We start from the raw sequence: 230,686 nt of genomic DNA, 5'->3' as shown, positions 1-230,686 counted from the left end.
AGCGCCACGCCTCCTGCGCGGTCGCCCCGGCGTAGTCGTGCACGCCGTCGGTCGCCGCACGGTCGCCGAAGAACACCGAGAACAGGTTCCCGGCCCGGTTGACGACGTGCGGCACGCCCGCCGCGGTCAGTGCCTCCCCGGTGGCGTCGGCGATGATGCCCGCCGTCCGGTCGACGCGGGCGTAGACGTCCGCGTCCGCGAGCCGGAGCGTCGCGAGACCGGCCGCGGTGGCGAGCGGGTTCCCCGACAGGGTGCCGGCCTGGTACACCGGCCCGGTCGGCGCGAGCAGGTCCATGAGCTCGGCCCGGCCCGCGACGGCGGCAAGGGGCATCCCGCCGCCGACGACCTTGCCGAATGTCAGGAGGTCCGGCGCCCAGGACTCCTGGGCGCCCTCGAGGCCCCACCAGCCGGAGGGGCCGACGCGGAAGCCGGTGAGCACCTCGTCCTGGATGAGCAGGGCGCCGTGCTCCGCGGTGAGGCGCCGCAGCGCCGCGTTGAACCCGGGGGCGGGCGGGACGACGCCCATGTTCGCCGGGGCGGCCTCGGTGATGACGCAGGCGACCTCCGCCCCGCGCTCGGCGAACACCGCCTCGAGGGCCGCGAGGTCGTTGTATGGCACGACGATCGTCTGGGCGGCGCTCGCCGCCGGGACACCGGCGGACCCGGGAAGCCCGAACGTCGCGACGCCCGAGCCTGCCTCCGCCAGCAGCGAGTCGACGTGGCCGTGGTAGCAGCCGGCGAACTTGACGACGAGGTCCCGACCCGTCGCGCCGCGAGCGAGCCGCACCGCCGTCATTGTCGCCTCGGTCCCGGTGGAGACGAGCCGGACCCGCTCGGCGGGCGGGACCCGGTCACGGATCGCCTCGGCGAGCTCGATCTCCCCGAGGGTCGGGGCGCCGAAGGACAACCCGCGCCCGGCGGCGTCCCGGACGGCGGCGACGACCTCCGGGTGCGCGTGCCCCAGAAGGGCCGGGCCCCAGGAGGCCACGAGGTCGACGTAGCTGCGCCCCTCGACGTCGGTGACGCGTGCCCCGGACGCCGCGGCGACGAAGCGGGGGTCACCTCCGACGGACCCGTAGGCCCGGACCGGGGAGTCCACCCCGCCGGGGATGACCGTCAGGGCGCGGGTGAACAGGTCGTGGTTGGTCGTCATCTCGTTCCTCACTGCGTGCCGTCGGCGAGCCAGCGGGCCACCTCGGTGGCCCAGTACGTGGCGATGATCCCCGCGCCCGCGCGGCGGATCGAGGTCAGGGACTCCAGGATGGTCCGCCGCCGGTCGAGCCAGCCGTTCGCGGCGGCGGCCTCGACCATCGCCAGCTCGCCCGACACCTGGTAGGCGGCGACCGGGATGTCGACGGTCGCTGCGACGTCGGCCAGCACGTCGAGGTACCCGAGCGCCGGCTTGACCATGACGATGTCCGCGCCCTCCGCGACGTCGAGCAGCGCCTCGCGCATCCCCTCGGCGCGGTTGGCCGGGTCCATCTGGTAGGTGCGGCGGTCCCCCTGGAGCTGGGAGTCGACCGCCTCGCGGAACGGCCCGTAGAAGGCGGAGGCGTACTTCGCGGAGTAGGCGAGGATCGCGGTGCCCGTCGCTCCGACCCCGTCGAGGGCGGCCCGGCAGGCCGCGACCTGGCCGTCCATCATCCCTGACAGGCCGAGCACGTGTGCACCGGCCTCGTACTGGGCGACGGCCATCTCGGCGTACCGCTGGAGGGTGGCGTCGTTGTCGACCGACCCGTCGCTCGCCAGGACGCCGCAGTGACCGTGGTCGGTGAACTCGTCGAGACAGAGGTCGGAGATGACGACGACGTCGTCACCCACCTCCTCGCGGAGCAGGGTCAGGCCACGGTTGCCGACACCACGCGGGTCGGTGGCTCCCGAGCCCGTGGCGTCGCGGGTGGCCGGCACCCCGAAGAGCATGATCCCGCCGACCCCGGCGTCGGCCGCCTCGCGGGCCGCCGCACGCAGGGAGTCCTCCGTGTGCTGGACGACGCCCGGCATCGAGGAGATCGGGCGTGGCTCGGTCGCGTCCTCGGCGAGGAACACCGGCAGGACGAGGTCCGCGGCGGCGAGGCGGTGCTCGGCGACGAGGCGGCGCAGCGGCGCCGTCGCGCGCAGCCGGCGCGGGCGGTCGGTCGGAACGGGCGCTGGGGACATCAGCTGTCGCCTCCTGGGTCGGTGGTGCGGTGACGAAGGGCGTGGACGGCGGCCGCGACGAGCCCCTCGGGGCTCGCCTCGGTCGCCACGGCGTCCACCCGCAGGCCGGCCTGCCGGGCGGCGCGCTCGGTCGGCGCGCCGATGACGGCGACCCGGGCCGTGGCGGGCGGCGGGCCGAGCAGGTCGAGGAGAGCGCGGACGGCCGACCCGGCCGTGAGGAGCACGACGTCGGGCCACGGCTCGGTGAGCCGCGCGCGGGCGGTGTCGTCGAGGACTGCGGTGCGCGTGGTGTACACGTCGTGGCGCTCGACCTGCCAGCCGAGCGCCCGCAGGCCCTCGGCGAGCTCCGGTGCGGCGAGGGCCGAGCACGGCAGCACGACCCTGCGCGGACTCGGGTCGGCAGGCGGGAAGGACCGCAGCAGCGTCGCCGCGCTCTCCGGGGCGGGGGCGCACAGGTGGGGGCCGTGGCCGGCGCGCCGCAAAGCCGCCGCGGTCGCGGGGCCGACCGCCGCGACCCGGGTACCGGCGGCGACGGCCCTGGTGAGGCGGTTCCCGAGGTGCTCCCCTGACCGGTCGGCGCGTGCCCGCAGCACGGCGACGGTGCGGGCGGAGGTGAGCACCACCCAGGCGGCGCCGGCGAGCTCGAGCGCCCGGTCGAGCACGGCGTCGTCCGCGACCACCGTCTCGGTCAGCGCGACAGAGACGGGCACGCCGCCGGCGTCCTCGACGGCACGGGCGAGCGGGTCGTCGGCCCCCGGGCGCGGGACGAGCACCCGCCGGCCCGCGAGCGGTGCCGCCGCGTGGTCGGCGAGCGGTGCCGGGCTCCCGCCGGGCAGTGGCTCCGCCCGGCGGTCGGTGCGCGCCCGCACGGAGGAAGGCCGTGCCCCGACGGGGGCGTCCTGCGGCCCTGAGGTCACGGCGTCGCGCGGGCGAGCTCGCCGGCGCCCTGTCCGATGAGCTCGGTGCCGAGGTCGTGACCGAGCGTCCGGGCGGCGGCGAGCACCTCGTCCCGCCCGGCGGTGAGGTCGACGGCCGCGCTGCGCGAGGACCGCAGCACCCGCCCGCCGTCGATGGCCGCGGCGACGGCCTCGAGGGTGAGCGTGCCCGCCCCCACGGTCCCGAGCGCACCCACGGGCGCCGCGCACCCGGCCTCGAGACTGGCGAGCAGCTGGCGCTCGGCCGTGACCGCGACGAGCGTCGCGAGGTCGTCCAGCGCGGCGAGGGCGGAGGCGAGCGGCTCGGGGACGTCGGCGCGGGTCTCGACGGCAAGCGCTCCCTGCCCGGGTGCGGGGAGCATGACGGCCGGGTCGAGGATCTCGGTGGCGCGGTCGGTGAGGCCCAGGCGCGCGAGCCCCGCCGCGGCGAGGACGACGGCGTCGAGGTCGTCCTCGGTGCGTGCGAGCCGCGTGGGGACGTTGCCGCGGATGTCGACGACGTCGAGGTCGGGCCGGGCGGCGCGCAGCTGGGCTGCCCGCCGGGGTGACCCGGTCCCCACCCGCGCCCCGTCCGGCAGGGTCGCGAGCGTGAGGCCGTCCCGGGCGCACAGCGCGTCCCGCACGTCAGCGCGCGGGGGGACGGCGCAGATCCGCAGCCCGGGCTCGGGCGTGGTCGGCAGATCCTTGAGCGAGTGCACGACGACGTCGACCGAGCCGTCCTTCAGCGCGGCCCGGAGCGCACCGGCGAAGACGCCGGCGCCGCCGAGCGAGGCGAGGGACCCGGTCCGCACGTCGCCCTCGGTGCGCACGATGCGCATCTCCATGCGGCCGGCGCCGGCCGCCGTGAGGGCGTCGGCCACGTGGCCGGCCTGGGTGCGGGCGAGGTCCGAACCGCGCGTGCCCAGCACCCACGGGTGTGCTGCCGAAGTCGTGTCGATCACCCGCCCAGTCTCTCATCGCCTCGCACCGCACCCGTCGTGAGATGCCCCGCAGCAGTCTGCCCGTCAGGGCACCGGAGTTCCCGCACGGGCTACCCCAGCGCCGCGGCGATCGACCGCGACCGGGTGACGATCGCCGGCAGGCCCGTCCCCGCCACCAGTGCGCCGGCGAGGTGGAGCCCCTGCTCCCCCATGACCTCGGCGAGCGCGAGGACGGCGTCGCGCACGTCCGGGTCCGCGGGCGCCAGCGCCCCGTCGTGGCGGACCACGACGGCGTCGCGCAGCTGGTCCGGCCGCAGGTCGGTCCCGAGCAGCCGCGCGGCGTCGCCGACGGCCTCCGCCTTGCCGGGGTGCGGCGGCTCGTCGCCCGGGCGGCCGTAGGACAGGCGGACGACGTGACGACCGGGCCCGGCAGCCCGCTGCGCCCAGCGCCACTTCGCGGTCACGTGGGTGAGGGCCTTGGCCCCGGGCACACCGTCGGCGGCGATGATCCCGCTGCCACGCGGGGCACCGTCCAGCTCCGGGGCGTCGAGGAGCAGGGTGACGTGCGTCGTCGGCGCCCCGGGCGCGGGCCGGACGGCGCGGGTGTCGACGTGGGGGGCGATGAGGGCGAGCGTCGTGGCGCCGGACGTCGCGACTACGACGTCGTCGGCCTCGACCACGGCCGACCCGGCGACCACGCGCCACCGGGCGTGCTCGCCTCGCTCGAGCGCGGCGGCGGGCGCGCGGGTGACGAGCGTGGCTCCGGCCGCGCGGGCGGCCACCGCGAGGGCGTCGGCGAGCCGGTGCATGCCGCCGGTGACCGAGGCGACGGCGGGTCCCTCGGGGAGGGTCGCCGCGACGGCAGCGGAGAGCGACCCGGTGCGGCGCAGGGCGGCGCGCAGGCCCGGCATGACGCTGTCCACGGGGAGCACGGAGGGGTCGGCGCCGTGGATCGCGGAGACGAGGGGACGCACGAGCCGGTCGAGCAGCCCGGTGCCCATGCGCGCCGCGACGAACGCGGCGAGGTCGGGGGCGTCGGACCCGACGTCGGGGTCGAGCGCCGCGTCCTGGGCGGCGCGGCTCGCGGCCTGCTCTCCCACGGCGGCGACGACGTCGGGAGCGACTGGGTCGGCGGGGATCCCGAGCATGGCGCGGGCCGGCGAGGGGAACGCGCCGCGCTCGGGCGTCAGCAGCCAGGAACCGTGTGCGGGCAGCTCTGTCGGGACGGCGAGGTCGGCGCAGAGGTCGACGAGGGCGGGCCGGCGGACGGCGAACGCCTCCGGCCCTCGGTTGACGACGACGCCGCCGATGTCGAGGGGACGCACAAGCCCCCCGAGGTCGTCCGACGCCTCGAGGAGGGTCACCCGTCTGCCGGCGCGGGCCAGCTCCCAGGCGGCCGTGAGGCCGCCGATCCCGCCACCGACGACGACGACGTCGACCACGTCGCTCATCGTGAGTGCGCGAGCTCGACGATCCGCGTGAGCACGCCCGGGTCCGTCGTCGGCGGGACGCCGTGCCCGAGGTTGAGGACGTGCGCGGCGGCCGAGCGGCCCCGCGCGATGACGTCCTCGACGTGCCGCTCGAGCACCTCCCACGGCGCGGTGAGCAGCGCCGGGTCGATGTTGCCCTGGACCACGGTGCCGGCACCGAGGCGGCGGGTCGCCTCGTCCAGCCCGATCCGGTGGTCGACGCCGACGACCTCGGCGCCGGCGTCACGCATGACGGTGAGGATCTCCGAGGTCCCGGTCCCGAAGTGCACCCGCGGGACCCTGCCCTCGACTGCGGCGAGCACGCGCGCTGCGTACGGCGCGGCATGCTCGGTGTAGTCGCTCACCGAGAGCGAGCCCGCCCAGGAGTCGAACAGCTGGACGGCGCGCGCCCCGGCGTCGATCTGGGCGAGGAGGAACTCGGCGGTGCGGTCTGCAGCCCACGTCATCAGCCGGTCCCACGCGGCCGGGTCGGCGTGCATCATCGCCCGGGCGGCGAGGTGGTCGCGCGAGGGCCGGCCCTCGACCAGGTAGGCGGCCAGGGTGAACGGGGCGCCGCCGAAGCCGATGAGCGGGACCGGCTCGGGTCGCGCGTCGAGCTCGGCGACGGCGAGCCGGACGGCCTCCCTGATGGCGGACAGGTCACCACCGGGCAGGGCGGTGAGCCGGTCCACGTCCGCCGCCGTGCGCACCGGTGTCCCGATGACCGGGCCCACCCCCTGGACGATCTCGACATCGACGCCTGCGAGCCGCAGCGGGATGACGATGTCGGAGAAGAAGATCGCCGCGTCCACGCCGTGGCGGCGCACCGGCTGGCAGGTGATCTCCGCGGCGAGCTCCGGACGCAGGCACGACTCGAGCATCTGCGTGCCCTTGCGGACCTCCCGGTACTCCGGCAGGGACCGGCCGGCCTGCCGCATGAACCACACGGGCAGGCGGTCCGGGCGCGTCCCGGAGTAGGCGCTGAGGAGGGGCGGGAGGGTGAGGCGAAGATCATCAGATGAAGGCACCGAAGCATTGTGTCAAACATCCACCGCCCGGCTAGCCTGCTGGGGTGCCGCTCGCAATCCTCGCAGCCGACCACCACGACGTCGCGCTCCCCGACCTCACCAGGCTCTCGGCGGGTGCCGAGGCTGCGGGTCCGCGGCTGTCCGCGCACCCGGCCGTCCAGGGCGTCGTCGTCCTGTCGACGTGCAACCGGGTGGAGATCTACCTCGACGCGCACAGCGTCGAGCAGGCGATCGCCGCCGCCCGCGACACCCTCGCCGACGTGTCCGGGACCTCGCGCGACCATGTCGAATCTCTCACCTCCCACGCCGTGGGGCAGGAGGTGGTCCAGCACGTCTTCGAGGTGGCCGCCGGGCTCGACTCCATGGTCGTCGGCGAGCGGGAGGTCGCCGGTCAGCTGCGGCGCGCGCTGCAGGCGGCCCGTCGGGCGGGGACCACCTCCCCGCTCCTCGAGGACGTCTTCCAGCGCGCCTCGCGGGCGTCCCGCCGCATCGCGGTGTCCACCGACCTCGCCGCCGCCGGGCGGTCGATCGTCTCCGTCGCCCTCGACCTCGCCTCGGCTCGTGCGGCGCGCGCAGGGTGCCGCCGGGAGACCCCGGCCTGGCACGGCGCCGACGGGCCGCACCTGCCGACGGGCACCTGGGCCGGGGCGCGCGCCGTCGTCCTCGGTACGGGGGCCTACGCCGGCGCGACGGTCGCCGCCCTCCGGCGCCGCGCGTGCGGTGACATCGCGGTGTGGTCCTCCTCGGGGCGCGCCGAGGAGTTCGCCGCCCGGCACGACGTCGCGGCGCTCCCGGTCGACGGGCTGGTCCCGGGCCTCGCGTCCGCCGACCTCGTGGTCTCCTGCCGGGGAACCGGTGCCCCGGTCGTCGACGTCCCGACGACGTCCGCCGCGCTCGCGCAGCGCCCCCGCGACGCGGCGCCGCTCGTCATCGCCGACCTCGCCCTGCGGCGCGACGTCTCCCCCGACGTCGCCGGTCTCCCCGGCGTCGTCGTCCTCGACCTCGAGACGGTCCGCAGCCACGCGCCGGCGGCGACCGACGGCCAGGTGCACCGCGCCCAGGAGATCGTCGGCGAGGAGCTGGACGAGTTCCTCGGCAGGCGGGCGGAGCGGGCGATGGACGACGTCGTCGTCGGGATGCGCGACCACGTCGGCACGGCGCTCGAGGCGGAGCTCGCGCGGCTGCCGATGTCGGGCGTGGTCGACGCCGAGCAGGCGGCGCAGGCGCTCCGCCGGCTCGCCGCCAAGCTGCTCCACGAGCCGACCGTCGCCGCGCGCACCGCGGGCAGGGAGGGGCGCGGCCAGGAGTTCGTCGAGGCCCTGGCCCTCGTCAGCGGTGCGACGGCGCGGCACGCCCAGCGCGGTACGCCAGACGCCCTGGCCGGCGTCCGGGCCGACACCGCGGGCGGGCGGCCCGGCTGAGTCCTCACCTCAGGTCGAGGCGCATGAGGACCCGCGGGAAGCCGTTGAGCACGGACGTCGTGTCCGCCGCCTTGGTGAAGCCGGCTGCCTCGAAGACGTGGCGGGTGCCGACGTAGGCCATGGTGAGGTCGACCTTCTGCCCCGCGTTGTCGACCGGGTAGCCCTCGACGGCGGGGGCGCCGTCGGCCCGGGCGAGCTCGACGGCCCCCTCGAGGAGGTGGTGGACGATACCCGTGCCGCGGTGCCCCGGCCGGACACGGAAGCACCACACCGACCACACGTCGAGGTCGTCGACGTGCGGGATCCGGCGGTTGCGGGCGAAGCTCGTCGCTGCCCGCGGGTGGCACGCCGCCCAGCCCACGACGTCCTCGCCGTCGTACGCGAGCACGCCGGGGGGTGGGTGCTGCGCGACCAGCTCGCGCACCCGGTCGCCGCGGGCGGTACCGCGCAGCGCCAGGTGCTCCTGGGACGGCAGGCGGTAGGACAGGCACCAGCACACGTTCGCGTCCGGGCGCCTGGGCCCGACCATGGTCGCGACGTCGTCGAAGACCACGGCGGGGCGAACGTCGATCGACATGGAGCCATCGTGCTCGCTCCCGGTGCGCGGGACCAGGGGGTCGCGTCGCGTCGGCGGCCGGCGCGGTGCCGCACGGGTGGTCGGCACCACCGGCGACACGGCCGTGCCGGACCTGGTTCCGGCGCCGGGAGGTGAGAGACTCGGGGTGGACCGGCGAGGACGCCACCTCGACCTTCGCCAGGCCCACTCCATATGCCTGCGCACACGTCGGCGCCCGCGGTCCTCCTGCAGCTGGACACAGATGGAGTGTGTGAGAGTGACAACCCGTTCCGATGCCCCCGAGCAGCCCCGGTCCGAGCGCACCAGTGCGCTGTCGATGCTGGCGACCTTCGTCGTCGCCGCCGTCGTCCCCGGCGCGTCGGTGCTCGTGATCGCCCTGGTCGTCCGCGCCGTCGCGGCGGGCTGGGGCCCGCTCCTCGGCGGCGCCGCCCTCGCGGCCACGTGGCCGCTCGTCGCCCGCGCGTGGCAGGAGATCGAGGGCCGGCCGCCACGGCGGCTGTGGCGCCTCCCGGGCTGGGTGTGGCTCGGTGTCGCAGGCACACTCCTGTGCCTGCTGCTGTTCGCCTGAGTGCCCGGGCCGGACGGGGCGCGGGCTGCGGCACTCACCCTCCGTCGTCGACGTGGAAGCGCACGTCCTGCCCCGGTCGCACCTGGGCCAGGAGGTCGAGGCCGGCGCCGGTGACGACGGCGATGACGGGGTACCCGCCGGTCACGGGGTGGTCGGCGAGGAAGACGACGGGCAGACCGTCGGTGGGGACCTGGACGGCCCCCGCGACCGTCGGCTCGCTCGGCAGCTCGGCGTCGGCCGCCCGCTGCATCGGCTCGCCGGCGAGGCGGACCCCCACCCGGTTGGAGCGGTCGGTGACCGTCCACCCCCGGGTGAGGAACGCCTCCAGGGAGTCGGGCGTGACCCAGTCGGCGCGGGGCCCGAGCACCACGGCGACGCTCACCGGGTCCGTCGGGTGCACCCGCGCAGGCTCGCCGAGGGCGACGGCGGAGGGTGGCGGCGGGCCGACCGGCAGGACGGTGCCGGGGTTCAGCGGCTCCGGCCCGATCCTCGAGAGCACGTCCGTCGATCTGCTGCCGAGCACAGCCGGGACCGCCAGCCCGCCGCGCACCGCGACGTAGGCCCGCAGGCCCCGCCGGGGGTGGTCGAGGCGGAGCCGATGACCGTCCGGGAGTGCGAACGGGACGTCGCCGGACGGGTGGGCGACCTCGACGTCGTCGCGCAGGACGGCCAGTGGAACCGGTGCCCCGGACACCGCGACCACGTGGTCGCCGACCGCCTCCAGCTCGAGACCGCCGAGGACCGTCTCGACGACGGCCGCCGACCGGTCGTTGCCGACCAGCCGGTTGGCCTGGGCCGCCGAGCCGCGGTCCGCGGCGCCGGACGGGCTGACGCCGAGGTCGAGCAGTCCCGGACGTCCGAGGTCCTGGACCAGGCTGAGGCTCCCGGGGCTGACCACCCGCAGCGCGGCGGTCGGCGGGTGGAGCGGCGGAGCGGAGCCGGGACGGCTCTGGTCCGTGACGAGGCCGCGCGTTGCGTCCCTCAGCCCCCCGGCAGGGGCAGGGTGACGGTGGTCCGCCCCGCGCCTCCGGGCGCGGGCCGTCGCGTCCCCCGGCGGGCCGCCGGGCGTGCGTCCGCTGACGAGCTCACGCACCGCACGGAAGCGCACGGTGTCGCCCGGACGCAGCAGCGCGGGCGGGACTCGCTCCAGGTCCCACATCGGGGCGTCGGTGCGCCCGATGAGCTGCCACCCGCCGGGGGACGACCGTGGGTAGACGGCGGAGAACGGGCCGGCGAGGCCGACCGCGCCCCGCGGGACGCTCGTGCGGGGACTCGGCCGGCGTGGCACCTCCACGGTGGGGTCCTCACCGACGAGGTAGGTGAAGCCGGGCGCGAACCCACCGAACGCCGCCGTCCAGCGTTGCCCCGTGTGCGCGGCGACGACGGCTTCCGGGCTCGTCCCGGTGAGGTCGGCGACGGCAGTGAGGTCCGCGCCGTCGTAGACGGTGTCGAGGGTGAGCTCGGCTCCCTCGCTGCGGGCGGCGGCCGCGGCGGGCACGGCGCGCAGCCGCGGGACCAGCCTGTCGCGTGCCCGGCGGTCGGCGGCCCGGACGAGGACGGTGCGGGCGGCCGCCAGCACCTCGACCTGTCCCGGGAGCGGGTGCGCGGTGAGCTCGGCATGCAGGCCGAGCACCTCAGCGAGGTCCCCGCACTCGACGAGCAGCCCCCGCTCCCCCATGAGGTGGACGGTGCGGACGCCGGGCGGGCCGCTCACCGGAAGCCGGCCACCGTGACGCCCGCGTCGTCGAGCGCCGCCCGGACGGCGGTGGCGATGGCGACGGCGCCGGGCGTGTCCCCGTGCACGCACACGCTCTCGGCCGCCACGGTGACGAGCGATCCGTCGACCGCCTCGACGACGGACTCGGTGGCGAGCCGGACGACCCTCCGGGCGACGGCGTCGGGGTCGGTGAGCACGGAGCCCGGTCGCGAGCGCGGGACCAGGGTGCCGTCGGGCTGGTACGCACGGTCCGCGAAGGCCTCGACGACCGGGCGCAGCCCCGCCGCCTGCGCCTCCGCCTCGACGACGGTGCCGGGCAGGAGGAGGATCGGCAGGTCCGGGTCGACGGTCCTGACGGCCGTGACGACGGCGCGCGCCTGGTCCCGGTGGTGGGCGATCGCGTTGTACAGCGCGCCGTGCGGCTTGACGTGGCTGACGGTCGTCCCGGCCGCGGAGGCGACCGCCTGGAGGGCACCGATCTGGTACACCACCTCGTCCACGAGCTCGGCGGGGTCCACGTCGATGAACCGGCGCCCGAACCCGGCGAGGTCGCGGTAGGAGACGTGGGCCCCCACGCTGACACCTGCCTGCGCCGCGAGGGCGCAGGTGCGGCGGGCGGTGGACGGGTCCCCGGCGTGGAAGCCGCACGCCACGTTGGCGCTGGAGACGACGCGGAGGATGGCGGCGTCGTCGCCCATCGACCACGGGCCGAAGGACTCACCGACGTCGGCGTTGAGGTCGATCGGCACGCACGGCTCCCTTCGGACGCGACCGGCAACGGCCGCGCCGGCAGGATATCGCCAGGGCCCGACGCCGGGTCGCCGCCGCACCGCGCGTGCCGGCCGTGCGGTGCTTCCCGCGGGAAGGCACCCTGGGCACATGTCCAACCCCACTGCCGCCATTCTCGTCATCGGCGACGAGATCCTCTCCGGACGCACCCGGGAGGCCAACGCCTACCACCTCGCCGGTGAGCTCACCCGCGTCGGGATCGACCTCTCCGAGATCCGCGTCGTCCCCGACGACCACGACGTCATCGTCGAGGCGCTCAACGCGCTGAGGGAGCGGTACACGTACGTGTTCACCTCCGGTGGCATCGGTCCCACCCACGACGACATCACGGCGGACGCGGTCGCCGCGGCACTCGGCGTCGGCATCGACGTCCGCGCCGACGCGCGCGCCCTCCTCGAGGAGGCCCTCGCCGCGCGCGGCGCCACCCCCACGGCCGACCAGCTGCGGATGGCGCGCATCCCCGACGGCGCGAGCCTCATCGTCAACGGTGTCTCCGGGGCGCCGGGGTTCAGCATCGGGAACGTGCACGTCATGGCGGGCGTGCCGAGCATCTTCGTCGCCATGCTCGACGCCGTCCTGCCCACCCTCACCGCCGGGGTCCCGGTGCTGTCCCGGGAGGTGCGCTTCGAGGTCGGTGAGGGACGCATCGCCTCCCAGCTGCGGCAGCTCGTCGCCGACATGCCCCAGCTGACGTTCGGTTCCTACCCCTTCCGTGACGGGGAGGTGCGCGGCACGAACGTCGTCGTCAGGGGGACGATGCCCGCCCTGCTCGCCGACGCGGTGGCGCGCCTCGAGTCGCTCAGGACGTCGCTCGCGAACCGCACGTAGCAGCGGGCGCTGCCGTCCGAGGCCGTGGTTCGCCGGACGCGGTGTCGACGCGCCACGCACCGCCGGCCCGGTACGGTCGGGCCGGACCACTCCCGCCACCTCCACACCGACCCCGACTGGAGACCCCATGCCCGCACGCGTCGCGAACCCAGCGACCCGGCCGCAGCCGCACCGCACCGCCGAGGCCGAGCTCACCGTCGTCGGTGCCGACGGGCGCCCCCTGGTCGACACCGAGGTCACGGTCGAGCAGACCCGGCACCGGTTCGCCTTCGGCAACATCGGGTTCGATCTCATCCCGCTCGCCAACGGCGAGACGACGGCGCGTCCGGACAGCCCCTTCGGTGGCGCCTCGCCCGACCAAGGTGAGCACCTCGCGGCGCTCTGGCTCGACCTCTTCAACACCGCGACGCTGCCGTTCTACTGGGCGGGCTTCGAGCCCGAGCGTGGACGCCCCGACACCGAGCGGCTGCTGCGCACCGCGCAGTGGTTCCAGGACCGGGGGTGCACCGTCAAGGGCCACCCGCTCGCGTGGCACACCCTGGCGCCCGACTGGCTGCGCGGGCTGCCGACGCCCGAGGTCGCCGAGGTGCTCCGCGCGCGGATCCGGCGGGAGGTGAGCGACTTCGCCGGCGTGGTGGACACGTGGGACGCGATCAACGAGGTCGTCATCATGCACGTCTTCGCCAACGAGGAGCACGAGAACGCGATCACCCGGCTGTGCCGGGAGCAGGGACGGGTCCCGACGGTCCGGCTGGCCGTCGAGGAGGCCCGCGCAGCGAACCCGTCCGCCACCCTCCTGCTCAACGACTTCGACCTCTCCGCCGACTACGAGCGCCTCATCGAGGACGTCCTGGCGGCCGGTGTCCGGATCGACGCCCTCGGCCTCCAGACGCACATGCACCAGGGCTACTGGGGCGAGGAGAACACGCTCGCGATGCTCGACCGCTTCGCGCGCTTCGGGCTGCCGCTCCACCTCACCGAGACGACCCTGCTCTCCGGTGACCTCATGCCGCCGGAGATCGTCGACCTCAACGACTACCAGGTGCCGTCCTGGCCCTCGACGCCCGAGGGCGAGGAGCGGCAGGCCGACGAGGTCGTGCGGCACTACCGCACCCTCGTCTCCCACCCCGCGGTCGAGGCGATCACGTACTGGGGCATCACCGACGACGGCGCGTGGCTAGGTGCCCCCGCCGGCCTCGTTCGTGCCGACGGGACCTCCAAGCCCGCCTACGAGGCGCTGCGGCAGCTCGTCAAGGAGGAGTGGTGGCTACCGGCGACGACGGCGCGCACGGACGGACAGGGGCGCGTCCAGGTCCGCGGGTTCCTCGGGGACTACCGGGTCACGGCCGCCGCCGGAGCGGGAGCCGTCGGGCTCGACCGACCCGGCGAGGTCACCGCCGAGGTCGCGCTCGAGCAGCCCTGACGCCGCGAGCTACCCGCCCGACGACCCGACCGCGGCGCGCTCGGAGCCGGAGCCCTCGTCCCTCCTGCTGACCCGGGCGTACAGGTGGCGGCCAGGCGCGGACGTCACCCCGAACGCGAGGACGCTCGCGGCGACGACGAGCGTCCCGGCGGCGAAGAACCGCGGGTCGGAGACGCCCTTGTCCATCGCGTGCGCGATGTAGAAGATCGAGCTGACGCCCATCGGGCCGAACCAGCCGAGGAACACGGCCTCCCGGGGACGGAGGCCCAGGACGCGCGCGAGACCGAGCACCAGTGGAAGGCGGCGCAGCAGGAGGACGAGGAGCACCGTGACGAGGCCCAGGGCCCCGAAGGACCACCAGTCCTCCCACGGCAGGACGACGCCGAGCAGGAAGAACAGCGGCAGGCAGAGGTACCGGTTGACGGCCTCGTCGATGCCCTGCTGGGGCTCGCGCTCCTCGCCGGTGACCAGCAGGTTGTAGATCGTCCCGGCGACGAAGACGCCGAGGATCCCGTCGGTGGAGGCTGCCCGCCCGAGCCCGAGGACGGCGACCGCGAGGAGCATGGTGAGGATGAGGTCCGGGGCCGGCTCGAGGTCACCGTCCGTGGTCGCCGCGCGGACACCCCACCCTGCCAGGGCGCCCGCTGCGCCACCGATGAGCAGCGCGCCGGCGACCTCCCAGGCGAGCCGGCCCGCCTCGGCCCCCGGCGTGGTCGCGGGCAGGACGACGGCGAGGGCGACACCCACGAGGGGCAGCGCGAGCCCGTCGTTGACGCCGCTCTCCGTACTGATCGTGTGCCGGACGCGCTGGGGGATGTCCTTCTCCGCGGGCTTACCCGACGCGATCGACCCGGCGAGCACGGGGTCGGTGGGACACAGGCACGCGCCGACGAGCGCGGCGAGGGCGAGCGGCAGCCCGAGGAGAAGAGTGGAGGCGCCGGCGATCGCCGCCGAGAGCGGCATGACGACCGCGAGCAGCACAAGGGTGGGTCGGGCGACCGTGCGCAGCTGACTGGCTGGGAAGCGAAGCGCGGCGCCCATGACCGAGATCGCGACGACGAGCCGGCTGCCCTCCAGCAGAGCGACGTCGCGGAGGGGGTCGCTGAGGTCCACCAGCCCCAGGACGTAGGGGCCCACCAGCACGCCGAGCGCGAGGGCGACCAGCGGCTCGGAGATCGGGAGGTCACGCATCCGGCGACTCATCAGCGCCAGCAGGACCGCCACGGCGCCGATCAGGCCGTAGCTCAGGTGCAGCTCGGTCAATTGTTGTCCTCCTCGGGCTCGACGGCTCACGCTAGCCACGCCGTCAGGAGTCCGCAGCGGAAGTAGCTCGGTGCGGCGCGCCGCCCTCGTGAACGGAGGCGTGCAGGGTGTCCACTATCGGGCGACGGACGAGCGGCGGGCGACGAGGGTGCTGCTCACACCGTGACGGGCCGCGCCGGTCGGCGGCGGGTCACCCGCGGCGGACCGGCCCGGCGATGGCGGAGTACTGCGTGCCGCCCCGGGTCGGCACGATCCGCTGACCGAGCGGGAGCAGTGCCAGCGGGACCATCTTCCAGCACGCGACCCCCAGCGGGATCCCCACGATCGTCACGCACAGGACCAGCCCGGCGACGACGTGGGCGAGTGCCAGCTCCCACCCGAGCACGAGGATCCACAGGATGTTGCCGATCAGTGCCAGCACGCCGGCGTCGCGGCGGAACTCCGCCCGGCGTCCGAACGGCCACAGGACGAAGCCGGCGAGCCGGAAGGAGGCGATGCCGAACGGGATGGTGATGATGAGGACGCAGGCGATGACGCCGGCGACCACGTACAGCAGCGCCAGCCACCAGCCGGCGAGCAGCAGCCAGAGCACGTTCCCGATGGTCCTCATCCGACCACGGTAGTCCGCCCGGGCTCGGGCCGTGTGACGGTGCCCCGTCGGCGGGAGCGCGAGAGTCGGCCCGTACGGGGGCGCCGGACGCTACGCTCGCCGCGTGAAGATCGTCATCCCGGGCGGGACGGGTCAGGTCGGTGGCGTGCTGCGGCGTGCCCTGGTGCAGCGGGGCCACGACGTCGTCGTGCTCAGCCGGCGACGGGAACAGCTCGAGCCGGGGGTGCGGCACGTCGTCTGGGACGGACGGACCGTCGGCGCGTGGGCCGCGGAGGTCGACGGTGCGGACGCCGTGATCAACCTCGCGGGCAGGTCGGTCAGCTGCCGGTACACGGATGCCAACCTGCGGCAGATGATGTCCTCCCGCGTCGACTCGACGCGGGCGGTCGGTGAGGCGATCTCACGGGCAGCACGCCCCCCGGCCGTCTGGCTGCAGATGAGCACGGCGACGATCTACGCGGACGCCCGCAGCCGCCCGGACGACCGTCCGCACGACGAGGCGACCGGCATCATCGGAGGCGAGGAGCCGGACGTGCCGCTGTACTGGGAGTACAGCGTCCGGATCGCGCGCCGGTGGGAGCAGGCCCAGACCGCGGCGGACGTCCCGGCCACCCGTCGGGTCGCGCTCCGCACGGCCATGGTGATGACGCCCGACCGTGGCGGGGTCTTCGACTACATGTCGTGGATGGCCCGCCTCGGTCTGGGAGGCCCCGTCGCCGGCGGGCGGCAGCACGTGTCGTGGATCCACGGCGAGGACGTCGTCAGGGCGGTCGAGTTCATCCTCGAGCGTGAAGCCCTCGAGGGTCCGGTCGTCCTCGCCGCTCCCGACCCGATCGAGCAGCGGCACTTCATGAGGACGCTCCGCCGGGCCTGGGGCCGGCGCCTCGCCCTGCCCGCCACCAGGCTGATGGCCGAGGTCGGTGCCCTCGTCCTGCGCACCGACACCGAGCTGCTGCTCAAGAGCCGCCGTGTGGTGCCCGGGCGGCTGCTCGACGCCGGTTTCACGTTCGCGTACCCGACGTGGGACGACGCGGCACCCGACCTGGTCGCCCGAGCCCGCGAGCAGCGCGCCCGCCAGGCGGTCGCCGCCTGACCGTCGGTCGGCCGTGCTGCCGAACAGCACGGGCCGCCTCCACGTCCTGCGGCGCTGGCACGCGACAGCCGACCGCTGACCACCACCGCTGCCGTGCGGGCGCGACGTCCGGTCGCGACTAGTCGCCCTCGGCCGCCTGGACGACGCGCTCGCACACGGCGTGCGTGGTGAGCGCGTCGGTGGCGTCGAGGAGCCGCCCCTCGCGCACGGCGGCGAGGAAGTCCGCACACATCGCCTCGAAGCCCCGCAGCTCCGTCGCGGGACGCCACCCGTCGCGGCGGACCAGCCGCTCCTCGCCGAGAAGGTCCACGACGTCGGCCACGTCCACGACCTGCCGCCGGCGGTCCTCCCCGACGACGTCGAGGAGCTCATGGGCCATGCCTGCGGTCCAGCTCATCACCCCGGTCGCCAGGCGCCCCTCCCCCGTGAACCGCACCGCGAGCCTGCGGCTGCGGCCGGCGGCGTCGCGCCGGACCGAGACGGTGAGGTCCTCCAGCGGCGAGGGGACGAGGAACCGGAGGGCGTCGACGACGTGGATGAAGTCGTCGTAGACCATCGGCCTCGCGGGGCCCAGCTCGTGGGCCCGGTGCTTCTGCAGGGTGACGACGTCGCGGTCCGGCCAGTCGGCCAGCGCCCGGTACGCGGGGGCGTACCGCCGGTTGAAGCCCACCGCCAGCGAGACGCCGAGATCACGGGCGAGGGCGACGACCTCGGCGGCGACCTGGTACTCCGACGCGATCGGCTTGTCGACGAGCACCGGGACACCCGCGCGCAGCAGGGTGGAGACGATCTGCGGGTGGACCTCCGTCGGGGCGTGGACCGTCGCGGCGTCGAGGCCGGAGTCGATGGCCTGCTCGAGCGAGGTGAAGCGGTCCGGGACGCGGTAGCGCTCACCGACCTCGTCCACCGTCGCTCGGCGCCGGGACACGAGCACCGGTGTGACGCCGGGCGTCGCGGTGAGAACGGGCAGGTAGGCCTTCCTCGCGATGTCACCGAGGCCGATCGTGGCGACGCGCATGTGCTCCTCCAGCGACGGGTGGCGGGCGTGCCGGGGTGCACGTCCTCGCCGCAGCCTGCGGGGAGGCCTGGCCTGCTGTCCAGTCGAGTCGTGTGCGGCCGCGGGGCCGCCTGCCATACGCGGCGGGCCCGCGGCAGTCAGCCGGCGATCTCGCCCAGGGGCACCCGGGGGTCGCGAAGCGCGCGCAGGTCGACCCGGCCGGCCGCGACGACTGCGCGTACCGGGCCGATGGCGTCCCGGTCGTTCATGTGCATGCCGGCGACCACGCTGCCGCGACGCACCCAGAAGGCGGTGAAGACCCGTCCCGCGACGTCGCCGCGGAGGACGACGTCGTCGTAGCCCTCCGGGCCGACGTCCCCGACGTACTCGATGGCGACGTCGTACTGGTCGGAGAACACGTACGGCAGGTGGTCGAACGGTCCGCCCGTGCCCAGGATCGTGCGGGCGGCGGCGAGTCCCTGCTCGACGGCGTTGTCCCAGTGCTCGACGCGCACGTGCCGGCCCAGCCGCGGGTGGTACGCCCTCGCCACGTCTCCGGCCGCGAGCACACCGGGGTGGGAGCCGCGCAACCACTCGTCGACGACGACGCCGTTGCTCACCTCGAGCCCCGCCGCTTCGGCGAGGGCCGTGTTCGGACGCGCGCCGACGCCGACGAGCACGAGGTCCACCCGCACCGAGGTCCCGTCCCCGAGCCGGACGACGACGTCGTCCCTGACCCGCCTGACGGAGGCGATCGAGATGCCCGTCCAGAGGTCGACACCGTGCGTGGTGTGCAGCGTGGCGAGGACGTCGGCCACCTCCGGCCCGAGGGTCCGCTGCAGCGGCCGGTCGTTGGCCTCCAGCACCACGACCGAGCACCCGGCGCTGCGGGCCGCGGCAGCCACCTCGAGGCCGATCCACCCACCACCGATGAGCGCGATGCGGTTGCCGGGCCGCAGCGCGGCCCTGACACGCTCGGCGTCCTCGATGGTCCGCAGGTACGCCACGGACCCACCGGCCGGGGCGGCGGGGAGTCTGCGCGGGCTCGCCCCCGTGGCGAGGACCAGCCGGTCGAACGGCACCGTCCGGTCACCCGTGACGACGGTCCGGCGATCGAGGTCCAGCGCGGTCACCGGTGAGCCCAGGACGAGGTCGACGTCGTTCTCGACGTACCATCGGGGCGGCCGCGCGCCGAGGCCGGCCTGGGTCTGGGAGCCGGTGAGGTAGCCCTTCGACAGCGGCGGCCGCGCGTAGGGCAGCTCGCGCTCCTCACCGATGACGGTGACGGCACCGGGGAAGGCGCCCTCGCGCAGTCCCTGCGCGACCTTCGCCGCCGCCAGCCCGCCACCGACGACGACGACGGACCTCGGCTCGTCCATCTCGGCTCCCCCGGCTCTCGTCGGGCCGTTCGGGCCGCCGGGTCGGCGCCCCGTGTGCGACAGCCTTCCGAGGAGTGGGGCACAGGGCAAGGGCGCGCGGTCGTGGCGTCGCGTCAGCGCGCCAGCTCGGCGTCGATGACGTCCGCCAGCGCCCCGATGACCGGCCAGGCTCCCTCGGAGCTGTTGCCCAGCACGCTCACCGTCGTCCGTGTCCCGATGACGTGGGTCGAGCGGAACGAGGCGCCCGCGTCGTAGCCCTCGAGGATGAGCGCCGACGCCGTGCCGTGCACCCAGAAACCCATGCCGTAGCGCAGCTCCTCCTCCGGGACGTCGTTGCGGGGCAGCGTCAGCTGCGCGACGCCCTGTGGGGAGACGATCGCGCCGTCGAGCAGCGAGCACCAGAAGCGGTGGAGGTCGGCCGCCGTCGTGAAGGCGCCGCCGTCGCCGTTGCCGAGCACGGGCAGGTGCAGCGTGTTGGCGAGGTCCCCGTCGTCGTGGACGTACCCGAGCGCGGCATCGGCCGGCAACGCGTTGAGCGGGAGGAAGTCGGTGGCCGCGAGCCCGGCGGGCGTGAGCACGAGGCGCCGCACGACGTCGTGGTACGTCTCGCCGGTCACCCGCTCGAGCAGGACGGCGAGCACCATGTAGCCGCCGTTGCAGTAGGAGAACCGCGCTCCGGGCGGGAACTTCTGCTCCCGGCCGGCGAGTTCCGGCAGGAAGGCGGTCGCGGTGGTGAGGCTGTGTACCGGCACGGTGAGCACGAAGTCCGACGCCTCCCAGTCGGCGTCCTCGTCGAGGTAGTCCCCGATGCCGGAGGTGTGGCTCAGCAGGTGCTCGAGCGTGACGCCGTCGTCGATGAGCGGCAGGTCCTCCCCCAGCAGCTCGCGCACGGGCTGGTCGAGCCCCAGCACGCCGTCCTCGACCAGCCGCATGACGGCGAGAGCCGTGAAGGCCTTGCTGCCGCTCGCGACCGCGATCCGGGTCCGCGCGGTCACGGGGTGCCGCAGCGCGCGGTGGGCGTAGCCCTCACAGCGCTCCAGCACGCGGCGGTCGCCGACGTCGACGGCGACGACTCCGGTGAAGGCAGCGGCCGCCACGGCGTCGTCGAGGATCGAGGTGTCGATGTCCACGGGAGGGAAGGCTACGCGGGCACCGGTGCTCCCGGGCGCTCCGCCTGCCCGATGGCCTCGACGATCCGCTCGCACACCGCGTACGTGACGAGCGCGTCGCCGGCGTCGAGCCTGCGTCCGTCCGTCACCGCGGCGAGAAACTCGCCGCACATGGCGGTGAAGCCCCGCAGCTCGGTCGCCGGTCGCCAGCCGTCCCGTCGCACGGCTCGCTCCTCGCCGACGAGGTCGACGACGTCGGCGAGGTCGACCACCTGGCGTCGTCGGCCGTCGAGGGTCACGACGTCGCGGTCGGGCCAGTGCGCGAGTGTCCGGTACGCCGGGACGTACCGCCGGTTGAACCCGACGGCGAGCGACGCCGAGCTCGTTCGCGAGGGCGACGACGCGGGTAGCCGCATCCAGCCCCGAGGCGATGGCCTCGTCCAGCGCGGTGAGGCGCTCGGGGATCCGGTACCGCTCCCCACGGGCTCGACGGTGCTACGCCGGCGGGAGACGAGGACCGGCGTGACACCGGGTGTCGCGGCGAGCACGGGCAGGTAGGCCATCGTGGCGATGTCACCGAGCCCGATGACTGCGACGCGCATGCGGTGCACCTGTCCGTCCGGGCGGTGTCGGTGGTCCGTGTTCCGTGCGGGCCACCGCAGGCCGCCGCACGGGGCGCGAGCCTAGCGGGCGCGGGCGCGCTCCCGGGCCGCTCAGCCGTTCACGAGGTCAGCGAGGTCGATGAGCTCGTACCCCTGCGCGCGCAGCCCCTCGATGATGGCGGGCAGGGCGTCGGCGTCCAGCGTCGTCCCGTCGTCGGGGTTGGCACCCACGTGGAGGAGGACGATCTGTCCGGCGACTGCTCCGGACAGCACGCGCCCGGCCACCGCGCCGGCGTCGAGGCCTCCGCTCGTCCCCTTCCAGCCCAGGGAGTCCACGGTCCAGCGCACCGGCAGGTACCCGGCGTCGTTGACGACCGCGATGTCGGCGTCGGTGCGCGCCCCGTAAGGAAATCGGAACAGTGGGCGTGCCGGACGTCCGGTCAGCGCCGTGATCGCCGACTCCGCGGCCGCGAGATCGGCGTGGATCTGGGCGTTCGTCAGGTCCGGGTAGGCGAGGTGGGTGTCGCTGTGGTTGCCCACGGGGTGCCCGGCACGCGCCATCGCCCGCACGCTGTCCGGGTAGCTGCGGGCGAACGCTCCGGTGACGAAGAACGTCGCGGGAGCGTCGTAGCGGTCGAGGGTGCCGAGGATGCTGGAGACGGCGGCGTCGGAGCTGCCGCCGTCGAACGTCAGCGCCACAACCCGCCGTTGCGTCGCGATCCGCTCGAGGTCGACCCCTCGCCAGGCGGCCGGCAGCGCCGGTTCCGGCGGTGCCGGTTCCGGCGTCGGGCGGGGTGTCGGCTCGCGAGGCGGCTCGGTGGAAGGCGCGGGCTGCGGCGCCGGGGGGTGCTCGGTGGGCGGCGAGGACGCTTCGGGCGACGGCGGCTCGGGTGGCGACCGCTCCGCGGACGGGCTCGCCGTCGTCCCGGTCGTCGCCCCTGCCGGTGGGTCGGCCGGGTCGCCCGTGGACGCGCTGCACGCCCCGAGGACCACCGTGAGCACGAGGCCGAGCACGCGCGCCCGGCGCCGCCCACCGCTCGTGGGTCCCGCGCTAGCCGCGAGCATGTCAGGTCCTCAGCCGCGGCCGTGACGAGCGCCGTCGTGCCGGACGCCCTCGGCGCCCGGGCCCGGTGCGTCGTCGTGGTGGCGCGGCCCCGGCGCCTCCTCGCGAGGACCCGGCCCCGGTACGTCGTCGTGGTGGCGCGGCCCGAGCGCCTCCTCGCGAGGACCCGGCTCCGGTGCGTCGTCGTGGTGACGCGGCCCGGGCGGCACACCCGCGCCTGGGTGCCCCGCCCGGTGCCCACCCGGAACGGGACGCGACGACGGGTCTGCGCCTCGGGGTCCGACGTCCACGGCGGGGAGGTCGAACCATGTCCGCAGCCAGTCCCGCATCGTGTCGATCTCCCGGGTCTGCACCTCGACCATGACCTCGGCGAGGGCCCGGAGCTCGGGATCGCTCCCCCGCGCGAGCTCGACCTGTGCCATGTGGACGCCCATCCGGTGGTGCCGGACCATCGCGACGAGGAAGGCCTCGTCGAGCTCCTCGCCCGAGAGGGCACCGAGATCGACACCCCCGTGGTGTCCGTGCTGCGGCATGACCGGCCCGTCCTCGGGTCGACCCAGCCGTTCGGCCGCGGCACGGAGCAGGACGATCTCCTCGGCCTGAGAACGGGCGATCTCGGCCGCGAGGTCTCGGAGCTCGTCACGCGCCGACCGCGCGACGGCCAGCTCCGCCATCTCGACGGCGTCGGCGTGGTGCTCGGCCATGCGGACGGCGAACCACACGTCCGTGGTCCAGCGGCCGACCTGCATGCCCGGTCCCGACCGCGCGCTCGCCTCGACTGCCGGGCACACACCTGCAGACGGGCACTCGCTCGCGGCGCCGGCCGCGCTCGCGCCGAGCCCGCTCACCGCGAGCGTCACCGCGGTCATGACCGTTGCGCGCCTCCACCACCCTCCACGCGGCGCCCCGGTAGGACGCGCCCGCGTCTCTGCGTGAGACCTCATCGCGACCACTCCTCGGTGGGCGGCCCGCCCGAGAGCGGGCAGATGGACAGAGGCACTCTCATCATGCCCCTCCGTACCGGCTCGGGACGAGGGGCGAAGGTCCCGGCACGCGACGACGCCGCCACGGGCGGACGGCAGCGACCGCACGGGCACGTTCGCCCGTGCGGTCGCTGCCCTCGTCGCTATGCCAGCTGGCGCTGACCCCGGACCTCGTGTCCGGGGACCACGCCGACGTGGTCGGCGAGCTCGACCACGAGCATCACGAGGATCGCTCCCATGAACACCGCGAGCCACACCCCCGCCGCCGCCGTCTCGGCGAGTGCCAGAGCGGCGACGCCGAGCGCGAGGACGACCACTGCGAGTGCGATCTCCGCCTTGCCGAGCCGGTCCACCGGGTCACCGCGGCGGATCACCGCGAACGCGGCGGCACCGAGCACCAGACCGATGGCCGCCATCCCGCGCGGGTCCCGGACGAACGGCATCGAGCCGTTGAGCAGGTAGCCGACGTACGGGACCGCGATCGCCGCGCCGATGAGCAAAGCGAGCACGTCCTTCTTCCTCAGCTTCATTGCCATCACACCTCCCCTCACTCCCCAGGATCCTCACCGGCACCGGCACGGCCAGCGACCAACGTCCCGTCCGTGGCACCCACCGACCGTGGGGTCCACCCCACGTGCGCGTCCGCGGGAGTACCGTTCGCGCCATGAGCGCCGTCGTCATGCGGGACGTGGTCAAGCGGTTCGGCTCGACCGTCGCTCTCGACGGCCTCGACCTCGACATCGCCGATGGTGAGGTCCACGGCGTGCTCGGCCCGAACGGCGCCGGCAAGTCGACCTCGGTCCGGGTCCTGCTCGGCCTGCTGCGGGTCGACTCCGGGTCCGTCCGGCTGCTCGGGGGTGACCCGTGGTCCCAGGCGTCCGAGCTGCACCGGCGGATCGCCTACGTCCCGGGCGACGTCTCGCTCTGGCCGAACCTCACCGGAGGGGAGGTCATCGACCTGCTGGGTCGGCTGCGGGGTGGCCTGGACCGCGTCCGGCGCGACGAGCTCATCGAGCGCTTCGAGCTCGACCCGCGCAAGCGCGGCTCCGCCTACTCCAAGGGGAACCGCCAGAAGGTCGCGCTCGTCGCCGCCCTGGCCTCCGACGCCGACCTGCTGCTGCTCGACGAGCCGACCGCCGGGCTCGACCCGCTCATGGAGGCCCAGTTCCGTGCCGTGGTCCACGAGCGCCGCGAGGGCTGCACGGTGCTGCTGAGCAGCCACATCCTCTCCGAGGTGGAGCACCTGTGTGACCGGGTGAGCATCATCCGGGCCGGTCGCGTCGTGGAGACCGGCACGCTCTCCCAGCTGCGCCACCTCACCCGTACCCAGATCGTCGCCGAGCTGCCCGGTCCGGTCCCCGACGACCTGCTCGGGCTGCCCGGCCTCCACGACGTCACTGTCGACGGACCCCGGCTGCAGTGCCAGGTCGACGACGTCCACCTGGCCGCGCTGGTCTCCCGGCTCGGCGACCTCGGCGTCCACAGCCTGGCCTCGAGCCCGCCCAGCCTGGAGGAGCTGTTCCTGCGCCACTACCAGGACGAGCCGGCGTCCCGATGAGCGGCCTGGGCACGCTGGTCCGGCTCGCGCTCCGGCGCAACCGCTGGTTCCTCACCGTCTGGCTGCTCGCCTTGGTCGTCGTCGTGCCCGCGACGGCCGCGGCGTACGAGCAGGTGGTGCCCGACCTCGGCCAGGGACGGCTCGTCATCGAGGGTCTGGCGAACAACCCGACCATGCGGGCGATGCTCGGCCCGCCCTTCTCGCTCACCGAGCCCGGCGGGTTCACGGTCTGGCGGGTGGGCACCTTCGTCGCCACCCTCGCCGGGGTGATGTCGGTCCTCGGGACGGTCCGGCTGACCCGCGCCGACGAGGAGGCCGGGCGCACCGAGCTCCTGCGCTCCGGCGTCGTCGGCCGGCACGCGCCGCTCGCCGCCGCGACCCTCGTCGGGCTCGGTGCCTGCACACTGCTCGGGCTGCTCGTCAGCGGGGCGATGGTGGCGGTCGGCACCGACCCGACCGGGTCCGCGGCGTTCGGCCTGGGCGTGGCGCTGACCGCGGGGATGTTCGTCGGCGTCGGCGCGCTGGCCGCGCAACTGACCGGCTCCGCCCGCGCCGCTCGCGGGATCGGCCTCGCCGTCCTGGGGGTCGCGTACCTGGTGCGGGCGGTGGCCGACGGCGTCCCCGCGGACAGCCCCCTGCGCCGCCTGCAGTGGGCGTCCCCCGTGGAGTGGATGGCGCTCGCCCGTCCCTACGCTGACGAGCGGTGGTCCGTGCTCCTCCTCCCGGCCGTCCTCACCGCCGTCCTGGTGGCGTTGGCCGTGTGGGCGGAGGCCCGACGGGACCACGGGTCCGGCCCGTGGCTGCCGCGGCCGGGTCCGCCCACCGCAGGCGAGCTCCTGTCGTCGCCGTCGGGCCTGGCGTGGCGGCTGCAGCGCGGGACCGTCCTGGCGTGGGCGGTGGCGCTGGCCGTGTTCGCCGGCGCGATCGGCTCGCTGACCCCGAGCTTCGCGGCGATGTTCAGCGACCTCCCGCAGCTCGAGGAGCTCCTGCTCCGAATGGGCGCGGGGGCCGAGCAGCTGACCCAGGGCTTCTACGTCGCCATGCTGAGCATCCTCGTGCTCGTCATCGCGGCGCACGGGCTGCAGCTGCTCGGGCGGCTCCAGCACGAGGAGACCGAGGGGCGCGCGGGCATCGTGCTGTCCACGGACGTGCGCCGCACCCGGTTCGCGCTGTCCCACACGCTCCTCGCGCTCGGCGCACCGACGGTGCTGCTCCTGGTCTGCGGGGCGCTGCTGGCGGTGCCCCAGGCGGTGGACGACGGCTCCTGGGCCGTGGTGACCGACGTCGTCGCCGGCGCAGCGGCCCTTCTCCCCGGGGTGTGGCTGGTGGTGGGCCTGGGCCTGCTGCTCCACGGGTGGGTGCCCCAGGCCGGCTGGATCGCCTGGCTGGTGGTCGGCTGGTCCCTGGTGATCACGTGGATCGGGGCGCTGCTCAGCCTCCCCGACTGGCTGCTCGAGCTGACGCCGTTCGCCCGGCTCCCCCAGCTTCCGGTCGAGGACATGCGCTGGCTGCCGGTCGTCGTCACGACCGTGGTTGCCGCCGCCCTCCTGGCGGTCGGGCTCGCGGGCTACCGGCGGCGCGACCTCGAGGCGTGAGCCCGACCGGCACCGCCGAGTTGCGGGCCGGCCGCGACTCCTGCGGCTATCGTCACCCGTGTGAGCGAGCCGCAGCGCAGCAGCCAGCTGGACACGATCCGTGACGGGTACGCCTTCGCCGAGCCGAGCGTCGTCCTCGGGGCGGCGGTCGACGACGGGCGCGTGGTGCCCGACGCCGTCGTCCGGCTGCCGCTGGCGTCGCTGAACCGCCACGGCCTGGTCACCGGGGCGACGGGCACCGGCAAGACGGTCACCCTCCAGGTGCTGGCCGAGCAGCTCTCGGACGCGGGCGTCCCGGTGTTCCTCGCCGACGTCAAGGGCGACCTCACAGGGCTGTTGACTCCCGCCGTCGGCGGCGGGAAGGTCGACGAGCGGATGGGGGCCCTCGCGCAGGACTGGGCGGGGACGGCGTACCCGGTGGAGCTGCTCAACCTCGGCGGCGAGGGCATCGGGACGCCCGTACGGGCGACCGTGACCGACTTCGGCCCCACCCTGCTCGCCAAGGTGCTGCGGCTGAACAAGACGCAGGAGTCGAGCCTCGGGCTCGTCTTCCACTGGGCCGACCAGCAGGGGCTGGCGCTGCTGGACCTCAAGGACCTGCGTGCCGTCGTCCAGCACCTCGTCTCGGACGAGGGCAAGGACGACCTCAGGGGGCTCGGCGGCCTCGCGAAGTCCACCGCGGGCGTGATCCTCCGCGAGCTCGTGGCGCTGTCGGCGGCCGGTGGCGACGTGTTCTTCGGCGAGCCGGAGTTCGACACGGCCGACCTCATGCGCCTGACGTCGGACGGCAAGGGCATCATCAGCTGCCTCGAGCTGCCCGGCGTGCAGGACAAGCCGGTGGTCTTCTCCACCTTCCTCATGTGGCTGCTCGCCGATCTCTTCCAGGACCTGCCCGAGGTCGGCAACCCGGACAAGCCCGCCCTGGTGTTCTTCTTCGACGAGGCCCACCTGCTGTTCGAGGACGCCTCCCCGGCGTTCCTCGACGCCGTCGAACTGGCGGTGCGGCTGATCCGGTCCAAGGGAGTGGGGATCTTCTTCGTCACCCAGACCCCGACGGACGTCCCCGAGTCCGTGCTCGCCCAGCTCGGCAACCGCGTGCAGCACGCGCTGCGGGCGCACACGCCCAACGACGCGAAGGCGCTCCGCGCCACCGTCTCGACCTTCCCGTTCAGCGACTACGACCTCGCCGAGCTCATCCCGTCCCTCGGGACGGGCGAGGCCGTCGTCACCGTGCTGTCGGAGAAGGGCGCACCCACGCCCGTGGCCCACACGATGCTCCGGGCGCCGCAGAGCCGCATCGGCCCGTCCGACCAGGACCAGCTGGACCGGGTGGTCGCTGCCTCGGCGCTGCGGGACCGGTACGTGGAGCCGGTCGACCGGGAGTCCGCCCACGAGATGCTCGCCGCTCGGCTGCGTCAGGAGGCGGAGCTCGCGGAGGCCGTCGCCGCCATCGAGCGCGACGCCGACCGGGTGGCCGCTGAGCGACCCCGGACGACACGTGCACCCGAGCGGTCCGGGCCGACGCCGCGGGGCAGCGACGACGGGATGGTCGGACAGGTGCTGGACTCCCCCGTGATGAGGTCGATGCTCCGGTCGGCGGGCACCGTCATCGGTCGCGAGATCACCCGCTCGATCTTCGGGACGCGACGCCGGCGGCGGTGACGGGCGTCGCCTCGCCGCGTCAGCCTTGCCTGCTGCCGTCCTCGGGCATGATCCCCGCCAACCTCCGGAGCTGGCCGCGCAGGTACGGACGAGCACGACGCTGCCCGCCGCGCTCGCCGACGGCCGCATCCAGCCGCTCGAGCACCCGGTCGAGCGCGGCGACCTCCACCGGCCAGCCCCGGCGGAGGCACTCCTCGAGCCACTCGACGGGCGACCGGTGCCCGCGCTGGGCGTTGCACCGGTGGCACGCCGCCACCTCGTTCTCCGCCCAGGACGGCCCGCCCCTCGCCCGCGGCACCACGTGGTCCACCGTGGGCGGCACCAGCGGTCCGAAGGCCCGCCCGCACCAGAAGCACCGGCCACCCTGGGCGGTGACCGCACCGTCGAGGCGCGCGGGACGCGGGAGCTGGGGCACACCGACAGCGTGGCGCGGGCAACGGGTCGGGGCTACCCGGCAGGGGGCTCCGCCGAGGCCCGGGTGGCGCGGGAGGTGAACAAGACGGACTAGAGCGAGTGACCTCGGCGCCGCTACGATCGGGTGACGGGCCGTGGCCACCGCGACACTCCGCTCAGGCAGCGCCGCGCACGGTCGTGAACTGTTGAGCAGCGGGGCAGCCATGACAGACCATGCAGCCCGTCCGACCGAGGCGCCGACCGCGCCGGGGACGCTGTGTCTGTTCGGTGGCCCGTACGTCGTGCGCGCCGGGCGACACATCGAGGTGCCCGAGGGCAGCAAACGGCTGCTCGTCTTCATCGCGTTGCACGCCGGACGACTCGACCGCCGCTACGTGGCGGGCACCCTGTGGCCGGACGGGGACGACGAACGCGCGGCGGGGAACCTGCGGTCCGCGCTCTGGCGGCTCAAACGGGCGGAGATCGACCTCGTCCAGGCAGACAAGCTCGCCCTGTGGCTGCGGCCGGGCACGACCTCCGACATCGAGCTCTTCAGCAGGTGGGCCACCCGGCTCATCGGTGGGCGGCCGACGGCCGCAGACCTGCACGTCCCGCCGTGGGACATCCACGCGATGGAGCTGCTGCCCGGGTGGTACGACGACTGGGTGACCTTCGAGCGCGAGCGCATCCGTCAACGACTCCTGCACGCCCTCGAGCAGCTGAGTCGCGAGCTCGTCACGGCAGGACGGTGCGGCGAGGCCATCGAGGCGGCCACCGCAGCCGTCGGTGTCGAACCACTTCGGGAGAGCGCGCAACGTGTGCTGATCGAGGCCCACCTCGCCGAGCACAACCTCGTCGAGGCGCGGCGCCTCTACGTGCGCTACCGGCAGCTCGTGCGTCGGGAGCTGCGCATCGACCCCAGTCCGGGACTGACCCGGCTCGTCGTCACTGCCGACAGCACTGGAGCGGACGGCACGTCGAACGGTCACCGTCGCCCCGACGGCCACCTCGCCACGCGTGCCCCTGTTTGACCCAGGCGGGCCCGCGCCGGGACCCGACGACAGCGCTCCTCGGCCCGACCGCGAGCCGCCGAGGCACGTTCTTCGCCGGGGCGGCCGTGACGCCGCGGTGACGCGGCACTGCGAGCGTGGGACCGATCGAGGGCGCGTGCGGACGATGTGAGCGAACGCGGAGGTCGACTGTGGGCACACCGATCGTCGTCGACTGCCACTCACACGTCTTCAACGCCGAGGACCTGCCGGTCGACGGCTTCATCAGACGCCTGTCCCCGCTCCCCTCCTTGCTCACCGGGGTGTTCTCCAAGCCGTTGGACCGCCTCACGCAGTGGGTGGCGCCCGGCTCAGCCGAGATGCAGTACATCCTGGACCGCCTGGGCGGCGCGACCGGGACCGAGTCGCTCGCCCCGACAGCGCCGCTGGGCGCCGAGCTGCTGAGCGACGAGGAGCTCGACGCCCGCCTCGTCGCGATGCTGCCGATCCGGGCGGTCGCGGAACCCGCCCTGGAGACGGTGGCGGCGCCGTCGACCGAGGACGGGTCCCTCCGCGCGTTGGAGGGTGCCATCGCGGAGGCGTCGCCCGAGCAGCGCGCCGAGCTGAACGCCTGGCTCGCGGACGTGGGCCAGCCGCCGGTGGACGAGCCTTCCCCGCCGGCGGGGCAGGAGTCGCTCAGCCCGGGCGCGCTCTGGGCACAGGCGCGTGCCGTCCGCGGCGCCGCCCACCGGTACCTCGCCCTGCTGCGGCTCGCCACCCGCCACCGGCACGTCATCGCCGCCGAGCTCGCGACGACCTACCCCGAGGTCTCGCTCTTCGTGCCCGCCCTCGTCGACTTCAGCCACACGGCGCGGGACGTCCCGGCCACCGACGTCCCCACCCAGATCACGATCCACTCCCTGCTCGCCAAGATGTCGATCACGGCACGGATCCCCGGCGCCCCGGACGCACGGTTCCACCCGATGGTCGGCTACTGCCCCTACCGCGAGGTGGCGACGTCGGAGCTGAGCCGGTGGGAGCCCACCTCCCACGAGACGAACCCGTACATCCCCTACGCCGACCTTCCACAGGCGACGACGGAGGACCACCATCACCCCGGGATGCGGTACGACCCGAGCCGGGCGCGCAGCCTGAGGCAGCCGTCCGGGCCGTGGCACACCGCCCGCCTCGACCTCGGTGGCGTCGAGCGGTCGCTGGACCTGGTGCGTCACGCCGTCGAGGTCGGCGGGTTCGTCGGAGTCAAGCTCTACCCGCCGGCCGGCTACCTGCCCATGGGCAACGTCGCACGGTTCGGTGAGCGTGTCGGTGGCCGGCTCGACGCGGCGCTGCGGGCGCTGTACTCCTACTGCGAGGTCGAGCAGGTGCCGGTGCTCACGCACGCGGCCTTCAGCGTGGGGTTCGAGGACGGGTACGCGGACCTGGCCGCCCCCACCGGTTGGGCAGCGGTGCTGGCGGACCACCCGGAGCTGCGCCTGTGCTTCGGGCACTTCGGGCACCTCCACGGGACGGGGCCGGACGGAACCCCGGGCCCGGCGAGCTGGCCGTACCGCTTCATGGAGCTCATCGACCAGTACCCGCACGTCTACGCCGACATCGGCAACTCCCACGTCGCGGCGGCCGACGCGTACCGCCGCCGTTTCATCCGGCTGCTGTCCACGCTCCTCGGTCCCCGCGACTCCGAGGAACCGGTCCACCTCGCGCGCCGACGGCGCGTGATGTTCGGCAGCGACTTCTGGATGAACCTCACCGGTCCGAACCACCGGTCGTTCCTCGCGGTGGTCGACCGGGAGGTCGAGGCGATGGTCGGTGAGACGGCTCGCCGCGACTTCATGGGTGCGAACGCCCTGCGCTGGCTCGGGCTCACCGGGGAGGACGACGAGCCGGACCTCGCCAACCGCAACCGCCGCCGCCTCGTGGACTTCTACGGTGACCACCCGCTGCCGTCCTGGCTGGAGCACCCGTGACGGACGGGTGACGGTGGGGCGCCACGATGACGTCGCGCGACGAGTCAGTCCCGAGCACGGCGGCGCGGACCCGCACCGCTGCCGAACTTCCTGGAGAGAGCGGACATGACTGAACAGTCAGGCGAGGCCCCGGAGCCCCGGGGCACGGAGAGCGCCGGCACCGCGGAGCTCGGTGAGCCGGAACGAGCGGGTCGGGAGGTCCCCCAGGGGGACGTCGACGTCGACCTGAACGCACGACAGGAACGCATCTCGGAGCGCCGCAAGGCAGCAGGCCCGGGCATGCGTGAGGAGGAGGGCCGGGAGTCGCCCGACGACGCGCCTCCCTCCGGCGAGGAGTCCAACCCCGACGACCCGGCCTGAGGCCGCTGACCCGAGAGGAGTTCCCATGGCGCCGTTCGACGTGACCTTGCTGCAGAACACCGCACTGGATGACGCAGCGACGAACGACACGACGTCCACGGTGGGCGAACCGTCGCTCGCCTGGTCGAACAGGGACGTGTACGTCACCGGCAACTGGTTCGCCAGTCGCTCCACGGACGACGGCGCCACCTGGACGCACGTCGACCTCTTCACCACGCTGCCACCCGCAGCCCACGACTCCCTGCCGTGCTGCGACAACGTCGTGCTGCACGACGCCGCCAGAGGCATCTGGATCTGGGTCCTGCAGTACGTCCAGGCCAACAACACCAACGTGTTCCGGCTCGCCGTCTCACGCGACGCGGACTTCTCCTCCGGCGGCTGGTACTGGTGGGACGTCACGCCGGGCGGCCTCGACGGCGGCTGGAGCCAGCTCTGGTTCGACTACCCCGACGCCGCACTCACCGACGAGAACCTCTTCGTCACCTTCAACGTGTTCAACACGAGCGACCAGTGGCAGCGCGCCGTCGTCATGCGCTTCCCGCTGGACACGCTCGCCAGCGCGGACCCGCTGGGCTTCACCTGGTGGTCGACCACCGAGAACGGCTCCCTGCGCCTGACCCAGGGCGCCGGAAGCACGATGTACTGGGCGGACAACCTCACGACCAGCACGCTGCGCCTCTTCTCATGGCCCGACGGTCAGAACAGCATCAGCTGGTGGGACCTCGACGTGACGTCCTGGTCCCCCGCCATCACGTCCACCGCCCCGAACGGCGCCGACTGGCTCGCCCGGTGCGACTCGCGCATCACCGCCGGTGCGGTCGGTGCGGGCGTGATCACCTTCGCGTGGACCGCGGGCGCGCAGAACGCCCGGCCGCACGCCTACTGCCGGGTGGTCCGCATCGACGAGGCCGCCAAGACCGTGACCGATCAGCCCGACCTCTGGAGCAGCACGCGGGCGTGGGCCTACCCGGCCGCGGCGACCAACCGGGACGGCGTCGTGGGGTTCACCGCCTTCTACGGAGGGAACGACCGCAACCCCGGCCACGTCGTCGGCGCACGGGACGACTCCGCCGGCGCGTGGCGGAGCAAGTACACCCGCCTCGGAAGCGACTCCCCCGGTGACGGCAAGTGGGGGGACTACCTCACGTGCCGTCAGCACGACCCGGAGTCGGACACCTGGGTGGCCAGCGGCTACACGCTCGAAGGAGGTCAGGCCCGGACCGACATCGTGCCGCGCGTCGTACGTTTCGCGCTCCAGACGGTCTGAGATGTGACGTGCGACAGGAGCAGCCATGGAGCCCTGGACCATCGTCGTCGTGCTCCTGGCGGTCGCGACGGCGTTCACCGTGTCGGCCGCGGCCGGCTTCGGGGGCAGCCTCATCCTCGTCCCCGCGCTGGCACTGCTGCTGGGGACCAAGGCGGGGGTGACGCTGGCGGCACTCCTGCTCGCCGGGAACAACGTCGTCAAGGTGTTCGCCTACCGCCGGACGCTGCCGATCCGACGCTCCATCCCGGTGGTCCTGCTCATCGCTCTCGGGGCCTTCCTCGGGGCCCGGCTGTTCGTGGCGACCCCGGAGAACGTCGTCACGATCGTGGTGATCGTCACCTTCCTCGTCGCGTTCCTGCTGGAGTCCCTCGAGCTCAAGCGCTCGCGGCGGGTGAGCACGCCGGTCCTCGCGTTCGCCTCCGGGGCCACCTCCGGCTTCGGTGGCACCTCCGGCCCGCTCAAGGGCCTCGCCGTCCGGTCCCTCGACCTGGACCGGCTCCACCTCGTCGGCGCGCTGTCGATCGCCTCCTTGGTGGGCGACGTCACGAAGACGGCGGTGTGGACCGAGGCGACGCTGCTCGGGCGGGCCGAGTACCTGACGGCGCTCGTCTGCGTGCCCCTGATGTTTGTGGCGACGTTCCTCGGGCGGCGTCTCAACAGCGTGGTCGGGGAACGGGGTTTCACCCGACTGTTCTGGGCCGTGATGGTCGGCTACACGGGGAGGTTGGTCGCCGGCTTCTAGGCCGCCAGTGACCGGCGGCTCATGTCATCACCTTGGAGGCAGCGATGGACCCGACGCAGATCTTCACGGACGAGGACGTCAAGCAGGAGTTCCTCGACCGGTTCACCGAGCTCAGGGAGCACGCACCCACCGGCGGGCTGGAGGGCCTCGACGGCGGGGTCGACGTCGACAGGGCCGCCGAGGTGGCCGAGAGCATGGCGGAGGGCCGGTACCAGCCCGGCAGCGACCGGGGGCTGGAGGCCATCATCGAGCGCTTCAGCCGGCCGGTGTACCTCGTCCAGGACTCCACGTTCACCGTCCCGCCGGACCAGTTCCCCGACTCCGAGGTCATCGGCCACAAGCTCGAGGGTGCCCGCACGGTGCTCGAGACGACGATCCCGAGCGTCGGCCGCATCGACGTGCGCAACCACCGCCTCGACTGGGTGGGGACGGGATGGGTCGTGGGGCCGGACCTCGTCGTCACCAACCGTCACGTGGCGGCGGAGTTCGCCCACCGCGACGACGGCGGCTTCGCGTTCCGGCGCAACCTCGACGGGACGACCGTCGCGGCCACGCTGGACTGGCGCCACGAGCTCGGCCGCGGCGAGGAGTCGCGCTTCGGCGTCAAGGAGGTGGTGTGGATCGAGCCGGACGACTCGGTCGACGTGGCCGTCCTGCGGATCAAGACCGAGGGCGAGAACCACGAGCCGGTCCCTCCACCGATCGCGTTGATGACGGAGGAGGAGGTCCAGACGGTCCTGCCCGGCGCGTGGGTCGCCGTCATCGGCTACCCGGCGTTCGACAGCCGCAACGACGTCGCGGACCAGCAGCGCATCTTCGACGGCCACTTCAACGTCAAGCGCCTCGCCCCGGGCCAGGTGACCTTCTTCGGGAACCTGCCGGTGCTGCACCACGACGCGACCACCCTGGGAGGCAACTCCGGGTCGGTGGTCTTCGACCTGGACCGCGGCAAGGCCGCGGCCCTGCACTTCGGTGGGATCCAGGGCCAGCGCAACGAGGCCGTCACCGCGGCACGCGTCGCTCGGATCCTCACCGACCACGCGGGGTGGAGCGGCCCATGACCTTCCCGGCCTGGTGGCAGGACCCGGAGACGGACTGGCGTGCCGCGGAGCCGTCCCGGGTCGTGGACGTGCTGACCTACGCCTACCCCCGGCTGGACGACGTGCAACGGACCGCTTCCGCCGTCGGGCTCGACGACGCGGCTCCCCCCGACCTCCCGGTGCGGGAGGCGTGGACCACCGTCCTCGGCGCCGCGTCGGCCCGTGGGCGGGTGCTCGACCTCGCCGCCCACGTCCTTCACGACGCCAGGGTGGCCCCGTTCCACGCCCCGTTCCGCCTGCTGCTCGGGGACCTGGTCGACAAGGTCAACCTGCGCATGGTCACCTATTTCGGGCTCCCGCCCGAGCCGACCGACGGTCCCGACACCGTGCTGGAGAGCCTGCGCCGTGCGACGTCGGACGACGACGGCCCGGGCCGGCTGCAGGCCGTCGTGTCCGGCGCGCAGGGCATGCCCCATCTCCGCACCCAGATCCAGGCCGAGCTGGACCTCCTGCACCGCACCGCGATGATCGAGATCGCCGGCGTACCGGCGGGGACCGGGTTCCTCGTCGGTGAGACGCTCCTGCTCACGGCCGCGCACGTGTTCGACCGGCGCCGCTGGCCGCCGGACCCGGTCCCGCACGCGACCGCGGTCTTCGACTACGACTTCGCGGGGCGCAGCTACGCCGAGTCCGGTACCCGGGTCGACGTCGTCGAGCTCGTCACGGGACTGCTGCCGACGGAGTCCGAGGCTGCCGGCACGGTCGGTGCCGACTGGGACGCCCCCGACGACCGGCTCGACTTCGCCCTCGTGCGGCTGGCGAGCCCGGTCCCGAACCCGCCCCGGCTCCCCCAGGAGCCGCGCGGGTACTACGCGCTGCGCCAGGAGGACTACAACTACGCGGCCACCGACGAGTACCTCATCGCCCAGCACGCCGCAGGCGACTACCTGCACTCCACGCGGATCGGATCCCCCCGGGTGAGCAAGCGCAAGACGCGCATGCGGTACGGCGGGAACACGCTGCCGGGTGCCTCCGGATCGGCCATCATCGACCCGCGTGGCCGGCTCGTCGGGCTCCACCACTACGGGGGCGACTGGAACCAGGGGGTGCCGATCGCGGCCATCGCCGGCCGGTTGCTGGCCGGTGACCATGCCGGGCTGTTCCACGAGGGAGCGCCGACCGGTCCCAGTGCCGCCACGCTCGAGGTCGACCCGTTCGGCACGACGGCCATCATGAGCCTGCCGTTCGTCAACCGCCGGAACCTGCGCTCCACCGTCCGCCGGATGGCCGAGGGCGATGCACGACGCACCCTGGCCGTGGTGGGGGCCAGCAGGGGCGCAGGGGTCTCGCACTCCTACACCTTCACGGCGCACGTGGCCAAGCACGCGCTCGCCTGCCCGTCGCTCCGCGCCGCCGCCCCCAGGGGGATCGAGGCGCTGAGGATCGACCTCCGGCTGTACATCGGCAAGGTCGACGGGGACCGCATCCGGACGGAGATCGGGCTCAAGCTGCTCAAGGCGCTGCGGGTCATCGCCCCGACCGACACCGACGCCCAGGCCGCCCGCGAGACGCTGACGCTCGTCGACGCCGTCGAGGCGCGCCTGCGGGCCTCCACCGAGCAGTGGTGGATCTTCTTCGACAGCGTCGACAACGTGCTCACCGTGAAGCAGGGGCAGGTCGACGAGCTGATCCACGCCCTCATCACCCTCGCCGGCGATGAACAGGTGCCCCTCCGGGTCGTCGTCGCGGGGCGCGAGGCGGAGGCCTTCATGCAGGAGCACGCCCCGTGGACGGAACGCGACGACGCCGTGGGCCTCACGCGCACCGACGTCGACGGTTGGCTGCGGGACCGGGCCAGGGACGAGAGAAGGACGGTCGACGAGGCGTCCCTCACCGTCCAGCTCGACAAGCTGTTCCCTCCGGGACCGCTGCCCGACCCCCAGCAGGTGGCCCTGCGGCTGCCGGCGATCCTCCCGGAGGTGCTCGCGACGTGAGCGACCTCGCGAACCCCGCGGCGCTCCTCGCCGAGGCGCAGCAGCGCGAGGAGCTGGCCCGGCTGCCGGTCGTCGAGCAGCTGGCAGTCCTCGGGCCCTTCAGCCCGTCGCTGGTGCCGGAGCTCGCCGGCCCCGACACCGGCGACACGGCCGGGTCGCCGGTGGTGCAGCTGCTCTGCCAGCAGCTGCCCTCGGGCGACGCGGTGCTCGCGGACCGGCCACGGATCGAGGCCCTCACCCGGATCCTCGAGCGCGGGGGCCGGTCCGAGCTCGCCCGCGTGCGGCGCTCCGTCCGGGCGTCGACGAACGGGCCGCTCCAGCGGATGCTCGACGCGTTCGTGCTCGGCCACGGGCCGCCCGTGGAGGAGCGGACCGAGGACGAGCTCGTCGCGTCCCTGGAGGTCTGGCGCTGGGCCACCGAGGCTGCCGCCCGCGCCCGGCAGACCGGCGGGGTGCACATCGAGCCCGGCAGGGACGCCATCGAGAGCCGGCTCGCGCTGCTGGACGTCACGCGTGCCGTCCGGCGGCTCGCCGCGGCGGGCTGCGTCGGCCGTGAGGCCGAGCTCGCCCGGCTGCACGAGTACCGGCGTCCGCGCCAGGCTCCCGCACCACTGTGGGACGACCCGCCGCTCGTCCTGTTCGGGATCGGCGGCGTGGGCAAGTCCACGCTGGTGGCGCGCTTCGTCATGGACCTGTACGAGAGGCAGTCCCCCGACGCCGGGGTGTGGGCCTACCTCGACCTGGACCGACCGACCGTGGCCTCCGGCGAGCCGGCGGTCATCCTCACCGACATCATGCGCCAGGTGGCCGCCCAGCGCGTCGACCAGCGACGCCGGCTCGCGCGGACGGCCGACGTCAAGCGTCGGCGCCAGAAGGGAGCCGGCCTGGAGGGGATGGACACCGCGCTCTCCTGGCAGGAGCTGGCGACCGAGCTCGTCGGCGAGATGCGGCGGATCGCGGACGGCGCGCTCGTCGTCGTGCTGGACACCTTCGAGCAGCTCGAGGTGCTCGACAAGGCGCATCCCAGGACGGACGGGCCCACGCGTGCGCGCGAGCTCCGCGACCTGTTCGCCATGCTGGCCGCGGAGCTCCCCGGGTTCCGCCTCATCGTGTCCGGGCGGGCTCCGGCGGAGGTCTTCCTCGACCCCGACCGCCCCGACCGCCGCCTCCACCTGCGCGCGCTCGAGGGCGACACCGCGGTCACGCTCGTCCGCCACCTGGTGACGGCCGAGGCAGCGCGACTGGGGCGGCCTCCGGTCGAGGTCGAGGACGACCTCGCGCGCGAGGTCGTCTCCATGGTCGGCGGCATCCCGCTGACGGTCCGGCTCGCCGCCCGGGTGCTGGCCCACGACGGCGTCGAGGCCATCACCGACGCCAGCACGCGCGCGCGAACCCTCGACCACCTGCGCTCGGAGTTCGTCCGCGGGTTCCTCTACCAGCGCGTGCTGGGCCACATCACCGCACGGCCGCCGGTGCAGACCGAGGACCTGCGCCGCCTCGCACGGGCGAGCATGGTGCTTCGCCACCTCACCGTCGAGCTCGTCGAACGCGTGCTGATGCCTGCGCTCTCCCCGCCACCGGCGTCCACGGCGACGGACCTCTTCGGGCAGCTCTCCACGGAGGTGGCACTCGCGGAGACGGCCGACGGCATGCTGCGGGTGCGTGAGGAGCTGCGTGTCCCCGCCCTGGCCGCGTTGCGGCTCGAGGACGCCGCCCTCGTCCGTACGGTCCACGAGCGTGCCGTCGAGTTCTACGGCGGTCAGCACGACGACGCCGCCGCGGTCGAGCTCGCCTACCACCGCCTCGCGCTCGGAGCGTCACCGGCGTCGGTCGACGACCAGACGCTGCACCGGCTGGACCTGACGGCGGACGACCTGCCACCGTCGACCGCCGCGAGGCTGGGCGTCAGGGCGCGTGAGCCCGCCGCCGCGGCGGCGGACCGTGACCTGGAGACGTGGGAGGGCCACGTGCTCCAGGTCGCCGACGCCGCGCTGCGCGAGGGGCGCCTGGCCGAGGCACGCCGGCTGCTCGACCAGCGACCGGACCGTACGCCGGGGACAGTCCTGCACCGGGTCGCCTCGCGCCTCGCGCAGGCCGAGCACGACCTGACCGGCGCGACGACGGCCGCCCGGATGGACGTGGAGGCGGCTCGCGCAGCCGCCGACGCCCCCCGGTTCGCCGCCGCGGCCGTCCGGCTCGCAGGCCTCCACGAGATGCAGGGCGCGGCCGCGGCAGCGGAGGACAGCCTCCGGCTGGCGGGCGAGGACGACCTCCTCGCCGGACACCCGCTCCTGCGGCTGGAGCTCCTCCTCAACCGCATCAACCTGCGCGAACGCACCGGGCTGACGGACGGGCACGCGCAGTGGCTGCTCGGACTCGAGGCGCGGTCACTCATGCAGCGCAGCCCCACGCGCGAGCTCGCCTCGAGCACGGCGCTCGCCCGCCTGCTCGCGGCCGCGTTCGGCCGAGAGGAGCCCGCGCGACTCCGGGAGGCCGTCCGGCGGGTGGGGATGGGGCACGAGGACGATCTGGTCCGCGTCGGGCGGCTGGCCGAGGCGTTCGCCGTCTGGGACATGTCCCTGGACCCGCCCGGCGTGCTCGCCCGGGGCTCGGGGCTCCGGCTGGAGAGCGAGTCCCCGGACGCCGTCCGGCGGGCGTGGTCGGTCCTGGCGGGCCTGGGAACGGACGCCGGAACCCTCATCGATCGCGTGTGGAGCCAGGCGAGCCCACCGCTGGAGGTCCGCGAACGCTTGCGCGAGATCTACCTCTGGTGGGCAGTCGTCCCGGCCGTCGCGGCCCACGCCCGTCCGAGCGAGGTCGGACACCTGGAGCACGACGCACCGCTCGACTGGTCGCAGCCGCAGGTCCTGCGCCTCGAGGAGCTGCTCATCACCGCATACCCGACGAGCACCGAGCTGCTCTCGGTCGCCTCACAGGCCGGCCTCGACCTCGAGTCGATGAGCTGGGCCAGCTCGACGCGGCGGATCACCAGGGAGATGCTCGGTCTGGCGAGCAGGGAGGGCAGCCTGGAGGCTCTCCTCGTCGCCGTGCTCACCGATCCGTCGGCCGGCTCCGTGCAGCCGGCGCTCCGCGCACTCATGGGCGAGCGGTGGCTGGTGGAGCGCGGCCTGTGAGCACGTGGCCGCGTCCTGCTCAGCCGAGCAGGACGACGTAGGAGTCGACCTGGGCGATGAGTCCGTCCCGGAACGTGAACAGGTCGCTGTAGGCGAACGCGAACGGCCCGTTCGCGCGGTGGCGGCCGCCGCCCGTTCCCGTCACGACGACGACGTCGCCCGCCTCGAGCACCCGTTCCACGGTGAGTTCGGGGCTCCCCTGGAAGGCGGGGTTCTCGATCTCGTCGTCGAACTCGGTCGTCCCGCGGGTGGTGCGCAGTCCGTGGATGTGCCACACGACGTCGTCGGTGAGGCAGGCGAGGATCGCCTCGTGGTCGCTGCGCCCGAAGCCCTCCAGGTAGCGCTCGACTGTGCCGTGCTGAGTAATCATGCGCGTCCTTCCCCTCTCTCGTCGTGGAGCGTGTCGACGACGTCCCCGAGCCGGGCGAGGAGCCCGGCGAGTCCGGTGCGCGCCTGCTCGGTCCGGAGCTCTGGCGGCACGCGTCGCTGGTGAACCACCACGGTGGTCCCGGCACCCGCCGGTTCGAGGCGGATCTCGGTCAGCAGGCCGGTGCGTGCTTCGGACAGCACCAGCCGTCGCGGGGGCTCGAGCTCCTTGTGCCGGAAGCGGAGCGGGCGACCGCCGCCGTCGGCGCCCCGTGTCTCCAGCGAGAAGGTCCCGCCGACCCGGAGGTCCACGCGCACCGAGCCCGGCGCGACGGTCGCGTGGTCCCCACCCCAGAACGCGCCGCGCGGGGCATCGCCCCGCCTCACGCGTGAGCGGCGGGTGCGGCAGCTCGGGCGCTTGCTCGCATCAGCGGCCACCTCCACCGGCTCAGGTGGACCGGGCACCACCCGCGGTTGCCTGGGTGAGCCGGCTCAGCAGGTCCGCGCTGCGCTCGTCCGCGGGGAAGAAGGTCTCGATCGCGATCTCGTCGAGAGTCACATCCCGGGGAGCGCCGAACACGGTGAGCGCGTGATGAAGTGACAGGTCACCGCCCTCGGTCATGAGCACGACAGGCATCACCAGGTCGTTGACGGGGAGGGTCTCCGCTTCGTCGCGAGTTACTGGAGTCGGATACGACTCGAGCTCGGCGAGAAGCTCCCTTAGTCCGGCGTCGGCGGTGCGCTCGAGCTGGCGGCGGACCCGTCGCAACGTCGCGGCTCGCCACTGCGCGTAGTTGCGCACGCGGGACGCCATCCCCTCGGGGTGCAGCATGGCGCGAAGCCCATTGACCGGTGGTTTCAGGAACCGCTCACCCAGACCGCCGAGAAGTGCCTGCATCGCCTGGTTCGCCGCGAGCAGGTCCCAGCGAAGGTTGATCGCCATGGCGGGATGCGGCTCGTGCCCGCGCAGGACGGCGTCGACGGCCGACCGGGCGACGCCGAGGTCGGCCAGTGGCCGCTCCGGGTACATCGGGGCGAAGCCTGCGCTCAGGTGAAGGGTGTTCCGCTCGCGCAGCGGCACGTCGAGCTCGTCGCACAGTCGCTCGATCATGTCGCGGCTCGGCGTGGCCCTCGCGGTCTCGATGAAGCTCACGTGGCGCGCTGACACACCTGCGGCCACCGCGAGCTCGAGCTGCGACCGGTGACGACGTTCCCGCCACCGGCGCAGCAGCTCGCCGACCGGTTCCTGCGTGTGGTCCACGGACTCATGATCGTCCGCGTCACGCGCTCGGCTCAACTACCTCTGAGGTAATCGACGCGCCTCGTCACCCTCGGCATGCTCGGTGCCGTGGGGCACCCGGCCTCACGGACGAGCACAGGAGGACGACATGAGTGACACGACCGCACCACACGTGGCGGACACCGTTGCGCGCTATGTGCGCTTCTGGAACACCCCGCCGGAGGAGCAGCGACGCACCGGCAGGGAGATCTTCACCGTCGACTCGACCTACGTCGCACCCGCCGGAGTACTGCGAGGCGTCGAGGCACTGGCCGAGTTCACCGAGCAGTTCGTCGGCAACGTCGGCGACTACGAGTTCCGCGCACGGACCGAGCCCGACATGCATCACCACCGTGCCCGCCTCCCGTGGGAGATCAGGGTCGGCGAGACGTCGTTCGCCGAGGGCACGGACGTGATCTCCATCGGTGACGACGGCCGCATCACCTCCGTGGCCACCTTTGTCGACCGCGCGCCCCGGCCGCCGGCGCACCACGGGCGACCACAGAACCGATGACGGCCCACGCCTTCGAGGCCGAGAACCTCGGCAAGCGCTTCGGGGCGACGACCGCGCTCGCCGGAGTCGACATGGCGGCGCGACCGGGCACCGTCGTCGGCCTGCTGGGACCGAACGGAGCGGGCAAGACCACGGCCGTCCGCATCCTCGCCACACTCCAGCGCCCCGATGCCGGCTCCGCGAGGGTCTGCGGGTACGACGTGGTTCGTGACGCCGCCCGGGTGCGCGAGCTGATCGGCCTGACCGGCCAGTACGCCTCCGTCGACGACGACCTCACCGGACGAGAGAACCTCGTGCTGATCGGCGAGCTGCTCGACCTGCGCCGTCGGGATGCCAACAGCCGAGCGAGCGACCTGCTCGAACGGTTCGACCTCACCGACGTCGCGACCAGGAAGGCGTCCACCTACTCGGGTGGCATGCGACGCCGCCTCGACCTTGCCGCGAGCCTCGTGGGCGACCCACCGGTCATCTGCCTGGACGAGCCGACCACCGGCCTGGACCCGGACAAGCGTGCCGACGTGTGGAGGACCGTCCGATCCATGGCCGAGCGAGGCGGCACGGTGCTGCTCACCACGCAGTACCTGGAGGAGGCCGACACGCTCGCCGACGACATCGTCGTGATCGACCGAGGCGCGGTCATCGCGCACGGCACGGCAGCCGAGCTGAAAGCACTCGTCGGGAGCCAGACCATCGAGGTCCGCCCCACGGACCCGGAGCGAGTCGGTGACGCTGCACGGGTCATCAGCGAGGTTGCCGGCCGCCCGGCCGAGCCGCGTGGCCGAGACATGGTCACCGTCCAGGTGGATGGAGACGGGGAGTTCGCCGAGGCCGTTCGCCGGTTGGAGCGGGCAGGGGTCCGCGTGACAGAGCTCGCTCTGCGCCTTCCCAGCCTTAACGAGGTCTTCTCGGTGCTGACCGGTCACGGGACCGAGCGGAACGACACCGAGGAGGCAGCGTGAACCCACCGTCCGTCAGTGCACCCGAGTCGTCCGCGCGCTCCACCGGTCAGCACGCGCCCCCTGTGCGCCGATTCGCCCTTCTGCGGCACAGCCTCGCGCTCGCTGGACGCAATCTGATCAAGATCAGACGCAACCCGATCAGCATCAGTGACGCCGTCATCGCTCCCGTCATGTTCCTCGTGATCTTCGTCTACATGGTCGGCGGCGCCGTCTCTGGTTCGTCCGACGCCTATCTGCAGCGCACGCTCCCGGCCGTCCTCGTCCTCGCCGCGATCATGGCCGGCATGATCGCTACCGGCGTCAACCTGTCCATCGACATCAAGAAGGGCATCTTCGATCGGTTCCGGAGCCTCCCGATCAGCCGCTCCGCTCCCCTCATCGGGTCGGTCCTGGCCGACGTCGTCCGCTACGTCGTCGCGATCGCGACCGTACTGGCCTTCGGGACCCTCATCGGGTTCCGTGTCCAGACCGACCCGTTCTCGGCTCTCGCAGCCGTCGCCCTCACCGTCGTCTTCGGCATGAGCCTGAGCTGGCTCTGGGTGCTCCTCGGTGTCGTCATCAAGGAGACGGCGGTCGTGCAGTCGATCGTCGCTCTGAGCATCTTTCCGCTGGCCTTCGGGACGGACATGGTCGCTCCCCTCGACACTCTGCCGGGCTGGCTCCAGGCGTGGGCCGACATCAATCCCGTCCAGGCGACCATGGCGGCCTGCCGTGGCCTTCTCGTCGGAGGCGACGCCGGCCACCACGTCGTGACCTCGGTGCTCTGGTCGCTTGGCCTCGTGGTCGTGCTCGCGCCGCTGGCGGTCGCCGCATACCGGCGACGCACCTGAGTCACAGGGCCTGGCGCCCGGCATCTCGCGCATGACGAAGCCCCGGTGAGAAAAACGCTCTCACCAGGGCTTTTGCGTCGGGCTGGCGGGATTTGAACCCACGACCCCCTGACCCCCAGTCAGGTGCGCTACCAAGCTGCGCCACAGCCCGTCCGGCTCGCGAACGAACCTGAACGAGAGTACCGCAGGAAGTCCCCGTGACCGAAACCCACGGGGCCCCTGTGCGTGGCGTCACACCGGTGGTCGACGGGCCCCGTCCGGCTCTCCCAGTGGCTCCGTCCACTGCTAGTGGGCGGCGCCCTGGCCGAGCTGCTCGAGCCGGACCTTCTCGGCCGCCACAACGCCGAGCCCGAGCAGCGCGACGACCATCACGGCCGTCGCCGGCCACGGGGCGAGCCGGTAGAGCCCCACGAGGGTGACCAGGAGCTGGACGAGGAAGGCCCGCCGGATCCACTGGAAGCCGTGGTACCGGTCCTTGCCGAGCAGCGCGAGTGCCCGCACCACGACCGCGACGACGAGCGCGGACGACCCCAGGGCGAGCCACCGCGCCCAGTCCGGTGCGCCGTCGTCGGCGAGGACGACGACGGCGATCCCACCTGCCAGCGCGAGGACGAGGAGCGTCCACGCCACCGCCGTCGTCCACGAACCACGGACGACGCCGGAGAGGAGGCCGCGGACCTTGCGTGCCACGAGCTCGAGCGGGTCGGGGAACTCGCTGTGGTCGTCCGGCACGACGGCGAGCAGCGCCTCGACCTCCGCATCGCCTCGACCTCCGCGGCCCTTTCTCAGCAGGTCCTCGGCGATGGCCCGACGGTGCGGGCTCAGCCCACCGGCCAGGCCCGCGACCGCGTGGTCGGCCGCCGCGGCGAGCTGCTCGCTCGGGTGGGGCGGACGCCGCCCGTGGAGCACGTCGGCGACGATGATGAGCACGACGAGCGTGACGTACATGATCATCGGCGCCGGCTGGAAGAAGTAGTCGTTGTCCTGGGTGAGGAACTTGCCGACCTCGTCGATGAACAGGCCGAAGCCGATCCCGCCGAGGAACGCCGCGGGCGGGCGGATGACCGGGCCGGCGTAGGACAGCACCAGGACCATCGCGACGGCCATGAACAGCCCACCCCACAGCACGTGCGCGACGTGCAGCGTCTCCCCGCCGATCTGCGGGAAGCCGGTGAGCTGGAGGTAGCCGCGGGTGACGACGATCGTGGCGACGGTCGTGAGGACGAAGCCCAGGACGTGCTCGCTGCCCCGCGGGTCGCGGGGCAGTCCCCAGCGCAGCAGGACGTGGCGGCGCGCGACGCCCTCCTCCATCAGCGGCGGCGCTTCTCGCGTACCCGGACGCTGATCTCGATCGGCGTGCCCGCGAAGCCGAAGGCCTCACGCAGCTTGCGCTCGATGAATCGCCGGTAGCCGTGCTCGATGAACCCGGTCGCGAAGATGACGAACCGCGGCGGACGGTTGTCGGCCTGCGTGGCGAACAGGATCCGCGGCTGCTTGCCGCCGCGCACCGGGTGCGGGTTGGCGGCGGTGAGCTCACCGAGGAACGCGTTGAGCCGTCCGGTGGAGATCCGCTTGTCCCAGCTCTCCAGGGAGGTGTCCAGCGCCTTGACCAGGCGGTCGACGTGCCAGCGGGTCTTGGCCGAGACGTTGACGCGCGGGGCCCACTGGATCTGGACGAGGTCCTTGTCCACCGAACGTTCGAGGAGGAAACGCTTGTCCTCGTCCATGAGGTCCCACTTGTTGTAGGCGAGGACCAGCGCACGCCCGGCGTCGACCACCTGCTGGATGACACGGGTGTCCTGCTCGGTCAGCGGGACCGAGGAGTCGAGGAGCACGACGGCGACCTCCGCCTTCTCCAGCGCTGCCTGCGTGCGCAGCGAGGCGTAGAAGTCCGCGCCCTTCGTCTGGTGCACCCGACGGCGGATCCCGGCGGTGTCGACGAACCACCACGGCCGGTCCCCGAGGAGGACGAGCTCGTCGACCGGGTCGCGCGTGGTCCCGGCGACGTCGTCGACGACGACCCGGTCCTGGCCGGCGATCGCGTTGAGGAGGCTGGACTTGCCGACGTTCGGGCGACCCACGAGCGCCACGCGACGCGGTCCACCCTCCGGGAGCGGCGAGGCGACCGTGGACACCTCGGGCAGCACCGCCATCGCGGCGTCGAGGACGTCACCCGAGCCACGGCCGTGCAGCGCCGAGACGGGCCACGGCTGTCCGAGGCCGAGTGACCACAGCGCGGACGCATCCGCCTCCTGCATCTGGGAGTCGACCTTGTTCGCGACGAGGACCACCGGCTTGCCGGACTTCCTCAGCAGCCGGACGACCTGCTCGTCGGTGCTCGTGGGGCCGACGGTGGCGTCGACGATGAACATGACGGCGTCGGCCATCGCGATGGCGATCTCGGCCTGGTCCGCCACCCGCGCGTGCATGCCGGCGGCGTCGTGCTCCCACCCGCCGGTGTCGACGAGCATGAAGCGGCGCCCCGCCCACTCCGCGGGGTAGCTCACGCGGTCACGGGTGACGCCCGGGACGTCCTGGACGACGGCCTCCCGGCGCCCGAGCACGCGGTTGACGAAGGTCGACTTGCCGACGTTCGGGCGCCCGACGACGGCGAGCACCGGCAGCGGGCCCTGCTGGGCCTCGGCCTCGGCCGGCTCGTCGGCGGCCGCGAGGAGCGCGGCGTCGTCCTCGTCGAGGACGTAGCCCTCCAGCCCGGCGCGGAGGGCCGCGGCGCGCTGCTCGTCGTCGGCGGGCATGGGGAGGTCTTCGGAGTCGGTCACGCGGGCCATTGTCCACTGCCGCGGCACCTCGACGCGAACGGCGTGTCCCACCCCCCCCGCCACCCCCACCTCGCGCCGACAGCGGAGTTGTTGCAGCGCGCGCCCCCACCCGCCTGGCGCCGACAGGGAGTTGTTGCAGCGCAGCCCGCCACCTCGCGCCGACAGCGGAGTTGTTGCAGCGCACGCCCACCACCTCACGCCGACAGCGGAGTTGTTGCAGCGCACGCGGTGTCCGACCGCTGACCGCTGGTAGCGAGCCTGACGAGGACGTGGCTCAGCCGAGGCCCGCGTCGTGCACGCAGAGGGCGATCTGGACGCGGTTGGTGACCTCGAGCTTGGTGAAGAGCCGGCCGACGTGCGTCTTGACCGTCGCCATCCCCATGTACAGCTCGGCGGCGATCTCGCTGTTCGACAGCCCGCGCCCGATCGCGACGGCGACCTCCCGCTCCCGTTCGGTCAGCCGCTCTATCCGCTGCCGCGCGGAGCGTTCCCGGGAGTCGTCCCCACCACGCGTCGCCGCTGTGATGACCTGGGCGGTGACGCTGGGCGAGAGCATCGGCTCACCACGCGCCACCCGCACGACCCCGGCGACGAGGTCCTCGGGGGGCGTGTCCTTGAGGAGGAAGCCGGCCGCACCATGCCGCAGCGCGGTGAGCACCATCTCGTCGGTGTCGAACGTGGTGAGCACGATGACCCGCGCCGTCGAGCGCCCCTCGACGAGACGACGGGTCGCCGTCAGACCGTCGAGCACGGGCATGCGGATGTCCATGAGCACGACGTCGGGCCGTTCCCGCTCGACGACGGCCAGACCCTCGCGTCCGTCGGCCGCCTCCCCCACGACCTCGACGCCGTCGCTCCCACCCAGGATGAGGCGCAGGCCGGCGCGGACCAGACCGTCGTCGTCGACCACCACCACCCGGACTGCTGGCGCCGTCACTCGTCCTCCTCCCACGGGAGCCAGGCTCGCACGGTGAACGAACCGTCCGGACCCGGGAGGTGCTCGAGCGCTCCCCCGGCGAGCCCGACCCGCTCGGCGAGCCCGACGAGACCGAGCCCTGCTCCCGGCGTGCCCTGCGCGGACGCGACGTCGCGGCGCGGGGGGCCGTTCTCCACCTCGACCGTGAGCAGGCCACCGGGACCACCGGCGAGGCGGACGACGACGTCGCTGCCCGGCGCGTGCTTGCACGTGTTGGTCAGGGCTTCCTGGACCACCCGGTAGGCGGTGCGGGACACCGTCGCCGGGACCGTCGCGAGGAGGTGCGGGCCAGGGAGGCCGCTCTGGTCGACCGTGACCGTGACGTGCGTGCGGGCAGCCTCGACGAGCTCGTCCACCTGGACCAGCGTCGGCTGGGGCGGCTCGGCAGCGTCGCCTCCCGCGCCGTCCGCCCGCAGCACCCCGAGTACCTGCCGCAGCTCGGTGAGCGCGAGGTGGGCGCTGCGCTGGATGACACCCGCCGCCTCGGCGGTCTCCTCGGCGGAGAGGTCGGTGCGGTACGCCAGGGCACCGGCGTGCATCGCCACGAGGGAGATCCGGTGCGCGAGGACGTCGTGCATCTCGCGGGCGATGCGCGTCCGCTCGGCCACCCGGGCCGCCTCCGCCTTGAGGGCCTGCTCGCGCTCGGCGGTCTCGGCCCGGACGCGGAGCGTGACGAGCAGCTCGCGGCGCGCACCTACGTAGTAGCCGGTCGCGACGCAGGTGGCGACGATCCCCACCGCCAGACCACCGGAGAGTGCCGCGAAGCCCACCGTGACCGCGTCGTCGACGATGGCCGGACGCCACACCGCCTCGTAGCAGACCGTGGCGGCGACCCACATCCCGACAACGGGCGCCACCCACCGCCACCGGCGCCAGGTCGCGACCGAGACGGCGGCGACTACCGCGGCACCGATGGCGGCCGCTGACACCGCCGTGAACAGGGCGGTGAGGCACGCGGTGAGGACCGGGTGGCGACGGCGCATCGGCAGGAGGGCGAGCCCCACGATCCCGAGCAGCGCGTCGAGGACCAGCGCACCCGCGACCCGCGCCTCCTCGTCCGGCGGGAGGGCGGTGTCGTCCACCGGGAGCATGTCGACACCCACCGCCAGCCACAGCGCCATCGCGATCCCGACGGCGGCGAGGTAGCGCCAGACCCGCGACCAGGGCCGCAGCGGAGGTTGCCCGACCCCGGAGTGCTCCGCCTGCCGTGAGGTCTGGCCCACGTCGCCGGCGCGGACCGGCGGAGCGAGGGGTGGTGCGGCGGGGTACATGGCGACCAGCCTAGAAGTCCGTGGGGCGCCTCCGGTCCGCCCCTGGGCTCGCCGCCGTCCGACCAAAGGTTGACCCGCCCGAGCCCCCGCTCCGATCCTCCGCCTGCCGTCCGCCGGAAGGGTTGTCCCCATGATCACCGCAGAGAACCTCACCCGACGCTACGGCGACCGTGACGTCGTCCAGGACGTCTCCTTCACCGCCCGGCCGGGCCGGGTGACCGGATTCCTGGGCCCGAACGGCGCCGGCAAGTCCACGACCATGCGCATGCTCACCGGCCTCACCACCCCGAGCGCCGGCCGCTCGACCGTCCTGGGGACGGACTTTCGCGAGCTCAGCAACCCGGGGCGGCGGGTCGGGGTACTCCTCGACGCCTCGGCCCAGCACGCCGGACGCACCGGCCGCGAGATCCTTCGCCTCTCCTCGCGCCTCATGGGCCTGCCGTCCCGACGCGTCGACGACGTGCTGGGCACGGTCGGGCTGAGCCCCGCCGAGGCCGGAGCCCGCACCCGTACCTATTCCCTCGGGATGCGGCAGCGGCTGGGGCTGGCCCACGCCCTGCTCGGCGACCCGGAGGTGCTCATCCTCGACGAGCCCGTCAACGGTCTCGACCCGGCCGGCATCCGCTGGATGCGCCACCTGCTCCGGACCTTCGCCGACGACGGCGGGACGGTGCTCCTGTCCTCGCACCTCCTTCGGGAGGTCGAGGCAGTCGCCGACGACCTCGTCATCATCGGCAGCGGCCGCATCCTGGCGCAGGGCAGCGCCGAGGAGCTGCTGGCGACGCCCGGCACCGAGGTGCGGAGCCTCGACGACGGCGTCCTCGCCGCCGCACTCACCGCCCGAGAGCTCGAGGTCGTCCGCACCGGGTCCGGCCTGCGCACGTCCGCCACCGCGGAGGAGGTCGGCCGGGCCGCTCTGGACGCCGGCGTCGTCCTCACCGACCTGCGGCCCTCCGCCGCCACCGGCCTGGAGGACCTGTTCTTCGACACCACCGCCCAGCACGGGCGAGAGGAGATCTCGGCATGACCGCGACCACGCACACCGTTCCCGCCGGCCAGCCCGCCGCGACGAGGACCGCGACTGCCCCCGTGCCGTTCCTGCGCCTGGCAGCTGTCGAGCTCCGTAAGCAGGTGGACACCCGTGCCGGGTTGTGGCTGCTCGCGGTCATCGTGCTGCTCAGCGCCGGCCTCATCGCCCTCGTGCTCTTCACGGCGGACCCCGCGGCCCGTACGTGGCAGGAGCTGACGACTGCGTCGTCCCTGGCCCAGCTGCTCCTGCTCCCCCTCATCGGGATCATGGCCGCGACCGGCGAGTGGTCCCAGCGCACCGCGCTGACGACCTTCACCCTGGAGCCGCGGCGCACGCGGGTCAACGGCGCCAAGCTCGTCTCGGCCCTCGTACTCGGCCTCGTCGTCATGGTGGCGGCGCTCGTCGCCGGCGCCGTGTTCAACGTCGTCGGGCTGCTGTGGCTCGACGGGAACGGCTCGTGGTCGATGGAGTGGTCGGTGCTCGGCGGGATGTTCGCCGCGCTGCTGCTCCTCGTCACCCAGGGGCTCGCCTTCGGCCTCGCGCTGCTGAGCACGCCCGTGGCGATCGTCGCCTACCTGGCGCTGCCCACCGTGTGGACCCTGCTGACGATGCTCGTCTCCTCGCTGCAGGAGCCGGCCCGGTGGCTCAACCTCGACCGCGCCATCGAGCCGCTCATGGCAGGCCAGATGACGGGCACCGCCTGGACTGAGCTGGCGACGTCGGCCTCCGTATGGGTGCTGCTGCCCCTCGCCGTGGGCCTGTGGCGCACTGCCCGCCGCGACGTCGCGTAACCGGCCACAGACCGGGGCGGCCGCGTGGAGGGCGCGGCCGCCCCACCCGACTCTCCCCCAGCCCCCGGCAGCACGCGACACGTGCGCCCGCCACCTCGCCCCCCGCCCCGCCCGCCCCCGCGCCGACAGCGGAGTTGTTTCCAGCAGACCCGCTGCAGCACCCCCTCGCCCTCACCCCCCCCATCGCCGACAGCGGAGTTGTTTCCAACAGACCCGCCTGCAGCACCCCCTCGCCCTCACCTCCCCATCGCCGACAGCGGAGTTGCTTCCAGCAAGCCCGCCCTGCACCGCCCTCCCCGTATCGGCAGTTGATTTGTCGGCACCGGACCTCGGCACCAGCACCGCACCGCGCGGGTCCCTTCCTCGCCGACACCCGAATCGGCTGCAGCAGGACCCCACCTACGCGCGCGCGGCTCTCCCGGGGGCCGTGCACAGACCGCTGCCGGAACTCCCGCACACACCCCGGCCGCCGGCGGAGGTGCGGTGGGAGGTCCGCGACGGCGAGGGCTCACGGCCTCCACGCAACTCCGCTGTCGGCGAGGGTGGGGTGGGAGTCGGGTGAAGCGGCCGTGGGATCGTCGCCTGCGCAACAACTCCGCTGTCGGCGGGGTGGGGTCGTCGCCTGCGCAACAACTCCGCTGTCGGCGGAAGCGGGGATCCTCGCCTGCGCAACAACTCCGCTGTCGGCGGAGGTCAGGGTGGGGGCGGGTCAGTGGGTGGGGAGGGGGACGCCGGTGAGGCGGACGGCGTCCTCGACATGGGCGGCCAGACCCTGGTGGATCCGCTGGATCGCCCGCGTCATCACCTCCCGGTTGCCGCCCTCGCGGCGCTCGGTGTCGATGACGATCGGCTTGCCGAAGACGACGTTGAGCCGGGCCCGTGGCGGCGGCACGTAGCCCACCTTCTTCCCGGTCGGCCGGGTGCCCAGGCACGCGACGGGCACGACGGGCGCGTTGCCGTGGATGGCCAGCCAGGCGACGCCCGCCCGTGTGGACTGCACGTTGCCGCTGCCCCGGTTGCCCTCGGGGAAGATCCCCACGGCCCGACCCTCGGTGAGCATCTGCTGGGCGACGGCCAGCGCCGCGCGGCCGTGCTTGCGGTCCACCGGGATCTGGCCGGCGAGCGTCATGAGGAAGCCGAGCGGCGAGTCCCAGAACTCCTGTTTGATGATGAAGTGCGACCCGCGCGGGATGGCGCCGTGCAGCAGCGGCCCGTCGATCACGCCGGTGTGGTTGGACGCGATGATGACCGGTCCGGTCCGTGGCACGTGCTCGGCGCCGAGCACGGCGGTGTTCCACCACACGTGGTCGAGGAACCAGCCCACCCGCCGTGACCAGACCGGGCCCCAGCGGTGGATGTCCTCGGCGGTGACGCGGGCACCCCGCGAGGGGGTCGCGCTCACAGCGCGCCCCGTCGCGCCCGCTCGACGACGTCGAGCACGAGCTCGACGGTCTGCTCGAGGTCCAGCCGGGAGGAGTCGACCGTCACGACACCGTCGGCGGCGGTGAGGAACGCCGAGACCGTGGAGTCCCGGGCGTCGCGGCCGACGACCTCGGCGCGGGTCGCGGCCAGCGACTCGGCGTCGTCCGTGCCGTGGAGCTCGCGTGCGCGCCGCGCGAGGCGGGCGGACTCGTCCGCGGTGAGGAGCAGACGCACGTCGGCGTCGGGCGCGACGACGGTGGTGATGTCGCGGCCCTCGGCGACGATCCCGCGGCCGTCGCTGAAGCCGCCCGGGCGTCGCTCCGCGGCGATGACGGCGCGCTGCCGCTCCCGCAGCTCGGCACGCACGTCGAGGTTGGTCGCGACCGCGGACACGGCCGCGGAGATCTCGGAGAGCCGGATCTCGGTGGTGATGTCGACGCCGTCGCACACGACCGTCGGGTCCGCGGGGTCGATGCCCATCTCCAGCGGCATCACCGCGACGGCGGCGGTCACCTCGGCGGCGGAGTCGAGGTCGACCCCCCGCCTGCGGCACCACCACGTCGCCGCCCGGTACATCGCACCGGTGTCGAGGTACGCGAGCCCGAGCGCCGCGGCGAGCCGCTTGCTCACCGTCGACTTGCCCGAGCCGGAGGGCCCGTCGATCGCGACCGTCACCGGCGCCGTCATTCCGCCACCACTCTCCATCCACGGTTGGTCAGCTCGTGCTCGAGCGTCGCCGCGGACGACGGCACCACCGCCAGGTGGGCGATGCCGACGCGCGCTCCGGCCGAGTGCTCGAGCGTGAGGTCCTCGATGTTGACGCCGATGTGCCCCACCTCGCCGAACAGCCGGCCGAGCTCGCCGGGCTCGTCGGGGACGAGCACCTGGACGGTCGCGTAGCGCCGGGGCGCACCGCCGTGCTTGCCGGGGATGCGGTCGACGCCCGTGTTGCCGGCGGTCATCACACGGCTCAGCGCCCCGACCGAGCCGGGTGCGAGCGGCCCCTCCGCGGCAGCGCTCTCCAGGCCGGTGATGAGACCGTCGAGGTCCTCCCGCAGCAGGCGCAGCTCGGCCGCGACCGGCCCGGCGTTGCCGACGAGGATCGCGGCCCACAGCCGTGGGTCCGAGGCGGCGATGCGGGTGACGTCCCGCAGTCCCTGCCCCGCGAGCGACAGGGCCCCCTCGGGCGCGTCGACCAGACGGGCAGCGACGAGCGAGGCGGCCAGCTGAGGGACGTGGGAGACGACGGCGACGGCGTCGTCGTGCTCCTGCGGTGCCAGGGTGACCGGGAGGGCACCGAGGTCGAGCGCGACGGCGCGGACCGCTGCGGTGGTCGCGGGGGCGGCGGCGTCGTCGGCGGCAATCACCCAGGGGCGGCCGGCGAACAGGTCGGCGTCCGCTGCCGCCGCGCCCGAGCGCTCGCGGCCCGCCATGGGGTGGGACCCGACGTACCGGGCGCGCTGGGCGCCGTCGGCCGCGGCGGTGACCTCGGCGGCGATGACCGCCTTGACGCTCGCGACGTCGGTGACGACGGCGTCGGGGTGGCGACGCAGGGCGTCGAGGACGACGTCCCCGGCGACGTCGGGCGGCGTGGCGACGACGACGAGCGCGGGCTCGGCGCTGTCGGGGCCCTCGGGCTCGCCGGCTCCGAGGTCGCGGGCCAGCGCGAGCGCCGACGGCGAGGCGTCGGAGAGCTGGACGGCCACGCCGGCGGTGCGCAGTCCCAGGGCGATGCTCGTGCCCAGCAGGCCGGTGCCGACGACCTTGACGGGACCTGTGGTCAGGGGGGCCGCCTGGCTCGTCACGCTCCTGCTTCCTCCTTGGCGAGGGGCCGCCCGGCGCGGCGCCCGGGACAGCCTACCGCCCGGCTCACAGGTCGACGCTCGACATCAGCGCGCCCAGCTCCGTGCCGCTGACCACGCGCGTGTGGCCCGGCTTGAGCCGTCCGAGCCGGATGGACCCGAAGCGGGTCCGCACGAGGCGGGTGACGGGGTGGCCCACGTGCTCGAGCATGCGGCGCACGACGCGGTTCCTGCCCTCGTGGAGCTCGATCTCGACGACGGACGCGTTGGGCAGGGTCTCCAGGACGGTGAAGCGGTCCGCGCGGGCGGGCCCGTCCTCGAGCTCGACGCCCTCGCGCAGCCGCCGCGCGAGGCCGCGATTGACCTCGCCCTCGACCGTCGCGACGTAGGTCTTGGGCACCTCGTAGGAGGGGTGGGTCAGGCGGTGGGCGAGCTCACCGTCGTTGGTGAGGAGGAGCAGGCCCTCGGTCTGCTCGTCGAGCCGCCCGACGTGGAAGAGCCGCTCGGTGCGGTCGCTGACGTACTGCGAGAGGTCGGGGCGCCCCTGCTCGTCCCTCATCGTCGACACGACGCCGACGGGCTTGTGCAGGGCGAGGGTGAGCTTGGTGTCGTCGAGCTGGAGCCGCACCCCGTCGACGTGGATGACGGCGGTCGTCGGGTCCACCCGGGTGCCGAGCTCGTCGACGACGTGACCGTCCACGCGGACCCGTCCGGCGGCGATGAGGCCCTCGCAGGCGCGCCGCGAGCCGTACCCGGCGCCGGCGAGCACCTTCTGGAGCCGGATGCCGCTCGGCTCGTGTGGGTCGGTGCTCATCGCAGCTCAGCCTCCAGGTCGTCCAGCGTGTCGAGGTCGGGAAGGTAGGGCGCGAGCGGGGGCAGGTCGGCGAGCGAGCCGAGCCCCATGCGCTCGAGGAAGTAGGAGGTCGTGCGGTAGAGCAGGGCGCCGCCGTCCTCGTCGTGTCCGGCCTCCTCGATCAGGCCGCGCGCCAGCAGTGTACGCACGACGCCGTCGACGTTGACGCCACGGATGGCCGCGATGCGGCCGCGGGAGACGGGCTGCCGGTAGGCGACGACGGCGAGCGTCTCGAGTGACGCCTGGGTGAGGCGCGCCGTCTGGCCGTCGACGACGAAGCGCCCGACGACGTCCGCGTACTCCGGCGCCGAGTAGACGCGCCACCCGCCGGCGAGCTCGCGCAGGACGAAGCCGCGCGGCCGCCCGCCTCGCTCCCCCGCGTACTCCGCGGCGAGCTCGGTGAGGAGCTCCACGACCTGCCCGGTGGGCAGCCCGAGCACGCTCGCCAGCTGCGCGGCGGGGACCGGTTCGTCGACGACCATGAGCACTGCCTCGATCGCGGCGAGGTGCTCGCGGGGCATGGCGTCGTCGGGCACCGCCTCGTACTCCGGCAGCGCCGGACCGCCGCTGGTCCCGGCCTCACTCATCGGGGCTCTCCTCGTCCTCGGGGGCGTCGTAGTCGTCGGCGACGGCGATGTCGCCCTCCTCGGTGCCGGACCACCGTACGGTCAGCTCGCCGAGCGGGGCGGCCTGGTCGAAGGAGATCGCCCCCTCCCGGAAGAGCTCGAGCAGCGCGAGGAACCGGGAGACGACGACGGCGGTCGAGTCGGCGTCCGCGGTGAGGGTGCGGAAGCTGGCGCTGCGCACCCGGCGCAGGCGGTCGACGAGCAGGGCCGCCTGCTCGCGCACCGGCACCACCGGTGCGTGCAGGTGACCGAGGTCCACCTGCGGCGGCCCGGGCTTGGGTGCGAACGCCGCGGCCGCGAGCTCGGCGAGCCGCTCGGGGCCGACACGGATGACGAGCTCGGGCAGCAGGGCGGCGAAGTGCGGCTCGAGCCCGACCGACCGCGGGTAGGAGCGCACGCCCACGGCCCAGCGGCGGTCGAGGTCGTCCGCGACCTCCTTGTACGCGCGGTACTGCAGGAGCCGGGCGAAGAGCAGGTCGCGGGCCTCGAGCAGCTCGAGGTCCTCCTCGTCCTCGACGGCCCCACGGGGCAGCAGGCGGGCGGCCTTGAGGTCGAGGAGGGTCGCCGCGACGACGAGGAACTCGCTCGCCTGGCCGAGGTCCCACTCGGCCTGGCCGGCGAGGTGACCGATGAACTCGTCGGTCACCTGGGCGAGCGCGACCTCGGTGATGTCGAGCTTGTGCTTGGCGATGAGCGAGAGCAGGAGGTCGAACGGGCCGGTGAAGTTCTCCAGCGTGACCGCGAACGGCGTGCGGCCCGCGGGCTCCGGTGCGGTGGCCTGCGCCGACGGCCCGGGATGCCGGGAAGGGGCCGCGGCCGCCTCAGGCGACGTCACCGCGGGCGACGAGCTCACGGGCGAGGCGGCGGTAGGCCTCGGCACCCGAGTGGGTCGGGGCGTAGCTCGTGATCGGCTCGGTGGCGATGGTGGCGTCGGGGAACTTGATGGTCCGGTTGATGACGGTCTGGAACACCTGGTCCCCGAAGCCCTCCCGCACCCGCTCGAGGACCTCCCGGGCGTGGAGGGTGCGCCCGTCGTACATCGTCACGAGGATGCCGTCGAGCTGGAGGCGCGGGTTGATCCGCTCGCTCACCTTGTCGATGGTCTCCATGAGGAGGGCGACGCCGCGCAGCGCGAAGAACTCCGCCTCCAGCGGGATCATGACGCCGTGGGCGGCGGTCAGCGCGTTGACGGCGAGCAGGCCGAGGGAGGGCTGGCAGTCGACGAGGATCACGTCGTAGTCGTCGGCGACGGGGCGCAGCACGCGGGTGAGCGCCTGCTCGCGCGCGACCTCGGTGACGAGGGTGACCTCTGCCGCAGACAGGTCGATGTTCGCCGGGACGATGTCGAGCCCCGGAACGGCGGTCTCGTGGATGATCTCGCGCACGTCGGAGCGCGGCTCCATGAGCACGGAGTAGATCGTCCGGTCGAGCTCGTTGGCGTTGATCCCCAGGCCCGCGGAGGCGGCGCCCTGGGGGTCGAAGTCGACGATGAGCACGCGGCGGCCGTACTCCGCCAGGGCGGCCCCGAGGTTGATCGTCGTCGTCGTCTTGCCCACCCCGCCCTTCTGGTTGCACATCGCGATGATGCGCGCCGGGCCGTGGCCGTCGAGCGGCGCCGGCTCGGGGAAGTCGGCGGCCTGCCCGGACGTGGCGTCGATCAGGGTCGGCTGCTGTGGGTCGGTCACGGCTCCACGTTAGTTCGCCGGGGCCGTCCAGGGCGAGCAGGCGCGCGGACAGGCGCGCCGTGAGTGTGCCGGGAACCAGTCCGTGGACCGCGGCGCGCCCCTCCTCGGGACCCGAGATGCGCGCCGGCCACGCGGCGCACATCCTTGCCCTACCGACCAGAGGAGGACCGATGGGACTCGGCGACATGGCAAAGAATGCCAAGGACGCTCTCACGGGTGACACGGACAAGGGGTTCGACAACCAGGCGCCAGGGGATGACGCCGGTAGCGGCAACCCGGGACCGGCAACCGACGACCACGTCGGGGGCGAGCACGTCGCCGACGCGAGCAGCGGCAACCCGGGGCCGAGCACCGACGGCGTGAACGCCGTCGGTACCGCCGCCGGCAGCGAGAAGACCTCCGGCACCACGACCGCCGGTGCGACCAGCCCGGGGCCCGACTCCACCGATGTCGCGGGCCGGCACCGCGCCGACGGAACTCCGGACGCCGACGGCACTGCGGGCAGGGCGGACGGCTCGGAGAACCCCGGCCCGAGGAAGCACGGCGCCTGACAACGGCGGCTGGGTGCGGTCACGACCCCGTACCCAGCCGCCGCCTGGGCGGAGGGGCCGGACGCGTCCCGCCCGGGACGTGGTTAGCCGACGCACGTCCCCGACACGAGGGGCCTGAGGGCGATCGGGGCTGCGGTCGCCCTCAGCCGCGGGCGCGCGGGTGGGCCGTGGCGTAGACCTCGCGCATGGCCTGGACGGTGACCTGGGTGTAGATCTGCGTGGTCGTCACCGAGGCGTGCCCGAGCAGCTCCTGGACCACGCGCACGTCGGCGCCGCCGGCGAGCAGGTGGGTGGCGAAGGAGTGGCGCAGCGTGTGCGGCGAGACATGCTCCCCCAGGCCGGCGCGCGCACCCGCGGTCTGCAGCACCGCCCACGCGCTCTGCCGGCTCAGCGGACCGCCCCGCCGGTTGAGGAACAGGGCCGCGGTGCCCCGGCCGGCGCGGGCGAGCTCGGGCCTGGCCCGCACGACGTAGGCCTCGACGGCGTCGATCGCGTAGCGGCCCACGGGCACCACCCGCTCCCGCCTCCCCTTGCCGAACAGGCGCACGGTGCCAGCGGCGAGGTCGAGGTCGTCGGCGGACAGGCCCACGGCCTCGCTGATGCGCGCACCCGTCCCGTAGAGCACCTCGAGCAGCGCCCGGTCCCGCAGCGGCACCGGTCCATCCCCCAGGGAGGCGGCCTCGAGCAGCCGCTCGACGTCGTCGGTGCTCAACGCGTGTGGCAGGCGGCGGGTCGCCGCCGGGGCCCGGACGTCGGCACTCGGGTCGTGGGAAGCGTGTCCCTCGAGGACCGCGAAGCGGTGCCAGCCGCGCACCGCGACCACCGCACGCCCGGCGGAGGAGACCGCGAGCGGTCGTCCGCCGTCCGACCCGGTGCGCAGCGTCTCGACGTACTCGGCGACGTCGTTCTCCACGACGTCGCCCAGCCGGCGCCGTCCACGGCCGTCCAGGTAGGCGACGTAACGGCGCAGGTCCCGCCGGTACGCCGACAGGGTGTGGTCGCTGAGACCGCGTTCGACGCCGAGGTGGGCGAGGTACTCCTCCAGCGCCCGTTCCAGCGCCCCGGCGGTCGGCGCTCCCGCGCGCGGGACAGTGGACCGCGCGGGTGACGACGTCGTCGTGCGGGTCACGCGGGCCCCTAGAACGGCAGGAAGGGGTCGACCGCGACGGCGACGAAGACGATCGTCAGGTAGGTGATCGAGGCGTGGAAGACCTTCATCGCCGCCAGCTTGCCGCGCTCCGGGTGGCGTGCCCGCACGAGGAGCCGGACACAGCCCGCGAGGAACCACGCACCGGCGGCGCCGGCGATCACCGCGTACACCCACGTCATGCCCGCGACCGGCACGAGGACGAGGGAGCAGGCCACCATGGCCGCGCCGTAGCCGAGGATCTGCACGGCGACGGTCGCGTTGGACGCCACGACCGGCAGCATCGGGACGTCGGCGCGTGCGTAGTCCTTACGGAAGCGCATGGACAGCGGCCAGTAGTGGGGCGGCGTCCAGAAGAAGATGATCCCGAACAGCACGAGGGCGGGCCACTGCACGGTGCCGGTGACGGCCGACCAGCCGATGAGCACCGGCATGCAGCCGGCAGCCCCACCCCACACGATGTTCTGGCTGGTCCGGCGCTTGAGCAGCAGCGTGTAGCCGACGACGTACATGGCGATCGCCGCCAGGGACAGCCATGCCGAGGCCCAGTTGACGAGGAGACCGAACCACAGCACCGCGAAGACCCCGAGTGCGATCGCGAAGACCGTGGCCTGCCGCACCGAGAGCACGCCGGTGACCAGCGGCCGCTGCTTGGTCCGGTTCATCAGCCGGTCGATGTCCCGGTCGAAGATCATGTTCCACGTGTTCGCCGACCCGGCAGCCGCGTAGCCGCCGACCATCGTGAACACCGTGCGCCACAGGCCCGGCCATCCGTCGGCCGCGAGGAAGAGAGTGGGCACCGTCGTGATGAGGAGGAGCTCGACGATGCGCGGCTTGGTGAGAGCGACGTAGGCCTTGAGCCGGTCGGTGCGGCTCGTCGTCGGGCCGGTGGGACCGGGGCTCGACCGGAGCGTCGAACGGTCGGACACGTGGTGTGTCACCTCCTCGGTCTGGCGCCCGAGCGCCGAGTCACTACGCACGCGTCGTTCCACTCCCTGTCTCGCGCTCCGACCGTTGCGGGCAGCGCGGGTCTGACCATCCTAAGGTGCAGGCCCAGCGGATGCGGCCAGCCACCGGTGACCATTTGCTCACACCGCCCGGAAGGGCGGTGACGGCAACCGGCGTGCGACGTCGGCACCAACTGGCAACAATCTCCTTGCGGCTCGCAGCGGCGGATAGGGTCGGTACATCCGTGTCCAGGGCCGGGTCCCGGCCCGACGAGTCAGACGTACACCGAGGGAGACCTAGTGAGCGACAGCACCACCAGCACCGGCTGGACCGATCTCGACCGCCGGGCGGTCGACACCGCCCGCGTCCTCGCGGCGGACGCCGTGCAGAAGGTCGGCAGTGGCCACCCCGGGACGGCGATGAGCCTGGCCCCCGCGGCCTACCTGCTCTACCAGAACGTCATGCGGCACAACCCCGCGGACCCGCACTGGCTCGGGCGGGACCGGTTCGTGCTGTCGGCCGGCCACAGTGCGCTCACCCAGTACATCCAGCTCTACTTCTCCGGCTACGGGCTCGAGCTCGAGGACCTCCAGGCGCTGCGGACCTGGGGCTCCCTCACCCCGGGACACCCGGAGTACCGCCACACCGACGGCGTCGAGGTCACCACCGGGCCGCTGGGCCAGGGACTCGCGAACAGCGTCGGCATGGCGATGGCGGCGCGGCGTGAGCGCGGTCTGCTCGACCCGACGGCCGCCGCGGGCACCAGCCCCTTCGACCACAACATCTACGTCATCGCCTCCGACGGCGACCTGCAGGAGGGCGTGACGTCCGAGGCCAGCTCGCTCGCCGGCGTCCAGGAGCTCGGCAACCTCATCGTCATCTGGGACGACAACCGCATCTCCATCGAGGACGACACGAACATCGCGTTCAACGAGGACGTGCTCGCCCGCTACGCCGCCTACGGCTGGCACACGGAGCGGGTCGACTGGACGAACGGGGACACCGGGTACACCGAGGACGTCGACGCCCTCGCCGCCGCACTCGAGGCGGGCAAGGCCGAGACGAAGCGGCCCACGCTCATCGCCCTGCGCACCATCATCGGCTGGCCCGCCCCGACCAAGCAGAACACCGGCGCGATCCACGGCTCGGCGCTGGGCGCCGAGGAGGTCCGCGGTCTCAAGGAGATCCTCGGGTTCGACCCGGAGCAGGACTTCGAGGTGACCGAGGAGGTCATCTCCCACGTGCGTGCCGTGCGCGACCGCGGGGCCGCCGCCACCGCCGAGTGGGAGAACTCCTACCAGGCGTGGCGCACCGCCAACCCCGAGGGTGCCGCGCTGCTCGACCGCCTCCGCGCCCGCGAGCTGCCCGAGGGCTGGGCCGACGCCCTGCCGACCTTCGAGGAGGGCAAGGCCGTGTCCACCCGCTCGGCCTCCGGCTCGGTGCTGTCCGCCCTCGCCCCCGTGCTCCCCGAGCTGTGGGGCGGCTCGGCCGACCTCGCCGGCTCGAACAACACGACGATGAAGGGCGAGCCGTCCTTCCTCCCGGTCGAGCGCTCGACCGAGATGTTCCCGGGCAACCCCTACGGCCGCACGCTGCACTTCGGCATCCGCGAGCACGCGATGGGGTCGATCCTCAACGGCATCACGCTCCACGGGCTCACCCGCCCCTACGGCGGCACCTTCCTCACCTTCTCCGACTACATGCGCCCCCCGGTGCGGCTCGCCGCCCTCATGGGTATCCCGAGCACCTTCGTGTGGACGCACGACTCCATCGGCCTGGGTGAGGACGGGCCGACGCACCAGCCGGTCGAGCACCTCGCCGCGCTGCGCGCCATCCCCGGGCTCGACGTCGTCCGGCCGGCGGACGCCGCCGAGGTGGCCGTCGCCTGGCGCACGATCATCGAGAACACCGAGCGTCCCGCCGGCCTGGTCCTCACCCGTCAGAACGTCCCGAACCCGGCCCGCGGCTCCGGTGCCGCCGAGGGCGACACCCTGGCCAGCGCCGAGGGCACGGCCCGCGGCGGCTACGTCCTCGCGGAGGCGACCGGGGGCGCGCCCGACGTCATCCTCATCGCCACCGGCTCCGAGGTCCAGATCGCCCTCGCGGCCCGTGAGACGCTGCAGGCGGAGGGCGTCGCGACCCGCGTCGTGTCGATGCCGTCGCGCGAGTGGTTCGCGCTCCAGGACGACGCCTACCAGGAAGAGGTCCTGCCTTCCCGCGTCAAGGCGCGTGTCTCCGTCGAGGCAGCCATCGCCCAGGGCTGGCACGAGATCGTCGGCGACGCGGGCCGGTGCGTGAGCCTGGAGCACTACGGGGCCTCGGCCGCCTACGAGCGCCTGTACGAGGAGTTTGGCATCACCGCCGAGGCGACCGTCGCCAAGGCGCGCGAGTCGCTGGCAGCCGCGGGGCACGAGGCCCCGGGCACGGACCAGGAGGCGGCACCCGGAGGCACCGGGGACCTGCCCAAGTAGCCACGTCGGGCCCGGCGGCGACCCGCCGCCGGGCCCGCGCTTCAAGGAGGAGCAATGACGAACCACCTCGCCGAGCTCAGCACCCTCGGGGTGTCGATCTGGCTGGACGACCTCTCGCGTGAACGCCTCGAGGGCGGTGGCGCGCAGTCGCTGGGCTCACTCATCGCCGACGACCACGTCGTCGGGGTGACGACCAACCCGTCGATCTTCGCGTCGGCGCTGTCCGAGGGGACGCGGTACGACGCGGACCTCGCGGCCCTCGCGGCCGACGGCGCCGACGTCCCCACCGCCATCACCTCCCTCACCACCGCGGACGTGCGCAGCGCGTGCGACCGCTTCGCCGAGGTCTTCGAGCGCACCGGCGGGGTCGACGGGCGGGTCTCCATCGAGGTCGACCCCTACCTCGCCCACGACACCGAGGCCACCACCGCCCAGGCACGCGAGCTGTGGCAGCTCGTGGACCGTCCCAACCTGCTCGTCAAGATCCCGGCCACCGCCGAGGGCCTGCCGGCGATCACCGCAGCCACCGCGGAGGGCATCAGCGTCAACGTCACGCTCATCTTCTCCCTCGACCGCTACCGCGCGGTCGCCGCCGCCTACATCGACGGCCTGGAGCAGGCGCAGCGCGCGGGGGTGGACCTGTCCACCATCCACTCGGTCGCCTCCTTCTTCGTGTCACGGATCGACACCGCGATGGACGCCGAGCTCGACGCTCTCGACACGGACGAGGCCCGGGCGCTGCGTGGAGAGGTCGCCGTCGCGAACGCGCGCCTCGCCTACGAGGCGTTCGAGGAGATCTTCGCGACCGAGCGCTGGGCCGACCTCGCGGCGGCGGGCGCGCACCCGCAGCGGCTGCTGTGGGCCTCGACCGGCGTCAAGGACCCCGCCTACCGGGACACCCGGTACGTCGAGGAGCTCGTCGTCGACGGCGTCGTCAACACGATGCCCGAGCCCACCCTGCGGGCGGTCGCGGACCACGCCGAGCTGCGTGGTGACACCGTGCGCGGCGGTTACGCCGAGGCCCGCGAGGTGCTTGCGACGCTCGAGCGCCTCGGCGTCTCCTACGCCGACATCATGGAGCGCCTGGAGACCGAGGGTGTGGAGAAGTTCCAGCAGAGCTGGGACGAGCTGACCGAGCGCGTCTCGACCGGACTGCAGGTGCCGGGCCGGCAATGAGCCCGGTCAACGCGGTCGTCACCTGGGCCGGTGACGAGGACGCCGCGGTCGTCGAGGTCAGTGCCACGGGGGCGGCGGCGGAGGCCGTCCACGCCGCCGTCCCCGAGCTGCTCATCGCACGGGTCGCCTCCCGCCTGGCCGCCCAGGACCCCTCCGTGTGGGGCGCCGAGCTGGTGGACGCGGTGCGCGACCGGCTCGGCTGGACCGACCTGCACGAGGCGTCGGGGGACCTCGTGGACCGGCTCACCGACCTGCGCCGTGAGCTGCGCGCCGAGGGGCTCGACCGGGTCGTCCTCGCCGGGATGGGCGGCTCCTCCCTCGCCGCCGAGGTCATCACCGGCAGCCGCGGGGCCCCTCTCACGGTCCTGGACTCGACCGCCCCCGCGCAGGTCGAGCGCGCGCTCGAGGGGGACCTGGCCCGGACCGTGCTCGTCGTCGCGTCACGGTCGGGCACGACCGTGGAGACCGACGCCCACCGCCGGGCCTTCGTCGCCGCCTTCCGGGCTGCGGGCCTCGAGCCCGCGCGTCACGTCGTCGTCGTCACCAAGCCGGGCTCACCGCTCGAGGAGCTCGCCCGTGCCGAGGGCTACCGGGCCGTGTTCCCCGCCGACCCCCGGATGAGCGGGCGGTTCTCCGCCCTGTCGGCCTATGGCCTCGTCCCCAGCGCCCTGGCGGGCGTCGATGTCCGTCGCGTCCTCGACGAGGCGGCCGAGGTCGCGCCGTTCTTCGCCGAGGACAGCGAGGCGAACCCGGCGCTCGTGCTGGCGACCGCCCTGGCCGCCACCCGGCCGCTCCGCGACACCGTGCTGCTCGCCGACGCCGGCAGCGGCCTGTACCACTTCGGGGACTGGGCCGAGCAGCTGCTCGCGGAGTCCCTCGGCAAGGGCGGTCGCGGGCTGCTGCCCGTCGTCGTCGACGACGACGCTCCCGAGCTGGCGACCCCCGGCGCGCGCACGCTCCCGGTGCTGCTGTGCCCGCTGGTCCACGACGACGCAGCCGCCGAGGTCGAGGAGATCGCCGATGCGACCGCACCGACGGACCACGTCGCGGTCAGCGGCGAGTTCACCGGGGACACGGACACCACCAGCGACGAGCGCGCCCTCGCCACGGAGGTGACCGTCGCCGGCTCGCTCGGCGGGATGCTCCTGCTCTGGCAGCACGCCGTCGCGATCGCCGGCCACCTCCTCGGCGTCAACCCCTTCGACCAGCCCGACGTCGAGGCGACCAAGGCCGCGACCCGGGAGTTCCTCGGCGGCATGCCCTCGCTCGAGCCCCCCGCCTTCGAGGACTCCGGCGTCGAGGTCCGTGCGCCGCGGGCGCTCCTGCGCGGCGTCGGGACGGTGGCCGACGCCGTCGCCACGCTGCTCAACCGGATCGACCCCGACGACGGGTACCTCGCCGTCCTCGCCTACCTCGACCGGGAGGGTCGCGCGCCCGAGCTCCTCCGGGGGGTGCGGGACGGGCTGGCGCGCCGCACCGGGCGCCCCGTGACGTTCGGGTGGGGACCGCGCTACCTCCACTCCACCGGCCAGCTGCACAAGGGCGGGCCGCCGCACGGGGTGTTCCTCATGATCACCGGCGGGCCCAGCCCGCACGTGGCCGTCCCCGGCCACGACTTCGACTTCGCCGAGCTCGTCGCCGCCCAGGCGGACGCCGACGCCCGCGTGCTCGGCGGGCTCGGCCGGCCGGTGCTCCGGCTGCACGTGGACACCCCCGACGCCCTCGCGTGGCTCACCGGTAGTCTGGCGCGCCGAAGCACCTCCTGACCCCCCGCGAGGAGACCATGAGCACCGCACCAACTCCGCCGGGCAACCCCCTGCGCGACCCCAGGGACCGTCGGCTGCCGCGCATCGCCGGGCCGGCGGGACTGGTGATCTTCGGCGTCACCGGCGACCTCGCCAAGCGCAAGCTGCTGCCGGCGATCTACGACCTCGCCAACCGGGGTCTGCTCCCGCCGTCCTTCGCGCTCACCGGCTTCGCCCGCCGCGACTGGTCGACCGAGGACTTCGCGCAGATCGTCCACGACGCCGTGCGCGAGCACGCCCGCACGGAGTTCTCCGAGCGGACGTGGGAGCAGCTCGCGTCCGGCTTCCGCTTCGTCCAGGGCGAGTTCGACGACGACGCCGCGTTCGACACGCTCGCGCAGACCGTCGCCGACCTCGACACCGAGCGCGGCACCGGCGGGAACCACGCGTTCTACCTGTCCGTGCCACCGCGGTCCTTCCCGCTCGTGCTCAACCAGCTCAAGCGGTCCGGACTGTCGGAGCCGACGACCGACGCGTGGCGCCGCGTGATCATCGAGAAGCCCTTCGGGCACAACCTCGAGTCGGCCCAGGAGCTCGACGCCGTCGTCTCGGAGGTGTTCCCCGAGGACTCGGTCTTCCGCATCGACCACTACCTGGGCAAGGAGACCGTCCAGAACATCCTCGCGATGCGCTTCGCAAACCAGCTCTTCGAGCCGGTGTGGAACAACCACTACGTCGACCACGTCCAGATCACCATGGCCGAGGACATCGGAATCGGCAGCCGCGCCGGCTACTACGACGGCATCGGCGCTGCCCGGGACGTCATCCAGAACCACCTGCTGCAGCTCCTCGCGCTCACCGCGATGGAGGAGCCCTTCGCCTTCGACGCGAACTCCCTGCGCCGGGAGAAGGAGAAGGTGCTCTCCGCGGTCCGGCTCGGCGACGACCTCGCCACCTCGACGGCGCGCGGCCAGTACGCGGCCGGGTGGCAGGGTGGGGAGCACGTGCGCGGCTACCACGAGGAGAACGGCATCGCGCCGGACTCGATCACCGAGACCTACGCGGCCATGCGCCTGGAGGTCGACTCCCGCCGCTGGGCCGGGGTCCCCTTCTACCTGCGTGCCGGCAAGCGGCTCGGGCGGCGCGTCACGGAGATCGCCGTCGTCTTCAAGCGGGCCCCCCACCTGCCCTTCGACCTCGGTTCGTCCGGCGAGCTGGGCCAGAACGCCGTCGTCTTCCGGGTCCAGCCGGACGAGGGCGTGACGATCCGCTTCGGGGCCAAGGTCCCCGGCACCGCGATGGAGGTGCGCGACGTGTCGATGGACTTCGGCTACGGCAACGCCTTCACCGAGAACTCCCCCGAGGCCTACGAGCGGCTCATCCTCGACGTGCTCCTCGGCGACCCGCCGCTGTTCCCCCATCAGCGGGAGGTCGAGCTGTCCTGGCAGATCCTCGACCCGATCACGGAGTTCTGGGAGTCCCACGGGCGCCCCGAGGCCTACCGGCCGGGGTCGTGGGGCACCGCAGGCTCGGACGAGATGTTGGCACGCGACGGCCGCCGCTGGCGGATGCCGTAGAGGAGACGAGCATGATCACCACGATGCACGCGACGACTTCCGCCGCGGTGAGCAGCCGCCTCTCGGCCATGCGCCGCTCCAGCGGCGCCAACTCCTTCACCCGGGTCCTCACCCTCATCATCGTCGCCGACGACCTCGAGGCCGCCGAGCACGGGATCAGCGCCGCCAACGGTGCGTCCCGGGAGCACCCCTGCCGGATCATCGCCGTCGTCCCCCGGGACGGCGACGGTCCCGCAAGCATCGACGCGGAGATCCGCGTCGGAGGGGACGCCGGCCTCAGCGAGGTCGTCATCCTTCAGCCTTCCGGTGAGCCGGCCGACGCCGTCGACACCCTCGTCATGCCCCTCCTGCTGCCCGACGCACCGATCGTCGTGTGGTGGACGGGGCAGCCTCCCGCCGAGCCGAGCCGTGACCCGCTCGGGGCGATGGCCCAGCGGCGGATCACCGACGCCACGGCGTCGGCCGACCCGCTCAGCACGCTGCGCTCGCTCGCGCCGGGCTACGCCCCTGGCGACACCGACCTCGCGTGGTCCCGGGTCACCCTGTGGCGCGGGCTCCTCGCCGCGACGCTCGACGAGCCGCCGTACGAGCCGATCGTCGCCGCCCGTGTCACGGGCGCGAAGGGCCGGCCGTCGGTGTACATGCTCGCCGCCTGGCTCGCCGACGCCTTCGGCGTCCCGGTGGAGGTCGGCGTCGAGGACTCCAAGGCCGTGACCCACGTCGAGCTCGAGCGGGCCAACGGCTCGATCACGCTGCGCCGCAAGCCCGGCGCGAGCGTGGCCATCCTCAGTCGTCCCGGCCGCATCGACCAGCGGATCAACCTGGTGGAGCGTGCCCTGGCGGACTGCCTCACCGAGGAGCTGCGTCGCCTCGACGCGGACGAGACCTACGGGCGGGTGCTCACCCAGGGCCTCCCGCTCATCGCCCCGCCGAAGGAGTCCTCATGACCCATCCGTCCTCCCCCGTCGTCGTCCACCCCGACGGCGAGCTGCTCGCCCGGGCGACCGCGGCGCGCTTCCTGCTCGCCCTGGTCGACGCGCAGTCGGTGGCCAGTCCGGTGCACGTGGCCGTCACCGGGGGCAGCATCCTCGTCGACGTCCTGCGCGCGGCCGCCGCCGACCCGTTGCGGGAGGCCGTCGACTGGAGCACGGTCCACGTGTGGTGGGGCGACGAGCGCTTCGCGCCCGCCGGGCACGCGGACCGCAACGACGGCGAGGCGATGGACGCCCTGTTCAGCCGGGTGCCACTGCCGGAGGAGAACATCCACGCCGTGCCCGGCCCCGACGCCGTCGCCGACGTCGCGGCCGCTGCCCGGGCCTACACCGAGGAGCTCGCGCGGCACGCCGCACCCGGGTCCGAGGTACCCGAGCTGGCGGTCGTGCTGCTCGGGATGGGTCCCGACGGGCACGTCGCGTCCCTGTTCCCCGGCCGTCCGAGCCTGGAGCACGGCTCCCTCGGCGCGCTGGCGGAGACCGAGTCGCCCAAGCCGCCGCCGGAGCGGGTCAGCCTCACCCTTCCCACGCTGTGCTCGGCGCACCAGGTGTGGCTCGTCGTCTCCGGTGAGGGCAAGGCACAGGCCGTCGCCGCCGGGCTCGGCCGGACCTCGCTCCCCGCGTCCGAGGGCGGCACCGACGACGGCGCGAGCGTCCCTGCCGGGCGTGTCCAGGCCCAGGGCCGGACGCTGTGGCTCGTGGACGTCGCCGCGACGAGCGCGCTGGGCTGACCCGACACAAAGATCGTGTGTGGTTCGGGTCCCAGGAGGACCCGAACCACACACGATCTGTGCTGCTGGTGCAGGGGCCTACTTGCCGCCGCGACGCGCGCGCAGGGCGGCGAGGGCCTCCTCGAGGAGCGCCTCACCGTCGGCGTCGCTGCGCCGCTCCTTCACGTACGCGAGGTGCGTCTTGTACGGCTCGTTGCGGGGCGCCTCCGGGGGCGCCGACTGGTCCTGGCCGGCGGGCAGCCCGCAGCGCGGGCAGTCCCACGTCTCGGGAATGACGATCTCCGGCTCCTTGGCGAAGCTCGGGCGCGTCTCGTGACCGTTGGCGCACCAGTAGGTCACGCGCACCCGGGGCGCGGCCTCGCCGCGCTCCTGCTCGCCCATGGGTCCCGCGCCGACGCGTGACCCGCGGATCGCACTTCCACCTGCCATGTACCCAGCCTCCTAGACGAACCGCTGCATGAGGCCGAGCAGCACGATGGCCGTGGCCCAGATGACCGAGATGCCGATCGTGATGCGGTTGAGGTTCCGCTCCGCCACCCCGGAGGAGCCGATCGACGAGCTGATCCCGCCGCCGAACATGTCCGAGAGCCCACCGCCCTTCCCCTTGTGCATGAGGATGGACAGGATGAGGAAGATGCTGGTGAGGACCAGCAGCACCTCGAGAACGATCCGGAGGGCATCCACGAGCCGGGGGCTCCTTTCGGTGGCGGGCGGGCGCGGCTGACCGCGACCTGTCAAGGATAGGTGATCACCCCGCCGTCGGGGACCACCTTTGACGGAGACACGCCAGGGTCCCCGGCGACGTGCGCCGGGGACCCGGGATGCTCAGGCGTGCTGCTGGTACCGGACGATCGCCGCGAACTCCTCGGCCTGGAGGCTCGCGCCGCCGACGAGGGCGCCGTCGACGTCCTCCTTGGCCATGATCGAGGCGACGTTCCCGGACTTCACCGAGCCGCCGTACAGGACGCGGACGGAGTCGGCGACCTCCTGGTCGTAGAGCTCGGCCAGCCGGCCACGGATCGCTCCGCAGACCTCCTGCGCGTCCTCGGGGGTCGCGACCTCGCCCGTGCCGATGGCCCACACGGGCTCGTAGGCGACGACCGTCTTCGCGGCCGCGTCGCGGTCGAGCCCGGCGTAGGCGCCGTCGACCTGGGCGAGGGTGTAGGAGACCTGGTCACCGGCCTGCCGGACGTCCAGCCCCTCCCCCACGCAGATGATCGGGGCGATGCCGTGCGCGAGTGCCGCCTTCGCCTTGGCGCCGACCAGCGCGTCGTCCTCCGCGTGGTACTGCCGGCGCTCGGAGTGGCCGACGACGACGTAGCTGACGCCGAGCTTGGCGAGCATCGGCGCGGAGATCTCGCCCGTGTACGCGCCCTTCTCATGGGCGGACACGTCCTGGGCGCCGTAGCGGACACCGAGCTTGTCGCCGTCCACGAGGGTCTGCACCGAACGGAGGTCGGTGAAGGGCGGCACGACGACGACCTCGACGGTCTCGTAGTCGTGCTGCTTGTCCTTCAGCTCCCACGCGAGCTTCTGCACCAGGTGCGTGGCCTCGTGGTGGTCGAGGTTCATCTTCCAGTTGCCCGCCATCAGCGGGGTGCGGTTCGTCATGGGCTCAGTCTTCCAGAACCGCGACGCCGGGCAGGACCTTGCCCTCGAGGAACTCCAGGCTGGCACCGCCACCGGTGGAGATGTGGTCGAACTTCGACTCGTCGAAGCCCAGCACCCGGACCGCCGCGGCGGAGTCGCCTCCGCCGACGATCGTGAAGCCGGCGGCGTCCTGCATGGCCTGTGCGACGGCCTTGGTGCCGGCGGCGAAGGCGTCGAACTCGAAGACACCCATCGGACCGTTCCACACGATCGTCCGCGCGTCGGCGAGCTTCTCGGCGAACAGCCGGGCGGACTCGGGGCCGATGTCCAGGCCCATCTGGTCGGCGGGGATCTGGTCGGCGGGCACGACGGTGGCGGGGGCGTCCGCCTTGAACTCGGGCGCCACGACGATGTCGGTGGGGAGCACGATCTCGACGCCGTTGGCCTCGGCGTCACGCAGGTAGCCCTTGACCGCGTCGACCTGGTCCTCCTCGAGCAGCGAGGACCCGACCGAGTAGCCCTTGGCGGCGAGGAACGTGAAGACCATGCCGCCGCCGATGAGGAGACGGTCGGCCTTGGTGAGGAGGTTCCCGATGACGCCGAGCTTGTCGGAGACCTTCGAGCCGCCGAGGACGACGGCGTAGGGCCGCTCGGGGTCACCGGTCGCCTTGCTCAGCGAGTCGATCTCCTTGAACACGAGCGCTCCCGCCGCGTGCGGGAGCCGCTGCGCGACGTCGTAGACGCTGGCCTGCTTGCGGTGCACGACGCCGAACCCGTCGGAGACGTAGACGTCGGCGAGGGCGGCGAGCTCGTCGGCCAGCGCCCCGCGCTCGGCCTCGTCCTTGGAGGTCTCGCGGGCGTCGAAGCGGATGTTCTCGAGCAGCAGCACCTGGCCCTCCTCGAGGTACTGGGCCTTGGCCTTGGCGTCCTCGCCGACCGTGTCCTCGGCGAGGAGCACCTCCCGGCCGAGCAGCTCGCCGAGGCGCTTGGCCACCGGCGCGAGGGAGTACGTGGCGTCGGGGGTGCCCTTCGGGCGGCCGAGGTGCGCGGTGACGATGACCTTCGCCCCGGCGTCGAGCAGCTGGGTGAGGGTCGGCAGGGCGGCGCGGATGCGGCCGTCGTCGGTGATCGTCGTCCCGTCGAGGGGGACGTTGAAGTCGGAGCGGACCAGGACGCGCTTGCCGCGCAGGTCGCCGAGGGTGTCGATGGTCTTCATGGACTCTCCTAAGGGCTGGGGGCGGACGCACGAACGTCCGCGTGCCGGGCGTTCGGCGGCACGCGGACGTCCGTGTTCACTGCAGGGTGAGGACGGGGACCCTCAGAGGCGCTCGCCCACGTACTTCGTGAGGTTGACCAGCGAGGAGGAGTAGCCGTACTCGTTGTCGTACCAGCTGAGCACCTTGACCTGGTCGCCGATCACCTTGGTCATGCCGGCGTCGAAGATCGAGGTGTGGGAGTCGCCGACGATGTCGGAGGAGACGATCGGGTCCTCGGTGTACTTGAGGATGCCCTTGAGCTCCTCGGACTCCGCGGCGGCCTTCATCGCGGCGTTGACCTCCTCGACGGTGACCTCCTTCTCCGTGGTGAAGGTGAGGTCGGTGGCCGAGCCGGTCGGGGTCGGCACGCGCATGGCGTAGCCGTCGAGCTTGCCCTTGAGGTCGGGGAGCACGAGGGAGACGGCCTTGGCCGCACCGGTCGTGGTCGGGACCATGTTGAGGGCGGCGGCGCGGGCGCGACGCAGGTCCTTGTGCGGGCCGTCCTGCAGGTTCTGGTCGGCCGTGTAGGCGTGGATGGTGGTCATGAGGCCGCGGACGATGCCGAAGTTCTCGTGGAGCACCTTGGCCATCGGCGCCAGGCAGTTCGTCGTGCAGGAGGCGTTGGAGAAGATGTGGTGGTTCGCCGGGTCGTAGTCGGTGTGGTTGACACCCATGACGAAGGTGGCGTCCACCTCCTTGCCGGGCGCGGAGATGATGACCTTCTTGGCCCCGGCGTCGAGGTGCGCCTTGGCGGCGTCACGCGCGACGAACCGGCCGGTGGACTCGATGACGATGTCCGCCCCGAGCTCGCCCCACGGGAGCTGGGCGGGGTCCTTCTCGGCCGTCACGCTGACCCGGCGGCCACCGACGGTGAAGCTCTCCTCGTCGTAGGACACGTCCTCGGACAGCACGCCCATGATGGAGTCGTACTTGAGGAGGTGGGCCAGGGTCTTGTTGTCGGTGAGGTCGTTGACCCCGACGATCTCGATGTCTGCACCACTGTTGAGCACGGCGCGGAAGAAGCTGCGGCCGATGCGGCCGAAGCCGTTGATGCCGACGCGGATAGTCACTATGTCCTCCTCTAGTGCGCCGCTCGGCGCACGCAGGTCGTCTGTCTGGGATGCCCCGGAGGGCGCTCTGGCCAGGCCGCCCGTCGGGCGGGCCCTCCAGCAACCACAAACCTACACCGGGACAAAAGGGACCGCAGGGACGTAGGTCCGCGCGAGACGCCCCCACGTCCGCGCCACCGCACCGGCTTGCCGACCCGCGTGTGAGCCGAGCCACAGCGGGCGCCCGGGGGCGTCTCAGAGGTCGAGCATGTCCGGCGTCAGGACGGCCTCGGTGTCGACGATGCCCAGCTCGTGGGCGCGCTTGTCGGCCATGGCCAGCAGCCGGCGGATGCGTCCGGCGATCGCGTCCTTGGTGAGCGGCGGCTCGGACAGCGCACCGAGCTCCTCGAGGCTCGCCTGCTTGTGGGCGAGCCGCAGCTGGCCGGCCTTGAGGAGGTGGTCGGGCACGTCCTCGCCGAGGATCTCGAACGCGCGCTCGACGCGGGCCCCGGCAGCGACGGCCGCACGCGCCGACCGACGCAGGTTCGCGTCGTCGAAGTTGGCCAGCCGGTTGGCGGTTCCGCGCACCTCGCGGCGGGTGCGGCGCTCCTCCCAGGTGAGGACGGCGTCGTGGGCACCCATCCGGGCGAGCATCGCGCTGATGTCGTCACCGTCGCGGATGACGACGCGGTCGACGCCGCGCACCTCACGGGCCTTGGCCGAGACGTTGAGGCGTCGTGCGGCGCCGACGAGGGCGAGGGCGGCCTCGGGCCCCGGGCAGGTGATCTCCAGCGCCGAGGACCGGCCGGGCTCGGTGAGCGACCCGCGGGCAAGGAACGCCCCACGCCACGCGGCGACGGACTCACCGACCCCGGCGGAGACGACGGCGGGCGGGAGCCCACGCACGGGACGGCCACGTCCGTCGAGCAGACCGGTCTGCCGGGCGAGGGACTCCCCGTCCTTGACCACGCGGACGACGTAACGGTTGCCCCGCTTGAGCCCGCCACCGGAGACGACGACGACGTCGCTCGAGTGGCCGTAGAGCTCCGCCATGGCCAGCCGCAGCCGCCGGGCAGCCACGCCCTGGTCGAGCTCGGCCTCGATGACGATGCGCCCGGAGATGATGTGCAGCCCGCCGGCGAACCGCAGCATGGCGGCGACCTCCGCCTTGCGCGCGGAGACCCGGTCCACCTGGAGCCGGGCCAGCTCGTCCTTGACGGACGCGGTCAGCGACATGGCCGACTTCCTCCCACTCACCGTGCCCCCTCGTTGCTCGTCCCCCGCTCGGGGGCCACCCTGCACCTTCTCATGCTCAGCCACCTGTCCCTCTCCGACCGTCGGTGGCCTCCCCCACATCTCCCAGCACGTCGTCGAAGGCGTCGCGGTAGGCCGCGGCGAGCCGGAGCGGGTCGTGGCGCGGGGTGCCGTCCCCGGCGCCGACCTGACGCAACAGGACCCGGGCGCCGAGCTCCTGGCCGGCGGCGAGCAGGCCGTCGAGGTCGTCGACGGCGGCGGGGTCGGCGATGACGACGTCCAGCCGGAGGTCCGGTCCGTGCTCGACGAGGGTCCGCAGGTGGTCCCCCGCGGACATGCCGTCGGTCTCCCCCGGCTGCGTCGAGAGGTTGAGGGTCACCGCGCGCCGCGCCGTCGTCTCGGCGAGGGCGCGTCCGAGCTCGGGCACGAGGAGGTGCGGGATGACCGACGTGTACCAGGAGCCCGGCCCGAGGACGACCCACTCGGCCTCCTGGACCGCGCGGATGGCCTCGGGGTGGGCGGGCGGGTCGTCGGGGATGAGCCGGACCGACTCGATGACCCCGCTCGTCACGGCGACCCGGGACTGACCGCGCACGACGCGGGCGTGCTCCATCCCGGTCTGCCTGACGCGCGCCTCGATGTCGAGCGGCACGGCCGCCATCGGGAGCACGCGGCCGCGGGCACCCAGCAGCCGGCCCACCCAGTCCAGCCCGGCGACCTCGTCACCGAGCAGGTCCCACAGCGTGGTGATGAGGAGGTTGCCGAGCGCGTGCCCGTCGAGCGGCCCGTCGGACCGGAACCGGTGCTGGAGGACGTCCCTCCAGGTCAGACCCCACTCCGAGTCGTCACAGAGCGCGGACAGGGCCATCCGCAGGTCCCCGGGCGGGAGCACGCCCAGCTCGTGCCGCAGGCGCCCGGAGGAGCCGCCGTCGTCTGCCACGGTGACGACGGCGGTGAGATCGCTGCACACGTGCCGCAGCGCCGCCAGGGTGGCGGACAGGCCGTGCCCGCCCCCGAGCGCGACCACCCGGGGCCCGCGGCCCGCCGCGCCGGGCACGGGCCAGTGCTCGGTCGTCACTCCCGCCCCACGTCGCGGTGGAGCGTGCGGACCCGCTGGCCGTGGGCGCGCAGCCCCTCGGCGATGGCCTCGGAGATCGCGACCGACCGGTGCCGGCCGCCGGTGCAGCCGACGGCGATCGTCACGTAGCTCTTGAGCTCACGCTCGTAGCCGGCGATCGCCGGCAGCAGCGTCTTGACGTAGTTCTCGACGAACTCGCGCGCGCCGGGCTGGTCGAGGACGTAGCGGTTGACCTCCTCGTCCTTGCCGGACAGGTGGCGCAGCTCGGTCACCCAGTAGGGGTTGGACAGGAAGCGGACGTCGACGACGTGGTCCGCGTCGAGCGGCAGGCCGTGCTTGAACCCGAAGGACACGATGGTGATCTGCACCTGTTGCGCGCCCGCCTCGCCCACCCGCTGGCGGATGTGGCGGGCGAGGTCGTAGGGGCTGAAGCTCGTCGTGTCGACGATGGAGTCGGCACGCCGGCGCAGCTCGGCGAGCAGCTCGCGCTCCTGGGCGATGCCGTCCAGGATCCGGCCGTCGCCCTGGAGCGGGTGCGCCCGGCGCACCTGCTCGTAGCGGCGCACGAGCTCGGCGTCGTCGGCCTCGAGGAACAGGATGCGGTAGTCGACGCCGTGGCCGCGCAGCTCGTCGAGCACGTTGAGCAGCTCGGCGAAGAACTCACCGCTGCGCACGTCGACGACGGCGGCCAGCCGCTGTACCCCCCCGCCGGAGGCGGTCATCATCCGCGCGAGCGGCTCGAGCATGCGCGGGGGGAGGTTGTCGACGACGAACCAGTCCATGTCCTCGAGGGTGTTCGCCACCCTGGTGCGGCCGGCCCCGGACATGCCGGTGATGATCAGCAGCTCACGGCGGTTCGCCCCGGGTGGCGGCGTCTCGGCGTCGAGCAGCGGGATCCCCTCCGGCACGGTCGATGGGTGGCGCTCGTCGGACTCCGCGCCGGTGTCGGGGCGCTCCGCTCCTGCGTTCGTCATGTCTCTAGGATGCCAGGCCGTGCGTCGTCCCGGCCGTCCCCCGTCGTCCGTCCCGGAGCGGGCACCGGAACGGGCACCCGCTCGTCGGCGCGGTCATCGGGGCTCGTCCCCGACGGCGTGGCGGCCGTCGGCGCGGTCGGTTCGGTCCGCAGCGCCTCGACGACGGCCTGCGCGGTCGTCAGGCCCACGCCCCGGACCTCGGCGATCTCCTCGGCCGTCGCCCTGCGGAGCTTGGCCACGGAACCGAAGTGCGCGAGGAGCGCCTTCTGCCGTGAGGGGCCCAGACCCGGGACGTCGTCGAGCACCGAGCGTGTCATCGCCTTGCTCCGTCGGCCCCGGTGGGCGGTGATGGCGAAGCGGTGCGCCTCGTCCCGCAGCCGCTGGAGCAGGTAGAGACCGGGGCTGGTGCGGGGCAGCACCAGCGGGAAGTCCTCCCCCGGCAGCCACACCTCCTCCAGCCGCTTGGCGAGGCCCACGAGCGCGACGTCCTCGACCCCGAGCTCGTCGAACACCCGCTGGGCGGCGGCGACCTGCGGCTGCCCGCCGTCGACGACGACGAGGTTGGGCGGGTAGGCGAACCGCGTCGGGCGCCCGGTGTCCGGGTCGACCGGCCCGGAGGTCAGCGGCTTGCCGTCGTCGTCGACCGCACCTTCGCGGGCCGAGCGGTAGTGCCGGAAGCGACGGGTGAGCACCTCGGCGATGGCCTCGGTGTCGTCGCGGGCGCCCGTGCCGTCGGCGCCGCGGACGACGAAGCGCCGGTATGCGTTCTTGCGCGGCAGGCCGTCCTCGAAGACGACCATCGACCCGACCTGGTGGGTGCCCTGGGTGTGGGAGATGTCGTAGCACTCGACCCGCAGCGGTGCGTCCTCGAGGTCGAGCGCCTCGGCGAGGTCGGCCAGGGCCTGCGAGCGGGTGGTGAGGTCACCGGCGCGCCTTGTCTTGTGGAGCATGAGCGCGTGCTCGGCGTTGCGCTGGACCGTCTGGGCGAGCGCCCGCTTGTCACCCCGCTGGGGCACACGGACCGAGACGTTGGCCCCGCGCAGCTCCCGGAGCCACGTGCTCACCTGCTCCAGGTCGGCCGGGAGGACGGGGACGAGCACCTCACGTGGGACGGCGGACGTGCGGGTGGACCCGCCGTCGTCGTCGTCGGCGACGTCACCGTAGACCTGCTGGAGGAGCCGCTCGACGAGCTCGGCGTCGCTCGCCTCCTCCACCTTCTCCACCACCCAGCCACGCTGGCCGCGGATGCGGCCGTCGCGGACGTGGAAGACCTGGACCGCGGCCTCGAGCTCGTCGGCGGCCATGGCGAAGACGTCGGCGTCGGTGCCGTCGGGCAGCACGACCTCGTTCTTCTCCACGACGCGGTTGAGGGCCGCGAGGTCGTCCCGGAGGCGGGCGGCGCGCTCGAAGTCCAGCGCCGCCGACGCGGCCCTCATCTCCTGCTCGAGCCGACGCACGAACGGGCGCGTCTGGCCGGCCATGAACGTGCAGAAGTCCTCGGCGAGCTCGCGGTGGTCCTCGACCGAGATCCGGCCCACGCAGGGTGCGGAGCACTTGTCGATGTAGCCGAGGAGGCAGGGCCGTCCCGCGCGCTCGGCCCGCCGGTACACACCCGCGGAGCACGTCCGCACGGGGAAGACCCGCAGCATGAGGTCGACGGTCTCGCGGATCGCCCACGCGTGGCCGTAGGGACCGAAGTACCGGTTGCCCTTGCGACGGGCCCCGCGCATGACCATCGCGCGCGGGACGTCCTCCGCCATCGTCACCGCGAGGTAGGGGTAGGACTTGTCGTCGCGGTACTTGATGTTGAAGCGCGGGTCGTACTCCTTGATCCACGCGTACTCCAGGGCCAGCGACGCGACCTCGGTCTCGACGACGGTCCACTCCACGGAGGCCGCCGTCGTCACCATCTGCCGGGTGCGCGGGTGCAGCCCGGCGACGTCCTGGAAGTAGCTGTTCAGCCGCGACCGGAGGTTCTTCGCCTTGCCGACGTAGATGACCCGGCCGTGGGCGTCGCGGAACCGGTAGACCCCGGGTGAGGTGGGGATCTCCGACGGCCGCGGACGGTACGTGGAGGGATCGGCCATCCCCTCAGCCTACGTGCGGCCCCGGGGCAGGAGGAGCCGGCTGAACGCGGACGGGGCAGCTGAGCGACCGGGCGATGTGGTTCTGCACGCGGGCGTCCTCGTGGAGCCGGGCGGCGGCCTCCTCGCTGATCGGCTCGGCGTAGGTGACCCGCGGGCGGAGCACGATGTCGGAGAACGGGCCCGAGTTCGCCCCCTCGACCCGCTCGGTGGCCGTCGCGACGTCCGTGTACCCGACGACGACGACGCCGTGCGCCGCGGCCGTGCGCAGGAACCAGAGCATCTGCGACTGGGACACCGCCCCGACGAAAAGCTCCTCGGCCTTGTACCGGGAGACGTCCGCGGCCACCTTGCGGTCCGACGTGGCCAACAGGGCCGGCTTGCCCTCCACCCGCACCTCGTGGTCCCGCGAGTAGGAGGTGTAGCTCCGTGTCCCGGCCTCGTCCGCCCCGGTCCAGTCGACGGTCACCGTGTAGGTGTGCAGTGCTCCCATGACCTCACCCTAGCGGCGAGTGAGCGCCGTCACAGGCACGACAGGCGGCACGAGCGCCCCCGCTACAGCGCCGAGAGCTCCCCTACCGCGCCGAGAGCGGAGTTCTTGCGCAGCCGAGGGTTGCGCCGTCGGTCCAGCGCCGGGCCGAGCGCCCCCTTACGGCGCCGAGAGCGGACTTCTTGCGCAGCCGAGGGACGGCCGTCGGGTCCGCCGACCGCCGCGAGGGAGGCCCGCCGTCGGTCGACGATGGTGCGCCCGGCTCAGACGCCGAGCTCGAGCGGTTCGGGCAGCGGGACGCCCGTCGTCTCCTCGAGGACCTCGGCGAGGAAACGACCGGTGTGCGACTCGGGGACCCGGGCGACCTCCTCGGGCGTCCCCTCGGCGACGACGGTTCCACCGCCGGAGCCGCCCTCGGGGCCCATGTCGATGACCCAGTCGGCGTTCTTGATGACGTCGAGGTTGTGCTCGATGACGATGACCGTGTTGCCCTTGTCCACGAGGTTCTGCAGCACCTCGAGCAGGCGGCGGATGTCCTCGAAGTGCAGGCCGGTGGTCGGCTCGTCGAGGACGTAGACGCTGCGCCCGTTGGTCCGGCGCTGGAGCTCGGAGGCGAGCTTGACGCGCTGGGCCTCACCGCCGGAGAGGGTTGTGCCGCTCTGCCCGAGGCGGACGTAGCCGAGGCCGACGTCGACGAGGGTGTGGAGGTAGCGCGAGATCTTCTGCGACGCGGAGAAGAACTCCGCAGCCTCGGCGATCGGCATGTCGAGGACCTCGGCGACCGTCCTGCCCTTGAAGTGCACCTCGAGGGTCTCCCGGTTGTACCGGGCCCCGTGGCACACCTCGCAGGGGACGTACACGTCGGGGAGGAAGTTCATCTCGATCTTCAGTGTGCCGTCGCCCTTGCAGGCCTCGCAGCGCCCGCCCTTGACGTTGAACGAGAAGCGCCCCGGCGTGTACCCACGGACCTTCGCCTCGGGCGTCTCGGCGAAGAGCTTGCGCACGTGGTCCCACACGCCGGTGTACGTCGCCGGGTTGGACCGCGGCGTGCGGCCGATCGGGCTCTGGTCGACGTGGACCACCTTGTCGAGGTGCTCCAGGCCGGTGACGCGCTTGTGCCGGCCGGGGACGCGCCGGGCGCGGTTGAGCTCGTTCGCCATGACCGTGTAGAGGATGCCGTTGACGAGGCTCGACTTGCCGGAGCCGGAGACGCCGGTGACGGCGACGAAGCTCCCGAGCGGGAAGTCGACCGTGACGTTCCTGAGGTTGTTCTCCCGCGCCCCCACGACCCGCACCATGCGGCCGCGGTCGATGGGACGCCGGCTCGCCGGCATCGGGATCGAGCGCCGCCCCGACAGGTAGGCACCGGTGAGGGACGCCTCGGTGGAGAGCAGTTCGGGCAGGTGCCCCGAGTGCACGATGTGGCCACCCGCCTCACCGGCACCCGGGCCGATGTCGACGATCCAGTCGGCGACGCGGATCGTGTCCTCGTCGTGCTCGACGACGATCAGCGTGTTGCCGAGGTCGCGCAGGCGCACGAGGGTGTCGATGAGCCGGCGGTTGTCCCGCTGGTGCAGCCCGATGCTCGGCTCGTCGAGCACGTAGAGCACACCGACCAGGCCGGAGCCGATCTGCGTCGCGAGCCGGATGCGCTGCGCCTCCCCTCCGGACAGGGTCGCCGACGGGCGGGAGAGGCTGAGGTAGGTGAGGCCCACGTCCACGAGGAACCCGAGCCGGGCGCGGATCTCCTTGAGCACCTGGCCCGCGATGGCCAGCTCGCGCTCGCCGAGCTCCATCCGGTCGAGGAACGGGGCGACGTCCTCGATCGGCAGGTCGCAGAGCTCGGCGATGGACAGGCCACCGATCTTCACGGCGAGCACCTCGGGCTTGAGCCGCGCGCCGCGGCACACCGGGCAGGCGACCTCCCGCATGTAGCCCTCGTAGCGCTCACGCGAGGAGTCCGACTCCGTCTCGGCGTGCTTGCGCTCGATGAAGGCGATGACGCCCTCGAAGCCGGTCGTGTAGGCGCGCTCACGGCCCCACCGGTTCCGGTACTTCACGTGCACCTGGTAGTCGTTGCCGTGGAGGATCGCCTCCTTCGCCCGCGCGGGCAGGCTCCGCCACGGCGCGTCGACGGAGAACCCGAGGTCGTCGCCCAGCGCCCGCAGCAGCCGCAGGAAGTACTCCGAGGAGGACCGTGCCCAAGGCTGGACGGCGCCCTCGGCGAGCGTCATCTCCTCGTCCGGGACGACGAGCTCGGGGTCGACCTCGAGCCGCGAGCCGATGCCGGAGCACTCCGGGCACGCACCGTAGGGCGCGTTGAAGGAGAAGGTCCGCGGCTCGATCTCCTCGAGCTGGAGCGGGTGGTCGTTGGGGCAGGCGCGCTTCTCCGAGAAGCGACGCTCGCGGTCCGGGTCGTCCTCCGGCAGGTCGACGAGCTCGGCGACGAGGAGCCCGTCGGCGAGCCGGAGCGCGGTCTCGACCGAGTCGGTGAGGCGCTGGCGCATCGAGTCGCGGACCACGAGGCGGTCGACGACGACGTCGATGTCGTGCTTGATCTTCTTCTCCAGCGTCGGCGGCTCGGAGAGGGAGTGGACGGCGCCGTCGACGCGCACCCGGGAGAACCCGGTGGACTGCAGCTCGCGGAAGAGCTCGCCGTACTCGCCCTTCCGGCCGCGGACGACCGGGGCGAGGATCTGGAAGCGGGTTCCCTCGGGCATCTCCCGCAGACGGTCGACGACCTGCTGGGGGGTCTGGGCGGTCACGCGCTCGCCGCAGACGGGGCAGTACTGGGTGCCCGCGCGGGCGTAGAGCAGCCGGAGGTAGTCGTAGATCTCGGTGATCGTGCCGACCGTCGAGCGCGGGTTGCGGCTCGTGGACTTCTGGTCGATGGCGACCGCCGGGCTCAGGCCCTCGATGAAGTCGACGTCGGGCTTGTCCATCTGGCCGAGGAACTGGCGCGCGTAGGACGACAGCGACTCGACGTAGCGGCGCTGACCCTCGGCGAAGATCGTGTCGAAGGCGAGGGACGACTTCCCCGACCCGGACAGGCCGGTGAAGACGATGAGGCTGTCCCGCGGGAGCTCGAGGTCGACGTTGCGAAGATTGTGCTCGCGCGCACCGCGCACGAGAAGCTGATCACTCACCCCGCGATGATACGCGGCGCACCGACGTCTGTACATGTGTTCGACGTCACCGCCGCGGCGCACGACCTGGGGAAAGCGCGCTGCGGTCGTGGGGCGGGCCACTACGTTGTCCTCGTGAGCACCCCTGTGACCGCGCCGTGGCGGTACGCGATCGGCATGTTCGGCACCTCGATCCCGATCAACATGATCAAGGGCTCGATGATCCTCTTCTACGTCGACATCCTGGGGCTCGACGTCCGCGCGTACGGGATCGTCATGGCGGTCTACGCCGTCATCGACGCCGTCGACAACCCGCTGCTCGGCCACCTCTCGGACCGGACGCGCACCCGCTACGGACGCCGCCGGCCGTGGCTGCTCGTCGGGGGCCCGCTGCTGGCGGTGGGTCTGGTCGGCTTCTTCTGGGTACCGGACACCCTCGACGGCGTCACCCTCGTCGTGTGGTTCGCCGTCTTCGCGATCCTGTGCGAGGCGTGCGACTCGCTGCTCAACGCGAACTACGGCGCCCTCCTCCCCGAGCTCTTCCCGGGTGAGCGGCGGCGCGCCGCCGCCAACTCGCTGCGACAAGGCTTCCAGCTCGTGGCCCTCGTCGTCTCCCTCGCGCTCACCCCGTTGCTCACTACGCAGGTCTTCGGGACCGAGGAGTCGACGGAGGGCTTCCGCACGACGGCGGTCATCTACGCCGTCGTCGCGACCGTCGCCATCGTCGTCATGGCACTGGGGGCGCGGGAGAACCCCGACCACGCGTCGTCGACCCGGTCCCGCTTCCTCCCGACCCTCGCCACCATCCTCCGCAACCGGTTGTTCTGGCAGATCGGCCTCGCCAGCGCCTGCTACCTCAGCGCGATGGCACTGGTCCTGACCGGGGTCCAGCTCTACGTCCGCTACTCCCTCGGCCTGCCCGTCGCCTACGCGCTGTACCTCCAGGCCGCGGTCATCGTCGTCTCGGCAGGCGGGCTGGCCGTGTGGACCCGCGTCGTCGCCCGGCGGGGCGCCGCCTGGACGTGGCGGCTGGCGTTCCTCGTCCTCGCGCTGAGCTTCGTGCCGCTCTTCCTCGCGACCACCCTGTGGACCGCGCTCCCCGCAGGGCTGCTCCTCGGCGTCGGCTGGTCGGGGATGCTCGCCACCAACGACCTCGTCATCGCACGGGTCCTCGACCACGACGCCGCCACGCACGGTGAGCACCGCGAGGGCCTGTTCCTCTCCGCCTTCGGCGTCCTCGGCCGTCTCAACGGGGCGCTCAACGGCCTCGCGCTCGCGTCGCTTGGGCTGTTCTTCGGCTACTACTCCGGGGACGACCCCGGCGACGACCCGGCGCTGGCCTTCCGCGTCTACGTGTGCGCCTACCCCTTCGTCGTGGCTCTCGCCGGAGCGGTCCTCGCCCGGTTCATCCGCGTGCCGGACGACACCCCTCACGACCTCCCGGAGATCCGGCCGGCGAGCGGTGACCTCACCAGCGGGCCCGCGCCCGGGACCGGGACGTCCGCCGGACCGGTCGAGCGGGGGCGGCCGTGAGCCGCCGCCTGGTCGTCACCGCGGACGACGTGGGCCGGAGCCGGGCCGACTCGGAGGTCGTCCTCGACCTGTTCGCCGAGGGCGCGGTCAGTGCGGTGACGATCATGCCGGTCACACCCTTCGCCGAGGCGGCGGCGGACGCCGTCGCCGGGCGCCCGGGGGTGCGCGTGCATGTCACGCTCACGAGCGACGACGACGTGCCGCCGTGGCGCCCGCTCACTGCGGCCCCCTCACTCGTCACTGCTGACGGGTTCCTCCACACCGACCCGGTCGCAGCCTCCAGAGGGAGCACGGCGGACGTTCTTGCGGAGGTCGCCGCGCAGCTCGGCTGGGTCCGGGACCGGGTCGGGGCCGTCGCCGCGGTCGACGCGCACACCTCGGTCCTCTACGGGCTGCACGGCGCCACCTGGCTCGAGGCGACGCTGGCGTTCTGCGGGGAGGAGGGCCTGGGCTTCCGGCTCCCCCGCGACGGCGCTCCCTACCTGCTCCCCCACGAGGCGGCACCGTTCGCGGGAGCGCACGCACGCGCCGTCGTGGCGGCCGACCGGCACGGCGTGCCGATCCCCGCCGCCGTGCTCACCAACCGCACCAGTGCCGCCGAGCACGGCAGCTACGCGCGCCTGCTCGACAGCTACCTCGACACGCTGGCGAAGCTCCCGGAGGGCACGAGCGAGCTGTTCTGCCACCCGGGCGTGCCGGGTGACGACGACGCCGCCACCCTGCGCGGGTGGGAGGCACGGATGCTGCGGGACCCCCGGTTCACCGACCGGCTGGCGGAGGAGGGCATCGCCGTCGTCGACCACTGGTGACCACGTGCTGGAGAGCGGCTCGCCAGGCTCCACCTGCAGCACCCTGGAAGGATCGAGCCATGACCGACACGACTTTCCTCGGTAGTGCCCGGCTGGACCGGATCTCGGTCTCGGCGATGGACAACAACGTCTACCTCCTCACCGCGCCGTCCGGTGAGCAGCTGCTCGTCGACGCCGCCGACGACGCCGACGCCGTCCTCACCCTGCTTGCCCAGGAAGGACCGCTCCGCACCGTGGTGACGACCCACGGCCACTGGGACCACCACCGGGCCCTGCCCGCGGTCGTCGCGGCCACGGGCGCCCGCACGGCGGCCGGTGCCGCGGACGCGTCCGACCTGCCGGTTCCGGTCGACGTGCTGCTCGCCCACGGTGACCGGATCACCGTCGACTCCGGCGGCGCGGTGGCCCTCGACGTCGTCGCGCTGCGCGGGCACACCCCGGGGTCCGTGGCCCTGGCCCTCACCGAGGAAGACGGCTCCGGGCGTCCCGGCCGTGTGCACCTGTTCACGGGTGACAGCCTCTTCCCCGGCGGCGTCGGCAAGACGCGAAGCCCGGAGGACTTCACCCGTCTTCTCGACGACGTCGAGCAGCGGCTCTTCGCGGTCTACCCCGACGACACGGTCGTCTGGCCCGGCCACGGCCGTCCGACCACGCTGGGCGCCGAGCGCCCCCACCTGGCGGAGTGGCGCGCCCGCGGCTGGTGACCGCGGCGAGGCCGGCACCCGCGAGGGTCACCGCGACGCGCAAGCGCCCCGCCCGTCGCTCCCCACCCCGTCGCCGAGAGCAGGGTTGTGGCGACCACGGACGCGAGCCCCCGCCCGTCACCGACAGCTGGCTCACGCACATCGCCGACGCACACGAGCCCTCGGTTGTCGGCCGAGAGCGGGATCGTGCTGATAACAATCCCGCTCTCGGCGCGTGAGGGGTGGGGCCCCGGGCCGCGGGTCCGGCCGCGTTGTGACGCCGGGAACCGTTGCGTCAGTCGCGGGTGGCGCCGGACTCGACCTCGCGGGCGTCCTTCCTGTTCTTCGCCACGCTCGCAAGCACGGTGATGGTCAGCACGCCGATGATCCACAGCAGCGACACGACGATCCCGGGCTCGGGCAGCCCGTGCCACTCCTCACCACCATTGATGAACGCGAGCTCGTTGGTGTGCAGCGCGTGGACGACGAGCTTGAGCCCGATGAACCCGAGGATCGCGGCCAAGCCGTAGTGGAGGTAGACGAGCTTGTCGAGGAGCCCATCGATGAGGAAGTAGAGCTGGCGCAGACCCAGCAGCGAGAACGCGTTCGCCGCGAAGACGAGGTAGGGCTCCTGGGTGAGGCCGAAGATCGCCGGGATGGAGTCGACGGCGAAGAGGATGTCCGCGCTACCGATCGCCAGGATGGCGAGGAGCATCGGCGTGATCATCCGCTTGCCGTTCTGCCTCGTGAGCAGCTTGCCGCCGACGTAGTCGTCGGTCACCGGGAAGAAGCGCCGCACCAGCCGGACGAAGCCGGTCTCCTGGTACTCGTCGTCGTGCTCGCCCGTCTCCACGCCCTGCCGTGCCTGGGAGATCGCCGTCCAGATGAGGATCGCGCCGAAGATGTAGAACACCCAGGAGAAGTTCTCGATCGCCGCGGCACCCAGCGCGATGAAGACACCGCGGAGCACGATCGCGATGACGATGCCGGCCAGCAGGACCTCCTGCTGGTAGTTCCGGGGGACACGGAACGCGGCGATGATGATGACGAAGACGAACAGGTTGTCGACGGACAAGCTCTTCTCCGTGACGTAGCCGGAGAAGTACTCCAGGCCGTACCCCGAGCCCCACACCAGCAGCACGATGACGCCGAAGATCAGTGCCATCGCGACGTACGCGACCGACCACCAGGCGGCTTCCTTCAGGGTGGGGGCGTGCGGTGTGCGCACGTGGCCGACGATGTCGACAGTGATCATCGTGATAATGACTGCGAACAGGATGATCCAGGCGAGGGCGGGAACGTCCACTGTGCCTCCGGTACGTAGGGCGCGGTACCGGAGGTCTCTTCCGCGCCGGCCAATTGCCGGGCGCCGGTGGCACCGAGCGGGCACTGACCCACTGGGCTGACGACACCACCGTTGGGGAATACTCCCCTCCGCCGCAGCACCATACGTCACCCCGGCGGGGCAGGCACGCAGGCGTCCACTGAGCCGTGCGTCACGCCCCGCGCTGCTTACTGGGCGGCCTGCATCTGCCGCAGCTCCTTCTTGAGGTCGGAGATCTCGTCCCGCAGGCGCGCGGCCAGCTCGAACTGCAGCTCCTCGGCGGCCCCGCGCATCTGCTGGTCCAGCTGGTGGATGAGGTCGGCGAGGTCGCTCGCCGCCGCCGTGCCGAGCCGGTTGCGCAGCGCCGACCCGGTGGCCTGCTTGTCCTTCGCGCTCGCCCCCTTACCTGCGCCGCGGTAGCCGCCCTCGAGCAGCTCGGCGGTGTCGACGGCCTCGCGGGCGAGCATGTCGGTGATGTCCCCGATCCGCTTGCGCAGCGGGGTGGGGTCGATCCCGTGCTCCTCGTTGTACGCGAGCTGCTTGTCCCGGCGGCGGTTGGTCTCCTCGATCGCCTCGGCCATCGCCGCCGTCACCGAGTCGGCGTACATGTGGACCTCACCGGACACGTTACGGGCCGCCCGTCCGATGGTCTGGATGAGCGAGGTGGCCGAGCGCAGGAAGCCCTGCTTGTCGGCGTCGAGGATGGCGACGAGGGACACCTCGGGCAGGTCGAGGCCCTCCCGCAGGAGGTTGATGCCGACGAGGACGTCGACGCTGCCCATCCGCAGCTCGCGCAGCAGCTCGACCCGGCGCAGCGTGTCGACCTCCGAGTGGAGGTACTGCACCTTGACGCCGCGCTCGAGGAGGTAGTCGGTGAGGTCCTCCGACATCTTCTTCGTCAGCGTCGTCACGAGCACCCGCTCGTCCCGCTCGGTGCGGTCCCGGATCTCCCCGAGGAGGTCGTCGATCTGCCCCTCGGTCGGCTTGACGACGACCTTGGGGTCGACGAGCCCGGTGGGCCGGATGATCTGCTCCACGACGCCGTCGGACTGGGACAGCTCGTACTGGCCCGGGGTGGCCGAGAGGTAGACGGTCTGGCCGATCCGCTCGAGGAACTCCTCCCAGCGCAGCGGGCGGTTGTCCATCGCGCTGGGCAGCCGGAAACCGTGGTCCACCAGGGTCCGCTTGCGGGACATGTCCCCCTCGTACATCGCCCCGATCTGCGGGACGGTGACGTGGGACTCGTCGATGACGAGGAGGAAGTCCTCGGGGAAGTAGTCGAGCAGGGTGTGCGGTGCGGTGCCGGGGCCACGGCCGTCGATGTGCCGCGAGTAGTTCTCGATCCCGGAGCAGCTCCCGATCTGCCGCATCATCTCGATGTCGTAGGTGGTGCGCATGCGCAGCCGCTGGGCCTCGAGCAGCTTGCTCTGCGACTCCAGCTCCTCGAGCCGCTCGGCGAGCTCGTCCTCGATGGTGGCGATGGCGCGCTCCATCCGCTCCGGCCCGGCGACGTAGTGGCTCGCCGGGAAGAGGTGGATGGCCTCCTCCTGCCGCACGACGTCACCCGTGAGCGGGTGCAGCGTGTAGAGCGCCTCGATCTCGTCACCGAACATCTCGATGCGGATGGCGAGCTCCTCGTATACCGGGATGATCTCCACGGTGTCCCCGCGCACCCGGAAGGTGCCGCGGGTGAAGGCGAGGTCGTTGCGGGTGTACTGCATCTGGACGAACTGGCGCAGGAGGTCGTCGCGGTCGACGACGTCCCCGACCTTGAGCTGGACCATGCGGTCGACGTACTCCTGCGGCGTGCCGAGGCCGTAGATGCACGACACCGAGGCGACGACGACGACGTCACGCCGGGTGAGGAGGTTGTTGGTGGCCGAGTGCCGCAGTCGCTCGACCTCGTCGTTGATCGAGGAGTCCTTCTCGATGAAGGTGTCGGTGCTCGCGATGTACGCCTCGGGCTGGTAGTAGTCGTAGTAGGAGACGAAGTACTCGACGGCGTTGTTGGGCAGCAGCTCTCGGAACTCGGTGGCGAGCTGCGCCGCGAGCGTCTTGTTCGGCGCCATCACGAGCGTGGGCCGCTGCACCTGCTCGATGAGCCACGCCGTCGTCGCGGACTTGCCGGTCCCGGTGGCACCGAGGAGGACGATGTCCTTCTCCCCCGCCCTGAGGCGCGCCGCGAGCTCGGCGATGGCGGTCGGCTGGTCGCCGGAGGGGGTGTACTCGGAAATGACCTCGATCGGCGCGACGGACCGCTGGAGGTCGGTGACGGGACGCATGGCTCAACGGTACGTTGGACCACCGACATCGCGCGGTGCCGGTCGGTCGGCTTCGCGGTGGGCGGACGGCGACGACGCGAGGTGGGCCTACGCCCCCGCTTCCCGCAGCGGAGTCACGCGCTCCTCCCAGAGCTCGCGGACCTGCGCGAGGAGGTCCTCGGTGGTGCCGGAGTTGTCCAGCCAGACGTCCGCGACGGCGCGCCGGTCGTCGTCGTCCGCCTGCGCCCGGATGCGCGCCAGGGCGTCCTCGCGTGCCATGCCGCGGTCGCGGATAAGGCGCACGAGCCGGACCTCCTCGTCGGCCCCGACGACGACGACGAGGTCGTAGTTCCCGGCGAGCCGGTTCTCCACGAGGAGCGGGACGTCGTGGACGATCACGCTGCCGGCGGGGAGCTCGGCGGTGCGCCGAGCGGTCTCCGCGGCGATGCGGGGGTGGGTGAGGGCCTCGAGGCGCGCCCGGGCGCCGGGGTCGGAGAAGACGATCCGGCCCAGTGCCGGGCGGTTGAGAGCACCGTCGGGTGTGAGGACGTCCTCCCCGAACTCGGCGACCACCGCCGCCAGCCCCGGGGTGCCCGGCGCGACGACCTCCCGTGCGACGGCGTCGGCGTCGATGACGACCGCGCCGAGCCGTTCCAGCTCCCGGGCGACGGTCGACTTCCCGGCACCGATGCCCCCGGTCAGACCTATGCGCAGCACACCGGTGAGCCTAGTGCTCGCGGCCGCCGGGCACGGCGAGCTCGCCGGGGTCGGCAAGCACCGTGTCGAGCAGGACCCCGAGCGCCCGGACGACGTCGGCGACGGGCACCACCTCCGCGGGAGGCACGTGGACGAAGCCGGAGGGCACGCCGTCCCCGGCACGGGCGAGACCGGCGTACATCACCGCGTTGCACACGTAGCTGCCGGCGGACAGGGACAGGTCGGCGGTGAGCCCCGCGGTCTCGAGCGCCGCGCGGACCGCCTTGACGGGCAGCGTGGCCAGCAGCGCGGTCGGTCCGCCGGGGACGACGGGGACGTCGACCGGCTGCTCGTCGTCGACGTCAGGGATTCGGGCGTCGGCCAGGTTGATGGCGACGCGCTCGAGGGCGATCCGCCGCGCCCCGGCGGCCAGCCCGACACCGACGACGACGGCGGGCCGGTACCGCTCGACCAGTGCCCCGACCTCCTCGGTGGCCCGCCGGAAGGAGACCGGCAGGACGGAGGTGACGAGCCTGACGCCCGGCGGGGCCGTCCAGGTCTCTGCCAGCCGCCCGACGGCCAGCGCCGAGGGGTTCTCGGTGTGCTCGTCGAAGGGGCCGAAGCCGGTGACGAGGACCGTCCTCACTGGTCCGGGTCCTGCGGGTCGACGGGCGCGTGGTGGTCGTGGTCCGCCGCGCCGCGCCTCCAGTACCCGCTGCAGTCGACGGCGTCCTGGCTCAGGCCCAGCTCCCGCCGCAGGTAGCGACGCGCCGGGACGAGGGACTGCGACTCACCCGCGAGCCACCAGAAGCCGGCACCCTCCCGTGCCGGCAGTGCCCGGACGGCGTCGGCGAGCAACGTCGTCGTCCCGGGGGCGGCGGCTCCACGGTGGAGGTAGGTCACGGGGTGGGGCGAGCCGAGCGCCCCGAGGTAGGCCTCGTCCGCGGCGTCCTGGACCTCGACGAGGACGGTGACGTCCGCGTCGTCGGGCAGCATCCCCAGCCAGCGGGAGATCGCGGGCAGCGCCGTCTCATCGCCGGCGAGGACGTACCAGTCCGCTCCCTCGGGCGCGAGCTTCGACCCGCGGGGGCCGGCGACGACGAGCTCCGCTCCGGCCGTCACACGCGACGCCCAGGCGGAGGCGGGCCCGTCGTCGCCGTGCACGACGAGGTCGAGCTCGAGCTCTCCGTGCGCGGTGACGAGCGGGGTGTAGTCGCGGGCGACGACCTCGCCCGCCGGACGCTCGAGGCGACCGTCGACGACACGTGGGGCGTTGAGCACACCGGTGGCGGGGTCGGGGAAGAAGACCTTGACGTGGTCGCCGGGGCCTGGGCTCGTGAAGCCCCCCATCGGGCCGGCCAGCGTCACCCGCCGCATGCGGGGGGTGAGGTCGCGCCACGCCGTCACGGTCATCGGACGGACGGCGAGGTCGTGGCGGACGCGCTCGTGGCGGAGGGTCGAGGTCGGGGTGCTGCTCATGGGGCGACCCTAACCCGCGCTACCTGGCGGCCGACTGACGCGGGCCGCGGGCCACCGGTGACGCCCGCTCGGGGCACGCCGCAGGCGTGCCGGGGATCCAGCACCTCTGTGCGGGCGGGCCCCGCTCTGGAAGAGTGGTCCCGTTCCCGATCGGAGGCCGCGATGCGTCGTCCACGCAGCTCCTCGGGCCCGGCGGACACCGGCCCCCGAGCTCCTGTCAGGGCGGCGGCGGGCCGCCGTCCTCGGCGCCTGCACCACGTCGTCGTGCTGGGCGGTGGGCTCGCCGGGCTGTTCGCGGCTGCCGCGGCCGCCGGGGACGGACGGTCGGTCACCGTCCTCGAACGGGACCGCCTGCCCGACGGTCCCGAGCCCCGGGACGGCGTCCCGCAGGGGAGGCACGCGCACGTGTACCTCTACCGGGGGCTGCTCGCGGTCGAGGAGCTGCTGCCGGGTTTCGGTGCGGAGCTCCGGGCGGCCGGCGCCGTGCCGCTGGACACGGGTGCGCTGGCCTGGCTCGGGGAGAACGGGTGGGCTCCCGCCGGGCGGCAGTTCGAGGTGCTCTCGGCGTCCCGCCCGCTGTTCGAGCACCTCGTCCGGTGCCGGGTACGGGGGGTGGCCGGGGTCGAGGTGCGCGACGGCGTGCGGGTGCGCGGGTTGCGACGCGGCCGCGCGGGCGGGCCCGCGTGGGAGGTGGACGTCGACGGCGGGCCGGTGGCGGCCGACCTCGTCGTCGACGCCATGGGGCGCAGCTCGCGGCTCCCGGCGTGGCTGGCCGCTGCGGGTGTCCCGGTGCCCGCCGTCTCGGAGGTGGACGCGCGCATCGGCTACGCGACGCGGGTGTTCAGCCTCGACCGGCAGCGGCTGGCGGTGCCGGGGATCGTCCTGATGCAGACGCCCGCGCACCCGCGGGGCGGCATCGTCCTGCCGCTCGAGGGAGGACGCTTCGTCGTGGGGCTCGTCGGGTCGGGTGAGGACCGCCCGCCGCGCGACAACGACGGGTACACGCGGTTCCTCGCCGGCCTGCGCGACGACGCCATCGCCGAGCTGACCCGGACCGGGACGCCGGAGACGGACGTGGTGGTCCATCGGCAGACGGCGAACCGCCGCCACCACTACGAACGGCTCCGCGGCCTGCCCGCCGGCCTCCTCGTGGTCGGCGACGCCCTGTGCGCGTTCAACCCGATCTACGGGCAGGGCGTCACGGTCGCGGCGTGCGAGGCGCTCCTGCTGCGGGATGCCCTGACCCGCGGGCTGCGCCGTGGCGACGAGCGACGGCTGGTCCGCCGCTTCTGTCGGGTCGCCGCGCTGCCGTGGTCCATCGCGACGAACGAGGACCTCCGCTACGCCGCGAGCACGGGCAGCGTCCCGAGGGTGCAGTCAGCACTGGGGGCGTGGGCGCGCCAGGTGGACAGGCTCGCCGTCCGCGGGGACCCGCACGCCGGGGAGGTGCTCGGACGCGTCTACCACCTCATGGGCTCACCGCTGAACCTGTTCCGCCCGGCGCTCGTGGTGCGCGTGGTCCGCGGCCGGCTCCGCGGCCTGGGCCCGCCGATGGCGCGCCCGGAGATCACCCGGGTCCCGGCGGGGTAGCCGCCCTACCCAAGCGTGACGGCCCCGGCGGGCCGGTGAGCCTCCCGGCCGCGGACGGGACGACGGCGGCCCGCCACCCTCTCGGGTGACGGGCCGCCGTCGTCGTGCGTGCGCCGGTCAGTTACCGGTCAGCTTCTCCCGCAGAGCGGCCAGCGCCTCGTCCGAGGCGAGCGTGCCACCGGCCTCCTCCGGAGCGGAGGTGTAGGTCGTCGGGGCAGCGCTGCTGGTCGAGGAGCTCGACGAGCTCGACGAGCTGGTCGTGCTCGACGCCTCGACGTCCGCCTCGGCGGCGGCCGCAACCTGCTTCTTGTGCGCCTCCCACCGGGCGTGGGCCTCGGCGTACTGGGCCTCCCAGGCCTCGCGCTGCGTCTCGTAGCCCTCGAGCCACTCGTTGGTCTCGGGGTCGAAGCCCTCGGGGTACTTGTAGTTCCCCGCCTCGTCGTACTCCGCGGCCATGCCGTACAGCGACGGGTCGAAGTCGTCGCTGCTCGGGTCGACGCCCTCGTTGGCCTGCTTGAGGGACAGCGAGATCCGGCGACGCTCGAGGTCGATGTCGATGACCTTGACGAAGACCTCGTCACCGACCTTGGCGACCTGCTCGGGCACCTCGACGTGGCGCACGGCCAGCTCGGAGATGTGGACCAGGCCCTCGATGCCGTCCTCGACACGCACGAACGCGCCGAAGGGGACGAGCTTGGTGACCTTTCCGGGGACGACCTGCCCGATCGCGTGGGTGCGGGCGAAGGCCTGCCACGGGTCCTCCTGCGTCGCCTTAAGCGACAGGGAGACGCGCTCGCGGTCCATGTCGACGTCGAGAACCTCGACGGTGACCTCCTGGCCGACCTCGACGATCTCGCTCGGGTGGTCGATGTGCTTCCAGGACAGCTCGGAGACGTGGACGAGACCGTCGACGCCACCGAGGTCGACGAACGCACCGAAGTTGACGATCGAGGAGACGACGCCCTGGCGGACCTGGCCCTTCTGCAGGGTCTGCAGGAAGGTGGACCGGACCTCGGACTGCGTCTGCTCGAGCCAGGCGCGACGCGAGAGCACGACGTTGTTGCGGTTCTTGTCGAGCTCGATGATCTTCGCCTCGAGCTCCTTGCCCACGTAGGGCTGGAGGTCGCGCACGCGGCGCATCTCGACGAGCGAGGCGGGGAGGAAGCCGCGGAGGCCGATGTCGAGGATGAGTCCACCCTTGACGACCTCGATGACGGTGCCGGTGACGACGCCGTCCTCCTCCTTGATCTTCTCGATCGTGCCCCAGGCCCGCTCGTACTGGGCGCGCTTCTTCGACAGGAGCAGCCGGCCCTCCTTGTCCTCCTTCTGGAGAACAAGGGCCTCGATCTGGTCACCGACGGAGACGACCTCGTCGGGGTCGACGTCGTGCTTGATCGACAGCTCGCGAGAGAGGATGACGCCCTCGGTCTTGTAGCCGATGTCGAGGAGGACCTCGTCCCGGTCGACCTTGACGACGGTGCCCTCGACGATGTCGCCATCGTTGAAGTACTTGATGGTCTCGTCGATTGCGGCGAGGAGCTCCTCGGCCGAGCCGATGTCGTTGATCGCGACCTGCGGGGCGCTCGGCTGAGTGGGCGTAGTGATGGTCATTGAGTTACGGACTCCGATGCGGACAGGGAATAGTGCGGATATGGGATGTCGGGGCGCACCCCGCGACCCACCACACGCCCAGCGGAACTGTTCGGTCCACCAAGGTGTCGCCAGCCGCGAGCACACGTCACCGCTGGACGAGTCTAGTTGCCTCGGCCCCGTGGGACAAGAACGAGCACGACGGCGCGCCGCCCGCGCCGTCGTCGTGCTCGGCGGACCGGGACGAGCCGGGCTCGCGCGCGGTCAGGCCAGCGTGTTGGCCACCTTGATGAGCTCGGCCGGGACACGCTTGGACTTGCCGGCCACCTCGGCGAGCGGGACGAGGACGACCTCCTCCCCGCGCAGGGCGGTCATCACGCCGGTGTAGCCCTGCTGCAGGGCGTCGACGGCGGCGACGCCGAAGCGCGAGCCGAGGATGCGGTCCGAGGGCAGCGGCGTACCCCCGCGTTGCACGTGACCGAGCACGGTGACGCGGGTGTCGAAGCCGGTCCGCTTGGCGATCTCCTCGGCGACGCGCTCACTCACCGCGCCCGAGACGATCTCCCCGAACTTCCCGTACCTCGTCTCCCACTCCATCGAGCTGCCCTCGACCGGCACTGCGCCCTCGGCGACGACGACGATCGAGAAGGAGGCGTGCGCCCGGTGCCGGTGCTTGAGGAAGCGCACCACCCTGTCGATGTCGAAGGGCTCCTCGGGCGTGAGGACGACCTCCGCGCCGCCCGCAATGCCCGCCTGGACCGCGATCCAGCCGGCGTCGCGACCCATGAGCTCGACGACCATGACGCGGTTGTGGCTCTCCGCGGTCGTGTGGATGCGGTCGATGGCCTCGGTGGCGACGTGCACCGCCGTGTCGAAGCCGATCGAGCGGTCGGTGCCCGCGACGTCGTTGTCGATCGTCTTGGGGATGGCGACGATCTTCACGCCCATCTCGGCGACCTTGCTCGCCGCGTGCAGCGTGCCGTCGCCCCCGATGCAGATGAGCGCCTCGACGCGCTCCGCCTCGAGGGTCGCCTGCACCGCCTCCAGGCCGCCGTCGGCGCTGTGCGGGTGGTAGCGGGCCGTCCCGAGGAGGGTCCCACCGGTGTCGAGGACACCGCGGATGTTGTCGCGGGTGAGGGGCTGGACGTCGCCCTCGGCGACACCCTTCCAGCCGTTGCGGAAGCCGATGATCGAGTGCCCGTACTCCCCGATGCCGTGCTTGACGACCGCTCGGATCGCCGCGTTGAGACCCGAGCAGTCGCCACCGCCGGTGAGCAGACCGATGCGCACGAACTTCTCCTCGATGTCGGGGGGCGCCACGGGGGCGCGAGACCTCGGCCAGCCTAACGGCGGGACGGTCGCCCGCCGCGCGGCGAACGTCCCAGGCGCCGGGCGCGGGCCGCGGCGGGGCAGGATGGGCCCATGAGAGGTGCCGGGTTCTGGGACGTGGACGCCGCGGCTGCGGCCCGGGCGACCGGGCGGTGGTGGAGCGAGAACGCCGAGGAGTACCTCGGTGAGCACGGGGAGTTCCTCGGCGACGCCGACTTCCGCTGGTGCCCGGAGGGCCTCCGGGAGGAGGACGCGGGGCTGCTCGGGGACCTGTCGGGGCAGCGGGTGCTCGAGGTCGGCGCCGGTGCGGCCCAGTGCTCGCGCTGGCTGGCGGGCCGGGGGGCGCGGGTGCTGGCGACGGACGTGGCGCCCGGGATGGTGGCCCAGTCGGCGGAGCTCGACCACCGCACCGGGACCCACGTGCCGGCCCTCGTCGCCGACGCCCGCGCGCTGCCGCTGGCCGACCGCAGCGTGGACGTCGCGTTCACGTCCTTCGGCGCGATCGCCTTCGTCCCCGACGCCGCCCGGGTCCACGCCGAGGTGGCGCGGGTGCTGCGGCCCGGCGGGCGGTGGGTGTTCGCCGTCGTCCACCCGGTGCGGTGGGCGTTCCCCGACGACCCGTCCCCCGCCGGGATGCGCGTGCTCCGCTCGTATTTCGACCGCACCCCCTACGTGGAGGTCGACGACGACGGCGCACCGGTCTACGCCGAGTACCACCGCACCCTCGGGGACCACGTGCGTGAGGTGACCGCGGCGGGGCTCGTCCTCGACGACGTCGTCGAGCCGGAGTGGCAGGAGGGCAACCAGCAGGTCTGGGGCGGCTGGGGGCCCGTCCGCGGCCGCTACCTGCCCGGCACCGCCATCTTCGTCACCCACCTGCCGGCGTAGCCGCACCCCGCACCCGGCACCGGCGGGTCCGGTGCGCGGTCTCAGTGGGCGGCGTCGTGCCAGGAGCGGCCGAGACCGACGGAGACGTCGAGGGGCACCTGGAGGTCGGCGGCGGCGGCCATGTGCTCGCGGACGAGCGCCTCGACGGCCTCCTCCTCCCCCGCTGCGACCTCGAGGACGAGCTCGTCGTGCACCTGGAGGAGCAGCCGGGAGCGCAGACCCGCCGCGTCCAGCGCACGCTCGACGTTGACCATGGCCACCTTGATGATGTCCGCTGCGCTGCCCTGGATCGGCGCGTTGAGGGCCATCCGCTCGGCCATGTCGCGGCGCTGCCGGTTGTCGCTCGTGAGGTCGGGCAGGTAGCGGCGCCGACCCATGATCGTCTGGGTGTACCCGGTGCGCCGTGCCTCGTCGACCACGCCGGCGAGGTAGTCCCGGACGCCGCCGAACCGCTCGAAGTAGTCGTCCATGAGCGTGCGCGCCTCACCCACCTCGATGCGCAGCTGCCGGGACAGGCCGAAGGCCGACAGCCCGTAGGCCAGGCCGTAGCTCATCGCCTTGATCTTCGCGCGCATGGCGCTGGTGACCGCGTCGGTGGGCACCTCGAAGACCCGCGACCCGACGTAGGAGTGGAGGTCCTCCCCGCTGCGGAAGGCCTCGACGAGGCCCGGGTCGCCGGAGAGGTGGGCCATGATCCGCATCTCGATCTGGGAGTAGTCCGCCGTCATGAGCGTGGCGTACCCCTCGCCGACGACGAAGCCGCGCCTGATCCGCTGCCCCTCCTCGGTCCGCACTGGGATGTTCTGCAGGTTCGGGTCGGTCGAGCTCAGCCGTCCCGTCGCCGCGATGGTCTGGTGGAAGGTGGTGTGGATGCGACCGTCGGGGGCGACGGAGCGGAGCAGCCCCTCGACGGTCTGCCGCAGCCGGATCGCGTCGCGGTGGGCGAGCAGGTGCGCGAGGAAGGGGTGCTCGGTCTTGGCGAAGAGGTCGGCGAGGGCGTCGGCGTCCGTCGTGTAGCCGGTCTTCGTCTTCTTCGTCTTCGGCATGTCCAGCTCGGTGAAGAGCACCTCCTGCAGCTGCTTCGGCGAGGAGAGGTTCACGTCGTGGCCGATGACGGCGTACGCGGCGGAGGCTGCGTCGTCCACGGCCGTGCCGAACCGCTTCTCCAGCTCCTGGAGGTAGCCGAGGTCGGCCGCGATGCCGGCACGCTCCATGCGGGCCAGCGCCCCGAGGACCGGCAGCTCGAGCTCGGCGAGCAGGTGGCCGGCGCCGCGGTCCTCGAGCTCGGTCTGCAGGCCGGTCGCGAGGTCACGGACGGCCGCGGCCCGCACGCCGGCCTGCCGGCCGGCGTCGGACTCGTCCAGCACGAGCATGCCCTGCCCGGAGGCGTCCTCGTCGGCGGACAGCTCGCGGCGGAGGTACCGCACGGACAGGTCGGCGAGGTCGTACCGCCGCTGGTCCGGGCGGCAGAGGTAGGCCGCGACGGCGGTGTCGAAGGCGACGCCCGCGAGCTCGAAGCCACGTCCGGCGAGGGCGTGCGTCGCGTCCTTGGCGTCGTGGAGGGCCTTGGGCGAGGCAGGGTCGGCGAGCCAGGCGGCGAGCACGGACTCGTCCTCGGGGCCGACCTCGGTGAGGTCGATGGTCACCGCCGTGCCGGCGTCGTCGGCGATCGCCAGGGCCCACGCGTCACCGCTCCCCTGCGCCGCCGTCCCGGTGACGTCGACGCCGAGGAGCCCCGACCGGCGGGACCCCAGCCACCCGGCGAGCTCGCCGGCCACGAGGGCGGTGACGTCGGTGTCGATGCCCTCCTCGGGTGCCTCGGGCGACTCGGCGGGGAGGCTGGCGAAGAGCCGCTCGCGCAGGACGGCGAACTCGAGCGCGTCGAACACCGAGTGGACGGCCTCCCGGTCGATGGGGCGGCGGAAGAGGTCGTCGACCTTGACCGGCAGCTCGACGTCGGTGAGGAGGCGGTTGAGCTTGCGGTTGAGCGCCACCTGCTCGAGGTTGTCCCGCAGCGACTGGCCGGCCTTGCCCTTGATCTCCTCGGCGCGCGCGAGCACGCCTTCGAGGCCGTCGTAGGTGGTGATCCACTTCGCGGCGGTCTTCGGGCCGACGCCCGGGACGCCGGGGAGGTTGTCGCTCGACTCGCCGACGAGCGCGGCGAGGTCGGGGTAGAGCTCCGGCGCCACCAGGTACTTCTCGGTGACGGTCTCCGGCGTCATCCGGGCGAGGGAGGAGACACCCTTGACGGGGTACAGGACCGTGACGTCCCCTCGCACGAGCTGGAAGGTGTCGCGGTCGCCCGAGCAGATGAGGACGTCGAGGCCGTCGGCGGCACCCTGGGTGGCGAGCGTGGCGATGATGTCGTCCGCCTCGTAGCCCTCCTTGGTCAGCGACGGGATCCCCATCGCGTTGAGCACCTCGACGATGAGGTCCACCTGCCCCTTGAACGGCTCGGGCGTCTTGTCCCGGGTGGCCTTGTACTCGCTGTACTGCTCGGTGCGGAAGGTCGTGCGCCCGGCGTCGAAGGCCACGGCCACGTGCGTGGGCTGCTCCCCCGCCAGCAGGTTGATCAGCATCGAGGTGAAGCCGAAGACGGCGTTGGTCGGCTGTCCAGTGGTCGTGGAGAAGTTCTCCACCGGGAGCGCGAAGAAGGCGCGGTAGGCCATCGAGTGGCCGTCGACGACGAGGAGGCGGGGGCGGTCGGTGCTCGTGCTCACGCCCCAACCCTAGGCGTCCGCACCGACACCGCAGCACCGCCTCCCGCTACACGAGGTCCCCGGGACGACGGTCCCCGTCTCGGCGATGCGGGAGGAGCCCTGGTCATTGGCGATCTCGAGGGTGGTGACGTCGGTGGCCAGGTCGCGCGTCACCCGCCAGTGGTGCTCACCCGTCTCCAGCGGCACGGTCTCGAGCTCGGGGGCGGCTTCCGGCTCGCCGAAGGGCCGCAGCTCGTCGTCCTCGGGGCGCGGGGCACGGACGGGCAGGTGGAAGGCGCTGACCCCATGCGCACCGTGACCGTCGCCGCCTCCGGGGCCGGCCAGACGAGCGGCCAGTACGACGTCGAGATCGACAGCCTCAGCCGGTGGCCCTGCGGGAACGAGTTTGCGATGCCGTTGAGCGGGACCTGGACCCGGTAGCTCCGTCCGGGTTCCATGGGCTGGGGGTCGGCGGACCCGTCCCGGTAGTGAAGTTGAGCACGCCGTGGGTGATCCGGGTCGCCTCGCCGTCGCGCCCCACGTCGGCCAGCCGTCGGAGTCGCCGCTCCCGCGCTCCTTGCTGTCGGGTGCCCACGACACAAGTACGCCCGCCGACGGGCCGCGGCCGGAGAGGCCGCCGCGCCGTGGGAGGCTGGGGCCATGACCGGCACGAACCCCGACCTGCTCGATCACCTGCAGGCCACCGTGGGCCACCTGGGCACCCTCACCGAGCGACTCGGCATCGAGTTCCTCAGCGCGAGCCCGGAGCGTGTCACCGCGCGGATGCCCGTGGAGGGCAACACCCAGGTGGTGGGGCTGCTCCACGGCGGGGCGTCCGCCGCGCTCGCCGAGACGGTGGCGTCGGTGGCGGCCGCGCTCCACGCGGGTGACGGCCGCAGCGCCGTCGGTGTCGACCTCAACGCGACCCACCACCGGGGCGTGCGCTCCGGCTGGGTGACCGCCGTCGCGACCCCCCTGCACCGGGGCGGACGGATGGCGACCTACGACGTCGCCGTGGAGGACGAGAACGGGCGGCGCGTGTGCACCGCCCGTCTCACCTGCATGCTCGTCGACACCCCGTAGGCGGCGACGAGCCCGCCGTTACTTGCTGCCGACCTGGTCGATGACGGCGTCGGCGACCTCGCGCATGGTCAGGCGTCGGTCCATCGACGTCTTCTGGATCCAGCGGAACGCCTCGGGCTCGGTGAGACCCATCTTCGTCATGAGCAGGCCCTTGGCGCGGTCCACGCGCTTACGGGTCTCGAAGCGCTCGTTGAGGTCGGCGATCTCAGACTCGAGGGAGCTGATCTCCTGGAACCGGGAGATCGCGATCTCCAGGGCCGGGAGGAGGTCCGCCGTCGTGAACGGCTTGACGACGTAGGCCATGGCCCCCGCGTCACGCGCCCGCTCGACGAGCTCGGTCTGGGAGAAGGCGGTGAGCATGACGACCGCGCAGGTGCGGTCCTCCATGATCTTCTCGGCCGCCGAGATGCCGTCCATCCCGGGCATCTTGACGTCCATCACGACGACGTCGGGCTCGAGCTCGCCGACGAGCCGCACCGCGGTCTCACCGTCCGGAGCCTCCCCGACGACGTCGAAGCCGGCCTCCTTGAGCGTCTCGACGATGTCGAGACGGATGAGCGTCTCGTCCTCGGCGACGACGACGCGCCGTGCCTCCCCCTCCGGAGCCTTGGGCACGTCCTCGCGGACGGGCAGGACGATGTCATCGGCAGTGGCAGCCTCGGTGGTACCGGCTTCGTTGTTCTCACTCACGGCCGCTAGCCTACTCGGTGGGCGGCGCACACCGCTCGACGCCGCCCCGATAGCCCAACCGGCAGAGGCAATCGGCTCAAACCCGATCCAGTGTGGGTTCGAATCCCACTCGGGGCACCGGTGTCGCCACCGTCACGCTCCTCACCCGGCGTGCGACGTTCCGGGCTCCCTGGCGATCATGACGCAGATCAGTGACGATCTAGGAGCCGGAGCCGCGCTGGTACCACAGCACCACGTCACTCACGCGGATCGAGCCGTCGACCGTCATGAAGTAGACCGTGTTCCTTGAGCCGGCCTCGAACCGCGTGCCACCGATGGCTTCCCATACGCCGTCAACGATGTTCGTCATGTTGGTGGCCGTGCGCTGGCCTTCGCTCTGGCTCTGCCACCGCTGCGGATCATTGACCCCGAACTGGTACCGGACGTTCGACGACAACGGTGTCACTCGCCACATGAGGACCGGCTTGGCCCGGAACGTGCCGACGGTGAAGTCCGACGGGAGGTCGAACGCGAGATCCTGTCCGTCGAGGTGACCGCTGAGCTCGAATGCGCCGTCGTTCAACACCTGGTAGTCGGTCATGCTCGCCATATCGGCATCTCCATCGCCCGTCGCAATGAGCGGGTCGGCCCTGTCCCGAAGCGACCACGTCCCTCGCGAGGACCCTAGAAGCGCAGCGTCACGAGCGCGTTACCGCCGTCGAGTGCCGTGGCGCACGAGACAGGCGTCCACCGCCGTCGGACCCTTGACACTCAAAATGTGAGCCTTCACACTTCGGGACCAGGCGCGAAAACGGGGGTTCATACGTGCTGGTGACGGTGACGCTCGTCGGACGCGGCAACGAGGCGGCGCGAGGCAGAGCCGCTGAGGTGCCCTGGCGCCACAGGTTCTGACACCCACGAAGGAGTGCGCGATCGCCATGGCCCGAGCGACTACCCAACGACGGCGTTCCCGCGTCGTCGCCACCGTCACGCTCCTCACGCTCGGTGCCGGCGCGTTCACCGCCACCGCGGCGCGGGCCGAGGTGACCGACGGCCTGGTGCACCACTTCAGGCTCGACGAGACCAGCGGAACCACCCTGGCCAACTCCGGCAGCGCCGGCGCGGCCGCCGACGCCACGCTCATGAACCCGGACAAGGCCGCCCTCACGGGCGACGGTGTGCGGTTCAACCCGGAGGCGTACGAGAGCGCCCTGGACGGAGCGTACGTCGCGCTGCCCGACGACCTCACGGCCGGCATGTCCGAGCTGACGGTCGACTACGACGTCTGGGTCGACCCGGCGAGCGTCGGCCACCACCAGATGTGGAGCTTCGGGAGCAAGTCGGGATCGTGCGACGCCGACGAGGGCCTGCTGGGCTCCATCGTCGCCTCGAACACCTCGAGCCGCCCCGGAGCCCGCTTCCGCGTCACCGTGGGCGAGACGAACGTCCAGCAGGACGGCGTCCATCTCCTCGAGGGCGCCTGGAAGCACGTCACGTACACCCAGTCGCTGAACGAGGACGGCGTCACGTGGACGGGGACCGTCTACATCGACGGCGTGCAGCAGATCCAGGCCACCGACCTCACCACGCCGCCCTCCCTCGACGCGGCTGAGGGGACGAGCTGCAACTTCCTCGCCCGGTCCCAGCACTCCGGGGACTACTCCTTCCGCGGCACGCTCAACGACTTCCGCGTCTACGACCGTGCTGTGAGTCCCGACGAGGTGACCGAGCTGGCCGAGGAGACCAACGCCGCCGGCGCCCAGGCGGACGCGGCGGCCATCGACCTCGGTCTGACGAGCGCCATCGTCCGGGACATCGTGCTGCCCGACGTGGGCTCGGTGGCCGGCTCACAGATCACCTGGACGAGCTCGGACCCCTCCGTCGTCGAGGTCGACACCCCGCAGGCCACCGCCCCGAAGGTCGCGGTCACGGGCCGGGTGACGCGCCCGGCGGCCGGCGAGCCCGACGCCACCGCGACGTTGACGGCCACGGTGAGCAAGGGACCTGACGCCGTCGAGACCCGCGCCATCGACGTCGTCGTGAAGGCCGAGTTCGACGACGCCGAGGCCGTGGACCGCGACACCTACGACCTGACGCTCTACGCCACCGACAGCGTCCGTGGACACATCACCCTGCCCGCCGAGGGAGAGTTCGGCTCCACGATCACGTGGGAGTCCACCTCGGAACTCATCACCCCCACCGGCGAGGTCACCCGTCCGCCCTACGGCCACTCGGCGGTGGCGGCGACGCTGACGGCCACGGTCACCAAGGGTGGCTCCTCACAGACCACGTCGTTCGACGTCACCGTCGAGCCGCTGCCCCGCGAGGAGGAGTACGAGCGCTACTTCCTCGGCTACTTCAAGGGCGAGAACATCGCCGACGGCGAGCAGATCATGTTCGCCACGTCCAACGGGAACACCGCGCTGGACTGGACGGGACTGACCGGAGGCCGCCCCTCCCTCATCTCGCAGCTCGGGGACCAGGGCCTGCGGGACCCGCACATCGTCCGCTCCCCCGACGGTGACACCTTCTACATGATCGCCACCGACCTCAACTGGTACGACCAGGGCGGCTACCAGATCAACGACACCCAGCACATCGAGGTGTTCGAGTCCAACGACCTGGTCAACTGGACGCCGCAGCGTCACGTCAAGGTGGCGCCGGACGACGCGGGCAACGCCTTCGCCCCGGAGTCGCTGTGGGTCGAGGAGATCGGCGCCTACGCGGTGTTCTGGGCCCAGTCGCTGTGGGACGACCCCGTCAACCGCACTGGCCAGGGCAACGCGCAGATGTGGTACAACGTCACGCGCGACTTCCAGACGTTCTCCGAGCCGCAGGTGTGGCAGAACCCGTTCCCGCGGTCGTCGATCGACACGACCGCCCTCCGGGTCGGGGACTACTACTACCGAGTGACGAAGGACGAGGCGGGCAACGCCGGGTCAGACCTCTTCTCCGAGAAGCACACCGACTTCCTCGACAGCAACCTGGACAACTGGGTGCTCCTCGCCCCGGCCCTCGGTCGCACCACCTGGGACCCGGACCAGGGCTACGAGGGACCGATCCTGTTCGAGGCGAATCCCGGTGACACCGCCTGCCCCGGGCAGTTCTACCTCTGGGGTGACCGGTACACGAACGGCGGCGGGTACCAGGCCGCGTGCAGCGACGACATCGAGGCCGAGACCTGGGACGCCCGGGAGATCACGATGACGAACGCCGGCGTCCCACGTCCCCGCCACGGGACCGTCATCCCGATCACGCTGCGCGAGTGGAACGACATCCGCGGCATCCCCAACAGCGACGTCACCACCACCACCGAGCTGGCCGTCGACGAGGACGGGCTCGTCGCAACGGCCACCGTTGACGCGGAGGACACCTTCGAGACCGGTGGTGAGGTGCTCTTCACCGCGGGCGACTGGTCCCAGACCGTCCACCTCGACGAGGGTGTGGCGTCGGTCGCCCTGCCGACCGGTCTCCCCGGTGGGGACCAGACCGTCACGGCCGAGTTCCTGGGCTACGACATCCTCGAGGCGTCCGAGGCCAGCACGGTGATCACCGTCGTCCCGCAACCGACGGAGACCCCGACGGAGCCGCCGACCGAGGAGCCGACCGAGACCCCGACCGAGACCCCGTCGACCCCGGGGCCCGGCGGCCCCGGGAACGGATCGGGCGAGCTGCCGAGCACCGGCGCGAACCTCGCCGCGGCCGCACTTGGCGCGGCGCTCCTGGCGCTCGGCGGACTCGTCCTGGCCGTGCGCGACCGTCGCGAGCTGGCCGTCGTCGAACGCTGAGGACGCCCACGCGACACGGATCCGCAGCGCGAGCCACCACCGTCCACCGGTGGTGGCTCGCGCATGCGCGTCCGTGGCGCCGGGAGTGGCCGGACGGGTCCTCAGCGACCCAGGAGCTCGCGCAGGCGTGCGGCGTTGCGGACCGCGTTGCCGTCGCCGTCGTTGTTGAAGTACGTGAACACCTCTCGGCCCGACGACTCCCACTCACGGACGCGGTCGGCCCACCAGCGCAGGTCGTCCTCGCCGTAGGACCCGCCGTAGAGGTGGTGGTGGTCGGGCCCGTGCAGGCGCACGTACACGAACGGTGCCGTGGCGCGCAGCACGCACGGCAGGCCCGCCCCGCTCATCACGCAGTAGGCCGCGGCGCGCCGCTCGAGGAGGCGGTAGACGTCGTCGTCGTGCCAGCTCGGGTGGCGCAGCTCGACCGCGACGCGGACCCACCACGGCAGGCAGGAGAGGAAGTAGTCGAGCCGCGCGTCGTCGCGCTCCTGCCCCGGCCCCGGCTGGACGAGCAGGATGCCGCGGGTCTCCCCCAGCTCGTGCCACGCACCGGCGATGCGCTCGGCCCACCGTTCGGGCGCGTAGAGCCGCTTGGCGTGCGTCAGGCCCCGCGGCGCCTTGACCGACAGCACGAACCCCTCGGGCATACGCCTGCGCCAGCTCGCGAACGAGGCGTCCCGCGGCCACCGGTAGAAGCTGGCGTTGAGCTCCACGGTGCCGAAGGCCTCGACGTACCGCGCGAGACGGTCCCGAGGATGCGTCCCCTCCGGGTACAGGGGCCCAGTCCAGTGGTCGTAGCTCCAGCCCGACGTGCCGATGTGGATAGTCACTCGCCGCTCACGGCCACGATTCTACGAGGCGTGCGCACAGCGCGTCCGCCTCCGTCCCGGGACGGATCCGACGGTCACGGGCGGGGGATACGGTGACCGCCATGAGCGACCAGGCGACTCTGGGGGCGCGCCCGTCCTCCACCACCCGGCCCAGGAGCGGCACCGATGCGTCGCCACACTCGGGTGGCAGCACCGTCTCCCCGAGCTCCGCCGGCTGGCACCGTCCTGCCCCCAGCACGGACCAGCTCCGGGCGGACACCCTCGTCGCAGCGCTCCTGTTCCTCGACTCGGTGCTGGTGATGGCGCTCAGCCGGGCAGCCCAGATGTTCCCGGAGCCCGCCTCACCGGTCGTCTCGGTGGTGGCGCTCGCCGCCGTCACCCTGCCGCTCGCGCTGCGGCGTCGGCACCCGTCCCTCGCGCTCCTCCTGGTGGCCGGTGCGTTCGTCGTCGCCGGGGAGGCCACCGTCCCCGAGACCGTGGTCACGAACATCGCACTGTTCCTGGCGCTGTACTCGGTGGGCGCCTGGGAGCCGGACCGCCGCCGCGCCGCGGTCGTGCGCGCCGTCGTCGTCACGGTGATGTTCGCCTGGCTGCTCATCACCTTCTTCCGGGTGGCCCTCGACCCGCCGGACGGCGAGGTCGTGGCCATCGGCCCCGGCACGCTGACGCCGCTCGCCGCCGCCATGCTCGTCCAGCTGCTCGTCAACGTGCTCTACTTCGCCGGCGCGGTGTGGTTCGGGAACCACGCCTGGAACGCTGCCCGCGACCGCGCCCTGGTGGACGAGCGCGCCCGCGAGCTGCAGGCCGAGCGGACCCTCGTCGAGGCGCAGGCCGTGACCATCGAACGGATGCGGCTCGCCCGTGAGCTGCACGACGCCGTCGCCCACCACGTCTCCCTCATCGGTGTCCAGGCCGCCGCCGGCCGGACGCTGCTGCGCACCGACCCCGCGCGGGCGGCAACGGCGCTGGAACGGGTCGAGGACTCCGCCCGGGAGGCGATCGACGAGCTGCACGGGCTCCTCGGCACGCTCCGGTCGGCCCCCGCCGAGCAGCACGAGCCCGTCGGCTCGCTCGGCGTGGACCGGCTCCCCGACCTCGTCGCCGGCGCGCGGGAGGCCGGCCTCGAGGTGGCCTACCAGGTGCTCGGGGAGCCCGTCCCGCTGCGCCCGCTCGCGTCGCTCAACCTCTACCGGATCGCCCAGGAGGCGCTGACGAACGTGCGCAAGCACGCGGGGACCGGGGCACGGGCCGACGTGCGCCTGCGTTACCTCGCCGACGCCGTCGAGCTCGAGGTCGCCGACGACGGCGCGGGCAGGCACCGGCGCCTGGGCCGTCGCGCCGAACACGGGGGCCTGGGCATCGTCGGCATGCGTGAGCGGGTCACCGCCGACGGCGGGACGCTGCACACCGGACCGCTGCGCGAGGGCGGCTTCCTCGTCCGCGCCCGGGTCCCGCGCGACCGTGGCGCCGTCGCACCGGCGGTACCCGACGAGCACCACACCTCGGGGGCCGAGTGATGAGCGACCAGGACCCGGAGATCCGGGTGATGCTGGTCGACGACCAGCCGCTGCTCCGGGAGGGCATCGCCACGATCCTCGACGCGCAGGCGGGCATCCACGTGGCGGCCCAGGCCTCGAGCGGGGACGAGGCGATCCGCACGCTCGGCCGGACCGCCGTGGACGTCGTGTGCATGGACGTGCAGATGCCGGGCATCGACGGGCTCGAGGCCACCCGCCGCATCACCGCCGAGATGGCACGACCCCCGCGCATCCTGGTCCTCACCACCTTCGGACGCGAGGACTACCTCATCGAGGCGCTCCGGGCCGGTGCCAGCGGCTTCCTGCTCAAGACCGCCCGCCCCGAGCAGCTCGCCGACGCGATCCGCTCCGTCGCCGCCGGGGACGCCCTGCTCTCCCCGGAGGTCACCCGCTCGGTGATCCGGCGTGCCGTGGCCGCCGAGCGCGACGGCCACGCCGGTCAGCCACCGCGCTCCCTCCCCCCGCAGGCGGAGCACCTCACCGACCGCGAGCTCGAGGTCCTGCGCCTCGTCGCGGCCGGGCTGTCCAACGACGAGATCGCCGCCGACCTCGTCATCGGGCGCGCCACCGTCAAGACCCACGTGTCCAACGTGCTCATGAAGCTCCACCTGCGCGACCGTGTGCAGGTGGTCGCCTTCGCCTACCGGCACGGCCTGGTCCAGCCCTGACGCAGCCGCCCTCCCCCTCCGGACGGAGGCCGGGAATCGGTCCGGGGCCGGAGGTACGGGGCCACCCACCCGCCTAGCGTCGTCGTCAGGACGGGCCGAGCAGCGGCCCGCGACGCGAGAAGGAGGCGGCGCCCATGCTTCGGCTCGACGGAGTGAGCAAGTCGTTCGGGGAACGTCAGGTGCTGGACCGGGTCTCGTTCTCGGTGGCACCCGGCAACCTCACCGGGTTCGTCGGCGGCAACGGCGCCGGCAAGACCACGACCATGCGCATCATCCTCGGGGTGCTCGGCGCGAACACCGGCGCCGTCACCCTCGACGGGCGCCCGCTCGAGGCCCGGCGGCGGCGCCGCTTCGGCTACATGCCCGAGGAGCGCGGTCTCTACCCGAAGATGCGGGCAGCGGAACAGCTCGCCTACCTCGCCCGGCTGCACGGCTTCGACCGGGGTGCAGCGAACCGCCGCGCCCGGGCGCTGCTCGAGCGCCTCGGCCTCGAGGAGCGCGCCGACGACGCGCTCGAGTCGCTGTCCCTGGGCAACCAGCAGCGAGTGCAGATCGCCGCCGCACTGGTGCACGACCCGGAGGTGCTCATCCTCGACGAGCCCTTCTCCGGCCTGGACCCGCTCGCGGTCGAGGTGGTCCTGGGGGTGCTCGCCGAGTACGCCGACCGGGGCGTCCCCGTCTTGTTCTCCTCCCACCAGCTCGACCTCGTCGAGCGGCTGTGCGACGAGCTCGTCATCATCGCGGGCGGGCAGATCCGCGCGACCGGCACCCGCGAGCAGCTGCGCAAGCAGTGGGGGGTGCGCCGCCACGAGCTGGCCAGCGCCGTCGACGTGGGCTGGGTCCGGGACGTGCCCGGTGTGCGGGTGGTGGAGTTCGACCGCGGCAACGCCCTGTTCGAAGCCGCCGACGAGGTCGCGCAGCAGGTCCTGTCGCTCGCGGTGCAGCGTGGCCCGGTGCTGCGGTTCGGGCCCGTCGTCGCGTCGCTCAGCGAGATCTTCAAGGACGTCGTCACCGACGACGTCGCACCCCACCAGACCGAGGAGGTCGCAGCATGACCACCACCCCGACCGCGTCCGGCTCCCCCGGCGTGCAGGACCCCGCTGCCCCTGCCGGCGAGGTCCCGCTCACCCAGGCGTCGCTCATGGTGGCGGAGCGCGAGATCGTCACCCAGGTGCGCACCAAGTCGTTCATCATCTCCCTCGTCGTCACGCTGGTCATCGTGCTCGCCGGCATCGTCGTCTCCGCCGTGCTCGCGGACCGCGAGGACTCCGGCACGCGGGTCGCCGTGGTCGGCGGCGCGGTCCAGGAGGTGTCGGGTGCCAAGGCCCTCGAACCGGTCACCGCCCCCGACGTCACCGCCGCCGAGGAGCTCGTGCGCTCGGGCGACGTGGAGGCGGCCGTCGTCCCGGACGCCGGGAGCCCCGTGGGGCTGCGCGTCATCGCGCTGTCCGACGCGCCCTCCGACGTCGTGGCCGCGCTGTCGGTCTCACCACCAGTGGACCTGCTCGACACCTCGACCTCCGACGACCTGCGCTACCTCGTCTCCTTCGGCTTCGGCCTGGTCTTCATGATGTTCGCGATGGGCTCGGGCGCGATGATCGTGCAGAACACCGTCCAGGAGAAGCAGTCGCGGATCGTGGAGATCCTGCTCTCGGCCGTGCCGGCACGGGCCCTGCTCGCCGGCAAGGTGCTCGGCAACAGCGTGCTGGCGGTGGGCCAGACCGCGGCGATCGCAGCGGTTGCGGTGCTCGGTCTGCTCCTCACCGGTCAGGGCGACCTGCTCGATCTGCTCACCGCCCCGATCGTCTGGTTCGTCGTGTTCTTCCTGTTCGGCTTCGTCCTCGTCGCGGCCCTCTTCGCGGCCGGCGCCTCGCTCGTCTCCCGTCAGGAGGACACGGGAAGCGTCATGATGCCGACGATGATGCTCGTGATGCTGCCCTACTTCGTCGTCATCTTCCTCGGCGACAGCCGCCTAGCCATGACCATCGCGTCCTACGTGCCGTTCAGCGCCCCGGTGGCGATGCCGGTGCGGATGTTCATGGGTGAGGCGCAGTGGTGGGAGCCGCTGCTCTCGCTGGGGCTGCTCGCCGCGGCCGCGATCGTCGTCGTCGCCCTGGCGGCCCGGATCTACAGCCGTGCGCTGCTGCGCACGGGGTCCCGGGTGCCGTTGAGGCAGGCGCTGGCACGGGACTGAGCGCGGTGCCGGTGACCGGTCACCCGGGCCGGTCACCGGTCGCGCGGCGTCCCGGCGGGTGGGTCACACCCGGCCCTTGAGCAGGGCGCGGAAGTAGACGACGGGCTCGACGTAGCGGTCGAAGAACCACAGGGCGCGGCGAGGCACGGTGAGGTCGACCCGGCGGATGCTGGGCTCCGGGGTGCCGTCGCGGTCGAACTCGGCCAGCAGCAGCCGCTTGCGGTCGACCGTGATCGGGATGACCGTGTAGCCGTCGTAACGCCGCAGCGGCCGCCTCGTGCGGCTGCGGCGGATGTTCTCCGCCAGGATCTCGACCTGGCGACGCAGCGCCCCGCCGGAGGGGCGGGTGCGGACGGCTGCGACGTCGCCCAGGCTCCACAGCCGTGGCACGGTGCGGTGCGCGAGCGTCTCGGGGTCGACGTCGACGAGGCCGCCCGTGTCGGGGCCGGCGAACCCGGTCACCCAGTCCGGTGCGCGGTACCGCGGGACGACGGACGCCCACGCGACGTCGTCGAGGACCCGTGGACCGTCGTCGGTCGTGAGCGTCACCGAACCGACGTGCGGGTCCAGGGCCGCGACGGTCGCCCCGTGGTGGACCGTGACGCCGAACCGCTCGAGCTGCGGCTCCAGGTGCCGGTCCACGAACGGCAGGTCGAGGACGGAGCCGTACGGGGTGACGAGGTGGACGTCGACGCGGTCCAGCGTGCCGCGGGACCGCCAGTAGTCACAGGCGAGGAACAGCGGTTTGAGCGCGGTCCCGCCCGCCGGAGCCGGCTCGGGTGGCACGTTGAAGACCACCCGGCCGTGGTCCGTCTCGCGGATCGCGTCCCAGGTCGACTCGACCGTGTCCCGCAGGTAGGCGGTCCTCGACCAGCCGAGGTCGATCGCCTCCGCGAGGCCCGGCGTCGCGGCGAGGTCGGGCTCCAGCCCGGTGGCCAGGACGACGTCGACGTACTCGACCCGCTCGCCGGTGTCCACGGTCACCACGCGGGCGTCGGTGTCGACGTCCACGGCCAGGCCCGGCACCCAGGTGCACCCCGCGGGGACGACGCTCCGCATCGGCTTCGTCAGGCGGTCGAACCGCGCCTGTCCGCCCGCGACGAAGTTGAGGAGCGGGCGGTAGAGGTGGTCCTGGTCGGGAGCGATGACACAGACGTCGCGGGCGCCGAGACGGCGCAACCGGGCGGCCAGCGAGATGGCGGCGTTTCCCCCGCCGACGACGACGACGTCGTGACGTGCGGTCATGGCATCTCCTTGGGGCGCGGCGCGCTACTCGCGGTGGAGCTTGTCCTGGACCGTTCCGGCGATCTTCTCCACGCGGTTCGGCAGGTCGGTCGTGCCGTAGAGCCGCACGTCGGGCCGGGTGGGGGGCGGCATGGGGGCGGAGGTCGTCGGGCCGTCGTGGTAGGTGTGCTCCCCCTTGCCGTCGATGGAGGGACCGGACGCCCACGAGCCCTCCTTCGCCTGCTTCCCGTCGGAGAAGTTGAGGTACTGGTAGGACACCTCGGTGTGCTCCTTCTTCTGCGGGAAGTTGCTCGGGGTCGGCAGCTTCTCGAGCCCGTCGGCCTTGAGTTCCTCGATCGCGCGGAGCCACTGGTTCTGGTGCATCGTGTCGCGGGCGAGGAGGAAGGCGAGCATGTCCCGGACGCCCGAGTCGTCGGTCATGTGGTAGAGCCGGGCCACCTGGATCCTGCCCTGCATCTCCGCGTTCGCGTTGGCCGTGAAGTCCGCGAGGAGGTTGCCGCTCGACGTGATGTACGAGCCCTGCCACGGGTTGCCGTTCGAGTCGACCGGACGTGCGCCCGCACCGGCGACGATGGCGTGCTGGACGTCCATGCCACCGACGACCGCCGCGACAGTGGGGTCGTCCTGGATCGCGTCCTTGGTGATCCCGAGGGGGGCGTCCTCCAGGAGCTGGGCGATCATCGTCGCGAGCATCTCGACGTGGCCGAACTCCTCGGCGCCGATCCCGAAGACGAGGTCGCGGTACTTGCCGGGCAGGTGCATGTTCCAGCCCTGGAACGCGTACTGCATCGCGACGGTGATCTCGCCGTACTGGCCGCCGAGCACCTCCTGGAGCTTGCGGGCGTAGATGGCGTCCGGCTTGTCCGGCGTCGACGTGAACTGCAGCTCCTGCTTGTGGAAGAACATCTCGCCTCCGTGAGCGGATCGGGGCCTGCCTGCCGGCGTGTGAGCCAGGCCACTCGGAGGTCCGAGTATCACGCCGCGTCCGGCGTCACGCACCTGGGCGACTGCGCCACCTCGACGGGGGTGACCAGCGGCGCGCGAGGACGTACGCGGGATCGCGAAGGAGCGCGATCCACCGGTACTGGCCCGTCCCCTCCGGGACGTTCCGCACGGGGTCGAAGCGCACCGGCGGATCCGGGTCCGGGCGCACCGGCGTGGCGGCTGTGTCGAGCCGCCCGAACGGGACCCACCGGCGCCGTCCGGGTGCGCCGGCGCTCACCACCCAGGACCGTCGGCCGGCCCCGGCCGGCTGGGGGCTCAGGCGCACCTGGAGGGGGCCGGAACGCGTCCGCAGCGGCATGAGGGTCGTCATCGCGGCCCGGTCGGAGCGGCGGAGCAGGAGGACGTAGCGGGTCAGCAGGCCGGTCCCGGTCGTGGCGAACAACAGGTCGACCGGCTCGCCGTCCAGCCGGACGGCCACACCGTGGATGTCCGGAAGCGGCGCTGGCAGTCCCATGGCCCGGGACACCCGCACGCGGCACGGCAGCTCCGCGCCCCGCTCGAGCAGCGGCACTCCCCACTGCCGACCGCGACCCCAGGTGGTCAGCGTCGCCTCGTAGACCACTCCCTTCGGGTGCAGCGGCTTGCCCCGGCGCAGCACTCCCGCGGCCCCGAGGACACCGCCGGCCAGCCACCCGAGCACCGACGAGGCCCGCTCCCCCGCCGCCGACAGTCCCCAACGCAGCACTGATCGGTCTCCCATCGGCCCAGCATCGTCGGGGCGCGGGGCGCCCGCACGCTCAGGGACGACGATTTGCGGCCGACGACATACCCCCGTGAGGCCTTCCCTGTGGAACCATTCGTGTGATGGAACCACTAGGTCGGCTGCGCGCCCGGACCGCCCGGACCGCCGCCCGCCTCTCGCGGGAGCCGGGGAGCAACACGCGGTGGGTCCAGCGTGCCCGTGTTGCCCTCTATCTCATCGCCACCGCGCTCGTCGTCTGGGAGGCGTACCTCACGACGCTCCAGGATCTCTCGGTGCCGGAGACCTTCCTGAGGATCACTGCCGCGTTGGTGCTGTTCGGCGTTGGTCGCTGGCCGGTGATCACCGGAGCAATCTCGCTCCCTCTTGTCATCACCGAGTTCTGGATCGGCATCGATCCAATGTCGCTGATGATCCTCGTCCCCTTGATCACGGCCGGCGTGCTGGTGGCAACGCGTCCCCGGCAGCTCGGATACATCTATGCGTTCATCATTGTCATCGCGCTCACCGCGATGGAGCAGACCGAGATGCCCCTCGCCGATCTCGCAACCTGGCTTGTGGTGTTCCTCATCCCCTGCATCGTCGGCGAGGCGGTGCGGTTCATGCTCAGCTCGGTCGATCGCATCCGCGATGCCTCCGCCGCCCAGCTGACCCGCCAGAGGCGAGACCTGGCCCGGGAGCTCCACGACACCTCCATCCACGACATCACCGCGATGATCATGGCGCTGGAGCGAGCGAAGCTTACCGGCATCAGCGATCCGAAGGTCGTGGAGGAGATTGACCATGCGATCGCAACAGGACGCCAATCCGTGGTGAGCATGCGAGGAGTCCTCAAGATCCTGCGAACCGAGGACATCGATGACGTCACCCGGGCCGCAGACGGCATGCCCGCGGCGATAGCCGCGGCCACCCCCACGGTCCAGCGCGCCCTGGAGGACGCCCGCGCCTCCCTGGCTCGTACGGGGCACGAGCTGCGGGTCCACATGGAGGACCAGATCGACCTGCCGATGCCCTTCTCGGTGCGCACCGCGCTGGTCCGCGTGATCCAGGAGTGCACGGCGAACATGGCCAAGTACGCCCGGCCCGGCCAGCCCTGCACCGTCATGGTCGAGCGCACCGACACCGAGACACGAGCCCTGTTCATCAACGAGTCGACCGACGAGACGGGTGACGACGCCGCGCTCAGCTCCGGTGTCGGGCTCATCGGCGTCCGGGAGCGGGTCGAGGCGGTCGGCGGTCAGCTCGCGGTACGTCATCATGGTGGACGATGGATCATCCAGGCCTCCATCCCGACGATCGGTTCCGCGAGTGAAGGACAGGTAGAGCGTGCAGCACAGCACTGACGCAACACAGAGCGCGGCTGAGAACACCATCAGGGTGCTGCTCGTCGACGACGACCCCATGGTGCTCGCCACACTCCAGAGCTACGTGGCGACGGCCGAGGACATCGACGTCGTCGGCACGGCGGAGGACGGCAGCCTGGTGCGGGACCTCGTCCGCAAGCACGACCCGGACCTCGTCATCATGGACATCCAGATGCCGGTGATGACGGGCATCGAGGCCACCGTCCAGCTCCGCAAGGAGTTCCCCAACCTTCGCATCGTGCTGCTCACGACCTTTGACGAGGACGAGTTCCTCCTCGACGCGCTGGACGCCGGTGCGGCAGGGTTCCTCCTGAAGAACACCAGCCCGCAGGACCTCGTCCAGGCCATCCGACGCGCGCACAGCGGCAACAGGGTCGTCTCTCCCGGCCCGACCGACCGCCTCATCGACAACTACCTCCTCCGTACACCCAGCAGCTCCGAGGTGACCGATGTCGGCCTCTCCGCTCGGGAGCAGGAGGTTCTCGAGCTGCTGTGCCGCGGTCGCTCGAACGGGCAGATCGCCGAGGAGCTCTTCGTCGCCGAGACGACGGTCAAGACCCACGTCTCGGCGATCATGCGCAAGATGGGTGTGGGCTCACGGCTGGAGATCGTCGTGCAGGCGTACGAGCGCCGCCTGGTGCGCTGACCCGCGAGGACGAGCGATTTCCTACCGTTGCAGGAGTCTCCTCCCACTTTAGGAGGATGGAGTTTTCGACACCTGGCCGTGACCATGAAGGGACCTCCACCCTGCTAACGAATGAGGAAACAATGAAGAGCACCCTGGCCCGGGCCACGGCCGTCGCCATCGCCGTCGTCGGCCTCTCCATGGCCCCCGCCGCCGCGGCCCCCTCCAGCCTCGAGCTCCCGGGCTCGTCGACCCCCGCCATCACTGCTCCGGGTGGCTCCGAGATCACGCCCGACGCGTCCTTCTGCCAGGTGGTCGGCTGGTGGTTCTGGTGCCGGATCTGAGTTGACGTATAACTGATACACGACCGCGGGACCCGGGCGACCGGGTCCCGCGGTCGTTTCAGTCCACCCGCCCGTCCTCCGCGGCCTCCGGCACCCGAGCGAGGAGCGGCGACCAGGTGATCCGCGCCGTCGCCGCGACCAGCTCGCCGGACGGGCCGTCCACCGCCCACGCCACCGGCCGCTCCCCCAGCTCCACGACGGCACGCACCGCCGCGGTCACGACGATGACGACGATGACCGGCGGCATCGACGCGAGAGCGATGGCCGCGGCACCGAGCAGGCTGGCGAGGCTCGTGGGCCGGAAGCGCACCCGGCCGCCGTCGTCCTCGACGCTGGTGATGACCATCGCCGACAGCAGTCCGACGGCGGCCACCAGCACCGTCCCCCACGCGATCGCCGGGGCGGTCAGCCATCCGCCCACGGCGAGGACCCCGACGGCGAGGAGGACGACGGCGAGCACCACGAGCGGCACGACGACGACGGGACTGCCGAAGGTCCGCACCGCTGCCCACATCATCCACTGGCGCACCGGGCCCGCGCCGCTCTCCCGCAGCGTCGCCCGGAACAGCACGTCGGCCACGCGGCGCAGCCGGCGTGCCTCCGGGGCGGTGCCCACCGCGGAGGCGTCGCGGTAGAGCGTGTCGTGGAGGACGGCCGGGAGGGTCTGCCGTCCGTAGCTGGCGATGACACCCCACAGCAGCTCGGGGACCGAGGCGAGGTCGGTGACGAAGCCCGCGGGGACCACGTGGTCCACGGCCGTGCGCGACCACGTCGGACCGGCGTCGTCGCGGCCGTCCGGTCGCTGGTCGGTGTACCCGAACTCCTGGAGCACCTCGAAGCGGACCGTGAGACGGCTGCGCTCGGGCAGCTGGCGGAGGTCGACGGTGGTGCACGCCCGCCACCGTCCGTCCTCCGCCTTCCGAACGAACGGCATCCTGCACCCCCGTGGCTCCGACGTCTGCTGCTGTGCCCGAGGCTACGGCTCGCCACCGACATCCGCGCCCGACCTGTACGTCCGAGGCCGGCACTCTCCTAGACTTCGGGCGTGACGTTCTACGAGTTCATCGGCTCCTACTGGTGGCTCGTGTTCCCGCTCGGTGCCGCCTTCGGCGGGTCGGTGGGCGCGTTCATGAAGAACGCCCGCACGTGGGACGAGCGGCGCCGCCGGGACAAGCTCGAGCTCGCCCGCATCAAGTACGGCGCGCGCACCGCCGCGGCGGAGCAGGTGGCGGCCACACAGGCGGAGATCAAGGGCACCCTCGGCCGCCACGACGCCGTGACGAGACGCTGGCTGGAGTACGAGCTCGACGTCGCCAAGCTCATCGACTACCCGCTCATCACCGACATGCGGGAGCCGCTCACCGTCGACTTCCACCGCGCGAAGCGGGAAGCCGACACCGCCCGCCCGGAAGACCCCACCGAGCTCGAGGACCCCGCCTACCTCGCGAGCTACCGGGACGCGGTCCGCCGCTACGAGACCGCCTTCGACGTCGCCGAGCAGGAGGCACGCCGGCGGAGGGCTGCCGACTTCTCGCCGGCCGAGCAGCAGGCTCTCGTGCGCGCCAAGAAGTTCCTCGCCCTCGCGGACGATGCCGCAGCGACCCATGCGGAGCGTCAGTCGGCCTACCGGCGAGCCACTCGCGAGCTCGAGGGGCTCGTCGTGCTGCCCACCGCGGCCACGGACGCCTTCGAGCAGCGCATCGCCGGCGCCCTCGACGCACCGCCGACGGCCACCTCGCCGTCCTGACGAGCCCGGCCGGCACCGGCGCGCTCGAGCCCCCGGCGGACCGCGGCGGTCCCCGGATCGGCACGGTCGCCGACGACGCGGCCGGAGCGCGCCGGGGACGGCTCAGCCCCGCCGGGTGTACCCGGCGGGGCTGAGCACGTCAGGCGTCAGCGCGAGGGCAGCTCGCCGATCTTGTGGACGCGGATCGAGTTGGTGCTGCCGATCTGCCCCGGCGGCATGCCGGCGACGATGACCACGCGGTCCCCGTCCTCGGCCAGCCCCGACTTGCTGAGCAGCTGGTCGACGTGGGCGACCATGTCGTCGGTGTGCGCGACCTCCGGCACCTCGTAGGTCTGCACGCCCCACGTCATGGCGAGCGTGTTGCGCGTGGAGGTGAGCGGGGTGAAGGCCAGCAGCGGGATCGACGACCGCAGGCGGGACATCCGGCGCGCCGAGTCACCCGACTGGCTGAACGTCACGAGGTACTTCACGCCGAGCAGCTCACCGATCTCGGCAGCGGCGCGGGTGATGACACCGCCGCGGGTGTGCGGGGTGGTGCCGAGCGGGGCGATGCGCTCCCCGGCGGCCTCCTCGGTGTGCTCGACGATGCGAGCCATCGTGCGGACGGACTCGATGGGGAACTGACCCACGGAGGTCTCGCCCGAGAGCATGACGGCGTCGGCCCCGTCGAGGATCGCGTTGGCGCAGTCCGAGACCTCGGCGCGAGTCGGACGCGGGCTGGTGATCATCGAGTCGAGCACCTGGGTGGCGACGATGACCGGCTTGGCGTTGCGGCGGGCCAGCTCGACCGCGCGCTTCTGCACGACCGGCACCTCCTCGAGCGGCAGCTCCACGCCGAGGTCACCACGGGCGACCATGATGCCGTCGAAGGCGTCGACGATCTCGACGAGGTTGTCGACCGCCTGCGGCTTCTCGATCTTGGCGATGACCGGCACCCGCCGGCCCTCCTCGTCCATGATCGCGTGGACGTCCTCGATGTCCGCCGCGTTCCGGACGAAGGACAGCGCGATGAAGTCCGCACCGAGGCGCACGCCCCAGCGCAGGTCCTCCTTGTCCTTCTCCGACAGGGCGGGCACGCTGACGGCCACGCCCGGCAGGTTGAGGCCCTTGTTGTTCGAGACGGGACCGGCGACCTCGACCCGGGTGACGACCCGCGGGCCGTCGACCTCGAGGATCCGGACGGCGACCCGGCCGTCGTCGATGAGGATCCGGTCACCGGGGCGGCAGTCGCCGGGCAGACCGGCGTACGTCGTCGACGCGATCTCGGCCGTGCCGGGGACGTCCTCGGTCGTGATGGTGAAGGTCTGGCCCTCCTCGAGCTGCACCTCCCCCTCGGTGAACCGCCCGAGGCGGATCTTGGGGCCCTGGAGGTCGACGAGGACCGCCACGGCGCGCCCGGAGGCCTGGGCCGCAGCCCTCACCCGGTGGTAAACGGTCTCGTGCTCGTCGGCGGAGCCGTGGCTTCGGTTGATCCGTGCCACGTCCATGCCGGCATCGACGAGCGCCTGGATCTGGTCGGCGGACTCTGTCGCCGGCCCAAGGGTGCACACGATCTTTGCTCTACGCATGGGTGCCACCCTATCGCCCGATCCGGAGGTGGCGAGGGGGACGTTGGGCTCGCGAGACGCCCCCCTCGCGCGGCTACCGGAGGTCGGCACCGATGGGTGCGCTGCTCGCGATCACGGGGGTCGGGAGCTCTGTGCCGCCGCCCAGGTAGCGGTCGACCGTGGCGGCGCACGAGCGCCCCTCGGCGATCGCCCAGACGATGAGGGACTGTCCGCGCCCGGCGTCCCCGGCGACGAACACACCGGGCACCGACGTGGCGAACGTCTCATCGTGGGTGACACGGCCGCGCGCGTCGACCTCCACCCCGAGCTGGTCGACGAGACCACCCCGCGGGACGCCCTCGAACCCGATGGCGACGAGGACGAGCTGAGCGGGGATGACCCGCTCGGTGCCCTCGACCGGGGTGGTCGACCGGTCGGGGTGGCGCACGACCTCGACCATGCGCAGGTGACTCACCGTCCCGGGACCGGTGGAGCCATCGCTGAGGAACTCCAGCGTCGCGGTGCCGAAGACCCGCTCACCGCCCTCCTCGTGGGAGGTCGAGACCGTGAAGACCCGCGGGTCCATCGGCCACGGCTCCCCGGGGGCACGCTCGTCCCCCCTCCGGACGTTGATGTCGATCTGCGTGACCGACCGGGCCCCCTGCCGCTTGGCGGTGCCGAAGCAGTCCGAGCCGGTGTCTCCACCGCCGATGATGACGACGTCCTTGCCGGTCGCGACGACCTGGTCGGCCACGTCCTCGCCCGCGACCACCCGGTTGGCCTGGACGAGGTAGTCCATCGCGACGTGGACCCCGTCGAGCTCACGGCCGGGCACGGGCACCTCGCGGGGCACGGTGGCCCCGAGCGCGAGGACGACGGCGTCGTACCGCTCCCGCAGCTCCTCACCGGTGATGTCGGTACCGACGTCGACCCCGGGACGGAAGACGGTGCCTTCCGCCTCCATCTGCGCGACCCGCCGCTCGACCTGCACCTTCTCCATCTTGAAGTCGGGGATGCCGTAGGTGAGCAGGCCGCCGATGCGGTCGTCGCGCTCGAGGACCGCGACGGTGTGCCCGGCGCGGGTGAGCTGCTGGGCGGCCGCGAGCCCGGCGGGACCGGACCCGACGACCGCGACCGTCCGGCCCGTCTGCCGGTCCGGCACCTGGGGCGTGACCAGCCCCTGGTCCCAGGCGTTGTCAGCGATCGACTGCTCGATGTTCTTGATCGTCACCGCCGGCTGGTTGATGCCCAGGACGCACGCGCTCTCGCAGGGCGCCGGGCACAGCCGGCCGGTCCACTCCGGGAAGTTGTTCGTCGCGTGGAGCCGGCCGATCGCCGCCTCCCAGTCCTCACGCCGGGTGAGCTCGTTCCACTCCGGGATGAGGTTGCCGAGGGGGCACCCGGCGTGGCAGAACGGCACGCCACAGTCCATGCAGCGGGTCGCCTGCCGGGTCAGCGCTGCCGCGTCCTCCTGCCGGCGTGTGTACACCTCGGAGAAGTCGAGGATCCGCACGGGCACGGGGCGGCGGGCGGGCAGTTCGCGTTCGCGGTAGGTGAGGAAGCCACGAGGGTCAGCCATTGGATGCCTCCAGGATGGTGCTCCACACGTCCGGGGAACCGGCGTCCAGCCCTTCCTGGGCCGCGTCGGCGAGGGCTGCGGAGACGGCCGCGAAGCGGCGGGGCAGGACCTTGGTGAATCGGGCGCACGCGGCGTCCGGGTCGGCGAGGAGCTCCTCGGCGACACGCGAGCCGGTGTGCTCGAGGTGGCGGCGCAGGAGGTCCAGGACGATGGACCGGTCCTCGGCGTCGAGAGCGTCGAGCAGCAGCTCGCCGTCCGCCAGCGCCGGTGCGTTGACCCGGCCGCGATCGAGGTCGAGGACGTAGGCGGTGCCCCCGGACATGCCGGCACCCAGGTTGCGCCCGGTCGGGCCCGCGATGAGCACGGTCCCGCCCGTCATGTACTCGAGCGCGTGGTCGCCCACACCCTCCACGACGGCGCTGGCACCGGAGTTCCGCACGCAGAACCGCTCCCCGACGCGCCCGGAGAGGAACAGCTCCCCGGACGTCGCGCCGTAGCCGATGACGTTGCCCGCGATGGTGTTGTCGGCCGCGACCAGCCGCGACTCCGCCTCGGGCCGCACGATGATGCGTCCGCCGCTCAGCGACTTGCCGACGTAGTCGTTCGCGTCCCCGAGCAGGCGCAGCGTGATGCCCGCCGGGAGCACGGCCCCGAGGGACTGACCTGCGGTGCCGCGCAGCGTGATGTCGATCGTCCCGTCGGGCAGTCCCGCGGCGCCGTAGCGCTTGGTGAGCTCGTGGCCCAGCCGGGTGCCGACGGTGCGGTTGACGTTGCGGACGGGCAGGTCGAGGCGCACGGGGACACCGTCGTCGAGGGCGGCGCGCGCTTGCTCGATGAGCGTGACGTCGAGCCCGGCCTCCAGCCCGTGGTCCTGGGCGCGGATGCACCGGCGGGCGGTCCCCGGGGCGGGGTCGATGCTCGCGAGGACCGGGCTGAGGTCGAGCCCCGCCGTCTTCCAGTGGCCCACGGCCGCATCGGTGTCGAGCAGGTCGACCCGCCCCACCGCCTCGTCGAGCGAGCGCAGCCCGAGGGCGGCGAGCAGCTCACGCACCTCCTGCGCGATGAACTCGAAGAAGGCGACGACGTGCTCGGCCTTGCCGGTGAACCGCTCCCGCAGCTCGGGGTTCTGGGTGGCGATGCCGACGGGGCACGTGTCCAGGTGGCACACGCGCATCATGATGCAGCCCGCGACGACCAGCGGCGCGGTGGCGAAGCCGTACTCCTCCGCCCCGAGGAGCGCCGCGATGACGACGTCGCGCCCGGTCTTGAGCTGGCCGTCGGTCTGCACGACGATGCGGTCCCGCAGCCCGTTGAGGATGAGGGTCTGCTGCGTCTCGGCCAGCCCGAGCTCCCACGGACCGCCCGCGTGCTTGAGGGAGGTCAGCGGACTGGCGCCGGTCCCGCCGTCGTGCCCCGAGACGAGGACGACGTCGGCGTGCGCCTTGGCCACGCCCGCCGCGACCGTGCCGATGCCCGCCTCGCTCACCAGCTTGACGTGCACCCGCGCGCTCGGGTTGGCGTTCTTCAGGTCGTGGATGAGCTGGGCGAGGTCCTCGATGGAGTAGATGTCGTGGTGGGGTGGCGGGGAGATCAGCCCGACGCCGGGCGTGGAGTGCCGGGTCCCGGCGACCCACGGGTAGACCTTGGGTCCGGGCAGCTGCCCGCCCTCCCCCGGCTTGGCGCCCTGGGCCACCTTGATCTGGATGTCGTCGGCGCTGGTGAGGTAGTCGGCGGTGACGCCGAACCGTCCGGACGCCACCTGCTTGACGGCGGAGCGCCGGAGCGGGTCGTGCAGGCGGTCGGTGTCCTCACCGCCCTCCCCGCTGTTGGACCGCGCGCCGAGGGTGTTCATCGCGATCGCCAGCGTCTCGTGCGCCTCGGCCGAGATGGAGCCGTAGGACATCGCACCGGTCGAGAACCGCTTGACGATCTCGCTCACCGGCTCGACCTCGTCGATCGGGACGGGTGGCCGCTCCCGCAGCCGGAAGAGGCCGCGCAGGGTCATCAGCCGCTCGGCCTGCTCGTCCACCCGGCGGGTGTAGTCACGGAAGACGTCCATCTTGCGCGTGCGGGTGGCGTGCTGCAGCCGGAAGATCGTCTCCGGGTCGAAGAGGTGCGGCTCGCCCTCACGCCGCCACTGGTACTCACCGCCGACGTCGAGGCTGCGGTGGGCCGGGGAGATGCCCGACGGCGGGTAGGCGGTCGCGTGCCGCGCCGCCACCTCGGCCGCCAGGACGTCCAGGCCGACGCCGTCGAGCGGGGCGGGGGTGCCGGTGAAGTAGCGGGCGACGAGCTCGCGGGACAACCCGAGGGACTCGAAGACCTGGGCACCCCGGTAGGAGGACACCGTGGAGATGCCCATCTTGCTCATCACCTTGAGCACGCCCTTGCCGAGGGCCCGGATGACGTTGGAGACGGCCTGGTCCGCGCTCAGCCCGCTGATCGCACCGGTGTGGACGAGCTCCTCCGCGCTCTCCATGGCGAGGTAGGGGTTGACGGCCGCCGCCCCGTACCCGACGAGGAGCGCGACGTGGTGGACCTCGCGCACGTCACCGGCCTCGACGAGGAGACTGACCTTGGTGCGGGTCCGGTGGCGCAGCGTGTGGTGGTGGACGGCCGCCGTGAGCAGCAGCGACGGGATGGGAGCCAGGGCCGCGGTCGAGTGACGGTCGGAGAGCACGATGAAGCTCACGCCGTCCTCGATCGCGGCGTCGACCTCGGCGAAGATCTCCTCCAGCCGCTGCTCGAGCGCCGCGCCCCCGCCCGCGACGGGGTAGAGCCCGGAGACGACGACAGACCGCAGCCCCCGGCCGGCCCGCGCGGTCCCCACGTTGGCGATCTTGGCGAGCTGGTCGTTGTCGATCGTGGGGAAGGGCAGCACGAGCTTGCGCACGTGCTCGGGGAGGTCGGCGAGCAGGTTCGGCTCGGGCCCGATCGCACCGCTGAGGGAGGTGACGAGCTCCTCCCGGATCGCGTCCAGCGGCGGGTTGGTCACCTGGGCGAACTGCTGGGCGAAGTAGTCGAACAGCATCCGCGGACGGCTGGAGAGCACGGCGACGGGGGTGTCGGTGCCCATCGACCCGAGCGCCTCGGCGCCGGTCTGCGCCATCGGGGCGAGCACGATGCGCAGCTCCTCCTCGCTGTAGCCGAAGACCTGCTGGCGGCGCACGACGGAGGAGCGGGAGTGCAGCACGTGCTCGCGGTCGGGCAGGTCGGCGAGGTGGAGCGTGTGCTCGGCGATCCAGTCGGCGTACGGGCGGGCGGCGGCGAGCTCGGTCTTGAGCGCGTCGTCGTCGACGATCTCCCCTGCTGCCGTGTCGACGAGGAACATGCGGCCGGGCTCCAGCCGACCCTTGCGGGTGACCGTGGCCGGGTCGATGTCGAGCACGCCCGACTCCGAGGCGAGGACGACGAGGCCGTCGTCGGTCACCCAGTAGCGCGCGGGGCGCAGCCCGTTGCGGTCCAGCACCGCACCGATGAGCGTGCCGTCGGTGAAGGTCATCGCCGCCGGGCCGTCCCACGGCTCCATGATCGCCGCGTGGTACTCGAAGAAGGCGCGCCGCGCCTCGTCCATCTCGGCATGGTTCTGCCAAGCCTCGGGGATCATCATGAGCACCGCGTGCGGCAGCGGCCGCCCCGCGAGGTGGAGCAGCTCCAGCACCTCGTCGAAGGACGCGGAGTCACTGGCCCCGGGCGGGCAGACTGGCAGCAGCGGCTCGAGGTCCCCGAGCAGCTCGGAGGAGGCGACACCCTCGCGGGCGCCCATCCAGTTGCGGTTGCCGCGCACGGTGTTGATCTCACCGTTGTGCGCGACCATCCGGAACGGCTGGGCCAGCGGCCACGAGGGGAAGGTGTTGGTCGAGAAGCGCGAGTGGACCAGCGCGAGGGTGCTCACCAGCCGCGGGTCCGTGAGGTCGGGGAAGAAGGGCGCGAGCTGCGCCGTGGTCAGCATCCCCTTGTAGACCAGGGTGCGCGCGGACAGCGACGCGAAGTAGACCCCCAGCTCGTGCTCGGCGCGCTTGCGCAGCCGGTAGGCGAGGCGGTCCAGCGCCACGCCCTCCCGCTGCCCCTCGGCGTCGGCGACGACCAGGTGGCGGAAGGCCGGCATGGCCGCGCGGGCCATCGGTCCGACGAGGTGCTCGTCGACGGGGACCTCGCGCCAGCCCAGCACGCGCAGGCCCTCCTCGTCGGCGATGCGCTCGACGGCCGCGACGGCGGCAGCACGCTCGACCGAGGCGCCGTTCCCCCCGGGGAGGAAGGCCAGCCCCACGGCGTAGTGCCCCGGCTCGGGCAGCGCGAAGCCCACCTCCGCGCGCAGGAAGGCGTCGGGGACCTGGACGAGGATGCCGGCGCCGTCGCCGGTGTCCTTCTCCGCGCCCACCGCGCCCCGGTGGTCGAGGTTCTCCAGGGCGGACAGGCCCGCGTCGACGATGTCCCGGCCCGGGGTCCCGCGGAGGGTGGCGACGAAGGCGACGCCGCACGCGTCGTGCTCGTGGGCGGGGTCGTAGAGTCCCCCGCGCGGCGGCGCGCCGGACTGCGGCGGTGTCCCGTGAATCGGTCCCATGTGGGTCTGCCCTTCGTCTGCACCTGTTCCTTGACTCGATGTGGGGCCTCGTTGACCCAGCGAGGGGCGACTTTACTCTCCGCTGACCCCCTGGTGGAACCTTGGAGCCCAGACTCGCCCGACGTCTTGCATCGTGGACGCGCCACCAACGCCGAGAGCCGGACTCCTGCGGGAGGAGTCCGGCTCTCGGGACGCGCGCGGGCGGGCGCGCCGGCCACGGCGTTCGCTCCTAGCTGCGACCTCCGGCCTCGAGCTCCAGGATGCGGCCGAGCAGGCCGTTGACGAAGCGGGGCGAGTCGTCGGTGGACAGCTTGGACGCCAGGGCGACCGCCTCGTCCACCGCGACGGCACCCGGGACGTCGTCGTTGAACATCAGCTCCCACACGCCGAGCCGCAGGATGGCCCGGTCGACGGCGGGCATCCGCGACAGCGTCCACTCCTGGGCGTAGGTGGTGATGAGCTCGTCGATCTCGCCGGCGTGGTCGGCCACACCCTCGACGATGTCGACGGCGTACTGCGGGAGCGCTGTCTGCGCCGCCGTGTGCTGGAGGCGCTGGGCGAGCAGCTCGCGCAGCTCGATCTCCCAGCCGGCCAGCGCGCGCTGGTCCGCCTCGTAGAGGACGTCGACCGCTCGGGTCCGCGCCTTGGTGCGGGCAGCCATCTCAGTCGTTCACGCGCCCGAGGTACTCCCCGCTGCGCGTGTCGACCTTCACCTTGGTGCCCTGCTCGAGGAACAGCGGGACCTGGATCTCATAGCCCGTCTCGACGGTGGCCGGCTTGGTTCCGGCGGAGGAGCGGTCGCCCTGGAGGCCCGGCTCGGTGTAGGTCACCTCGAGGACGACCGACGCCGGCAGGTCGACGTACAGTACCCGACCGTCGTGCGTCGCGACGGTCGCCATCTGCCCCTCGAGGAGGAAGTTCGCGGCGTCCCCGACGACGTCCTGGCTCACGGGGAGCTGGTCGTAGGTGGAGGTGTCCATGAACACGTAGTCCGTACCGTCCTGGTACAGGTACTGCATGTCCCGGCGGTCCACGGTGGCGGTCTCGACCTTGACGCCGGCGTTGAACGTCTTGTCGACCGTCTTGCCGGACAGCACGTTCTTGATCTTGGTGCGCACGAAGGCGGGACCCTTGCCCGGCTTGACGTGCTGGAACTCGACGACGGACCAGAGGTTGCCGTCGATGACGAGCACCATGCCGTTCTTCAGGTCGTTGGTGGTGGCCACGGAGATGTCCTTGCGTGTCGGGGAACGAGCGCCAGTCAGCCTAACGCGTGCAGGCCCCAGACACCCAGCACGGCACTGGCACCGGCCCACGTATAGGAGATGAGCGTGCCGATGATGAAGCGCTCCGCGGCCGGGCTGCGCTTGTCCGGGTGGCTCTCCCGCAGCTCGGGGTAGCGGCCCAGGCCCTTGATCGCGAGCACGATCGCGATGCCCTCGGGGAACCCGGCCATGATGGTGCCGGTGATCGCCGCGCGTTCGAGCATGCCGATCCAGGCACCACCGCGCAGCACTCCACGCCCGGGCGGTGCGGACTCCACCCGACGCAGCACCAGGGCGGTGACGAGGCGCCCGAGGAGGACCGAGACGACGAGCGCCCCGGCGACGACGGCCACGCCGGCCCAGGTCATGCCGCCTCCGCCGTCCGGAGCAGGCGCGCGGCGAGCGGGTGCAGCCGCACCTCCTCCTGCCACAGCGCCGTGTCCAGGCGCTGACTCACCGCCTGCGCGGTGATGCCGAGCCGGTCGGCGGCCTCCCGCTGGGTGTCGACCTGCGCCATGAGGTCGACGACCTCCCATCCCGCCGCGGTACGCCGGCGCACGACGGCGGCGAGCAGCTGGAGCAGGGACTCGGCCTCCTCGGCGGCGGCGGGGTCCGTGCCGTCGACGGCGAGGGGCACGCTGACCGCTCGGCCGCGGGCACGCTCGACGGCGGTCCGGGCGAGGACGAAGGCCTCCCCCGAGCTGGCCGGCGCCCTGTCCGCGAGGGGCTCGACGACGGGTCCGGCGCCGATCCCGACGCTCCACCCGCCGCGCCGCTGGAGCAGCAGCGCGAGGCTGACGACGGCGGCGGGGTCGGAGAGCACTCCCTGGACCTCGTCCCCGACGGTGCGCTCCATGGGCAGCACGAACGGCTCCCCTTCACGCCCCGCCCGCCACTCGCCGACGGCATCGAGGAGGTCCGGCACCGCGTCGCCGCGCCGCTGGCTCCCCTTCTGGTCGACCGTCATGACGAACATGCCGCAAGGCTAGACGCTTGATAACGAGGAATCAAGGACCTGTCCTTTCGGGGTCAGGGCTCCAACGTCGCGTACGCCTGCTCGAGGAGCGCGGGATCCGGGCCCTCCAGGCGGCCGGGCCGCGCGATGCCGTCGAGGACGACGAAGCGCAGCGTCGATCCGCGTGTCTTCTTGTCGCGTCCCATCGCCCGGAGCAGCTGCGGCCACCGGTCCTGCCGGTAGGTCGTCGGCAGTCCGAGCATGGTGAGCACCTCCCGGTGGCGGGCGACGTCGGCGGCGGGGAGCCGTCCAGCCGCCCGGGCGAGCTCGGCGGCGAAGACCATCCCGACGGCGACGGCGTGGCCGTGCCTCCACCGGAAGTCCTCGCTCAGCTCGATGGCGTGGGCCAGCGTGTGCCCGTAGTTGAGGAACTCCCGGCGGCCCGCCTCACGCAGATCGCTCGAGACGACGTCGGCCTTGACCTCGATCGCACGCCGGACCAGCTCGGCGAGCACCGACGACCCGTGGTCGCGCGCGGCGGCTCCGCCGTCGGCCTCGACGAGCTCCAGGATCCGGGGGTCGGCGATGAACCCGCACTTGACGACCTCGGCGAGGCCCGCGGCGTGGTCGTCGGGCGGCAGCGTGGCGAGGGTGTCGAGGTCGCAGATCACCGCGCGCGGTGAGTGGAAGGCGCCGACGAGGTTCTTGCCCTCGCCCGTGTTGATGGCGGCCTTGCCGCCCACGGCGGCGTCGACCATGCCCAGGAGGGTGGTCGGCACGTGGACCACGCCCACGCCGCGCAGCCAGGTGGCCGCGACGAACCCGGCGAGGTCGGTCGCCGCCCCACCGCCCAGCCCCACGACGAGGTCCTGACGGGTGAAGGCGGCCCGGCCGAGACGCGCCCACAGGTCAGCGAGCACGGCGGACGTCTTGGCGGCCTCACCGTCCGGGACGACCGCGGTGAGGACCTCGTGGCCGGCGGCGGACAGGGCCCGCTCCAGCAGGGTCGCCCGCTCGACGAGCGGCGGCTGGTGGACGAGCAGCACGCGCCGCGGCTCTGCGCCGACCGCGGCGGCCGTGGCGTCCTCCAGGCCGCGCCCGACCAGCACCTCGTAGTCGCGCTCCGCCCGCACGGCGATCCTGGCCTCGATCACGCCCCCTCCCGGGGCAGCAGCTCGCCGCGCTCGAGCGCCTCGGCGATGAGGGTGGCCACCCGCGGCACGGGTTCGGTGTCGGTGCTGACGACCAGGCCCGCGACCTCCTCGTACAGCGGCCGACGGGCCTCCATGAGGGACATCCAGCGGCGCCGCGGGCTGTCGACGAGGAGCGGACGCGCGCCGGACAGCCCCACGCGCGGGAGCGCCTTGGCCATCGACACGTCGAGGTAGGCCACGGGGACCGCGCGCAGCGCCGTCCGGGTCGCGGGATGCTCCACCGCTCCCCCACCGAGCGCGACGACGCCGTCGTGCTCCGCGAGGGCGCGCAGCACGGCCTCGTGCTCACGCACCCGGAAGTGCGCCTCGCCGTCCTCGATGAAGATGTCGCTGATCGTGCGGCCCTCGAGGCGCTCGACGTCCTCGTCGGTGTCCCGCAGGGTGACCCCGAGCATGCGGGCGAGCTCGTGCCCCACGGTGGTCTTGCCCGCGCCGGGCGGGCCGACGAGCACCACGCGGGCACGCGGGACGGTGGGCTCGCTCATCGCATGGCCGCCGGGATGGAGTCGAGGTAGGCGGCGAGGTTGCGGGCGCACTCGGCGACCGAGTCACCGCCCGTCTTCTCGAGCAGCGCCTCCGCGACGACCAGCGCGACCATCGCCTCGACGATGACGGCGGCCGGCGCGGCCGCGCACACGTCGGACCGCTGGTGGATGGCGGTGGCGGGCTCGCCGGTGGCGACGTCGATGGTCTGCAGCGCCCGGGGAACGGTGGAGATCGGCTTGAGGGCCGCGCGCACCCGCAGCACCTCACCGTTGCTCATGCCGCCCTCGACACCGCCGGCACGGTTGGTGGTGCGACGCACGCCGTCGTCGCCGTGGACGATCTCGTCGTGCGCGGCCGAGCCCCGCCGACGGGCGGTGCGGAAGCCGTCACCGATCTCCACGCCCTTGATCGCCTGGATGCCCATGACTGCGCCGGCGAGGCGGGAGTCGAGCTTGCGGTCGCCGTGCACGAAGGACCCGAGCCCGGGTGGCAGGCCGTAGGCGAGGACCTCGACGACGCCGCCGAGCGTGTCCCCGTCCTTGCGGCAGGCGTCGATCTCGGCGACCATCGCGGCCGACGTGGCCGGGTCGAAGCAGCGGATCGGGTCGGCGTCGAGGAACGCGACGTCGTCCGGGCCGGGCGAGGGAGCGTCGTCGGGCACCTCGACCGTGCCCACGGACACGACGTGCGAGACGAGCCGCACGCCGGCGACCTGCTCGAGGACTGCCGCGGCGACGGCCCCGAGCGCGACGCGCGTGGCCGTCTCGCGGGCGCTGGCCCGTTCGAGCACGGGGCGAGCGTCCTCGAGCGCGTACTTGGTCATGCCGACGAGGTCGGCGTGGCCGGGACGCGGGCGCGTCAGCGGCTTGTTGCGGGCGACCTCGCGCTGGTCACCGGTGCCGGCGTCGACGTCCAGGGCCGTCGGGTCGACCGGGTCGGGCGACATGACGGTCTGCCACTTGGGCCACTCGGAGTTCCCGATCTCGATGGCCACCGGACCGCCCATCGTGCGCCCGTGGCGCACGCCGCCGAGCAGCCGCACCTCGTCCTGCTCGAACTTCATGCGCGCACCTCGGCCGTGGCCCAGGCGACGCCGCGCGAGCACGGCGCGCACGTCCTCGGTAGTGAGCGCCACCCCGGCCGGAACGCCCTCGATGACCCCGACGAGGGCCTCGCCGTGCGACTCCCCTGCTGTCAACCAACGCATGCCTGGCATCCTGCCACGGCTCACCGACGTCACTGCCGGCACGTCCGGCAGGCGGCGCGGCGAGCACCGGCCGGGTCCCCCGCCTCGCCGCCCCGTCTCCCGGCGGTGGGCACCAGGGGCACCGGCGGTGGGCGGGGTGAGGCGCGCTCAGGCGCCGAGCACGGGGCCGGCCCGGACGGCGACGACGCCGGCGACCGCGGCGCCGAGGAGCAGCCACGGCCCGAACGCGATCGCCGTCGTCCGGCTCGCCCTGCCGACGGCCATGAGGAGGACCCCGGCGAGACCGCCGAGCACGAATCCCGCCAGCACGCCGAGAAGCACAGCCTCCCAGCCGAGCCACCCCAGCCACAGGCCGAGCAGCGCCCCGAGCTTGACGTCGCCCATCCCGAGCCCCGTCGGCCGCAGCAGCGCGAGCACGAGGTAGCCGAGGCCGCAGCCGACCGCCGCCACCGCGGCACGCACGAGGTCGGGCCACGCCCCGGTCACCAGGGCCGCGACCACGAGCAGGACGCTCAGCGCGCCGGCGGTCGGCGCGAGCAGGGCGTTCGGCAGGCGGTGCGTGGCGAGGTCCTCGGCGGCGAGGAGCACGCCCACGACGGCGAGCAGGACCGCCGCGGGCAGGTCCGGCCGCCACCCGTGCAGCGCGACGGTGAGGACCGCGGCCACCACGCACGCGGCACCGACGACCCGCGGCGTCCGCCACCGGGGCCGACCCGGCGCGCCGGCCCGGCCGTCCGAGGACTCCTCAGCCGCCACGGCGGGCGAGTGCGCCGGTCAGCGCCGTGCGCATCGCCTCGACCGGGGCGGGTCGGCCCGTCATCAGCCGCACCTGCTCGGCGGCCTGGTGGAGCAGCATCGCCCAGCCCGGTGCCACCGTCCCGCCGTCCGCCTCGAAGCCGGCGGCGAGCCTGCTCGGCCAGGGGTCGTACGCGACGTCGAGCAGCACCCGGCCCGGGCGCGTTCCGCCCGCGGTGGCCGCGAGGTGGTCCCCGAGCTCGTCCCCCGCGTGGGCGGGCAGGGTGGAGACGACGACGTCGACTCCCCGGACCGCCTCGGCCGCCTGCTCGAGCGAGGTCCACCGGCGCAGCGTCACGTGCACGCCCATCCGGTGGGCGGCACGCTGCAGCGCCCCCGCGCGGGCCGGGTTGCGCACGAGCACGAGGGACTCGGTGATGCCGAGCTCCGCCAGCGCGGCGAGCGTGGACGCGGCGGTGGCGCCGCCCCCGAGCACCACCGCGCCCCGCGGCCGCCACCCGGCGCGGCCGGACGCCTCACGCAGGGCGGCGACGACGCCGTGGACGTCGGTGTTGGCCCCGACGAGCAGCCCGCGACCGGGGCCCGGCTGGACGATCACCGTGTTGACGGCGCCGACGACCTGCGCGAGCGGCTCCACGACGTCGACCACCTCGAGGGCGACGTGCTTGAGCGGCATCGTCAGCGACAGCCCGGCCCACTCGCCGTCGAGGGCGGCGACCACGGCGGCGAGCTGCCCGTCGTCGACCTCGGCGACGCCGTAGACCCAGTCCAGTCCCAGGGCCGCGTAGGCGGCACGGTGGAGCACCGGCGACAGCGAGTGCGCCACCGGCTTGCCGAGCACGGCGGCACGGCGCGCCCCCGCCGGCAAGGCCGGTCGCTGCTCGTACGTGGGCAGCGCGGGACCACCGAGGGCACCACGGTCCACGCTCAGTCCTCGTCGGTCGGGTTCGTCGCCAGCCACTCGCGGAAGAGCTCCTGGTTGCGCAGGTGCTCGGAGTAGTCACCGGTGAAGCGGGTCTCGCCGGTGTCGAGGTTGACGGTGACGAAGTAGCACCAGTCGCCCTCGGGCGGGTCGAGCACCGCCTCGATGGCCGCGACGCCGGGGGCGCCGATCGGAGTCGGCGGCAGTCCCGGGTGGATGCGCGTGTTGTACGGGTTGTCCGCGTTGTCCAGCTCCGAACGCTCCGGGACACCGCCGGACCGACCGATGCCGTAGTTGATCGTCGAGTCCATTCCGATGAGTCCGTCGCCGCTGCAGTTCTGCAGCCGGTTCTCCAGCACGCGGGCGACCTTGCCGCGGTCCTCCTCCCGGTTGACCTCGTGCTCGATGATCGAGGCCCGGGTGAGCACCTCGTGCTGCCGTTCCGCAGGGACGCCGAGCGACTCGAGGGTGCTCTTGGTCTGGTCGACCATCGCGCTGAGGATCTGGGTGGCGTCGGCGTCGGGCTCCAGGATGTAGGTCGAGGCCGCGAACCAGCCCTCGGGGTTCTCGGCGGCGTGGGCGGGCAGCCCGATGGCCTCGCGGTCCGCGGCTGCCGCCTCGACCTCCTCGAGGGGGATCTGGGCGACGCTGGAGATCCGCTCGAAGATCTGGCTGGCACGCCAACCCTCGGGCACGGTGATCCGGAGCTCGGACTTGTTCGCGGGGTTGAGGAGCGCGTTGACCGCGTCCTCCGCACGCATCTCCGCCATGAGCTCGTAGGTCCCCGGCTGGATCTGCGCCGCGGCGGGGTTCGCGCTGAACGCCTCGACGAAGGCCTGCTGGGAGGCCACGACCCCGGCGTCGACCAGGGTGTCCGCCATGGCGGCGCCGGTGGCGCCCTCCTCGATGACGACGGAGACGCTGCCGCTTCCCGGACCCGCGAAGTCGTCGGCCTGAGGGGTCTCGCGGTCGTCGAAGAGGGGACGGATGAGGAGGAACGCGCCGACACCGAGGCCGACGACGAAGAGCAGGCTGAGCACGACGGCGACGGCGGTACGGCGCCGACGGCGACGGCGTCGCTCCACCCGGTCACGGCGAGCAGCGCGCCGCTCGTGCTCCGTGCCCGGCTGAGGCTCGTCGGCCAGCAGTGCCTGGTCGAAGAGGTCGCTCACGACTGGGCCTCCAATTCGTGGTCGACGAGCTCCCCCGCCGGTTGACCGGTCCGGCGCTCCTGGTCCAGTGCCGCCTGCAGAATCATCACTGCGGCGACCTGGTCGACTACCGACCGGTGACGACGTCCCGGGCGGCCGGACCGATGCAGCGCCTGGTGGGCGCTGACCGTCGTGAGCCGCTCGTCGACGAGCCGGACGGGCACGGGGACACACTCCCGTGCCAGCACCTGAGCGTACTCGCGCGCGGTGGCGGCGGCCTGCCCTTCGGCACCAGACAGCTGGCGGGGCAGGCCGACGACGACTCCGACCGGTTCCAGCTCACGCACGATCTCCAGGATACGCCGCAGCTGCACGGGGCGGTCGCCGCTCACCGTCTCGACGGGCGTCGCGAGCAGGCCGTCGAGGTCGCTGCGCGCCACCCCCACCCGGACGGCCCCGACGTCGAGGCCGATGCGGACGCCGCGGGAGAAGGCCGGGGCGGGGTCGCTCATCGACCGACCACAGCCTGGACGTCGTCGACGACCGCCTCCAGCGCCGTGGGCACCGCGGCCGGGTCGGTGCCGCCGCCCTGCGCGACGTCGTCCTTGCCGCCGCCGCCACCGCTGAGGCGGCCGGCGGCCGTGCGGACCAGCTGCCCGGCCCGCAGCCCCAGGTCGCGGGCGCCGGGGTTGGTCGCGATGACGACGGAGGGTCGCCCGTTGCTCGTGCCGGCGACGGCGACGACCGTGGGACGTGCGTCACCGAGGCGGCCGCGGACGTCCAGGGCGAGTGTGCGGAGGTCGTCGCCCCCGGCCACCTCACCGGCGTCGTGGACGACGACGCTGGTGCCGCCGACGTCGCGCGCCGAGTCCGCGACCTGGCGTGCGCCACCGAGCAGCTGCTGGCGCCGCAGTGCCGCCAGCTCCTTCTCGGCGGCCTTGAGCCGGCTCATGAGACCGGAGATCCGCTCCGGCAGCTCCTCGGGACGACCGCCGAGGATGCTGGTGACCTGGCCGACGAGCGCGTGCTCGCGGGCCTGGTAGCCGTAGGCACCGGCCCCGACGAGGGCGTCGACCCGGCGCACTCCCGAGCCGATCGAGGACTCCCCGAGGAGCGTGATGCGCCCGATGTTGCCGGTGCGCACCACGTGCGTGCCCGCGCACAGCTCACGGGACCAGTCCCCACCGATCGACACGACCCTGACACGCGAGCCGTACTTCTCACCGAACAGCGCCATGGCGCCCGAGGCCTTGGCGTCCTCGAGGTCCATGACCGCGTCGGTCACCTCGAGGTCCTCGGTGAGCAGCGTGTTGACACGCTCCTCGATCTCGCCGAGCGCCGTCGTGGGCACCTGCGCGCCGTGCCGGAAGTCGAGCCGGAGGCGGGAGGGTGCGTTCTCCGAGCCGGCCTGGGTGGCCTGCTCGCCGAGGGTCTCGTGCAGGGCCTTGTGCACCATGTGCGTGGCGCTGTGGGCACGGGCGATCGCCGTGCGACGGGCGGTGTCGATCATCGCGACGCCGGTCTCGTCCACGGCGACCGTGCCCTCGGTGACGCGGCCGCGGTGAACGATGAGGCCCTTGACCGGGGCCTGGACGTCGTCGACGGTGATGATGCCGCCGCCCTGGAGGTTGATGGTGCCCTGGTCGGCGAGCTGGCCGCCGGCCTCGGCGTAGAACGGGGTGCGGTCCAGGACGACCTCCACCTCGGCGGGTGCGGTCGCGGCCGGCACGGGCCGCCCGTCGACGAGCAGTCCGACGACGGTCGCCTCGGACGTCGCGTCGGAGTAGCCGAGGAACAGGGTGCTGCCACCGAGCCTGGACTGCAGCTCGCGGTAGTGCTCCGGGTCGACGTGGCCGGTCTTCTTGGCCAGCGCGTCGGCGCGCGCCCGCTCGCGCTGCTCGGCCATGAGGTCGCGGAACCCCTGCTCGTCGACGCTCACGCCCTGCTCCGCGGCCATCTCCAGGGTGAGGTCGATGGGGAAGCCGTAGGTGTCGTGGAGGGCGAAGGCGTCGGTGCCCGCGAGCTGCGGGCGACCGCCGTCGGCGCCCTGCTTGGCTCGGTTCACCGCGGTGTCGAGGATCGTCGTGCCGGCGGTCAGGGTGCGCCGGAAGGCGTCCTCCTCCCCGTAGGCGACGTCGCTGATGACCTGGAAGCCCTGCTCGAGCTCGGGGTAGGACTGCGCCATGGCGTCCTTGGCGACCGGGAGCAGGTGCGGCAGCGCCGGCTCGTCCACGCCGAGCAGACGCACCGAGCGCACGGCCCGGCGGATCAGCCGGCGCAGGACGTAGCCGCGTCCGTCGTTGCCCGGCCGCACGCCGTCGCCGATGAGCATGAGCGAGGAGCGGACGTGGTCGGCGATCACCCTCATGCGCACGTCGTCGTCGCCGTCGGCGCCGTAGCGGCGCCCGGTCAGCTCCTGGGTCGTGGCGATGAGGGGGAAGACCTCGTCGATCTCGTACATGTTGCTCTTGCCCTGGAGCAGGTAGGCGATGCGCTCCAGACCGGCGCCGGTGTCGATGCTCTTCTGGTCGAGCTCGCGGATCAGCGGGTAGTCCTTGCCGGTGCCCTCGCCGCGCAGGAACTGGTCGAAGACGAGGTTCCAGATCTCCAGGTAGCGGTCACCACCGGGGTCGACGGTCCCACCGACCGCCTCGGGACCGAACTCCGGGCCGCGGTCGTAGTGGAACTCGGCGCACGGCCCGGCCGGGCCGGGGCGGCCGGTGTCCCAGAAGTTCTCCTCCCGCGGCAGCCGCACGATGTGCCGCTCGTCGACACCCACCCGCACGAGCGCGTCGCGGGCCTCGGCGTCCTGGTCCCAGATGGTCACCCAGAGCCGGTCGCCCTCCAGCCCGTACCCACCGTCGGCCTGGGAGGTGGTGAGGAGGTCCCAGGCGTAGGTGATCGCCCCCTCCTTGAAGTAGTCGCCGAAGGAGAAGTTGCCGTTCATCTGGAAGAACGTGCCGTGCCGGGTGGTCCGGCCGACGTTCTCGATGTCGTTGGTCCGCAGGCACTTCTGCACGGACGCGACACGCGGCCAGGGCGCCTCCTGCGTGCCGACGATGTAGGGGATGAACGGCACCATCCCGGCGATCGTGAAGAGGATCGACGGGTCCGGGGACACGAGCGGGACGCTCTGGGCGATGTGGTGATCCTGCTTGGCGAAGTAGTCCAGCCAGCGGGTGCGGATCTCGGCGGTGCGCATGGAACCTCGTGGGAAGTGACGGAGGGGACGGTCAGCGGGTCTGGTCGCGGTGGCGCGCGGCGGCGGCGACGACGGCGTCGTCGGGCAGCAGCCGCTCGCGCAGCTCGTCCTCACGGGCGGAGAAGTCCGCGCGGAAGGCGGCGACGCGTGCGCGCACGGCGTCGGCGACCGAGCCCAGCCCCGAGCTCACCCCGCGGCGGGCCGCGGGCGTGGCGAGCACGACGACGATCAGCACCGTGGTGCCGACGACGACGGTCCGACGCATCACGCCTCCCGCCGGAAGAGTCGGCGGACGGCGTAGGAGAAGGAGGCCACCTTGATGAGGGGACCGCCGACCGTGGCGGAGACGAGCGTGGTGAGCGCGGACACGTTCTGGGACACCTCGGCCGCCGCGGTCGTCACGGTGTCGACCTTGGCGATCTGGGTGTTGCCCGCGGCGATCGTGACGGCGGCCTCGTCGATGATCGGCAGCGCGTGCGCGGTGACCTCACGGACGGAGTCGGTCGCGGCGTCGAGCACCTTGCCGACCTTGAGCAGGGGGACGGCGAGGAAGGCCACGAGCGCGAGGAACGCGACGGCGGCCACGATGCCGGCGATGTCGCCGATGTTCATGTGCAGGCTCCTTGGTCGGACGGGGGCGCTGCGGGAAGGCTACCCGCAAATGACCGCGCCCCGGGACCGGCGTGGCCGGCGCCCGGGGCGCGATGTCGAGGTGCTCGGTCAGCGCGAGTAGTACTCGACGACGAGCTGGACCTCGCAGGTCACGGGGACCTCGTCACGCTTGGGGCGACGCACGAGCTCGGCGCGCAGCTTCTCCAGCTGGACGTCGAGGTAGCCCGGGACGTCGGGGAGGACGTCGCGGTGCGCGCCGGCGGCGGCGATCTGGAACGGGGTCATCGTCTGGCTCTTCGGCTTGACCTGGACGACCTGGCCCGGCTTCACGCGGAAGGACGGACGGTCGACGAGCTTGCCGTCGACGAGGATGTGCCGGTGCACGACGGCCTGGCGGGCCTGGGCGATCGTGCGGGCGAAGCCGGCCCGGAGCACGAGGGCGTCGAGGCGCATCTCGAGCAGCTCGACCAGCGACTCACCGGTCAGACCGGGCTCGCGGCGGGCCTCCTCGAAGACGCGGGTCATCTGTGCCTCGCGCAGGCCGTACTGCGCGCGCAGACGCTGCTTCTCCTTGAGGCGGACGGCGTAGTCGGACTCGGTGCGACGACGCGCACGGCCGTGCTCACCGGGCGGGTAGGGGCGCTTCTCGAAGTGCTTGACCGCCTTGGGGGTCAGCGCGATGCCGAGGGCGCGTGACAGGCGCACCTGACGGCGCGACCGTGCCTGGTTGTTCTTGCTCATGCGTGTACTTCCTGTCGTTGTGACGTCACGCGTGCGGGACGGTTCCCGCCGCGCGGGGCCGACCATTGACGGCTAGGGCCCCAGGTGGCTGCCCGTAGGCAACCGGACGAGTTTAGCAGGAGCGCGCCGCTCCCCCGTGCGCCCCGCCCCGCTGCGACACGGCTCACACCATCTCCCCCGGGCCGGCCTACCCCGGCCCTGGCCCCGGCCCCGGCCCTGAGCTCATCGTGTGTGGTTCGGGTCCTGGTGGGACCCGAACCACACACGATGTTCCCCGCACGGTGCACCCCGCACGACGTTCGCCGGCGCCGGCCGTGGAGGTCGGTCGTGGTCAGCGGCCGCCGAGCATGTCGCGGATGCGGTCCAGGCGCCCGGCGATCTCCCGCTCCAGCCCGCGCGGGCGCGGCTCGTAGTAGCGGCGCCCGACGAGCTCGTCGGGGAGGTACTGCTGGGCGGCGATGGCGTGCGGGACGTCGTGCGCGTACACGTACTCGGCGCCGTGGCCGAGCGTCTTCGCGCCGGCGTAGTGGGTGTCGCGCAGGTGCATCGGCACCGGGCCCGCCTTGCCCGCACGGACGTCGGCGATGGCCTCCCCGATCGCCGCGTACGAGGCGTTGGACTTCGGGGCGGTGGCGATGTGGACGACGGCCTCGGCGAGGATGAGGCTCGCCTCCGGCATGCCGATGAGCGCGACCGCCTGGGCCGCCGCCACCGCGGTCTGCAGCGCGGTCGGGTCCGCCATGCCGACCTCCTCGGCCGCGGCGATGACGATGCGGCGCGCGATGAACCTGGGGTCCTCACCGGCGACGATCATCCGGGCGAGGTAGTGCAGCGCGGCGTCGACGTCGGAGCCGCGCATCGACTTGATGAACGCGCTGGTGACGTCGTAGTGCTGGTCACCGCCGCGGTCGTAGCGCACCGCCGCGACGTCGATCGCCCGCTCCATGGTCGCGAGGTCGATCCGGTCGACCTCCGCCGCTCCGGCGGCGCCTGCGGCGGCCTCGAGGATCGTCAGCGCCTTGCGGGCGTCCGCGCCGGCGAGCCGCACGAGGTGGTCCGCCGCGTCGTCGTCGAGCTCGAACCGGCCACCGAGGCCGCGCTCGTCGGCCAGGGCCCGGGCGACGAGCTCACGGACGTCCCCCTCCTCCAGCGGACGCAGGGTGAGGAGCAGGGAGCGCGAGAGCAGCGGGGAGATGACCGAGAAGCTGGGGTTCTCGGTGGTGGCGGCGACGAGGGTCACCCAACCGTTCTCCACCGAGGGCAGCAGCGCGTCCTGCTGGGTCTTGGAGAAGCGGTGGACCTCGTCGATGAACAGGACCGTCTCCCCGCCCGTGGCGACGAGGCGCCGCCGGGCGTCCTCGACGACCTGCCGCACGTCCTTGACGCCCGCCGTCACGGCCGACAGCTCGACGAAGCGGCGCCCGGAGGCGTGCGCGACGAGGTAGGCCAGGGTCGTCTTCCCGGTGCCCGGGGGCCCCCAGAGGATCACCGAGGAGGCACCGACGCGGGCGTCGCCGGACGGTTCCACGAGCCGGCGCAGCGGGGCGCCCGGCTCGAGGAGGTGACCCTGCCCCAGCACCTCGGCGAGCGAGGTCGGTCGCATCCGCACGGCCAGCGGAGCGTCGGGCCGGACGGCCGGGGTCCCGGCGTCGTCGGAGCCGGCGGCGTCGAAGAGGTCCACGAGCGGAGCCTACGTCGCGGCCGTCAGATGCGTGCGCCGCGGGCGCGCTGCCGCACCCGGCGCTCCCAGCGGTCCATCTCCGAGCGCAGCGGTGACGCGCTGAACTCCCCGAGGGTGACCCCGGCGGCCAGCGCGAGCCCGACCGACAGGGCGCGCACGCCGAGCTGCGCGCCGCCGATGACGTCACCGGACTCGATGAAGGAGAACATCGCGGCGTAGATCGACAGACCGGGGAGCATGGGGGTCACGCCGCACACCGACACGACGAGGCTGGGCACCCGGCCGCGGTCACCGATCACCCCGGCGAGGAGGCCCACGACGAGCGCCGCGAAGAAGGCCGCCCCGGCGGGACCCAGCCAGAGCGTGTCCACCGCGAAGTAGAGGCCGGCGGCGACCGCCCCGACGGCCATGATGATCCAGACGTCCCGCGCCCGCGTGTAGGAGGCGACCGCCCACGCGCCGGCGATCACCGCGCCGCACGCCACCTGGACCAACCCGCTGGGGGCGCTGCCGAAGACGTCACCGATGTACAGCGGCACGCCGAGCCGCTGGCCGATGTCGAGGACGAAGCCGATGCCCACGACCAGCCCGATCGTGTAGAGCGCGACCTCGAAGGACTTCGCGGCCGCGGTCAGCGGGTAGCCGGAGATCGCGTCCTCCGCGGCACCGACGAGCTGCATCCCGGCGAGGAGGACGACGATCCCCGAGGCCACGACCAGCGAGGGTGGCAGCAGGGAACGGTCCCAGCCGAACAGGTCCTGCCCCCAGAGCAGGACGATCGCGACGAGCGTGGCGATGGCAGCGCCGGCGGCCTGCTGGAAGAGGTAGGGCAGCCCGGCCCGACGGAGCGCGCGCAGCGTCCGGTCGATGACGGCCGTGGTGAGGGCGGCCACGATGCCCACCTGCCAGCCACCGCCGAGGAGGCCGGCGATCGCCGCCGCCATGAACCCGAGCGCCATGGTGACCACCCACCGCTTGTACGGGTGGGGCGTCGCGAGGACCCGCTCCAGCCGCGGGTGGGCGGCCTCGAGCGACAGCTCTCCTGCCGTGGCGTCGTCGACCAGCTTCAGCAGGTCGGCGAGCCGGCTGTAGTCCGAGGTCCGCACGTTGATGACGCGGACCTTGGTGATCGGGTCGTCGTCCCGGTCGATCGACGCGGTGATCGAGATGAACGTGATGTCGACGTGGCAGTTCGTGACGCCGTAGGCGTCCGCGATCCGCAGCAGCGCCGCCGTGACGTCGGCGACGGGCGCGCCGGTCGCGATCATCGCCTCGCCCATCCGTAGGACGAGGTCGAGCACCGACCGCTCCGTCTCGGCGGTCTGCTCGGACTGGCGACGCGGCGAGGAGATGCGCAGCGTCGGCGGGCCGCTGCTCGCGACCACCCGCCGGGCGCGTTCGCGCAGGATGGACTCGCGGCGGACGTGGCCTGCCGCGCGCGGCAGGCCGAGGGGTACACCGGCCGTGTCGGTCTCGTCTGTCTGGGCCACGACGACGACGCTACGTCACCTGCACGCGCACGACGACGGTGCGGGCCATACTGTCCGGCACGTCACCCGATGAGAGACTGACCGCCGTGTTCGATGCTCTCGCGCGCGGCGTCATCCGTCGCCCCCGGACCACGCTCGCCGTTTGGGCGGTCCTCGTCCTGTCCTGCCTGTCCCTCGCGCTGGGGGTGGTGGGGGACGGCCTGTTCTCGCGGCTGCACTCCGGCGAGCCACGGATCCCGGGTGCCGAGAGCCAGGAGGGGCGCGAGCTCCTCAGGGGGTCGGACGACACCGGGGAGCAGGTCACGCTGCTGGTGACCGGCACGGACCTCGCGGACGAGGACCTCTCCGCCGCGCTCGCGTCCGCGCTCATCCCCGTCCGGCAGGAGGTCGGTCGCCTCGACGGCGTCTCCGCGGTCCTCGACCCGTTCCTCGCGCCCGAGGGCCCGTCCGACCCGGTCGTCGCGTCGCTGGTCTCCACCGATCGGGACGGCTTCCTCGTCATCGCCGAGCTCGACCCCGGGGCCACCGACGACGCGCGGCTCGCCGCGGAGGAGCGCCTGGCCGCCGTGCCGGCCGAGCTCGCCGCCGTCGCGCCGGGCGCCGAGGGGATCGTCTCCAGCACCGAGCTCATCACCTCGGCCGTCACCGACCAGGTCGAGGCCGACCTCACCCGGGGCGAGGCCGTCGCGCTGCCCCTCTCACTGCTCGTCATGGTCCTGGTGTTCGGCGGCTTCCTAGCCGCGAGCATGCCGCTGGTCGGGGCGTTGGCCTCCATCGCCGGCGGCATGGGCGTCCTCCTCGCCTTCTCCCGGGCGATCGAGCTCGACGCCGTCGTCGTCAACGTCGTCACGGTCCTGGGCCTCGGCCTGTCGATCGACTACGGGCTGCTCATCGTCTCGCGCTACCGCGAGGAGGCCTCCGCGCTGGCCGCGTCCACGGCGAGCACCGGCCTGCCGATCCGCCGCCGGCGGCGGCGCGCGCACGGTCGGGAGGTCGTCGAGGAGGCCGTCCGGCGCACCGTGCTGACCGCCGGGCGGACGGTCACGTTCTCCGCGGTGACGATCGCGATCGCGATCAGCGCACTCATGGTCTTCTCCCCCGACATCCTGCGCTCCCTCGGCGCAGCCGGGGTGTCCGTCGTCGTCATCGCCCTGAGCACGGCCCTCACCCTCGTGCCCGCGCTCCTCGTGCTGCTCGGTGGACGGCTCCAGCGGCCCTCCCTGCTCGCGCGCGTCCCGGTGGTGGACCGGCTGCTCGCCCGTCTCGGGGACGTCGCGCCGGAGGACGGGGTGTTCTCCCGCCTCGCCCGCGGTGTGCACCGCCGTCCGTGGCTCGTCGTCGCGTCCGTGGTCGCCGTGCTCGGGGTCCTGGCCTCCCCTGTCCTCGGGCTGCAGCTGCGCAACTCCACGACGGACCTCATCCCGGCCGGGTCCGACCAGCGCGAGTTCATCTCCGTCCTCGGCGAGGACTACCCCGCCGCGACCTCCCCGCCGGTCGTCGTCGTCGCGGACGCCGACGTCGCGACCGTCGAGGGGTGGGCGGCCGAGGTCGCCGAGCTGCCGGGCGTCGCCGCCGTCGGCGAGGTGACGACGACCCCGGACGAGACCCACGCCGTCGTCGGTGTCGACATCGAGTCGACCGACAGTGGTGGCGAGGTGGCCACCGGGGTCGTGGAGGCGATCCGCGAGCTCGACCCGGGGTTCGACACGTGGGTCGTGGGTCAGGCAGCGAACCAGGTCGACTTCCTCTCCGCGATCGCCAACGGCCTGCCGCTCGCGGTCGGGCTGGTGGTCCTCACGATCTTCGTCCTGCTCTTCCTCATGACCGGCTCGGTCCTCATCCCGGTCAAGGCGGTGCTCGTCAACGCCCTGGGCCTGGCGGCCGCACTGGGGGTGACGACGTGGGTCTTCCAGGAGGGCCACCTCGCGGGCGTCCTCGGCTTCACGCCGATCGGCGGCCTGGAGAGCTACGTCGTCGCCGTCGTCGTCGCCTTCGGCTTCGGGCTCGCGATGGACTACGAGGTGTTCCTGCTCGCCCGGATCAAGGAGTACTGGGACCTCGGGCAGGACAACGACGCCGCGGTCGAGCAGGGACTGCAGCGCTCGGGGCGCATCATCACCTCGGCCGCGCTCATCATCACCCTCGTCTTCCTCGGCTTCGTCACCGGCGAGCTCATGGTCATCAAGCAGGTGGGCTTCGCCCTGGCGGTGACCGTGCTCATCGACGCGACCCTCGTGCGGATGCTGCTCGTGCCGGCCACGATGACGGTCCTCGGGCGGTGGAACTGGTGGGCACCGGCGCCGCTGCGCCGCCTCCACGAGCGGATCGGCATCGCCCACTGACCGGCTGCCCGGCCGCCCAGGTCTGAGGTGTGGAGGTGTGGACCTCCGGCGTTCACGCCTCCACACCGAACGGGCGGTGGCCCGAGGCACATCTTGGTCATCAAGTTCAAGGGCTTGACCGTGGGGGATCTAGGCCCTGGTCTTGGGCCTGAGGTTCTCGATCTCCTGACCGACGGCGTAGCCGAGTCGGGTGTAGATCCGCCGGGCGGCGTCGTTGTCGGCCCAGATGCCGTAGTGGACGAGCGGGTGGTCGGTCAGCGCCCACCGCGTCACCGCGGCCATCATGGCGCCGCCGACACCGCGGCGGCGCCATGAGGTGTCGGTCCCCAGCCCGGACAGGTGCACGGGACCGCCCGCGGGCGCGTTGACGGCGACGACGCCCCGCAGCACGCCGCCCTCGTCCCGGTACCCCCACCACCTGAGGTCGGGGTCGGCCGGGTCGGCGCTCGTGTCGGGATTCGCCCGGGCGAGGCACGCGCGCACCTCGTCGGCCGCGCGGTCACCGGTGACGGGAGCGACACGCTCCTCCCCCGGCTGGACCGGCGGCGGAGCGTCGCTCCACATCCAGTCCCACCCCGGCCCCACGTGGAGGCCCAGACGCGTGCGTGCCTCCGCGTCGACGAGGTCCCACGTGCCGCGGGTGAGCAGACCGAAGGCCACCTCGTCGACGTCGTCGGACGCCGCCCGGCCGACGGCGGCAGCGAGCCGCTCGGCGGGACCGGCACCGACCAGCTGACGACGCTCCGTCCCGGCGCGCCGGGTCCGCACGAGCAGCAGCGAGGCTCCGTCGGCGTCCCACGCCAGCTCCTCCTGCCACCGGTCCGCGTTGGCGCGGAGGAAGAGAGGGCGCCCCACCTCAGGGGGCCGTCGGGGCTGCCGCGTCCTCGGCGCTCCTCGGCTTGGCGTCCACGCCGGCCTCGCGCCGCTGCTCCGGGGTGATCGGTGCGGGGGCCTGGGTCAGCGGGTCGTAGCCGCCGCCGGACTTGGGGAAGGCGATGACCTCCCGGATCGAGTCCGAGCGCGTGAGCAGGGCGACGATGCGGTCCCAGCCGAAGGCGATGCCGCCGTGCGGGGGCGCGCCGTAGGCGAAGGCGTCGAGGAGGAAGCCGAACTTCTCCCGCGCCTCCTCCTCGCCGATCCCCATCATGGCGAAGACCCGCTCCTGGACGTCCTGGCGGTGGATACGGATCGAGCCACCCCCGATCTCGTTGCCGTTGCACACGATGTCGTAGGCGTAGGCCAGCGCGTTGCCCGGGTCCTCCTCGAAGCGGTCGACCCACTCCGGGGTCGGGGACGTGAAGGCGTGGTGGACGGCGGTCCACGACCCGGAGCCGACCGCGACGTCGTCGTCCTCCCCCGTGGGCTTGAACAGGGGCGCGTCGACGACCCAGACGAAGGACCAGGCGTCCTCGTCGATCAGGCCGGTGCGGCGGCCGATCTCCAGCCGCGCGGCACCGAGAAGGCCACGGGCCTCGTTCTGCCTGCCCGCGGCGAAGAAGATCGCGTCTCCCGGCTGCGCGCCGGTGGCCGCGGCCAGGCCCGCACGCTCCTCGTCGGTGATGTTCTTGGCGACCGGCCCGCCGAGCGTGCCGTCCTCCCCGACCGTCACGTAGGCCAGGCCCTTGGCGCCGCGCTGCTTGGCCCAGTCCTGCCAGGCGTCGAACTGCCGCCGCGGCTGGGAGGCGCCGCCGGGCATGACGACGGCGCCCACGTAGGGCGCCTGGAACACCCGGAACGGCGTGCCGGCGAAGTACTCGGTGAGCTCGGTGAGCTCGAGCTCGAAGCGCAGGTCGGGCTTGTCGGTGCCGTACCGGGCCATCGCGTCGGCGAAGGTGATGCGCGGGATCGGAGAGGTGATCTCGTGGCCGATGAGGCTCCACAGCTCGCGCAGGACCTGCTCGGCGACGCCGATGACGTCCTCCTGGTCGACGAAGCTCATCTCGACGTCGAGCTGGGTGAACTCCGGCTGCCGGTCGGCGCGGAAGTCCTCGTCGCGGTAGCAGCGGGCGATCTGGTAGTAGCGCTCCATGCCGGCCACCATGAGCAGCTGCTTGAACAGCTGCGGCGACTGGGGCAGCGCGTACCAGGAGCCCGGGGACAGACGCGCCGGGACGAGGAAGTCGCGGGCACCCTCGGGGGTGGAGCGCGTGAGGGTCGGGGTCTCGATCTCGACGAAGCCCTGCTCGTCCAGCACCCGGCGCGCGGCCTGGTTGACCTTGGCGCGCAGCCGCAGCGCGTGTGCGGGCTCCCTGCGGCGCAGGTCGAGGTAGCGGTACTTCAGGCGCGTCTCCTCGCCGACGTTGCCCGCGTCCTCGGCGTGCTCGGAGACCTGGAAGGGCAGCGGCGCCGATGCGTTGAGCACGACGACGTCGCTCGCGATCACCTCGATCTCACCGGTCGCGAGGTTGGGGTTGGCGTTCCCCGCGGGGCGCTCGGCCACCTCACCGGTGACCTGGATGACGTACTCCGAGCGCAGCTCGTGGGCGACGTCCTCGTCCCGGACGACGACCTGGGCGATGCCCGACGCGTCCCGGAGGTCGATGAAGGCCACGCCGCCGTGGTCGCGGCGGCGGTCGACCCACCCGGCGAGGGTGACGGTGGTGGCGATGTCGGCGGAACGCAGCGAACCTGCGTCGCGAGTGCGGAGCACGAGGATCCTTCCCTTGGTCGGGCGCACCGCTAGACGGGCGGGCGCACGGGCAATCCTAGTTGCGCCCGCCGGCCGGATGGCCAGCCGGACTCGCTACCACCGGAGGCGGCGGGAAGGGGATGATCGCGGGATGAACCGCGCGTCCGCCTCCGACCGGGCCCGGACGACGGCCCCGCCGGACCTCGTGCGGCTCCTCGTCGTCGCCTCGGTGGCACTGATCACCCTCGTCGCCTTCGAGAGCCTCGCGGCCAGCGCTGCCCTGCCCGCCATCAGCGCCGAGCTCGACGGTCTGCAGCTCTACCCGGTGGCCGCTGGTGCCCCGCTGGCCGCCCAGCTCGTGGCCACGGCCCTCGCCGGCGCCTGGGCGGACGCACGCGGCCCGCGGCCGGTGCTGCTCCTCGGCCTCCCGCTCTTCCCGCTCGGGCTCGTCCTCGCCGGCACGGCGCCCTCGATGGGGCTGCTCGCCCTGGGCCGCGGCGTCCAGGGCCTGGGCGGCGGGCTGCTCATCGTCCCGCTGTACGTCCTCGTCGGGGCGCTCGTCCCACAGCGGCGCCAGCCCGGCGTCTTCGCCTGGTTCTCCGCCGCCTGGGTGCTTCCCGCGCTCGGCGGGCCCGCGCTCACCGGGCTCGTCGTCGACAACGCGTCGTGGCGTTGGGTCTTCCTCGGCGCCGCCGCCCTCATGGTCGTCGTCACGCTGTGCTTCGCGCCCCTGCTGCGCCACATGCCCGGCCGGGACGACGGCCGGGCCCGCCGGCCGGGCACCCGGCGCCTCGTGCTCGCGGCGACCGGCGCGGGGGTCGGCGTGGCCGTCCTCCAGGTGTCCGGCAGCGCGCAGCAGTCGTGGTCGCTGCCTGCGGCCGCGGCGGGTCTTCTCGTCCTCGCCCTCGCGTTGCCCCGGCTCCTCCCCGCGGGGACCGCGCGCCTGGCGGTCGGGGTCCCGGCCGCCGTCGCCTGCCGTGCGCTGCTCAACGCGGCCTTCATGACCACCCACACGTTCCTGCCGCTCCTGCTCGTGCGTGAGTACGGGTGGTCGGTGACGGGTGCGGGCTTCGTCGTCGCGGCGTCCTCGGTCACGTGGGCCGTCGGTGCGTTCGTCCAGGGTTGGGTCCACAGCGACGCGGCACGGCGGCGACTCACGTGGCTCGGGCCGCTGCTCCTCGCCGTCGGCACCCTGGTGACGTCGGGTGCCGCGATCCCCGCTGTGGGTCCGTGGGTCGCGGTTCCCGGGTGGGCGCTGGGCGGAGCGGGGATCGGCATGGTGTACGCGGCGCTCACCGTCCTCGCCCTGCGGATGACTCCCCCGGAGCAGCACGGCGAGGTCAGCGCCTCCCTCCAGGTCTCCGACGCCCTCGGTGCCGCGGTCGGTCTCGCCGCCTCCGGCGCGCTCTTCCTCGCGCTCATCGACGGCGGCGGCACGGCGGCGTATCTCGCGGGGCTGCTGCTCGCCACGACGTTCGCGGGCGTCGCCGTGGTCGGGGGTGCGCGTGCCACGTCGGGACGGGCCGCCGGCGCGGCGACCGGGCCGGCGTGACGACGGACCGGCGCAGTGACATACCCGCCTGTAGAGCGCTGTGCCCGACGTCACCGGGCCCCATCGGTCCACGCGGGCGCTGCCACCGATAGGCTGGGAGCTCCTGGAGTGCTCTGTGCCGCCCAGGCCCCATGCGGATGTCGCGCTGGACGGGGCCCATCGCGGAGGGAGCGTCACCCACCTGGTGCCGTGCGCCCCACTCCGCTATCTCGATGGGTTGTCCCTTTTGACTGCTGTCACCACTGACCTTGCTCCCGCACGCCTGGAGAACGGCTTCGCCGGCCTCGGGCTGCCCGAGGACCTCCTCTCGGCGGTCCTCGACCTCGGGTTCACCACGCCGACCGACATCCAGACCGAGGCCATCCCGCTGCTGCTCGCCGGCCGCGACGTCGTCGGCGTCGCCCAGACCGGGACCGGCAAGACCGCCGCCTTCGGCCTGCCGCTGCTCGCCGCCGTCGACCCCGGCCTGCGTGCCGTCCAGGCCCTCGTCCTGGCCCCGACCCGCGAGCTCGCGCTGCAGGTGAGCGACGCGATCGCCTCCTTCGCCACGCACCTCCACGGCCTCCAGGTGCTCCCGATCTACGGTGGCTCGAGCTTCACCCCGCAGCTGCGGGGCCTGCGCGCCGGCGCCCAGGTCGTCGTCGGGACCCCCGGCCGTGTCATGGACCTCATGTCCAAGGGCAGCCTCGACCTGTCCGGTGTCCGCTTCCTCGTCCTCGACGAGGCCGACGAGATGCTGCGCATGGGCTTCGCCGAGGACGTCGAGCAGATCGCGGCCCAGGTGCCCCGTGACCGCCGTACCGCCCTGTTCTCTGCGACGATGCCCGGCGCCATCAAGAAGGTCGCCGCCACTCACCTCAACGACCCGGTCCGCGTGAGCGTCACCCCCGGCTCCTCGACCGTCGCCACCGTCCACCAGACGTTCGCCGTGGTGCCCTACCGGCACAAGGCCGGGGCCCTCGCCCGGGTCCTCGCGGTGAGCGACGCGGACGCCGCGATCGTCTTCGTCCGCACCAAGTCGGCCGCGGACGAGGTCGCCATCGAGCTCGCCGGCCGTGGGATCCAGGCCGCCGCGATCTCTGGTGACGTCGCGCAGAAGGACCGCGAGAAGCTCATCGACCGTCTCCGTTCCGGCACCCTGGACGTCCTCGTCGCCACCGACGTCGCCGCCCGCGGGCTCGACGTCGAGCGGATCGGGCTCGTCGTCAACTTCGACGTGCCCCGCGAGACCGAGACCTACGTCCACCGCATCGGCCGCACCGGCCGCGCGGGCCGCACCGGGACCGCGCTGACCTTCCTCACGCCGCGCGAGCGGGGCCAGCTCGGCCAGATCGAGCGCGCCACCGGCACCCGCCTCGAGGAGATCCAGGTCCCCAGCCCCGTCGACGTGTCGGCGCACCGCGCCCGGGTCCTGCTCGACAAGGTCGACCAGCGCCTCGCCGCCGGCCGGCTCGACCTCTACCGCGACATCCTCGACGCGTCGGAGCACAACCTCCGCGAGACGGCCGCCGCCCTCCTCGCGATCGCGGTCGGGGACGACGGACCCGCCCCGCGCGAGGAGCACGGCACGGTGGAGGACTCCGGCCCGCGCCGCCGTCGTGAGGAGAGCTACGACCCGTCCGGCGAGTTCGTCGGCGCGGTCTTCGAGGAGGGCCGCGACCGTGAGCACCGCGGTGCGCCCCGCACCGGTCGGGCCGGGACGCGTCCGCGTCACCGCGACGCCTCGTCCGGCACCCGCTACCGCGTCGAGGTCGGCCACCGCGACGGCGTGCAGCCCGGTGCGATCGTCGGCGCCATCACCGGCGAGGGCGGCCTGCGCGGGCAGGACCTGGGCAAGATCGACATCTTCCCCAGCTTCTCGCTCGTGGAGATCAGCCAGGAGCTGAGCCCGGAGACGAGCCGGCGGATCGCTGCCGCCCGGGTCGCCGGCCGCCCTCTGCGCATCCGGCCCGACACCGGTCCCCGCAAGACCGGACCGCGCCGCTGAGCACCTGACGTCCGACATCCGAGGCCCTGTGCCGGGCACTGCCCGGCACAGGGCCTCGGCCGTTCAGCGGGCGGCCAGCTCCAGGGCCGCGCTGAACTCGCGGTAGCGGCGCACGTCCTCGGTGAGCGGCGCGACCATGACCTCGTGCGTCGCCTCCCGGATGCCCTCCTCCAGGCTCGCCCGCGCCCGCCTGGCCGCGCGTCGTCCACCCACGCGGGCGAACAGCCTGCCGACCACGGCGAGGACCAGCCCGACGACGAGTCCACCGAGGAGCAGCGCCGTCGGCCAGGGCAGCCCGCCGAGCATCGGCGTGTCGGGCTCCGGCAGGCGGAGGTAGCCGAGGAGCGCAAGTCCGCCGAGCCACAGCGCACCCGCAAGTGCCGTCGCGAAGAACAGGTGCCCCAGCACCGACCACGCCCGCCACCAGCCCGGTCGGTGCTGCGCCCCGATGTCGATGCGGGTGATGGCGGCGTCGAGCGCGTCGACGAGCCTGGGGATGCGGTCCTCGGTGCGGGCGGTGACGACGGCCCGCCAGGACTGGGCCATGCCCGCCGTGGACTCCCAGGCGAGGTCGTGCACCCCCGTCCGTACCCCGGCCTCCTGGGCCCGGGTGGGCGCGGGCAGGGAGGAGGCTCCGGCCGTCGGCGTCTCCAGGTGCAGGCGGCGCAGCGGGTCGGGCCGCAGCCGTCCCAGCCACCGCAGGGGCGGCCAGCCCACGTGCCGTCCCGCCCTGCGACGGTAGGAGCGCTCGACGGCGGTGGTCACCTCACGCGCACCCGCCGCCGCGGCGCAGGCCCGGACGAGGTGGTCGACACCGACGGGCTCGTCGGGGACAGTGCCGTCAGGCAGCTGGTCGCTCGCCAGGCCGCGGGCCACGGTCCGTACGTCCGCCTCGAGGCGGTCACGTGCCGCGCGGCCCTCGGCGGCGATCCCGGCCAGCCGGTCGCGCAGGGCCGGGACGCCGTCACCGGTGCGGGCGGAGGCGGTGAGCACCTCGACGTCCCCCATGCCGTCGGCGGCGAGGATCGAGCGCAGGTGTCCCAGCACGCCGGGCAGGTCGGCGGACGAGAGGCGGTCCGCCTGGTTGAGGACGACGACGCTCACCGAGGCGTGCTCCCGCAGGGGGTGCAGGTACTCCTCATGGACGACGGCGTCGGCGTACTTCTGCGGGTCCAGCACCCACACCAGCGCGTCGACCCGCTCCGCGAGCCGTGCGGCGATCTGCCGGTTGGCCGTGCGCGTGGAGTCGATGTCGGGGAGGTCGAGCAGGACGAGGCCCGCCAGCCTCGGGTCCGCCGGGCGGACCCGCCGGTCGGGGACCTCGAGCCAGTCGAGCAGGCCGGCGGCGCCCGGTGCCTCCCAGACGGCGGCGAGCGGGCGGGTCGTCGTGGGCCGGCGGGCGTGCACGTCGGCGAGCGGCTCGCCCACCAGCGCGTTGAACAGGCTCGACTTGCCCGACCCGGTCGCGCCGAGCAGCGCGGCCACGGTGACGCCCGGCGCCAGCGCGGTACGGGCGCCCACGCGCTCGAGCAGGTCGCGGGCGGGCACGAGCCGCTCAGCAGGGACGACGTCGGCACCGAGGTCCACGACGGTGGCGAGGGCGGTGGTCCGCTCCCCCAGCTCCGGTGCGCGCTGGCGCCGCCTCACGCGGCTGCCCCCGCTGCGCGCACGGCGTCGGCCGCGTCCCGCAGTGCGGTGGCGGCGTCGGCGTCGACGGCGAGCTCGGACAGTCGCTCGGTCCACGGACGGCGGTGCTCCTCGAGCAGCCGGGCGACGCGCTCCTCCAGGTCACGCTGGGCCGCCCGGGCCAGCTCCCGCACGGCCTGGTCCCCGAAGACCATCTCGAGCACCTTCTGCCCCACGACCGCCGTCCCGCCCGCGACACCGATCTCGATCCCGGTGAGACCACCGGAGAACGCGAAGACGACGAGCATGAGGCTCACGCCCGAGGCGTTGACGCCGAGCGAAAGCATCCGGGCCCGGACCCGGCGGTCCTCGCCCTCGGCGCGCACCCGGTCGAGCAGGGCGCGCTGCCAGTCGCGGACCTCGGCGGCGACCTCTTCCGCCAGCCGCGGACGGACGGCGGCGGCCGGCTGCTCCGGAAGGGGCTCGAGCGCGGTGTACCCACCCGGGAGGCCCTGCCACGCTCTCCTGGTCTCGCGCTCTGCGCGCTCGACCTCGGCGACGACGAGCGTCACGAGACCGCTCTCGATCGCCTCCTCGGCCCTCGCCTGGGTCCCGGGCCGGCCACGCAGGAACCCGGCGACCCGGTCACGGAGCCGTCCGACGGCCGCCTCGATCCCGCGCAGCCACTCCCCGGTGCCGACGAACTCCTGCCAGCGGGCGAGCACCTCACCACGGAGCAGGGTGCCGTCCTCGGTCGCCGCCATGACGGCACCGAGCGCGGCAGCGTGGTGGTCGCCAGCGGCGTCGTCGAGGTCCTGCACGGCGCGCGCCTGGGCCTCCGCCGCGGCGGCGACGACGACGGTGCCGGCGAGCACATCCGCGACCGCACCCGCGAGCGTCTGCCGCGCCACCCCGGCGCGGGTGACCGCGTCCGCGGCCAGCCCCTCGAGCCAGGAGCGGATCGGCCCGACGTCGGGCTCGGGCAGCTGTGCCGGTCGTCCGGGCGGGGGCGGTGGCTGCTCCGACACGACGAACAGTGGTGCGTGGGCGAGCCCCTCGGCGTGCAGCCGGTCAGCGAGGTCGGTGCGGATCTCACCGGCGGTCCCGGGCGGGACGCGGTCGAGGACGACGGCGACCACGGCGCGGCGGGCCGCCGCGGTGCGCAGGAGCTCCCACGGGACGGCGTCGGCGTAGCGGGACGCTGTCGTGACGAAGATCCACAGGTCCGCCGCCGCCAGGAGCTGCCCGGCGAGACGCCGATTGCCGGCGACGACCGAGTCGATGTCCGGGGCGTCGAGCAGCGCGAGCCCGCGGGGCACGGTCGCGGCGGCGACGACACCCAGCTCGGTGACCTCCGCGTCCTCCTCCAGCGGCTCCTCGGCCGCTGCGCCGTGGACGCGGGCGAGCCCGGGAAGCACCCGGTCGTCGGAGAACCAGGCGGCGTCGTCGGGGTGGTGGACGAGCACCGGCCGCCGGGTCGTGGGCCGGATCGCGGACGCCCGGGTGACCTCCTGGCCGACGAGGGAGTTCACCAGGGTCGACTTGCCGGCCCCGGTGGAGCCCCCGACGACGGCGAGCAGCGGCGCCTCGAGCCGCTCCGCCCGCGGGACGATGTAGTCGGCCAGCTGGTCGACCAGGCTGCGGCGTCGCGCGCGGGCCACGTCCACCCCCGGCAGCTCGAGCGGGAGCACCGTCTCGGCCAGGCGCTGCTCGAGCGCCCGGAGGGGTGCGACGACGTCATCGCGCGGGCCAGTGGCCGGCGAGGGGTGCGTCATCGTCAGGTCCGGTGCACGGCGACGGTGAGGTCCTGCTCCGGGGGCAACCAGCTGCCCGGCTCCGCGGACACCTGCTCGCCCGAGCGGATGTCCTTGACCTCGTGCCCCTCGGCGCCGGGGAACCAGACGTAGGGGATGCCGAGGCGGTCGGCGTGCCGGATCTGCTTGCCGAACTTCGCTGCGGTCGGTGCGACGTCCGCCGGGACGCCCCTGGCCCGCAGGGCGGACGCGACGTCGTCGCTCCGGCCGCGGTCCTCCTCCGCGCTCACCGCGACCAGCACCGCGGTGGGGACCGCCCGGCTGGCGGTCGCGAGGTCCGCGCTGAGGATCCGCGCGACGAGGCGCGAGACCCCGATGGACAACCCGACCCCGGGGTAGGTTCGGGCGCCGTCCGAGGCGAGCGAGTCGTACCGCCCGCCGGAGCAGATGGATCCCAGGTCCTCGTGGCCCACGATCGTCGTCTCGTAGACCGAACCCGTGTAATAGTCCAGGCCACGGGCGATGGACAGGTCGGCGACGACGGTGCCCGGCACGCGCCGGGTGGCGGCCTCGACGAGGGCGACGAGCTCGGTGAGCCCCTCCTCGAGGAGCGGGGTGCTCACGCCCAGCGCGCGGACCTGGTCGGCGACGGCCGCGTCGGTCCCGCTGATGCCGGCGAGCTCCAGCGCCTGCCCCGCCTGCTCCGGCGTCGCGCCGGCGTCCTCGCGCAGCAGCTCGGCGACGGCGTCCGGGCCGATCTTGGCGAGCTTGTCGATGGCGCGCAGGGCGGCGTCGACGTCGTCGAGGCCGATGCCGGTGTAGAAGCCCTCGGCGATCTTGCGGTTGTTGACGGCGATGCGGACCGGCGGGATGGGCAGCGCGGCCAGCGCCTCGGCCATGACGAGCGGGAGGTCGACCTCGTAGTGGAACGGCAGCGTCTCGGCACCCACGACGTCGATGTCCGCCTGCGTGAACTCACGGAACCGGCCCTCCTGAGGGCGCTCCCCCCGCCAGACCTTCTGGATCTGGTAGCGCTTGAAGGGGAAGACGAGCTTCCCGGCGTGCTCGAGGACGTACCGGGCGAGGGGCACGGTGAGGTCGAAGTGGAGGCCCAGCCGGCGCTCCGCGCCGTCGTCGTCGTGGAGTCGGCTGACCGCGTAGACCTCCTTGGAGGTCTCCCCCTTGCGCTGGAGCTCCTCCACGGGCTCCACCGCGCGGGTCTCGATGCCGGCGAAGCCGTGCAGCTCGAAGGTACGGCGCAGCACGTCGAGCACGTGCGTCTCGACGGCGCGCTCGGCGGGTAGCCACTCGGGGAAACCGGACAGGGGGGTGGGTCGTGCCATGGACGCAATCCTAGTGAGGAGGGGGCGGTGGACCGGTCTCAACCCAGTGCGCGGGCGAGGAAGGGGTTGGAGGCACGCTCGGCGGCCATCGTCGACGCCGGGCCGTGGCCGGGCACGATGACGGCGTCACCCGGCAGCGAGGTGCCGAGCTCGCGCAGCGTCGCCCACATCGCGGCCTCGTCACCGCCCGGAAGGTCCGTGCGGCCGATCGACCCGGCGAACAGGACGTCCCCGGTGAGCACCACCGGCCCGGCGTGCGAGGTGATGCCGGCCTCGGCGAAGGCCGGCCCGACGAGCTCGTCGGCCCCGTCCAGCTGCCACAGGGTGCTGCCCGCCGTGTGTCCCGGGGCGGAAATCGCGCGCAGCACGATGCCCGGGGCCGGCTCGACCGGGCCGGCGCCCACCGCACGCACGTCCGCGACGTCCTGCCACGGCTCGTCGGTGAGCTGCCCGAAGAGGGGGCGCAGGGACGGACCGAGGTGGGCGACGGGGTCGGCCAGCCGCTCGACGTCGCCCTCCCCGATGAGCACCGGGACGTCCGCCGCGACCGCGGCACAGCCCCACACGTGGTCAGGGTGCCCGTGGGTGAGGACGATCGCGGCGACGGTGAGCCGCCGCTCGGCGAGCACCTCGTGCACGAGCGGCGCGACCCCGGCGCCGGGGTCGACGACCACGGCGGCGCCGCCGTCGTGCGGTGCGAGCACGAGGGTGTTCGTCGCGAAGACCGGTGCCCGGAGCGCGTGGAGGAGCATCCAGCCACCCTATAGACGGCCCGCGAAAGCACCCGTCGGCGGCCCGGAGAAGCCACGCCCGCGTGAGGACGGTCACGGGGCGGCCCTGTTCCGCCTAGACTGTCGGCGTTCGTTCGTCGCGGTGCCGCCGGGCACCACCATCGGGAGGGCTCGTTGACCCGCAGCACCAAGCAGGAGCGCGCGTACCAGAAGCGGCGCCACGACAAGTGGGAGCAGCGCAGCCGCGAGCGGGCCGCGCGGCGACGCCGTATCACGCTGGTCTCCGCCGTCGTCGTGGGGCTCGCGCTGGTGGTTGGCGCGATCGTCCTCATCGTCGCGAACCAGCCGGACGAGCAGGCGCCCGATCCCGCGACGACGGGCGAGTCGGTCGACCCCGCGACGCCCGACGTGGCCGCGCCGCTGCCGACGACCGACCCCGAGCTGTACGACGCTCCACCGGACCCCGCCGAGGCGGAGGGCCGCACGTGGAACCTCACGCTGCAGACGAGCGCCGGGGACATCGGCCTGGAGATCGACGGGGAGAACGCGCCGCAGGCGGCCGCGAACTTCCTGCGGCTCGCGCGTGACGGCTTCTACGACGGCACAGCCTGCCACCGGCTGCTGCCGGAGGCCCTGCTCCAGTGCGGCGACCCCACGGCCACCGGCACGGGTGGCCCGGGCTACACCTTCGGTCCCATCGAGAACGCGCCCGAGGACGGCGTCTACCCCGCCGGGACGCTCGCCATGGCACGCCAGGGCGAGAACGGGGAGTCGATGGGGAGCCAGTTCTTCCTGGTCTTCGCCGATGTCCCACTGCCGTCGGACAGCGCCGGCGGTTACAGCATCTTCGGTCGCGTGACCGAAGGGCTGGAGATTCTCCAGCAGGTCGGCTCGGCGGGCACCGTCGAGGGCTCCGAGCAGCCGGCCCTTCCCGTCACCATCGAAGGAGTGACCAGTGAGTGAGCAGCAGACCCCACGTCCCGAGGAGGACGCACCGACGGCGGACGCCGTGGAGAGCGTCGCAGTGACGGAGTCGGGTCCGGCACCCGCTGCCACGCAGGACGGACCGGAGGAGCCCGTGTCGGGAACGACTGACGCCGCGGCGCCGGCCGAGCAGGACCGGCCACCGGCGGAGCAGACCGACTCCACCGCGGCGGTCCCCGCCGCAGCGACCGAGGCCCCCACCGAGTCCGAGGCACCCGCCACGCAGGCCGAGGTCCCGAGCGAGTCTGAGGCACCCGCCGCGCAGACCGAGGCCGCGACCGACTCCACCGGTGCACCCGCCGCGCAGACCGAGGCCGCGACCGACTCCACCGGCGCACCCGCCGCGCAGACCGAGGCCGCGACCGACTCCACCGGCGCACCCGCCGCGCAGGCCGAGGTCCCGGCCGACGCTACCGGTGCACCCGCCACGCAGGCCGAGGTCCCGGCCGACGCTACCGAGGCACCCGCCACGCAGGCCGAGGTCCCGGCCGACGCAACGGGGGCTCCCGCCGCCCAGGCGGAGGTCCCGAGCGAGTCTGAGGCGCCCGCCGCGCAGACCGAGGCTGCGACCGACGCCACCGGCGCAAGCGCCGCGCAGGCGGAGGTCCCGACCGAGACTGAGGCACCCGCCACGCAGACCGAGGACGCAACCGACGCCACCGGGGCACCCGCCACGCAGACCGAGGCCGCTATCGAGGCCACCGGGTCACCCGCCGCGCAGGCGGAGGTCCCGACCGAGTCTGAGGCACCAGCCACGCAGACCGAGGTCCCGGCCGACGCCACCGGCGCACCCGCCGCGCAGGCGGAGGTCCCGACCGAGACTGAGGCACCCGCCACGCAGGGCGAGGTCCCGACCCCCCAGGCGGGGACCCCGGCTGCGGGCGCGCAGCCGGAGCCGACCGTCGAGGGAACGCAGACCGGTGAGTCGGCGACGGTCGAGCCGGGCGGGACCATCGAGACGCAGGCGGCGCAGCCGCCGACGCCCACCTCCATCCCCAAGCCCTCGTCGCTGCCGAAGCCGTCGGCGCTCCCCCGCCGCGGGCCGAGCACACCGGCGCCGACACCCGCCGTCGTCGCCCCCGTCCTGGACGACAGCAGGGAGGCGGCCGCTGCCGCAGCGTGGGGCCGGGTCGACCCCGACGGCACCGTCTGGGTGCGTGAGGCCGCCGGTGAGCGCACGGTGGGTCAGTACACCGGCGCGGACACTGAGGAGGCGCTGGCCTTCTACGTCCGACGCTTCCTCGACCTCCAGGCCCAGGTCGTGCTGTTCGAGACCCGGCTCCCGCAGCTGCAGACCAAGGAGATCGACCAGACGCTCTCCACGCTCACCGAGGCCCTCGCCGAGCCGGCTGCGGTGGGCGACATCGATGGCCTCCGGGAACGCCTGGCCACGCTCCGCGACCGCGCCAAGGAACGCCGCAAGGAGCTCTCCGCGCAGCGTGAGGCGGCCAAGGCACAGGCGCTCGCCGAGCGCACGGCCATCGTCGAGCGCGCCGAGGCGATCTCCGCGACCGATCCCGCCAAGGTCCACTGGCGGTCCAGCGGCGAGGAGCTGCGGTCCCTGCTCGAGCAGTGGAAGAACGCCCAGCGCTCCGGGCCGCGGCTGGACCGCCCGACAGAAGACGCGCTGTGGAAGCGGTTCTCTCGTGCGCGCACCACGTTCGACCGCAACCGTGGGCACTTCTTCTCCCAGCTCGACTCCGCTCAGGCGGAGGCGAAGCGGGCGAAGGAGCAGCTCATCGCCGAGGCCGAGGCGCTGTCGACCTCCACCGACTGGGGGCGCACCTCCGCCTCCTACCGCGACCTCATGGACCGCTGGAAGGCCGTCGGCCGCGCGAGCCGCAAGGAGGACGACGCCCTCTGGGCCCGCTTCCGCGCCGCCCGGCAGCGCTTCTTCGAGGCGCGGGAGGCCCAGAACGCGGAGATCGACGCGGAGTACGCGGCGAACCTCGAGGTCAAGCTCGAGCTGCTGAAGCAGGCCGAGGCCATCCTCCCGGTGACCGACCCGGAGGCCGCGAAGGCCGCCCTGCGCCCGATCCAGGACCGGTGGGACCAGGCGGGCAAGGTACCGCGGGCCGACGTCCAGCGGGTGGAGGCGCGCATGCGCGCGGTCGAGCAGGCCGTCCGGGAGGCGGACCAGGAGCGCTGGTCCCGCTCCGACCCCGAGAAGAAGGCACGCGCCGAAGGTGCTGCCGCCCAGCTCTACGAGTCGATCGACGCCCTCGAGCGTCAGCTCGCGGACGCCCGCTCCGCCGGCGACGCGCGGGCGGAGAAGGAAGCCGCCGACGCGCTCGAGGCCCGCAAGGCCTGGCTGGACCAGGTGCTGCGCGCAGCCGGCAGCTGAGGTCCCGGGCGGGCGGCGTCGTTCACGCCGCCCGCCCGGCCACCAGCTCGAGGACGGCCAGTGCACGGCGGACCGGCAGCCGACGGTCCGCACCACGCAGGGCGTCACCGACCATGGACGCTGCGAGCCCGTCGTGCAGCAGGGCGCGGACACCGGCGACGGCCGTGCGCCTCTCGACGAAGCACAGGAGGTCGACCGCGGTGCGGACGGGCACCGTCGTCGGTACCCCAGCGACCCGGACGACGTCGCCGTCGGCGAGGTGCTGCCGGTGGACGACGACGTGCGGTGCGTGCACCCGCCGGTGCGGCTCGACCACCACGTCCGTGCGGCCTGGTCGCAGTCGCCCGGTGTGCACCCACACGGCCGCGGCCCGGGCGAGTGCCCCTCCGGCGGGCAGCACGCCGCACAGGTGTGCTGCCCGGCCCTCGGGGCCCGCGAGGAGGTCCACAGCGCCGAGCGCGTCCTCCGGCGTCGCACCCATCAGGCCGTCGTACCGGATCCCGGCGCTACCGGGTGCTCCCGTCGCGGCCCAGGTGAGCGGTACGAGCGGAGGGGCCTCCAGCCAGGCCAGCGGGCTCGTCATGACGTCGAGAGTGCCGGGACGGACCGGGCGCCGCAGGAGGACGTGGCGCGGCTGTGGACCGCGCTCGGGTCGCCCCGCGCTGTGGAGGACCGCTGCTGCCCGAACCGCGGCGAAGGCCCGTGCTACTCGCGGTCCGAGCGCGCCCCGGTGAGCCGGTAGACGTCGAAGACCCCGTCGATGCGGCGCACCGCGGACAGGACGTGCCCGAGGTGCGAGGGCTCGGCCATCTCGAAGACGAACTTCGACAGCGCCACGCGGTCGCGGCTGGTCTGCACCGAGGCGGACAGGATGTTGACGTGGTTGTCCGACAGGACGCGGGTGACGTCGGACAGCAGGCCTGCGCGGTCGAGCGCCTCCACCTGGATCTGGACGAGGAAGGAGCTCTGGCCGTGGAGCGACCACTCGACCTCGACCATCCGTTCCGGCTCGTTGCGCAGGCTCTCGAGGTTCCCGCAGTCGCTGCGGTGCACCGAGACGCCGGAGCCGCGGGTGACGAAGCCGACGACCGGGTCCCCCGGGACGGGGGTGCAGCAGCGGGCGAGCTTGACCCACAGGTCGCCCGCCTCCATGCCCTTGACGGCGATCCCCGGGTCTCCCGCACGCAAGCGCGGGCGGGACTCGCCCGGCATCGTCGCCTCGGCGAGGTCCTCCTCCGCGCCGGACTCCCCGCCCATCGACTGCACGAGCTTCTGCACGACGCTGGATGCCGAGACCTGGCTCTCCCCCACCGCCGCGTAGAGCGCCGACACGTCGGCGTAGTTCATCTCGTTGGCGAGGGCGGTGAGCGAGTCGTGCGACATCAGCCGCTGGATGGGCAGGTTCTGCTTGCGCATGGCGCGGGCGATGTGCGCCTTGCCGCCCTCGATCGCCTCGTCCCTGCGCTCCTTGGTGAACCAGGCCCGGATCTTGTTTCGTGCACGGGGGCTGGTGACGAAGTTGAGCCAGTCCCGGCTCGGCCCTGCGGTCTCGGACTTGGACGTGAAGATCTCGACCGTGTCGCCGTTCTCCAGTGTGGACTCCAGCGACACCAGCCGGCCGTTCACCCGTGCCCCGACGGTCCGGTGACCCACCTCCGTGTGCACGGCGTAGGCGAAGTCGACGGGCGTGGCCCCCGGTGCCAGGGCGATGACGTCGCCCTTCGGGGTGAAGACGTACACCTGGGACCCGGAGATCTCGAACCGCAGGGAGTCGAGGAACTCCCCCGGGTCTGCTGTCTCCCGCTGCCAGTCGACGAGCTGGCGCAGCCAGCTCATCTCCTCCGCGCCCTTGGGCAGCTCCGCGCCACGCCCGCGGGCCGCCTCCTTGTACTTCCAGTGCGCCGCGACGCCATACTCGGCACGACGGTGCATGTCGTAGGTGCGGATCTGGATCTCCACCGGCTTGCCGCCCGGTCCGACGACCGTCGTGTGGAGCGACTGGTAGAGATTGAACTTCGGCATCGCGATGTAGTCCTTGAACCTCCCGGGCAGGGGGTTCCAGCGGGCATGCATCGTGCCGAGGACGGCGTAGCAGTCCTTCACCGACTCGACGAGCACCCGTACACCGACGAGGTCGAAGATGTCGTCGAAGTCGCGACCCCTGACGATCATCTTCTGGTAGATCGAGTAGTAGTGCTTCGGTCGCCCGGTGACGGTGGCCCGCACCTTGTTCGCCCGGAGGTCGGCCTCGATCTGCGTGCGCACCGTGGAGAGGTACTCGTCGCGCGCCGGGGCACGCTCGGCCACGAGGTGGACGATCTCGTCGTACACCTTGGGGTAGAGGGTGGCGAAGGACAGGTCCTCCAGCTCCCACTTGATCGTGTTCATGCCCAGCCGGTGGGCGAGCGGGGCGTAGATCTCGAGCGTCTCGCGGGCCTTGCGCTCCGCCGACTTGGCCGACACGTACTTCCACGTCCGTGCGTTGTGCAACCGGTCGGCGAGCTTGATCACCAGCACCCGGATGTCGCGCGCCATCGCCACGACCATCTTGCGTACCGTCTCGGCCTCGGCCGCCTCGCCGTAGGTGACCTTGTCGAGCTTCGTCACGCCGTCGACGAGGAGGGCGATCTCCTCCCCGAACTCGCTGCGGAGCTGCTCGAGGGAGTAGTCGGTGTCCTCGACGGTGTCGTGGAGCAGCGCAGCGGCGAGCGTCGGGACGGTCATGCCCAGCTCGGCGAGGATGGTCGTGACCGCGACGGGGTGGGTGATGTACGGGTCGCCGCTCTTGCGCAGCTGCCCGCGGTGCGCCCGCTCGGCGACGGTGAAGGCCCGCTCGATGAGGGCGGTGTCCGCGCGAGGGTGGTTCGAGCGCAGTGCGTGGAGCACCGGCTCGATCGCCGGGGACGCCGAGTGACCGCGGGACCCGAGCAGGGCGAAGCGCGATCGCGCGCGCGGGACCCGCGCGTCAGTGGCCGCGCCGGCCGCCGTCTCCTCGGTCATCGCACCATTCTAGGCTGCGTCCGGGCACGTGTCGGCCCGCGGAGGCGCCTCAGTAGTGCAGGATGCTGTCGAGCGGGTAGCCGGCGAGCCGCTCACGGCCGCGCAGTTCGTCGAGCTCGAGGAGCATGGTGAGCCCCGCGACGTGCGCGCCGGCCCCCTCGATGAGCTGGATCGCGGCACGGGCGGTACCGCCCGTGGCCAGCACGTCGTCGATGATGAGGACGCGGTGGCCGGCCGTCACGGTCTCCGGGCGCAGCTCGAGCCGCGCGCTGCCGTACTCGAGGGTGTAGTCCACGCCGGTGACCGCGCCGGGGAGCCGGCCCGCCTTGCGGATGGTGATCATCCCGACCCGCAGCGCGTGGGCCAGCGGCGCGGCGAGGATGAAGCCTCTCGACTCCAGGCCGGCGACGGCGTCGATCCGCCCGCGGTACCGCTCGGCGAGGGCGTCGACGAGCGCGGCGAACGCGGGTCCGTCGGCGAGCAGCGGGGTGATGTCGCGGAACAGCACGCCCGGCTCCGGGAAGTCCGGGACGACGTGGACGTGGGAGTCGAGCAGCTCGGTGAGGTCTGCGGAGAAGTCGGTCAACGTCGCCCCTTCCGGCGCTTCGGCTGTGCCGCCTGGCCACGGTGCTGGCCGGCGGTGAGGGTGGCCTCCTCCTCGAGGACGACCCGGACGTCCTCGCTCCCGGACGTGCGCCGACGGCGCGCCAGGACGTCCTCGGTGTGGGCCCGGACCGACTCCCCACGCTCGTGGAGGGCGACCTGCAGTGGGGTGGCGACGAAGATCGAGGAGACGGTCGAGACGAACATGCCCACGAACAGGGCCAGCGCGATGTCGCGCAGCGTCCCCGCGCCCAGGAGCAGCGCGCCGACGAAGAGGATCGAGCCCACGGGCAGCAGGGAGGTCAACGAGGTGTTGATCGAGCGGACCAGGGTCTGGTTCACCGCGAGGTTGGACAGCTCGGAGTAGGTGCGGTCGTGCTGCTCCGCGAGGTCCAGGGTGTTCTCCCGGACCTTGTCGAAGACGACGACGGTGTCGTAGAGCGAGTAGCCGAGGATCGTCAGTAGGCCGATGACCGTCGCCGGCGTGACCTCCCAGCCGATGAGGGCGTACACGCCCACCGTGACGACGATGTCGTGGAGCAGCCCGACGAGCGCGGCGGTGGCCATCTGCCAGCTGCGGAAGTACGCCGAGAGCACGATCGCCACGAGAACGACGAACACGACCAGCCCCAGCAGCGCCTGGCGGGTGATGTCCTGGCCCCACGACGGGCCGATGAAGGTGGACGTCACGTCCGTGTCGGGCACCTCGTAGGCCTCCGCCAGCGCCTGGCGCAGCTCCTCGGTCTGATCGGTCGTCAGCTCCTGGGTCTGCACCCGGACCGAGGAGGAGCCCACCGTCGCGACCCGCGCGACCTGCCCGTCGCCGAGCTCGGCGACGACGTCGTGCGCGGGCTGCTCCTCCACCTTCTCGGTGCCGCTGACCGTGAACTGGGAACCGCCGCGGAACTCGATGCCGAGGTTGATGCCCTTGAACGCGACGAGGAGCACCGAGAGCAGCACGAGCGCGGCTGCCGCCATGAACCAGGTCCGTCGGCGCTGGACGAACGGGATGGACCGCTCGCCGGTGTGGAGCTGGTTGCCCAGCTGGGCGAGGCTCGTCATCGGCCGTCCTCCTCGGTGGTCGTGGACGTCGGCTGCTCGGCGCGCCGCTCGGCCGCCCGTCGCTCGGCGATCGTCAGCCGCTGCCCCGCGGGCTCCGGCTCCCGCGGCCGTGCCGAGGGACGGGGACGTGGCTCACGCTCGGGGCGCCCGCGGCCGCGGTAGGTGGCGCCGCTGACGCCGATCGTCTCCGGGTTGAGGCCGGAGAGCCGGTGACCGTCACCGAAGAACCGGGTGCGGATGAGCAGCTGCATCACCGGGTGCGTGAACAGGAAGACGACGACGAGGTCGATGAGGGTGGTGAGACCGAGGGTGAAGGCGAAGCCGCGCACCCCGCCGACGGCGAGGAAGTAGAGCACGACCGCGGCCAGCAGGGTCACGAGGTCGGAGACCACGATCGTGCGCCGGGCACGCGCCCACCCGTGCTCGACGCTGCCCTCCAGCGTGCGTCCCTCCCGGATCTCGTCACGCATCCGTTCGAAGTACAGGATGAACGAGTCCGCCGTGATGCCGACGGCGACGATGAGTCCCGCGACGCCAGCGAGGGAGAGGCGGTAGCCCTGCAGCCAGGACAGGAGGAGGATCGCGCCGTAGGTGGTCAGGGCCGCCAGCACGAGGCTGCTCACCGCGACGAGCGCGAGGCCGCGGTACTGCCACAGCATGTACAGGGCCACGAGCGCGAGACCGATGAGGCCCGCGACGACACCGGTGCGCAGGTGCTCCGCACCGAGGGTGGCCGAGATCTGCTCCTCGCTCTGCACCTCGAAGTTGAGCGGCAGGGAGCCGAAGTTCAGCTGGTTCGCCAGGGTGTTGGCGCTGTCCCGGGTGAAGCTCCCGGAGATCTGTGCCCGTCCGTCGAGGATGGGGTCGTTCATCCGGGGCGCGGAGATGACCAGCCCGTCCAGCACGATGCCGAACTGGTTCTGCGGCGGGGCCTGGGAGATGAGCCGCTGGGAGACCTCCCCGAACCGCTGGGTGCCCTCACCGTTGAACTCGAGGTTGACGACCCAGTTGTTCGTGGTCACGCCGGCGGCGGTGACCTCCAGGCCGGAGGTCGCGGACTCCACCTGGGTGCCCTCGACGTCCACCGGGCCGAGGACGTACTTGGTGAGCCCGTCCTGGGAGCAGGTGACGAGCGGCTGCTCGGCGTCGTCGACGGTGCCTCCACCGACGAGGTTGGCCGGGTCGGTGCAGTCCAGGGTGTACAGGTCGTAGACCACCTGCTCGGTGATCCAGTTGACGTCGCTGTTGCTCGTCGGCGCGATCGCCGGGGTGGTCGAGAGCTCGCCGTCACCGTTCTCGTCGGCGACCCGGAAGGCCGCCTCCTCGATCGCCTCGCCGGTCGGCTCGGCAGCGTCGTCCGGCGCCTGGGTCGCGTCGCCCGTGGGCGCCGGCGTGGCTCCCTCGGTCGCGCCCTCCTCGGGCGCGCCCGCTTCGGCGTCCGCCTCGGGCGCGGTCGGCAGCCCTTCCTGCTCGGGGTCGATCGGCGTCGGGTCCGTCATCGTCAGCACCGGCCGGAACCGCAGCTGTGCGGACTGGCGCACGAGGTCGAGGGTCGCCTCGTCCGGGTTGCCGGGGAGCCCGACGACGATGTTCGTACCGCCCTGGCGGGTGATCTCCGCCTCCGCGACGCCGGAGGCGTCCACGCGCTGACGGATGATCTCGATGGCCTGCCCGATGTCCTCGTCGGTGATCTCGGCGTCGCCGCCCTCGGCCTCGGGGTCGAGGCGCGGCGTGAGGATCAGCTGGACGCCGCCCTCGAGGTCGAGCGCGAGCCCGGGCGCGAAGGAGGCGCCGCGCTCACCCTCGACGTCCTCCTGGAGCTGCTGCGCGATCGCGACGGATCCGAACATCGCTGCGACGAGGACGAGCAGGACCAGGACCCTGCGCAGCGGGCGTGGGGCGGTTGTCGCCAACGCGGACTTCTCTCTGTGTGGCGGCGACGCTCAGGCGCGTCGCTCGCCGTTCTCGTCGGTGGGGCGGTCGACCTGCTCGTCGACGACGGGGTCGGTCGACTGCTCGTGCTGGGTGAGCGACGAGGCGTCGTCGGGAACCGCGAGGCCGGTGACCTCGTCGTCGTCGGTCTCCTCCTCGTCCTCGACGGCGAAGGGCGGCTCGGTGACCGAGGCGATGGCCTCACGCTTCCACAGCGTCTCGATGCCGGGCGAGGACTCCAGGGTGATGACGTCGCCGTCGACGTCGACGATGGTGCCGTAGAAGCCGGAGGCGGTCATCACCTGCTGGCCGACGTCGAGGGATGCCCGGAGGTCGGCAGCGGCCTGCTTCTGCTTCTTCGCCCCTCGCGACATCATCCACATCATGAGTCCGAAGACTGCGATCAGGATGAGGAATTCCACGGCACTACTCCCTTGGTGGCGATGAGACCGCGGCTGTGCGCACGTGCCCACCGGCGGCAAAATACTGGTTGAGTCTAGGTGACGGCGAGGACAGGAGGAAACCACCGGTGCGGCGCGTCAGCCCCACAGGGCGCCGTCGTCGGGCCGGACGAGCCCCAGGTGCTCGTACGCGGCAGCGGTGGCCACCCGCCCGCGGGGGGTCCGGGCGATGAGTCCCTCGCGGACGAGGAAGGGCTCGGCGACGGTCTCGACGGTCTCCGGCTCCTCGCCCACGGCGACGGCGAGGGTCGACAGGCCCACCGGCCCGCCGCCGAACCGCTCGCAGAGCGCACGGAGCACGCCGCGGTCCAGCCGGTCCAGTCCCAGGTGATCGACCTCGAAGAGCTCGAGCGCGGCGTGGGCCGCGGCGAGGTCGAGCCGCCCCGTCCCCCGCACCTGGGCCCAGTCCTGGACGCGACGCAGCAGCCGGTTGGCGATCCGCGGGGTCCCGCGGGACCGGCCGGCCAGCTCGGCACCGGCCTGCGGCTCCAGCTCGGCGCCGAGCAGGCGTGCACTGCGCCGCAGCACCTGTTCCAGCTCGGCCGGCGAGTAGAACTCCAGGTGGCCCGTGAAGCCGAAGCGGTCCCGCAGCGGCGCGGGCAGCAGCCCGGCCCGGGTGGTGGCGCCGACCACGGTGAAGCGTGGCAGGGTGAGCGGGATGGCGGTCGCGCCGGGGCCCTTGCCGACGACGACGTCGACGCGGAAGTCCTCCATGGCGAGGTAGAGCATCTCCTCCACCGGCCGGGCGAGGCGGTGGATCTCGTCGATGAACAGCACGTCGTGCTCCTGCAGCGAGGACAGGATCGCGGCGAGGTCGCCGGGGTGCTGGACGGCCGGCCCGGACGTGAGGCGCAGGGTGCCCTCCACCTCGGCGGCGATGATCATCGCCAGGGTGGTCTTGCCCAGACCGGGCGGGCCGGAGAGCAGGACGTGGTCCGGGGCCTTGCCGCGTCCGCGGGCGGCGTCCAGCACGAGCGCGAGCTGGTCGCGCACCACGGCCTGGCCGACGAAGTCCGCCAGCCGCCGGGGGCGCAGCGCCGCCTCGGCCGCGCGTTCCAGCTCGTCGGCCTCCGCGTCCATGTAGGCGTCCTCAACCACGCGCGTGCCCCCCGAGGTGCAGCAGGGCCGCGCGCAGGACGGCGGCGACGTCGCGCTGCGAGTCGGGCTCCGCGAGCACGGCGGCGACCGCCTCCTCCGCCGGCTTGGTCGACCAGCCGAGCTGGACGAGGGCGTCGACCACCTCCGGCTGGGAGTCCTGGGCCGCCGGGGCGACGGGGAGCCCGTTGCGGGCGGGCCCGAGCTTGTCGCCGAGCTCGAGGAGGATCCGCTGCGCGCCCTTCTTGCCGATGCCCGGGACGCGGGTGAGCGCCACGACGTCCTCGCCGGCCACCGCGGTGCGGAGCTCGTCCGGCCGGTGCACCGCGAGGACGGCCAGGGCGAGCCGGGGTCCCACGCCCGAGACGGTCTGGAGGATCTCGAAGACCTCGCGCTCGTCGTCGTCGACGAAGCCGTACAGGGTGAGCGAGTCCTCGCGCACGACAAGCGAGGTGGACAGCCGCGCCTCCGCACCCAGGCGCAGCTCGGCGAGGGTCGCGGGAGCGGCGTGGACGAGCATGCCGACCCCGCCCACCTCGACCACTGCGGAGTCGAGCCGCACGGTCTCGACCGTCCCCCGGACGCTGGCGATCACACTGACTCCTCTCCCGGCCCGGAGGTGGACCGGGCGAACGTACGTGCGAAAGGCTACCGGGTGGGGATGACGGACCGGGTGCGGCGCGCCGCCAGCTCGGCCCGCGCCCAGGCCTCCTGCGCGGGGGTCGCAGCGCGGGAGGCCGCACCGGCGCCGGGTGTCCCGGCACGCCACAGGTGGCACACGGCCAGGGCGAGGGCGTCCGCGGCGTCCGCGGGCTGAGGCCGCTCGGCGAGACGCAAAATCCGGCGCACCATCTCCTGCACCTGCGGCTTGTCGGCCCGGCCGGAGCCGGTGACCGCGGCCTTGACCTCGCTCGGCGTGTGCATGCCCAGCGGCAGGCCCGCGCGGGCGGCCGCGACCATCGCCAGGCCGGCTACCTGCGCCGTGCCCATGACCGAGCTCACGTTGTGCTGTGCGAAGACGCGCTCGACCGCGACGGCGTCGACGTCGTGGGTGACGATCCACTCCTCGATCCCCGCGGAGATGGTGAGCAGCCGCTGCTGGATCGGCATGTCGGTCGGCGTTCGGAGCACGCCGACGGCGACCGCCGAGAGCGTGCGCCGGGGCCCGGAGTCGACGACGCCGAGGCCGCAACGGGTGAGGCCGGGGTCGACTCCGAGGACGCGCATGCCGTCAGTGTCGCAGCCGGGTGGGACGCCGGGCGGTAGCGACACCGCCCGGCGGTCACTCCGCGTCGAGCGCGGCCAGCACCTCGTCGGAGGCGTCGAAGTTGGCGAAGACGTTCTGCACGTCGTCGCAGTCCTCGAGGGCGTCGATGAGGCGGAGCACCTTGCGGGCGCCGTCGACGTCGACCTCGACCTCCATGGAGGGGACGAACTGCGCCTCGGCCGAGTCGTAGTCGAGGCCGGCATCCTGGAGGGCGCTGCGGACACCGACGACGTCGGTCGCCTCGCTGACGATCTCGAAGCTCTCACCGAGGTCGGTGACCTCCTCCGCGCCCGCGTCGAGGACCGCACCGAGGACGTCGTCCTCGGTGAGCCCGTCGGTCTTGGGGACGACGACGACGCCACGCCGGTGGAAGAGGTAGGACACCGACCCGGGGTCGGCGAGGGTCCCGCCGTTGCGCGTGAACGCGACGCGCACGTCCGACGCCGCCCGGTTGCGGTTGTCGGTGAGGCACTCGACGAGCACGGCGACACCGCCGGGGGCGTAGCCCTCGTACATGATGGTCTCGTAGTCCGCGCCGCCGGCCTCGGCGCCGGAGCCGCGCTTGACGGCGCGGTCGATGTTGTCGGCCGGGACGGAGTTCTTCTTGGCCTTCTGGATGGCGTCGTACAGCGTGGGGTTGCCGGCCGGGTCGCCGCCGCCGGTGCGCGCCGCGACCTCGACGTTCTTCACCAGGCGCGCGAACAGCTTGCCGCGCTTGGCGTCGATGGCCGCCTTCTTGTGCTTCGTGGTTGCCCACTTGGAGTGACCGGACATGAGTGCTCCTTAGCTTCTGGCGGGTGCGTCCCCGGAGGGACGGCGACGGACAGGAGTCGCGAGGTGGTCGCGCACCATGTCGACGAACACGCGATGCACCCGCGCGTCGCCGCTGATCTCCGGGTGAAAGGCGGTGGCGAGCAACGCGCCCTGTCGAGCCGCCACGATCCTACCGGCGGCGGGCCCCGAACTCACGCGGGCCAGGACGTCCACGCCGGCGCCGGCCTCCTCGACCCACGGCGCCCGGATGTACACGGCGCGAAGCGGTCCGTCGCCGGTGCCCAGGCCAGGGGCGTGCAGGTCCTCCTCGAAGGAGTCGACCTGCCGGCCGAAGGCGTTGCGCCGGACGGTGACGTCCATCCCGCCGAGCAGCGGGCCGGCCGCGTCGGGCACGCGGTCGGCGAGCAGCACCATGCCGGCGCACGAGCCGTACACCGGCAGCCCGGCCCGGATCCGCTCCCGGAGGTCGTCGAGCAGGTCGAAGGTGGCGAGCAGCCGGCCGATGGTGCTGGACTCGCCCCCGGGCAGGACCAGCCCGTCGACCGCGGCCAGCTCCGCCGGACGGCGCACGCTCACGGGGTGGGCACCGGCCGTCCCCAGGGCCGCGAGGTGCTCGCGCACGTCGCCCTGGAGGGCGAGGACACCGATCGTCGGAGCAGTCACGAACGACCAGTCTACGACGTCCCCCGCACGACCGCGGGGACCCTCACTCCACGACGTGGACGGTGCTGCCGTCCCAGCCGGCGGTGAGTCGCCGGGCCAGCGAGGGAAGGGCGGCCGGGTAGACGACCGCCCCGTCCGCCACCGCGGAGTCGAGCTCGTCGAGGTGCCACCAGCGCAGCTCGTCGACGACCTCGCGCTCGAGGGCGGTCCACCCGGAGACGTCCAGCCGGGTCTCCCGCCCGCGGGCGAGGAAGAACTCCTCGTCCTGGCGGCAGGTCACGTGGGAGAAGTCGAAGAGCGCGCTGCGGGTGAGCACCGGGCCCTGGAGGTCCTCCGGTGCGACCCGCAGGCCGGTCTCCTCGCGCAGCTCACGGACGGCGCCCGCGCGGGAGTCCTCCCCCGGCTCGAGGCCGCCACCGACGGTGAACCACCACGTCCGCGTGGTCTCGACGGAGTCGTGCCCCCGCAGCAGGAGGACCCGGTCGACGGGGTCGAGGAGGATGACCCGGGCCGCCCGGCGAAAGGGCACGCCGTCGGGTCCGGGCTCCCACTCCGGGCCCAGGCCGTAGCCCAGGACGCCGGCCGGCAGCCCGGTGTCCCGGTCGGGGCTACCAGCCACGCTCCGCCAGCCGGTGCGGGACCGGGAGGTCGTCGACGTTGATGCCGACCATCGCCTCACCGAGGCCGCGGGAGACCTGGGCCACGACGTCGGGGTCGTCGTGGAAGGTGGTGGCCTTGACGATCGCGGCCGCCCGCTGCGCGGGGTTCCCGGACTTGAAGATGCCCGAGCCCACGAACACGCCCTGGGCGCCCAGCTGCATCATCATCGCGGCGTCCGCGGGGGTGGCGATCCCGCCGGCGGTGAACAGCACGACCGGCAGCGAGCCTGTGCGGGCGACCTCGGCGACGAGGTCGTACGGCGCCTGCAGCTCCTTGGCCGCGACGTAGAGCTCGTCCTCCGGGAGCGAGGTGAGGCGCCGGATGTCCTGCCGGATCCGGCGCATGTGCGTGGTCGCGTTGGAGACGTCGCCGGTGCCGGCCTCCCCCTTGGAGCGGATCATCGCCGCACCCTCGGAGATCCGGCGCAGCGCCTCCCCGAGGTTCGTGGCGCCGCAGACGAAGGGGACGGTGAACGCCCACTTGTCGATGTGGTTCTCGAAGTCGGCCGGGCTGAGCACCTCGGACTCGTCGACGTAGTCGACCCCCAGGCTCTGCAGCACCTGGGCCTCGACGAAGTGCCCGATCCGGGCCTTGGCCATGACGGGGATCGAGACCGCCTCGATGATGCCGTCGATCATGTCCGGGTCGCTCATCCGCGAGATGCCGCCCTGCGCGCGGATGTCGGCCGGGACGCGCTCGAGCGCCATGACGGCCACGGCACCGGCGTCCTCGGCGATGCGCGCCTGCTCGACGGTGACGACGTCCATGATGACGCCGCCCTTGAGCATCTCGGCCATCCCGCGCTTGACGCGGGCGGTGCCGACCTGAGGCTCCTGGCCGGCGGAGGTGGTGGGCTGCTGGGACACGGTGACCTCGGAAGTCGTGGAGGGAGAAGGACCCCACCAGTCTAGGCGAGCCGCGCCGTAGCCCCGTCCGTGACGACGTCGTAGCGGGCGCAGGCGAACTCCCCGTTGCGGGCCAGCTCGGTCATCCTCAGCTCGAGGCGCCGCGGGAGGAGGGGCGCGCCGGACCCGAGGGTGACCGGCGCGTAGGCGATGACCACCTCGTCGAGCAGACCGGCGTCGGCGAACTGCCCCACGAGGTCGCCTCCCCCCATGAGCCACACGTCCCGGTCCCCTGCCGCGGTGCTCATCTCGGCGTGGACCGTCCGGACGTCCTGCTGGGTGAAGCGGACGTCGGCGCCGACCGGGGCCGGAAGGTCGCGGTGGGTGAAGACCCAGGTCGGCGCCGTGTAGTCCCAGCGGTCCTGGTAGTCGCGGATCCACCTGTACGTCGAGGCCCCCATCGCGATGGCGCCGACCCCCGTGATGAAGTCCGCCGGCCCCATCGGCCCGTCCTCCTCGATGTCCCGCGTGAGCAGCCAGTCCAACGAGTGGTCCGGTGTGGCGATGAAGCCGTCGAGGCTGCTCGCGACGTAGTACGTGGTCCGTGGCACGAGGGCTCCGATCGGTCGGCGGCAGACCCGCCCAACCAACCAGGGTCGTGCTCACCGAGGCAACCGAATTGTGGTCCCGCCTACGCCACGGGCGCGGGTCGCGTCGCTGCCGGGAAGAGCCACGCCAGGGCCCGCAGCGTCTTGGTCACGTACGGCGTGCTCCCGGTGTCGATCCCGTACCCGAGGTCCTCCAACGCGCCGCACCGCGCGTAGAACTCGACACGCCTGCGCACCTCCTCCCCCACCTGTCCGTACGTCTCCAGCGCCGCAGCCAGGGCGGCCGGGCCGAGGTCGCGGTAGAGCAGGGCGAGGTCACGTGCGGGGTCGGTGAGTGCCGCGTCGCTCCAGTCGATGACGCCGCTCACCCGGCCGGTCGCGTCGACGAGCACGTGCTCGATGCCGAGGTCGTTGTGCGCCGGCACCGTGGCCGCCGGGTCGGCTGGAGGGTCGTGGGCGAGGAACGCCTCGACGGCGGTCCGGTGCCCGTCCGGGATCGCGGCACGCACGCCGGGGTACATCTCGCGGGCCTCGACGAGCCACTCGGACAGGGGCGTCGTGTCCTCGTCGAGGAGGCCGGCGAACTGCTCCGCCGGCTGGCGGTGGAGGACGGCGAGGAGGTTCCCGACGGCGGACCCGACCGGGACGGCGAGCTGGGACGCGTCGTCGACGTCGATCAGCCGGCGCCCCGGAAGCGCCCGGTACGCGAGGCAGCCGAGGTCGGGCTCGGCGAACAGGGGCACGGGCACGGGCAGGGGCGACACGGCCGCGACGGCGTGGAGCAGCCGAGCCTCGCGGTCCACCTGCCCGCCGTCGTCGTCCCCGCTGACGCGCACGATGAGCTCGCCGTCGACCTCGAAGGCCGCGTGGTCGAGCCCCGCGCCGAGGAGCCGCAGCGTGCTCGCACGCCGTCCGTGGCGCGCGAGCGCCCGGTTCACCGCGTCCTCCGGCGCCATCAGCGGGCGTGGAGGGGCGTGGTGACGGCGATCCCCCAGCGCCCGGAGCCGTCCCGGACGAGCTGGTAGGCGTGGTGCTCGGGACTCACGTGGGCGCCGTCGGCGTCGAGGTTCTCCAGGTCCGCCGGCCCCACCCACAGGCCGTCCTCGTCGTCGCTCGCCCGCGGGTCGACGATCCGCACGACGCCGCGGGCCCGGTACGGGGCGCCGTTCTGCGCGAGGAACGCCCTCGTCCGGGCGGGGTCGGTGATCGCCAGGCACCCGTTCCGGGAGACCGCGAGCGACGGGTCGTGGTCACACTCGGCGAGGACGTCGAGGTCGCTGGCCGACAGGGCGGTCGCGTACCGGTCGAAGAAGGCCGCGACGGGCCCTCCTGCGCTCATGGCCGAGACGCTAGTGCCGCGGGTCGCGCGACGTCACCGGGTTTCCCACCGCGGGCCGTACTGCGTCGGCGACCCAGTCGACGAGGCGGGGGGTCGTGGTGCCGAGGCGGTCCGGGCGGACGTGGGCGAGGAGGCGCCGCCAGGACTCGCACCGGTGGAGGCTGGCCAGCCGGTCCGCCGCATCCAGCAGCCGCTCGGCGTCGGGCCCGGCCGTCACCTGCGGCCAGTGCTCGAGGTAGGCACGGACCAGCCGTGCCCGGGTGCCGTCCGTCGTGGCCGGGGCGTCGGGCCAGGACCCCGTCGCCATGCGGAGCGGGACCTGGAGGACGGCGAACGGGTGGGACCAGAAGGCATCCCCGAGGTCGAAGAACCGGTGGCCCGCGCCTCCGGGTCCGCGCACGGCGTTGCCGACGCTCGTGTCGTTCGGCTGGAGCGTCGCCGGCACACCGGACGAGGCGAGCTCGGCGAACAGCACGCCGACGTCCTCCAGGCCGCGAAGCAGCCGGCGCGCGTGCTCGGCGTCGACGTGCTGGGCGTCGTCCACGGGCAGCCGGGCGAGCGACTCGACGAGGACCGTGCCGTACTCGTGGGCGCGGTCCGGAAGCAGCGACGGCAGACCCGCACTCGCGAGCTCCGGCTCATGGTCGACCAGCGCGAGCTGCATGCGGGCCGCGGAGGCCACGAGCGCCTCCCACTCCGCTGCGGTGACCTCCCCACGCTCGCGCACCGACGGGCCGTCGTCGGGCAGGAGGAGCCAGCCACGGTCCGCGTCGACCGCGACCGGGGTGACGACGTGGTCGGGCACCAACGTGCTCAGCTGGTGGAGGAGCGGTGCCTCGAAGGCCTGGCCCGCGTTCGTCGCCTTGAACCAGAGACGGCCGGTACCCGTGCGGACGGTGAGGACCGCGGACCAGAACCGGACGCGGTGCGGGACGAGGTCGGCGGCGCGACCGCGCTCGCCCAGGACCCCGCAGACCCAGCCGAGCGCCTCGGCGCGGAATGCTGCCGACTCCCAGTACCCGACGGGATCGCCTGCCACCACCTCAGGTGCTCGCGTCGAGGACACTGACGTTGCCCCGGACGACTCCGGCGGGGTCGCGTTCGGCCTTGATGCGGCGCAGCCGGTCGACGACACGGCCGGCAGCGCGTCGCTCAGTCGCTCGCCGGGGCCGAGGAAGGTCACCGGCTTGCGGCCGGTGGTCGGCAGCACGTGTGCGAGGTCCCGCTGCCGCGCCGAGACTGCTGCCCGTCGGGACTCGTCGGTCAGCGCACCGAGCAGGTAGACCAGGTACGGCTCCTCGAGGGCGCCGTGCGGTGAGTCGCTCGGGTCTGCGAGCGCCCCGCCGAGGTGCCGGACCTGGACGACGTTGAGCGGCGAGATCGGCTCGCCGACGAGCGCCGCGAGTGCGGCGTCGTCCAGTGCGCCGAGCAGCTCAGCGCGGGACAGTCCGGCCACCGGCTCGGTCGGCTCCGAGGCGATGGTGCCGAGCTCGGCAGCCGACATGGCTCTGCGGGTGTCCTCGACCGGGGCCGGTAGCCGCTCGACGAGCCGCATCGCCTCCAGCGCCTCGGCCTGGCCCCCGAGGAACGTCATGTCGATCGCGACCATCGGGTCGGACCACGGGAAGTCCATGAGCGCGAGCCACAGGGTCAGCTCGCGAGGAGCCGCCGCCGTCATCGCGCGGTAGACCTCCACGACCTGCAGCGCATGACGACCGTCCCACAGGACACGGCCACCGATGACGGACGGGGCGTCGTGCAGCGCCAGCTCCAACCCGGTGACGACCGCGTAGTCCCCACCGCCGCCGCGGAGCGCCCAGAAGAGGTCCGGGTCCGTGTCCGCTCGAACGGTGCGCTCCACGCCGTCGGCCCCGACGACCTCGAAGGCGGTGACACTCTCGGCGGCCCAGCCGAACGCCCGTCCGAACCAGCTCAGGCCCCCGCCGAGGGCGACGCCCGCGACGCTGACCACGGGCGAGCTGCCCGGGAGTGCCGTGAGCCCGTGCTCCGCGGCGGCACGCTGGAGGTCACCGGAGCGCACCCCCGCTCCGATCCTCGCGACCTTGGCGGTGGCGTCGACGTCGATCCCGTCGAGCGCGCCGGTGCGCAGGAGGATGGTCCCGGCGGTGTTCCCGGTGGCGCCGTGCCCGTTCGGCTGGGGCGCGACCGTGAGGCCCGCGCCGGCGGCGCCGGCCACCAGTGCGGAGACGTCAGCGGCACCCGCGGCGGAGACGACGGCTGCGACGTCCTGCTCCACCGCCAGGTTCCACGGCCGCCGCGCCTCGTCGAAGTGCTCGTCGCCCGGCAGCCAGACCGGCCCCCGCAGAGTGCTGCGGAGCCGTTCCAGGACGGCGGGCGCAGGTGAGACCGTCATGGGATCCCCTCCTCGGTGGACGCGCTCATGGTGCCGCCTCCTGGTCCGTGGCGGAACCTGTTTTCGGCTCGGCCCGCCGCGACGCCCGGACGACCGCCATGCCGGCGGTGAGGTCGGCGACCACCCGTCATGGCCGCGGTGGTCGTCGTCGGTGCCGAGATCGACAGTCGTCGAGCCGCGACCGTGTTCGCCCAGGGAGGACTCGTCCGCCACCGGCGGTGGGTGCCCCTACCCTCTGGGCATGGACCCGGTGACGACGAGAGCCAGGCAACGGCGTCTGTGGCGCGACGTGGTGGGTGCCGTCCTGCGTGAGTCACGGCGCCGGCGCGGTGAGCGCCTCACGGACGTCGCCGACCGGGCGGGCGTCTCCCCGCAGTACCTCTCGGAGGTCGAGCGCGGGCGCAAGGAGCCGTCATCGGAGGTCCTGGCCGCCGTCGCGGACGCCCTCGATCTCACGCTTGCCGACCTCACCCGGCGGGTCACGCTGACTCTGGACGCCGAGCCGCGCCGGCACCGTCACCTGCACCCCGTCGCGCCCGCCGCGGAGAACCGCCCGACTCAGGAGCCGGCGGTCGCGCCCGCGCCGCAGCGCGCTCCGACCGGTCGCGCGGGGGGTGAGGTCCTCCTCCTGGCGGCCTGAGCCACTCGGACGCGGCCACCGCCACGCCGCCGTGACGACCCCGGGGCTCGCCGCCCGAGGTGACCGCTCCCGAAGACGACCGCTCCCCCAGGACCCGCACCGGGCACGTCCGGCCAGTGCCACGGTCATGCCCGGTGAACCTACGCGCGCACCGCCAGGCGACGGGGCCGCATCGTCAGGACGTGGTCGGCCAGCCCGTAGTCCACCGCTGCCTCTGCCGTCAGCACACGGTCCCGGTCGGTGTCCCGGCGAAGCGTCGCGACGTCCTTGCCCGTGTGGCGGGCGAGCACCTCCTCGAGCTCGGCGCGCACCCGGGCGAGCTCGTCGGCGTGGAGGATGAGGTCGGGGATGGTGCCCTCCCCCCGCGCGGACGGCTGGTGGAGCACCACCCGGGCGTGGGCGAGGACAGCGCGCTGTCCGGGCGCTCCGCCGGCGAGCAGCACCGCCGCCGGCCCCACGGCCTGGCCGACGCAGACGGTCCCGACCTCTGGGGCGATGTACTGGATCGTGTCGTAGACCGCGAGCATCGCCGAGGGCGACCCACCCGGTGAGTTGATGTAGAGGCTGATCGGGAGGTCCGGGCCGACCGACTCGAGGTGGAAGAGCTGGGCGATGAGGGCGTTGGCGACGCCGTCGTCGATCTCCGTGCCGAGGTAGATGATCCGCTCGGCGAGCAGCTTGCTGTAGACGTCCATCGACCGCTCGACCCCGCCGCTGCGCTCGGTCACGTAGGGGATGGTGTAGCTGCTCATCGCACACTCACCCCAGCGGGCACCGGCGCTGCCGGGACGATCGCGTCCAGGCGGTCCGCGACGTGGTCGATGAAGCCGTACTCGACGGCCTGCTCGGCGGTGTACCAGCGGTCGCGCTGCGAGTCGGCGAGGATGCGCTCGAGCGGCTGCCCGGTGTGCTCGGCGATGAGGCCGAGGACGGTGTCGCGGGTGTGGCGCAGGTCCTCGGCCTGGATCTCGACGTCGACCGCGGTGCCGCCGATGCCCGCCGAACCCTGGTGCATGAGGATCTTCGCATGCGGCAGCGCCGTCCGCTTGCCCTTCGTCCCCGCCGAGAGGAGGAACTGGCCGGCGCTGGCGGCCATGCCGAACGCGACGGTGCGCACGTCGTTGGGGATGGTGCGCATGACGTCCATGATCGCCAGCATCGCGGGCACCGAGCCGCCCGGGGAGCTGATCCAGAAGGTGATGTCCTTGCGCGGGTCCTCGGCCGACAGGAGGAGCAGCTGGCCGCACAGCCGGTTGCCGAGGTTCTGGTCGAGCTGGTCACCGAGGACGATGACCCGCTGGGTGAGGAGGCCGGAGACGAGCTGGTTGTCGATGGTCGGGGCGGTGTCGTGGTTGCTCATGTCCCGAGTCTGTGGCGCGCACGCGACCCGGTGGGGCTCACGCTGCTGTGGGCAGATCCGCTCAGAGCAGAGGGTCCTCCGGGTCGCAGCGTCGGTCCCGCCACCCGTGCCGATCAACCGATCGGTGGATACGAGGCGTCCCGGGCCGTTCCTAGCGTGGGCCTATGACCACGGTACGGATCTCCGAGGAGCAGCCTGCGCGGGCCCGGCTACTGGCACCGGACCTCGCCCGCGGGCTCATGCTCGCGCTCATCGCCGTCGCGAACGTGATGATCTACCTCCACGACCGGCCCTACGGGCTGCGTCAGCACATCGTCGAGGACGGGCTGCTCGACCGCGCCGTGACCGCGGTGGTCGTCGCCGTCGTCGACGGGCGCGCCTACCCGCTCTTCGCGGCCCTGTTCGGCTACGGGCTGGTGCGGCTGGCCCAGCGGCAACGCGGGGCGGGCACCGACGACGACGGCGTGCGGTCCGCCCTGCGCCGGAGATCGCGGTGGCTGCTCCTCTTCGGGCTGGTGCACGCGCTCGCGGGGTTCTCCGGGGACGTGCTCGGGTGGTACGGGCTGCTCGGCCTCGTCCTCGCCGGGCGGCTGCACCTGCGCGACCGGACCCTGCTCGTGCTGGCGGCGGGCTGGCTCGTCCTCGCCGCCGCCGTCCAGGGTCTCGTCCACGCCGACCCGGCGGTCACGACCCAGCGGACCTACCTGTGGTCCTTCGCCATCGCCGACCCGCTCGAGGCGGCTGCCTGGCGCCTCCTCGAGTGGGTGATGACGCCGGTCGGGCTGCTCGCGGTGGCCAGCCCGATGCTCGTCGGCGTGTGGGCGGCGCGGCGCGGGGTGCTCGAGGACCCCGCACGTCACCGCACCCTGCTCCGCCGCACCGCCGTCCTCGGCATCGGCGCCGGTCTCGTCGGCGGCGTCGGGATGGCCCTCGCCACCGTCCAGGCGTGGACAGTGGCGGGGCTGCTGCTCGTGGCCCTGTCCTGGCTGCACGTCACCACCGGCGTGCTGTGCGGCCTCGGGTACGCCGCCGCCATCGCGCTGCTGGCCGCCCGGCTGGAGCACCGTGGCGGTGGACGCCGGGTGGTCGCGGCCCTGCGCGCGGCCGGAGCACGCTCGCTGAGCTGCTACCTCGCGCAGACCGCGGTGTTCGCCGCACTGCTTCCCGCCTGGTCCCTCGGCTGGGGCGCGCGCCTGGGCACGGCCGGTGCGGCCGGGCTGGCGCTCGCCACCTGGACCGTCACCGTCCTGCTCGCCACCGTGCTCGACCGCCGGGGCCGACGCGGCCCTGCCGAGGCACTCCTCCGCCGCCTGTCCCGCAGCGGGCACTTCCGGGCGGCACGGGCACGTGCCACGATCGGGTGATGGCCGACGCCGCCATGCCCCCTGTCCGAGCCCGGCAGGTGAACGGGATCTGGCTCGCGCTGCCCTACGCTCTCCTCGTCGTCTCCTCCGCGCTGAGCCGGACCGCCGGCGACCTCGCTCGGGACGAGGTGCCATGGGTGCTCGCCCTGGGCGTCGCCGTCGCCGGGTGGCACACGTGGTGGGCAGTGCTGCACCCGGGGTGGCTGGAGAGGGCCCTGGCGCCGATGGCGGCGTACTTCACCGGCCTCGTGCTCCTCACGGCGGTCATGTTCCACCTGTCGTTCACCTTCTTCCCGCTGTACCTCGTCTGCTTCGCGATGGCGTTCGTCGCCCTTCCCGGGAGGTGGGCGTACGCCGGGGTGTCCCTGACCACCGCGCTCGCGCTGCTCGGGCCGGGGCTGCTCACCCGCTCCGCCCAGAACGCCGTCGTCACGCTCGCGGGTGGCGCGCTCGCAGCGGCGGCCGGCTGGTCGATCCGGGCGCTGGAGACCGAGACGAGGCAGCGCCGCGAGGCGATGGCGGAGCTCACCCGGACGCAGGCCGAGCTCGAGCGGGCCCTCGCACAGAACCTCGCCCTGCGCGACCGGCTCGTCGTCGAGGCGCGGCAGGCGGGCGTCGCCGCCGAGCGCACCCGGCTCGCGGGCGAGATCCACGACACCCTCGCCGGCGGGCTCGCGGGCGTGCTCAGCCAGCTGGAGGCCATCGACGCCCAGCTCGAGCCCGGCCACGGCCTGCACGGGAGGGTCCAGGCGGCCGCCGCCGTCGCCCGCGAGACGCTGCGGGAGGCCCGCCGGTCGGTCCGTGAGCTGCGTCCCGGACAACTCGACCGCGCTCCGCTCGGACGTGCCCTGGCCGAGGTGGTGCGCGGGTTCGAGCGCACCCGCGGGCTGCCCGTGGTCCTCCACGTGAGCGGCACCGAGATGACGCTGCCCGCGCCCGTGGAGGACACCGTCCTGCGCGCCGCACAGGAGGCTCTCACGAACATCGACCGGCACGCGCGGGCGAGCACGGCTCACGTCACGCTGACCTACCTCGAGGAGGCTGTCGCCCTGGACGTCGCCGACGACGGTCACGGCGTCGACGGTGCCGCGACCGCGGGCGGCGGACAGGGACTGGCCATCATGACGGAGCGGGTGGAGGCCGTCGGTGGCCGGGTCGACCTCGGCTCGGAGCCCGGCCGCGGCACCACCCTCACCATCACGGTCCCCCTCGGCGAGGCGCGTCACTGATGGACCGTCCGATCCGCCTCCTCGTCGTCGACGACCACCCCGTGGTGCGGGACGGGCTGCGGGGCCAGCTCGACAGCGAGGACGACCTCGAGGTGGTGGCCGAGGCCGCGAGCGCCGAGGAGGCCCTGGCCGTGCTGCGTGACCACACCGTCGACGTCGTCATCACCGACCTGCGGATGCCCGGCCGCGGCGGCGTCGAGCTCATCCGGGCGATCCGCGCCGAGCACCCGGACACCGAGGTCCTCGTCCTCACCACCTACGACACCGACGACGACGTGCGCCCCGCGTTGGCCGCCGGGGCGCGCAGCTACCTCCTCAAGGACACCGCACGGGAGACCCTCGTCGCCGCGATCCGCGCCACGAGGCGGCACTCGGCCGTCCTGGCTCCGTCAGTGAGCAGGCTGGCGACGACGACGGCGGCACCGCCTCCGCTGCTCAGCGAGCGGGAACGGGAGGTGCTCGCGCTCGTCGCGGCCGGGCGTACCAACCGGCAGGTCGGTGCGGAGCTGTTCATCGGCGAGGCGACCGTCAAGACCCATCTGCAGCACATCTTCGCCAAGCTCGGGGCGACGGACCGGGCGGCCGCCGTCGCCGCCGGCTACCGCAACGGGCTGCTGTGACCCCGGCGGGCGAGGCGCGTCAGGATCCGTCTCGCCACACCGTCCGCAACCGCCACCACTGCCGCACCGTTCCCCGGACCCGACACCCCTCAGTGACCACCGTGCCCGCCCCCGTCCGTGACGACCGACGACGCCGCCTCCTGCCCCGCGCCCACGACGACGAACTGGCCCATGAGGCCCTCGTCCTCGTGGCGGAGCAGGTGGCAGTGGTACATGTACGGGCTGTCCGGGTCGGTGTAGTCCTCGAACCGCATGATGAGCCGGTAGTCGCGCCGCGGCTCGAGGTAGACCGTGTCCTTCCACCCCGCCAGCTCCGGCGGCGGGGCCTCGCCGTCGATGTCGAGGACCTGGAACTGGACGTCGTGGATGTGGACGTTGTGGGTGAAGGGGTCGATGCTCTCCACCTCCCAGATCTCGGTCGCGCCCACCGTGACGACCTCGTCGATCCGCTCCGGATCCATCCGTCTGCCGTTGATCATCCGCACCGCGACCTGGAAGTCACGGGTCACCGTGGCCTCGGACTCCGGGATACGCGGCACGTCGGCGAGCTTCTCGGGCAGCTCGGGCGACGGCGCGAGCGACTGCGCGGCGCGCAGCTCGAGGATGGGGACGACGTCCTCTCCGCCGTAGGCCGCGGGCGCCGCCACGCGGCCGAGCGCCGGGGAGTCGGAGTTGAGTGTCGTCGTCTCTCCCGGCTCCACCGCGACGACGAGCTCGGCCCGCTCCCCCGGTGACAGACGCACCCGGGTCGTCTCGTGCGGGCCGGCGAGGAGGCCGCCGTCCGTCCCGACGAGCGCGAAGACCCGGTCGTCGTCGAAACCGATGTTGTAGGTCCGGGCAGTGGAGGCGTTGAGGACGCGCAGGCGCACCCGTTCGGTCGTCACCTTCTGATAGGCCCCGATCGTGCCGTTGACCATGATCGTCGAACCCATGAGCCCCGGCTCCTGCCGGCCCGTGCCGAGGGTGAGCTGGCCGTCGTCGTCGAACTCCTTGTCCTGCACGACGACGGGGATGTCGTCCACGCCGTACTCGCGGGGCAGCTCCGGGGAGACGGCGGGGTCCTCGAGGAGGAAGAGTCCGGCGAGCCCCCGGTAGACGTGCCGCTCGGTCTCCCCGTGGGGGTGCGGGTGGTACCAGAGCGTCGCCGCGGGCTGGTCCACCAGCCAGGTGGGCCGCCACATCTCCCCCGGCTCGATGACCTGGTGGGGGCCGCCGTCCATCTCCGGTGGCAGGTGCATCCCGTGCCAGTGCACGGTCGTCCGCTCGTCGAGGGCGTTGGTGACCTCGACGGCGACCCGCTCACCGCGCTCCGCCCGCAGCGTGGGCCCGAGGTAGGAGCCGTTGAACCCCCACGTGCTCGTCCCGACCCCGTCGCGGAACACCGTCGTCCCCTCCTGTGCGGTGAGCTCGAAGACCCTCGTGCCGTCGCTCGCGATGCGGGACTCCGCCAGCGGCGGGATCGCCAGCGGCGTCGTGAACTCGACGTCCTCGATCGCGACGGCGGTGGTGTCCGGGCCGTCGCACGCGGTGAGCACCGTCCCGCCGACGACGGCGAGCACGGCCATCACCACCGAGGCACGGCGCCGCGTCATCGTCGCTCTCCGACCAGTGAGCCCGAGCCGCAGGTCGTGCCCCCGGCGGTTCGCGGGCAGGTGTGGCGTGGTGTCGATCGGGTGCATGCGAGGAACGCTAGGGACGGCCCAGCGCTCGGACATCGGTCGCCAGGCGGCTGCTCAGGTGCCCCTGGTCGACACCCCGGATCCGCCTCAGGCGGCGCCCGGTGTCGTCAGCGGCACGCGCGCCCGGTGGCGTCGCTCCGGCGGTCGGGAGGCCGGTTCAGGCGCGGTCCCGGCCGGGTGCGACCAGGCCGGTCTCGTACGCGAGGATGACGAGCTGGGAGCGGTCACGCGCGTCGAGCTTGGTGAGCAGGCGCGAGACGTAGGTGCGCGCCGTGGCCGGGGACAGGTACAGGGTCTTGGCGATCTCCTCGTTGGACAGGCCCCGGCCCACCTGCTCCAGCACCTCACGCTCACGCTCGGTGATCCGGCCGAGCCGCCCGTCGTCGGTGAGGGTGCGCGGCATGGCGGCGACGGTCTGCATCACGGTGCGCGTCACCGAGGGAGAGAGAAGGGCGTCGCCCGCCTCCACCACCCGGACGGCGGCGCGCAGGTCCGTCGGGGAGACGTCCTTGAGGAGGTACCCGGCAGCACCGGACCGGATGGCCTCGAACACGTGCTCGTCCTCGTCGAAGGTGGTGAGGACGAGCACCTTGACGTCGCTCAGCGCACCGTCCGCGACGATCTGCCGGGTCGCCTCGATCCCGTCCAGCTCCGGCATGCGGATGTCCATGAGGACGACGTCCGGGCGTAGCTCGCGCACCTGCCGCACCCCGCTCCGACCGGTGCCCGCCTCACCGACCACGGAGATGTCGCCGTCGTGCTCGAGGAGCGTCCGCAGGCCGGTGCGGACGAGCTCCTGGTCGTCGACCAGCACCACTCGGATCATGACCCCACCCTCACCGGGAGCACGGCGTGCACCGCGAAGCCTCCCTCGTCGGAGGTGCCGAACGTGACCTGCCCGCCCAGCACCGCTGCTCGTTCCTGCATGCCCACCAGCCCGGCTCCCGGCCGGGTCACGGCGGTGGTCCCGCGGCCGTCGTCGGTCACCGCGATCGCCACGGCGCCGTCCCGAAGCCGCGCCCGCACGGACGCGTGCCGTGCGCCGGAGTGCCGCAGGACGTTGGTGAGGGCCTCCTGGACGATCCGGTAGGCCGCGGCGTCCACGGCACCGTCGAGGCGGTGGTCGGGCACCTCGAGCCGGGCGGTGACCTCGACGCCCGCCTCCCGCGCCGCCGCGACGAGCTGTGGGACGGCGGAGAGCCCCAGCGCACCTCGTTCCGGCTCCGTCCCGGGTTCCCGCAGCGCCCTGACCGTCGCCCGGAGCTCGCGCATCGTCCCCGAGGCGGTCTCGGCGATCTGCTGCACCGCCCGGCGGGCCGCCTCGTCGTCGCGCGCGATCGCCTCGGACGCGACGTTCCCGTGCACCGCGATGACCGAGAGGGTGTGCCCGACGACGTCGTGGAGGTCCCGGGCGATCCGCATCCGTTCGTCGTGCAGCTGCTGCTGCACCTGGCGGTGCTGCTCCGCGACGAGCACCCGGTGCAGCCGCTCCTGGTGCTCGCGGGCCTCGCGCCTGGCGCGGACACTGAGCCCCAGCGCGATCGCGGCGGCCACCAGCGCGACGTTGGTGAGCAGCTCGTAGCTGAAGAGGTAGTCCAGCGGCCGGCCCTCGTGGATGAGGGCGGTCGCCGCGACGACGACGAGCAGCGCGCCGGCCGCGACGGCCCAGCGGGTGTGACCGGCCTCCGCCGTCGAGTAGAGGGCGACCACCGCCGGCAGGGCGATCCCTATCGGCGGATAGCCGACCATGTAGTAGACGAAGATGCCGAGCACCGTGAGGCCGAGGACCAGCCGCGGGAGCCGGCGTCGCGCGAGGACGAGCGTCCCGAAGGCGAGCGCGAACAGGTACGCGCCCGGCTCCGCACGGCCCGTCTCGTCGAGGTCGGCGGCGATGACCACGGCGACCGCCAGGCTCACGCCGACGGCGAACAGGGCGTCGACCAGTCGTTGGTCGACGTCCGCCTCGGTCGCGGGCACGGTCACGCTTCCAGGGTACGAACGAGACGCCGCGACGGACACGGCTTAACCGCGACTCTGCCGTCGCCTCCGGCGGTACGGCGGGTCGCCCAGCGCGGACCGGGTGCCCGCGGACGCCTCACTCCTCCGCCCGAGGACTGCCGGCGTGGTCAGGCCGCGCGGCTCAGACCGCGCGGCCGTCCCGGCCCGCCCCGTGGACGAGCACCACCGCCGCGGCACCCATGAGGCTATTGCTGCCCGTCCGGAGCCCAGACGCCGCGGGCAGCGGCCTCGACGGCGTAGTCCCTCAGGTGGCGGCCGGGACGCCCGAGGACCCGTTCGACGGTCCCGGTCGGCTCGGTGTCGCCCCTCGCCGCGAGCCGCGTGAAGCCCTCGATCAGCTCCTCGACGACCTCTGCGGGCAGCCCCGCGGCCGTCATCTCCCGGCGGTACGCCTCGACGCTCCCGTCGAACGTCACCTCCCGGCCGGTGCTGCGGCCGATGTGGTCGAGGGCCTCGCGGAAGGACAGCGCGACCGGACCGGTGAGCTCGAGGACCTCACCGAGGTACGCGTCGGTGGTCAGTGTCTGCACGGCGACGGCGGCGATGTCGTCGGCGTCGACGAAGCCCTGCTTCGCCTCCCCGACCGGGACGCACAGCCGCCCCCCGGCCACCGCGTCACGGAAGAAGGTCTCGAAGTTCTGCGCGAACCAGTCCGGCCGGACGATGGTCCACTCCAGACCCGACCCACGCACGGCCCGCTCGGCGTCGGCCAGCCGCGTGACGCCCATGACCTCGACGCCCCGGTCCGAGTGCAGGACGACGCGCCGAACGCCCGCCCGGTCCGCGCGCGCGAGGAAGCCGTCCGGCAGGCCCACGTCGTCGGGCAGGAGGAGGTACATCCGGTCCGCGCCGGCGAGGACGCCGTCCCACGAGCTCGGGTCCTCCCAGTCGAACACGGGGTCGGTGTGCCTGCCGGCCGCACGCACCGGGACCCCGCGGTCGCGAAGCCGCGCGACGACGCGGCTCCCGACGGTGCCGGTGCCGCCGAGCACGAGGACGGGTGTGTCAGTCTTCATGGGTACTCCTCTCCGGTCGCCCCGGCGGGCGGACCATGAACCAGGTGGGCACGCCGAGCACCTCTGCCTCCCCCACCACGACGAAGCCGTGGCGGCGGTAGAGGCGGACGTTGGCCAGTCGGTCGGTCTCGAGGTAGGCAGCCGTGCCCTCGCGGTCCACCTCCCGGGTGTAGTGGGCGAGCAGCGCGCTGCCGATGCCGCGGCCACGCACCGACGCCTCGACGGCGACCGGCCCGAGGTGGGAGTGCTCGCCGTCAGGGTCGCGACGGCCCCACGCGGCCAGCCAGGCCAGCAGCCGCGGTGTGCGGGCTCCCGCCAGCGCCGTCGTCGGCCCGAAGCGGAGCATCTCGCGCGGACCGGGCCGGCAGATCGGGGACGGCGCGTGCGCGGCGACGCCCACGAGGCGGCCGTCGAGCCAGGCGCCGAGGGTCGTGCGTCCGTCGACGGTGAGCATGGCCTCGAACGCGCGGCGCATGACGTCCACGCGGCGGCGGGCGTTCGGACCGAGGGCGGCGACGTGCATGGGGTTGTCCCGCATCGCCCGCGCCGCCAGCGCGGCAGCAGCTGTCAGGTCGTGCGCAGGGACGGGGGCGACGACCACGCCGACGTCCTCCGTGCTCGTCCGTGTGTCCACGCCCCGACGGTAGGGCCGCTGGGCCGCACGGGGCATCCACCTGAGGTGGGGTCTGCGGGTCCGACGTGCGTGGTCCTCGTGTCGCCCCGGTGCGTACCCCGGGGTCGACGGCGGTCAGCGGGCGCCGGTGAGGGCGCGGAGGAACGTCGCGCGGCTCGTGGTGAGGGCCTCGAGCAGGGCGCGCTCGTCGGCGTGGTAGCTGCGCTCCGCGCGGCCGGTGGCGAACCGCTGCCGACCGAGGGCGAGGGCCGTGGCGGAGCGCTGGAAGCCCCTCATCGCCTGCTTCGCCGTCGGGCCGCCTCCTGCCGCCCAGGACAGCGCGGCCCGCCGCGCGGGGAAGGAGCTGAGCATGGTGACCTCGTGCGGTGCCAGCCAGCCCGCGCGAGCGTACTCGACGAGCCGGGCGGTGATGATCTGGCGCTCCCGCCGTCGCAGCCACGCGACGAGGAGGATGGCGGAGAGGAAGAGCGGGACCTGCACGAGGACGTAGAGCCCGAAGAACGACCCGGTGAAGGTGCTGCCGTTCCACAGCGCGTGGAGGAGCACGGCCACCAGCCAGCCGACCGGCAGCGACCACAGCCAGGCGAGCGGTGAGCGGCTGCGTGCGGCGAGGCCCAGGGCGATGCCGATGGCCGCGGTGAACAGCACATGGGCGAAGGGCGAGAGGATCCCGCGCATGATGAAGATCTGCGGCAGGATCTCGACGTCACGCCCGAAGTAGAGGATGTTCTCCACGAAGGCGAAGCCGGCCGCGACCATCGCTGCGTACACGATGCCGTCGACCACGCCGTCGAAGTAGCGGCGGCGCGCGAAGAACAGCAGGAGCACACCCAGTCCCTTGACCGTCTCCTCGACGAGCGGGGCGCCCAGCGTGGCGCTCAGCTGCTCGGAGGTCTCGATGTTCCCGGTGCTGAAGTAGATCGCCTCGGCCAAGGCCGTGTTGAGCCAGAGGGAGACGAGGGTGGCCACGCCCGCGCCCCAGAGGAACGCGAAGACGAGGGCGTAGCGCGGCTCGGGCTCCCACCGGTCGATCCAACGGATGCCGAGGAGCACGACGGCGAGCGGGACGAGCGCGACGACGCCGCCGACGACGACGGCCTGGGCGCTGGTGACGACGGCGATCTGCGCGATCGTGGCGATGAGCGCGAGCACGGCGACGGCGATCCCGACGACGACGAGCACGGTGCCGGCGCGGGGCCGGCGAGGCGGCCTCCACGGTGCCTGCGTGGGCGGTCCCTCGGCCCCCCACGGCGCGGTCTGCACCAGCTGGACCGGGGGGTAGCTGGACTGCAGCGGGCGGCCCGCGGGTGGGTAGGGCTCACGGGGAGGGAAGGCCATGCCGGTCAGCGTAGGGCCTGCTGATCGGCGTGCCGCGCCGGGGCTCAGCGGTGAGGGCGGGCGTCGTCCATGTCGAACGTGCGGGGCATGGTGGCCCGCCCCGCCAGCCGCAGTCCCCGCACGACCGGGTTCGCCCGCATCCGGCGGACCTCGGCGACGTGGGCATTGTGGAAGCGGCGGGCGAGCTCGAGGCGGTACCAGGCCGCGTCCAACCGCCGCAGCGGCTCGGTGGCGAGCGGGTTGTCGGTCAGCGGCTCGGTCTCGGCCCGCGACTCCAGCACGGCGCGCAGCGTGCGGGACAGCTCGGACTCCACGAGTGAGCGGTCGACGTCACTGACCTGCTCGACCTCGACGTCGGGGGTGCCCTCGAGCCCGTCGTGGACCACACCGGCGGGCGCGCTCGCGCTGGCGCGCTGGGCGACGTCGGCGAGGAGCACCGACTCCACCGGGTCCAGCGCGCCGCTCATCGCCAGCTCGTGGGCCGCGGCGGCGCGCTGCGCGAGCTGCAGCTCGAGCGTGGCCCGGGACCGCAGCACCTTGCGGTGCAGCCGGTCGACGCGTGAGGCGAGCAGCCACAGCACCCAGCCCAGCACGAGGACGAGCAGCACGACGACGAGCGTCCAGCCCTCCCAGGTCATCGTCCCGTCTCCGTCCGTCCGTCCAACGCCGCGCGCAGCCGGCCGACGACGGTCCGGGACCGGACGTCCTCATGCACGTGCCTGCCGTCGGCCGTGACCATCTCGTACACCGCGAGCACCTCGGCGGTGACGACCGACCAGTCGTACCGCCGCACGGCCTCGCTCGCGGCCTCCCGCACCTGCCGGGAGGCGTCCCGGTCCCGCAGCGCCGTGACCAGGGCCGCGGCGAGGGCCCCGGTGTCGCCGGTGGGGAAGAGCGTGCCGTAGCGACCGCCGTCGAGCACCGAGCGGAAGGCCGGGATGTCGCTCGCGACGACGTGGGCACCTGCGCTCATCGCCTCCACCAGCACGATGCCGAAGCTCTCCCCGCCCGAGTGCGGTGCCACGTACAGGTCGACGGAGGCCAGCAGCGACTCCTTCTCGGCGTCGCTCACCGGTCCGAGGAAGGTCACGGAGTCCCCGAAGCGGCTCAGCTCCTCCCGGTACTCGGCGACGTCGCCGCGACCCGCGACGAGGAACCGCGCCCCGGGCACCTGCTCCAGGACCTGCGGGATGGCAGCGGCGAGCACCGGCAGGCCCTTGCGCGACTCGTCCAGCCGGCCGAGGAAGGCGACGGTGGGCCGTTCCGCGGTCCCGCACCAGGCGTCGGCGCGCGCCGCGTCCGCGAAGCGGTCGACGAACACGCCGTTGGGGACGACGACGGCGTCCCCGCCCAGGTGCTCGACGACGGTGCGCCTGGCCTCCTCGGAGACGGCGATCCTCCCGGTGATCTTCTCCAGGAGCGGACGGACGAGCGGCGAGGCCACCTGCAGGGCGCGCGACCGGTCCATCGCGGTGTGGAACGTGCCGACGATCGGGCCGTCGGCGATCCACAGGGCCAGCATGGACAGGCTCGGGGTGATCGGCTCGTGCAGGTGGAGGACGTCGAAGTCGCCCTCCTCCAGCCAGCGCCGGGTGCGGGCCGCGGCGACGGGGCCGAAGTTGAGCCGCGCCACCGAGCCGTTGTACGGCAGGGCGACGGTACGGCCGGCGGGGACGACGAAGTCCGGCACAGGCGTGGCGTCCTCGGCCGGCGCGAGAACGCTCACCTCGTGGCCGGTGGCGATGAGGTGCTCGGCGAGGTCACGGACGTGGAACTGGACCCCGCCAGGCACGTCGAAGGAGTAGCCGCAGACGATCCCGACCCGCATCAGGCCACGCTCCCGGCCGGCTTGAGACGCGCGGGGTCGAGGTCCGCGACGAAGACCGGCTGGAGCATGTGCCAGTCCTCGGGGTGGCGGCGGATAAAGTCGCCGATGTCCTCGACCCATGCCTGGGTCAGCCGGGTGACCGCCTCCTCGCGCTGCGCCCCGGCGGGTGGCTCGATGCGGTCGCTGAAGGTGATGACGATGCCCCAGCGGCTGCCCGCCGCCTGCCGCCGCGGTCCGCGCAGCCGCTCGTAGCGGATCGTCACGGAGGTGAGGGCGTTGCCGGTGGCGACGGCGAGGGTGGCGGGCCCGGGGGCCACGCGGGCCCGCTCGCCGAGCAGCTCGACGTCCACCCCGGAGCGGGACAGGTCCCGGTCCGCGAGCAGCGGGATGATCGGGCCCCCCGAGCGGCTCTCCCGGAGCAGAGCACGGAAGGTCGACCCGTCCTGCTCGAGCGGGATGATCGTCATGCCCAGCCCGCGCCGGAAGTCGAGGAAGCCCTGGAAGAGCTCCTCCGGCTCGAGGTGCTCCGCTACGGTGACGACCGGACCGAGGAACCTCGTGGCCCAGGCGCCGGCGAGGTCCCAGTTGCCGAGGTGGGCGAGGGCGGCGACGACCGGTCGCCCGGCCGTGAGCTCGGCGCGCACCCACTCGGTGTTGACGGCCCGCACCCGTGCCCCCAGCTGCGCGTCGCTCACGGTGGGCAGGCGCAGCGCCTCCTCGTAGTAGCGCATGTAGGACCGCATCCCGAGCCGGGTCAGGCGGCGCAGCTCGCGGTCGGTGGCGTCGGGCACGGCCCGCGCGAGGTTGGCGCGCAGCTGCGGGACACCGGCGACGCCGGTGAGTGCGGCGATCTCGGCGACGCCGGCGAAGACGCCGGCCGACAGCCACGCGGGCAGCCGAGGCACCACGCGGGCAGCGGAGAGGAGCAGTGCCCCGGGGTCGATCCTCACGCGGTCTCCCCCGCATCGGCCCTGGTCTGCCGGTGGACGGCAGCCATCCGCTGCCCGGTCGTGTAGAGGCTGGCGAGCGCGAGCAGCCCGAGCGCGACGACGAGGACCGGCACCGGTGCCCCCAGTCCGACGGCGAGCACGGCGGCGAGGGCGACGAAGAGCCGGTCGGCTCGCTCGGCGATGCCGCCGGACGCGGTCATACCCAGCCCCTCCGCGCGTGCCTTCGCGTACGGCACGACGCTGCCCAGGACGAGGCAGACGAGGGACGTGACGAGCACCCACGTCTCCCCGGCGCGCACGCCCCACAGGAGGATCCCGGAGAAGATCGCGGCGTCGGAGACCCGGTCGAGGGTGGAGTCGAGGAACGCGCCCCAGCGGGTCGACCGGCCCAGCGTGCGCGCCATGAGCCCGTCGACGCTGTCGATGAGGACGACGACGGTGATGGCGAGCGGCCCGGCGACGAAGTGCCCGAGCGGGAGCAGCCACAGCGCGACGCCGACCGTCAGCACGGTGCCGGTGACGGTGACGGCGTCCGGGCTCACGCCGGCGCGGACCAGCCAGCGCGCGACCGGACCGAAGACGGCGTTGGTGAAGACGCGCCCGCTGGTGCTCAGCACGTCGCCTCCTCCCACGCCGCGGACAGCAGGTCACGGGTCTCGCCGAGCACCTGGGGCAGCGCCTTGGTCTGGGCGATGATCGGGAAGAAGTTCGCGTCGCCGGACCACCGGGGCACGACGTGCTGGTGGAGGTGCGCGGCGATCCCGGCCCCCGCGACGGCGCCCTGGTTCATCCCGAGGTTGAAGCCGTGCGGCTTGCTCACCTGGCGCAGGACGGACATCGCCGTGGCCGTCAGCTCGCCGATCTCCACGCGCTCGGCGGTGCTGAGCTCGGTGAGGTCGGCGACGTGACGGTAGGGACACACGAGCAGGTGCCCCGGGTTGTACGGGTAGAGGTTGAGCACCGCGTAGGCGTGCTCGGCGCGGTGCACGACCAGGCCCTCGGCGTCGTCCCGCTCGGGCGTCCGGCAGAACGGGCACTGTCCACTGTCGCCGTCCGCGGGCTTGTCCTGCCCGTCGACGTAGACCATGCGGTGAGGGGTCCACAGGCGCTCGAACGCGTCGGGCACCCCGGCGAAGCCCGGTGCCGGCTCTGGCAGCACCTCGCTCACGCCGTCGACACCTGCCGCCGCGTGGCGATGGCCGTGGTGATGATCTCGATCGCCTCCTCCACGGGGACCCCGTTGCGCTGGGTTCCGTCGCGGAAGCGGAAGGAGACCGCGCCGGCGTCGGCGTCCTCGCCACCCGCGATGAGGGTGAAGGGCACCTTCTCCTTGGTCGCGTTGCGGATCTTCTTGTTGAAGCGGTCGTCGCTCCGGTCGAGCTCCGCGCGCACGCCGCGGGCCCGCAGCCGGGCGACGACGTCGGCGAGGTAGTCCTCGAAGACGTCGGCGACCGGCACCGCGATGACCTGCACGGGCGCCAGCCAGGCGGGGAACGCCCCGGCGTAGTGCTCGAGGAGCACCCCGAAGAAGCGCTCGATGGAGCCGAAGAGCGCGCGGTGGATCATCACCGGGCGCTGACGGCTGCCGTCCGCGGCGGTGTACTCGAGATCGAAGAGCTCGGGCTCGAAGAAGTCGAGCTGGATGGTCGACAGCTGCCAGGTACGGCCGATCGCGTCCTTCGCCTGGACGGAGATCTTCGGGCCGTAGAAGGCTGCGCCGCCCGGGTCCGGCACGAGGTCGAGCCCCGACTCGGTGGCGACCTCCTCCAGCACCCGGGTGGCCTCCTCCCAGGTCGCCTCGTCGCCCACCGACTTCTCCGGGTCGCGGGTGGACAGCTCGAGGTAGAACTCCTCCAGGCCGTAGTCCTTGAGGAGGTCGAGGACGAAGCCGAGCAGCGAGGCGAGCTCGTCCTTCATCTGCTCCCGGGTGGTGTAGATGTGGGCGTCGTCCTGGGTGAACCCGCGCGCGCGGGTGAGGCCGTGGACGACGCCGGACTTCTCGTACCGGTAGACGTGCCCGAACTCGAAGAGCCGCAGCGGGAGCTCGCGGTAGGAGCGCCCCCTGGAGCGGTAGACGAGGTTGTGCATGGGGCAGTTCATCGGCTTGAGGTAGTAGTCCTGCCCCTGCTTGACGACGTGGCCCTCGCCGTCCCGGACCTCGTCGAGATGCATGGGCGGGTACATGCCGTCGGCGTACCAGTCCAGGTGCTTGGACGTCTCGAAGAGGTTGGCCTTGGTGATGTGGGGCGTCGTGACGAAGGAGTAGCCGGCCTCGATGTGCCGCCGCCGCGAGTACTCCTCCATCTCCATGCGGATCATCGCGCCCTTGGGGTGGAACACCGGCAGCCCGGAGCCGATCTCCTCCGGGAAGGAGAAGAGGTCGAGCTCGCTGCCCAGGCGGCGGTGGTCGCGGCGCTCGGCCTCGGCGACACGCTCCTGGTAGGCCTTGAGCTCCTCCTTCGTGGGCCAGGCCGTGCCGTAGATGCGCTGGAGCTGGGGGTTCTTCTCACTGCCGCGCCAGTAGGCGGCCGCGGAGCGGGTGAGGGCGAACCCGTTGCCGATGAGGCGGGTGCTGGGCAGGTGGGGGCCGCGGCACAGGTCCTTCCAGGCGACCTCCCCGCCGCGGCGGACGTTGTCGTAGATGGTCAGCTCACCGGCTCCGACCTCCACCGAGGCGCCCTCGGCCGCATCCTCCGCGCCGCTGCCCTTGAGCCCGATGAGCTCGAGCTTGTAGGGCTCGTCGGCCAGCTCCGCGCGCGCCTCGTCGTCGGACACGACGCGCCGGACGAAGCTCTGCCCCTCACGGATGATGCGGTTCATCTGCTTCTCGAGGTCCTTGAGGTCCTCGGGGGTGAAGGGGGTCTCGACGTCGAAGTCGTAGTAGAAGCCGTCGGTGATCGGCGGGCCGATGCCGAGCCTGGCGTCCGCGCGGACCTGCTGCACGGCCTGGGCGAGCACGTGGGCGGCCGAGTGGCGCAGGATCGCCAGGCCGTCCTCGCTGTCGATGCGCACCGGCTCGACGACGGAGCCGGGGGCCAGCCGTGACACGTCGGCGGTCAGGTCCGTGAGCTCTCCGTCCACCCGCAGCGCGACGACGGCACGGTCCTCACCGAACAGGTCCGTCCCGGTGGTCCCCCCGGTCACCGCCTGCTCGACGCCGGCGACGAGAAGGGTGGGCTCAGGGACGGATGACACGGTCGGCTCCCGCTGTGGTTCGGTCATGACTGACCGATCGTACTCAGGTCCCCGGCCGGTCCCCCGGGCGCCACCCGCCACGACCGCCAATCGTCACCGTTCTGTTGCCGGAGTTGCGCCCGTCACGCACCGCTCACAGCGTGAGCTTGAAGCCCACGTGTCCCGGGAGGTAGCCGAGCCGCTCGTAGAAGCGGTGCGCGTCGCGGCGCGACCGGTCCGACGTCAGCTGGACGAGGTCGGCCCCGTGCCTGCGGCCGTACTCGTGGACCCATGCGAAGACGGCAGTCCCGAGGCCGGTCCCGCGCACCCGCGACGACAGCCTGACGGCCTCGACCTGCAGGCGCGTCGCCCCCGCTCGGGCAAGTCCAGGGATGAGGGTGAGCTGCAGGGTGCCGACGACGGCGTCCGCGTCGTCGCGGACGACGACGAGCAGCTGCTTCGGGTCCTCGTCGATCCTCCGGAAGGCCGCGAGGTAGCGTGCCAGCTCTCCCGTCTCCCGGTCGGCGCCGAGGACGTCGTCCGCCAGCAGGGCGACGACTGCCGGGACGTCCGCCTCGACCGCCCGCGCCAGCCTGTACGGGCGTCCGCCCGCGTGCACCAGGTCCATGGGCAGAGCATGCCATCCCGGCTCACGGCGCCTCGTGGTTCCCCAGACCGAGTCGGTACCAGCGCGGCGCGGTGCGGTTCATCGGCCGTCCCAGGCCAGTCGTGTCGGCCGGGTCGACGGCGAGCAGCTCCCACCGCGGGAAGGCGCCCTCGACCTCCGCCTGCGTGACCCCGCCGATCAGTCTGCTCAGCGAGGTCCGCCCGAAGGCGAGCATGAGCATCGTCGCGCCGGGGTTCGCCAGGGCCGTGACGCCGCTGCCCTCCGCTGCGCGCGCGTCGGCATCGAGGCCCTGGAAGCACCCGACGTCGAGGAAGAAGTCGAAGCTCCCCAGGCCGAGTGCGGTGAGGTCGGTGGCGTCCCCGACGACGTAGCTCACGTCCGCGGGCCCGCGACGCCGAGCGTCCTCCACGGCGGACCGGACGACGTCGACCCCGACGGCCTCCCAGCCGCGGCGGGCCAGCTCCGGTGTGTACTGGCCACGCCCGCACCCGACGTCGAGCGCGCGACCCAGCGGCCGCGGGCGCCCGGCCTCCTCGCGGTCGAGCAGCCGGGTCACGCTGCCGTGCGCGGCGCGCCGGTAGCCTTCCCACGGCGTGACGCCGAGGCGGTACATGAGGTCATAGGTCCGCACGTTCGTCCACGGGCCGGCACCCCGAGGAAGGCCCACGGTGCGGCTCGTGCCGAGAGCCGGGGACGCAGGACGGCCGTGCCGACACCCTCGGCCCCACCCGCACCGACCTGCCCGGTCACCCGCGTCTCCACCTGGGCCGCGGTCCCGGCCCCCGCCAGACTGGGCGTGCGGCGCGACGGTGGCCCGTGCCCGCACCGGGCGGGGAGCTCGAGCCGGCGAGGAGGCGACCATGGACCATGCGGAGCTGGTGGCGTGGGTGTGCGTCCTCGTCGGCGTCCTCGTCCTCGGTGTCGGCTGCGTCATCGGCCTGCGCAACGTCCCGGCCGACGCGGACAGGGAGCTGAGGACGGCACGCGCCAGCCTGGCCACCGCGACCGGCGAGATCGCCGCGGTGCAGGAGCAGGTGTCCCGGATGCGCTCGATCGTCGCCGCCCGCCGACAGTTGGCGGCGGACGAGGTCGCGGCGATCGAGGAGATCGACGGCCGGGCCGTGGAGTCGACCGCCGTCGTGGAGGAGGCCGCGCAACGCGCGTCCGCGTCGGCCGAGACCGCCTCGTCGGCGATCGAGCAGGTGGGCAGCGTCATCTCCTCGCTCCCCGAGCGCCTGCGCTTCGCCGGCCTGCTCGTGCTCGTCGGGACCGTGCTCATCAGCGTCGGTACGGTCCAGTTCGGTGGGACCTCGCTGTTCTGACCGTCGGCTCAGACCACGGCGAAGCCGGCAGGCAGCTCGGTGCGGCCGGTGAGGGCGGACAGCACGACCGCCGCGTGCCCGGACCGGGCCGCGGTCTGCGCCGCCAGCTCGAGCGCCTCCGCGAGAGCCGCGGGCGGGAGGAGGTCGGCGCTCGCTCCGATCGCACGCAGCAGGTCGAGCCCGTGGACGACGAGCTCGAACGTGCGCGTGCGCAGGTACTCCTCGAGGCGGAGCGGTCCGAACCGGGTGGTGACCAGGCGCCCGGACGGCACCTGCCCAAGTGCCGTTCGCACGTCCACCACCAGTGCACCGACGTACGCGGCCGGGTCGCTCCCCAGCTCGGCACCGGCTGCCACCCCGCGAGCGGCCACCGCCTCGTTCGCGCCCGCACGGTCGGGGGACGTGAGGAAACGGTGGAAGTAGTCCGCCGCCGAGAGCACGTCCGCCGCGTCCGGCGCGGGCTGGTCGAGGTACTCGACGACGGTGGTGAGCGCGCGGGTGGTGTGCCCCACCAACGCGCGGACGTCCCAGACACCGAGCGCCGGACGGTCCCAGTCCTCGTCACGGACGAGCCGCACGAGACCCGCATAGGCCTGCGCGCAGTCGAGAAAGGTCTCTGCTCGCGTCATCGTGCCTCCTCGGCCGCACCGCTAGCGGTGCACCAAGGGCCCTGACCGGCGTTCCCGCCTGTCAGGGCCCTTTGCTGCCTCTGAGACCTCCGTGGGCCGCTGGTGGGCCTACGTCTCGGATCGTTACCGAGCGCGACGTCGCCGGACTGGCCTTCCACGCCCAGAGTGCCGGAACATCCACCAAGGGGGCGCAGCAGCAGATTCTGACCGGTCCGAATATCCGCGGTACGTTCCATCCGAGTCGCCATTTGGCCGAGATGCGCCTCGGTCGCCGGGCTACCTGTCAGACTAGATGAGAGAAAGCTGTCGTGGAGTCCTTGACCCATTGCTCCACCAATGCTTCCCCATCTACCTCGTACGCAAAGTAGCCGTTGGGCTTCCTTCCCCAGAGACCCTTATAGTCAATGATGGTTTCACCATCGCATAAACCATGGGTTTCCACGTCCATCGCGACATGCATGGTCTTGAACCAGTCCGGATTGATCAGGTAACCAGTGGTGGTCAAGTCGTTCAAACCGATGCCGTCATTTCTGGATTCGACCTGGTCGGCAGCCTTCAATTCTCCGACAACCTTCCCCTCCGCGTCCTTGATAATCTTCACAGCATCGTATCTGCGGTAGCTCAACAGCTTCGTCAAGAAGTCGGTGACCCTATTGTTGGCTGCCGTGATAGCATCCAAGTCCTCCACCGATTGCGTCACGAGATCGCACACATCCAAACCAAGTTGGACTACAGGTATGTCGGAGTTGTAAACAGCTTTCGCTGCTTCGGGGTCTACCTTCACGTTGTAACTCGCCCTTGGCGTCTCGTTCCCAGAGAAGCGCATCACCCCGCCCATGAATATCACTTCCTTCACGTGACGGGCAAAATCGGGGTCAAGGGCGATTGCTATCGCAATGTTGGTCAATGGCCCCAGCGCCAAGATGGTTATGGGTTCGGGGGACGCCTTGGCAATCTTGATCATCTCGACCGGGGCATAGCCGTCGGCTGCCGTTGCGACAGGTAGCGGGAAACCCAGGTCGCCGAAGCCGTCTTGTCCATGGATCCAGCTTGCTTCTATCGACGGGCGAACAAGCGGCTTGTAAGCCCCGCCGAAAACCGGTATGTCGGTTCTATCAGCAATTTCTAATGTCCTCAGCGCGTTGATGATGCACTTGTCTACGCCGACATTTCCGTTGGTCACCGTGAGTGCTTTGATGTCGAACTTGCCGCTAGCGATTACCCAGAGAATTGATGTCGCATCGTCGTCTCCTGGGTCTGTGTCTATGATTAGCTGCTTCTTGATCGCTTCCATTGTGCTACTCCTTCTCAGTCCGCAAGACCTCGGTCATTTTGAGCGTGTGTCAGTCGCGCATCTCGGCTCATGACAGCCACGGCATGAACACTGCCAGCTTCGCGGCAGATGGCATCGGACCGAGGAGTCCATTGTCCGATCTGGCCTTTTTCAGCGGCGCCGGGCTGTGCTCGTCCAAGACAGTCTAGCCTTTGTGCACCCCTGTCAAGCCACAGCTAGGCCGCGAGCCGCGAAGATCGGAAGGAGCCACCGATGATTCCCTGTCCTCGTACCAAGGATAGGGTCCCAGCTTTTAATTCAGTCGCTTCATAAAATCACGGTGGCATGCGCCGAGTGGCGAGTCAACCCTCTTTTTGAGCGACGCCCTGACCGAGCAGCAGGAGCTCGGTTGGCACCTATGGAGGAGGATCGGTTGGTCACGTCCACCTTCTCCCGCCGAGCGTACTCAAACCGCAGCTGTCACTGCCGACATCGCACCAACGCATCGGCTACGGAGCAGTCATAGACAGCTGATGCCGTGTGAGACCGCCGCAGCGTCGCTGACCTGGCGTGTCGGTAGGTCCGGTCTTGTCGCCAGGCTGATCGACTTCGCGGCTGACAGCGGCGCCGGGTACGGGGAGACGACTTCCCGAGAGGCGCTGGCAGCGCGGATCGCGTTCACCTCCGCCGGCGTGACCGCATCCGGGATCGACGCGGGCCGATGCAGGCGGGCCGCATCGCGACGGTCAGGCGCGGCCGGCTCACGGGGTCATCGCCGCGCCGCCCACTCGGCGAACGCGATCCCGCGCTGGGCATCCAGCCAGGCGCGGCGCTCCCGCTCACGCGGGGGGTCCATAGGTCGCGGTCGATCGGGAGCCGCTCGGCGTTGAGCCAGGCGTCGGCAGCAATCTTGTCGGCGAAGCTGCGCGAGTGGCGCTCTAACTCGGGCCCGGTGTGGCGGGCGCAACAGCTGGTGACCGCGCCAGCCTGCTGGCTCTTGCGCCGCTCGAGCTCGCCGAAGGTCCGCTTTCGTCCCTGCTTGTGGGTCATGGTGCGGCGTTGAAGACCGAGGACAGAAAGCCGTACACACGCGCGGTCATCGCCTAGCCGGTCTGGCCTGCAGCCTCGTGTACCAGGAGGTGACGTCGCGCGCGGAGATCGCCCTCAGCGACTTCCTGCCGAGCTCGTCGTGGGCGAGGAACCGCTCCACGTAGCTCTCATACTCCTCGCGGGTGCGAGGGGCGAGATCGCGAACGCTCAGGTTGGCCGCGATGCACTCGTTGAGGGTCACCGTGAAGCGCGCCACCCGCTGGTCGGGCGGGAGCCACTGGTCCGGTGGTACCGGCCGTCGCCCGGCCCGAAGTACCGCGCACGCCATCCGGTCGTCTTGCCGGTCCGCGCGTTCCTGCGACGTTCGGTGTTGCCGAACCCTCGCCTGCTTCCTGTTGCCATCGGCTGCTCGCCTCCCCCGGGCTCGGTGTCTGCCGATCACCAGTCCGTGGGCCTCTGGTGGGCCTCCAGGAGGCCCACAGGGGGCATTCGGGCCCTCGCGTGTCATCTGGGGCGGACACGCGAAGGGCCCCCGACCTGCGCTTTCGCTGGTCAGGGGCCCCATCGATCTGGTGGGCGATACTGGGATCGAACCTGATACCTGTAGCTCGCTCACCTGCATCTTTGCTGCCTCTGGAACCTCCGTGGGCCCCTGGTGGGCCTACGTCTCGGATCGTTACCAAGCGCGAAGTCGCCGGACTGGTGTTCCCACGCACAGTGTGCGTTAGAACTGTTCCCAGTCTACCGCGGAGGTTCGGACGGGTCAGAATTTGATCCTGCGACCCCCTGGCGGATTCGGACGGGTCCGGGTCGCGACCACGTGTCTCGGAAACCCGCGGATTCCCTCATGATCACAGGGAACCGGACGGTTCACTCACTCCGAGCGTAGTTGGATCTCGGGGGTCGCTCACGGTTGATTGCGATGGGTAAGCGGTAGGTCATGCCTTCCACCGAGCAGGCTTCGCCCGGCCGACCTCGGGGCCGGTAGACCTCCGCACACCGCTCCCCCGTCACCAACCGCTCAAACCGCGCTGTCAGCCGACCCGCGGGTTTACCGAGCCCTTCGGAAGACGGTGCGGCGCGGCAGGGTGCTCGACAGCGCTCCTCACCTGGCTCCCGCCGGTTTCGAACCTCCGACCTTCTCGGAGGGGTGCGCACTACTTGGCGCTCCGCGGAATCCTCTGGTCTGTCAGCCGATTCATGCCTGGCTGACCTGCTGAACCGGCAGCATATCAAGAATTGTGAGATCCTTCGGAGCTCCGCCCGGGCGGCTGCCGCCAGTTCGCACTCGTCGTCAACGGTGTGCCAGAGGCCCGTGGAACACTCGCGAAATCGGCGCTTGCGTGGAATCTCGCGTGGAACCACCCGTTCGCTCCGGCGGACAAGTCGCAGGCTCGCTCGGTGCGCCACCGGGTTCGAACCATTAACCTTTCCCTTGTCAGTTTTCGGAAGTGCGTTCGCCTACGTTCCCAGGCCGATAGTAGCGGGCTCCTGACGGAGTCGACTTGGGCCGACACCCCCGGACGCAGCCGAACCACCGCCCGTCGGGTTAGCGTTGGGGTCAGCACCTCGTTGCGCGGATCGATGACAAGATCGTGGCGCCGCACGGGCCGCGCGCCCAGATCGGACCAAGCGCCTCCTTGCGGTCACGCTGGATGCAGTCGCCGGCGGTCCGGATCTGCCGATCGAGCATGCGCCACTGTAAGCCTCCATGGCCTTAGTTGGGCCTCAGCAATGACCTCTACCGCGCTGCGTCCGAGGCCTACCGGCTCGGGCTCGGGCTCGGGATCGCTGGCGACCCCCAGCCTCTACGTCAACGGGGACAGCCTCGGCACCGAGCAAGTGCTCACCCATGCCGACCGGTCCAGCAGTCACGCTTGACTAACGAGCTCATCGAGATGGGGCACAGCCTGCGACTGCCGCCACCTGCCATGAATGAGCTCGCTGGCGACCTCCGCGGCCGCGGCCGAACACGCAGACACCTCGTTTGGACGCTAGCAGACCTCCGGACTGCACGGCGCCTCCTTCCCGGCCACCCCCAACACCGACCCCGGCAACCACCACGGCCAACGTTCGAGCGGCCGACCGCCCCCGGGGCGCGGGTAAGAACCCGGCCTCGGCAAATAGAGGTCGAGGCCCCTGCTATCCCTGATCACGTCGTGCGGGAAGCGCAACACGGCCGAGCGGTCGAGGCTCTCGGAGGGGGCCTCCATCTTACGTTTAGTGGCGCCCCCCCTGCGAAGTAGGAGCGGATAGCGGCGTAGGCGCCCACGCCCACGCCAGTCATCGTCAAAAGACCACCGACAAAGTATATCGAGAAGTCGCCGGTACCGGCAAACATCATCCCGATCGCGGTGCCGATCGACGATCCGAGAAAGAGGAGCCCCGCGAAGACGCTGATCATCAGCGGGCGTGCACCTGGGGCTACGCGGGTGGCCCAGTTCTGCATCGAGGTGTGCATGAAAGCCCACGTCCCGGCGAGGAATACCGCGCCTATCAGCACCCCGGACGTCGACTGATCAATCGACATCGCGACGTAGGCAAGCACTCCGAACACTCCTCCAAGCCCGAGCATGGTGGGCAGCTGGAGGACATTGGCGGCCCGCTTAAGAATGGGAGCAAACAAGAGTACGGCCACGCCGTAGGCGGCGGTGGTGAGCCCGGCGACCGCAGCGGTGACGCCGTTCAGTTGGAGCACCGTCGGCAGGACACTGAGCACGCCGATTACCACGACTCCTTCGACGAAGACGAAGAGAAGGACCAGGCGTGCCTGCGGGATGGCGAAGATGTACCGCAGTGCCCGCCAGGAGCCAACCACGGCGTCGTCACTGAGCGGTGGGTCCACGATTGATCGGATGGCCACGATGGAGAGGATGGCGACCGCGAAGACGAGAACGAAGGAGAGCCGCCAGGTCGCGTACTCCGCCAAGAGGCCTGGCACCAATGTTCCGGCGGCCATCCCCACCGCGGTGGCAATCATGATATCGGCGAGCGGCCCCTGGCGGTTCCGTGCCGGTACGGTGTCGCCGATGTAGACGAGCGCTGCGGGAATGACCGCGGCGAGGGCGGCTCCACTGAGTGTTCGTGAGATCGCTAGGAGGGCGAGGTTCGTCGAGGCGGCGGTGACGATGCCGCACGCCGCCGCGATAAGGAGAGACAACCGCAGCGTCCGGGCACGACCGAGACGGCCAAACAGGACCCCCCATCCCCACTGCATGAGGGCATACGCGAACAGATAGAGCGTGGCGACTCCCAACACCGCTGGGAGCGGCTCACCGAGGTCCTCCGAGATATCGATGAGGATCGGCGTGAGAGCGAGGCGGTCGAACGCTGAAACGAACGACGCTAGGAGCAGCGAGAACGGCGCGGCAAACGGCCGTGCGCGTGCAGAGGCACGGCTCATTGTGCTCCCAGGAGTCGGGGGGAAATGTACCGAGCAGTCCCCAGCTCTTGTTATCGATCCAAGGCGCGCCGAAACGATGAAGTGCTACTCGGACCAGTCCAGGGCGATGTACTTGGGCTCGGTGTACTCGAGCAGACCTTCGTGGCTGCCCTCCCGGCCGAGTCCTGATTGTTTGACCCCTCCGAACGGGGCGGCGGCATCCGAAATCAAGCCACGGTTGAGGCCGATCATGCCGGCCTCGAGTCGCTCCGAGATCCGCAGGCCTCGGGCCAGGTCCTGGGTGAAGACGTACGCGACCAGCCCGTAGATCGTGCCGTTGGCCATCTCGATGGCCTCGTCGTCGGTGTCGAAGGCGACGACGGGGGCAATCGGCCCGAAGATCTCCTCCTCGAGGATCTGGGACTGCGGATCGACGTCGGTCAGAACAGTCGGCTGGTAGAAGTAGCCCGGGGAATCGGGACGAGCGCCGCCGGTGACTGTGGTGGCGCCACGCTGGACAGCATCGTCCACCAGCTGCTCCACCTTGGCAACGGATTCGAGATTGACGAGCGGTCCAACGTCTACGGCGGTGTCGAGCCCGGATCCGACATTTAGTCCCGCCATACGCTCTGCGAGCCGGCGGGAGAACTCATCGGCAATCGACCGATGGACATAGATCCGGTTTGCTGCGGTGCAGGCCTGCCCACCGTTACGCATCTTGGCAACCATGGCACCCTCGACTGCCACCTCCAGGTCGGCGTCGGCGCAGACCACGAGGGGAGCATTGCCGCCGAGCTCCATGGAGCAGGAGATGACCTGGTCGGCAGCCACGGCGAGCAGAGTCCGGCCTACCTCGGTGGAGCCGGTGAAGGAGAGCTTGCGGACGCGGGGGTCGTGGAGGATGGCATTGGCCACTGTGCCGGATGCCCTTGAGGGCAGGATGTTTACGACTCCGGGGGGAACGCCGGCGTCTTCGAGGATTTGGCCGATGGCCAGAGCCGTGAGGGGTGTCTCGGAGGCGGGCTTGAGGATGGCCGTGCAGCCGGCTGCCAGGGCGGGCCCGATCTTGCGGGTGGCCATGGCGGCCGGGAAGTTCCAGGGGGTGATCAGCAGGGCGATGCCCATCGGCTGCCGGAGGACGAGGATCTTGTTCTGTCCAGAGGGGGAGTCCGTGATCTCTCCCGGGATGCGGACGGCCTCCTCGGCGTACCAGCGGAAGAACTCGGCGGAGTACTGGACCTCGCCCAGCGCGTCGGCCATGGCTTTGCCGTTCTCACGGACGATCAGTTCCGCGAGCTGCTGCTTCTTCTCAATCATGAGGCTAAAGGCGCGCAGCAGGATGGTCGACCGCTCCCGGGGCGACGTGGCGGCCCATACCGGGGCCGCCAGCTCGGCTGCGTCGACGCAGGCGAGGGCATCTTCGGCCGTGCCGTTCGCGACCTCGGTGATCGTCTCGCCCGTCGCGGGGTCCACCACGGGGAAGGTGCTGGAGTCGGAGGAGGATCTCCATGTGCCTCCGATGTATAGGGAGGTGGGGATGGTGAGTCCGTCGACAATGTCGCTCATGTGTGCCTTTCGTCGCTGGATAGCGGATCGAGCTTGCCGTTGAAATACTGAATCAAAGTGCGGCGGGTTTCCTTGAGATGGTCTTCGACGAGTGCCGTCACGGCCTTCGGGTCTTGGTCCGCGAACGCTCGGATCATCTGCCGGTGCTCCTCATTGGAGCTTTTCAAGAGTTCGGGAGATGCATGAAGAGAAAGAGCCACATACGGCGCTGACGCAACCCGGAGAAGTTCAACAATTCGGGAGAGCCAGCCATCGTACGCCGGCACGAGTCCCGAATGGAACCGCTGATTGAGAGGCGCCCTAAGAAACTCGAGTACTTACCTTCGCGTTCATGATCAGCCGCGCTACGTGGCTGCGATTCGAGATGAAGTCTGGCGATTCCTTGGTCAGGATCTGATCCCGCTTACGCCCTAACGGAATGTCCACCGACTCCGTTACCTGCGCCGGCGATCCCGAGAGCACCACCACGCGATCCGCCATGTAGACCGCCTCGTCGATGTCATGGGTCACCAACACCACCGTCACACCGAGGTTGGACCGCAGTTCCAGCACCAGGTCCTCGAGCTCGGCACGAGTCTGTGCGTCGACGGAGGCGAACGGTTCGTCCATGATCAGTACCTCCGGCCCGTAGGCTAGCGCCCGCGCAATCGCGACCCTCTGCTGCATTCCACCGGACAACTGCCAGGGGAAGTGGTTCAGGAAGTCTCCCAGTCCCACGGCGCTTACCGCGTCCGCGACCCGCTTCTCGCGCTCCTCGCGGCTGAGCCCCATGCTCTTGAGCGGGAGCCCGACATTTTGGCTCACCTTGAGCCACGGCATCAGCGAGCGACTGTAGTCCTGGAACACCACCGCCATCTCTCGCGGCGGGCTCGTGATCACCCGCCCATGCAACATCACGGTGCCCTCCGAGGGCTGCGTCAACTGGGCGATACACCGCAACAGCGTGGTTTTCCCCGCCCCTGACGGGCCAACAATGCAGACAACTTCACGTGGGTCCGCATAGAAGCTGACGTCCGCGATGATCAGCCTGGAACCGTAACTCTTGGCCAGGCCCTCCACGTGGAGGACGCGGCGGTCACTTTCGGTCATGGATACACCTTTCAAGAAGCCCGGCTGCCCGTGTGCCAGGCCAGCATTCGTCGCTCGACGACGACGAATAGGACGTTGAGGAGGTAGCCGATCAGTCCCAGCAGAATCAGGCCCGCCCATAGATCTGGGATCATGAACTGCCGCTGGGCGGACAGGATGAAGTACCCGATGCCCCGTGTGGAACCGACCAACTCGCTGGCCACCATCACGATGACGGACACCGACAGGCTCGTCCGAATTCCGGCGAAAATCTGAGGAGCGGCCGAGGGAAGCACCACGCTGAACAGCCGGTGCCGTCCACGGATCTGGTACATGCGTCCGGTGTCGAGCACGGTCGCATCGACATTCCGGACGCCGTCGATCGTGTTCATCAGGATCGGCCACAGGGCGCCGGCGATGATGACGGCGATCCGCATCTCGAGCCCGATCCCCAACAACACGATGAACATCGGCAGCAGCGCCACCGTCGGTAGTGCGCGGAAGAAGAAGAGAATCGGTTGTACCGCCGCACTCAGCCGCCGCGAGAGTCCGAACAGCAGCCCCAGACCAATGCCGAGCACGATGGAGATCCCCATCCCCGCCGCAATCGACGTCAGGCTCGGTACCACGTGGAGCGGCACGAGATCGAAGATCCACAGCTCGCGGAACTTCGTGAGGATCTCGGACAGAGGCGGGAAGTAGACGTTCGTGCTGTCACGGGAGAGGACCAGCCACGAGGCCACCAATGCAATCGGTAGGACGATCGCAAGGCCTACCTGGAGAATTCGGGTTCGGGTCATGCGTGCACCTCCGGCCGGTGGGAGACGTGCCACCGGAGCAGCCGAGCCTCGATGGCAGCGAACACTCCGTTGATCACTACCCCTAGAATGCCGCTGATCAGGATGAACGCGTACATCCGGGGCAGCGCGCCACTCAGTTGGGACACGAGGATCTCCGCGCCTAGCCCGTCGGACGGCATGATCAGCTGCACGCCGATGGCGATCAGCAGGCTCACGTACGCGGCGATCCTCACCCCGGTGGCCACGTACGGCGACGCCGAGGGCAGGATTAGGTAGCCGACCTTACGCAGGCCGCCGATCGAGTATGCGCGGAACGACTCCTGCGCCACTCGATCGACGTCTCGTGCCCCATAAATGGTCTGCAGCAGGAGCGGCCAGAATGCCGCAAAGGCCACGAGCAGGACCACACTGAACAGCCCCGTGCCGAACAACAGCACGGCCAGGGGAATCAACGCCACCGCGGGGATCGACCGCAGGAAGTCGATCACTACCACGGAGGCCTTGTAGGCGAAGTCCAGGCGTCCCAGCAGAAACCCGAGCGGGACGGCCACGAGAATCGCGATTCCCAACCCTGTTCCCCATGCCTGAAGGGTGTGCCGCAAGGGTTCCCACAGGTCCCCGTCCGCAATGATCGATACAAGGCTGTTCAGCGTCTCAAGGGGAGATGCGACAGAGCGCCGATAACTCACTAGGGACAGGAACTGCCACAGGACGCCCGCGATGAGGAGCGCCAGCACCTTGTCTGCTATGGGCACCAACCGAACGCTCGTCGCTCTCATATCGTGCTGTCTCCTTAGCGTGGCCAGATTACGTCTGCCACGTCGACCGGCTCCTCGATGAACCCGTAGGTCACCATGGCGTCGATCATTCGGGTGACGTCATCCTCGGGCAGTTCGATCGAATATGACGTAAGCGGCACCGTTGCGAGGGCCTCCGGATCGATTGGTGAGTAACTGGCAATCGCCTCTCGCGTGGCGTCCGGGTTCTGGTTTGCGAATTCTGCCGCCTTACCCATGGCTCGCGCGAACGCCTCTGCCGTGTCGGCATTGTTCTCGAGGAAATCGCGGCTGGCCGCCCACGTTCCGCCCACGCCGCCGGGGAAAGCCACGGGGAAGGGATGCATGATCGAGGCGAGCTCGTCGCTCTCGTTCACGGCGGGGCCGAAGAACGGTGGCGCGAGCAGTCCGGCGTCGACGCGGCCCTGGGCGATGGCTCCCGCCATCTCCGGGTACGGGATTTCGACGAAAGTCACCGTGCTGGAATCGCCTCCGGCCTCGTCCAGGGCCACACGCGTCGCCAGTTCAGGTGCGGATCGGAGTGCGACGATGGCGATCGACTTGCCGTTCAGATCGGCGGCACTGGCAATACCGGAGTCCTGTCGGACGACGATGCCCAGGTCGTCCAGGCCCTCCTCGGTTTCGTAGAGGTCATTGCCGAGGGCCATGGCGATTGGCATGCCGTTCGAGATGGCGGTCACAAGTGGCACGGAGGTCAACAGCGTGTAGTGCAGCTCGCCGTTGAGGAGCGACGGGATGGCACTCGCTGCTGCCTGGATGACCGACACCTCGACGTCAAGGCCCTCATCCTCGAAGAAGCCCTCCGACACTCCGAGGTGGGCGGTCGCGGCCTGGACCGTTGTCGTCGCGCCGACTTGTACGTCGGTGAGGGAGCCCTCGCCCTCGGCGCCCTGCGTGGTCCCCGCGTCCGGCGTCGCGCCGCCTCCATTGTCGCCCCCATTGCTGCCACCACATGCGGCGAGCGCGAGCGTCGTGCCGAGGAATGCCGCCGCGGCGGCCGCGGCTGTAGACCTTCTTCTCATGTCAGTCTCCCTGCATCACAAACGTCGGTGTTCTGTGGTTGTTCTGGACGGGATCCTTCTTTGGCCTGCCGGCCTGTCTCTCACGGGATCCGTCGGGAGGACCGGCTCCTTCTCTGGATTGGTTCGTCCCGACTAGTGTCTTGAAGTCACAGGGCTAGTTGCGTCCCTTGAAGAAGTTGCCAAAGGGCTCCATGCTCGGCTCCATCCCGGCCATGACGAGGCCGTCTCGCAGCGCCTTCATCTGCGCGTCGTGGATGCGCATGGTCGGCAGACGCAGCGGGCCACCGTTGTAGCCCTGGAGCCAGCCCTGGAATTTCCACGCCTGGCGATTCAGGAAGTTGCCGCCGTGCATCGTGGCCCCAAGGTTTGCCTTGATGCGGCGGGCAGGGTGGAGTCGCCAGTAGATCTCGGTGGCCTCGTCGTACTTCTCTTCCCGCAGCAGGGAGAGCACGTGCGGAATCGTAGGACCGTAGTACTCGTGATCGCTGGTGGCGGACAGCTGCAGCGGCATGACCTGTGCCAGCGGGATAAAGTCGTTCTCGATCGGCGCGGAGATGACCACCTTGTCGCCGAACAGCCGCTGGCACTCGATGATTCCCTGGATGCTTGGGAACCCGCCCTCGGCTTTAATGACGGAGACGTTGGGGCACTCCTCGATAAGGCGTGCGATGACTTCCACGGGAATGTCGGATGGGTGGACGCGTGGGCTGAAGCCCCACAGCGTCATCGGGAACAGGATGACGCCCATACGGGTCGCGTCGCACACCGCCTTCGTGTACTCGAAGATCTCGTCGGCGGTCTCCGGATAGAAGTTGGGCGGGTAGGAGATCAGCATCATCTCCGCGCCGGCGTCTTCCGCTGCCTTGGCAGCCTCGATGTTCTGCTCGAGCGTGCTCCAGCTGGCGTGGTGAACGATGACCAGGTCTTGACCGGCCTCGTCCTTCATGATCCGGAGGAACTCGATGTACTCCGGCAGGGTGATCGACACCTCGGAGACGCCTAGCGTCCCGATGAATCCGTGTTCGATCGCCAGGCGCACGTCGTGGCGTATGCCGGCCTCGTTCAGCCCGGTCAGGTCCTGGGTGAACGACGGGATCGTGCAGTTGATGGCACCGACCAGAGTCGTGCGAGCCCACTCCCGGTGGTTCTCGTATGGGGACAGCGTCATTGTTGTTACTCCCTCAATCTTCGTGATGCGGAACTTTGGTAGGAACTTGGGCGATGTGCGCGATTTGTGGGTTCAGTTACTTCCGCACGGACTGGAAGACGTCGGTGGTCGTCCCGATTCCGCGCGCCTGCGCCAGCGTTCGCGCGAGAGCGGCGACTGCGAGGTCCTGGATGGCGGAACCCACCGACTTGAAGAGCAGGACCTCGGTGTCGTCCTGACGCGCCAAGGCCTCGTTCGCCACCAAGGCCGTCAGCTCGGACGTCTTTGCCCGGACGTCGATGGCGGCGCGGCGCGCTTCAATCATGTCGCCGGTATCGTCAATGACCTCGTCCAGCATGTCGACGACAATGCGGTCGACCCGGTCGATCGCCGTCACGTCGAGTTCGCGCTGCTCCGGAAGCGTCGACCCGATGGAGGCGATCGTCATACCAGGCTGAATCCAGTCGCCGTGGAAAGTGGGTGCCTCACCGCGGGCGCGGGCGGCGCAGAGCACGACGTCGACGTCCCGTGCCGCCTCCTGAGGGCTCTCGCAGTCCTCGAGGTCCATTGCCAGGTCACCCATCCCCTCGATGAACCGTTGTCGGCTGGCGGGGTTCGGGCTGAACACCTTGGCCGACGCCACGTCCCGGACGGCTGCGAACGCCCGCAAGTGGCTCTGGGCCTCGAAGCCGGAGCCAATCACGCCAACGGTGAGGTGGTCTCGCTGCGGGCTCAGGTAGTCGAGCGCCAGGGCCGTCGTCGCCGCGGTGCGGAAACCAGTGATGGAATTGCCATCCATGATCGCGAGAGGTCTCGAGGTCTCCTGATCGAAGAGGGAAATCAGGTAGCTGGCCGCCCCACCCCGGATCGAGAGGCTGATGTACTTGCCACCCATGAGGGAGCCGTCCGGCATGACACCGCTCAGGTTGCGCAGCCACACTTGGTCTCCCCGCGCCATCGTGCGCTCCGGAAAGTTCTCGGTGCGCGACTCCGCGCGGTACGCCTCCCGCAGCGTTTCAACTGCCTCCGTCCAGCTCAGCACCTGGCGCACATCGGTGTCGCTCAGTAAAAGGGTCATGCACTCCGCCTCTCGTTCGTCATCCACGTGAGGGCGCCGAGGGAGACAAGGAGCGCGGTGCGGCGACCGCGCACGCTCATGCGGGACATTCGGTACCTTCCAGCAGGGGGCCTCATTGACGCCGAGCCCCAACCTTCCAACACGGCTGGCGTCTCCCGCAATGGGTCCCCGCACTGACAGATGCTGGTGCGCTGTGTCGTACCACAGTCACGGCACTTCGCTGCTGGCTCTGGTGGCCGATGTGGGTACAGCCAACGGTGACGTCGCAACCCTGGTGGTGCCACACAGTGAGCACCCAGTGCGGGACCAGGTGCGTGGCAGACTGAGGTATGCCCTCGGCCATCACCAACCTGCAGAAGCTGTTGCACGGGGTCGCAGAGATCTCCTCCGCCGTCAACGAGCCCGTGTCGGTCCCGACCCTGCTCAACCTGGTGGCCGAGATGGCCTGCGAACTACTCCGCTTCGACTTCTGTGGCGTCTTCCTGGCCGATGCCCGCGGCGAGGTGCTCGTCGTCGAAGGATCGCACGGTTTCACGCCCGCCTACATCACAGAGGTCAACGCGTTGCACCCCCTCGTCCTGCGCGAGGGAGAGGTGCAGGCTCCCTCCACGCGCGCGTTCCTCACCAAGCAGTCGGTGCAGGTTACCGATACCCGGACCGACCCGGCCTTTGCGCCGTGGGGCGAGGGCGCCCGAGCGCAGGGGTTCACCTCGATGATCGCTGTCCCCCTGCTCGTCTCCGGCTCCGCCCTGGGCACCTTGAACGGCTACACCTCGGAGTCCCACGAGTTCACCCGCGACGAGATCGACCTCGCCACCACCCTGGCCAACCAGGTGGCCATCGCCATCGCCACCGCGCGGCTCCGCTCAGCACAGGCTCGGAGCATCGAAGAGCTGCAGGAGCTCAACAGGTCACTCGAGGAGCAGCACCGCCTGCTCGAGCAGGGCGAAGAGATCCACAGGCGGCTCACCGGGGTGGCGTTGCGGGAGGGCGGGGTGGCTGGTGTCGCCGAGGCCTTGAGCGCGCTTCTCGGCCGGGCCCTCGTCGTCGAGGACGCCTCCGGCCGGCAGCTCGCGTCCGTCGCGCTCGACGGCGTGGCGTTGGAAATCGCCGACCTCCACCGAGACTTTCTGACGTCGTCCACCGCCGATCCCGGCACCAATGGGCTTTGGGAACTCGCACTGCCTGACGGTGAGTCAGCGGACGCACGGCGGGTCCACGCACCGATCTGGCTCGGGAGCGAGCTGGCCGCCCGCATCTGGGTCGCAGGGGGCGTTGACGACCTCGGCGCGCTGGACCGCCGCGCGATCGAGCACGCCACCACTGTCCTGGCCCTGGAGCTCGTGCGACTTCGCACCGCCATGGAGGTCGAGTGGCGCACTGCGGCGGACCTGGTCCGGGACCTCATTAACGGGCACCCCGCTGACGCTGTGGCGCTGCGTCCGCGGGCGGAGCGCATGGGGCACGACCTCGACCTTCCCCACGTCGTCGTCGTCGTCCGTGCGGACACCGACACCGACGACCTCGGCGCGGCGATGATCAGCTCGACGCGCGCGGTCGCGTCGCCGGTCACCCCGCGGCCGCTGGTCGCCACCTCCGGCGCTCTCGTGGTCGCCCTGTGGCCTGTCACCGACTCCGGCGCCGGCGCCACCACCGTCGCGGACGCCATCCGCGCAACCTTCCGGCGAATGCGGCCGGACGCGACCATCTCCGTCACGGTCACGGCCCCGTGCCACTCACTGGACCGGTACGCTGGCGCCTACCGGATGGGGCGCGGCGTTGCCGAGCTGGCACACCGGCGCGGGGTCACCGACACCACACTGCAGCTTGGGGACCTGGGGCCGCTGAGCCTGCTCCTGCAAGTCGAGAGCACCGACGAGCTGATGACATTCATCGACCGCGTACTCGGCCCCCTGCGCGACCACGACGAGCACCGCAACGCTTCGCTCGCCGCAACGGTGGCTGCCTACTTTCGCCACGACCTCAACACGGCCGCGGCGGCGGCCGCACTGCACGTGCACCCGAACACGGTAGGACTGCGGATCCGCCGGGCCGAGGAACTCCTCGGGATGTCATTCACCAAGGTCGACTCGGTCGTCCACGTCGGCTTGGCGTTGATGGCCGGCGAGGTCGTGCAGGTCGGCGGGGAGCCGGGTCCGGCCGAAACGTCCTCGGCAGCATCGCGATCGGCGTCAGCCAGAGCACGGCGAAGACGATGAGAGCAAGGGTCGTCCTCCCACTCTCGATGGCCCCGGCCACCACCGGTGTGCCGAGGACGACGAGGAGGTTGGCACCGGCGTTAAGCATTCCCACAGCGGCCGCCGGCCGGTCCGGGCGCCAGCGCTGGGCGCTGGCCAGGACGGCGGAGAACGGCAGACCACCCGCCACCCCCAGCCCAAGCGCCGCAGCTGCGGCGACTCCCGCCGACGAGGGGAAGGCGAGTGCCACCGTCGACCCGGCACAGACGAGCAGACAGGACACGGTCATTGGCCGGACACTGCCGGGGTACCGCCCGACTATCGCACCGCCGAGCGGCCGGCTGACGATGGTCAGGACGAGAATGAGGGAGGCGATGGACACGGCCGACGTCCGGCCCACCCCCCACCGGTCGGTCAAGACCACCGCGGCCCAGTTGCTCAGCACCACACCCAGGCCGAGTGTCACGGCGTGGATGGCGGTCAGGCGGTAGAGCTCACCGTCGCGCAGTAAGGGGCGGCGGGTGACTCCACTCCCCGCCGCCACAGACCGGCCGCCGTCCCCCGCCGGCACCATCAGCCAGACGACGACTGCCGCCGCCACAGCGACGACCGCACACGTCGACCAGGCAGAGGTCCACCCCAGCACCGGCTCGAGTGTAGGGACGACGGCGACGGCCAGACCGCCGAAGCCGATCGCGAACCCGCCGAAGATTCCCAGGCCCACGAGCCCGGTGCCGGCGCGCCGTGCGAGCTCGGCTCCGGCCACGAAGCCGACGGCACTGCTGACGCCCGCGACCGCTCGCATGACGAAGGCATTCCCAAGCACAGGGACGAGCAGCGCGACTAGGTAGGCCGATGCTGTCAGGCTCGTTCCGGCAAGGGCCGTGCGGCGCACGCCGAAGCGGTCGATGAGCTGCCCGGCGGGGATCTGTAGACCCGCGTAGGCGGCAGCGAAAACCGTCGTGAGCAAGCCGACCGCAACGAAGCCGGTGCCGTACTGGTCAGCGAGCGTGGACGCCCCAGCGCCGGCCGCCGTCATGCCCCACCCGCTCGCGCCCGCGACGAGGCTGGCCGGGACGATCAGACGGGGGGACTTCGCGTCCCGCCGCTGCTCTGTCAGGTGGTGACCTTGCACCACGTGGTCAGCCGTCGCCCAGTGGCAGCGGGGAGTTGTCACTGTCCAGGTGTTCGACGGTGGTGAAGACCAGATCCTCGGTCCCGATGTTCTGGATGTCGTGGAGGAGGTACTCACCCGGGCCGAAGTGGAAGTGGCGGGTCTCCCCCGCCTCGTACTCGACGTCTCGGGTAGTGCCATCGAAGGTGCGCTGCCGGCTCTTGCCGGCGGTCACGGCGGTCCAGAAGTAGTCCAGCACGTGGCGATGGGCGTGCCACCGTTCCCCGGGCGCAAGACGGATCTCCCAGACGCGCACGCGCTCGTTTTCGCTCAGGAGCCGCGAGCCGACGTGGCCGTCGTAGGCCTTCCGCTCGAACTCCTCCTTGGTATCCTCCGACCAGCCCTCGAAGTTCTCTCCCACCAGCTCTCCCGCCAACGGGAGGTTCTGAGGAAATCCCGGTGTCCTCACGTGTGCACCACCTTGTCGTGTTCGGTCCAGCGCGGTTCCGCGCATCGTGTCAGTCAGAACCCTTTGGGCGGGGCCTCGCCGCTGGGTCAGACCACGGCTTGTTCGGCCGGCTTCGTCAGGACACCCGGGCCGTACAGGCCGAACTCCATGGCCCGTTCGCCAGGGATCCAGGTGTTGTCGAACTGGGCCCGCCTGCCCATCTCTGTGACGCGGTCGACCAGCGAGTTCCCCAGAGCCAGACGGGCGGGCTCCCAGTCCGCCAGCGTGGCCGCGATGTCGCCATCGCCAGCCTCGAGTGCCTCGGCCAGGGCCCACGCGTCGGCCGCGGACTTCGCCGTCCCGGCAGCAGCGTGCGGACGACTGGCGAACGAGGCATCACCCACTAGAGCCACCCGACCGGAGACGACCCGCTCGGAGCGGATGTCGTACAGCGCCTGGATGTAGGGCTGGGCGGTGGCCTGGACGAGTTCCGCGGCCGCAGGCGCAAGGAGCTCGGGGACGGCGGCCTTCATCTCCTCTATGTAGCGGTCCTGGACCTGACCTGGATGAATGGAGATAGGGCGTGGGATCCCCTGCTTATCTAGCATCATCTCGTCGAGTTCGGGCCCCTCGGGCACGTTGCGGTACCAGACGTAGTTCATCAGCCGCTCGCTACCGGCGACCGACCCGTCCGAGCCTGGGATGGGATACATGCAGATGTGTGTCGACGGACCCACCGAGTAGGTCAGTGCATCCAGCGCAGCCGCCGTCTTCCTCGACAGCCGCCCCTCCAAGACGGTGCCGCGCCATCCGATGTAGCCGGCGTAAGACTGCGTCGCGGCGGGGTTGAGCCGCTGACGCCCGACGGACGAGATGCCGTCAGCGAAGACAACCAGCTCCGCTCGCTCCTGGCGACCGCTGACGAAGCGAACGTCCACGCCCGACTCGTCTTGGCTGAAGCCGGCGGCGTACTCGCCTAAGACGTACTTCTTCGGCTTGAAGTCCTCATACAGCGCCCGGTAGAGCGTGCTCCACGAACTGTAGCGCCACTCGACTTTCTCCTCGTACACAACCTCGTTGCCGGGGCCGAGGTAGCGCAGGTGCCGAGTGGCCGTGCTGACGTCCTCTGGCTTCCGACTGCTGCGCTCGGTGAACCACCGCACTGTGTCTGGCTGGAGCACGATCCCCCCACCTCGGTCGGTCAGGAGCTGGGGAGTGCGCTCGAATATCGTGACATCGAAGCCCAGATCCCGTAGGAGCAGCGCGGTGGTCAGCCCACCGACCGAGCCTCCTATCACCATTGCACGTACGCCGTCAAATCGTGTGGCCATGGAACCCCCTATGCGCTGTCTGCTCATCTGGTCTGTACCGAGAACCACGTGCGGCACTTGAGCCAGTATGAAAGCGGGCATCGGGCGAGTTCCATGGGGTGCTCAACAGTCTTTCGTGGCAACCCTGTGGCACGCCCTAGCGCCGGAACAAACGCTGATCGCGACGTCCCACAGTTCCCGCGCGAGTGGAGTCAGCGGTAACCTCCCACCAACACCCCGTTCATGCAGCGAAGGAGTCCTGCCGCGGCTACTGCTGTTGCCGGCCGCGCCGGGGTAAGGACGTAGGCGTCGTGGTCGGTGAGGACGGTTCGAGGTGAAGCAAGGCCCCGTCGGCGGTTTCCGGCGGGGCCTTGATGGTCGCGGCGTCGCGGCCGTCGTCACGCATGTCGGGCTGGTCATTCGATGGTGACCTCGGTGACGGCGGCGCGGGCGGCGGACTCGTCGACGATGGCTTTGCCGGCGGCGAACGCGTCGACGAGGGCCTGGACGGCGAGGTTGTTGACCGCGCGTGGTTGCCCCGATTCGGTGGATCATGGCGGTGGCGTCGTCGGAGAACAGTGTGTCGGAGCAGCCAGCCAGGGCCAGGGGGTGAGCGAAGTAGCTCTTGGTCTCGGCGTCGTTCATCGCGGTGAGGGTGTAGCGCAGCGCGATGCGCTGATTCAGCGCGTCGACGGTTGCCCAGCTTGATGCGCCGACGCAACGTCGGCTTTACCGACCAGCGGGCAGGGCGAAGGGTGAGTGGGAGTCCAGCTTGGCGTTCGTCACTTGTCGACGGCGCTTGAAACTGAGCAGTAACGGCGCTTGAAAAGTGAGCACTCTCCCGACGATTGGAGCGTGATCACCATGGAGGACTGGGCGCTGATCAGGAGGCTGGACGCCGAGGGGGTGCCGAAGGCGGCGATCGCCAGAAAGCTGGGTGGCTTGACGAATACGGTCATCAAGGCCGTGGGCTCGAACGGCCCGCCGAAGTACGAACGCCGGTCGAGCCCGACGTCGTTCACGCCGTATGAGACGCGCGTGCGCCAGCTGCTGGCGGAGACGCCGGACATGCCCGCGACCGTGCTGGCCGAACGGGTGGGGTGGACGGGGTCGATCCGCTGGTTCCGGGACACGTGAATCGGCTGCGTGCCGACCACCGCCCGATCGACCCGGCCGACCGGCTGATGTGGGCGGCCGGGGACGTGGCGCAGTGTGACTTGTGGTTCCCGCCGCGCAAGATCCTGCTGGAGGACGGTTCGCGGGCGCTGCTGCCGGTGCTGGTCATGACGTGTGGCTACTCCCGCTTCACGCTCGGGAGGATGCTCCCGACCCGCAAGACCCCCGACCTGCTGCTCGCCTCCTGGGCGCTGCTGTCCCAGCTGAGTCGGGTGCCGCGCCGGCTGATCTGGGACAACGAGCCGGGCATCGGACGAGGCAAGGCGACCGAGCCGGTCGCGGCTTTCTCCGGGACGCTGGCCACGAAGGTGGTGCTGCCGCCACCGCGGGATCCGGAGTGCAAGGGCCTCATCGAGCGCCGCAACCGCTTCTTCGAGACCTCCTTCATGCCCGGTCGGCACTTTGAGTCCCGGCGGACTTCAACGCCCAGTTCACCCACTGGCTGACCACCGCCAATGCCCGGGTCGTGCGCACGATCAAGGCTCGTCCAACCGATCTCCTCGCCGCGGACCGAGAGAAGATGCTGCCCCTACCGCCGGCGGTGCTGCATCTGGGATGGCGCAACCACGTGCGCCTGGGTCGGGACTACTACGTGCGCGTCGACACCTCCGACTACTCCGTGGATCCCCGCGCGATCGGGGCCCGGGTCGACGTGGCCGCCGACCTGGACGTCGTGCGGGTGCGCAGCGGCGGGCAGCTGGTGGCCGAGCACCCACGCCGGTGGGCGCGAGGCATGACTGTCACCGACCCCGCCCACGTCGCCACCGCCGCAGCGCTGCGCCACGACTACCAGCACCCGACCGTCCCGAGCTCGGGCGAGGAAGGGGTGGTGCGCGATCTGGCCGACTACGACCGCGCCTTCGGCCTGGGTGAGGCGGGCCAGTCATGACACCCAGGCCCGCCCCAGCCGGGACCGAGACGCTGAAGCAAATCAACCACCTGGCTGCGGCGCTGAAGGCGCCACGGATCACTGAGTCCGCCGCGACGCTGGCCGACCACGCCCGCGACGCCGGATGGACCCACGAGGACTACCTCGCTGCGGTCCTGGAACGGGAGGTCGCCGCCCGTAGCGCTTCGGGCCCGGCTGCGGATCCGCGCCGCTGGCTTCCCGGCGGTCAAGACCCTGGAGGACTTCGACTTCGACCACCAACCTACCGCGCGCACCCCGATCCAAGTTCTGGCCTCCGGCGCCTACTGGCCGAGCACCGAAACGTCGTCCTGCTCGGGCCACCGGGCACCGGTAAGACCCACCTGGCCACCGCCCTGGGCGTCGCGGCCGCCAGGCAGGGCCACCGCGTCTTGTTCGCTACCGCCACCGACTGGGTCACCCGCCTGACCGAGGCCCACGACCGCGGCCGGTTGGCCGCCGAGCTGACCCGACTACGCCGCTACGGACTGATCATCGTCGATGAGGTCGGCTATCTGCCCTTCGAGCAGGACGCAGCGAACCTGTTCTTCCAGCTCGTCTCCTCACGCTACGAGCACGCCTCCCTGATCCTCACCAGCAACCTGGCGTTCAGCTCGTGGGCCGGGGTGTTCGGCGACCAGGTCGTGGCGGCGGCGATGATCGACGCATCGTCCACCACGCCGACGTCATCGCCCTCAAGGGCGCCTCCTACCGACTCCGCGACCGCGGTGTCGACACCCTTCCCAGCATCAAAGCCGAACAAGAATCCCTAGACTGAAACTGCTCACTCTTCGACCGCCGAAACTGCGCAGTCTTCGAGCGCCGCCGACAGTCACTTCCGCGTTCCCAAAGTATTAGGCGACCGGCGTGGTCGACCGGGAGTACGTGTGGTTAATTCGCCGCTACGCAGTCGGGTCCGGTCTCCTTGCTGGATGGACGTTCACCCGCGCCATTACGATTCAATGTGACCCATGCGTGCAGGAGGCTCGAGAGTGGCTCATGGCCGGACTACCTAAGGCAGGCGCTGGGCAGCGGCGCAGCGTCGGGCAGGTCGCGGAGCTCATCCAGCCGTCGGCCGTCTCTGCGGTGAGTGTCATACCCACGACCGACGAACCTGTCACGGCCGTGGACATCTTCGCGAGCGACACCGCAGTGGCGCCGGGGAGCATCTTGCTCGTGCCTGGGGCACACAGTGTCTCGGCGCAACGCGCAGCGCTCGAAACCGCACGGGCAGGCAAGGCCGCCGGCGTCGTCCTGGACGGCCTGGAGCCTGCGAGCAGCGGTGACCCGTTCAGCGGGCCCGAGCGGCAGGACGGATTGGCTGTGTGGCGCCGGGTCCCCGGCGCGTCCTGGACGGCCATCCTGGAGCACTTGCGGACCGTGCTGTTCGTAGCCGAGGTGGACGTTGCGGCGGAGCTGCCCGGTATCGCGCTGGGCGACATGCAGCGGGTCGCCGACGGCCTGGCGGCCCTGCTCGGCGGGCCGGTCATCATCGAGGACCAGCAGCTGGAGGTGATCAGCTACTCCAGCTACCAGGGACAGGTGGACCGAGGCCGCGACGCTGCGATCCTGGGACGCCGCATGCCGTACGAGTGGATGAGGTACCTCCAGAGCACCGGGGACCTTGATGCGCTGCTCTCCCAGGACGCCGTGGTCATCGACGTCCCGAACGGCCCCCTCGACGCTCGCCGCCGGCTCCTGACGTCCGTCCACTCCGAGGGCGAACTCATGGGCATACTCTGGGTCGCCGAGGGTGAGAGCCCGCTCCCCCACGACGTGAGCGAGCTTCTCGCACGGGCGGCACAGATCCTGCTCCCACACCTTCGCGAGTACCACCTTGCCCGACTCTCCCAGACGCGCCAACGCAACCAGGACCTTCGCAGCGTCTTCGAGGGCGAGACGGTTAGGACTGAGCTCCTTCTCGAACTGGGACTCGCCCCGGCCGCCGGGTACGTCCTGGTCGCAGCGCGACGAGCGGACGGCGAGCCCTTCGGCGGCCGCGAGAGAGCTCGCGTCATGGACATCATGTCGCTCTACTTCCAAGCGTACAGGTGGGGCGCGGCAGCCATCGTGATCGGTGGGACCGCCTACTGCCTCCTCGCCGTTTCTGATCGCACCTCCGACGAGGTGATCCAGGCCGCGGTGCAGGGTCTCGTGAAGACCTGCGTGAAGAACCTCGGAACGGAGCTCCACGTGGCCATCAGCGAAGCCATCCCAGACGTCAATGAGCTTCCGCGCGTGCGATCCGACGCGGAGCGGCTGCTCGCGAGCCTGGGCCGTCAGGCGTATCAGGTAGGCCGCATCATGACGGCCAGCCAGGGCGCGGTCACCCTGGCCCTTGACCGGGCTGCAGAGGCCGCACTCGCGGCGGGGGCCACCCCGTACCAGAAACTGGCGCTCCTCGAGGCCTACGACCGCAAGCGTGACTCTGACCTCGTGGAGTCGCTGGCGACCTTTCTCGCCCACCGTGGCAACGTGTCGGCCGCTGCGGACCGTCTCCACCTGCACAAGACGAGCCTGCGCTACCGCCTGCGCCGGATCGCTGAGATCTCGGGGATCTCACTGGAGGACCCGAACGAGTACCTCCTGTGTCTACTCCTACTCCGAGACCGCGCCAAGTGAGCGAGTGGCGCGCACTGCGCGCACAGAGATCCGGGTGCCCAGTTCAGCCGGGCACCCGGACCGGCCGTCAGGCCGACGTACCAACCTCGGCCGGTGCCCACGGCACCTGCTTGCCGCGGTACTTCGCGGCACGGATGTCGCCGGAGCGGGCGTGGCCCTCGAAGCTCTCCGCCCGGCTCGCCCGGCCGCATAGCTCCCCCAGGACGGCGCTGGCATCGGTGTCCCGGACCTCCTGGTAGGTGACCGTCTTGAGGAACTTCCCCACCCAGAGCCCGCCGGTGTACCGGGCGCTCTTGCGGGTGGGCAACGTGTGATTCGTGCCGATCACCTTGTCCCCATAGGACACGCACGTGCCCTCGCCTAGGAAGAGGGCCCCATAGTTCCGCATCTTCACCAGCGCCTCGCGCGGCTCGCGCGTGAGAATCTGGACGTGCTCGCTCGCGATCTCGTCCGCGAGTGCGAACGCCTCGTCGAGTGTGTCGACCACCAGGACCTGGCCGTGATCGCGCCAGGCCGGCCCGGCGAAGTCCACAGTCGGCATGCCAGGCAGCACTGCCTCGATGTGCGCGATGACCTCGTGGCCCAGCTCCTCGGACGTGGTGACCAAAACCGCGGGTGAGTCCGGGCCGTGCTCTGCCTGACTCAGCAGATCCACCGCAACGACGAAGGGGTCGGCCGAGTCGTCGGCGACGATGAGGACCTCGGTCGGGCCGGCGAGGAGGTCGATCCCGACCTCGCCGAACAGCTGACGCTTGGCCTCGGCCACATAGGCGTTGCCGGGTCCCGTCAGGAAATCGACGCGCCCCATCGACTGCGTGCCGATCGCCATGGCGGCCACGGCCTGGATGCCGCCCAGGAGGTAGATTTCGTCGGCGCCCGCCAAGTGCATGGCCGCGACCGTGGCCGCGGGGACCTCTCCACGGATCGGCGGGGTGCAGGCGCGGACAGTTTCCACGCCGGCGACCTTCGCCGTCAGGACCGTCATGTGTGCAGATGCCAGCAGCGGGTAGCGACCGCCCGGAATGTAGGCACCGACCGCCTGGATCGGGATGTTCTTCTGGCCGAGGAAGACGCCGTGCTGCGTCTCGACCTCGAAGTCGCGCAGGGAGTCGCGCTGATGCTGGGCAAATGTCCGAACGTTCTCCTGGACCGTCTGAATGTCGGCGAGCACCTGCTCCGGAACGCTAGCGACGATCTTCTCTATCTTGCCGTCGGTCAGCCGGAACTCCTCGGGGGACCACTTGTCGAACTTCTCCGAGAACTCTCGAACCGCGGCATCCCCGCGGCGCCGGACGGCTTCGATCACGTCGGCAACGGCGTTGCTGACCGCTGCGTCTGCGGTGGTCGGACCGGTCGTGCCGGTTGCTTCCTTCAGAACGCGTGCCATGGCAGGTTCCTTTCGTTAGTGATTGTCGCCCTTGGTGTCGGGTCATCGGGTGATGGCGCTGGGCTCGCGCCGCTGGCTCTCGAGCTCACGGTCAAGCGCCTCGAGAGTCTTGTCCTTGGTCTCGATGCCGAAGAAGGCGAACATCGCCGCGCATAGGAGGTACCAGATCGCGAAGTATCCGAACGCTGGCACTAACTCAGTGGCAGCCACTTCCGGCTTGACGAGGTTGCTCGAGCCGATTATCAGAGCGAGGCCGAGGGGGCCAATGACCTTGCCGATGCCGCCGATGCCGTAGGCGAAGCCCATGCCGGTCGTCCGGAGCGAACTCGGCCAGATCTCGCCGGAGTACGGGCCCACGACAGCGAATCCGCCCTCGCCAAAGAAGTAAACGACGATCATGATCAGGAAGAAGACGGACAGGCCGCCCAGCATGGCATGGTCGAGCATCGCGGCGACCATCAAGAACCCGGCCGCGCCCAGCCCTGCCAGGGTTCCCGTGCGGCGCCGCCCGATGCGCTCAGAGAGGAACGACAGGCCAAATCGGCCAGCAAGTGCGCCCAGCGTGATGAACACCATGTAGAAGCCCGACTGCGCGGGGTCGATGCCCATGACCAAAACGAGCAGGGTGGGGGTCCACAGGGTGATGCCGTAGTAGCCGGTCTGAATTCCGAGGTTAGCGAGCGTGGAGACCCAGAAGCTCCGCCTGTACTTGAAAAGCTGGGCGATCCCGACCTTCCTCTGCTCGTGGACCTCCGGGACGGCGAGCGGCAAAGACTCGGGCGCAACCTCCAGGGCCCAGGCGATCGACCGGCGGGCGCCTTCGGCGTCACCCATGCGGGCCAGGTAGCGCGGCGACTCGGGAATGGAGAGCCGCAGCAGAAGCACGGTCATACCAAGAACCGTCGCGACCACGAGGATTCCCCGCCACCCGATCGCGTCGGACAGCAGCCAGACGAGGAGTGAGCCGACGAGGAACCCAGCCGGCACGGCGGATGTGACGAGGCCGGTCACCTTGCCGCGCTTGGCGGCCGGCATGAACTCCTGCACCAGCGGCAGGTCGACGACGTACAGGCCACCCGCGCCGAAGCCGACCACAACGCGGAAGAGCACGAGGTAGAGCCATCCCACCTGCGGGTCGTCGGGCGTGAAGACCAGGGCGCCGGTTGCGAGGGTGAACACCGTGATAGTGATCAGGAAAACCTTGCGCCTGCCGATCCGGTCCGCCAGCCGACCGAAGTAAAGCGCGCCGAAGATCGCACCGATGCCGGAGGACAGGAGCACGAAGGAAGACTGTCCGAAGCTCAGCTCCCAGGGCGCCGAGACGAACGTCAGAATGAAACCGATGAGAAAGTAATCAAGAAACTCTAGGCACACGGCCCAGGTGGCGATGAGGGCCAGTTTCTTCTGATTACGGGTCAGCGTGGTTTGTCTGTCGAGAATGTCGAACACGTCGATCCACCTCGTTGTGGTTGGGGGCAAAAAGCGCGCCACTGTGGGTTGGGGTTAACAGGTGAGGGCAGGAGTCGGTCAGGCCGACAGGGTCAGAAAAAGTTGCCTACTCCGCGGTCCAACCGCCGTCGAGCAGGATCGAGCTGCCCGTCATCAGCGCCGAGGATGAGCTGGCGAGGAAAACGACGGCGCCGCCGACATCCTGGGGCTGGCCGATCCGGCCGAGCTTTATCTTCGAGAGCACCTCGCTCTTGAACTGTGGATCGGCAAAGAACGGGGCCGTCATCGGTGTCTCGATGAAGGTCGGGGCGACGGTGTTGACGCGGATACCATGGGGGGCGAGCTCGATGGCGATCGCCTTCGTCATGCCCTCCAAGGCCCACTTCGAAGCGCAGTACACGGACCGGTTCGCTGCACCGACATGCCCCATCTGCGAGGAGATATTGATGATCGCCCCTCCTCGTCCCGCGGACACCATCCTCGCGGCGACAGCCTGTGTAACGAAGAATGTCGACCGAACGTTCAGGGCCATCACCGCGTCATAGTCGCTCGGCGACACGTCGCGGAACGGACCTGGCCGGTTCGTCCCTGCACTGTTCACCAGGATGTCCAAGTCAGGGCCCCGGCTAAGGACGTGCGCACAAGTTTCGGTGTCCGTGACGTCCAGGACGACCGGCTCCGCCGAGCCGAAGCGTTCAGAGATCTCGTCGCTCGCTCGCTCGACGTCAGACTCCGTCCTCGCCGCCACCAGCACGTGCGCACCCGCGGCAGCAAGGGCGGCCGCGCTTGCGAACCCGATTCCTCGGCTGCCACCGGTCACTAGAGCCGTCTTGCCGGAGAGATCAAAAGACGGCGGCGAGAACGAGGGTGTGTCGATGGTGCTCGCCTGGGGCGCGGTCGCACCACCGTTCCCCTCAGCCATCGCGCTACTGATGCTGACCACCTCCGATTCGCTCGTACTGCCGGCCCTTAGCGCACACTCCATCTAGCCGGTTGCTGGTTCCCACGCCGAGCATCCTCACTCGCGCGACCACCCCGTCAACCTATCCAGCGACACGACCCGCCTGTTCCTACAAAAGTAGGCAGAACAGCACGATTCATTGTTCGTTCGGAGAAACAGGTGGCGACCAGGCCCGACGTATCGTGATTTTGCTGGGCCGCTCCGGGAGGTGCGGCGGATCTCAACGACGAGCGATAGGGATACGAACGTGTCGCACACGACAGACACCGATGCCTCGGTCGAGAGCGTGACTCTTGACCTGTTCGAGGAGTACTACAAGTCGTTCTCCAACTGGGGTCGATGGGGCCACGACGACCAGCGGGGAACCCTGAACTTCATCACTGAGGAAAAGGTCGTCGAGGCCGCGGGCCTCGTCCGGCAGGGCAAGGCGATCTCCCTCCAGCTCCCGCTCGACGGAAACGGGCCGCAGACAGGGGCGTTCGGGCGCGTCAACCCCGTGCACCAGATGGTCGCGACTGGCACCGACCACCTCGCAGGCAAGCAGGTCTACAGCAACGACCCGCTCGGCTGGGGATTCGCCGACGACAGCCTGTTCCTGTTCCTGCAGGGGGGCACCCAGTGGGACGCCCTCGCCCACATCTTCCGTGAGGGGAAGATGTACAACGGCTTCAGCGCCGCTGAGGTCACCTCTCACGGCGCGAAGGTGGGCGGCGTGGAGAACATGCCCACGGTGGTCTCTCGCGGTGTCCTGCTGGACATGCCGAGGTATCTCGGGGTCGACTACCTCGAGCCTGGCTACGCCATCACTCCAGAGGACCTCGACGGCGCATGCGCACACCAGGGCGTAAGCGTGGGCCGGGGCGATGTCGTCCTCATCCGCACCGGCGACATGCAGGCGCGGCGGACCGAGCCCGGCTGGGCCGGATACTCCGCCGGTGACGCCCCGGGATTGTCGCTCCGCACCGCTCCGTGGTTCTACGAGCGCGATGTCGCCGCCTTGGCCACCGACACGTGGGGAGCGGAAGTAAGACCGAACGAGATCGACGGAACCTTCCAGCCGCTGCACCTCGTCCTGATCGTGAGCATGGGAATGCTCGTCGGGGAAATCTGGCAACTCGACGACCTCGCCGAGGACTGCGCGAAGGACGGACGTTACGAGTTCCTGTTCGTTGGTCCGCCGCTTGTAATCCCGGGAGCCGTCGGCTCGCCGTTGAATCCGCAGGCGATCAAGTAGCGGAGTTACCGCTCAGGTGGCTCGCCGTTCGCGTCCTGGCGGGCCACCTGAGAGCGAAATCGAGAGACCAGTAAGGGCTAATCGTCACCGGTGCCAGGACGCCGAAGTTTTCTCCAGAAGCGCCCGCGGGCCCGCGGCCAAATCGGCCACCGTCCGTTCGCGGATCAGCTATGGGTCGAGCTTGGCGAAGGGAGCCCATCGTCGTGAAGAAGAACTTTCCCTCCCCTGCCGGCTGTAGGTGCCGGCGAGCGTTCATGTAAGAACGCGGAGCGCGATCCCCTGTCACTTGGCTCTAGAGCCGCGGACCTCGACGGCGACACTTCCCCCTCGCCTGTCAGACTGTAGGTGCCTGCGAGCATACCGGTGAGCACGTAGAGACCGGTCCTTCGATCGCTGGGGTCGTCGGCGACGGTGAGGGTGTCCTTAGACCTGTCCAGCCCGTAGAGCCTCCACACCGCCAGGGTATCGATGCCGTCGCGCATGAACTCGAGCGGGTGGGCCAAGCCAGGGCGGTGAGTCAATCGGCTGCTGATCTTCTCTTCGAAGATCTGATGGAGCCCGCGGCCTCGAGGGCGCCGCGCTGGAACTGGGCGTCTGCGCCGTTGGTCGATACCGGGCCAAGCCGACGAGGTTCCGAGTCACCGCTCAAGAGTCTCAAAACGGGCGCAGAACCGGCCGGTGACACGGAGGATTTCTAGACCGGTTGTGGACGCAAATCAGGCCCATGGCGATCGGTTGCCAGGCCGTCTCGGAAACGATCGTTTGTGGTCTTCCTTCGTCTCACTCGAGGTCGAGCGAAGGGAGCCCGTCGACGATCCGCATCGTCTCGACCGAGACGGTGACGACGCGCTTGAGCAGGTCCACTATGTAGCGCGGATCGCCGACCTCCGCGGCCCAGTCGTTGGGGTCATTGACGATGCCCGACGCCTTGTGGGTGGTCACCTGATACTGGCGCATCACCCACTCGATCGCGCTGCGGGAACCGAGCAGGTAGCGGTGCGCCTCATCGGGAATGCCGCTGAGAGTCAGGTGGCTGTTGTAGATGACGGCGCTGCGGTCCTGGTTCTTGCCCCGGCCCTGGTAGCGCATCTTCTGCACGCGGTAGAGCTCCGGCTCGTCGGCGGTGCCGGTGACGCTCTCGGTCAGCGGGTACGGCTCGACCGTCTCGTAGCCGATGTGGAGGTCGGCCAGGGCCCGGCCGGCCGCGCTGAAGGCATGGAAGTCTTCGGTGGATGCCACCTGCGGGATGCGCGGCAGCATCTTGCGCAGGTCCGCGGCGTAGCGTTCGCGGTAGTCCGGAGAGTGCAGCAGGCCGTAGACGTAGGAGAAGACGTCGTCCTTGGTGACGGCCTCGCCGTAGGAGCGGCGGTAGGCGACGAGGGTCGCATCGGTGATGTTGTCGAGGCGTTCCCATTGCACAGACTCGTCGCCGTCCGCAGTTAGCGAGAAGAGGTCGTCGCCTGCTTTGCGCACCTCATACTTCCACCGAGGAAAATACTGTCCACCTTCTGACCCATATAGGTTTAAGTCCGGGAGCAGGGCAGTCGCCAGAACGGAGAACTCTTTCTGAGCCCCAAGACCGAGTATATAGAGCCCCACATTACCTACAGTCGGGGCAGGGAAGAACCTCTGTTGGATGGCTGGGCGGTGAATGAGATCTGGCGAGACATAGACTTTCTGCCTGAAAAACGGTCGATACAGGGCCGTCGTAACGAATCCGTCGTTGAAGGTCAGTAGTTTTCCGCGCGCAAATCGGTTGAGAAGCGATGAGGACCAACTGATTGCCGTCGGATCTCGATCAACATTCTCAGTCGAGACCAACTTCTGGACAATGCCCTTCGCTCCGGACGTCGCACGTCGAACTTCGCCGTTGTAGAACGTGATCGTGTTCATGACGTTGGTTCGGACAGTGGCCTCGGAAGACGCGTAAACCCAAGCATCGCGGCTTGTGCCGAGACCATTGACGTACCCTTCGAAGACGCCGGGCCGAGTCTCTCCGCGCGAAGCGCCCAGCGGCCTGGCCTCGTTGAACTTGTCGTCGCGCTGGCTGAGCCAGTCGCCGTGCTCGTTGGGCTCGATGGTCTGCCAGTCGAGCTCGGTGTGCTCGGACTCGTCTAGGATCGCGAGCTTTTCTTCCCGAGTGAGGTAGTCGCCGATGTCTCGGTAGTAGACCGTGGCCGCACCGGCGTGGCCCGCCTTCTTGACGAGGAAGGTGATGGCGACGGTGTTGCGGCTGCCGGAGCCGAAGATCTTTCCGCCTTCGCGTCGGGACTGCTCACCCGCGGTTCGCTGGTTGCCGCGGAGGTTGTAAACGTAGATGGTGGAGAACTCGTCAGCGAGGACCATGCGGAGGCCGTCAGCAGTATTGGAGTCGATCCAACCGCCGTTGGTGACGTAGCCGATGATGCCTTCGGGTCCGATGCGGTCTGATGCCCACCGGATAGCGCGGATGTAAGAGTCGTAGAGCGAGTTCTTGTTCGTCGCCGTCGAACGCGTCGCGTACGTGTTCTCGATCTGGCGGTCGAGCGTCGGGTACTTGAGGTTGGCGTTGGCGTCGTTGACGCTTCCCTGCTTTGCCGAGTAGGGCGGATTCCCGATGATTACCCGGATGTCGAGGTTCTTCTGGGCCTCGGCTCGAGCGTTGTTGGTGGGGAAGATCGCCGAGTCGAGGGTGTCGCCGTCCTCGGTCATCTGGAAGGTGTCGGCGAGCACGATGCCCTCGAAGGGCACGTACCCGGCGTCAGGATCGTTCTCTCTGAGCAGGCCGTGCAGGGTGGCCTCGATGTTGATCGCGGCGATGTAATACGCGAGCAGCAGGATCTCGTTGGCGTGGAGTTCGCTGGTGTACTTGCGCAGCAGGTCGGCGGGATCGATGAGCCCGGACTCCAGCAACCGCACTATGAACGTCCCAGTGCCGGTGAACGGGTCAAGAACGTGGACGCCCGGATCGCTGATGGAGACGCCAAACTCCTGCTGCAGGATGGCCTGCACGGCGCGCAGGATGTAGTCGACGACCTCGGTGGGGGTGTAGACGATGCCCAGGGACTCGGCGGTCTTGGGGAAGGCGTGCTTGAAGAAGGACTCGTACAGCTCGGTGATGATCTGCTGCTTGCCGGCCGCGTTGTCGATGCCGGCGGCGCGGATGCGCACCGACTCATAGAAGTCCTCCAGCGACTCGGCCTCGGCGGCGAGATTCTGCCCGTCCAGGGCGTCGACCATGTCCTGCATGACGCGGGAGACGGGGTTGTGGGCGGCGAAGTCGTAGTCCTCGAACAGGGCATCAAAGACGGGCTTGGTGATCAGGTGCTGGGCGAGCATCTCGATCGCCTCGTCCCGACTGATGGAGTCGTTCAGGTTGCCGCGTAGCCCGGTGAGGAAGTCATCGAACCGCTGAGACAGACCCGGGTAGGGGTTGGCCAGGATGGTCTTGATACGGGTGATGTGGGTGGCGGCGATCTGCCGGATGTCGGCGGCCCAGTCCTCCCAATAGCGGCGGGTGCCGACCTTCTGCACGATGCGGGCGTAGATCGCATCGCGCCACTGGTCCACCGCAGGCAGGTCGAGCATGCCCTGCTCGTAGTCCCTCGTCTTCTGCTTGGCCTTCTGCGCCTGGTCGGGGTCCTCGGCGTCTCCGGGGCCGTCGAAGTCGGTGAAAATGACCTCTAGGCGCTCTCCTGGCGCCTTGTTGAGGTCGATCTGGTTGATCATGGCGTCGAAGCGCTCATCGTGGGCACGCAGGGCCTGCAGGACGTCCCAGATAACCTTGAACCTGGTGTCGCCCAGAGCGATGTGGGGCTCGACGTCGGCGGGGATGGCCACGGGCAGGATGATGTAGCCGTACTTCTTGTCCGGGGCCAGGCGCATCACCCGCCCCACCGACTGGATGACGTCGACCTGGGACCGGCGCGGCTGCAGGAAGAGCACGGCGTCCAGTGCAGGCACGTCCACGCCTTCGGACAGGCAGCGGGCGTTGGACAGGATGCGGGCAGTGTCGGTCCCGGGATCCTCGCGTAGCCAGTCGAGTTTGGCGTTGCGCTGCAGGGCGTTCATCGACCCGTCGACGTGGTCGACCTGGCAGCGCAGCGCCCGCTCGGTGCCGTTGCCGGCCTGGTCGTCGTCGTAGTCGGCATCGAGGTCGTTCGAGGTGATGTAGTGGTCGGTGATCCGCTCGAACTTCTCGGTGAACGCCTTGGAGGCGGCGATGGTGTGGGAGAAGGCCACCGCCCGGCGCATCGGTGTGGCGTCTTCCCCGAACCCGGAGTCGGCCTGGCCGCGCTTGGCCAGCCCGTTCCAGCAGCCCACCATCTTGGCCACGTCATCCAGGCGCAGCTGCAGGTGCTCGTCGGCGAGCTGGGCCTGGAACGTCTTGGAGACCTGGTCCTCCGAGACGCCAAGCACCAGGACCTTATAGTCGGTGAGCAGACCGCGGGAAACGGCCTTGCCGAAGGACAGACGGTGGAACTCCGGCCCATAGAGCGTCTCGTCGTCCATCGAGGACAGCACCGCCTGGGCCTCACCGGCCTTCGCCTTGGTCGCATCGCCATACACCCGCGGGGTCGCGGTCATGTACAGGCGCCGGTCGGCCAGAATGTACTCGGGGTCGTGCACGCGCACGAAGGGCGACTCATCCTCGTCGTCGACCAGCGTGACGCCGGTCGTGCGGTGAGCCTCATCGCAGATGATCAGGTCGAACGGGTCCACCTCGCCCATGCGCTGGGCCTCGGCGACGACGTCGATGGACTGGTAGGTCGCGAACACCACCCGCATCCGACCCGGGACCGCCGCCGTGAGCCGCTCGTGCAGCACGTTCGGGTCCGTGGTCGAGGCTAGGGGCAGGTCGACAGAGGAGATGTCCTCGCCGGGGTTGAGGCGGCTGGCCTTCGGGTCGGAGCACACCGCGAACGCCTGCAGGTCGAGCTCTGCCTCGATCGTCCACTCCCGCAGCGACTGGGACAGCAGCGCGATGGACGGCACCAGAAACAGCACCGACCCGCCCACCCCGACCATCTGCTCGGCCAGGCGCAGCGACGTGAACGTCTTGCCGGTGCCACACGCCATGATCATCTTGCCGCGGTCGTGCTCGGCGAACCCGGCCTTGACGTCGGCGATCGCGTTCTCCTGGTGCTGACGCAGGCGCTTCTTGTCCTTCAGCTCCAGCACCTCAGGGGTGGCTAGACGGAACTGGGACCAGTCGATGCTGGAGTCGGCCAGGTCCCTGAACCGAATGCGCTGGACCGGGATCTGCTGCCCGTGAATCGCGGCCTCGGCGTTAGCGCCCCACTTGTCGGTTGTGGAGACGATGATCCGCCGCTTGAAGGGGTACTTACCCGAGGCCGAGAGGAAAGAGTCGATGTCCGGCTTGGCCAACGTGCCGGCCGGGTCGTAGAACTTGCACTGGATCGCCACCACGTCCCCGGTGTCGCGCTCCCGGGCCACCAGGTCGATCCCGTGGTCGCCTTGGCCGTCGCGGTCGGGCCACTCCATCCACGGCCACACCTCATCGAACTGATCGGCGTACTGCGGGTCCGTGCGCAAGAACGAGGCGATCAACCGCTCGAACTTCGAGCCCTTCTCCACCTCCGACGTGGAGGAGTAGTACAGCTCGTCCAGCACCTCTTCGATCGTCGCCGACATACGACGATTGTGCCCGACCCAGGCGCGAGGAAGTGCAGGACTGCCCCAGTCCGGCGCGCCGCCCAACACATCGGAATTGCCGTCGTGTCTTGCGAGCAGTGCAGCGTGGAGTTCTGCCCGTTGACGGGCGCGAAGCGCCGCCGTTTCTGTTCGCGTTCGTACGCCTCGAAGTACAACCGGACGCGGCAGTCTGTGAGGGCTGTCGTACCAGCGGGCCAGGCCAAGCTCCCTCCGATCGCGTGCATGCCGACGGCCCCGTCCTCGGCGGATTGGTGTGCGCGGCAGCATCGGCTACTCCGCAGGCCACCGCTGGTGTGCCTCGAACTGGCGCGCGGTGGGTTGGCGTAGCTTCCGGCGAACCCAGATGAACGGGCTGCGGACTGCGACGTGTGCGAACTTGATCGTGTTGATCGCGCTCCACAGCGTCGGCACCCACCACCAGCCGGAGCTGTCGACGTTCAGGTGCCCTCCGCTCCAGGTCATCGTCAGGTAGTACAGGGGTGTGAGAGCGGCACCGATGGGAAGGCCCCACTTGATCCCGCGGTCGGTGTTGACCAAGCGGACGAGGTGGCTGGTCGGCATCCATGCATGGAAGAAGGCGTAGACGTGGAGCGCGAGCGTGAACCAGAACCGGAGGATGAGGTAGAAGAGCACGATGCCGCCTCTCGCTTATGGCCGGCTGGGCTTCAGCCCGCCTCTCTCGGTGAAGGGTGGGCGCTACCGGTTCCGGTGTGCCTCGTAGACGGTGAGGTTGTGGACAACTCCCGTATCCACAGATTCCTAGGCAGTGGCCCCGTGCTCGGGTACTTTCGCCCACGCTGGGTTCCATGCGCGCGATTCCGGCAGAGGCCTTGGGCGTCCTAGACACTGCGCGAGTGCGTGCGCGAACGGGTAGCCCCGGCCCTGCGGGCGTGGGCTGTGGCTTCGGCACGGCGGAGGGATTCGGCGGCGCGGCGCCGGTCGCGTTCTTGGACGAGTGTCTGGGTCGAGGCGCCGAGTGGCGCGGGGCCGGTGATGCCGTATCGGTCGCGATAGGCCGCAACGACCGCCAGCTCGTCGAGCCACCGTTCGCGATCGCCGGCACCGAGCGGTCGTTCACCAATACGAGACAGCCACGGCGCCTGTTCGCGGACCGCAGCCTCGGTGAGGGTGCGGGCGCGGGTCTCGATGAGCTCGCGGCGTTCGGCGAGTGCGCGGGCGGTGTCGGCGGGCAGCGGGCCGATGACGGCCGGGATGAGTCCGGCGATCAGATCCGGCGTCGTACCGGGTGCAGGCCGGGCTGTGGCTCGGGCGAGGCGGGCGGTGAGGACGGCGGCGATGTCGTCGGCGTCGAGCAGCGTGCGCTGGGCGACCAGACGCGGCAGCAGGGTGTCGACGTTGTGGCGGTTGGCCTCGGCGCGGCGCAGCTCGGCCATCATGACGGTGAAGGCTTCGGACTTGATGACCCGGTCGGCTTCGGCGGTCGTGAGCTCGCCCGCGCGGACGAGGGCGTCGGTGACCTGCCGTGTCCAGCGGTCGCGTTGGGCGGTGGCGGCGATGGTCTCGTACTCGGCTGCGACCTGCCTGATGCCGGTCCACCGCTCCTGCTCGGCGGTGATGGTCTGGTGCGCGGTCAGCTCGAGCCCGGAGTGGTTGAGGACGCCGAAGAGGACGGTGCGGGCGGAGGTGTCGGCGTCGGCCGGGGTGGCGTGCAGCGGGTTGGGCTTGTCGAGGGCGACGTAGGCGGTGTTGGCGCGTCGGCCGCGGGTCATGGACACGTACAGGTTTTCGCGGGTAGTCGACGGGGAGATGACGACGTGTGCGCTGTCGACGGTGATGCCCTGGGCGCGGTGGGCGGTGACGGCGTAGCCGAGGTCGACGTGCCGGGCGACGTACCCGGCCGGGAGCGTCACACTGGCCCCGCTGGGGTCGCCCGCTCGGCGCACGTCGAGCGTCCCGTCGCTTCCGACGTGGGTGACGGTCCAGCGGTCGCCGTTGCGGACCCACGTGTCTGGGCTGGGGCGCAGTCGACGGTCGTTGCGGCGCGTGATGATCACATCACCGGCCGACGCGCGGGCGTCGTCGCGCAGCGGGGCTTCACGCCGCGTGGACGTGAGGCCCGACTGGATGCGTTCGGCACGGGCACGCTCGTTGAGATGCCGCACGGATTCGGCGGCCTCGGTGACGAGGATGGACGAATGCCCGACGCGCAGGTCCTCCTGCCAGGCCTCGTACGCGGCGTCAATCATGGCGTCGGTGGTGCCCTCGAGGATGCGGCCGTGGTTCTCGTACGCGTCGATCGCAGCGACATCGCCGTCACGCAGCGCGAGAGAGGCGTCCTTCTCCCACTCGTGGACGAAGCGCCGCACCTCGACCAGCCGTGCGATGTCGCCATCGCGGGCCTCGACGAGCATGGAGAACGCTCCGCCGGCGTCGACGGACTGGAGCTGGGCCGGGTCACCAACGAGCACGACCTTCGCGCCGACCTCGGCCGCGCGTGTCGCGATGACCTCGAGGGTCCGGGTGGAGGCGAGGGTGGCCTCGTCGAGGATGACCAACTGGCCCGGGCGGAAGCCGGCCTTGCCGCGCCGGTGGTCGTGGACCCACTTGGCTGTGTTGTCACAGCCGATGCCGAGGTCTTCGGCGAGTACCTGCGCGGCGGCGGCCGACGGCGCCATGCCGGTCACGGACCCGGACCCGTGCTGGGCGGTCCAGGCACCGAGAAGGGCGGCCATCGCAGTGGACTTACCGGAGCCCGCCGGGCCGACCAGCAAGTCCAGGCGCCAGCCCGAGGTGAGGACCCGGGAGAGCGCGGCGGCCTGCTCCCCGTCGACCACCGCGCCACCGACACGGGCGCCGGGCACGGTCTCGACAATGTGCGGCGGGACGACGAGAGCCGTGACGTGGTCCTCGGACAGCGCGAGCAGCCGGTCCTCTGCGGCGAGCAGGTGCTCGCTCGTGTAGTACGTCGAGTGTCGGGGGCGCAGGGTGCTGGTGCCGTCGTCCCGCCGCATGGCGGCCGGTGTGATGGTGACCTCGCCTGGGGTAAGCGGGACCGACTGTCGGGTAGCGGCTTCGGTGATGAGTGCGACGACGAGCTCGCGGTCCTCCACGGTCTCGAAGCGCCAGCCCATCGTGCGGCGCGAGGCCTCGGCCCACAAGTTCCAGTGCCGCCAGGTCGACCGCTTCTCCGAGACCGCGTCCACGACGTCGGCAGCGGCCTGGTCGATCAGGTACATGGGCACGGATTCTTGGGTGAGGACCTGCGCGGGAGGTGTCGTGGTGAGCTTGCGCGCCCACTCGGTTGGGTCGCCCCGGACGATCTCCTGTGCGCGTGCGCGCCACTCGGCGGTCAGGTCCGCCAGTGCGCGAATGTTCTTCTCCGGGCGCGTGGCGAGCGTGGCCTCGGCGCGCATCCGCACGATGCGCGCGTCGGAGGGGTAGTGGCCGTGCTCGCCGAGGTAGTCGGCGATCCTCGCGTCGGTGGCGATGTCGATCGCGCGGGCACGGCTGGAGAACTCGGCGACGAGGTCCTCGCTGACGCCCTGGATCTC

General features: G+C 72.0%; 202 protein-coding genes, 2 tRNA genes and 2 pseudogenes (1 of these 206 cut by a window edge). 61 read left to right on the top strand and 145 right to left on the bottom strand.

Translation table 11 applies throughout. From position 1 onward, the window contains the following. The 6 genes from hemL to hemE all read right to left on the bottom strand — a co-directional run. Nucleotides 1-1,153 carry the 5' portion of a glutamate-1-semialdehyde 2,1-aminomutase gene (gene hemL / locus VR894_RS13430; protein WP_324652314.1) on the bottom strand. It extends 173 nt beyond the left edge of the window, so only the first 1,153 of its 1,326 coding nucleotides appear in the window; its start codon is at nt 1,151-1,153; the stop codon falls past the left edge of the window. A gap of 8 nt (nt 1,154-1,161) precedes the next feature. Next, a complete protein-coding gene (gene hemB, locus VR894_RS13425) occupies nt 1,162-2,157 on the bottom strand; it encodes a porphobilinogen synthase (RefSeq protein WP_324652313.1) in 996 nt (331 codons plus the stop codon). Beyond that, entirely contained in the window at nt 2,157-3,026 is an 870-nt protein-coding gene (locus VR894_RS13420; RefSeq protein ID WP_324652311.1) for a uroporphyrinogen-III synthase, read from the bottom strand. Before VR894_RS13420 ends, hemB begins: the two co-directional genes overlap by 1 nt. 44 nt (nt 3,027-3,070) lie before the next feature. After that, entirely contained in the window at nt 3,071-4,033 is a 963-nt protein-coding gene (gene hemC, locus VR894_RS13415; RefSeq protein WP_324652309.1) for a hydroxymethylbilane synthase, read from the bottom strand. Nucleotides 4,034-4,122: 89 nt separating this feature from the next. After that, the gene (locus tag VR894_RS13410) at nt 4,123-5,463 is read right to left on the bottom strand and encodes a protoporphyrinogen/coproporphyrinogen oxidase (RefSeq protein WP_324652307.1); all 1,341 of its coding nucleotides are present in this window, start codon (nt 5,461-5,463) and stop codon (nt 4,123-4,125) included. Continuing rightward, nucleotides 5,460-6,509 carry a uroporphyrinogen decarboxylase gene (gene hemE / locus VR894_RS13405; RefSeq protein ID WP_324652305.1) on the bottom strand — a complete coding sequence of 350 codons (1,050 nt, stop codon included), beginning with the start codon at nt 6,507-6,509 and terminating at the stop codon, nt 5,460-5,462. Before hemE ends, VR894_RS13410 begins: the two co-directional genes overlap by 4 nt. Nucleotides 6,510-6,553: 44 nt before the next feature. On the opposite strand from hemE, the gene VR894_RS13400 reads away from it, so the two are divergent. Beyond that, entirely contained in the window at nt 6,554-7,930 is a 1,377-nt protein-coding gene (locus VR894_RS13400) for a glutamyl-tRNA reductase (RefSeq protein WP_324652303.1), read from the top strand. A gap of 4 nt (nt 7,931-7,934) precedes the next feature. Here the strand turns inward: VR894_RS13400 and VR894_RS13395 are convergent, their stop codons facing one another. After that, nucleotides 7,935-8,507, bottom strand: a complete 573-nt coding sequence (locus tag VR894_RS13395; RefSeq protein ID WP_324652302.1) for a GNAT family N-acetyltransferase — start codon at nt 8,505-8,507, stop codon at nt 7,935-7,937. A 256-nt stretch (nt 8,508-8,763) separates the two neighbouring features. Between VR894_RS13395 and VR894_RS13390 the strand changes: the two genes are divergently transcribed. After that, a complete protein-coding gene (locus tag VR894_RS13390) occupies nt 8,764-9,075 on the top strand; it encodes a hypothetical protein (protein WP_324652300.1) in 312 nt (103 codons plus the stop codon). 34 nt (nt 9,076-9,109) lie between these two features. On the opposite strand, the gene VR894_RS13385 is transcribed toward VR894_RS13390, so the two are convergent. Both VR894_RS13385 and VR894_RS13380 read right to left on the bottom strand, forming a co-directional pair. Further along, nucleotides 9,110-10,789 carry an urea amidolyase family protein gene (locus VR894_RS13385; RefSeq protein ID WP_324652299.1) on the bottom strand — a complete coding sequence of 560 codons (1,680 nt, stop codon included), beginning with the start codon at nt 10,787-10,789 and terminating at the stop codon, nt 9,110-9,112. Continuing rightward, nucleotides 10,786-11,541 carry a 5-oxoprolinase subunit PxpA gene (locus VR894_RS13380; RefSeq protein WP_324652297.1) on the bottom strand — a complete coding sequence of 252 codons (756 nt, stop codon included), beginning with the start codon at nt 11,539-11,541 and terminating at the stop codon, nt 10,786-10,788. Before VR894_RS13380 ends, VR894_RS13385 begins: the two co-directional genes overlap by 4 nt. A 130-nt stretch (nt 11,542-11,671) precedes the next feature. Here VR894_RS13380 and VR894_RS13375 point away from each other — a divergent pair, with 130 nt between their 5' ends. Beyond that, nucleotides 11,672-12,409 carry a competence/damage-inducible protein A gene (locus tag VR894_RS13375; RefSeq protein WP_324652296.1) on the top strand — a complete coding sequence of 246 codons (738 nt, stop codon included), beginning with the start codon at nt 11,672-11,674 and terminating at the stop codon, nt 12,407-12,409. A gap of 127 nt (nt 12,410-12,536) precedes the next feature. Continuing rightward, nucleotides 12,537-13,832, top strand: a complete 1,296-nt coding sequence (locus tag VR894_RS13370; protein ID WP_324652294.1) for an endo-1,4-beta-xylanase — start codon at nt 12,537-12,539, stop codon at nt 13,830-13,832. A gap of 9 nt (nt 13,833-13,841) precedes the next feature. Here the strand turns inward: VR894_RS13370 and VR894_RS13365 are convergent, their stop codons facing one another. Beyond that, nucleotides 13,842-15,095 carry a cation:proton antiporter gene (locus VR894_RS13365; protein WP_324652292.1) on the bottom strand — a complete coding sequence of 418 codons (1,254 nt, stop codon included), beginning with the start codon at nt 15,093-15,095 and terminating at the stop codon, nt 13,842-13,844. 190 nt (nt 15,096-15,285) lie between these two features. Continuing rightward, nucleotides 15,286-15,705: a YccF domain-containing protein gene (locus tag VR894_RS13360; RefSeq protein ID WP_324652290.1), complete on the bottom strand. Its 420-nt coding sequence runs from the start codon at nt 15,703-15,705 to the stop codon at nt 15,286-15,288. A gap of 103 nt (nt 15,706-15,808) precedes the next feature. Here VR894_RS13360 and VR894_RS13355 point away from each other — a divergent pair, with 103 nt between their 5' ends. Beyond that, nucleotides 15,809-16,798: a TIGR01777 family oxidoreductase gene (locus VR894_RS13355; protein ID WP_324652288.1), complete on the top strand. Its 990-nt coding sequence runs from the start codon at nt 15,809-15,811 to the stop codon at nt 16,796-16,798. A 118-nt stretch (nt 16,799-16,916) separates the two neighbouring features. Here the strand turns inward: VR894_RS13355 and VR894_RS13350 are convergent, their stop codons facing one another. From VR894_RS13350 to VR894_RS13320, 7 genes are all read right to left on the bottom strand, one after another. Then, nucleotides 16,917-17,816 carry a Gfo/Idh/MocA family oxidoreductase gene (locus VR894_RS13350; RefSeq protein WP_324652286.1) on the bottom strand — a complete coding sequence of 300 codons (900 nt, stop codon included), beginning with the start codon at nt 17,814-17,816 and terminating at the stop codon, nt 16,917-16,919. 137 nt (nt 17,817-17,953) lie between these two features. Then, complete coding sequence (locus tag VR894_RS13345) at nt 17,954-19,174, bottom strand: NAD(P)/FAD-dependent oxidoreductase (protein WP_324652284.1); 1,221 nt, start codon at nt 19,172-19,174, stop codon at nt 17,954-17,956. A gap of 113 nt (nt 19,175-19,287) precedes the next feature. Then, nucleotides 19,288-20,304, bottom strand: a complete 1,017-nt coding sequence (locus VR894_RS13340) for a serine hydrolase domain-containing protein (RefSeq protein ID WP_324652282.1) — start codon at nt 20,302-20,304, stop codon at nt 19,288-19,290. Nucleotides 20,305-20,315: 11 nt separating this feature from the next. Continuing rightward, nucleotides 20,316-20,885, bottom strand: coding sequence for a hypothetical protein (locus tag VR894_RS13335; protein WP_324652280.1), 570 nt, complete (start codon nt 20,883-20,885; stop codon nt 20,316-20,318). A 111-nt stretch (nt 20,886-20,996) separates the two neighbouring features. Continuing rightward, nucleotides 20,997-21,950, bottom strand: a complete 954-nt coding sequence (locus VR894_RS13330; RefSeq protein WP_324652278.1) for a polysaccharide deacetylase family protein — start codon at nt 21,948-21,950, stop codon at nt 20,997-20,999. Between the two features lie 9 nt (nt 21,951-21,959). After that, entirely contained in the window at nt 21,960-22,817 is an 858-nt protein-coding gene (locus VR894_RS13325) for a DUF305 domain-containing protein (protein WP_324652277.1), read from the bottom strand. Nucleotides 22,818-23,074: 257 nt separating this feature from the next. After that, on the bottom strand, nt 23,075-23,461 hold the full coding sequence (locus VR894_RS13320; protein ID WP_324652274.1) for a hypothetical protein: 387 nt from the start codon (nt 23,459-23,461) through the stop codon (nt 23,075-23,077). Nucleotides 23,462-23,595: 134 nt separating this feature from the next. On the opposite strand from VR894_RS13320, the gene VR894_RS13315 reads away from it, so the two are divergent. The 3 genes from VR894_RS13315 to VR894_RS13305 are packed head-to-tail and all read left to right on the top strand — an operon-like array spanning nt 23,596 to nt 27,746. After that, the gene (locus VR894_RS13315; RefSeq protein ID WP_324652272.1) at nt 23,596-24,489 is read left to right on the top strand and encodes an ABC transporter ATP-binding protein; all 894 of its coding nucleotides are present in this window, start codon (nt 23,596-23,598) and stop codon (nt 24,487-24,489) included. Then, nucleotides 24,486-26,084, top strand: coding sequence for a hypothetical protein (locus tag VR894_RS13310; protein WP_324652270.1), 1,599 nt, complete (start codon nt 24,486-24,488; stop codon nt 26,082-26,084). Before VR894_RS13315 ends, VR894_RS13310 begins: the two co-directional genes overlap by 4 nt. Nucleotides 26,085-26,144: 60 nt before the next feature. Continuing rightward, nucleotides 26,145-27,746: a helicase HerA-like domain-containing protein gene (locus tag VR894_RS13305; protein WP_324652268.1), complete on the top strand. Its 1,602-nt coding sequence runs from the start codon at nt 26,145-26,147 to the stop codon at nt 27,744-27,746. Nucleotides 27,747-27,765: 19 nt separating this feature from the next. On the opposite strand, the gene VR894_RS13300 is transcribed toward VR894_RS13305, so the two are convergent. After that, nucleotides 27,766-28,161 carry an HNH endonuclease gene (locus tag VR894_RS13300; RefSeq protein ID WP_324652266.1) on the bottom strand — a complete coding sequence of 132 codons (396 nt, stop codon included), beginning with the start codon at nt 28,159-28,161 and terminating at the stop codon, nt 27,766-27,768. Nucleotides 28,162-28,363: 202 nt separating this feature from the next. Between VR894_RS13300 and VR894_RS13295 the strand changes: the two genes are divergently transcribed. From VR894_RS13295 to VR894_RS13260, 8 genes are all read left to right on the top strand, one after another. Then, on the top strand, nt 28,364-29,170 hold the full coding sequence (locus tag VR894_RS13295; RefSeq protein WP_324652264.1) for an AfsR/SARP family transcriptional regulator: 807 nt from the start codon (nt 28,364-28,366) through the stop codon (nt 29,168-29,170). A 170-nt stretch (nt 29,171-29,340) separates the two neighbouring features. Next, nucleotides 29,341-31,113: an amidohydrolase family protein gene (locus VR894_RS13290; RefSeq protein WP_324652262.1), complete on the top strand. Its 1,773-nt coding sequence runs from the start codon at nt 29,341-29,343 to the stop codon at nt 31,111-31,113. Nucleotides 31,114-31,218: 105 nt separating this feature from the next. Further along, nucleotides 31,219-31,473, top strand: a complete 255-nt coding sequence (locus VR894_RS13285) for a hypothetical protein (RefSeq protein WP_324652260.1) — start codon at nt 31,219-31,221, stop codon at nt 31,471-31,473. A gap of 25 nt (nt 31,474-31,498) precedes the next feature. After that, nucleotides 31,499-32,740, top strand: coding sequence for a hypothetical protein (locus tag VR894_RS13280; RefSeq protein ID WP_324652258.1), 1,242 nt, complete (start codon nt 31,499-31,501; stop codon nt 32,738-32,740). A gap of 25 nt (nt 32,741-32,765) precedes the next feature. Beyond that, on the top strand, nt 32,766-33,482 hold the full coding sequence (locus VR894_RS13275) for a sulfite exporter TauE/SafE family protein (RefSeq protein WP_324652256.1): 717 nt from the start codon (nt 32,766-32,768) through the stop codon (nt 33,480-33,482). Between the two features lie 44 nt (nt 33,483-33,526). Next, complete coding sequence (locus VR894_RS13270; protein WP_324652254.1) at nt 33,527-34,543, top strand: serine protease; 1,017 nt, start codon at nt 33,527-33,529, stop codon at nt 34,541-34,543. Continuing rightward, on the top strand, nt 34,540-36,516 hold the full coding sequence (locus VR894_RS13265; protein ID WP_324652251.1) for a serine protease: 1,977 nt from the start codon (nt 34,540-34,542) through the stop codon (nt 36,514-36,516). The genes VR894_RS13270 and VR894_RS13265 overlap by 4 nt, the downstream gene beginning before the upstream one ends. Further along, on the top strand, nt 36,513-39,650 hold the full coding sequence (locus tag VR894_RS13260; RefSeq protein ID WP_324652249.1) for an effector-associated domain EAD1-containing protein: 3,138 nt from the start codon (nt 36,513-36,515) through the stop codon (nt 39,648-39,650). The genes VR894_RS13265 and VR894_RS13260 overlap by 4 nt, the downstream gene beginning before the upstream one ends. Before the next feature lie 19 nt (nt 39,651-39,669). Here the strand turns inward: VR894_RS13260 and VR894_RS13255 are convergent, their stop codons facing one another. The 3 genes from VR894_RS13255 to VR894_RS13245 form a co-directional block, all read right to left on the bottom strand. Continuing rightward, nucleotides 39,670-40,020, bottom strand: a complete 351-nt coding sequence (locus VR894_RS13255) for a nuclear transport factor 2 family protein (protein WP_324652248.1) — start codon at nt 40,018-40,020, stop codon at nt 39,670-39,672. Continuing rightward, nucleotides 40,017-40,403, bottom strand: coding sequence for an SRPBCC domain-containing protein (locus VR894_RS13250; protein ID WP_324652247.1), 387 nt, complete (start codon nt 40,401-40,403; stop codon nt 40,017-40,019). Before VR894_RS13250 ends, VR894_RS13255 begins: the two co-directional genes overlap by 4 nt. A 61-nt stretch (nt 40,404-40,464) precedes the next feature. Beyond that, entirely contained in the window at nt 40,465-41,277 is an 813-nt protein-coding gene (locus tag VR894_RS13245) for a helix-turn-helix domain-containing protein (protein WP_324652246.1), read from the bottom strand. Between the two features lie 127 nt (nt 41,278-41,404). On the opposite strand from VR894_RS13245, the gene VR894_RS13240 reads away from it, so the two are divergent. Genes VR894_RS13240 through VR894_RS13230 form a run of 3 tightly spaced genes read left to right on the top strand, consistent with a single transcriptional unit; the run spans nt 41,405 to nt 43,598 of the window. Beyond that, the gene (locus VR894_RS13240; protein WP_324652244.1) at nt 41,405-41,809 is read left to right on the top strand and encodes an isomerase; all 405 of its coding nucleotides are present in this window, start codon (nt 41,405-41,407) and stop codon (nt 41,807-41,809) included. Continuing rightward, the gene (locus tag VR894_RS13235; RefSeq protein WP_324652243.1) at nt 41,806-42,768 is read left to right on the top strand and encodes an ATP-binding cassette domain-containing protein; all 963 of its coding nucleotides are present in this window, start codon (nt 41,806-41,808) and stop codon (nt 42,766-42,768) included. The genes VR894_RS13240 and VR894_RS13235 overlap by 4 nt, the downstream gene beginning before the upstream one ends. After that, entirely contained in the window at nt 42,765-43,598 is an 834-nt protein-coding gene (locus VR894_RS13230) for an ABC transporter permease (RefSeq protein WP_324652241.1), read from the top strand. Before VR894_RS13235 ends, VR894_RS13230 begins: the two co-directional genes overlap by 4 nt. A 77-nt stretch (nt 43,599-43,675) precedes the next feature. Here the strand turns inward: VR894_RS13230 and VR894_RS13225 are convergent. The 5 genes from VR894_RS13225 to VR894_RS13205 form a co-directional block, all read right to left on the bottom strand. Next, nucleotides 43,676-43,749: transfer RNA gene (locus tag VR894_RS13225), tRNA-Pro, on the bottom strand. 134 nt (nt 43,750-43,883) lie between these two features. Further along, nucleotides 43,884-44,909, bottom strand: a complete 1,026-nt coding sequence (locus tag VR894_RS13220; RefSeq protein ID WP_324652240.1) for a hypothetical protein — start codon at nt 44,907-44,909, stop codon at nt 43,884-43,886. Continuing rightward, nucleotides 44,909-46,354: a ribosome biogenesis GTPase Der gene (der, locus tag VR894_RS13215; protein ID WP_324652385.1), complete on the bottom strand. Its 1,446-nt coding sequence runs from the start codon at nt 46,352-46,354 to the stop codon at nt 44,909-44,911. The genes VR894_RS13220 and der overlap by 1 nt, the downstream gene beginning before the upstream one ends. A 298-nt stretch (nt 46,355-46,652) precedes the next feature. Further along, entirely contained in the window at nt 46,653-47,315 is a 663-nt protein-coding gene (locus VR894_RS13210; RefSeq protein ID WP_324652238.1) for a response regulator transcription factor, read from the bottom strand. Further along, nucleotides 47,312-48,625, bottom strand: a complete 1,314-nt coding sequence (locus VR894_RS13205) for a sensor histidine kinase (protein WP_324652236.1) — start codon at nt 48,623-48,625, stop codon at nt 47,312-47,314. The genes VR894_RS13210 and VR894_RS13205 overlap by 4 nt, the downstream gene beginning before the upstream one ends. A gap of 130 nt (nt 48,626-48,755) precedes the next feature. On the opposite strand from VR894_RS13205, the gene VR894_RS13200 reads away from it, so the two are divergent. Both VR894_RS13200 and VR894_RS13195 read left to right on the top strand, forming a co-directional pair. Then, nucleotides 48,756-49,652, top strand: coding sequence for an ATP-binding cassette domain-containing protein (locus tag VR894_RS13200; protein WP_324652234.1), 897 nt, complete (start codon nt 48,756-48,758; stop codon nt 49,650-49,652). Continuing rightward, entirely contained in the window at nt 49,649-50,446 is a 798-nt protein-coding gene (locus VR894_RS13195) for an ABC transporter permease (RefSeq protein ID WP_324652232.1), read from the top strand. Before VR894_RS13200 ends, VR894_RS13195 begins: the two co-directional genes overlap by 4 nt. A gap of 709 nt (nt 50,447-51,155) precedes the next feature. On the opposite strand, the gene VR894_RS13190 is transcribed toward VR894_RS13195, so the two are convergent. From VR894_RS13190 to VR894_RS13160, 7 genes are all read right to left on the bottom strand, one after another. Then, the gene (locus tag VR894_RS13190) at nt 51,156-51,848 is read right to left on the bottom strand and encodes a lysophospholipid acyltransferase family protein (RefSeq protein ID WP_324652230.1); all 693 of its coding nucleotides are present in this window, start codon (nt 51,846-51,848) and stop codon (nt 51,156-51,158) included. Continuing rightward, nucleotides 51,845-52,555, bottom strand: coding sequence for a (d)CMP kinase (cmk, locus tag VR894_RS13185; protein ID WP_324652228.1), 711 nt, complete (start codon nt 52,553-52,555; stop codon nt 51,845-51,847). Before cmk ends, VR894_RS13190 begins: the two co-directional genes overlap by 4 nt. Then, nucleotides 52,552-53,673: a prephenate dehydrogenase gene (locus VR894_RS13180; protein ID WP_324652227.1), complete on the bottom strand. Its 1,122-nt coding sequence runs from the start codon at nt 53,671-53,673 to the stop codon at nt 52,552-52,554. Before VR894_RS13180 ends, cmk begins: the two co-directional genes overlap by 4 nt. 64 nt (nt 53,674-53,737) lie before the next feature. After that, nucleotides 53,738-54,484, bottom strand: coding sequence for a pseudouridine synthase (locus tag VR894_RS13175; protein ID WP_324652225.1), 747 nt, complete (start codon nt 54,482-54,484; stop codon nt 53,738-53,740). Next, a complete protein-coding gene (gene scpB / locus VR894_RS13170; RefSeq protein ID WP_324652223.1) occupies nt 54,481-55,110 on the bottom strand; it encodes an SMC-Scp complex subunit ScpB in 630 nt (209 codons plus the stop codon). Before scpB ends, VR894_RS13175 begins: the two co-directional genes overlap by 4 nt. After that, a complete protein-coding gene (locus VR894_RS13165; protein WP_416380837.1) occupies nt 55,103-56,002 on the bottom strand; it encodes a segregation and condensation protein A in 900 nt (299 codons plus the stop codon). Before VR894_RS13165 ends, scpB begins: the two co-directional genes overlap by 8 nt. After that, complete coding sequence (locus tag VR894_RS13160; RefSeq protein WP_324652221.1) at nt 55,971-56,834, bottom strand: ParA family protein; 864 nt, start codon at nt 56,832-56,834, stop codon at nt 55,971-55,973. The genes VR894_RS13165 and VR894_RS13160 overlap by 32 nt, the downstream gene beginning before the upstream one ends. 185 nt (nt 56,835-57,019) lie before the next feature. Between VR894_RS13160 and VR894_RS13155 the strand changes: the two genes are divergently transcribed. Next, nucleotides 57,020-57,385, top strand: a complete 366-nt coding sequence (locus VR894_RS13155; protein WP_324652219.1) for a hypothetical protein — start codon at nt 57,020-57,022, stop codon at nt 57,383-57,385. A 142-nt stretch (nt 57,386-57,527) separates the two neighbouring features. Here VR894_RS13155 and xerD read toward each other — a convergent pair whose 3' ends face one another. Continuing rightward, nucleotides 57,528-58,442 carry a site-specific tyrosine recombinase XerD gene (xerD, locus tag VR894_RS13150; RefSeq protein ID WP_324652383.1) on the bottom strand — a complete coding sequence of 305 codons (915 nt, stop codon included), beginning with the start codon at nt 58,440-58,442 and terminating at the stop codon, nt 57,528-57,530. 80 nt (nt 58,443-58,522) lie between these two features. Continuing rightward, entirely contained in the window at nt 58,523-59,461 is a 939-nt protein-coding gene (locus VR894_RS13145) for a heme o synthase (RefSeq protein WP_416380843.1), read from the bottom strand. Nucleotides 59,462-59,779: 318 nt separating this feature from the next. On the opposite strand from VR894_RS13145, the gene tkt reads away from it, so the two are divergent. From tkt to pgl, 6 genes are read left to right on the top strand one after another with little or no spacing between them, the layout of a single operon-like run. Further along, nucleotides 59,780-61,951: a transketolase gene (tkt, locus tag VR894_RS13140; protein ID WP_324652216.1), complete on the top strand. Its 2,172-nt coding sequence runs from the start codon at nt 59,780-59,782 to the stop codon at nt 61,949-61,951. 54 nt (nt 61,952-62,005) lie between these two features. Continuing rightward, complete coding sequence (tal, locus tag VR894_RS13135; RefSeq protein ID WP_324652214.1) at nt 62,006-63,127, top strand: transaldolase; 1,122 nt, start codon at nt 62,006-62,008, stop codon at nt 63,125-63,127. Continuing rightward, nucleotides 63,124-64,893, top strand: coding sequence for a glucose-6-phosphate isomerase (locus VR894_RS13130; RefSeq protein ID WP_324652212.1), 1,770 nt, complete (start codon nt 63,124-63,126; stop codon nt 64,891-64,893). Before tal ends, VR894_RS13130 begins: the two co-directional genes overlap by 4 nt. 17 nt (nt 64,894-64,910) lie before the next feature. Next, nucleotides 64,911-66,449 (top strand): glucose-6-phosphate dehydrogenase, encoded by a 1,539-nt coding sequence (gene zwf / locus VR894_RS13125; protein ID WP_324652210.1) that lies wholly within the window; start codon nt 64,911-64,913, stop codon nt 66,447-66,449. Between the two features lie 11 nt (nt 66,450-66,460). Beyond that, entirely contained in the window at nt 66,461-67,396 is a 936-nt protein-coding gene (locus VR894_RS13120; protein WP_324652208.1) for a glucose-6-phosphate dehydrogenase assembly protein OpcA, read from the top strand. Next, entirely contained in the window at nt 67,393-68,172 is a 780-nt protein-coding gene (pgl, locus tag VR894_RS13115) for a 6-phosphogluconolactonase (protein WP_324652206.1), read from the top strand. Before VR894_RS13120 ends, pgl begins: the two co-directional genes overlap by 4 nt. Before the next feature lie 78 nt (nt 68,173-68,250). Here the strand turns inward: pgl and VR894_RS13110 are convergent, their stop codons facing one another. From VR894_RS13110 to uvrA, 11 genes are all read right to left on the bottom strand, one after another. After that, nucleotides 68,251-68,601 carry an RNA polymerase-binding protein RbpA gene (locus tag VR894_RS13110; protein WP_324652204.1) on the bottom strand — a complete coding sequence of 117 codons (351 nt, stop codon included), beginning with the start codon at nt 68,599-68,601 and terminating at the stop codon, nt 68,251-68,253. Between the two features lie 12 nt (nt 68,602-68,613). Next, complete coding sequence (secG, locus tag VR894_RS13105; RefSeq protein ID WP_324652203.1) at nt 68,614-68,856, bottom strand: preprotein translocase subunit SecG; 243 nt, start codon at nt 68,854-68,856, stop codon at nt 68,614-68,616. Nucleotides 68,857-68,997: 141 nt separating this feature from the next. Further along, nucleotides 68,998-69,783 carry a triose-phosphate isomerase gene (gene tpiA / locus VR894_RS13100; RefSeq protein ID WP_324652202.1) on the bottom strand — a complete coding sequence of 262 codons (786 nt, stop codon included), beginning with the start codon at nt 69,781-69,783 and terminating at the stop codon, nt 68,998-69,000. 4 nt (nt 69,784-69,787) lie between these two features. Further along, on the bottom strand, nt 69,788-70,978 hold the full coding sequence (locus tag VR894_RS13095) for a phosphoglycerate kinase (protein WP_324652200.1): 1,191 nt from the start codon (nt 70,976-70,978) through the stop codon (nt 69,788-69,790). 102 nt (nt 70,979-71,080) lie between these two features. Next, on the bottom strand, nt 71,081-72,088 hold the full coding sequence (gene gap, locus VR894_RS13090; RefSeq protein WP_324652198.1) for a type I glyceraldehyde-3-phosphate dehydrogenase: 1,008 nt from the start codon (nt 72,086-72,088) through the stop codon (nt 71,081-71,083). 234 nt (nt 72,089-72,322) lie between these two features. Beyond that, complete coding sequence (whiA, locus tag VR894_RS13085) at nt 72,323-73,303, bottom strand: DNA-binding protein WhiA (protein ID WP_324652196.1); 981 nt, start codon at nt 73,301-73,303, stop codon at nt 72,323-72,325. Between the two features lie 76 nt (nt 73,304-73,379). Further along, entirely contained in the window at nt 73,380-74,399 is a 1,020-nt protein-coding gene (locus VR894_RS13080; RefSeq protein ID WP_324652194.1) for a uridine diphosphate-N-acetylglucosamine-binding protein YvcK, read from the bottom strand. After that, the gene (gene rapZ / locus VR894_RS13075; protein WP_324652192.1) at nt 74,396-75,373 is read right to left on the bottom strand and encodes an RNase adapter RapZ; all 978 of its coding nucleotides are present in this window, start codon (nt 75,371-75,373) and stop codon (nt 74,396-74,398) included. Before rapZ ends, VR894_RS13080 begins: the two co-directional genes overlap by 4 nt. Next, the gene (gene uvrC / locus VR894_RS13070; protein ID WP_324652190.1) at nt 75,370-77,460 is read right to left on the bottom strand and encodes an excinuclease ABC subunit UvrC; all 2,091 of its coding nucleotides are present in this window, start codon (nt 77,458-77,460) and stop codon (nt 75,370-75,372) included. Before uvrC ends, rapZ begins: the two co-directional genes overlap by 4 nt. A gap of 4 nt (nt 77,461-77,464) precedes the next feature. Further along, nucleotides 77,465-77,950, bottom strand: coding sequence for an OsmC family peroxiredoxin (locus tag VR894_RS13065; protein WP_324652188.1), 486 nt, complete (start codon nt 77,948-77,950; stop codon nt 77,465-77,467). Between the two features lie 260 nt (nt 77,951-78,210). Then, entirely contained in the window at nt 78,211-81,129 is a 2,919-nt protein-coding gene (gene uvrA, locus VR894_RS13060) for an excinuclease ABC subunit UvrA (RefSeq protein WP_416380842.1), read from the bottom strand. Between the two features lie 78 nt (nt 81,130-81,207). Between uvrA and VR894_RS13055 the strand changes: the two genes are divergently transcribed. Genes VR894_RS13055 through VR894_RS13045 form a run of 3 tightly spaced genes read left to right on the top strand, consistent with a single transcriptional unit; the run spans nt 81,208 to nt 84,118 of the window. Beyond that, nucleotides 81,208-82,605, top strand: coding sequence for an MFS transporter (locus tag VR894_RS13055; protein WP_324652183.1), 1,398 nt, complete (start codon nt 81,208-81,210; stop codon nt 82,603-82,605). Beyond that, nucleotides 82,602-83,414: a ChbG/HpnK family deacetylase gene (locus VR894_RS13050; RefSeq protein ID WP_324652181.1), complete on the top strand. Its 813-nt coding sequence runs from the start codon at nt 82,602-82,604 to the stop codon at nt 83,412-83,414. Before VR894_RS13055 ends, VR894_RS13050 begins: the two co-directional genes overlap by 4 nt. 59 nt (nt 83,415-83,473) lie before the next feature. Further along, complete coding sequence (locus VR894_RS13045; protein ID WP_324652179.1) at nt 83,474-84,118, top strand: MBL fold metallo-hydrolase; 645 nt, start codon at nt 83,474-83,476, stop codon at nt 84,116-84,118. A gap of 274 nt (nt 84,119-84,392) precedes the next feature. On the opposite strand, the gene VR894_RS13040 is transcribed toward VR894_RS13045, so the two are convergent. From VR894_RS13040 to VR894_RS13020, 5 genes are all read right to left on the bottom strand, one after another. Continuing rightward, complete coding sequence (locus tag VR894_RS13040) at nt 84,393-85,403, bottom strand: TerC family protein (RefSeq protein WP_324652177.1); 1,011 nt, start codon at nt 85,401-85,403, stop codon at nt 84,393-84,395. A 206-nt stretch (nt 85,404-85,609) separates the two neighbouring features. Beyond that, on the bottom strand, nt 85,610-87,703 hold the full coding sequence (gene uvrB / locus VR894_RS13035) for an excinuclease ABC subunit UvrB (protein WP_324652175.1): 2,094 nt from the start codon (nt 87,701-87,703) through the stop codon (nt 85,610-85,612). Between the two features lie 87 nt (nt 87,704-87,790). After that, nucleotides 87,791-88,399: a dephospho-CoA kinase gene (gene coaE, locus VR894_RS13030; RefSeq protein ID WP_324652173.1), complete on the bottom strand. Its 609-nt coding sequence runs from the start codon at nt 88,397-88,399 to the stop codon at nt 87,791-87,793. A gap of 10 nt (nt 88,400-88,409) precedes the next feature. Continuing rightward, complete coding sequence (locus VR894_RS13025; RefSeq protein WP_324652171.1) at nt 88,410-89,024, bottom strand: pyroglutamyl-peptidase I; 615 nt, start codon at nt 89,022-89,024, stop codon at nt 88,410-88,412. Continuing rightward, nucleotides 89,021-89,857 (bottom strand): siderophore-interacting protein, encoded by an 837-nt coding sequence (locus tag VR894_RS13020; RefSeq protein ID WP_324652169.1) that lies wholly within the window; start codon nt 89,855-89,857, stop codon nt 89,021-89,023. Before VR894_RS13020 ends, VR894_RS13025 begins: the two co-directional genes overlap by 4 nt. Nucleotides 89,858-90,019: 162 nt before the next feature. On the opposite strand from VR894_RS13020, the gene VR894_RS13015 reads away from it, so the two are divergent. Further along, nucleotides 90,020-91,447 carry an NAD(P)/FAD-dependent oxidoreductase gene (locus VR894_RS13015; RefSeq protein WP_324652167.1) on the top strand — a complete coding sequence of 476 codons (1,428 nt, stop codon included), beginning with the start codon at nt 90,020-90,022 and terminating at the stop codon, nt 91,445-91,447. A gap of 117 nt (nt 91,448-91,564) precedes the next feature. Here the strand turns inward: VR894_RS13015 and rpsA are convergent, their stop codons facing one another. Both rpsA and VR894_RS13005 read right to left on the bottom strand, forming a co-directional pair. Beyond that, on the bottom strand, nt 91,565-93,058 hold the full coding sequence (gene rpsA, locus VR894_RS13010; protein ID WP_324652165.1) for a 30S ribosomal protein S1: 1,494 nt from the start codon (nt 93,056-93,058) through the stop codon (nt 91,565-91,567). A gap of 243 nt (nt 93,059-93,301) precedes the next feature. Then, a complete protein-coding gene (locus VR894_RS13005; protein ID WP_324652382.1) occupies nt 93,302-94,327 on the bottom strand; it encodes an ATP-dependent 6-phosphofructokinase in 1,026 nt (341 codons plus the stop codon). Between the two features lie 132 nt (nt 94,328-94,459). Between VR894_RS13005 and VR894_RS13000 the strand changes: the two genes are divergently transcribed. After that, nucleotides 94,460-95,254: a class I SAM-dependent methyltransferase gene (locus tag VR894_RS13000; RefSeq protein ID WP_324652164.1), complete on the top strand. Its 795-nt coding sequence runs from the start codon at nt 94,460-94,462 to the stop codon at nt 95,252-95,254. A gap of 41 nt (nt 95,255-95,295) precedes the next feature. Here the strand turns inward: VR894_RS13000 and polA are convergent, their stop codons facing one another. From polA to VR894_RS12985, 3 genes are read right to left on the bottom strand one after another with little or no spacing between them, the layout of a single operon-like run. Next, nucleotides 95,296-97,923, bottom strand: a complete 2,628-nt coding sequence (gene polA, locus VR894_RS12995) for a DNA polymerase I (RefSeq protein WP_416380841.1) — start codon at nt 97,921-97,923, stop codon at nt 95,296-95,298. A 60-nt stretch (nt 97,924-97,983) separates the two neighbouring features. Further along, nucleotides 97,984-98,127 carry a hypothetical protein gene (locus VR894_RS12990; protein WP_324652160.1) on the bottom strand — a complete coding sequence of 48 codons (144 nt, stop codon included), beginning with the start codon at nt 98,125-98,127 and terminating at the stop codon, nt 97,984-97,986. Next, nucleotides 98,124-98,411, bottom strand: coding sequence for a CocE/NonD family hydrolase C-terminal non-catalytic domain-containing protein (locus VR894_RS12985; protein ID WP_324652158.1), 288 nt, complete (start codon nt 98,409-98,411; stop codon nt 98,124-98,126). The genes VR894_RS12990 and VR894_RS12985 overlap by 4 nt, the downstream gene beginning before the upstream one ends. A 202-nt stretch (nt 98,412-98,613) precedes the next feature. Here VR894_RS12985 and VR894_RS12980 point away from each other — a divergent pair, with 202 nt between their 5' ends. Next, a complete protein-coding gene (locus VR894_RS12980) occupies nt 98,614-99,036 on the top strand; it encodes a hotdog fold thioesterase (RefSeq protein WP_324652156.1) in 423 nt (140 codons plus the stop codon). A gap of 18 nt (nt 99,037-99,054) precedes the next feature. Here the strand turns inward: VR894_RS12980 and VR894_RS12975 are convergent, their stop codons facing one another. Further along, entirely contained in the window at nt 99,055-99,675 is a 621-nt protein-coding gene (locus tag VR894_RS12975; RefSeq protein ID WP_324652380.1) for an ANTAR domain-containing response regulator, read from the bottom strand. A gap of 94 nt (nt 99,676-99,769) precedes the next feature. On the opposite strand from VR894_RS12975, the gene VR894_RS12970 reads away from it, so the two are divergent. Then, nucleotides 99,770-99,843: transfer RNA gene (locus VR894_RS12970), tRNA-Leu, on the top strand. A gap of 82 nt (nt 99,844-99,925) precedes the next feature. Here the strand turns inward: VR894_RS12970 and VR894_RS12965 are convergent. Next, nucleotides 99,926-100,315 (bottom strand): hypothetical protein, encoded by a 390-nt coding sequence (locus tag VR894_RS12965; protein ID WP_324652155.1) that lies wholly within the window; start codon nt 100,313-100,315, stop codon nt 99,926-99,928. Nucleotides 100,316-100,643: 328 nt separating this feature from the next. On the opposite strand from VR894_RS12965, the gene VR894_RS12960 reads away from it, so the two are divergent. Then, nucleotides 100,644-103,493, top strand: a complete 2,850-nt coding sequence (locus VR894_RS12960) for an immunoglobulin-like domain-containing protein (RefSeq protein ID WP_324652153.1) — start codon at nt 100,644-100,646, stop codon at nt 103,491-103,493. Between the two features lie 101 nt (nt 103,494-103,594). Here the strand turns inward: VR894_RS12960 and VR894_RS12955 are convergent, their stop codons facing one another. Beyond that, nucleotides 103,595-104,323: a DUF72 domain-containing protein gene (locus VR894_RS12955; RefSeq protein ID WP_324652152.1), complete on the bottom strand. Its 729-nt coding sequence runs from the start codon at nt 104,321-104,323 to the stop codon at nt 103,595-103,597. 101 nt (nt 104,324-104,424) lie between these two features. On the opposite strand from VR894_RS12955, the gene VR894_RS12950 reads away from it, so the two are divergent. The 4 genes from VR894_RS12950 to VR894_RS12935 all read left to right on the top strand — a co-directional run bounded on the left by VR894_RS12950 (nt 104,425) and on the right by VR894_RS12935 (nt 108,723). Continuing rightward, entirely contained in the window at nt 104,425-105,840 is a 1,416-nt protein-coding gene (locus VR894_RS12950) for a sensor histidine kinase (protein WP_324652150.1), read from the top strand. Then, the gene (locus VR894_RS12945) at nt 105,840-106,529 is read left to right on the top strand and encodes a response regulator transcription factor (RefSeq protein WP_324652148.1); all 690 of its coding nucleotides are present in this window, start codon (nt 105,840-105,842) and stop codon (nt 106,527-106,529) included. The genes VR894_RS12950 and VR894_RS12945 overlap by 1 nt, the downstream gene beginning before the upstream one ends. A 134-nt stretch (nt 106,530-106,663) precedes the next feature. After that, nucleotides 106,664-107,584, top strand: coding sequence for an ABC transporter ATP-binding protein (locus VR894_RS12940; RefSeq protein ID WP_324652146.1), 921 nt, complete (start codon nt 106,664-106,666; stop codon nt 107,582-107,584). Continuing rightward, nucleotides 107,581-108,723: an ABC transporter permease gene (locus tag VR894_RS12935; protein WP_324652144.1), complete on the top strand. Its 1,143-nt coding sequence runs from the start codon at nt 107,581-107,583 to the stop codon at nt 108,721-108,723. Before VR894_RS12940 ends, VR894_RS12935 begins: the two co-directional genes overlap by 4 nt. 63 nt (nt 108,724-108,786) lie before the next feature. Here VR894_RS12935 and VR894_RS12930 read toward each other — a convergent pair whose 3' ends face one another. The 3 genes from VR894_RS12930 to VR894_RS12920 form a co-directional block, all read right to left on the bottom strand. Beyond that, on the bottom strand, nt 108,787-109,968 hold the full coding sequence (locus VR894_RS12930; protein WP_324652142.1) for an NAD(P)/FAD-dependent oxidoreductase: 1,182 nt from the start codon (nt 109,966-109,968) through the stop codon (nt 108,787-108,789). 24 nt (nt 109,969-109,992) lie between these two features. After that, complete coding sequence (locus VR894_RS12925; RefSeq protein WP_324652140.1) at nt 109,993-110,874, bottom strand: manganese catalase family protein; 882 nt, start codon at nt 110,872-110,874, stop codon at nt 109,993-109,995. Between the two features lie 85 nt (nt 110,875-110,959). Next, nucleotides 110,960-111,673, bottom strand: a complete 714-nt coding sequence (locus VR894_RS12920) for a hypothetical protein (RefSeq protein WP_324652139.1) — start codon at nt 111,671-111,673, stop codon at nt 110,960-110,962. A gap of 275 nt (nt 111,674-111,948) precedes the next feature. On the opposite strand from VR894_RS12920, the gene VR894_RS12915 reads away from it, so the two are divergent. The 3 genes from VR894_RS12915 to VR894_RS12905 all read left to right on the top strand — a co-directional run bounded on the left by VR894_RS12915 (nt 111,949) and on the right by VR894_RS12905 (nt 114,006). Then, the gene (locus VR894_RS12915) at nt 111,949-113,016 is read left to right on the top strand and encodes a sensor histidine kinase (protein WP_324652137.1); all 1,068 of its coding nucleotides are present in this window, start codon (nt 111,949-111,951) and stop codon (nt 113,014-113,016) included. Then, a complete protein-coding gene (locus VR894_RS12910; protein ID WP_324652135.1) occupies nt 113,000-113,683 on the top strand; it encodes a response regulator transcription factor in 684 nt (227 codons plus the stop codon). The genes VR894_RS12915 and VR894_RS12910 overlap by 17 nt, the downstream gene beginning before the upstream one ends. Before the next feature lie 122 nt (nt 113,684-113,805). Next, nucleotides 113,806-114,006, top strand: a complete 201-nt coding sequence (locus VR894_RS12905) for a hypothetical protein (protein ID WP_324652134.1) — start codon at nt 113,806-113,808, stop codon at nt 114,004-114,006. Nucleotides 114,007-114,064: 58 nt separating this feature from the next. Here the strand turns inward: VR894_RS12905 and VR894_RS12900 are convergent, their stop codons facing one another. After that, nucleotides 114,065-114,940, bottom strand: a complete 876-nt coding sequence (locus VR894_RS12900; protein ID WP_324652132.1) for a DUF1353 domain-containing protein — start codon at nt 114,938-114,940, stop codon at nt 114,065-114,067. A 111-nt stretch (nt 114,941-115,051) separates the two neighbouring features. On the opposite strand from VR894_RS12900, the gene VR894_RS12895 reads away from it, so the two are divergent. Further along, entirely contained in the window at nt 115,052-115,753 is a 702-nt protein-coding gene (locus VR894_RS12895; RefSeq protein WP_324652130.1) for a hypothetical protein, read from the top strand. A gap of 146 nt (nt 115,754-115,899) precedes the next feature. Here the strand turns inward: VR894_RS12895 and pyk are convergent, their stop codons facing one another. From pyk to VR894_RS12795, 20 genes are all read right to left on the bottom strand, one after another. Further along, nucleotides 115,900-117,321, bottom strand: a complete 1,422-nt coding sequence (gene pyk, locus VR894_RS12890; protein WP_324652128.1) for a pyruvate kinase — start codon at nt 117,319-117,321, stop codon at nt 115,900-115,902. Between the two features lie 73 nt (nt 117,322-117,394). Then, nucleotides 117,395-118,879 (bottom strand): glutamate synthase subunit beta, encoded by a 1,485-nt coding sequence (locus VR894_RS12885; protein ID WP_324652126.1) that lies wholly within the window; start codon nt 118,877-118,879, stop codon nt 117,395-117,397. After that, nucleotides 118,872-123,443 (bottom strand): glutamate synthase large subunit, encoded by a 4,572-nt coding sequence (gltB, locus tag VR894_RS12880; protein WP_324652124.1) that lies wholly within the window; start codon nt 123,441-123,443, stop codon nt 118,872-118,874. Before gltB ends, VR894_RS12885 begins: the two co-directional genes overlap by 8 nt. 229 nt (nt 123,444-123,672) lie before the next feature. Further along, nucleotides 123,673-124,104: a transcription antitermination factor NusB gene (gene nusB / locus VR894_RS12875; RefSeq protein WP_324652123.1), complete on the bottom strand. Its 432-nt coding sequence runs from the start codon at nt 124,102-124,104 to the stop codon at nt 123,673-123,675. 1 nt (nt 124,105) lies between these two features. Beyond that, nucleotides 124,106-124,669 carry an elongation factor P gene (efp, locus tag VR894_RS12870; RefSeq protein WP_324652121.1) on the bottom strand — a complete coding sequence of 188 codons (564 nt, stop codon included), beginning with the start codon at nt 124,667-124,669 and terminating at the stop codon, nt 124,106-124,108. Nucleotides 124,670-124,704: 35 nt separating this feature from the next. After that, entirely contained in the window at nt 124,705-125,076 is a 372-nt protein-coding gene (locus VR894_RS12865; RefSeq protein ID WP_324652119.1) for a hypothetical protein, read from the bottom strand. Further along, complete coding sequence (locus VR894_RS12860) at nt 125,073-125,684, bottom strand: hypothetical protein (RefSeq protein ID WP_324652117.1); 612 nt, start codon at nt 125,682-125,684, stop codon at nt 125,073-125,075. The genes VR894_RS12865 and VR894_RS12860 overlap by 4 nt, the downstream gene beginning before the upstream one ends. Before the next feature lie 53 nt (nt 125,685-125,737). Beyond that, on the bottom strand, nt 125,738-126,817 hold the full coding sequence (gene aroB / locus VR894_RS12855; RefSeq protein ID WP_324652115.1) for a 3-dehydroquinate synthase: 1,080 nt from the start codon (nt 126,815-126,817) through the stop codon (nt 125,738-125,740). Beyond that, on the bottom strand, nt 126,814-127,362 hold the full coding sequence (locus tag VR894_RS12850; protein WP_324652113.1) for a shikimate kinase: 549 nt from the start codon (nt 127,360-127,362) through the stop codon (nt 126,814-126,816). The genes aroB and VR894_RS12850 overlap by 4 nt, the downstream gene beginning before the upstream one ends. Further along, a complete protein-coding gene (aroC, locus tag VR894_RS12845) occupies nt 127,359-128,570 on the bottom strand; it encodes a chorismate synthase (RefSeq protein WP_324652111.1) in 1,212 nt (403 codons plus the stop codon). The genes VR894_RS12850 and aroC overlap by 4 nt, the downstream gene beginning before the upstream one ends. Before the next feature lie 147 nt (nt 128,571-128,717). Beyond that, nucleotides 128,718-129,326, bottom strand: coding sequence for an A24 family peptidase (locus VR894_RS12840; RefSeq protein WP_324652109.1), 609 nt, complete (start codon nt 129,324-129,326; stop codon nt 128,718-128,720). Further along, nucleotides 129,316-130,251, bottom strand: a complete 936-nt coding sequence (locus VR894_RS12835) for a shikimate dehydrogenase (protein ID WP_416380836.1) — start codon at nt 130,249-130,251, stop codon at nt 129,316-129,318. The genes VR894_RS12840 and VR894_RS12835 overlap by 11 nt, the downstream gene beginning before the upstream one ends. Nucleotides 130,252-130,253: 2 nt before the next feature. After that, nucleotides 130,254-131,420, bottom strand: a complete 1,167-nt coding sequence (gene mltG / locus VR894_RS12830; RefSeq protein WP_324652107.1) for an endolytic transglycosylase MltG — start codon at nt 131,418-131,420, stop codon at nt 130,254-130,256. Further along, nucleotides 131,417-131,911 carry a Holliday junction resolvase RuvX gene (ruvX, locus tag VR894_RS12825; protein WP_324652105.1) on the bottom strand — a complete coding sequence of 165 codons (495 nt, stop codon included), beginning with the start codon at nt 131,909-131,911 and terminating at the stop codon, nt 131,417-131,419. The genes mltG and ruvX overlap by 4 nt, the downstream gene beginning before the upstream one ends. Then, nucleotides 131,908-134,601 carry an alanine--tRNA ligase gene (gene alaS / locus VR894_RS12820; RefSeq protein ID WP_324652103.1) on the bottom strand — a complete coding sequence of 898 codons (2,694 nt, stop codon included), beginning with the start codon at nt 134,599-134,601 and terminating at the stop codon, nt 131,908-131,910. The genes ruvX and alaS overlap by 4 nt, the downstream gene beginning before the upstream one ends. A gap of 31 nt (nt 134,602-134,632) precedes the next feature. Further along, complete coding sequence (locus VR894_RS12815; protein ID WP_324652101.1) at nt 134,633-134,866, bottom strand: hypothetical protein; 234 nt, start codon at nt 134,864-134,866, stop codon at nt 134,633-134,635. After that, nucleotides 134,866-135,213 (bottom strand): DUF948 domain-containing protein, encoded by a 348-nt coding sequence (locus tag VR894_RS12810; protein WP_324652099.1) that lies wholly within the window; start codon nt 135,211-135,213, stop codon nt 134,866-134,868. The genes VR894_RS12815 and VR894_RS12810 overlap by 1 nt, the downstream gene beginning before the upstream one ends. Nucleotides 135,214-135,321: 108 nt before the next feature. Continuing rightward, complete coding sequence (rpsD, locus tag VR894_RS12805) at nt 135,322-135,954, bottom strand: 30S ribosomal protein S4 (protein ID WP_324652097.1); 633 nt, start codon at nt 135,952-135,954, stop codon at nt 135,322-135,324. A gap of 331 nt (nt 135,955-136,285) precedes the next feature. Then, nucleotides 136,286-137,635, bottom strand: a complete 1,350-nt coding sequence (locus tag VR894_RS12800; protein ID WP_324652096.1) for a replication-associated recombination protein A — start codon at nt 137,633-137,635, stop codon at nt 136,286-136,288. 23 nt (nt 137,636-137,658) lie between these two features. Next, nucleotides 137,659-139,125 (bottom strand): threonine/serine exporter family protein, encoded by a 1,467-nt coding sequence (locus VR894_RS12795; protein ID WP_324652094.1) that lies wholly within the window; start codon nt 139,123-139,125, stop codon nt 137,659-137,661. An 86-nt stretch (nt 139,126-139,211) separates the two neighbouring features. Between VR894_RS12795 and VR894_RS12790 the strand changes: the two genes are divergently transcribed. Further along, nucleotides 139,212-141,467: an MMPL family transporter gene (locus VR894_RS12790; RefSeq protein ID WP_324652092.1), complete on the top strand. Its 2,256-nt coding sequence runs from the start codon at nt 139,212-139,214 to the stop codon at nt 141,465-141,467. Between the two features lie 129 nt (nt 141,468-141,596). Here VR894_RS12790 and VR894_RS12785 read toward each other — a convergent pair whose 3' ends face one another. Further along, nucleotides 141,597-142,322 carry a GNAT family N-acetyltransferase gene (locus VR894_RS12785; protein WP_324652090.1) on the bottom strand — a complete coding sequence of 242 codons (726 nt, stop codon included), beginning with the start codon at nt 142,320-142,322 and terminating at the stop codon, nt 141,597-141,599. A gap of 1 nt (nt 142,323) precedes the next feature. Beyond that, nucleotides 142,324-144,117 carry an aspartate--tRNA ligase gene (gene aspS, locus VR894_RS12780; RefSeq protein WP_324652089.1) on the bottom strand — a complete coding sequence of 598 codons (1,794 nt, stop codon included), beginning with the start codon at nt 144,115-144,117 and terminating at the stop codon, nt 142,324-142,326. 130 nt (nt 144,118-144,247) lie between these two features. Here aspS and VR894_RS12775 point away from each other — a divergent pair, with 130 nt between their 5' ends. Both VR894_RS12775 and VR894_RS12770 read left to right on the top strand, forming a co-directional pair. Further along, nucleotides 144,248-145,648, top strand: coding sequence for an MFS transporter (locus VR894_RS12775; RefSeq protein ID WP_324652088.1), 1,401 nt, complete (start codon nt 144,248-144,250; stop codon nt 145,646-145,648). Nucleotides 145,649-145,874: 226 nt separating this feature from the next. Further along, nucleotides 145,875-147,635: a DEAD/DEAH box helicase gene (locus tag VR894_RS12770; RefSeq protein WP_324652087.1), complete on the top strand. Its 1,761-nt coding sequence runs from the start codon at nt 145,875-145,877 to the stop codon at nt 147,633-147,635. 63 nt (nt 147,636-147,698) lie between these two features. Here the strand turns inward: VR894_RS12770 and VR894_RS12765 are convergent, their stop codons facing one another. Genes VR894_RS12765 through VR894_RS12750 form a run of 4 tightly spaced genes read right to left on the bottom strand, consistent with a single transcriptional unit; the run spans nt 147,699 to nt 153,110 of the window. Continuing rightward, nucleotides 147,699-149,282 (bottom strand): GTPase, encoded by a 1,584-nt coding sequence (locus VR894_RS12765; protein WP_324652085.1) that lies wholly within the window; start codon nt 149,280-149,282, stop codon nt 147,699-147,701. Beyond that, nucleotides 149,279-151,036 carry a dynamin family protein gene (locus VR894_RS12760; protein WP_324652083.1) on the bottom strand — a complete coding sequence of 586 codons (1,758 nt, stop codon included), beginning with the start codon at nt 151,034-151,036 and terminating at the stop codon, nt 149,279-149,281. Before VR894_RS12760 ends, VR894_RS12765 begins: the two co-directional genes overlap by 4 nt. Nucleotides 151,037-151,038: 2 nt before the next feature. Beyond that, nucleotides 151,039-152,358: a histidine--tRNA ligase gene (gene hisS, locus VR894_RS12755; protein WP_324652082.1), complete on the bottom strand. Its 1,320-nt coding sequence runs from the start codon at nt 152,356-152,358 to the stop codon at nt 151,039-151,041. A gap of 38 nt (nt 152,359-152,396) precedes the next feature. Next, the gene (locus VR894_RS12750) at nt 152,397-153,110 is read right to left on the bottom strand and encodes an MBL fold metallo-hydrolase (protein ID WP_324652081.1); all 714 of its coding nucleotides are present in this window, start codon (nt 153,108-153,110) and stop codon (nt 152,397-152,399) included. 153 nt (nt 153,111-153,263) lie between these two features. Here VR894_RS12750 and VR894_RS12745 point away from each other — a divergent pair, with 153 nt between their 5' ends. After that, nucleotides 153,264-154,052: a peptidylprolyl isomerase gene (locus VR894_RS12745; RefSeq protein ID WP_324652080.1), complete on the top strand. Its 789-nt coding sequence runs from the start codon at nt 153,264-153,266 to the stop codon at nt 154,050-154,052. Continuing rightward, the gene (locus tag VR894_RS12740) at nt 154,045-156,417 is read left to right on the top strand and encodes a DUF349 domain-containing protein (protein ID WP_324652078.1); all 2,373 of its coding nucleotides are present in this window, start codon (nt 154,045-154,047) and stop codon (nt 156,415-156,417) included. Before VR894_RS12745 ends, VR894_RS12740 begins: the two co-directional genes overlap by 8 nt. A 22-nt stretch (nt 156,418-156,439) precedes the next feature. On the opposite strand, the gene VR894_RS12735 is transcribed toward VR894_RS12740, so the two are convergent. From VR894_RS12735 to VR894_RS12655, 17 genes are all read right to left on the bottom strand, one after another. Next, nucleotides 156,440-157,000: a hypothetical protein gene (locus VR894_RS12735; protein WP_324652076.1), complete on the bottom strand. Its 561-nt coding sequence runs from the start codon at nt 156,998-157,000 to the stop codon at nt 156,440-156,442. 122 nt (nt 157,001-157,122) lie between these two features. Beyond that, nucleotides 157,123-159,417, bottom strand: coding sequence for a bifunctional (p)ppGpp synthetase/guanosine-3',5'-bis(diphosphate) 3'-pyrophosphohydrolase (locus VR894_RS12730; protein ID WP_324652074.1), 2,295 nt, complete (start codon nt 159,415-159,417; stop codon nt 157,123-157,125). Between the two features lie 49 nt (nt 159,418-159,466). Then, on the bottom strand, nt 159,467-160,003 hold the full coding sequence (locus tag VR894_RS12725) for an adenine phosphoribosyltransferase (RefSeq protein WP_324652072.1): 537 nt from the start codon (nt 160,001-160,003) through the stop codon (nt 159,467-159,469). Next, on the bottom strand, nt 160,000-161,082 hold the full coding sequence (gene secF, locus VR894_RS12720) for a protein translocase subunit SecF (RefSeq protein WP_324652071.1): 1,083 nt from the start codon (nt 161,080-161,082) through the stop codon (nt 160,000-160,002). Before secF ends, VR894_RS12725 begins: the two co-directional genes overlap by 4 nt. Beyond that, complete coding sequence (gene secD, locus VR894_RS12715) at nt 161,079-162,995, bottom strand: protein translocase subunit SecD (protein WP_324652069.1); 1,917 nt, start codon at nt 162,993-162,995, stop codon at nt 161,079-161,081. The genes secF and secD overlap by 4 nt, the downstream gene beginning before the upstream one ends. Nucleotides 162,996-163,025: 30 nt before the next feature. Next, on the bottom strand, nt 163,026-163,436 hold the full coding sequence (gene yajC, locus VR894_RS12710) for a preprotein translocase subunit YajC (protein WP_324652067.1): 411 nt from the start codon (nt 163,434-163,436) through the stop codon (nt 163,026-163,028). Between the two features lie 117 nt (nt 163,437-163,553). After that, nucleotides 163,554-164,555, bottom strand: coding sequence for a Holliday junction branch migration DNA helicase RuvB (gene ruvB / locus VR894_RS12705; RefSeq protein WP_324652066.1), 1,002 nt, complete (start codon nt 164,553-164,555; stop codon nt 163,554-163,556). A 10-nt stretch (nt 164,556-164,565) separates the two neighbouring features. Then, nucleotides 164,566-165,165: a Holliday junction branch migration protein RuvA gene (gene ruvA / locus VR894_RS12700; RefSeq protein WP_324652064.1), complete on the bottom strand. Its 600-nt coding sequence runs from the start codon at nt 165,163-165,165 to the stop codon at nt 164,566-164,568. A 53-nt stretch (nt 165,166-165,218) separates the two neighbouring features. Next, a complete protein-coding gene (ruvC, locus tag VR894_RS12695; RefSeq protein ID WP_324652062.1) occupies nt 165,219-165,797 on the bottom strand; it encodes a crossover junction endodeoxyribonuclease RuvC in 579 nt (192 codons plus the stop codon). A gap of 55 nt (nt 165,798-165,852) precedes the next feature. Then, the gene (locus tag VR894_RS12690) at nt 165,853-166,611 is read right to left on the bottom strand and encodes a YebC/PmpR family DNA-binding transcriptional regulator (protein ID WP_324652060.1); all 759 of its coding nucleotides are present in this window, start codon (nt 166,609-166,611) and stop codon (nt 165,853-165,855) included. Between the two features lie 9 nt (nt 166,612-166,620). Next, nucleotides 166,621-167,274 carry a pyridoxal 5'-phosphate synthase glutaminase subunit PdxT gene (gene pdxT, locus VR894_RS12685; RefSeq protein WP_324652059.1) on the bottom strand — a complete coding sequence of 218 codons (654 nt, stop codon included), beginning with the start codon at nt 167,272-167,274 and terminating at the stop codon, nt 166,621-166,623. 43 nt (nt 167,275-167,317) lie between these two features. Next, entirely contained in the window at nt 167,318-167,893 is a 576-nt protein-coding gene (locus tag VR894_RS12680; protein ID WP_324652057.1) for an NUDIX hydrolase, read from the bottom strand. Then, on the bottom strand, nt 167,883-168,800 hold the full coding sequence (pdxS, locus tag VR894_RS12675) for a pyridoxal 5'-phosphate synthase lyase subunit PdxS (RefSeq protein WP_324652055.1): 918 nt from the start codon (nt 168,798-168,800) through the stop codon (nt 167,883-167,885). The genes VR894_RS12680 and pdxS overlap by 11 nt, the downstream gene beginning before the upstream one ends. 41 nt (nt 168,801-168,841) lie before the next feature. Further along, nucleotides 168,842-169,390 (bottom strand): dihydrofolate reductase family protein, encoded by a 549-nt coding sequence (locus VR894_RS12670; protein WP_324652053.1) that lies wholly within the window; start codon nt 169,388-169,390, stop codon nt 168,842-168,844. A gap of 80 nt (nt 169,391-169,470) precedes the next feature. Next, nucleotides 169,471-170,325, bottom strand: a complete 855-nt coding sequence (locus tag VR894_RS12665) for an aminoglycoside phosphotransferase family protein (protein ID WP_324652051.1) — start codon at nt 170,323-170,325, stop codon at nt 169,471-169,473. 17 nt (nt 170,326-170,342) lie between these two features. Then, on the bottom strand, nt 170,343-170,726 hold the full coding sequence (locus VR894_RS12660) for a hypothetical protein (protein WP_324652049.1): 384 nt from the start codon (nt 170,724-170,726) through the stop codon (nt 170,343-170,345). A gap of 10 nt (nt 170,727-170,736) precedes the next feature. Further along, nucleotides 170,737-173,100, bottom strand: a complete 2,364-nt coding sequence (locus tag VR894_RS12655) for an FAD-binding oxidoreductase (RefSeq protein ID WP_324652048.1) — start codon at nt 173,098-173,100, stop codon at nt 170,737-170,739. A 241-nt stretch (nt 173,101-173,341) separates the two neighbouring features. Between VR894_RS12655 and VR894_RS12650 the strand changes: the two genes are divergently transcribed. Then, on the top strand, nt 173,342-173,740 hold the full coding sequence (locus tag VR894_RS12650) for a helix-turn-helix transcriptional regulator (protein ID WP_324652047.1): 399 nt from the start codon (nt 173,342-173,344) through the stop codon (nt 173,738-173,740). 140 nt (nt 173,741-173,880) lie between these two features. Here the strand turns inward: VR894_RS12650 and VR894_RS12645 are convergent, their stop codons facing one another. Beyond that, nucleotides 173,881-174,492 carry a ClpP family protease gene (locus VR894_RS12645; protein WP_324652046.1) on the bottom strand — a complete coding sequence of 204 codons (612 nt, stop codon included), beginning with the start codon at nt 174,490-174,492 and terminating at the stop codon, nt 173,881-173,883. Then, entirely contained in the window at nt 174,489-175,100 is a 612-nt protein-coding gene (locus VR894_RS12640; protein WP_324652044.1) for an ATP-dependent Clp protease proteolytic subunit, read from the bottom strand. Before VR894_RS12640 ends, VR894_RS12645 begins: the two co-directional genes overlap by 4 nt. A gap of 164 nt (nt 175,101-175,264) precedes the next feature. Here VR894_RS12640 and VR894_RS12635 point away from each other — a divergent pair, with 164 nt between their 5' ends. From VR894_RS12635 to VR894_RS12625, 3 genes are read left to right on the top strand one after another with little or no spacing between them, the layout of a single operon-like run. Continuing rightward, complete coding sequence (locus VR894_RS12635) at nt 175,265-176,464, top strand: DUF418 domain-containing protein (protein ID WP_324652042.1); 1,200 nt, start codon at nt 175,265-175,267, stop codon at nt 176,462-176,464. Then, a complete protein-coding gene (locus VR894_RS12630) occupies nt 176,464-177,693 on the top strand; it encodes a sensor histidine kinase (protein ID WP_324652040.1) in 1,230 nt (409 codons plus the stop codon). Before VR894_RS12635 ends, VR894_RS12630 begins: the two co-directional genes overlap by 1 nt. After that, on the top strand, nt 177,693-178,313 hold the full coding sequence (locus VR894_RS12625) for a response regulator transcription factor (RefSeq protein WP_324652038.1): 621 nt from the start codon (nt 177,693-177,695) through the stop codon (nt 178,311-178,313). Before VR894_RS12630 ends, VR894_RS12625 begins: the two co-directional genes overlap by 1 nt. 89 nt (nt 178,314-178,402) lie before the next feature. Here VR894_RS12625 and VR894_RS12620 read toward each other — a convergent pair whose 3' ends face one another. The 14 genes from VR894_RS12620 to VR894_RS12555 form a co-directional block, all read right to left on the bottom strand. Then, entirely contained in the window at nt 178,403-179,992 is a 1,590-nt protein-coding gene (locus tag VR894_RS12620) for a multicopper oxidase family protein (RefSeq protein WP_324652036.1), read from the bottom strand. A 157-nt stretch (nt 179,993-180,149) separates the two neighbouring features. After that, a complete protein-coding gene (locus tag VR894_RS12615; RefSeq protein ID WP_324652035.1) occupies nt 180,150-180,818 on the bottom strand; it encodes a response regulator transcription factor in 669 nt (222 codons plus the stop codon). Further along, nucleotides 180,815-181,975 carry a sensor histidine kinase gene (locus VR894_RS12610; RefSeq protein ID WP_324652033.1) on the bottom strand — a complete coding sequence of 387 codons (1,161 nt, stop codon included), beginning with the start codon at nt 181,973-181,975 and terminating at the stop codon, nt 180,815-180,817. Before VR894_RS12610 ends, VR894_RS12615 begins: the two co-directional genes overlap by 4 nt. A 221-nt stretch (nt 181,976-182,196) precedes the next feature. After that, on the bottom strand, nt 182,197-183,027 hold the full coding sequence (locus VR894_RS12605; protein WP_324652031.1) for an NAD(P)H-binding protein: 831 nt from the start codon (nt 183,025-183,027) through the stop codon (nt 182,197-182,199). After that, nucleotides 183,017-183,661, bottom strand: a complete 645-nt coding sequence (locus VR894_RS12600) for a GNAT family N-acetyltransferase (protein WP_324652029.1) — start codon at nt 183,659-183,661, stop codon at nt 183,017-183,019. Before VR894_RS12600 ends, VR894_RS12605 begins: the two co-directional genes overlap by 11 nt. Before the next feature lie 114 nt (nt 183,662-183,775). Continuing rightward, nucleotides 183,776-184,999: a PrsW family intramembrane metalloprotease gene (locus tag VR894_RS12595; RefSeq protein WP_324652027.1), complete on the bottom strand. Its 1,224-nt coding sequence runs from the start codon at nt 184,997-184,999 to the stop codon at nt 183,776-183,778. 44 nt (nt 185,000-185,043) lie between these two features. Next, a complete protein-coding gene (locus VR894_RS12590) occupies nt 185,044-185,637 on the bottom strand; it encodes a hypothetical protein (protein WP_324652026.1) in 594 nt (197 codons plus the stop codon). Further along, a complete protein-coding gene (locus VR894_RS12585) occupies nt 185,634-186,827 on the bottom strand; it encodes a glycosyltransferase family 4 protein (protein ID WP_324652024.1) in 1,194 nt (397 codons plus the stop codon). Before VR894_RS12585 ends, VR894_RS12590 begins: the two co-directional genes overlap by 4 nt. Next, nucleotides 186,827-187,777: a phosphatidylinositol mannoside acyltransferase gene (locus VR894_RS12580; protein WP_324652022.1), complete on the bottom strand. Its 951-nt coding sequence runs from the start codon at nt 187,775-187,777 to the stop codon at nt 186,827-186,829. The genes VR894_RS12585 and VR894_RS12580 overlap by 1 nt, the downstream gene beginning before the upstream one ends. After that, the gene (gene pgsA / locus VR894_RS12575; RefSeq protein ID WP_416380835.1) at nt 187,774-188,394 is read right to left on the bottom strand and encodes a phosphatidylinositol phosphate synthase; all 621 of its coding nucleotides are present in this window, start codon (nt 188,392-188,394) and stop codon (nt 187,774-187,776) included. Before pgsA ends, VR894_RS12580 begins: the two co-directional genes overlap by 4 nt. Continuing rightward, nucleotides 188,388-188,936, bottom strand: a complete 549-nt coding sequence (locus VR894_RS12570) for an HIT domain-containing protein (RefSeq protein ID WP_324652376.1) — start codon at nt 188,934-188,936, stop codon at nt 188,388-188,390. Before VR894_RS12570 ends, pgsA begins: the two co-directional genes overlap by 7 nt. 5 nt (nt 188,937-188,941) lie before the next feature. Then, the gene (gene thrS, locus VR894_RS12565; protein WP_324652021.1) at nt 188,942-190,999 is read right to left on the bottom strand and encodes a threonine--tRNA ligase; all 2,058 of its coding nucleotides are present in this window, start codon (nt 190,997-190,999) and stop codon (nt 188,942-188,944) included. 106 nt (nt 191,000-191,105) lie between these two features. Then, nucleotides 191,106-191,579: a GNAT family N-acetyltransferase gene (locus VR894_RS12560; RefSeq protein ID WP_324652019.1), complete on the bottom strand. Its 474-nt coding sequence runs from the start codon at nt 191,577-191,579 to the stop codon at nt 191,106-191,108. Between the two features lie 22 nt (nt 191,580-191,601). After that, nucleotides 191,602-192,210: a class I SAM-dependent methyltransferase gene (locus tag VR894_RS12555; RefSeq protein WP_324652018.1), complete on the bottom strand. Its 609-nt coding sequence runs from the start codon at nt 192,208-192,210 to the stop codon at nt 191,602-191,604. A 229-nt stretch (nt 192,211-192,439) separates the two neighbouring features. Between VR894_RS12555 and VR894_RS12550 the strand changes: the two genes are divergently transcribed. Further along, a complete protein-coding gene (locus VR894_RS12550; RefSeq protein ID WP_324652017.1) occupies nt 192,440-192,901 on the top strand; it encodes a hypothetical protein in 462 nt (153 codons plus the stop codon). 8 nt (nt 192,902-192,909) lie between these two features. Here the strand turns inward: VR894_RS12550 and VR894_RS12545 are convergent, their stop codons facing one another. The 12 genes and pseudogenes from VR894_RS12545 to VR894_RS12490 all read right to left on the bottom strand — a co-directional run bounded on the left by VR894_RS12545 (nt 192,910) and on the right by VR894_RS12490 (nt 206,713). After that, on the bottom strand, nt 192,910-193,530 hold the full coding sequence (locus tag VR894_RS12545) for a maleylpyruvate isomerase N-terminal domain-containing protein (RefSeq protein WP_324652015.1): 621 nt from the start codon (nt 193,528-193,530) through the stop codon (nt 192,910-192,912). Nucleotides 193,531-193,813: 283 nt separating this feature from the next. After that, the gene (locus tag VR894_RS12540) at nt 193,814-194,824 is read right to left on the bottom strand and encodes a nucleoside hydrolase (RefSeq protein ID WP_324652013.1); all 1,011 of its coding nucleotides are present in this window, start codon (nt 194,822-194,824) and stop codon (nt 193,814-193,816) included. Nucleotides 194,825-195,899: 1,075 nt separating this feature from the next. Beyond that, nucleotides 195,900-196,109, bottom strand: a complete 210-nt coding sequence (locus VR894_RS12535) for a hypothetical protein (protein WP_324652011.1) — start codon at nt 196,107-196,109, stop codon at nt 195,900-195,902. 1,896 nt (nt 196,110-198,005) lie between these two features. Beyond that, nucleotides 198,006-199,256 (bottom strand): MFS transporter, encoded by a 1,251-nt coding sequence (locus VR894_RS12530; RefSeq protein ID WP_324652009.1) that lies wholly within the window; start codon nt 199,254-199,256, stop codon nt 198,006-198,008. Between the two features lie 84 nt (nt 199,257-199,340). Further along, the gene (locus VR894_RS12525; RefSeq protein WP_324652007.1) at nt 199,341-200,801 is read right to left on the bottom strand and encodes an NAD-dependent succinate-semialdehyde dehydrogenase; all 1,461 of its coding nucleotides are present in this window, start codon (nt 200,799-200,801) and stop codon (nt 199,341-199,343) included. Next, nucleotides 200,798-201,082, bottom strand: a pseudogene (locus VR894_RS12520) (FCD domain-containing protein); the annotation flags it as partial. The pseudogene VR894_RS12520 and the gene VR894_RS12525, both read right to left, overlap by 4 nt. A 19-nt stretch (nt 201,083-201,101) precedes the next feature. Continuing rightward, complete coding sequence (locus tag VR894_RS12515) at nt 201,102-201,890, bottom strand: ABC transporter ATP-binding protein (RefSeq protein ID WP_324652006.1); 789 nt, start codon at nt 201,888-201,890, stop codon at nt 201,102-201,104. An 11-nt stretch (nt 201,891-201,901) separates the two neighbouring features. Further along, complete coding sequence (locus tag VR894_RS12510) at nt 201,902-202,669, bottom strand: ABC transporter permease (protein ID WP_324652004.1); 768 nt, start codon at nt 202,667-202,669, stop codon at nt 201,902-201,904. Further along, complete coding sequence (locus tag VR894_RS12505) at nt 202,666-203,448, bottom strand: ABC transporter permease (RefSeq protein ID WP_324652003.1); 783 nt, start codon at nt 203,446-203,448, stop codon at nt 202,666-202,668. Before VR894_RS12505 ends, VR894_RS12510 begins: the two co-directional genes overlap by 4 nt. A gap of 14 nt (nt 203,449-203,462) precedes the next feature. Beyond that, entirely contained in the window at nt 203,463-204,488 is a 1,026-nt protein-coding gene (locus tag VR894_RS12500; protein ID WP_324652001.1) for an ABC transporter substrate-binding protein, read from the bottom strand. A 154-nt stretch (nt 204,489-204,642) separates the two neighbouring features. After that, the gene (locus VR894_RS12495) at nt 204,643-205,656 is read right to left on the bottom strand and encodes a dihydrodipicolinate synthase family protein (RefSeq protein WP_324651999.1); all 1,014 of its coding nucleotides are present in this window, start codon (nt 205,654-205,656) and stop codon (nt 204,643-204,645) included. Nucleotides 205,657-205,732: 76 nt separating this feature from the next. Next, nucleotides 205,733-206,713: an ornithine cyclodeaminase family protein gene (locus VR894_RS12490; protein WP_324651998.1), complete on the bottom strand. Its 981-nt coding sequence runs from the start codon at nt 206,711-206,713 to the stop codon at nt 205,733-205,735. A gap of 329 nt (nt 206,714-207,042) precedes the next feature. Between VR894_RS12490 and VR894_RS12485 the strand changes: the two are divergent. Beyond that, nucleotides 207,043-208,824, top strand: a pseudogene (locus VR894_RS12485) (helix-turn-helix domain-containing protein); the annotation flags it as partial. Here the strand turns inward: VR894_RS12485 and VR894_RS19130 are convergent. The 3 genes from VR894_RS19130 to VR894_RS12475 all read right to left on the bottom strand — a co-directional run bounded on the left by VR894_RS19130 (nt 208,790) and on the right by VR894_RS12475 (nt 211,804). Next, a complete protein-coding gene (locus VR894_RS19130; protein WP_416380840.1) occupies nt 208,790-210,046 on the bottom strand; it encodes an MFS transporter in 1,257 nt (418 codons plus the stop codon). The pseudogene VR894_RS12485 and the gene VR894_RS19130 overlap by 35 nt on opposite strands. Before the next feature lie 7 nt (nt 210,047-210,053). Then, nucleotides 210,054-210,494 (bottom strand): hypothetical protein, encoded by a 441-nt coding sequence (locus tag VR894_RS12480; protein WP_324651994.1) that lies wholly within the window; start codon nt 210,492-210,494, stop codon nt 210,054-210,056. An 86-nt stretch (nt 210,495-210,580) separates the two neighbouring features. Continuing rightward, nucleotides 210,581-211,804 (bottom strand): FAD-dependent monooxygenase, encoded by a 1,224-nt coding sequence (locus VR894_RS12475; RefSeq protein WP_324651993.1) that lies wholly within the window; start codon nt 211,802-211,804, stop codon nt 210,581-210,583. Nucleotides 211,805-212,638: 834 nt separating this feature from the next. Here VR894_RS12475 and VR894_RS12470 point away from each other — a divergent pair. The 5 genes from VR894_RS12470 (at nt 212,639) to VR894_RS12450 (ending at nt 216,488) form a co-directional block, all read left to right on the top strand. Continuing rightward, nucleotides 212,639-212,920, top strand: a complete 282-nt coding sequence (locus VR894_RS12470; protein WP_324651991.1) for a hypothetical protein — start codon at nt 212,639-212,641, stop codon at nt 212,918-212,920. Further along, nucleotides 212,917-213,405 (top strand): hypothetical protein, encoded by a 489-nt coding sequence (locus tag VR894_RS12465; RefSeq protein ID WP_324651990.1) that lies wholly within the window; start codon nt 212,917-212,919, stop codon nt 213,403-213,405. Before VR894_RS12470 ends, VR894_RS12465 begins: the two co-directional genes overlap by 4 nt. A gap of 74 nt (nt 213,406-213,479) precedes the next feature. Next, entirely contained in the window at nt 213,480-213,848 is a 369-nt protein-coding gene (locus VR894_RS12460; RefSeq protein WP_324651989.1) for a Mu transposase domain-containing protein, read from the top strand. Then, nucleotides 213,845-214,639 (top strand): ATP-binding protein, encoded by a 795-nt coding sequence (locus VR894_RS12455; RefSeq protein ID WP_324651988.1) that lies wholly within the window; start codon nt 213,845-213,847, stop codon nt 214,637-214,639. The genes VR894_RS12460 and VR894_RS12455 overlap by 4 nt, the downstream gene beginning before the upstream one ends. Nucleotides 214,640-214,733: 94 nt before the next feature. Then, complete coding sequence (locus VR894_RS12450; RefSeq protein WP_324651987.1) at nt 214,734-216,488, top strand: PucR family transcriptional regulator; 1,755 nt, start codon at nt 214,734-214,736, stop codon at nt 216,486-216,488. A 67-nt stretch (nt 216,489-216,555) separates the two neighbouring features. Here the strand turns inward: VR894_RS12450 and hisD are convergent, their stop codons facing one another. From hisD to VR894_RS12435, 3 genes are all read right to left on the bottom strand, one after another. Then, entirely contained in the window at nt 216,556-217,875 is a 1,320-nt protein-coding gene (gene hisD, locus VR894_RS12445; protein ID WP_324651985.1) for a histidinol dehydrogenase, read from the bottom strand. Between the two features lie 42 nt (nt 217,876-217,917). Next, nucleotides 217,918-219,324: an MFS transporter gene (locus VR894_RS12440; RefSeq protein WP_324651983.1), complete on the bottom strand. Its 1,407-nt coding sequence runs from the start codon at nt 219,322-219,324 to the stop codon at nt 217,918-217,920. Nucleotides 219,325-219,430: 106 nt separating this feature from the next. Next, complete coding sequence (locus tag VR894_RS12435) at nt 219,431-220,246, bottom strand: SDR family NAD(P)-dependent oxidoreductase (RefSeq protein WP_324651981.1); 816 nt, start codon at nt 220,244-220,246, stop codon at nt 219,431-219,433. A 325-nt stretch (nt 220,247-220,571) separates the two neighbouring features. On the opposite strand from VR894_RS12435, the gene VR894_RS12430 reads away from it, so the two are divergent. Further along, a complete protein-coding gene (locus VR894_RS12430) occupies nt 220,572-221,519 on the top strand; it encodes a cyclase family protein (RefSeq protein ID WP_324651979.1) in 948 nt (315 codons plus the stop codon). Nucleotides 221,520-221,683: 164 nt separating this feature from the next. On the opposite strand, the gene VR894_RS19125 is transcribed toward VR894_RS12430, so the two are convergent. The 4 genes from VR894_RS19125 to VR894_RS12415 form a co-directional block, all read right to left on the bottom strand. Then, nucleotides 221,684-222,067, bottom strand: coding sequence for a hypothetical protein (locus VR894_RS19125; RefSeq protein WP_416380839.1), 384 nt, complete (start codon nt 222,065-222,067; stop codon nt 221,684-221,686). A 232-nt stretch (nt 222,068-222,299) separates the two neighbouring features. After that, nucleotides 222,300-227,153, bottom strand: coding sequence for a DEAD/DEAH box helicase (locus VR894_RS12425; protein WP_324651978.1), 4,854 nt, complete (start codon nt 227,151-227,153; stop codon nt 222,300-222,302). A gap of 291 nt (nt 227,154-227,444) precedes the next feature. After that, a complete protein-coding gene (locus VR894_RS12420) occupies nt 227,445-227,807 on the bottom strand; it encodes a hypothetical protein (protein WP_324651977.1) in 363 nt (120 codons plus the stop codon). Between the two features lie 206 nt (nt 227,808-228,013). Beyond that, nucleotides 228,014-230,686, bottom strand: a 2,673-nt coding sequence (locus tag VR894_RS12415; RefSeq protein ID WP_324651975.1) for an AAA family ATPase, incomplete at its 5' end; no start/stop codon positions are given.

It is taken from the genome of Georgenia sp. H159 (assembly GCF_035607575.1).
In the GTDB taxonomy this organism is placed as follows: Bacteria; Actinomycetota; Actinomycetes; order Actinomycetales; family Actinomycetaceae; genus Oceanitalea.
The sequence above is the reverse complement of the archived record's forward strand: the minus strand, read 5'-3'. Positions and strand labels throughout refer to the sequence as shown.

Excerpts from the sequence above, each read along its gene's own strand:
- VR894_RS12865 (WP_324652119.1), bottom strand. The coding sequence starts at position 125,076 with ATGACCTGGGCCGGCGTGGCCGTCGTCGCCGGGGCGCTCGTCGTCTCG.
- VR894_RS12980 (WP_324652156.1), top strand. The coding sequence starts at position 98,614 with ATGACCGGCACGAACCCCGACCTGCTCGATCACCTGCAGGCCACCGTG.
- VR894_RS12850 (WP_324652113.1), bottom strand. The coding sequence starts at position 127,362 with ATGAGCGAGCCCACCGTCCCGCGTGCCCGCGTGGTGCTCGTCGGCCCG.
- VR894_RS13345 (WP_324652284.1), bottom strand. The coding sequence starts at position 19,174 with ATGGACGAGCCGAGGTCCGTCGTCGTCGTCGGTGGCGGGCTGGCGGCG.
- VR894_RS12510 (WP_324652004.1), bottom strand. The coding sequence starts at position 202,669 with ATGACCCGAACCCGAATTCTCCAGGTAGGCCTTGCGATCGTCCTACCG.
- VR894_RS12640 (WP_324652044.1), bottom strand. The coding sequence starts at position 175,100 with ATGAGCAACCACGACACCGCCCCGACCATCGACAACCAGCTCGTCTCC.
- VR894_RS13370 (WP_324652294.1), top strand. The coding sequence starts at position 12,537 with ATGCCCGCACGCGTCGCGAACCCAGCGACCCGGCCGCAGCCGCACCGC.
- VR894_RS12595 (WP_324652027.1), bottom strand. The coding sequence starts at position 184,999 with ATGGCCTTCCCTCCCCGTGAGCCCTACCCACCCGCGGGCCGCCCGCTG.
- VR894_RS13275 (WP_324652256.1), top strand. The coding sequence starts at position 32,766 with ATGGAGCCCTGGACCATCGTCGTCGTGCTCCTGGCGGTCGCGACGGCG.
- der (WP_324652385.1), bottom strand. The coding sequence starts at position 46,354 with ATGCCCGCCGACGACGAGCAGCGCGCCGCGGCCCTCCGCGCCGGGCTG.
- VR894_RS13325 (WP_324652277.1), bottom strand. The coding sequence starts at position 22,817 with ATGACCGCGGTGACGCTCGCGGTGAGCGGGCTCGGCGCGAGCGCGGCC.
- VR894_RS12505 (WP_324652003.1), bottom strand. The coding sequence starts at position 203,448 with ATGAGAGCGACGAGCGTTCGGTTGGTGCCCATAGCAGACAAGGTGCTG.
- VR894_RS12605 (WP_324652031.1), bottom strand. The coding sequence starts at position 183,027 with ATGAAGACTGACACACCCGTCCTCGTGCTCGGCGGCACCGGCACCGTC.
- uvrB (WP_324652175.1), bottom strand. The coding sequence starts at position 87,703 with ATGCGTCCCGTCACCGACCTCCAGCGGTCCGTCGCGCCGATCGAGGTC.
- VR894_RS12920 (WP_324652139.1), bottom strand. The coding sequence starts at position 111,673 with ATGGGAGACCGATCAGTGCTGCGTTGGGGACTGTCGGCGGCGGGGGAG.
- scpB (WP_324652223.1), bottom strand. The coding sequence starts at position 55,110 with ATGAGTGAGGCCGGGACCAGCGGCGGTCCGGCGCTGCCGGAGTACGAG.
- VR894_RS13015 (WP_324652167.1), top strand. The coding sequence starts at position 90,020 with ATGCGTCGTCCACGCAGCTCCTCGGGCCCGGCGGACACCGGCCCCCGA.
- VR894_RS12860 (WP_324652117.1), bottom strand. The coding sequence starts at position 125,684 with ATGTTCGTCATGACGGTCGACCAGAAGGGGAGCCAGCGGCGCGGCGAC.
- nusB (WP_324652123.1), bottom strand. The coding sequence starts at position 124,104 with ATGGCTGCCCGCACCAAGGCGCGGACCCGAGCGGTCGACGTCCTCTAC.
- VR894_RS12525 (WP_324652007.1), bottom strand. The coding sequence starts at position 200,801 with ATGAGCGACATTGTCGACGGACTCACCATCCCCACCTCCCTATACATC.
- VR894_RS12645 (WP_324652046.1), bottom strand. The coding sequence starts at position 174,492 with ATGAGCAGCTACACCATCCCCTACGTGACCGAGCGCAGCGGCGGGGTC.
- VR894_RS13255 (WP_324652248.1), bottom strand. The coding sequence starts at position 40,020 with ATGATTACTCAGCACGGCACAGTCGAGCGCTACCTGGAGGGCTTCGGG.
- pyk (WP_324652128.1), bottom strand. The coding sequence starts at position 117,321 with ATGCGTAGAGCAAAGATCGTGTGCACCCTTGGGCCGGCGACAGAGTCC.
- polA (WP_416380841.1), bottom strand. The coding sequence starts at position 97,923 with ATGGCCTACCGCGCCTTCTTCGCGCTCCCGGTGGAGAACTTCTCCACG.
- VR894_RS12940 (WP_324652146.1), top strand. The coding sequence starts at position 106,664 with ATGCTTCGGCTCGACGGAGTGAGCAAGTCGTTCGGGGAACGTCAGGTG.
- VR894_RS12885 (WP_324652126.1), bottom strand. The coding sequence starts at position 118,879 with ATGGCTGACCCTCGTGGCTTCCTCACCTACCGCGAACGCGAACTGCCC.
- VR894_RS13065 (WP_324652188.1), bottom strand. The coding sequence starts at position 77,950 with ATGGGAGCACTGCACACCTACACGGTGACCGTCGACTGGACCGGGGCG.
- VR894_RS12635 (WP_324652042.1), top strand. The coding sequence starts at position 175,265 with ATGACCACGGTACGGATCTCCGAGGAGCAGCCTGCGCGGGCCCGGCTA.
- VR894_RS13295 (WP_324652264.1), top strand. The coding sequence starts at position 28,364 with ATGACAGACCATGCAGCCCGTCCGACCGAGGCGCCGACCGCGCCGGGG.
- ruvC (WP_324652062.1), bottom strand. The coding sequence starts at position 165,797 with ATGCGCGTCCTCGGAGTCGACCCCGGCCTCACCCGTTGCGGCCTCGGC.
- VR894_RS13195 (WP_324652232.1), top strand. The coding sequence starts at position 49,649 with ATGACCGCGACCACGCACACCGTTCCCGCCGGCCAGCCCGCCGCGACG.
- VR894_RS12985 (WP_324652158.1), bottom strand. The coding sequence starts at position 98,411 with ATGGAACCCGGACGGAGCTACCGGGTCCAGGTCCCGCTCAACGGCATC.
- rpsA (WP_324652165.1), bottom strand. The coding sequence starts at position 93,058 with ATGACCATCACTACGCCCACTCAGCCGAGCGCCCCGCAGGTCGCGATC.
- VR894_RS12730 (WP_324652074.1), bottom strand. The coding sequence starts at position 159,417 with ATGACCGAGGAGACGGCGGCCGGCGCGGCCACTGACGCGCGGGTCCCG.
- VR894_RS12930 (WP_324652142.1), bottom strand. The coding sequence starts at position 109,968 with ATGACCGCACGTCACGACGTCGTCGTCGTCGGCGGGGGAAACGCCGCC.
- VR894_RS12815 (WP_324652101.1), bottom strand. The coding sequence starts at position 134,866 with ATGCGTCGGACCGTCGTCGTCGGCACCACGGTGCTGATCGTCGTCGTG.
- VR894_RS12760 (WP_324652083.1), bottom strand. The coding sequence starts at position 151,036 with ATGACGCACCCCTCGCCGGCCACTGGCCCGCGCGATGACGTCGTCGCA.
- VR894_RS12530 (WP_324652009.1), bottom strand. The coding sequence starts at position 199,256 with ATGAGCCGTGCCTCTGCACGCGCACGGCCGTTTGCCGCGCCGTTCTCG.
- VR894_RS12750 (WP_324652081.1), bottom strand. The coding sequence starts at position 153,110 with ATGCTCCTCCACGCGCTCCGGGCACCGGTCTTCGCGACGAACACCCTC.
- VR894_RS12425 (WP_324651978.1), bottom strand. The coding sequence starts at position 227,153 with ATGTCGGCGACGATCGAAGAGGTGCTGGACGAGCTGTACTACTCCTCC.
- VR894_RS12435 (WP_324651981.1), bottom strand. The coding sequence starts at position 220,246 with ATGGCTGAGGGGAACGGTGGTGCGACCGCGCCCCAGGCGAGCACCATC.
- VR894_RS13310 (WP_324652270.1), top strand. The coding sequence starts at position 24,486 with ATGAGCGGCCTGGGCACGCTGGTCCGGCTCGCGCTCCGGCGCAACCGC.
- VR894_RS13000 (WP_324652164.1), top strand. The coding sequence starts at position 94,460 with ATGAGAGGTGCCGGGTTCTGGGACGTGGACGCCGCGGCTGCGGCCCGG.
- VR894_RS13095 (WP_324652200.1), bottom strand. The coding sequence starts at position 70,978 with ATGAAGACCATCGACACCCTCGGCGACCTGCGCGGCAAGCGCGTCCTG.
- ruvB (WP_324652066.1), bottom strand. The coding sequence starts at position 164,555 with ATGGACGCGGAGGCCGACGAGCTGGAACGCGCGGCCGAGGCGGCGCTG.
- uvrA (WP_416380842.1), bottom strand. The coding sequence starts at position 81,129 with ATGTACAGACGTCGGTGCGCCGCGTATCATCGCGGGGTGAGTGATCAG.
- ruvX (WP_324652105.1), bottom strand. The coding sequence starts at position 131,911 with ATGAGCGACCCCGCCCCGGCCTTCTCCCGCGGCGTCCGCATCGGCCTC.
- alaS (WP_324652103.1), bottom strand. The coding sequence starts at position 134,601 with ATGCGCACCGCCGAGATCCGCACCCGCTGGCTGGACTACTTCGCCAAG.
- VR894_RS13020 (WP_324652169.1), bottom strand. The coding sequence starts at position 89,857 with ATGAGCAGCACCCCGACCTCGACCCTCCGCCACGAGCGCGTCCGCCAC.
- VR894_RS12775 (WP_324652088.1), top strand. The coding sequence starts at position 144,248 with ATGAACCGCGCGTCCGCCTCCGACCGGGCCCGGACGACGGCCCCGCCG.
- VR894_RS12660 (WP_324652049.1), bottom strand. The coding sequence starts at position 170,726 with ATGAGCGCAGGAGGGCCCGTCGCGGCCTTCTTCGACCGGTACGCGACC.
- VR894_RS13280 (WP_324652258.1), top strand. The coding sequence starts at position 31,499 with ATGGCGCCGTTCGACGTGACCTTGCTGCAGAACACCGCACTGGATGAC.
- VR894_RS13265 (WP_324652251.1), top strand. The coding sequence starts at position 34,540 with ATGACCTTCCCGGCCTGGTGGCAGGACCCGGAGACGGACTGGCGTGCC.
- VR894_RS12620 (WP_324652036.1), bottom strand. The coding sequence starts at position 179,992 with ATGCACCCGATCGACACCACGCCACACCTGCCCGCGAACCGCCGGGGG.
- VR894_RS12690 (WP_324652060.1), bottom strand. The coding sequence starts at position 166,611 with ATGTCCGGTCACTCCAAGTGGGCAACCACGAAGCACAAGAAGGCGGCC.
- VR894_RS12550 (WP_324652017.1), top strand. The coding sequence starts at position 192,440 with ATGGACCATGCGGAGCTGGTGGCGTGGGTGTGCGTCCTCGTCGGCGTC.
- VR894_RS12965 (WP_324652155.1), bottom strand. The coding sequence starts at position 100,315 with ATGGCGAGCATGACCGACTACCAGGTGTTGAACGACGGCGCATTCGAG.
- VR894_RS13395 (WP_324652302.1), bottom strand. The coding sequence starts at position 8,507 with ATGTCGATCGACGTTCGCCCCGCCGTGGTCTTCGACGACGTCGCGACC.
- VR894_RS12945 (WP_324652148.1), top strand. The coding sequence starts at position 105,840 with ATGAGCGACCAGGACCCGGAGATCCGGGTGATGCTGGTCGACGACCAG.
- zwf (WP_324652210.1), top strand. The coding sequence starts at position 64,911 with ATGAGCACCGCACCAACTCCGCCGGGCAACCCCCTGCGCGACCCCAGG.
- VR894_RS13330 (WP_324652278.1), bottom strand. The coding sequence starts at position 21,950 with ATGCTCGCGGCTAGCGCGGGACCCACGAGCGGTGGGCGGCGCCGGGCG.
- tal (WP_324652214.1), top strand. The coding sequence starts at position 62,006 with ATGACGAACCACCTCGCCGAGCTCAGCACCCTCGGGGTGTCGATCTGG.
- VR894_RS12810 (WP_324652099.1), bottom strand. The coding sequence starts at position 135,213 with ATGAACATCGGCGACATCGCCGGCATCGTGGCCGCCGTCGCGTTCCTC.
- VR894_RS13240 (WP_324652244.1), top strand. The coding sequence starts at position 41,405 with ATGAGTGACACGACCGCACCACACGTGGCGGACACCGTTGCGCGCTAT.
- VR894_RS13235 (WP_324652243.1), top strand. The coding sequence starts at position 41,806 with ATGACGGCCCACGCCTTCGAGGCCGAGAACCTCGGCAAGCGCTTCGGG.
- VR894_RS12950 (WP_324652150.1), top strand. The coding sequence starts at position 104,425 with ATGAGCGACCAGGCGACTCTGGGGGCGCGCCCGTCCTCCACCACCCGG.
- VR894_RS12625 (WP_324652038.1), top strand. The coding sequence starts at position 177,693 with ATGGACCGTCCGATCCGCCTCCTCGTCGTCGACGACCACCCCGTGGTG.
- tpiA (WP_324652202.1), bottom strand. The coding sequence starts at position 69,783 with ATGACGAACCGCACCCCGCTGATGGCGGGCAACTGGAAGATGAACCTC.
- VR894_RS12960 (WP_324652153.1), top strand. The coding sequence starts at position 100,644 with ATGGCCCGAGCGACTACCCAACGACGGCGTTCCCGCGTCGTCGCCACC.
- VR894_RS13360 (WP_324652290.1), bottom strand. The coding sequence starts at position 15,705 with ATGAGGACCATCGGGAACGTGCTCTGGCTGCTGCTCGCCGGCTGGTGG.
- rpsD (WP_324652097.1), bottom strand. The coding sequence starts at position 135,954 with ATGAGCAAGAACAACCAGGCACGGTCGCGCCGTCAGGTGCGCCTGTCA.
- uvrC (WP_324652190.1), bottom strand. The coding sequence starts at position 77,460 with ATGGCCGATCCCTCCACGTACCGTCCGCGGCCGTCGGAGATCCCCACC.
- hisD (WP_324651985.1), bottom strand. The coding sequence starts at position 217,875 with ATGGCACGCGTTCTGAAGGAAGCAACCGGCACGACCGGTCCGACCACC.
- VR894_RS13120 (WP_324652208.1), top strand. The coding sequence starts at position 66,461 with ATGATCACCACGATGCACGCGACGACTTCCGCCGCGGTGAGCAGCCGC.
- whiA (WP_324652196.1), bottom strand. The coding sequence starts at position 73,303 with ATGTCGCTGACCGCGTCCGTCAAGGACGAGCTGGCCCGGCTCCAGGTG.
- secF (WP_324652071.1), bottom strand. The coding sequence starts at position 161,082 with ATGACGAGCCTCGCCCAGCTGGGCAACCAGCTCCACACCGGCGAGCGG.
- gltB (WP_324652124.1), bottom strand. The coding sequence starts at position 123,443 with ATGGGACCGATTCACGGGACACCGCCGCAGTCCGGCGCGCCGCCGCGC.
- VR894_RS12585 (WP_324652024.1), bottom strand. The coding sequence starts at position 186,827 with ATGCGGGTCGGGATCGTCTGCGGCTACTCCTTCGACGTGCCTGGCGGG.
- VR894_RS13285 (WP_324652260.1), top strand. The coding sequence starts at position 31,219 with ATGACTGAACAGTCAGGCGAGGCCCCGGAGCCCCGGGGCACGGAGAGC.
- VR894_RS12515 (WP_324652006.1), bottom strand. The coding sequence starts at position 201,890 with ATGACCGAAAGTGACCGCCGCGTCCTCCACGTGGAGGGCCTGGCCAAG.
- VR894_RS12655 (WP_324652048.1), bottom strand. The coding sequence starts at position 173,100 with ATGACGGTCTCACCTGCGCCCGCCGTCCTGGAACGGCTCCGCAGCACT.
- VR894_RS13205 (WP_324652236.1), bottom strand. The coding sequence starts at position 48,625 with ATGTACCCCGCCGCACCACCCCTCGCTCCGCCGGTCCGCGCCGGCGAC.
- thrS (WP_324652021.1), bottom strand. The coding sequence starts at position 190,999 with ATGACCGAACCACAGCGGGAGCCGACCGTGTCATCCGTCCCTGAGCCC.
- VR894_RS13320 (WP_324652274.1), bottom strand. The coding sequence starts at position 23,461 with ATGAAGCTGAGGAAGAAGGACGTGCTCGCTTTGCTCATCGGCGCGGCG.
- VR894_RS12905 (WP_324652134.1), top strand. The coding sequence starts at position 113,806 with ATGAAGAGCACCCTGGCCCGGGCCACGGCCGTCGCCATCGCCGTCGTC.
- hisS (WP_324652082.1), bottom strand. The coding sequence starts at position 152,358 with ATGGCACGACCCACCCCCCTGTCCGGTTTCCCCGAGTGGCTACCCGCC.
- VR894_RS12460 (WP_324651989.1), top strand. The coding sequence starts at position 213,480 with ATGCTGCCCCTACCGCCGGCGGTGCTGCATCTGGGATGGCGCAACCAC.
- hemB (WP_324652313.1), bottom strand. The coding sequence starts at position 2,157 with ATGTCCCCAGCGCCCGTTCCGACCGACCGCCCGCGCCGGCTGCGCGCG.
- cmk (WP_324652228.1), bottom strand. The coding sequence starts at position 52,555 with ATGACGGCGCCGGTGACGGTCGCGATCGACGGGCCCTCCGGCTCGGGC.
- VR894_RS13200 (WP_324652234.1), top strand. The coding sequence starts at position 48,756 with ATGATCACCGCAGAGAACCTCACCCGACGCTACGGCGACCGTGACGTC.
- VR894_RS12650 (WP_324652047.1), top strand. The coding sequence starts at position 173,342 with ATGGACCCGGTGACGACGAGAGCCAGGCAACGGCGTCTGTGGCGCGAC.
- VR894_RS13155 (WP_324652219.1), top strand. The coding sequence starts at position 57,020 with ATGGCAAAGAATGCCAAGGACGCTCTCACGGGTGACACGGACAAGGGG.
- VR894_RS12590 (WP_324652026.1), bottom strand. The coding sequence starts at position 185,637 with ATGACCTGGGAGGGCTGGACGCTCGTCGTCGTGCTGCTCGTCCTCGTG.
- VR894_RS12455 (WP_324651988.1), top strand. The coding sequence starts at position 213,845 with ATGACACCCAGGCCCGCCCCAGCCGGGACCGAGACGCTGAAGCAAATC.
- VR894_RS12630 (WP_324652040.1), top strand. The coding sequence starts at position 176,464 with ATGGCCGACGCCGCCATGCCCCCTGTCCGAGCCCGGCAGGTGAACGGG.
- VR894_RS12735 (WP_324652076.1), bottom strand. The coding sequence starts at position 157,000 with ATGACGAGCCCGCTGGCCTGGCTGGAGGCCCCTCCGCTCGTACCGCTC.
- VR894_RS12560 (WP_324652019.1), bottom strand. The coding sequence starts at position 191,579 with ATGGACCTGGTGCACGCGGGCGGACGCCCGTACAGGCTGGCGCGGGCG.
- VR894_RS12540 (WP_324652013.1), bottom strand. The coding sequence starts at position 194,824 with ATGGAAGCGATCAAGAAGCAGCTAATCATAGACACAGACCCAGGAGAC.
- VR894_RS12500 (WP_324652001.1), bottom strand. The coding sequence starts at position 204,488 with ATGAGAAGAAGGTCTACAGCCGCGGCCGCCGCGGCGGCATTCCTCGGC.
- VR894_RS13410 (WP_324652307.1), bottom strand. The coding sequence starts at position 5,463 with ATGAGCGACGTGGTCGACGTCGTCGTCGTCGGTGGCGGGATCGGCGGC.
- VR894_RS12490 (WP_324651998.1), bottom strand. The coding sequence starts at position 206,713 with ATGACCCTTTTACTGAGCGACACCGATGTGCGCCAGGTGCTGAGCTGG.
- VR894_RS13045 (WP_324652179.1), top strand. The coding sequence starts at position 83,474 with ATGACCGACACGACTTTCCTCGGTAGTGCCCGGCTGGACCGGATCTCG.
- VR894_RS12935 (WP_324652144.1), top strand. The coding sequence starts at position 107,581 with ATGACCACCACCCCGACCGCGTCCGGCTCCCCCGGCGTGCAGGACCCC.
- VR894_RS12615 (WP_324652035.1), bottom strand. The coding sequence starts at position 180,818 with ATGATCCGAGTGGTGCTGGTCGACGACCAGGAGCTCGTCCGCACCGGC.
- pgl (WP_324652206.1), top strand. The coding sequence starts at position 67,393 with ATGACCCATCCGTCCTCCCCCGTCGTCGTCCACCCCGACGGCGAGCTG.
- VR894_RS13375 (WP_324652296.1), top strand. The coding sequence starts at position 11,672 with ATGTCCAACCCCACTGCCGCCATTCTCGTCATCGGCGACGAGATCCTC.
- VR894_RS13110 (WP_324652204.1), bottom strand. The coding sequence starts at position 68,601 with ATGGCAGGTGGAAGTGCGATCCGCGGGTCACGCGTCGGCGCGGGACCC.
- VR894_RS13270 (WP_324652254.1), top strand. The coding sequence starts at position 33,527 with ATGGACCCGACGCAGATCTTCACGGACGAGGACGTCAAGCAGGAGTTC.
- VR894_RS12925 (WP_324652140.1), bottom strand. The coding sequence starts at position 110,874 with ATGTTCTTCCACAAGCAGGAGCTGCAGTTCACGTCGACGCCGGACAAG.
- VR894_RS13335 (WP_324652280.1), bottom strand. The coding sequence starts at position 20,885 with ATGCGCGTCGCAGTCATCGGGCTCGGTGACATCGCCACGATGGCCTAC.
- VR894_RS13350 (WP_324652286.1), bottom strand. The coding sequence starts at position 17,816 with ATGCGCGTCGCCACGATCGGCCTCGGTGACATCGCGAGGAAGGCCTAC.
- aroC (WP_324652111.1), bottom strand. The coding sequence starts at position 128,570 with ATGCGTTGGTTGACAGCAGGGGAGTCGCACGGCGAGGCCCTCGTCGGG.
- VR894_RS13130 (WP_324652212.1), top strand. The coding sequence starts at position 63,124 with ATGAGCCCGGTCAACGCGGTCGTCACCTGGGCCGGTGACGAGGACGCC.
- VR894_RS13175 (WP_324652225.1), bottom strand. The coding sequence starts at position 54,484 with ATGAGCACCGACCCACACGAGCCGAGCGGCATCCGGCTCCAGAAGGTG.
- VR894_RS12495 (WP_324651999.1), bottom strand. The coding sequence starts at position 205,656 with ATGACGCTGTCCCCATACGAGAACCACCGGGAGTGGGCTCGCACGACT.
- VR894_RS12900 (WP_324652132.1), bottom strand. The coding sequence starts at position 114,940 with ATGCCGTTCGTTCGGAAGGCGGAGGACGGACGGTGGCGGGCGTGCACC.
- VR894_RS12475 (WP_324651993.1), bottom strand. The coding sequence starts at position 211,804 with ATGGCCACACGATTTGACGGCGTACGTGCAATGGTGATAGGAGGCTCG.
- VR894_RS12545 (WP_324652015.1), bottom strand. The coding sequence starts at position 193,530 with ATGACGCGAGCAGAGACCTTTCTCGACTGCGCGCAGGCCTATGCGGGT.
- VR894_RS13315 (WP_324652272.1), top strand. The coding sequence starts at position 23,596 with ATGAGCGCCGTCGTCATGCGGGACGTGGTCAAGCGGTTCGGCTCGACC.
- VR894_RS13220 (WP_324652240.1), bottom strand. The coding sequence starts at position 44,909 with ATGGAGGAGGGCGTCGCGCGCCGCCACGTCCTGCTGCGCTGGGGACTG.
- rapZ (WP_324652192.1), bottom strand. The coding sequence starts at position 75,373 with ATGACGAACGCAGGAGCGGAGCGCCCCGACACCGGCGCGGAGTCCGAC.